Raw genomic sequence first — 226,147 nt, 5'->3', positions numbered from 1 at the left:
CAGAATCATCTCCCGCGCCAGCTGCTCGGCGTCACGATCGGAATGGATCAGCGGGCTTAAGTTCAGCGCCAGCAGCACGTCGTTCAGCTCGCCGCTGATCGCCGCCTGGCTGGCCGCCACTTCAAACCCTTTGATGGTGTAGATAAGCCCCAGCACCTTCTCGTCGAAATGGGTGATGCGCGGCGTCGGCTTCGCGCCATCGCGACCTAAGGTGCAGCTCATCTCGACCGCCCAGTCCGCCGGGATATTATCGATATGGCCATGATGCGGGATATTTACATAGTGCTCAGTCTGCTTGTCGTTATAGATAGCGTTGATCACTTCGCAAGCGGCATCGGAGTAATAGGCGCCGCCGCGCTGCTCCAGCTCCTTCGGCTTGACCTTGAGATCCGGATTTTTATACAGCTCGAACAGCTGCTTCTCCACCTTCTGCACCACCTGGGCGCGCGCGCCGCCCTTATAGTACTCGCCCATCTCAATCGCCAGCATCTCTTTTGGCTTAAAGTAATAGAGCAGATAGGAGCATGGGATCAGGCGCAGGGAGCGGATCAGCCCCTCGCTAAACGGCAGGTCGAAGATATTTTTTACCGAGTTCGCGGTCAGGCGGCCGGAGGCAACGCCGTCCAGCAGTTCATCGAAGCGCGAGACGCCGTTAACCAGCACGTCGCGGACGAACACCAGGTGGTTCAGACCGAACAGGTCGATGTTCAGCTCATCGCTCGGGCTGAGCTGCAGCACGTCGGTGATGAACATCTTCATGCCGATGGGAATGTTGCACACGCCGATAAAGCGTTTGAAACTGGTGTGGCGATAGACCGCCTCGGTGACCATGCCCGCCGGGTTGGTGAAGTTAATGATCCATGCGTCCGGGCAGATCTCCTGCACATCTTTCACGATGTCGAAAATCACCGGGATGGTACGCAGCCCTTTAAACAGCCCGCCCGCCCCGTTGGTCTCCTGGCCAAGATAGCCGTGGCTCAGCGGGATGCGCTCATCTTTTTCACGCGCCTTCAGCTGGCCCACCCGCAGCTGGGTGGTAACGAAATCCGCGCCCTGCAGCGCCTCGCGGCGGTCCAGCGTTTTATAAACCTTCATCGGCACGCCGGCTTTTTCCACCATCCGCTCGCACAGCGCATGGATAATATCGAGCTTCTCCTGGCCCTCTTCCACATCCACCAGCCACAGCTCTGTCACCGGCAGTTCATGATAACGTTTCAGAAAACCTTCCAGTAATTCCGGGGTATAGCTGCTACCGCCGCCAATGGTGACGACTTTTAATTTCTGGCTCATTTTTTTCTCCCTTAGGCGCTGCGCCTGGGCGCAGGCCGCTCTCCGCATAAATGCGGACAGTTAACTTAAATTAGTTACGGTGTAAGCCGGGCGGCTAATACCGCGCGGGTTTAATTAATACTGGTCAAATGTTTGCGATAACTGCTCGGCGTAAACGAGGTCAGCTTTTTAAAGGTTTTAATAAACAGGCTCGGGCTGCTGTACCCTGATTCATAGGCAATATCCGTCACCGAATAATTGGTAATTTCCAGCTGCTTTTTGGCAAAGTTAATACGGATATCGTTAATTATCTGCATCGGCGTTTTACCATAATAGCGCTGGGTCGCCCGGGTTAAATATTCCTGCGTTTTGCCCGATAGCCGAACCATATTCTCGAGGGCGCTCTCGCCAAACTCCAGTTTATCGTGCATGGCCTCAACGGTATTTTTTAACCATTGTGGGACGACGTCTGCAACCGGCTCTTCGCGATAGTGACGTAAACGGTTAATGACATAAAAGGAGACCAGCTCGATAAATTCGTCAAATTCCGTTTCGCGAAAATTGAGTGAGGCGATGACCGACTCAATATAGCCGAGAAAAGCGCTCTGCACGGCATAGACCTGCGACGCCACCAGGCCAAACGGCAGCAACGGCAGATAGTGTTTCTCAAAGAAGCGCCTGCTGATGCCGACGTTAAGGATGCGCGTCGCACCAAATTCGTAGAAGCTCTGGTGGTGCGAGCCCATCGGGATAAAGACAAAATCCCCGCGCTCCAGCAGCACCCGTTTGCCATTGATCTCCTGGTAATAGCGCCCGGTTAATACGACGGTAAATTCGTAGTAATCATGCTGGTGGAGCCCGCTCACGCTTTCCGTTTTGTTATAGATGACCACATGAAAGTTCTTCCCGTTGAACAACTGCTGTTCTCTGGCGGTACTGATCTCGGTGGTCATCATCCTGGGCTGCCTCATCGTCGTGATGGCCTATTGTACCTTCTCGTGCAGCTCAATCAATTCCGCAACCAGCTCGCGGGCCAGCATGGAGGTCATCAGGTGATCCTGAGCATGCACCAGCACCAGGCTGACCTTCATTTTCCCTTCGCCCTCGTCGCTTTCTATAAGCTGGGTCTGAACGCGATGCGCCTCGCTCAGCGCCTGACGCGACTGCTCCATCATCGATTTCGCCGCGGCAAAATCTCCCTGCTTGGCCTGTTTTAGCGCGGCATAGGCCAGGCTACGGGCTTGTCCGGAGTTGATAATCAGCCCCATCACCACCTCTTCGAGGTCGTTTTCCGGGGTCTCTACCGCGTCGATGTTGTCCAGATCAAACATAATATTTCCCTCATTTCTCAGGCGGTACGGGACGCTGCCCGTACCGCGCGGTATCAGAATTTCAGTGCGTTGGCGATGTCTTCTTCGCTCTCTTCCTGCTCGATGACGGTCTGCGCTTTATTCGACAGCACCACAAACGGCAGGTAGACCAGGGTGGAGACGCCAAGGTTGAACAGGGCGACCAGCAGAGCGGCGACGCTGCCGTTACTGTTGAAGAACGCCCCCAGGCCAGTTGGCATGGTCCACGGCGCCAGGTTGGTCACCGGTGGGATAATCCCCAGGCTGTAGGCCGCGAGAGTAATGGCCGCCAGAATCGGCTGGACCAGCACGAACGGGATGAACATGACCGGGTTCATGATGATCGGCAGGCCAAACAGAATCGGTTCGTTAATCTGGAAGATGCCTGACGGCAGCGCCAGCTTCGCAACCTGACGATGGTCAGCGCGACGGGAAGCGATAAAGATGGCGATGATCAGACCCAGCGTCGCCCCGGAACCCCCCAGCAGGATGTAGGAGTCGAGCATCGGCTTGGCCCAGAAGTGGAACTGTTTACCCGCTTCGATCGCCGCATCAACCGATCCGTACTGGTTGTACAGCGCGATGTTTTCCAGCGCCCATGGCGTCATGATGCCGTTATCCAGCGCGGTCAGCGCCAGCGAACCATGCACCCCGAAGAACCACAGCAGGGAGTTAAAGATGACGTATGCCCAGCCGACCACGCTGCCCATCGCCGCCAGCGGCGTAGAGATGGAGTCCATGATGATCTGGTGGAAGTTGCTGCCGTAGCTCGACAGGGCCCACGAGATAATGCCGAAGATGGAGAGGATCAAGAAGCCAGGGATCAGCGCGGAGAAAGAGCGCGATACCGACCCCGGCACGCTGTCCGGGAGTCTGATCACCCAGTTGCGACGGATCACGAAGGTGAACAGCTCCGCGACGACCAGACCGATAATCATGCCGGAGATGATGTTCTGCCCGCCCAGCCAGTTGGCGCCGACGGCATAGGCTTCGCCCACGCTATACGGGGTCACGGTCATAAAGGCCGCGACCGCCAACAGGCCTGCGGCCATCGGGTCGACTTTGCGCTCTTCCGCCAGCGCGGAGCCAATAAAGAATGGCGCCATCAGCGACATAATGCCGAGGGTGCCGTTATAGACGTTACCGCCGATAGCCTTAAAACCGTTTAAGGTTTCAATGGTGGAGGCATCCAGGCGAATGCCCATGGAATAAAAGAAAGAGCCTTCGCCGAAGCTCAGAAAAACGTTGTTAATTAATACAAACATGGCCCCGGCGAGGGTCAACGGCATTAATTTAATGAATCCATTTTTAATCGCATTAATATGCGGCTGCTTTCCTATTTTCACTGCAAAAGGAAGGAGTACCTTTTCAAGCGAGTCGATCACTTTACTCATAGTCAATACCCTTAAAAGCCGCAATAAACTATTACGGCGATGATGTATGAAATTACTCTTTGACGGGAAAATAAACTCTTTATTCTTTGACGTCCGGCAACGGGATGCCGCCAGGCGTCAAAATATATCGAGTTTTAAAATTTAAAAATTATTGTGCTGCAGCTTTCTTAATGGCCGCGACGGCGGCTTTCAATACACCTAAACCATCCACCTTGCCATACAGAAGAGAATCGATGACTTCTACCGGTTTATTCGGCAGCAGGCGCTGAATTTCCGGTAACATATACGCAATTTGTGGCCCTAATAATACAACGTCGGCTTTCGGTCCCTTTTCACCCGCGAGAGTCTCAGGATAGGCTTCAATAATGACCGGGACTTCGTATTTTTCCGCCTGCGCCCGCATTTTGGAGACCAGCAGTGACGTGGACATGCCTGCCGAGCAGAACAGATAAATGTGTTTCTTTTCCATGAACGCTTCCTCAATGTGTGAGACCAGGGCCTTCAGTAACCGCTGAGAGCCGGTAAGACTGGGAACATCCGGTTAATTCTGTTTATGGGTTGAGTATACGGCAACCTGAGCCGTCGTGATAATTCCCTGTTGAACAGAATTGTCTCTCATTGACCTCCGGTTTTGACTACCCTCACATTTTCATCCAAATAATTCGCGCAATTAAATAAGCATCAGGACTCACAAAAAAGCCCGACCAGTGGTCGGGCTTACGTACAACTCAGTCAACAGTAGGGCGCTTACTTAGCGTTGCGTGGATCCGTATCATACTCAGCGCAGGTCTGGTAGCCGGAGTTCATCACGTGCCCCGTTTCGTCGAGGGCCACAAAGTAGGTCTCCACTTTACCATCTCGTTGACCGAGGATATAGGTCTGGCAGGTGCCGCGGGCATGGACCATCGTCACTTCCGTTGAAGGTTTGCCAGCGATCTGCATCACCTGCTCACGCGACATTCCTTTCTTCACATCTTTCACCACCGGCTGGGTAAACTGGTCTTTGGTACGATCGTAAGCGGTACAGCCCGCGAGTAAGGTTAACGCGACGGTGACGCCCAGTATTCCTGCTAAGCTTTTGTTCATTTTGGTTCCTCTCTTCCACTGTGTAACGATAAGCCTGGAATAAATAGTGTTATTTTTCAAGCCGAACAGCGAAATCATGTCTGATTGTGTTATTGCGTAAACAGGATTGACGCTCCGCCGACGACCGGCGCTTTCTCCTGCGCGCGGGCATCTATAATGAAATCCTATGTCATTGATTGCCTTCTTTTCCGGCAGTCAAAACCCCGGTCCTTGTCGTTTCAGCGGCAAAGAGGTAGCTTTAAGCCAACAGGTTGCCAAACAGATTCACTTTCGGAGGGCGCGATGACGCTACAACAAGAGATTATTCAGGCGCTGGGCGCGAAGCCGCAGATTGATGCCGCAGGCGAGATCCGCCGCAGCGTCGATTTCCTGAAATCCTATCTGCAGACTTACCCTTTTATTAAATCGCTGGTGCTGGGTATCAGCGGCGGCCAGGACTCGACCCTGACGGGGAAACTGTGCCAGATGGCGATCAATGAACTGCGCGCCGAAACTGGCGACAGCAGCCTGCAGTTTATCGCCGTGCGTTTACCCTACGGCGTGCAGGCGGATGAGCAGGACTGCCAGGATGCCATCGCCTTTATTCAGCCTGACCGCGTGTTGACGGTGAATATCAAAGCCTCGGTACTGGCAAGCGAACAGGCCCTGCGCGAAGCGGGGATCGAACTGAGCGACTTCGTTCGCGGCAACGAAAAAGCCCGTGAGCGCATGAAAGCCCAGTACAGCATCGCCGGGATGACCAAAGGGGTGGTGGTCGGCACCGACCATGCGGCGGAAGCGATTACCGGCTTCTTCACTAAATATGGCGACGGCGGCACCGACATCAACCCGATCTTCCGCCTGAACAAACGTCAGGGCAAACAGCTGCTGGCCCATCTCGGCTGCCCGGAACATCTGTATAAGAAGCTGCCGACCGCCGATCTGGAAGACGATCGTCCCTCCCTGCCGGATGAAGTGGCGCTGGGGGTCACCTATGAGAATATCGACGACTATCTGGAAGGCAAAACGCTGGACCCCAGCATCGCCAAAACAATCGAAGGCTGGTATCTGAAAACCGAACACAAGCGTCGGCCGCCCATCACCGTCTTTGACGATTTCTGGAAAAAATAGTCCCTCCCTCGCCCCGGCCCGCGCCGGGGTTATTTTTTGCGCTTTTCGCCGCAAAAACCGCCTGCTATACTGGATAGATAGACAGTATCAGGAGTTATTGTGGCCAGAAAGCAATCTGCCCCGCGTCTGGAGTTTGAGGCGGCGGCGATCTATGAATATCCCGAACACCTTCGCCCGTGGCTGGAGGCGCTGCCGAAGCTGCCGGGCGTCTATCAGTTTCACGGCGACAGCGACACGATGCCGCTCTATATCGGCAAGAGCGTTAACCTGCGCAGCCGGGTGCTCTCCCACCTGCGCACGCCTGAAGAGGCCGCGATGCTGCGTCAGTCCCGGCGTATTACCTGGCAGCGCACCGCTGGCGAGCTGGGGGCGCTGCTGCTGGAGGCGCGGTTAATTAAAGAGCAGCAGCCGCTGTTTAACAAGCGGCTACGGCGTAACAAGCAACTCTGCGCCTGGCTGCTTGCGGACGACCGGCCGCAGATTGTCTATGCCCGCGAAGTTGATTTCTCTCATCAGCAGCATCTCTATGGTCTGTTCGCCAACCGGCGGGCGGCGCTGCAGATGCTGCAGAGCCTCGCTGACGAACAGCGCCTCTGTTATGGCCTGCTCGGTCTGGAGCCGCTCAGCCGCGGTCGCGCCTGCTTTCGATCCGCGCTGGGCCGCTGCGCCGGCGCCTGCTGTGGAAAGGAGAGCGTGGAGGCGCACCGCCAGCGTCTGCTGGCGCAGATGAGCAAGCTACAGCTGGTGTGCTGGCCTTGGGCAGGACCGGTGGCGCTGGAGGAGCGCGGCACTGATATGACGCAGTATCATGTCATTCATAACTGGCTGTGGCTGGGGGCCGTCGACTCGCTCGACCAGGCCGCTGAGCTCACCCGCCTGCCCGCCGGATTCGACCAGGATGGTTACAAAATTCTCTGTAAACCTCTGCTCAGCGGCAACTACCCGCTGCACCCGCTTAGCTGAGAAGCCAGAAAGAAAAAACCGCCGGCCCTGCCCAACGCCTGATGGCATTATTGGGCAAGACCGGCGGTCTTGATTCAGTACGCTACATTATTCAGCGGGTGCAGGCATTTTACCTGCCGGCGCGTTGCGTTCTGTCAGATGCTTCTCAAAATTGGCATTGAACTGTTTTTTCTGCTCTGGGGTCAGAATGTTGTAGATCTTGTTCTGCGTTTCCAGGCGGGACAACGCCATCGCTTTATGCTGCGCCTCCATCTTATCGATCTGCGCTTCCGCTTTCGCCTTGTCGAAGGTATCGCTGGCGATCAGCTCGTGCATCGCGCGGCGTTCGTCAAGGGACGGACGCTTCATGTTTTCGCGCTGGCTCTTCATGATGTCACGGATCTGCTGCTTCTGCGCATCGGTCAGGTTGAGGCCTTTAAACATCATGTCATGCTGACCCGGGCCGCCTTTATGATGCATCATCATCGGCTTGCTGTCGCTCGGCGCGGTGGTGGTATCGGCGGCGTGTGCCAGGTTAGCCGCGCCCAGAGCCAGAGTAGAGGCAACAAACAGTGCAGTGAGTTTCTTCATCATTCAATCCTTACTTTACGTTATTCTTACGGCGCGTTGCCGTGTTGACGAGATTAACTTTACGACGTTAATCGTCAATTAGTCAGAGCAAGAGTAAAACAATGAAAGTGTAAAAAACAGTTTCTCACCAATTATGGAGAAAATAAGGAATTTGAACGAGGAATTGCAATAAAAAATAAATAACATACTGTTTTTCAGAGAAATTATGGAGAGTATAAAGGAGGGGAGATTAAAAACAAAGCATTTTACCAGGAATAATCTGCAAATTTACGCTGGCGCACGAAAAAATAAGAAGATGTAAAACGACGCGCGAAATTAAGCAGGCCGCCCGGTGGACGGCTTGCCGTCAGGGTAATTTTTCCAGCATCAGGCCAGCGCGCAGCCCCCTGGCCACCGCCGGATTGGGAAACAGAACATACTCCGGCTCTGCCCCCACCACATACCGCATCTCCCCCTCCTCCGCCAGCAGCGTGCCTGGGGCGAAGGGGGTGAAGTTCAGCGTCCGATCCGCCATATGCAGACGGAAATCATCGCTATGGCGGGTGATCTGCTGCACCACCCGGTAGCGCAACGGCGCCGGGGCGTCGGCAATGGCCAGATCCCCCACCAGCAGCCGGGAGATAGCCCCCTCGGCGGCGGCAAACTGCGACAGATCGTTTTCCCCCAACGGCAGCGCTTTGCCCAGCTCAAGGGTGCAGGCCAGCGCCGCGAACCGCTCGCAGCTGAAGTGGGTGAAGGTCCCGCCTGGCTGGCGATGAAACACCAACGCCTCCAGCCCGGCGCCGCCCAGCCAGTGAAGAAAATCATCCTCCCAGGGCGTATCGCGAGCCGGGAGCACCCCGAAGCGCGGATGCAGCGACCCGCGGATCGCGGTATGCAGATCGAGGTGCCAGCGCGGACCACCGTGGTCGCGATAGAAGCGGCCCACCGCCTGCTCCAGCCGCTGCGCCCGCTGTGTCTCCTCGCTGGTCGGGAATTGCCGCCAGCGCTCGCCAAACATCCGGTTCATATCGCTGTGCAGATAGCGTTTATTCGCCCGCAGCGCCGGCGGGTTACCGACGATCACCAGCAGCCGCCAGCGCAGGGGGAGTTCCTCCCGAACCAGCCGCTGCACCAGCCGGTCGACAATCTCCACCGGCGCCGTTTCGTTGCCATGGATGGCGCATGAGAGCACCAGCCCGCGCTCGCAGCGCGCATGCGGCGTCAGCTCAAGGATCCCCTCCCCAAGCCAGTGCCAGCGGAAATGGGCCGTCTCGCCGTGAAAGTGATGGGGCAAACGCCCCGCCAGGGTTAATGCCAGAAAGTGTTCCACCGCGCCCCCTTATTGCTGAAATGGATAAACCGAACCGAGCTGCAGGATCTGGGTCAACCGATCCAGCGCGTCGCGCCCTTCCCGCAGCAGCTGGGGGTCGGCGAGGTCGGCCTGGGTGAGACGATCGCGATAGTAGCGATCCACCCAATCATTGAGGGTGGCAAACAGCGTATCGTTCATCAGGACGTGCGGATTGACCGCCTGATACTCCTCGGCCGTCAACACTACCCGCAGACGCAGGCACGCCGGACCGCCGCCGTTGGCCATACTCTCGCGCAGATCAAACACCTGCAGCGCGGCGATGGGGTTATCCCCGGCCAGCAGCTCATTGAGATAGTTCCACACGCCCGGATGCGCCTGGGCTTCCTGGGGCAGGATCAGCGCCATGCTGCCGTCCGCCCGGCTCAACAGCTGGCTATTGAACAGATAGGTGGCAACCGCCTCTTCCACCGTGACCCGGCTGGCGGGAACCACCAGCGGGGTGAAGCCCGGCACCTGCTGCGCCAGCTGCTGCAAAACCGCGTTCTGGTCGGCAAAGGCCTGCTCATGGCAGAACAGGACCTGACGATTGCTCACCGCGATGACATCGTTATGAAAAACCCCCATGTCGATCGCCGCCGGATGCTGGCGGGCGAAGATCAGCTGGCGGGGATTGACCTGATTAAGGCGCGCCACCGCCTGGCTGGCCTCAAGAGTTTGCCGCGCCGGATAGCGACGCGGCGCCTCTTCGCTTCCCCGGCGGCGGCCATAGACAAAGAGCTGAACGCCGGGGGCGCCATATTCCCCGCCGAGACGATTATGGTTCGCCGCCCCTTCGTCGCCAAACCATGCCGAGGCAGGCAGCGCCGGGTGGATGGCAAATCGCGTGCGGTCCGGGAATATCGCCTGCAGCAACGCCCGGGTGGTGGGGGCTTCGCTGGCGCGGTGGAATTTATCCTGCAGATTCGCCACCGTCAGGTGTACCAGGCCATCCAGCGAATCGGCGGAGGGACAGACCGTCGCGGCGTTGGCCACCCACATCGCCGAGGCCGAACTCACCGCCGACAGCAGATCCGGATCCTGCTGAGCCGCGCGAGCCACCACCTGTTCATCGCTGCCGCTAAAGCCCAGCTGACGCAGGAGCGGCACGTTGGGCCGCTCCTGAGGGGGGATCACCGCCTGCGGATAGCCGGCGTCGGCGAGGGCTTTCATTTTTTTTAGCCCCTGCTTTGCCGCCAGCTGCGGGTTCGACACCCGAAAGCGGTGCCGGGTGGAGGCCTCATTGCCAAAGGAGAGCCCGGCGTAGTGATGGGTCAGTCCGGGCAGACCGTCAAAGTTGACTTCGCGGGCGGTCATGACGCCTCCCCGGCCCGAAAGTCGAGCCCTGGATTGAGACTGGCGGGCAGCGTCAAGGTCGGCGATTCGAGACTGGCCATCGGCCAGGCGCAATAATCGGCGGCATACCAGGCCCCGGGGCGATGATTGCCAGAGGCCCCGGTGCCGCCGAACGGCGCGGTACTCGCCGCCCCGGTCAGCGGTTTGTTCCAGTTGACTATCCCGGCCCGCGCCTCAAGCAGCAGCCGATCGAACTTCTCCCGTTCCGGGGAGATTAACCCGCAGGAGAGCCCGAAGCGGGTGGCATTGGCCAGGGCAATCGCCTCCTCGAAAGTGTCGTAGCGCCAGACGCCAAGCAGCGGGCCGAACACCTCTTCATCCTCGACCTGGGCCACGTCGCTCATGTCGACAATCCCCGGCGTCAGCAGCGACGTCCCGGCCTGCAATAAGCGCGGCTCCAGTAGGGTGGCTGCGCCAGCGGCGATCCGCTGCAGCCAGGCCTGATGCACTTTCTGCGCGGCCTGTTCAGAGATAAGCCCGCCGAGAAACGGCTGCGGCTCGGCGTCCCACGCCGCGGGGATCAGCCGTTGGCTCACCGTCACCAGCCTGGAGAGGAAAGCATCTCCCGCCTCTCCGCGCCGGACCAGCAGACGCCGGGCGCAGGTGCAGCGCTGGCCGGCGGTAATAAAGGCGGACTGGATGGTCAGATGCACCGCGGCATCGACGTCCCGCGGATCGTCGACGATCAGCGGGTTATTGCCGCCCATCTCCAGCGCGAGGATCTTCTGCGGCTGTCCGGCCAGCTGGCGATGCAGATGAAAACCGGTGGTCGAACTGCCGGTAAACAGCAGCCCGTCGATATCCGCCTGGCCGCTGAGCGCCTCGCCGGTTTCCCGACCGCCCTGCAGCAGGTTGAGCACCCCGGCGGGCAGGCCGGCCTGCTCCCACAGCTTCACCACCGCTTCGCCACTGTGCGGGGTGAGTTCGCTGGGTTTAAACACCACGGTATTGCCCGCCAGCAGCGCTGGCACGATATGCCCGTTCGGCAGATGGCCGGGAAAGTTATAGGGGCCAAAGACCGCCAGCACGCCATGCGGCCGGTGACGCAGCGTCGCGGCGCCATCGGGCAGATCGCTGTGCTGTTCGCCGGTGCGGGTGTGGTACGCCTTCACCGAGATCGCCACCTTGTTGATCATCGCCGTCACTTCCCCGGCCGCCTCCCAGCGCGGCTTTCCGGTCTCGGCGCCGATAATCGCCGTCAGCTCCGCCTTGCTGGCCTCCAGCAGCGCGGCAAATTTTTCGACGATGACCTGGCGGTCGGCAAACGGCAGCCGCGCCCAGGCCGGGAACGCCTGGCGGGCTGCCGCCACCGCCTCGGCGACCTGCCCGGCGTCCGCCGCCTCTCCCTGCCAGACAACCTTCAGGTTGACCGGATCCTGTTTGCTGAAGCGCGGCCCATCGCCGGGCCGCCACTCGCCGTTAATCCACAGACTCATGCGGTTTTCTCCTCAGGGATCAGGCGCACCATGCGCACCTGGTCGCCGGCATGACACTTCAGCATATCCAGCTCGCGGGCGCTGAGGGTCAGGGTGTCGCCATCCGGGTCGGCATGCACCAGCAGGGCGCGGAACTGGTGGTACTGTTCGTTCGCCACCAGGCACAGCGGCCCGTCGCCGGGCGGCGTTTCGCCGGCCTCGGTGGTCACCAGACGGCTTTTACGGATCGCCCGCACCCGGTCGATATCGCACTCCAGGGTCGGGCCGCCGTCGAAAATATCGATGTAGTTCAGGTAGCGGAATCCCTCTTTCTCCAGCACCGTCCGGGCCGGGGCGGTCTGCGGGTGGACCTTGCCGATCACCGCCTGCGCCTCGGGGGTGAGGAAATCGATATACAGCGGGTGCTTGGGCATCAGGGCGGCAATGAAAGCCTTCTGTCCGGTGCCGCACAGGTAGTCGGCGCGGGAAAACTCCATGGCGAAAAAGCGTTTGCCCAGGCTCTCCCAGAATGGGGAATAGCCGTGCTCGTCAATCACCCCGCGCATCTCGGCAACCACCTTCTCATTAAAGCGCTCGCGAAAGGCGGCCATAAATAAGAAGCGCGACTTCGACAGCAGATAGCCATTGCCCTCTTTGCGCCACTGTGGGTCGAGGAACAGGGTACACAGCTCGCTGCTGCCGGTGTGGTCGTTACTGAGAAACAGCGTCGGCAGCGCCTGATAGACGTTAAGCTCCTTCGAGGCATGGACCTGGGTGCCGACCCGGTAGTTGTACCAGGGATCGTTGAGCCCCACCGCCACCTCTATCGCGCAGATGCCCACCACAGCGCCGCTCTCGCTCTCTTCCAGCACAAAGACATAGCCCTGCTCGCTTTTCGGCAGCTCGCCGCGCCAGGTTTGCTGTGAGCGGGCGATCCGCGCCGCGAGGGTGGCTTCATCCACCGGCAGCGAGGTCAGCCCGCCGCCGGTCTCCGCCGCCAGCTTCAGCAGCCCGGGCAGATCGCCCGGCTCCACCGGTCGAATAACCATCATGATGAAACTCCCGCCAGGAATCGCGCGCAGGCCCGCTCGACGCGATCCAGCCCGCTGTTCACCTCTTCTTCACTGACGTTCAGCGCTGGCGCGAAACGCACCACGTTGGCGCCGGCGATCAGGATCATCACGCCCTCTTCCGCCGCCAGGTTGCTGAGGGTTTTCGCCTTCCCGGCCCAGGCGTCGTTCAGCACGCAGCCGATCAGCAGCCCCAGGCCGCGGATCTCCTTGAACAGACCATAGCGGGCGTTGATCGCCTGCAGGCGTTCGCAAAACCACTGATGGCGCTGTCTGACGCCGGAGAGCACTTCCGGGGTATTGACGATCGAAAGCAGCTCGCCGGCCACCGCCCCCGCCAGCGGGTTACCGCCGTAGGTGGTGCCGTGGGTGCCGACGGTCATTACGCTGGCGCAGGCCTCTGTCGCCAGCAGCGCGCCGATGGGGAAGCCGCCGCCCAGCGCTTTGGCGGTGGTCAGCACATCAGGGGTCACGCCGTAGTGCATATAGGCATACAGTTCGCCGGTGCGCCCGACCCCGGTCTGCACTTCATCGAAAATCAGCAGGGCGTTGTGCTGGTCGCAAAGCTGGCGCAGGCCGCGTAAAAACTCGACGCTGGCCGGCACCACGCCGCCTTCGCCCTGCACCGGCTCGACGATCACCGCGCAGGTTTGGTCATTGATTAAGGCCTTTGCCGACGCGAGATCGTTAAACACCGCATGCTGGATCTGCGGCGGCAGCGGGGCAAAATCCCGGGAGTAGGCCGGCTGACCGCCTGCCGAAACGGTGAACAGCGTCCGCCCGTGGAAGGCGTTCTGGAAGGCGACAATGCCGCTTTTCTCGCTGCCAAAGCGATCGTGGGCATATTTACGCGCCAGCTTGAGCGCCGCCTCATTGGCCTCGGCCCCGGAGTTACAGAAGAAGACCCGGTCGGCGAAGGTGGCATCGATAAGCATTTTGGCCAGACGCAGGATCGGCTCATTGGTATAGCCATTGCCGGTATGCCAGAACTTGCCAGCCTGATCGGTGAGGGCCTGCACCAGACGCGGATGCGCATGCCCCAGCGCGTTCACGGCGATGCCGCCGGCAAAATCGATATACTCTTTGCCCTGCTGATCCCACAGCCGCGACCCGGCGCCCCGCACCGGAATAAACGCCGCTGGCGCGTAGACCGGCATCATCCATTCATCAAAGTGGTTACGCGTAATTGACTGAGACATATCGACCTCTTCCGGTAAATCAAAAGTAGCAATAATGTTAATAAATATGAGTTATTACGCTGTAAATGTAGATTGCACGGTTCGTGCCAGCCAGCGATAAAAATGCATAAACCGGATGAGATAACGCAATATCAATGAGTTACAACCTGGCGCCATTCACATAAAATGCATAATTAGTGAATAAGTATCCGATAAAGGGGGATGAACAGTGATTAAAGAAGATAAGTTATGCAAAGGTAAGATATAATTCTGTAATTGTGATCTTCTGCGAAATTTATCGTAGCTATTTGCCCTTTTTTGGCGCGGCGTGCCCGCAAAAGGGGCACCCACGGTACGCTCATGCGCAGCGATTGGCAGAATGACGCATCGGATGGCAGCCAGCCTGGCGAATTTCTGCTACCATCCCTGCACTATTCACCTTGCACAGTGGCAGCGACTATGAAATTCGTCTCTTTTAATATCAACGGCCTGCGCGCCCGCCCACACCAACTGGCCGCCATCGTCGAAAAGCACCAGCCGGACGTGATTGGCCTGCAGGAAACCAAAGTTCACGACGATATGTTCCCTCTCGAAGAGGTCGCCAGACTCGGCTATAACGTCTTTTATCACGGCCAGAAAGGCCATTATGGCGTCGCTCTGCTGACCAAAGAGACGCCGATTGCCGTCCGCCGCGGTTTCCCGGACGATGGTGAAGAGGCTCAGCGCCGCATCATCATGGCCGAGATCCCGTCGCCGTTCGGTAACGTTACGGTGATTAATGGTTATTTCCCGCAAGGTGAAAGCCGCGATCATGAGACCAAATTCCCGGCCAAAGCGGCGTTCTATCAGAATCTGCAGAACTATCTGGAGACCGAGCTCAATAAAGAGAATCCGGTGCTGATCATGGGCGATATGAACATCAGCCCTACCGATCTCGACATCGGTATCGGTGAAGAGAACCGCAAACGCTGGCTGCGCACCGGCAAATGTTCCTTCCTGCCGGAAGAGCGGGAATGGATGGACCGTCTGCTGGGCTGGGGCCTGGTGGATACCTGGCGTCAGGCTAACCCGGACAATCAGGAGCACTTCTCGTGGTTTGATTACCGCTCCAAAGGATTCGACGATAACCGCGGGCTGCGCATCGACCTGCTGCTGGCCAGCCAGCCTCTGGCCCAGCGCTGCGTGGAGACCGGAATCGATTATGAGATCCGCGGAATGGAAAAACCGTCCGACCACGCGCCGGTGTGGGCCACCTTCCGGCCGTAAGCCACGTCCTGACCTGCCTCCCGCCGCGCGAGGGGCAGAATTTCCTGAGCAAAATCAACAAAGCGACGGTAAACCATTGTGGCCGTCGTCTGAACAGGATACTGTCGCGCGCACTTTTTAATGTCCACCGCGTCCAGGCTGTACAGGAGACCCCTTCATGAAAAAGAAGCCATCATCCGGCCATTGGTAAAGGGCTGGGACTCATCGCGCTGGCGGCCACGCTGGCCGTTATCAGCCACCGCGTCGGTCTCCACGATCTGCTGACTCACCTGCATCTGCTGCAGGAGACCCTGCGCCATCAGGGCGCCTGGGGCTATCTGGTCTATGCAGCGCTGTTTATCATTGCCACCCTGTGCCTGATCCCCGGCAGCCTGCTGGTGATCGCCGGCGGAATACTCTTCGGCCCGCTGACCGGCTCTCTGCTCTCGTTTGCCGCGGCCACTGTCGCCTCTTCGCTGTCGTTTTTGATCGCCCGCTGGCTTGGGCGCGATCTGCTGCAGCGCTATGTGGGCCATACCGCCGTCTTCCAGGCCATTGAGCGCGGTATCGCCCGCAGCGGCAGCGATTTTCTGATCCTCACCCGCCTGGTACCGCTCTTTCCCTACAACATTCAGAATTACGCCTACGGCCTGACGGCGATCCCCTTCTGGCCTTTTACCCTGATCTCCGCCGTGACCACCCTGCCGGGCCTGGTGATCTATTCGGTGATGGCCAGCGAACTGGCTCGCGAGGGAGCGACCTTCGCCTTCGCGCTCAAGCTGAGCCTCGCCGGCGGACTGCTGTTTGCCCTGGTGCAGATGGGCAAACGGTTTGCCCGCGCCCGCCGTGTGGCAACGCCCGGCGAGGAGGTGCGCCATGACCCGACCTGATCGCCGTCACCTGCGCCGCGCCCGGCTGGCTCTCGCCGTGGTGGCCGTTGCCGCTCTGGCCGCCTGGCTGTGGTTCCCCGGCGGGCGAGCCTTTCTGCAGCACAGCCTGACGGCGCTAGCGTCGCTGGATCCCCAGCATGTTAAAGACTTTATCGCCGCCTGGGGGGCGCAGGCGGCGCTGGTCTCTTTTGCGCTGATGATCCTCCAGACGATCGTCGCCCCGCTGCCGGCCTTCCTGATCACCCTGGCGAACGCCGCGCTGTTCGGCTCCTTCTGGGGCGGCGCGCTGTCGTGGTTCAGCGCCATGGTCGGCGCCGGGCTCTGCTTCTGCATCGCCAGAGCGCTGGGGCGCGAGGTGGTGGAGAAACTCACCGGCCGCACGGTGCTGCGCAGCGTCGACGGCTATTTCGCCCGCTTTGGCCCGCAGACGATCCTGATCTGTCGCCTGCTGCCGTTTGTCCCTTTTGATCCGGTCAGCTATGCCGCCGGACTGACTTCGCTGCGCTTCTGGCCCTTTATGCTGGCCACCGGCGTGGGACAGCTGCCGGCGACCATCGTCTATTCCTGGGCCGGGAGCCTGCTGACCGGAGGCGCCTTCTGGCTGGCCACTGGCCTTTCGCTGCTTTTTGCCCTGGCGGTGGTCATCTCCATCGCCAAAAATATTTACCGTGAACGTCATAAGAGATCGTCGCCATGAGCTTACCCCCGCTGGATACTGTCCCCCTGATCCTTCGTCCGCAGGCCTGGCTGCACCGTCGTCATTACGGCCAGGTGCTGAGCCCCATTCGCTGGTGGGGACGGATCCCGTGGCTGTTTTACCTGGTCTCGCTGTTCGTGGGCTATATTGAACGCCGCCGCTCGCCGCTGGATCCGGTGCTGCGCTCGCTGGTCAGCGCCCGCATCGCCCAGCTGTGCCACTGCGAATTCTGCATCGATATCACCAGCATGACCCTCGCTGCGCGGAGCGGAGGCCGCGACAAACTGCTGGCGGTCGCCGACTGGCGCAACAGTACGCTGTTTAGCGAGCAAGAGCGTCTGGCGCTGGCCTATGCCGAAGCCGCCAGTCAAACGCCGCCGGAGGTGGATGATGCCCTGCGCAGCGCGATGGCGGCGCATTTTGACGCCCGGGCGCTCACCGAGCTGACCGCCCTGATTGGCCTGCAAAATTTATCAGCGCGGTTCAACGCCGCGATGGCGATCCCGGCCCAGGGGCTGTGCAAGATCCCCCCCTCTTCCCCGCACAATAAGGAGTAATGATGCGCCGTTTGCGTGATTTCAGCCTCTGTCTGTACCTGCTGCTGCTCTGGCCGCTGGTGGTGAATGCCGACGACAGCTGGCGGCAGACCCAGACGGAAGCCCGTGGCCAGACCGTCTGGTTTAACGCCTGGGGTGGCGACCCGGCCGTTAACCGCTATCTGGCGTGGGTCAGCGAGGAGGTCAAACGTCACTACGCGATCGACCTGCGTATTGTCCCCATCGCCGACGCCGCCGACGCGGTGAAACGCATCCAGACTGAGGCGCAGGCTGGCCGTTGCCGCGGCGGTTCGGTGGATTTGCTGTGGATCAACGGCGAAAACTTTCACACCCTAAAACAGGCCAACCTGCTGCTCTCCGGCTGGGCCGAATCGCTGCCCAACTGGCGCTATGTCGATCGGCAAAAGCCGGTTCAGGAAGATTTTTCTGTCGCCACCGAGGGCGCCGAGTCGCCGTGGGGCAGCGCCCAGCTGACGTTTATCGCCCGCCGCGAACAAACCCCGCAGCCTCCCACCAGTCCGCAGGCGCTGCTGGCCTTCGCCAGAGCCCATCCGGGCAGCGTAACCTACCCGCGGCCACCGGACTTCACCGGTACCGCCCTGCTGGAGCAGCTGCTGATCGCCCTCACCGACCAGCCTGCCGCCCTGCGCCAGCCGCCGCAGACGGCGACTTTCGCGGCGGTCACCGCCCCGCTGTGGCGCTATCTCGATGCGCTGCACCCGACGCTGTGGCGGGCGGGCAAGGATTTCCCGGCGTCGCCGGCGCGGATGGACGCCATGCTCAACCAGGGCATCCTCCGCCTGTCGCTGACGTTTAATCCGCTCCATGCCCGGCAGAAGGCCGCCAGCGGGGAGTTACCGGCGGACAGCTACAGCTTCGGCTTTACCGGAGGGACCCTCGGCAACGTCCATTTCGTGACTATTCCGGCCAACGCGCGCGCCGTCGCCGCCGCCAAAGTGGTGGCCAATTTCCTGCTCTCCCCTGAGGCGCAATTGCGCAAGGCGGATGCCGCCGTCTGGGGCGATCCAAGCGTCCTGGACCCGCAGCGTCTACCTGACAAGCAGCGCCAGGCGCTGGCGGCCACCCTGCCGCAGGATCTGCCGCCGGTGCTTGCCGAGCCGCACGCGGCGTGGGTTGACGCACTGGAGCAGGAATGGCTGCGCCGCTACGGTACCCACTGATCCTGCTGGCCTGGGGGACGATGGCGGCAATCTATCTGCCCTTATTCCCCGCCGCCGCAGGGCTGGTGTGGCCGGCGCTCTCCCCGGTCCACTGGCGGGCGCTGTTCGCCGACCCGCAGCTGGGCCAGGCGCTGGCCGCCACCCTTGTTTCCACGCTGCTGTCCGTCGGCGGCGCGTTACTGATCGCCCTGACCATCGTCGCCGCCCTCTGGCCTTCGGCCCGCTGGCGGCGACTGGCTTCCCGCCTGCCCTTGCTGCTGGCGGTTCCCCATCTTGCCCTGGCGACGGCGGCGCTGCTGCTGTTCGCCGAAGGCGGCTGGATCTGGCAGCGGCTGCCGTTTTTGACGCCGCCGGTCGACCGGTACGGCATCGGGCTTGGCCTGACGATGGCCCTGAAAGAGAGCGCCTTTGTGCTGTGGGTGATCTACGGCCTGCTGGGGGAGGCGCGCCTCGCCGACCAGGCGACAGCGCTAAAGAGCCTCGGCTACGGCCGCTGGCAGTGCCTGCGCTGGCTGGTGCTGCCTGGGCTGCTGCCCGCCCTCGGCATGGTGCTGCTGGCCGCCGCGGCCTGGAGCCTGTCGACGGTAGACGTCGCCCTGGTGCTGGGGCCCGGCAATCCGCCCACCCTCGCCGTGCTGGCGTGGCAGTGGTTAAGCCAGGGCGATGACCTGCAGCAGGCGAAAGGGGCGCTGGCCAGCCTGCTGCTGCTGGCGATCCTCGGCGGGCTGGCGCTGGTCGCCTGGGGCGGATGGCGGCTACAGCGTCGACGCCTGCCCGATCTGCGCGGCGTTCGGCATCCCCATCCCCACGCCCTGCCCGGCCGCCTGCTGGCGAGAGCCCTGCCGCTGAGCGGCCTGCTGTGCGCGCTATTGCTGGCGGGGCTGGCGCGCTCGGCGCCGCCGCAGACCGAGGCATTGATTAACAGCCTTGGTCTGGCGCTGGCGGCCTGCGCCCTCGGCGCGGCCGTCTGCCTGCTGTGGCTGGCCTGCGGCCCGGCGCGGGGAGATGGCTGGGTCTGGCTGCCGCTGGTGCTGCCGGCCCTGCCGCTGGCCGACGGCCAGTACCGGCTGGCGCTGTACGCCTGGCTAGACGGCGAATGGTGGACCGTCCTGTGGGGCCATCTGCTGTGGGTGGTGCCGTGGATGCTGTTTATTTTGCGCCCGGCCTGGCGCCAGCGCGATCCGCGGATGGCGGTGATCGCCCGCACGCTCGGCTGGGATCCCACGCGTATTTTCTGGCTGCTGACCCTGCCCTCGCTGACCCGCCCGCTGCTGACCGCCCTGGCGGTGGGTTTCTCGGTGAGCATTGCGCAGTATCTGCCAACGCTATGGCTGGGGGCAGGCCGTATCCCGACGCTTACCAGCCAGGCGGTGGCGCTCAGCAGCGGCGGCGAGGCGCAGACGCTCGCCGCCCAGGCGCTGTGGCAATTACTGCTGCCGGCGGTATGCTTTACCCTGACGTCCCTGCTGGCCTGGCTGGCGGGCCGCTATCGACGAGGACTTCGCTAGTGCTAACCGTAAACCATCTGACCCTGAGCGTGAAACGTCAGCCGCTGCTGCGGGAGGTCGCCTTCTCGGTGGCCCCGGGTGAAGTGCTGACGCTGATGGGCCCTTCCGGCAGCGGAAAATCGACGCTGTTTGCATGGATGATTGGCGCTCTGGCCGGCGACTTCCGCGCCGAGGGCGAGCTGTGGCTCAACGAGCGGCGCTGCGATACGCTGCCAACGGAGCGCCGGCGCATCGGCATCCTGTTTCAGGACCCGTTGCTGTTCGACCATTTCAGCGTCGGGCAAAATTTACAGCTGGCGCTACCGGAAAGCGTGCGCGGCGAGGCGCGAAAAGCCGCGGTGGAGCAGGCGCTCAGTCGCGCCGGGCTGCATGGCTTCGCCGCGCGCGACCCGGCCACGCTCTCCGGCGGACAGCGGGCGCGGGTGAGTCTGCTGCGCGCCCTGCTGGCGCGCCCCGAGGCGCTGCTGCTGGATGAGCCCTTCAGCCGCCTGGATGCGACCCTGCGCGCCGCGTTCCGTCGCTGGGTATTTGAGGAACTGGCCCGCCAGGCCATTCCGGCGATCCTGGTGACCCACGATCGCGAGGACTGTCCGCCGACGGGGCGGTGCCTGGCGATGGAGCGCTGGCAATGAAGCGCAATAGCGTGCAAACCTGCGTTACCGCAAAGAAATCAACGCCTGGCAAGCGGAGAATACGCCCTCCACTTTTTACCGTCGGGCATTTCGATGAAACGTGTTTCTCAATTGACCGCACTCGCCCTGCTCATGGGGCTTGCTGCCACCACCACCTGCGCCGCTGAAACCATGCCAGCGCTCACCCTCTCCCATCTGCAACAGCAGCACGGCGTGGCCATCGACACCCGCCTGAGCGCTTATTACAACGGCTGGCCGCAGCACGTCAACGGCCCGGAAGGGCATGAGCCGCAGGCGCTGAACCTTTCCGCCCGCTGGCTCGGCGCCATGAGCGACGAGCAGCTCCACAGCTGGGCTAAACAGCACCAGCTCCAGCCCGATACCCCCATCGCGCTGTACGGCAGTCCTGAGGATAACGCCAGCGTCGCGGCGCGACTGAAACAAGCGGGCTTCACCCGGCTCAACGTCCTGAGCGACGCTCTGAGCCAGGGCGACCGTCTGCAAAAGCTGCCGCACTTTGAACAGCTGGTCTACCCGCAGTGGCTGCACGATCTGCAGCAAGGGAAGAGCGTGGCTGCCGCCCCGGCCGGCGACTGGAAAGTGTTTGAGGCCGCCTGGGGAGCGCCGAAGCTCTATCTGCTGAGCCATATCCCGGGCGCGGGCTATATCGACACCAATGAGGTGGAGAGCGAACCGCTGTGGAATAAAGTCTCCGATGCGCAGCTGAAGGCGATGCTGGCGAAGCACGGCATCCGCCATGACACCACGGTGATCCTCTACGGTCGCGACGTCTACGCCGCGGCGCGGGTGGCGCAGATCATGCTGTACGCCGGCGTCAAAGACGTGCGCCTGCTGGACGGCGGCTGGCAGACCTGGTCCGACGCCGGTCTGCCGGTGGCGCGCGGCATGCCGCCGACGCCGCAGCCGGCGCCGGATTTTGGCGCGCCGATCCCCGGCCAGCCGCAGCTGATGCTGGATACTGGGCAGGCCCGCGGTCTGCTGCACCGCCAGGACGCCTCGCTGGTCAGCGTCCGCTCGTGGCCGGAGTTTATCGGCACCACCAGCGGCTACAGCTATATCAAACCGAAGGGCGACATCGCCGGCGCCCGCTGGGGCCATGCCGGAAGCGACTCCACGCACATGGAAGACTTCCATAACCCGGACGGCACCATGCGCAGCGCCGACGATATCGCCGCCCTGTGGCGCCAGTGGAACATCCTGCCTGACCAGCAGGTGGCGTTCTATTGCGGGACCGGCTGGCGGGCCTCGGAAACCTTCATGTATGCCCGGGCCATGGGCTGGCCGCACGTCGCCGTCTATGACGGCGGCTGGTACGAATGGAGCAGCAACCCGCACAATCCGGTCGCCCGCGGAGAACGCGGCCCGGAAAGCAGCCAGTAACGCGTCCCACCCGCGCGCGTCGCCCCCTGCCGGCGACGCGCGATTTTCCGCTCACGCCACCCGCTTTAAGGTCTGGTAGCCGCTGGCGATACGCGTCGCCGTCGTCAGCCAACATAGCGCGCCAAACAGCCACGCCAGCCAGGCGAAATGCGCCGGAAACAGGCAGCTGAGGACAAATAGCAGGATAGTCTCCGTCCCCTCCGTCAGCCCCCCGAGATAGTGCAGCGATTTATGGGCATAGCCGGGATTGGCGATCTGGTGCTTTGCCGCCAGCGCGGCAAAGGCGAGAAAGCTGCTGCCGGTGCCGATAAAGGCAAACAGCAGCCAGCCCCCCGCCAGGGCGTTATTTTGCGGATCCGCCAGGATAAAACCGAACGGCACCAGGGCATAGAAGAGAAAATCAAGTGAGATATCGAGAAAACCGCCGGCGTCGCTAAGCCCGCGCCGCCGCGCCAGGGCGCCGTCCAGGCCGTCCAGCAGGCGGTTGAGAAGAATGGCCGCCAGCGCCGCGCCATACCACCCTAATGCCAGAAATGGCAGAGCCAGCGCGCCGATGGCAAAACCGAGCAGCGTCAGCCCGTCTGGCGAAATACCCGGGCGGTCAAGCGCGCCGGCGGCAGCGTTAAGCAGAGGTTTGAGGCGAGGATGCAGGTGGCTATCAAGCACGGGGGTCTCCAGCAGAGTTGGCGGTTGTCAGTGAAGGTCTATGGCGGTGATAATAGGCCAGTTTGGTCTTATTAACGTTGATGCTTATGCTGAAAATGATTGAAGTTGTCGCCGCCATTATTGAACAGGATGGCAAAATTCTGCTGGCGCAGCGCCCGCCCCACGCCGACCAGCCGGGAATGTGGGAATTCGCCGGCGGCAAAGTGGAGCCTGGTGAAAGCCAGCCGCAGGCGCTGGCCCGGGAGCTGCGGGAGGAGATGGGCATCCTCGCCCACCCGGCATGCTATATCGCCAGCCATCAGCGGGAAGTCTCCGGTCGCCAGATCCATCTGCACGCCTGGTGGGTACCGAACTTTCAGGGCGCGCCGCTGGCCCACTATCACAGCCAGCTGCGCTGGTGCCTTCCTGCCGACGCCTTAACCCTCGATCTCGCCCCGGCCGATATCCCCCTCCTGCACGCCTTTATCGCCCAGCGCCCGTCCCTTTCTGCCCGCTGATCCGCTCGCCGCCTCGTCATCGTTTTTAGTTATGACGGGCGGGCAATTATAAATTTTGCTGACGGCTTAATTTTTCCTTGCTTGCCTAAGGATTAGCGGTGTTATAGTCGGAAAATCGGTTTTTTCAAGGACCGAATCATAATAAATACACGCAACCACAACCATAAGGGGAACTTATATCTATGGATCAGACGTGCACTCTGGAAGGCTTTCTCACCCGCGTTCAACAGCGCGATCCTCATCAAACCGAATTTGCTCAAGCCGTCCGGGAGGTCATGACCACCCTGTGGCCTTTCCTTGAGGAAAATCCGCGCTATCGTCAGCTTGCTTTGCTGGAACGTCTGGTGGAACCGGAGCGCGTGATCCAGTTCCGCGTGGTGTGGGTGGACGACCGCAATCAGGTCCAGGTCAACCGCGCGTGGCGCGTGCAGTTCAACTCGGCCATCGGCCCGTATAAGGGCGGGATGCGCTTCCATCCGTCGGTGAATCTGTCGATTCTCAAATTCCTTGGCTTCGAGCAGACCTTCAAAAACGCCCTGACCACCCTGCCGATGGGCGGCGGGAAAGGCGGCAGCGATTTCGATCCTAAAGGCAAGAGCGATGGCGAAGTGATGCGCTTCTGCCAGGCGCTGATGACCGAGCTCTATCGCCATCTTGGCCCGGATACCGACGTACCGGCGGGCGATATCGGCGTCGGCGGCCGCGAGGTCGGCTTTATGGCCGGCATGATGCGCAAACTCTCTAACAACAGCGCCTGCGTCTTCACCGGTAAAGGCCTCTCCTTCGGCGGCAGCCTGATCCGTCCGGAAGCCACAGGTTACGGCCTGATCTACTTCGCCGAAGCAATGCTCAAACGTCACGGCCTCGGCTTCGAAGGCGCTCGCGTGGCGGTCTCCGGCTCCGGCAACGTCGCGCAATACGCCATTGAGAAAGCGATGGAGCTTGGCGCGCGGGTGGTCACCGCCTCCGACTCCAACGGCACCGTCGTTGACGAGGCAGGCTTCACCAAAGAAAAACTGGCCCGCCTGATCGACATCAAAGAGCGTGCCCACGGCCGGGTGGCCGACTACGCCCGCGAGTTTGGCCTCACCTATCTCGAAGGCCAGCAGCCATGGTCAGTGCCGGTGGATATCGCCCTGCCTTGCGCCACTCAGAACGAACTGGACGTCGATGCCGCCCGCCAGCTGATTGCCAACGGCGTGAAGGCCGTGGCGGAAGGCGCCAACATGCCGACCACCATCGCCGCGACCGATCTGTTCCTTGAAGCTGGCGTGCTGTTTGCCCCGGGCAAAGCGGCCAACGCCGGCGGCGTGGCGACGTCCGGTCTGGAGATGGCGCAGAACGCCGCGCGCATGGGCTGGAAAGCGGAAAAAGTGGATGCCCGTCTGCATCACATCATGCTGGATATCCACCATGCCTGCGTGCAGTACGGCGGTGAAGCGAAGCAGACCAACTACGTGCGCGGCGCCAATATCGCCGGTTTCGTCAAGGTGGCGGATGCCATGCTGGCCCAGGGCGTGATTTAACCTCCCCTCACACCATCCCGGCGGCTGCCCGCCGGGATGTCTCTCACGACGTCATCGTGATCACCACTTTCCCCAGATGCTGACCACTGTCCAGACAGGCATGCGCCTCGGCAATTTCCGCCATCGGGTAGCTGGCGTAGATCATCGGATTGCATTTCCCAGCCTCAAGCAGCGGCCAGACGTGGCGCCGCAGCGCCTCGGCAATCTCCTGTTTCTCCGCCGCCGTCCGGCCGCGCATGGTGGAGCCGGTGACCGTGGCCCGCTTGAGCATCAGGGTCTGAATATCCACCTCATGAGCGATTCGCCCGCCCATAAAGCCGATGATCACCAGCCGTCCATCCTTTTTCAGTAGCCCCAGGTTGCGGTTAAAGTAAGGGCCGCCCACGATATCCAGAATGACATCCACCCCTTCATCGTTGGTCAGTTGGTGAATTTTCTCTGCGAAATCTTCGGTTTTGTAGTTGATCGCCGTGGCGTAGGGTCGCAGCGCGGCAATTTTTTCGTCCTGGCCGACGGTGGCATAGACGCTCATCCCCAGCGCGTGACACAGCTGGGCCGCGGTGGTGCCAATCCCGCTGGCGCCGCCGTGGATCAGAATGCTCTCGCCGGACTGCAGCTTACCGAGCTGGAAAACGTTCGCCCACACCGTGAAGAAGGTTTCCGGAATGGCGGCCGCTTCGCTAAAGCTGAGGCCCGCCGGGATCGGCAGCGTCTGGCCTGCCGGGACGGCGCAGTATTCGGCATACCCGCCGCCGTTGGTGAGCGCACAGACGCGATCCCCGGGGGCAAAGGTCGTGACCTGCGCGCCGACCTTCACGACCACGCCCGCCACCTCGAGGCCGGGCACGGGGGTGACGCCCTCAGGCATGGGATACAGCCCCTGGCGCTGCAGAATATCCGGCCGGTTGACGCCCGCCGCTTTCACCTCGATGAGCACCTCATGCACCCCGACGGTGGGGATCTCACCTTCGCGGATCTGCAATACTTCCGGGCCGCCCGGTTGGCTGATAGCGATATATTTCACGGGTCCTCCTTATCGCCTGGGAGAGAAATGAGCAACGGCATCGGGAAGGGCAATGGGCATCCCTGTTCTGAGGGGGTCGTCAACCCCTTCCCGGCTGTTTAGTGTAGACCATTGACCTGGCGGGGGGAGAAACGGCGGCCGCGGGGAAGCGCATCCTCGCGGCCGCCGGGCGGGTTATTGCGGCGGCGGCGCGGCATCGTCTGCCGCTTTTTTGCCTTTCGCTTTGCCTTTGCCCTTACTGAAGGATTTTTTCGCCCCGCCAGGCGCCACCAGACCGCGGAACTGGCGCACCGGGGTGCTGCGCGCCTGCTCGATCAGCTGATACAGCGTCCCCACCAGCGGCTGCATAAAGTCCTGATAGCGGCACTGTTTCTCGCTGATTTGCGTCAATACCGACTCCCAGTGGGCGGTCATGTCCGGTCGCCCGGCCATCTCCGGCAGGGAATGAATCAGCGCCCTTCCGGCCTCCGAGGAGTGAATATAGCGCCCCTTTTTGCTCAGGAAACCGCGCTTAAACAGCAGTTCGATAATCCCGGCGCGGGTTGCTTCGGTGCCGAGGCCGTCGGTGGCGCGGAGGATCTTCTTCAGATCTTTATCCTGCACGAAGCGGGCAATCCCGGTCATCGCCGACAGCAGCGTGGCGTCGGTAAAGTGGCGCGGCGGCTGCGTCTGGCGCTCCACCACCTCGCCCCTCTCGCACAGCAGTTCATCGCCTTTGGCCACCACCGGCAGCGGCGTGCCGTCGTTCTCTTCATCGCGCTCTTTGCTGCCAAGCAGCGTCCGCCAGCCCGCCTCGGCCAGAAAACGCGCTTTAGCGACAAATTTGCCGTTGGCGATCTCAAGGTCAATCTGGCATTTACGGAACACCGCGTCAGGGCAGAACTGCATCAGATACTGCCGGGCGATCAGGGTGTAGACCTTCGCTTCGTTATCGGTGAGTTTGACCTGGCTGCTGCGGGCGGTCGGGATAATCGCATGGTGCGCGTCGACCTTTTTATCATCCCAGCAGCGGTTGCGGATCTCCGGATCCACCACCGGCTGCGGCAGCAGATCCGCCGCATGGACGGCAATCGCATTCAGCACCGCATGGCGGCCGGCGAAATGCTCTTCCGGCAGGTAGCGACTGTCCGAACGCGGATAGGTGATGAGCTTGTGGGTTTCATACAGCTTCTGGCAGATATCCAGCACGTTTTGCGCGCTGAAGCCGAAACGTTTGGCCGCCTCAATCTGCAGCGCCGACAGCGAAAACGGCAGCGGCGCGGGTTCGGAATCGCGCTTATCGTTATAGCCGGTCACCAGCGCCGGCTGGCCTTCGATACGCTTAACCACGTGCTCGGCCAGCGGACGATGCAGCAGGCGCCCTTCTTCATCCTGGTAAGGTTCGCAAGCTTCGCTCGGCACCCAGGTCGCGACAAAGCGCTCCTCCTGCGGCGTGACGATATGCGCTTTGACGTCGAAGAAATCTTTGGCGACGAAGTTTTCAATCTCTTCATCGCGGCGCACCACCAGGCCGAGCACCGGGGTCTGCACCCGCCCCACGGAGAGCACCCCCTGATAGCCGGCGTTGCGCCCCAGCAGAGTATAGGCCCGCGTCATATTGATGCCGTACAGCCAGTCGGCGCGCGCCCGCGCCAGCGCCGACACGCAAAGCGGCACAAACTCGCTGTTGGCGCGCAGGCGGTTGATCGCCCGCTCCACCGCCTGCGGGTTGAGATCGTTTATCAGACAGCGCTGCACCTGCTGGCGCTTCTCCGGCGCCAGCTGCAGGTAGTCGAGGACCTCGTCCACCAGCAGTTGCCCTTCACGGTCGGGGTCGCCAGCGTGGATAACCTCCTCGGCGTCGCCGAGCAGGCGCTTGATCACATTCAGCTGTTTGGTGACCGAAGGTTTTGGCTGCAGCTGCCATTTCTCCGGCACAATCGGCAGGTCGGTGAGATTCCAGCGGGCATAGCGACTGTCATAGACGTCCGGCTGCGCCTGCTCCAGCAGGTGACCGATACACCAGGTCACCACCTGCCCGTTGCCGCACTCAATATAGCCATCGCCTTTGCGGTGCGGTTTAGGCAACACATCGGCGATAGCCCGACCGAGACTCGGTTTTTCTGCAATAAACAACCGCATCGAATCAACGGATCTCGATCATCGGTCGCCCGCCACGGGCGGTCACCAACTCGCCGATGGCGGCCAGCTTAATACCGAACTCCGCCGCGGCGGCCTGGACTTCCGCCTCCGCCTCCGGGGTCACCGCCAGCAGCAGACCGCCTGAGGTCTGTGGGTCGCACAGCAGATCGCGCCACGCCGTCGGCATCTCGCCCATCAAATGGCCGTAGCTGGCAAAGTTGCGTCCGGTGCCGCCCGGCACCGCGCCGGCGGCGATATACTCCTCCACCCCCAGCAGTTTCGGGATATCGGCATAGCGCAGTTGCGCCTGCACGCCGGCCCCGCGGCACACCTCGCTGAGGTGGCCGAGCAGGCCAAAGCCGGTGACGTCGGTCATCGCCTTCACCCCGTCGATAGCGGCAAACGCGGCGCCGGCGAGGTTCATCTGGCACATGGTCTCCGTCGCCAGCCCCTGATGCTCTGGCTTGAGCAGCGATTTTTTCTCCGCGGTGGTCAACACGCCGATCCCCAGCGGTTTGGTGAGATACAGTTTGCAGCCCGCCTGCGCGGTGCTGTTTTTCTTGATGCGCTCGGTGGGCACCACGCCGGTGACCGCCAGACCAAAGATCGGCTCAGGAGCATCAATGGAGTGGCCGCCCGCCAGCGCGATCCCGGCCTGCTGGCAGGCAAAGCGCCCGCCCTCCACCACGTCGCGGGCGATTTCCGGCGCCAGGGTGTTGATCGGCCAGCCGAGAATGGCAATCGCCATAATCGGTTTCCCGCCCATGGCGAAAATATCGCTGATGGCGTTAGTGGCGGCAATGCGGCCAAAGTCGAACGGATTATCGACAATCGGCATAAAGAAGTCGGTGGTGCTGACGATTGACGTGCCATTACCAAGATCGTAAACGGCGGCATCATCGCTGGTTTCGTTGCCGACAAGCAGGTTCGGGTCGACAAACTTCGTCTGCTCGCTATGCAGGATGGTTTCCAGCACTTTCGGGGAAATTTTACAACCACAACCGGCTCCGTGGCTGTATTGCGTTAAACGAATGGCTTGCTCGCTCATGGACATCTCCTGTCATTGCAATCCCGCTATGTTAGCGCCCAAACGTCAGGGTGGTAAGTACGACAGTCTGAAATCGCGTATGGTTGCTCATTAAGCAGACAAAAAGCCGTTTTTGCGAGACGCGGCAATTTTTTCCCGACCATTTTCACTTTTACTTAAAGATGACAGAAATGTGACAACCCAAGACTGTCTTCTCTGGAATGATTATGACGTAAGGAAATTCTAATGAAAAAGCGTGTTCTTGCCATTTGCCTGGCCAGTTTCTTCTCCGTTAACGCCTTCGCGCTGGTTCCCCCCGGTAACGATGTCACCACCAAGCCCGATCTCTACTATCTGACCAATGCCCAGGCCATCGACAGCCTGGCGCTGTTGCCGCCGCCGCCGGCGGTGGGCAGTATCGCGTTCTTAAACGATCAGGCGATGTATGAGCAGGGGCGCCTGCTGCGCAACACCGAGCGCGGGAAGCTGGCGGCAGAGGATGCCAACCTCAGCGCGGGCGGCGTGGCTAACGCCTTCTCCAGCGCCTTTGGCTCGCCGATCACCGAAAAGGACGCGCCGCAGCTCCATAAGCTGTTGACCAATATGATTGAAGACGCCGGCGATCTGGCGACCCGCGGCGCGAAAGAGAAGTATATGCGCATTCGCCCGTTTGCCTTCTACGGTGTCTCCACCTGCAACACCACCGAGCAGGACAAGCTGGCGAAAAACGGCTCTTACCCATCCGGGCATACCTCCATCGGCTGGGCCACCGCCCTGGTGCTGGCGGAGATCAACCCGCAGCGGCAGAACGAAATTTTGAAGCGCGGCTATGAGCTCGGCGAGAGCAGGGTGATCTGCGGCTATCACTGGCAGAGCGATGTCGATGCGGCGCGCATCGTCGGCTCCGCGGTGGTCGCCACGCTGCACACCAACCCGGCCTTCCAGCAGCAGTTGCAGAAAGCCAAAGACGAATTCGCCAAAACGCAGAAGTAACGTCAGCGCCGTTGAACTCCCGGATACGGCGCCTGGCGCGCCTTATCCGGGCTACCTTTGGGGCTGCAGGCCGGGTCCGGCACACGCCGCCGCCCGGCATAGATGCGACTCCGAGCCTGCTGCCATCGCCCGGCGGCGCTGTGCTTGCGCGGGCCTACATTGAGGGGTAACCGTCTGATATCGGGATGGTTATGTAGGCCGGGTAAGACGCAGCCGCCACCCGGCGAAATAACGGCACAATCGTAAATTTCCCTGCTCGCGCTGCGCTTAGCAGGGCTACCACTCCTGTGTTATGTCCGGGCAGATGGCGCTCCCGATATATCCTCTGCGTTATGTCTGGCATGGCGCAGGGAGCGCACAGGGGGCGGCCAGTCGCCGCCGCCCCCTGTACCCCCGGGCTCCGGCCAGCAAAATCGCCACTGCGTGGTACCTTCGACTTATCCCTGCAGGCTTCGGGTCGGGCCGAGGCAGCGTCCGTGCAAAACACGGCCCTCAGCCCGCATCCATGCGGGCTGCCCCGGCCTTCCGGGAACGTCTCAGCGATTTTGAGGCCGCCAGCACCGGCAGTTTCAGCAACTATGGTGAATAAATTAACGACAGGTCGTACGAATGTAGGCCGGGTAAGGCGCAGCCGCCACCCGGCGTAACACGCGCTGACTCAGAATCGCGTCACAAACGGCGCGGTATCCGGCAGGGCAATGGTGGTTGAGGCTTTCAGCTGCGGCGTGCCCAGATAGAGGAAGCCGACGATTTTATCCTGCTCGCGGCACCCGAAGCCGGCCCGCACCACCGGGCTCTCGGTCAATGCTCCGCTGCGCCAGATGCCGTTGAATCCCTGGGCCAGGGCCGCCATCTGCATCGCCATCACCGCGCAGCCAGCGGACATCTCCTGCTCCCAGCGCGGCACCTTCGGGTGGTCTTCACAGCGCGCCACTACGGTAATGATCAGCGGCGCGCGAAACGGCGCATTGCGGGCTTTCTCTATGCCCTTCTCATCCTGGCCGGCCTCCCGGGCCCCCTTTTCCAGCAGCTGACTAAAGCGTTCGCGGCCGTCATCGGCGATAATGAAAAAGCGCCACGGCTGCAGGGCGCCATGATCCGGGGCGCGCAGCCCGGCGCGCAGAATGTTTTCCAGCTGTTCGCCGGCCGGGGCCGGTTCCGCCAGGCGGGAAGCGCTGCGGCGATTAAGCAGTAGGTCGAGAGCATCCATCTGTATAACTCCTGTGATGTCATTTTTCATAAAATTAACATGCACAAGGATTTTGTTACAGCGCGGTCGGTGATTCCTGCTGACAACCGACGGCTCACTCTTTAGGATAGCCAGACGCGGCGGCCCCTGCGGCCTGCCCATTTTTAGATAACGTTAGGGAGAATACATGCGAACCCTTTGGCGACTGATTGCCAGCTTTTTTAAATGGACGTGGCGGATACTCAACTTTATTCGCAAACTGGCCCTCAATGCGATCTTCCTGGTGCTGGTGCTGGTGTGTATCGGCATCTGGAGCCAGTTCAGCAGCACCACCAGCGAACATGCCGCGCGCGGCGCGCTGCTGCTGGATATTACCGGCGTGGTGGTGGATAAACCGTCCGCCAGCAGCAAGCTCGGCGTAATTGGCCGCCAACTGTTTGGCGCCAGCTCGGACCGTCTGCAGGAGAATTCTCTGTTCGATATCGTGCAGACCATCCGTCAGGCGAAGGATGACCGTAATATCACCGGTATTGTGCTGGATCTGAAAAACTTCGTCGGCGGCGATCAGCCCTCCATGCAGTACATCGGTAAAGCGCTGCGCGAATTCCGCGACAGCGGCAAACCGGTGTATGCCGTCGGCAGCAGCTACAGCCAGGGCCAGTACTACCTGGCGAGCTTTGCCAACAAAATCTGGCTCTCTCCGCAGGGCGAGGTGGACCTGCACGGCTTCGCCACCAACGGGCTGTACTACAAGTCGCTGCTGGATAAGCTGAAAGTCTCCACCCATGTCTTCCGCGTCGGCACCTATAAATCCGCCGTCGAGCCTTTCATTCGCGATGACATGTCCCCTGCCGCCCGCGAAGCGGACAGCCGCTGGATTGGCGAACTGTGGCAGAACTACCTCAACACCATCGCCGCCAACCGGCAGATCACCGCCCAGCAGCTCTTCCCGGGCGCCCAGGGCATTATCGATGGCCTGCGTAAGGTGGGCGGCGATACGGCGAAATATGCGCTGGACAATAAGCTGGTGGATGAGCTGGCGACCTCCACGGAAGTGGAAAAGGCGCTGACCAAACAGTTTGGCTGGAGCAAAGCGGATAACAATTACCGGGCGATCAGCTATTACGACTACAACGTGAAGACACCGTCTGACCAGGGTTCCGCCATCGCGGTGATCTTCGCCAACGGCGCCATCATGGACGGCGAGGAGACCCCGGGCAACGTCGGCGGCGACACCACCGCTGCGCAAATTCGCGATGCGCGCCTCGACCCGAAAATTAAGGCCATCGTCCTGCGCGTCAACAGCCCGGGCGGCAGCGTGACCGCCTCGGAAATCATTCGCGAAGAGCTGGCGGCGGCCAAAGCCGCGGGTAAACCGGTGGTCGTTTCAATGGGCGGCATGGCGGCCTCCGGCGGCTACTGGATCTCCACGCCGGCGGACTACATTGTCGCGAACCCAAGCACCCTCACCGGCTCCATCGGCATCTTTGGGGTGATCAACACCGTGGAAAACACCCTCGGGTCGATTGGCGTCCATACCGACGGCGTCGCCACGTCGCCGCTGGCGGATATCTCCAGCACCAAAGCGCTGCCGCCGGAAGTGCAGCAGCTGATGCAGTTGAGCATTGAGAACGGCTATCAACGCTTTATCACCCTGGTAGCTAACGCGCGTAAGAGCACGCCGGAGAAAATCGACCAGATTGCCCAGGGCCACGTCTGGACCGGGGAAGATGCCAAAGCCAACGGTCTTGTCGACAGCCTCGGCGACTTCGACGACGCGGTGGCCAAGGCCGCCGAGCTGGCGAAGCTGAAAACCTGGCACCTCAACTACTATCAGGAAGAGCCCACCTTCTTCTCGATGGTGCTGGACAGCCTGACCGGTTCGGTACGCGCCTCGCTGCCGGCCGCCATTCAGGCCTGGCTGCCTGCGCCGGTGGCCGCGGCAGCCGAGACGGTGAAAGCCGAAAGCGACAAGCTGGCGGCGTTTAACGACCCGCAGAACCGCTATGCCTTCTGCCTGACCTGCGCCAACATCCGTTAATACGCAGCGGCTGCCCCGTCTCCCGGGGCAGCCTTTTTTCCGCACCTGCCAGCGCCGCCACAAAGCGAGCGGCCAACACTGTATTTTTTCCTCCGTCTCTTTATACTGCGCCTGTCTACGACCAACCTAAGCGATGCTATGCAAAAAAAATCGATTTACGTTGCCTACACCGGTGGGACCATCGGTATGCAGCGCTCTGAACACGGCTATGTACCCGTTTCCGGCCATCTCCAGCGTCAGCTGGCGCTGATGCCTGAGTTCCATCGCCCGGAGATGCCGGACTTCACGATCCATGAATACCATCCGCTGATGGATTCATCCGATATGACTCCTGAGGACTGGCAGCACATCGCCGACGATATCCGCAGCCATTACGAGGAGTATGATGGCTTTGTGATCCTCCACGGTACCGACACCATGGCGTTTACCGCCTCTGCGCTGTCATTCATGCTGGAAAACCTCGGCAAACCGGTGATTGTGACAGGGTCACAAATCCCGCTGGCCGAGCTGCGCTCCGACGGCCAGATCAACCTGCTCAATGCCCTGTACGTCGCCGCCAACTATCCGATTAACGAAGTGGCGCTGTTCTTCAACAATCGGCTGTTCCGCGGCAACCGTACCACTAAAGCCCATGCCGACGGCTTTGACGCCTTCGCCTCGCCAAACCTCGCGCCGCTGCTGGAGGCCGGGATCCATATCCGCCGTCTCGGTACCCCGCCGGCGCCGCAGGGCCGCGGTGAGCTTATCGTGCACCCCATCACCCCGCAGCCGATTGGCGTGGTGACGATTTACCCTGGCATCTCCGCCGACGTGGTGCGTAATTTCCTGCGCCAGCCGGTGAAAGCGCTGATCCTCCGCTCCTACGGCGTCGGCAATGCGCCGCAGAATGGCGAGTTTATTCAGGTGCTGGCGGAAGCCAGCCAGCGCGGCATTGTGGTGGTCAACTTGACGCAGTGTATGTCCGGGAAAGTGAACATGGGCGGCTATGCCACCGGCAATGCCCTCGCCCAGGCGGGAGTCATCAGTGGTTTCGATATGACGGTGGAAGCGACGCTGACCAAGCTACACTATCTGCTGAGCCAGCAGCTGGACGTTGACGCCATTCGCGCGGCGATGCAGCAGAATCTGCGTGGCGAACTGACCCCTGACGAAGCTTAAGGAGGACGTATGGCGCATCGAGCGCTGTTACTGGTTGATTTGCAGAACGACTTCTGCGCCGGCGGCGCGCTGGCGGTTCCTGAAGGCGATAGTACCGTCGAGGTGGCCAATGCGCTTATCGACTGGAGCCTGGCGCGCGGCGAGCCCATCGTCGCCAGCCAGGACTGGCATCCGGCGGATCACGGCAGCTTCGCCAGCCAGCACCAGGTGGAACCCTACACCCAGGGCGACCTGGATGGCCTGGCGCAAACTTTCTGGCCGGATCACTGCGTTCAGCACAGCGAAGGCGCGGCGCTGCATCCACTGCTCAAGCAGCAGGCCATCGCCGCCGTGTTCCACAAAGGGCAAAACCGGGTCATTGACAGCTACAGCGCTTTTTTTGACAACGGTCACCGGCAGAAAACTGAACTGGACGGCTGGCTGCGCGGTCAGGGGATCGTGGAGCTGACCGTGCTCGGCCTCGCCACCGATTATTGCGTTAAGTTCACCGTGCTGGATGCCCTGGCGCTGGGCTACGCGGTCAACGTCATCACCGACGGCTGCCGCGGGGTGAATCTTCAGCCGCAGGACAGCAGCCAGGCGTTTATGGAGATGGCCGCCGCAGGCGCCACGCTCTATACCCTCGACGACTGGCGGGAAACCCACGCCTGATCCCTTCCCCGGCGCGCCCGCGCCGGGGCTTCTTCTGCCGCTTCGTTATCGTCCATAAATTGAACTCTCTCGCAGTTTCAACAGGTTATTGCTGGTAGTCTGGCAAGGCTGTTTTTTCGCCACGCCATTTCCGTGGCGCGGTTATTTTTTTATGTCAAAGAGGAACCACTATGAAACGTTTGCCCTTGCTGGCAGCCTTGCCCCTGCTTTGCGCTTCCGCGCTCTCTGCCCAACCGCTGATGTCCGTCGGCTATTTCAACGGCGGCGGCGACGTCACTGCCGGGCCGGGCGGGGATATCGACAAGCTGGACGTCCGGCAGATCACCCATCTCAACTACTCGTTTGGCCTTATCTATAACGATGAAAAAGACGAGACCAACGCAGCCCTGAAGGATCCTGCTCATCTGCACGAGATCTGGCTCTCGCCGAAGGTGCAGGCGGATCTGCAAAAGCTCCCGGCTCTGCGTAAACAGAACCCGGACCTCAAAGTCCTGCTGTCGGTCGGCGGCTGGGGGGCGCGCGGTTTCTCCGGCGCGGCGGCTAGCAAAGAAACCCGGAAGGTATTTATTCAGTCTGCGCAGGAAATTGTTGAAAAATATGGTCTGGATGGGATTGACCTCGACTGGGAGTTTCCGGTCAACGGCGCCTGGGGGCTGGTTGCCAGTCAACCGGCCGATCGCGATAACTTTACCGCGCTGTTAAAAGAGCTGCGCGCAGCGTTTGGTACCAGGAAACTGGTCACTATCGCCGTGGGCGCCAACGCCGAAAGCCCGAAAAGCTGGGTGGACGTTAAAGCGATTGCGTCATCGCTCGACTACATCAACCTGATGACCTACGACATGGCCTACGGCACGCAGTACTTCAACTCGAACCTGTATGACTCCAGCCACTGGCCGACGGTCGCCGCGGCGGATAAATACAGCGCCGATTTTGTGGTCAACAATTACCTGGCCGCCGGGCTTAAACCCAGCCAGATGAACCTCGGGATTGGTTTTTATGGCCGGGTGCCGAAACGGGCGGTCGAGCCGGGGATTGACTGGAGTAAAGCGGATGCGCAAAAGAACCCGGTCACCCAGCCCTATTTTGGTCCCCAGCAGATCGCGCTGTTTGCCTCGCTGGGCTATGACCTGAGCAAAGACACCTACGTGAAATACAATGATATCGTGGGCAAATTGCTCAACGATCCGCAGAAACGCTTTACCGAGCACTGGGACGATGAGGCGAAAGTCCCGTGGCTGTCGGTGCAGTCCGCGGAGGGCAAGCCGCTGTTCGCCCTCTCCTACGAGAACCCGCGCTCGGTAGCCATTAAAGCGGACTACATCAAGGCGAAAGGCCTCGCCGGAGCGATGTTCTGGGAGTATGGCGCCGATGACCAGAACCAGCTGGCCCGCCAGCTGGCGGAATCGCTGGGGATCAAACACTAATCGCGGCTGTTCCGCCGCATCGCCGCCGCCGGGCGGCGTGACGCAGGCAGCATCGCCGGCAATGCAGGTATATCGCGCCGCCCGGGATAGGTTATGATGCCTGTTATCCGCTGCGCCAGGGGCTGGCGCAGCTTAACCGTTTGACAGGAGGCAGGGGGCCATGGCCTATATCCCCAAAAATTACGCACGTCTGGAAGTGGGTTACCGCGAAAAGGCGCTCAAGCTCTTTCCCTGGGTATGCGGACGCTGCTCACGGGAGTTTGTCTACTCCAATCTGCGCGAGCTGACGGTGCACCATATCGATCACGACCACTCCAATAACCCGGAAGATGGCAGCAACTGGGAGATGTTGTGCCTTTACTGTCACGATCACGAACATTCCAAGTACACCGAAGCCGATCAGTATGGCTCCACGGTGGTAGCGGGCGAAGATGCGCAAAAGAGCGTCGGCGAGGCCACCTACAACCCGTTTGCCGACCTGAAAGCGATGATGAATAAAAAGTAAGCGAAGCGACTGACCGCCGGGCGCGGTCATTGACGCTACCCTTGTCCGGCGCCGGATCAGCCGACGCCGGTACGTCTCCCCGCCGGCCGGCGGTTTATTGCAACTTCACGGTGGCGATCGGCTTCGGCACGATGCCGAAATCTTCCTTCAGCTGCTGTTTGCTCTTCATCACCATCTGCCCGCGGGTGTCGATGGTCATATGCTGGGCGTCGGTGTTATACCGGGCCTGCCACAGCATCACCAGCTGCAGGCTATTTTCCTTCTGCTCCGGCGTCAGCGCCACGCCATCCGGCCATTTTCCCAGCTCTACCGCCGTCGCCAGACGCTGATACACTTCCGGGGTCATGCTGTCGATAATTTGTTCAATATCCATCTTCCGCTCACCTCCACCTGGAATAATTTGCTGAATCGTTTCTTCAGCCCTTAATCTGCTCGCCGTTCTGCTCATCGGTGAAGCTGAGCGACGCCGAATTGACACAATAGCGCTCGCCGGTCGGCTGCGGGCCATCCGGAAACACGTGACCGAGATGGGCATCACAATTTCCGCAGCGGATCTCAATGCGCTGCATGCCGTGGGAGCTGTCGTCCAGATAGCGAATGGCCTCTTCGCTTACCGGCTCGTAGAAGCTCGGCCAGCCGCAGCCGGAGTCGTATTTGGTCTGGGAGTTGAACAGCGGCGCATCGCACACCAGGCAGTGATACACGCCATTTTTCTTGTTGTGCAGCAGCCGTCCGGTGAAAGGCGGTTCGGTGCCATGATGTTGGGTCACGTAAAACTGCATTTCGCTCAAGCCGTTTTTCAGCTCTTCCGGGGAGGGTTTATTCGCCATGGGCTTACATCTCGCTTTGCAATGGACAACTTTCGCCCCAATTCTAACAAAACATTAACAATGAAGCGTACACTTTTGTTCTAAACTTATCCGGTGCCCACAGGCAGCCAGATAATTGTGACTTAAATCACGTTTTTATCTTAAATGCCCTTTAAAATTCCGCGCGCAGCCCCCATATGGAATTGGGCTCAAAGGGAGAGTGAGGCAAATCAATCGCGCAAGGTGTGCTCAGGATTGATTTGTCGCAATGATTGACACGATTCCGCTTGACGCTGCGTAAGGTTTTTGTAATTTTACAGGCAACCTTTTATTCACTAACAAATAGCTGGTGGAATATATGACTATCAAAGTAGGTATCAACGGTTTTGGCCGTATCGGTCGCATTGTTTTCCGTGCTGCTCAGAAACGTTCTGACATCGAGATCGTTGCAATCAACGACCTGTTAGACGCAGAGTACATGGCTTACATGCTGAAGTATGACTCCACTCACGGTCGTTTCGACGGCACCGTTGAAGTGAAAGACGGTCATCTGGTCGTTAACGGTAAAAAAATCCGTGTTACCGCTGAACGTGACCCGGCTAACCTGAAGTGGGACGAAGTTGGTGTTGACGTTGTTGCTGAAGCAACCGGTATCTTCCTGACCGACGAAACCGCTCGTAAACACATCACCGCTGGCGCGAAAAAAGTCGTTCTGACTGGCCCGTCCAAAGACAACACCCCGATGTTCGTTCGCGGCGCTAACTTCGACACTTACGCTGGCCAGGACATCGTTTCCAACGCATCCTGCACCACCAACTGCCTGGCACCGCTGGCTAAAGTCATCAACGACAACTTCGGTATCGTTGAAGGCCTGATGACCACCGTCCACGCAACCACCGCTACTCAGAAAACCGTTGATGGCCCGTCTCACAAAGACTGGCGCGGCGGCCGCGGCGCAGCTCAGAACATCATCCCGTCCTCTACCGGCGCTGCTAAAGCAGTAGGTAAAGTACTGCCAGAACTGAACGGCAAACTGACCGGTATGGCGTTCCGCGTTCCGACTCCGAACGTATCCGTTGTTGACCTGACCGTTCGTCTGGAAAAAGCAGCGTCCTACGAAGAAATCAAGAAAGCTATCAAAGCCGCTTCTGAAGGCGCAATGAAAGGCGTTCTGGGTTACACCGAAGACGACGTTGTTTCTACCGACTTCAACGGCGAAGTTTGCACTTCCGTGTTCGATGCTAAAGCCGGTATCGCACTGAACGACAACTTCGTTAAACTGGTTTCCTGGTACGACAACGAAACTGGCTACTCCAACAAAGTTCTGGACCTGATTGCCCACATCTCCAAATAAGTTGAGATGAAAAAGTAATCTGTAAGAGCGACTTCGGTCGCTCTTTTTTTTGTCTGCAGAGATAGGATTGCACAATGATAAATAAAATTTTTGCTCTCCCGGTGAATGAAACCATTTCGCCCGTTATCTCCCGTCGCCAGCTGGACGACCTGGAGCTGATTGTCATCGACCATCCGCAGGTGAAAGCCTCTGTGGCGCTGCAGGGGGCGCACCTGCTCTCCTGGAAACCCGCCGGTGAAGAAGAAGTCCTGTGGCTGAGCAACAACACCCCATTTAAACAGGGCGTCGCCCTGCGCGGCGGCGTGCCGATTTGCTGGCCGTGGTTTGGCCCATCGGCGCAGCAGGGCCTGCCGTCGCACGGCTTTGCCCGCAACCTGCCGTGGACCCTGGAAGGGCATGATGAAGACGACAGCGGCGTGATGTTGACCTTTGCGCTGCAGAACAGCGCTGAAACCATGAAGCTGTGGCCGCATGAGTTCACCCTCTATGCCCGCTTCAAGCTGGGCAAGACCTGCGAAATCGAGCTGGAAGCCCACGGCGAATTCGAGACCACCTCTGCCCTGCACAGCTACTTCAACGTTGGCGATATCGCGGCGGTGAAAGTGAGCGGTCTTGGCGAGCGCTATATCGATAAAGTGAAGAACGCCGAAGAAGGCGTTCTGAACAACGGCGTGCAGACCTTCCCGGATCGTACCGACCGCGTCTATCTCGACGCCGAAGGCTGCAGCGTGATCCACGACGACGCGCTCAGCCGCACGATCGACGTGGTGCATCATCATCAGCACAACGTGGTGGCCTGGAACCCGGGCCCGGCGCTGTCCGTCAGCATGGGCGACATGCCGGACGATGGCTATAAAACCTTCGTTTGCGTCGAAACCTGCTGCGTGACCCAGCCGCAGAAAGCCAGTGAAGAGACCCCGTCTCGCCTGGCGCAAACCATCAGCGTGAAAAAACGCTAACCGCAAAAAGCCCCGTTTATCACGGGGCTTTTTCTCTTCTCCACCTGGATGCGCTGTGGGTTAAACCATATCCAACCGGGTTTTCCGCGGCGGCGGCGGATAGAGGCGATCCAGCTGCGCAAGCTCTTGCGGGCTGAGAACGATATCAAGCGCGGCGGCATTCTGCACCACATGCTCGATAGTCGCCGCTTTCGGGATCGCCAGCATTCCCGGATGACGAATCACCCAGGCCAGCAGCAGCTGCGCCACCGTCACGCCCCGCGCGTTAGCCATATTAATGATATCGGTATGCTGAAAAAGTCCATCGCGTAAGCGCCCCGCCTGCGCCAGCGGGCAATAGGCCATCACCGGCAGGGTGTGCTGCTGACACCAGGGCAGAAGATCGTATTCAATGCCCCGCGACGCGAGATGATAGAGCACCTGGTTGGTGGCGCAGCGTTCGCCGCCCGCCGTGCGCCACAGCGCCTGCATATCGTCGGTGTCCAGATTGGAGACGCCCCAACGGCGGATTTTGCCCTCGGCCACCAGCCTTTCCATCGCCTCGACCGTCTCCTGCAGGGGGATATCGCCCCGCCAGTGCAGGAGATACATATCCAGATAGTCGGTCTGCAGCCGGCGCAGACTGTTTTCACAGGCGCGGCGGATCGCCGCTCCGCCGGCGTGCCAGGGATAGACTTTAGAGACCAGCGTCACCCGGTCGCGCAGGCCGCGGATCGCCTGGCCCACTACCTCCTCCGCCCCGCCGTCGGCATACATCTCCGCGGAATCGATTACCGTCAGGCCATGGTCGATGCCCGCGCGCAGTGCAGCCACCTCCTGCTGACGCTGCGCCGCGTTCTCGCCCATATACCAAGTTCCCAGCCCGATGGCCGGAACTGCCGCCTGCTCGCCAAAGCATACTGTTTTTTTCACCATCGTCTCCTTCTTCGCGCCCTGCACCACCATAAAGCAAAACAGGGCACGAAGCCCTGTTTTGATGCATAAAGCGCACTGTAATAATGCACAATCAGAAGGTGTAGGTGATCCCGGTTGAGATCAGACCGCTCCAGGATTTGTCCACCATCGGGCTATCGGTGATTTCATCCGACAGACGCGTGTAGCGCGCAATACCGTATACGCTCCAGTCGCCGAGGAAGCGATAGTTGGCCGCTAGCTCCAGATACGGGTTCCAGCTGCTGTCCGGATCGTAGCTGCGCATCCCGCTGCGACGGGACTCATGCTGCGAGACGCCATAGTAGTATTCGTTCTGATTGTCGCTGTTCCACTCGACGCCAATGCCCGGCGTCAGCGTCAGGTTCCCGTTGGTGTAGCGGTACAGCCAAGCGAGATCCCAGTTGATGCCGTTGCTGTTATCCAGCGTATCGCCGGCAATCGTCGTGCGCAGGAAGCCATAGGGCGTGTTGTGGACATAAGAAAGACCGGCCATCACGGTCGATTTACGCTTATCCAGGCGACGCATTTGTTCGCTATCGCTGTCGCCCGGCTTGAAGTACATCGGCGACCAGTAGGCCGTTATCGACAGCTTATCGTTGGTGTCATTCCACAGGTAGTAACCCCCGCCCAGACCGTGGAACCAGAAGTTATCGCTCTCATAACTAATGACCGGCACCGGATAAACATCCGCATCATACTGCTTGTACGGATGCTCAACGATGCCGACGCCAGCCCCAAGCGTGAACTTCCCGTCGGCATGCGCCGCGCTGGCGGAGGTCGCAAACAGCACGCCGAGTGCCAGAAGTTTGATTTTAGTCACAATCCATATTCCCGTTGTCAAATAATCAGCCCGTGCAGTTTACCGTCGTAGGTCTCATGCCTCAAATTCTTTACCCGATATGACACAAATCGTTCACTTTCCCACCCTTCTCTTACCATCTGGTGACAGCCCGATGACAGCTTCACGTCCCGGCGAATCAAAAAGCGTCTTTTTCAGGATGAGTTATTGATATGTCATTGAAATTGATTTTCTGCTGCATGCAAGATTTCTAAATGCATCTACGCTTAAATTTAGAAGGTGTAATTGCAGGGCACATTCACGCTACCCCACCCGCAACCTGGCATAAGGGTTGCTGGATACCAGGAGAGCGATGTTCAGCTTATGTCTTCCGGGGGCCCCCACTATTCATATGAACGGCTCTCAACCTGTGCTAAAAAACGAAAGGACGGCATGCCATGAATATATTCGATCACTATCGCCAGCGCTATGAAGCTGCCAAGGACGAAGAGTTCACACTGCAGGAGTTTCTTACCATCTGCCGGCAAGATCGCAGTGCCTATGCCAATGCGGCAGAACGTCTGTTGATGGCCATTGGTGAACCCGTCATGGTTGATACGGCTCTCGAGCCGCGGCTATCCCGTCTCTTTTCAAACCGGGTCATCGCACGCTATCCGGCGTTTGAAGAGTTTTACGGTATGGAAGACGCCATTGAGCAGATCGTTTCCTACCTCAAGCATGCCGCCCAGGGGCTGGAAGAGAAGAAACAGATCCTCTATCTGCTGGGACCGGTGGGCGGTGGTAAATCATCGCTGGCTGAACGGCTGAAAGCCCTGATGCAGCGCGTGCCTATCTATGTGCTGAGCGCCAACGGCGAGCGCAGCCCGGTTAACGATCACCCGCTGTGCCTGTTCAATCCGCAGGAGGATGCGCAGATCCTTCAGAAAGAGTATGGCGTCCCTACCCGCTATCTCGGCACCATTATGTCGCCGTGGGCGGCCAAACGCCTGCATGAGTTTGGCGGCGATATCACGAAATTCCGCGTGGTCAAAGTCTGGCCATCGATTCTCGAGCAGGTCGCCATCGCCAAAACCGAACCGGGCGATGAGAACAACCAGGATATTTCGGCGCTGGTGGGTAAAGTGGATATCCGTAAGCTGGAACACTATGCGCAGAACGACCCGGACGCCTACGGCTACTCCGGTGCGCTGTGCCGCGCCAACCAGGGGATCATGGAGTTCGTCGAGATGTTTAAAGCGCCGATCAAGGTGCTGCATCCGCTGCTGACCGCGACCCAGGAGGGTAACTATAACGGGACCGAAGGGATCTCCGCCCTGCCGTTTAACGGGATCATCCTTGCCCACTCCAACGAATCGGAATGGGTGACCTTCCGTAATAACAAAAACAATGAGGCCTTCCTCGACCGCGTCTATATCGTCAAAGTGCCTTATTGCCTGCGGATCTCCGAAGAGATCCGTATCTATGAAAAACTGCTCAACAGCAGCGAACTGACGCATGCGCCATGCGCCCCGGGCACGCTGGAAACGCTGGCGCGCTTCTCGATTCTGTCGCGCCTGAAAGAGCCGGAAAACTCGAGCATCTACTCGAAAATGCGGGTCTATGACGGCGAGAGCCTGAAAGATACCGACCCGAAAGCGAAATCCTATCAGGAGTATCGCGACTATGCCGGGGTGGATGAAGGGATGAACGGGCTCTCCACCCGCTTTGCCTTTAAGATCCTCTCAAGGGTGTTTAACTTCGACCATGTTGAAGTGGCGGCCAACCCGGTGCATCTGTTCTATGTGCTGGAGCAGCAGATTGAGCGCGAACAGTTCCCGCAGGAGCAGGCCGAGCGCTATCTGGAGTTCCTCAAAGGCTATCTGATCCCGAAATACGCCGAGTTTATCGGCAAAGAGATCCAGACCGCTTATCTGGAATCCTACTCCGAGTACGGGCAGAACATTTTCGATCGCTATGTCACCTACGCTGACTTCTGGATCCAGGATCAGGAATATCGCGATCCGGACACCGGGCAGCTGTTTGACCGTGAATCGTTGAATGCCGAGCTGGAGAAAATTGAGAAGCCGGCCGGGATCAGCAACCCGAAAGACTTCCGTAATGAAATCGTCAACTTTGTGCTGCGCGCCAGAGCCAACAACAGCGGACGTAATCCGAACTGGACCAGCTATGAGAAACTGCGCACGGTTATTGAGAAGAAAATGTTCTCCAATACCGAAGAGCTGTTGCCGGTCATTTCGTTTAACGCCAAAACTTCAACCGATGAGCAGAAAAAACACGACGACTTTGTCGACCGCATGATGGAGAAAGGCTACACCCGCAAACAGGTTCGCCTGCTGTGCGAGTGGTACCTGCGGGTTCGTAAATCGTCCTGATGCGTCCAGCCCGGCGGTGCGCCGCCGGGCCAACTGCAGCTGAATGATGATAAGTAAAGTTGGCTAATGCAGTACAGGAGGGCATATGACCTGGTTCATAGACCGACGCCTGAACGGGAAAAACAAAAGCGCCGTCAATCGTCAGCGCTTTTTGCGCCGTTATAAGGCGCAAATTAAACAGTCGATCTCCGAGGCCATCAACAAGCGCTCGGTGACCGATATTGAGAGCGGAGAATCCGTCTCGATCCCGACGGACGATATCAACGAGCCGATGTTTCATCAGGGTCGCGGCGGGCTGCGCAACCGCGTCCACCCGGGCAACGACCATTTCGTGCAAAACGACCGCATCGAACGCCCGCAAGGGGGCGGCGGCGGCGGGGGCGGCGGTCAGGGGCAAGCCAGCGCCGATGGCGAAGGGAAGGATGAGTTTGTCTTCCAGATTTCGAAAGATGAGTACCTGGATCTGCTGTTTGAAGATCTCGCCCTGCCGAACCTGAAGAAAAATCAGCACCGGCAGCTGAACGAGTTTAAAACCCATCGCGCGGGCTTTACCTCTAACGGGGTGCCGGCCAACATCAGCGTGGTGCGATCGCTGCAGAACTCGCTGGCCCGCCGGACGGCGATGACCGCCGGCAAGCGCCGTGAACTGCGCGCCCTGGAGGAGGATCTGGAGACCATCAGCCGCAGCGAACCGGTGCAGCTGCTGGAGGAGGAGCGCCTGCGCAAAGAGATTGCCGAGCTGCGGGCTAAAATTGAACGGGTGCCGTTTATCGACACCTTTGACTTACGCTACAAAAATTACGAAAAACGGCCGGAGCCCTCCAGCCAGGCGGTAATGTTCTGCCTGATGGACGTCTCAGGCTCGATGGACCAGGCCACCAAAGACATGGCCAAGCGCTTTTATATCCTGCTGTATTTGTTCCTCAGCCGGACCTATAAAAACGTCGATGTGGTCTACATCCGCCACCATACTCAGGCGAAAGAGGTGGATGAACACGAGTTCTTCTACTCTCAGGAGACCGGCGGCACCATCGTCTCCAGCGCCCTGAAGCTGATGGATGAAGTGGTGCAGGCGCGTTATGACCCGGCGCAGTGGAACATCTACGCCGCCCAGGCGTCGGATGGTGACAACTGGGCCGACGACTCCCCGCTGTGCCACGAACTGCTGGCGAAGAAAATTCTGCCGGTGGTGCGTTATTACAGCTATATCGAAATTACCCGCCGGGCGCATCAGACCCTGTGGCGCGAGTATGAACACCTGCAGGCGACCTTTGATAATTTCGCCATGCAGCATATCCGCGACCAAGAGGATATCTACCCGGTATTCCGCGAACTGTTTCACAAACAATCGTCTAAAAGTGAGGCGTAGTGAAATACTCAGCCAGTGAGTCGAGTGACTTGCTGGCTATTTTCCTCAGACACAAGGCCCGATGGCACAGCCATACATCATGTAAAACGGAAACAACGGGGCCATGGCGACGGCGCCAAGCGAGCTAATCGTTTTGGTCTTATCATTGATTGATACCACAACGGGGTGCGCTAACTGGTAGGCGGCGGCCAGATCTGACGCGTCCGATGCCGTCCAAAACCCTGTCGCTTTAAACAACACCCCGAGGCGATCGTTATCAATCTGCACCGCATGATACTGATTCACCAGCTCGCTATGCTGCCCGGCATCCAGTTTGCGCTGATCCATCACCACCAGATATTCCGCCGTTACCTCATGTTGTTCCACGACAAAGTTAACCCGCACGCCGGAAGCCTGTTGGTGAAAGCGCTCATAAAAGGTCTTATAACGCTGATATTCCTCAGGCACACCGTCACGGACAAAGCGGTAACTGTATTTCGCTGAGCTGGCGACAATACCGGACTCTGTGGGTTTCACCGCCACAATGGTATCCCGAGGCGGCAAGTTTGGCGCGCTGGTACAGCCTGCGAGTATCGCCACTACGACCAGCGATAAGATATATTTCACCATTTTCAGCCGTTCCTGTTCGCGATTTTTTCTATGATATCTGGCGTTTTTTTTAACACTACAGGTACAAATTCCTCACCCTGTGTATCATAACTGCCTAATCTGCTTCAAACATTCGCGCGATCGTTAGCGTTGAACTGTTTCTACTCTCAGGAGCCTGCTATGACCCTTTTTTATCAACTGACGGCTACCCGCCTGCGCGGACAGCCCCTCTCCATGGCTGACTATGCTGGCAAGGTGGTTCTGGTGGTGAATACGGCCAGCCATTGTGGCTTCACGCCGCAATATGCTGGCCTTGAAGCGCTCTACAAAAAGTACGCGGCTCAGGGGCTGGTTGTGCTTGGGTTCCCCTGCAACCAGTTTGGCAAGCAGGAACCCGGCGGTGCGGATGAAATCGAGCAGACCTGTCACGTTAACTACGGCGTGAGCTTCCCGATGTTTGAGAAAGTGGACGTCAACGGCCCCGCCGCGCATCCGCTGTTTCGTTATTTGAAACAAGCGTTGCCCGGCGTGCTCGGCGGACGGATCAAGTGGAATTTCACCAAGTTCCTCATCGGTCGCGACGGCACTCCCCTCACGCGTTTTGCGCCGTTCACGACGCCGGAGAAAATGGAAGCCGCCATTGTTGCCGCACTCAAAGGCTAAGTGTTCCTGTCATACCACGCTCACCCAACGGTGGCTGGCTGCCCATGCAAGGTAGAGGTCGATCTCACGCGGCCAGCAACCGTCTGTGGTTGGCCTAACTTCCGCCTGCCCGACACGCAGCCTACAGCGGCGACACGGCCTCAACCTCATGCTGAAACACGTAGGGGTCGGAGAGCAGTTCGAATACTTCGTCGTCCGGATAGGTGACCGCGACGTGATAGTCTTCGCCTGCGAAGGCTTTGACCGCCGCGAGATCCTGCCAGTAGGTGGCGAGAAAGAAATGCGCCCATTCGCCCTGGTTTTCCCGGCGCACCAGCGCGCCCCTGTTGCCGGGGATACCCCGGGCGTGTTCCACGCCGGTCAGCTCAAGGTGCTTTGCAAACCCCTCGGCATGTTGCAATGGCACACAGCCGTGCCAGGTCCTGACAATCATTTGCGTTCTCCTGTAGTAATCAACCTCTCACCCTAACATCGACAGGCATTTTTGGGGGAGCGCAACAAGGCGGCGCTGGCAACAACGCAAAATTATTTTGCCGGACGGGGATATCCCCTCACTCTGCAGTATTTTCGACTGCGGCGCAGCATTGGGCCGAATATTGCGCGGTGAGTATGACTGTTAGCGGGCGCGGAAAAAATCGTGGCTCGTCAGCCCCGGGGGGTCTTATCGATACACGCCCAAGCCGCGTCCCTTCAGGGCATCGCCAGCCGCTCTTGATGATCCGCAAAGAGAGCGATGAGATGGTCGGCGAGAACCCGCACGCGTCTTGACCCGGCCAGGTCGGAATGCATCACCAGCCAGAGGGTCTGATCCGCGCCGATCTCCGGCTGCAGGCATTGCAGGCCGCTGGCCCGCGCCATAAAGTGCGGCAGGACGCCCAGGCCGAGGCCCGCGGATACCGCGGAAACCTGGGCCACGAGCGTATTGGCTTCGACTTTACACGGCCGGCCGCGCAGGGTGCGCGTGATCCATTGGGCGGCCGGCAGGTGCTGGTGAGTTTCCGGCCACCCCACTAAGTCCGCCTCGCTCAGCGACAGGCTGTCCGCGCCGGCCAGATAGCCGGCGGTGCCATAGACGCCAAACCCCACCGTCCCCAGACGCTTTAACGTCAGATGCCCGGCCTCAGGCTTGACCATGCGGATCGCCAGATCGGCATCCCGACGGTGCAGGTTCACCGGCTGCACGCCGCTCAGCACCTCCACCCGCAGCTCGGGATATTGGTCCAGGAGCCCTTTCAGGGAGGGCAGAATAAAATGCGTGGCCAGGTTGTCCGCGGTGGCCAGGCGGACAACCCCGGCGACATGCCCCTGCAGTTGCGCCGCTTCGCCGAACGCCAGGCCTGCGTATTCCAGCGCCTCAGCCCGCGCGAGCAGGGATTCGCCATCGTCGGTCAGGCGATAGCCGCTCTGATGGCGGCTGAAGAGCGGAACGTTCAACGCCTGCTCCAGCCGATCCAGCCGGCGGGAGACCGTGGCAATCCCCATGTTCATCTTGTCGGCGGCGCCGCTCAGCGTTCCCGCCCGGGCGATGGCGAGGAATATGCGCGCATCATCCCAGTTAAATTCTGCGGTCATCTATTTTCCATTTACGGAAAACAACTCTCCGTTTTCCGCTCTTTTTTATCAGTTTTGCAGGGATGATACTGCACACCACTCGCGGAGACAACCAGGCCATCCGGTCGCCTGCGCTCTCCTCACCTGAACGTCCGCGCACCGCGCGGAACGCTCCTTTCCTAAGGATACGCCTGATATGAAAGAGATTGCTTTACCCCTCCACCCGGCGCCGGCGCGCGTCTGGATAGCCGTCGTTGCGCTCGGGCTCTGCGCCTTTTCGATCGTCACCAACGAACTGGCGCCGGTGGGCATGCTCAGCGCCCTGGCGGCGGATTTTCACCAGACGGAATCCGGCATGGGCCTCGCCGTCACCGCCTATGGCTGGGTGGGCGCCCTGGCGGCTCTGCTTTCCGGCGCGATGCCGGCGCGTATTTCCCGCAAGGCGCTGCTGGTCGGGCTGATGCTGATCCTGGCGCTTTCCTGCCTCGCCGCAACCCGGTCTTATTCGATGTTCGCCCTGATGAGCGCCCGCATGATTGGCGCCCTGGCGCATGGCGCCTTCTGGGCCTTAATTGGCATCGTCGCCGCGCAGCTGGTACCGCCGCACCGGCTGGGGCTGGCCACGGCGATCATTTTTGGCGGCGTGTCGGCGGCAAGCGTAGTGGGGGTACCCCTGGCGAGCTTTATCGCCACCCTGGCGGGCTGGCGACACGCGTTTATGGCGATGGCCTTGCTGTCACTGGCCGCCGCTGCGGCGCTGTGCTCAACGCTGCCCCCGCTGGCCGCCCCTGCCTCCGTCAGGCTGCGTGTTTATCGCGATATTTTCCGCAATCCGCTGCTCGGTGGCCTGTATGGCGCCACGGCCTGCATCATTACCGCACACTTTGCCGCCTTCACCTACATTGAACCGCTGCTGATAAATCTGCAGGGAGTCCCGGCGACCGCCCTCTCCGGCCTGCTGCTGCTGTCAGGGGTTTCCGGGCTGCTGGGTAACGTTATCGCCGGTAAGCTTATCGATCGTCATCTGAAGGGGCTGATTTTCGCTGCGCTGCTGCTGAGCGGGGGCGCGCTGGCGATCCTTGGCGCCGCCCGTCTTGCGCCACTGCCGTTCTGTTTTAGCGGGCTACTGTTAGCCCTGTGGGGCGCCGGCATCGCGATTGTGTTCGTCGGCTTACAGACCTGGCTGCTGCGCAGCGCGGGCGCGGTCGCCCAGCCGGCGTCAGCCATTTACGTGGCCATTTTTAATGCCGCCATCGGCACCGGGGCGCTTGTCGGCGGCCAGCTGATCGCCTCAGCTGGCCTGTCGGGAATGGTGTGGCTGGCGGCGGGGATCATGGTGGGCAGTACGCTGCTGATCGCCCTGCTGAAAGCGCCCTCGGCCCGCTAAACGCTGCCCTGTAAAACCGCGTTTTCACGGTCCAGAGTGAAGATCTGCCACACGACGCGGGTCGCGCTCAAGGTAAAAATGGCCGTCGCCAGCGTATTTTCCTCATCCGGATCGTCGGGAGACAGCCGGTAAATCGGTAACAGCGGATCCTGCTGGTCGGAGAGCATCGCTTTCGCTGTCACGCCATCCAGCGGCGGGTTCGTCGCCAGCCACGCGTCCAGGCGCCGCTGGCGCGAAGCGGAGCTCCCGGTCACGATCTGTTCAATGGCCGCAAGCTGGGGATGGATCAGATGGTTGGCATGCCCGCCGGTGGTGGACAACTCGAGCACCGAGCTGCCGGAGCCGGTGGCTTCCACGCTAAACAGACGGCTATCGCCCATCTGGCCCAGGGTGTGGTGAAACGCGCCCGCGCGCGGCGTGGCGCTCAGCAAAGTGACGGCTTCCTCTAAGGTGGCGGCGTTCAGCGATGCGCGGGCCACAATCTGGCGCGGCATGCCGTCCGGACGATGCACGGCGCGAATATTGTTGACCGTATTGACTATCCCCTTCTCATTCACCGCGAAGGTGTGCCCGCACAGGGAGCCGGGATAGGCAAAGCTGGTGAAGGCGAGGCCCACCTCCGGGGTTACGCTGACGATGGCGCACTCTTCACGCAGCTGCGGGAAGCCGTCTTCATTGTGCGCAATGATCAACGCGCCCTCCGGGCTTCTCCCCGCCAGGGTGGTGCAGCCATCTGACGTCGAACGTACCAGATCGCCGCGACAGTTCCAGGCGAACACCTCATCCACCGGCGCCTGCAGCCCCTCCGCCATGCCCTCCAGCTCCTGCCAAATCAGCGGGAACTGCGCCTGCACTGCTGCGCGCATGCGCTGGGTCTGTTCCGCCGTTTTCAGGGCGGTTACGGTTTGCCACAACGCCGTTTGCCTGATTTTAGTATGCCAGGCCTCACGACCAAACGCGCCAAGCTGCTGACCGACCGCATAGGCGGAACCACGGATTGCGATTGTTTTCATATTGTCATCATTCACTTATGTTCAGGATACGTGTTGCAAAAACTCTTGCAGTCGCGGATTGCTGCTGGCCGTGAGCAGCGCCTCAGGTGAACCATCTTCGGCGATAGTGCCGCCATCAATAAAGATCAACCGGGAAGCCACCTCTCTGGCAAAGCCAATCTCATGGGTCACAATCACCATCGTCATGCCCTCTTCGGCCAGGGATCGCATGACCTTTAACACCTCATGCCGCAGTTCGGGATCGAGGGCGGATGTTGGCTCATCAAATAACATCATTTTGGGTTTCACCGCCAGGGCGCGCGCTATCGCCACGCGCTGCTGCTGACCGCCCGAGAGCTCTGCCGGATAGTGGTTGGCGCGTTCACGCAGCCCCACACGGTCCAGCAACGCCAGCGCCTGCTCCCGCGCCGCGGCCTTGCTCTGCTTGCGCACGCGAAGCGGACCGAACATGACATTCTCCAGGGCGGTCAGATGCGGAAACAAATGAAACTGTTGAAACACCATACCGGCTTCGCGGCGAATATCACACTCATTCGCATGCGGATCCGTAATGTGCATGCCCGCCACCAGCAGCGTGCCCGAAGAGATCGCCTCCAGCTTGTTAATGCAGCGCAACAGGGTCGATTTTCCCGAGCCGGAAGGACCGATGATCACCACCACCTCGCCCGCTTCAATCTTTAAATTGATATCGTGCAGCACCTGAGTGGCGCCGAAGTTTTTCGCTACCGCGCTAAATTCAACCATGCTCATAAAATATGGATCCTTTTCTCAAGTTGTTTCAGCAGGAAGCTCAGGCACAATGTTAAAAACAGATAAATCATCGCCACCGCCGTCCACACCTCCAGCGCCCGAAAATTGCCGGCAATAATCTCTTGTCCCTGACGGGTTAATTCTGCCACGCCAATGACAATAAACAGCGAGGTATCTTTAATACTGATAATCCACTGATTGCCTAATGCCGGGATCATCCGCCGAAAAGCCAACGGCATAATGACATGCCACAGGGTGCTGCGCGGCGATAATCCCATCGCCAGGCTGGCTTCTTTAAATCCTTTATTAATCGACAGAATCGCGCCCCGGGTGATCTCCGCTATATAAGCCCCGGAGTTAATCACAATGGTGATAATGGCGGCGGGAACCGGGTCAATACGCACTGGCAACACCATCGGCAGGGCGAAGTAGATAAACATCACCTGCACCATAATTGGCGTCCCGCGGATGACTTCCACAAACACCAGCGATACCGTTTTGGATATTGTTCCGCCTAATGCGCGGCAGGTCCCGGCCAGCAAGCCAATGATTAATCCACCTAATAAACCTGATAACGAAATAATCAGCGTCAGCTGCAAACCTTGCATCAGCAGCGGTAATGCATCCCAAATATAGCGACTGTCAAAATTCATGCTTCTACCCGTAAAGAAAATATAAGGTCGGATCGCTCCGACCTGGCAGGGTTATTTCGGCTGTTTAGCAAACCACTTTACGTAAATCTTGTCGTAGGTGCCATCGGCGCGCAGGGCCTGCAGGGCCTGGTTGACTTTTGGCGTCAGGCTGCTGTTTTTCTGCATCGCAAAGCCATACTGCTGTGGCAGAATGCTGTCCGTCTCACCTGTGGATTTGACCTTGCCGTTACCCGCCGTCTTCACGTAGTAAAGGACATTCGGTGAATCATGAACCACGGCATCGAGATTACCGGCCTGCAGGTCAAGGTAGGCGTTATCGATATTCGGGAACTCGATATAATTCGCTTTATATTTGCTTTTCATAAAGCTGGCTGCCGCCGTCCCCTGCTTAAGGCCGACTTTTTTCCCGGTCAAATCGCTGAATTTAACAATGGAGTTGTCGGTACTTTTCACGGCCATGAGCAGGTCGGCATTATAATATCCTTCGCTGAAGTCTACGACCTGCTTGCGCGCATCGGTAATCGTTATTCCCGCCATCGCCACATCCAGATTACGCGACTGCAGACCGGGGATCAGGCCGCCGAAATCCATCGGCCTTAATTCGTAGCTGATATGCATTTTCTTCGCAATCGCGTCCCACAGATCGATATCAAAGCCGACATATTTATCGCCTTGTTTAAATTCAAATGGAACAAAGGCAGTATCGACACCCACCGTTATTTTATCTTCTGCTGCTGTCACAAAACTGACTGAACAAATAACTAATGCCAGCGTCAGCTTTAATTTCTTAAATAATCCACTCATAATTACCCTCAGCGTCAGTGAAATAGCCTACAACGAACGTCATCCTGCGAAATATCTCGCCGGAAGAATTAATAATAAGAGCTGATATGCCGGGCGCAGTTTTATGCGCCCGAATAAAATCGATAACTTATTCAGAAAACAGAGAGTCAGAGGTATCCGGTACTGGCGTTTGCGCGCTGTTCATCACCATGGAGAGAAAACTGTAATAACCGTTTATTCCAATCAGATCCACCACGCCCTTCTCGCCCCATAACTCAATGGCTTGTTGCCAGGTCTCATCGCTGACCTTTTGCTGTTGATGCAGCTGCTGACAGAAGTCATAGATCGCCTGCTCATCGGGCCGCAGATCCGCGGGCCGGCGCCTTTCCTTAATCGCCTGCACCGCCGCGGCAGAGATCCCTTTCTCGCGGGCTATCGGCGCATGGATCGCCCACTCTACCGGCTGCGACCAGTGCCGCGCGGTCAGCAAAATCGCCAGTTCAGAAAGACGCTGGCCCAGCGCGCTGCGATAGCGCAGGTACTCCCCCATACGCTGGGCATGGGCCATCAGCTCGGGACTACGCAGCAGCGGCTCAAAAGGCGGCAGTAAGGCGCCGCGCGGTCCGTTGATGATCTCTTCCGCTAACTGACGCTGCCGATCGTCCCATTCCTGTTCCGCCAGGGGCGGTAAACGATTGATCATAATTTCCCCGTCTCTTCGCGGATCACACAGTCCAGGGTATCGACCACAAAATCGAGCTGCGCTGGGGTGATGATAAACGGCGGTGCAATCAGGATGTGGTCGCCAGACTGGCCATCGATCGTGCCGCCCATGGGATAGACCATCAGTCCACGCGCCATACAGTTTGCTTTGATCGCAGCGTGCAGCTTCAGGGCAGGATCGAATGGCGTTTTGTCGTCTTTATCGCGCACCAGTTCGACCCCCGCAAACAGGCCGCGTCCGCGCGTATCACCGACATGGGGTAACTCCCCCAGCACCTCGCGCAGCGCCTTGTGCAGATAGGCGCCCTGCTGTTTGACGGCGTCCAGTAAATTATCGCGCGCGATCACCTGCTGCACCGCCAGGGCTGCCGACGCGGCGGTGGCATGACAAATGTAAGTGTGACCGTGCTGGAACAACCCGCTGCCCGCCTTCAGCGCGGAGACGATGGTCTCACTCGCCAGTACCGCCCCAATCGGCTGATAGCCTCCGCCGAGTCCCTTGGCGATGGTCACTAAATCGGGCACCACGTCGTCCTGTTCAAACGCATGCAGCGTCCCGGTCCGCCCCATACCGCACATCACCTCATCCGCGATGTACAGGATGCCGTATTTGTCGCACAGGCGGCGGACCCCTTGCAGATAGCCCGGCGTCGGCGGCGTGGCTCCCGTCGTCGCTCCCACCACGGTTTCCGCACAGAAACCGATGATCGTTTCCGGGCCGGCCTCAAGGATGGCTTGCTCCAGCTCATTGAGCAGACGTTCGGTATACTGTTGCTGGGTCTCGTCAGCCCGGCGATCGCGGTACTCATTGCAGGCGGAGACGCGGATAACATCCATTAATAAGGGGGCAAACTGGCGACGGCGCCATTCGTTACCGCCCACCGCCAGCGCGCCCAGCGTATTGCCATGATAGCTCTGTTGACGGGCGATAAAGCGGGTGCGCGATGGCTGGCCGATCTCCACAAAGTACTGCCGCGCCATCTTCAGCGCCGTCTCTACCGCCTCAGAACCGCCCGAGACAAAGTAGGCGTAGTTAAGCTCGCCGGGCGCCGTGCGGGTGAGATGTTCGGCAAGCTGCTCGACGGCATCGCTGGTGAAAAAGCTGGTATGCGCATAGGCCAGCCGATCGATCTGGCGGTGCATCGCCGCCAGCACATCAGGATGCGCGTGTCCGAGGCAGGAAACCGCCGCCCCGCCACAGGCATCAAGATACGGTTTTCCCTGGGCATCAAAGATATAGGCCCCTTGCGCACGTGAGGCCACCATCGGCGTGCTACGCAGGCTGCGGTGAATGACATGACTCATACTGGGTTCTGCTCCTGAATCCGCTACATTAATTGAGCGTATCTTGCAGGATCCATTTGGATCACGTCAACGAATTAAAGATATAAATGCATCCATTATACTTATAACTGATACATTTGAATCATTTATCAGGACTTACCGGGGATCACGTAGGCGCCAGACTCAATGAGATAGCGTTCGGCACTTTCAATTTTACTCACCGCCTCCCGGCCGTGGCGCACCACCAGCATCGCCAGCAGACACTCCGCCAGCCCCATGCCGGAGACCACGGAAGGAAAAAATGACGGACTGTCGATGGAGAACAGCAGCGTGCAGTCTGCCGCCTGCGCTAAGGGGGAAACCGGCGAGTCGGTAATGGCGAGGATCTTCGCCCCGGCCTGCCGGGCTGCCCGTAAAACATCCAGTGATTCGCGTGAATAGGGCGCAAAGCTGGTGAGTAAGACGCAGTCCCGGGCGGTCAGTTCGCGGGTAAAGACTTCGATATTGCTGGCCAGGCCATCGATTAACGATACCTGGCGGTTGAACAGTCGATAGACATAAAATAGCGACCACGCGATCGGAAAGCTGGCGCGGAATCCGCAGATATAGACATTCTCCGCGCTATCGAGCAAGGTCACCGCCTGCTCCATCTGCTGGGCATTTTCGTTTTGCGTAAAGGTCAGGTTCGCCTGATGCGCCTGAAATACCTCTTTATACAGCTGCGTTTGCGTCCCGCGGGCCATCATTTTTTCCGCTTTTGATACGTATGTATCATTGCGCAGCCCCAGGTCGTCAATGAAATCGCTTTTTAGCTCGCTCCAGCCGCGGTAGCCCAGCCGCTGCGCCAGACGCAGCAGCGTTGCCGGTTTTACCCCGGCTTCCGCCGCGAAGGCGCGCATGGATAACACCACCAGCTGACTGGCATTTTGCAGTGAGAACTCGGCGGCGCGTTGCAGCTCGGGCGACAACCCGCCGAATTCATTAATGATTTTTTCCCTGAGATTCATGGCAGCCACTGACTGGTTTTAAGTGAAAGCTATCTAATCATATTTGAGATCAAGACTCTATAGGCTGGCATAACACCCGGGGGCCATCCTTTGCGGTTCTGAGCATGACTAACCGCCGTGCCCGTCATCTCTCCAGCCAGTCGATAAAAAACGCCATAAACGCCGATACCTGAGGGGGCTGCAGCTTTCGCTGGGGAAAGACAAACTGCAGCCCAACCTCCTTGCGGTCTAACCGACTGAAACCGGTGAAGCGGTCGGCAAACAGCACCTGAAGCCGCCCCTCCTCGACATCCCTCTTCACATCCCACCATGATTTACCGGCGATCCCCGCCCCGCTGAGCGCCCACTGCCGCAGCAGTGCCCCATCGTCGCAGACCATCGCCGGCGTCACCCGGATGACCTGCTCTTTTCCCGCGTCCTCAAAGCGCCACTCGTTCATCACCACGCCGTGCCGCTCCAGCGCCAGGCAGCGATGATGATGCAGCGCCTCGGGCGAAGCAGGCGTTCCACGGGCGGCAAGGTAATCCGTCGAGGCCACCAGCACCCGATGGTTAGGACGAATGTGGCGGATGGCCAGGCTACTGTCCGGCAGGTTACCGACGCGAATGCTCATATCCAGCCGGTTGGCGACCAGATCCTCCACGCGCTCGCCTAAGTAGACGGAAAAGGTCACTTCCGGGTGACGGCGGGTAAAGTCGACGATGGCCGGGCTAAGGTATTGTCGGCCAAAGTCGGAGGGGGCGGAAAGGCGAATATCGCCGCTCAGGACCCCCTCTTTTTGCGTCAGCAACGACTCGGCGTGGCGCGCCTCCTCCAGCACGCGCCGCGCGGCATGATAAAAATCTTCCCCCGCGTTGGTCAGAGTGATAGCCCGCGTGGAACGATGGAACAGGCGGGTCTGATAACGCTCTTCCATCGCCTTCAGGCGGGCCGTCATGGTGGCCGGCGAGAGCGACAACCGTCTGCCGGCGGCGGAGAGTCCCCCCGCCTCGGCGACGGCCACCAGCAGCGCCATATCTTCCAGTTTGCCCATTTTTCGCATTTCCCGAAAAGTGAATCTGTTTTTCGTCTAATTATCAAAATCAGATCCCGACTGTAAAGTGATTTCCATTCCACTCGCAAGGGACACCATTATGAACACGCTCTCACTTTTTGATCGTCATCGCATCGGTACGCTGCCGCTGAAAAACCGCATCGTCATGGCCCCCATGACCCGGGCGCGCGCCCTGCAGCCGGGAAATATCCCCTCCGCGCTGATGGCGGAGTATTACCGCCAGCGCGCCAGCGCGGGGTTGATCGTCACGGAAGCGACGCAAATCTCTCCTGAGGGACAGGGGTACTCCTGGACGCCCGGCCTGCATTCCGCAGACCAGATTGCCGGCTGGCAGTTGACGACCCGGGCCGTACACCAGGCCGGCGGCGTTATTTTTTCTCAGCTCTGGCACGTGGGACGCATGTCGCACGCCCGTTTTCATGCGGATGGTCAACCCGTGGCCCCCTCGGCGCTGGCGCCGGACGCCCAGGTCTGGGTGGTGGATGAGCAGGGCCGGGGCCAGATGGTGGACTGCCCACCGCCGCGGGCGCTCTCCCGGTCGGATATCCAGCGTATTGTCGCCGATTACCGCCAGGCGGCGCGCAATGCGATCGCGGCGGGGTTTGACGGCGTGGAGGTGCACGGCGGCAATGGCTATCTGATCGACCAGTTCCTGCGGCGTACCGCCAACCAGCGCACCGATGAGTACGGCGGTAGCCTGAACAACCGGATCCGTTTTGCCCAGGAGGTGCTGACCGCCATCGGCGACGCTATCGGCCGCGAGCGGACGGGCATCCGCCTTTCCCCCTTCATTACCCAGCGCGGGATGAACGATCCGCAGGTGATCGACGCCATCCTTGCCCTGGCGGCCTGGTGCGAACAGCAGGGTATCGCCTTTATCCATCTGGCGGAGGCGGACTGGGACGATGCGCCAGCCGTTCCCCGGCACTTCCGCGACACGCTGCGCGCAACCTTCAGCGGTACGCTGATCGTGGCCGGCAATTACGATCAGCAGAAGGCGGAGCGTATTCTTGGCGCCGGTCTCGCCGACCTGGTGGCTTTCGGCCGGCCGTTTATTGCCAATCCCGACCTGCCGCAGCGGCTTCAGCACCGCTGGCCGCTGGCGACCGTCAGCGATCCCGGCACGCTGTTTGGCGGAACGGCGGCGGGCTATACCGACTATCCCTTCTATACGGAGCATAAAGAGTGAAATTGATCGACAAAATGTTACCTGCCGGGCGTGGTGTCGCTGTTGCCCGCACGCTGGCCAGGCGCGGCCTCACGCGCCGTCGCTGCGCCACCGCGCTGCTGCTTGCCGGAATGTCCGGCTCCGCGTACGCACTGCTGAAGCCGGCACAACTCATCGCTGACGGCAGCCTTCCCGCTGCCACACGCGCCGCCAATGAATATGTCGCCAGGCAATACGCCACGTTCTGGAATACCGGCGATGACGCGCTGGCCCGGGCGGCACTGGCGGAGAACTTTATCGATAAAACGCCCCCGGAAGGGCGCCGACAGGGGCCGGAAGGAGCGATCCTCGCCTCCAGAGCGTTTCGCCAGGCGGTGCCGGATTTACGCTGTGATGTCGAACAAATGATCGTGGCCGGTGACCGGGTGGTCTCACACTTACATTTTCATGGCCACTTTACCGGGACCTTCGGCACCCGGCAGGGGAAGGGACAAAATATCGATTTTATCGCCACCGATATCTATCAGATCAGCGGTGGTAAAATTACCGCCAACTGGCATATTGAAGATAACCTGACGCTGATGAAACAGCTGGGCGCGCAATAAGCTGCCCACCCGGACGATGAGTAAGCGATCGGCAAAACCACGAGCCGCCCCGGTCTCCGCCAGGGCGGCTCGCCTGGCGACAGACTGTGCTTAAATTTGCGCCATTCCACCGTCGACATAGATCTCTGCGGCGTTAATAAAGCTCGACTCATTCGACGCTAAAAACACCACCGTCCGACCAATCTCCTCCGGCTCGCCCAGCCGTCCGAGCGGTACGCTGGCGGCCAGAGCATCGAACAGGCCCTGACGGTCCGCCTCCGCCACCAGTCCTCCCAGACCCGGGGTACGCACCGGCCCCGGGCTGACGACATTGATGCGGATCCCGCGGTCGTTCATCTCCAGCGCCCAGGAGCGCGCCAGGCTGCGTACCGCAGCTTTACTGGCGCTATAGATGCTGAAGTTAGCCGTCCCTTTGACCGCCGCCGTAGAGCCGGTCAAAATCACCGAGGCGCCGTCGGTGAGCAGCGGCAGCGCTTTCTGCACGGTGAACACCACCCCGCGCACGTTGGTGGCGAAAATCCGCTCGACGTGCGCTTCGGTGATGGCGCTGAGCGGCAGCATATCCCCGCCGCCAGCATTGGCGAACAGCACATCCAGGCGGCCGGACTCGTCGGCAATCGTCGCAAATACCGCGTCAAGGTCGCTTAACACGGCGGCGTCGGCGCGGATCCCGCGGGCGGCGGGCCCGATGAATCTTACCGCCGCATCCAGCTCCTCCTGTCGGCGGCCGGTGATATACACCTTCGCGCCCTGCTCCGCCAGCGCTTTCGCCGACGCCAGGCCAATCCCGGTGCTGCCGCCGGTCACTAACGCCACTTTATCCGCAAGTTTTTTGCTCATGGTGCATTTCCTTGGTTAGAGTATAAACAGGCCAGGCTCGCGAAAGCGCCCCGCCGGGTATGGAAAGCACTGTAATCGCCTCAGAGAGGCGGAAAAATGGCCTAATCTGAAAAACACTTTTCCCCTCCGTGGATAATGACGTCCAATAACCAGGATCACGCCCATAATGGACCGGTTTTCAGCCCTCAAAGCCTTCACCCGCGTTGTCGAAGCCGGCAGCTTTACCCGCGCCGCGGACTCGCTGGATATGCCCAACGCCACGCTCAGCAAAACCATCAAGCAACTGGAAGCGCACCTGGGGGTTTCCCTCCTGCAGCGCACCACCCGGCGTATTACCGTAACGCCGGAAGGACGGGAGTACTATGAAAAAGCTCGCTGCCTGCTGGAAGACCTGGAAGAGATCGACGCCTCCTTCAATACCGCCCACAATAAGCCGAAGGGCCATCTGCGGATCGCCATCGGCGGGTCGACCGCGCGCGATGTGCTGATCCCGATGCTGGCGGACTTTATGACCTCCTGGCCGGATATCCATATTGATTTGCAGGTGGCCGATAAACCCGCGGACCTCATCAGCGGCAATATTGACTGCGCCATCCGCGGCGGGCCGATGGAAGACTCGACGCTGATCGCCCGTAAAATCGGCGAGGCGACGCTGGTCACCTGCGCCACCCCGGGCTATCTTCAGCGCTACGGTACGCCCGCCTCGCCGGATGAACTGAACCATGGCCACCGGCTCATCAGCTACCTGTCGCCGGCCAGCGGCAGAGCGTTTCCGTTTCGCTTTACGCGTCACGGCGTCAGTACCGAGCTCAAGACAGAGCCCCATCTCGGCATCAATGAGAGCAACGCGCATATTGCCGCCGTCGAGGCGGGCTTAGGCATTGTGCAGACCTTTACCTATTCGCTAAGACCGGCGCTGGCAAGCGGCAAACTGGTGGAGATCCTCAGCGCCTGGCGCCCGGCCCCCTATCCCTTTCACGTCGTCTATGCCCGGCACCGGCACGTCCCGCCCCGGCTCCGCGTCTTTATTGACTGGCTGGCGGCGGTTTTTCCGGACGCGGTGCAGGGATAGCGCGCGTTATCTGACGCGGAGCAGGTCGTCGTATCGCGTGGTGTAGCGCGGCGATAGCATCTCTCGCTTCATCTGCCACTGCTGCTGGATCCCCTGGCCGGCAAAATAGAGCGCCCCCCTGCCGTTTTTCGCATTCAGCTGGTCGAGCACCTGCATCAGCCTGGCGCTGTTCTGCCGCGGGGCAAGCTCGTCGAACAGGTTCAGCTGGGCGACGCCCTGGCAGTAGAAATCGCCGAGCATCACCCCGGCCTTCTGATAGCGGTGCCCCGCTTTCCAGATGGCGTCCAGGCAGCTTGTCGCCGCGACGATAATATCCCGGGAATCCTGCGTCGGCGTCAGCAGCTTCAGCGAGGCGCTGTTGCCGTAATAGGGTTCATTCAGCGCGAAGGGGCTGGTTTTGACAAAGGTGGAGACAAACCGGCAGTACTGATGCTCACCGCGCAGCTTTTCTGCTGCCCGCGCGGCATAGCTGCAGATCGCCTGGCGCATATCCTCATAGGCCGTAATGCGATCCCCGAACGAGCGGCTGCAGATAATTTCCTGCTTCGCGGGGGCAAACTCCTCCAGCGCCAGGCAAGGCTCGCCGCGCAGCTCCCGTACCGTTCGCTCGAGCACCACCGTGAAGTGCTTGCGGATAAAGCGGATATCGCTCTCCGCCAGCTGGAGTACCGTGCCGATCCCCATCGCCTCGAGCTTTTTGCCGATCCGCCGCCCGATGCCCCAGACCTCACTCACCGGCAGCAGCGCCATCAGCTTTCGCTGCCGCTGCGGGCAAGATAAATCCACTACCCCGCCCGTCTGCCGCTGCCACTGTTTCGCCGCGTGGTTGGCCAGCTTCGCCAGGGTTTTGGTCGGGGCGATCCCGACGCCCAACGTCAGATGGGTGCGCTGCTGCACCGTGGCGCGGATTTCCCGGCCAAAGTCAGTCAGATCTCTGCAGTGGCGCACGCCGCTGACATCGCAAAAGGCTTCATCGATACTGTAAATTTCGCAGCGCGGGGCGAGCTCTTCCAGGGTGGACATCACCCGGCTGGACATGTCGGCGTACAGCTCATAGTTGCTGCTGAACGCCACGACGCCGTGGCGAAGAAACGCCGCCTTCTGCTTAAAGTAGGGTTCGCCCATTTTCACAAACGGCTTCGCCTCCGCCGAGCGGGCGATCACGCAGCCATCGTTGTTCGACAGCACCACTACCGGCCGCCCCTTCAGGTCTGGCCGGAAGGCGGTCTGGCAGCTCGCATAGAAGGCGTTCACATCACAGTGCGCGAACATGATCAGCCCGCCGCCTTGATGATGTAGGTCACCACGCCGAAAATATCGAGCGTCTCCTCGCGGCCGACCACGATGGGCGAATAGGCCGGGTTCATCGGGTTAAGCTGCACCCGCGGCAAAAGCTGCAGCTTTTTTACGGTAAACTCGCCGCCGACGGCGGCAATCACGATATCGCCATGCTCCGCTTTGCGCGCGCTGTCCACCACCAGCAGATCGCCTTCGTCAATGCCGGCGTCGATCATGCTGTCGCCAGCGGCTTTGACAAAATAGGTCGCGCTGGGATGCTGCACCAGCAGCTCGTTGAGGTCGATTCGCTTCTCGACATAGTCCTGAGCCGGGCTGGGAAAGCCGCACTGCACCAGGTCGGCAAAAAAGGGAAAGGAGACAATCTGACGTAGCTCAACCGGCGTGTAAAAGTTCATTTTTCAACCCACCATATAATACTGAATATATATACAGTAGTTTTGCCGGTTTTGCCGGTCAATATCGGCTCCAGCTATCAATCGCCAGCACTGAAATAACTCCTTGATGTCACTGAAGGTCACCGTCGTCGGTGGCGAACCGTTTGCTGCTTTTGCGCGCAGCCCGTCTCCCGCGCGAGGTGGCGGATGCGCAGCGCCGCGGCAATCGCTTGACACTGTACATTAATACAGTAAAACTATCGCCCGCGATCAGCATACAGAGGACAGAAGATGTTTGTGGAACTGATTTATGACAAGCGCAATTTTGCCGGGCTGCCGGGCGCCAGAGAGACCATTCTTAACGAGCTGACCAAACGCATGCAGCGCATTTTTCCGGAGGCGGAAGTGCGGGTGAAGCCGATGATGACGCTCCCGGCGATCAACACCGACGCCAGCAAGCATGAAAAAGAGCTGATCAGCCGCACGGTGCAGGAGATGTTTGAAGAAGCGGATATGTGGCTCACTGAAGAGTGATGCCGCCCGTCGTTGGCGGCGCCCCCCTCTTTAAGAGCTTTCCCGGATGTGGCAGAGCCACGGGCAACAGTACAATAGCGGCGGTTGCAGACTGGCAATGCAACCTTCGCTCACCTGCTGGCTCTTGCATACGGCCAGCAGGTGAGCCTCCCCTCATCGCCTCACAGCGTCTCCGGCAGCGCCGCCATTATCCGATCCACCAGCTCGCGATGCTGATGCACCTTCCCGCATTTAACGATAACCTGCCTGGCGTTGTCATAGCCCGGCGCCCACAGACGGTTGTTGAGCAGAACGTCCTTGTAGACCGCGATCAGCGGTTTGTTCCACGCCGCCGCCATGTGCACCACCGAGGTGTCCGGGGAGATAATCAGCTCCGCCTGGGCAATCAGCGCCATCGCATGGTGCAACGTGTTAAATGGATTAACCACCACCTCCGGCGGCAGCGGGATGCGGATCTCGCGCCGGTGATCGAGCAGAATCACCGCGATCCCCGGATGGCGAGCCAGCAGCTTGTCGAGGAGTTCGGCCAGCTGCGTCTGGGAGAGACTCCGGTCGGCATGGCCGGCAAAAATATTAATCACTACCGCTTTTCCGCTCAGCGACGCCAGATACTGCGCCACCTCCTGCATAATCGGCCCGGGGATCGCCAGGTCGTAAGCATCCAGCCCGCAGGTGTCCAGTTTGAGATAGTCGGCGATCAACTCGAACGTTTTCGTCACGTGCCAGCGCTGGCAGTCAAAATCAAATGAGTGGGAGTAGTGCTTAATCGACGGCCATTTATTAAACCCGAGCACCGATTTCGCTTTTATTTGTCGGAAAAGCCGTAGACGATGCACGGGAATATCGAACAGCGAAGGGTCAATAATAATATCGTACTTATTATTAGCCAGTTCATTAATAACGTCGCGGGGAACGTTATGATTAAATTTTCGCAAAAAATCGGCGGACGTGACCGGGTCAGCTTCATAAATATGGCGGATCCGCGGGTTATAACGCATCACCTGGCTATTAGAGGTCGTCAGCAGGAAATCAACGATATAGCCTGACTGATGCAGGCATTTCACCAGCGCGGAATCCACTACCACATCGCCGACCGCCCCCTCATTGCGCATGAGTAAGACGGTTTTCGCGGACGACAAATCCACCGGCTGACGGCGTCGGCGATCCCAGAGCGCTTTCGCCACTCCCACCCGCAGGGCATTACGTACTTTCTTAGTAAAGTAATTTCGCCGTCTGTTGAGCTCCCTTATTTTATTAAACTTCTTGCGTGGGGAACCCTGCATGGTTGCATCGTGCATCATCCTAACCTCATTACGGCAATCATTAATATTCTGTGTCGTCCGATAAAGACTGAGCGAAATAAAAAAAGTTCGATTGAAAATGAAAATCATTCTTTTTTTTATTTACAAAACTCATCCAGCCCTGCGGGATTGCAACACAGCACTGTGAAGCAATAATGAGTGAATAGTGAATTTCCCGGCCCACCGTTGGCAGGCCGGCGCAACAGCGCTAAGCTGGCTGCTTTATGCTGTCAGGAGGACGCTATGCTTGAAGCAGTAGAAGGTAATATCCACCAGCGACTGTGCGCGCTGCTCGACGAACACCAGGCGCGCTACCGGGTGATGGCGCACGACGCGGTCGGCCAGTGCGAAGCCGTCTCGGCGATCCGCGGCACCGCGCTTGGCCAGGGCGCGAAAGCGTTAGTCTGTAAAGTAAAAGGAAACGGCGTCAACCAGCATGTGCTGGCGATCCTCGCCGCCGATCAGCAGGCCGACCTCGCCAGCCTGGCCCGGCATATCGGCGGCAGCAAAGCCTCGCTGGCCAGCCCGGCGGAAGTGGAGGCGCTCACCGCCTGCGTGTTCGGCGCCATTCCCCCCTTCAGCTTCCATCCGGCGCTGCGCCTGGTGGCCGACCCGCTGCTGTTTGAGCGCTTTCCACAAATCGCCTTTAACGCCGGGCGCCTGGACCGGTCGATCATTCTCGATACCGAAGACTATTTACATATCGCCCGGCCGGAGATCGCGACCTTTCGCCGTCTTAGCTAACCGGGCATCGGCCCTGATTTCCGCCGCATGGCGCAAAAATCCTGTTTATTCACGCCATGATGCGTAGAGTAAGCGGGATATTTTTTGGCTTTCTTTTTTTGGCAAGGACCTCTGTACATGTTTGATACCACCCTGTTGATCCTGCTGGGTCTGGCGGCGCTCGGCTTTATCAGCCATAACACCACCGTAGCGATCTCCATCCTCGTGCTGATTATCGTGCGCGTCACGCCGCTGAACGCCTTCTTTCCCTGGATTGAGAAACAGGGACTGACCGTCGGGATCATCATTCTGACTATCGGCGTGATGGCGCCCATCGCCAGCGGCACGCTGCCGCCGTCGACCCTGATCCACTCCTTTATGAACTGGAAATCACTGCTGGCGATTGCGGTCGGGGTGTTTGTTTCGTGGCTCGGCGGGCGCGGCGTCTCGCTGATGGGCTCCCAGCCGCATCTGGTGGCCGGACTGCTGGTCGGTACGGTGCTCGGCGTCGCCCTGTTTCGCGGCGTCCCGGTCGGGCCGCTGATTGCCGCCGGGATCATCTCATTGTTTATTGGGAAGTCGTAGCCAGGCTGCCGTGATAGCGGCCCGGCGTCTGTCCGAGCCCTTTCTTAAACATGGTGATGAAGGCGGTGGTGGAATCGTAGCCCAGCGCCTGGGCCGTCTGCTGCACCGTCTGCCCGCGGATCAGCTGCTGCAGCGCAAGGATCAGCTGCAGCTGATGGCGCCAGCGGCGAAAGCTCAGCCCCGTTTCACGCACCACCAGCCGCGCCAGATTGCGCTCGCTCATCGCGAACTCCGCCGCCCACTGGCTCAGGGTCTGCCAGCGCGCCGGATCCTCGGCCATCATCGTCACCATCTGGCGAATTTTCGGGTGGTTCGATACCGGCAGTTGCAGGTGCTCCTGCGGCTGCCGGGGCAGCTCATCAAACAGCACCTGCACCAGCCGGGCCGTGGCGGGGGCGGCCAGCGACTCGCCGCCGCGTTCCGCCAGGGTGAGGATCAGCTCACGCACCAGCGGGGAAATCTTTAACGTACAGCAGCGGTCCGGCATCGGCGCGGCGCCCGGCTCGATGAACAGGAAGCACACCTGGGCGCCGGGGGTGGCGCGGTTACTGTGGGAAAGCTGCCCCGGGACCCACACCGCATACTGCGGCGGCACCATCCACATCGCGTTCTCCACCTCGCAGGTCAAGGCGCCGTGCAGGGCGAGGATCAGCTGCCCCTTACGGTGGGAATGCGCCGGAATATACTGCTCCGCCTCCACCACCCGAATACGAAAGGCAATAGCCGATTCGTGGCCACTGTCCGGTTCATAACCATCCAGACCCAGTCCAATCATCATGTTGTCCGATATTAGCGATAATCTGTCATTTTAGCTTGATTTAAACAGGGGGCAAAGTCGCTATCGTAACCCCCCTCGTTAGTTACCTTGAGAATGATATGTCTTCTGTGATCTCCTCCACCGGCCGCCGCCCCGCGCTGCTGATTGCCGGTATCCTGCTCATCGCCACCACCCTGCGCGTGGTCTTTACCGGCGCGGCGCCGCTGCTGGACGCGATTCGTAGCGACTATGGCCTGACCACCGCGCAGACCGGGCTGCTCACCACCCTGCCGCTGCTGGCCTTTGGCCTTGTCTCGCCGCTGGCGGCTGGGGTTGCCCGCCGGTTCGGCATGGAGCGCAGCCTGCTGCTGGCGATGCTGCTGATCTGCGCCGGCATTGCCCTGCGCTCCCTGCCCTCCGCTGCATGGCTGTTTATCGGCACGGCGGTGATCGGCTGCGGCATTGCGCTGGGTAACGTGCTGCTGCCCGGGCTGATTAAACGGGATTTCTCGCAGCATGTCGCCCGGATGACCGGCGCCTATTCCCTGACGATGGGCGGCGCGGCGGCGCTTGGCTCGGCGCTGGTGGTCCCCGTGGCGATGGCCGGATTCGGCTGGCGCGGGGCGCTGCTGCTGCTGATGATCTTCCCGCTACTGGCGCTCGTCAGCTGGCTGCCGCAGTCCCGGCGTCAAGCGGAGGCGCCGCTGACCGGCTCAGGCGCCATGCATAACCGGGGGATCTGGCGGTCGGCGCTGGCCTGGCAGGTAACGCTGTTCCTCGGCATCAACTCGCTGGTCTATTACGTGATTATCGGCTGGCTGCCGTCGATTCTGCAGAGTATGGGCTATAGCGAAGCGCAGGCCGGCTCGCTGCATGGCCTGCTGCAGCTGGCGACCGCCGCGCCCGGTTTGGCGATACCGTTGATCCTGCATCGGCTGCGCGACCAGCGTGGGATCGCGGTGCTGGTCGCCCTGATGTGCGCCATCAGCGCCGCCGGGCTGTGGCTGCTGCCAGGGCTGGCCATCGGCTGGACGCTGCTGTTCGGCTTTGGCTCCGGGGCCACGATGATCCTCGGCCTGACGTTTATCGGCCTGCGCGCCAGCTCGGCGCACCAGGCCGCGGCGCTGTCGGGGATGGCGCAGAGCGTCGGCTATCTGCTGGCCGCCTGCGGACCGCCGCTGATGGGTAGGATCCACGATGCCAATGGCGACTGGCATATTCCGCTGCTGGCGGTGGCGCTGATTTCGCTGGTGATGGCGGTCTGCGGCGCCCTCGCCGGGCGCGACCGGGAGATTCATCCCTGAAAATGACCGGCAGCGCCCGCTGCCGGTAGGGTTATTGTGCCGCGGCGCGCAGCAACGCCTGCACCAGCGGCGCAGGACGCCCGTCCAGCGCATGACGTTCATGTTGAAACAAGGTGGCGACAAAAAACGGGTGCGTCACCAGCTCGACGGCGCGGATCTCGCCCTCTTCATCCCAGCCGGTGACGCGCAGATCGCCCTGCTCCAGCTCCGCGGCAAACGCGCTGTCCACCCCGTAGCGGCAGTGGTAGCCCTCTTCAATGCTCTCCCGACCATAGGCGCGGGCAATCAGCGTATTAGCCCGCAGCTCGACGACGGCAGTAGTCTCCACCAGCGAGCAGTTGAGGGGAGCGATCACCATCCGCCCTTCGCTGTCGGTTTCCGCATGACCGGCGTCCTGCCAGCCGAGCACGTTACGGGCGTATTCAATCACCGCATGCTGAAAGCCGCCGCAGGTACCGAGGAAAGGAATGCTGTTTTCACGGGCATAGCGGATAGCGACAAACGCACCTTCCGGGTGACGATACGGGCTGCCGGGAACGACCCAGACGGCATCGTACTCCGCCAGCGCGTCGCCGGAGGCGATCGACGGGGTGGCGAGCCAGTCATATTTCACCGGCTGCTCCAGCACGGCGGCAGCATCGTCTATCGCCAGGGGAATGGCCTGATGGGCAACAATATCGGGGTGATAATCGCCGACGAGGGCGAGGCGTAAAGGGGTTTTCATAGCAGGTTCCTTATGTCTGGACGAGACGAGCAGCACAAGGCACGTCAGGATAGCGATCCCCTCCGCGGAACACAATCCTTATTTTCACCCCCCCGCCGTGGCCGGCGGGTGAGGTATACTGGATCAAGCGCAAAAGGGAGAGAGGATGAAAAGTAAGCTTTTGGTCAGCGCCTGCCTGATGGGATTCCAGGTGCGATATAACGGTAGCGAGAAAGCGCAGCTGGCGGCGACCCTGTCCCGCTGGCAGCAGGCGGATCGTCTGGTGATCCACTGCCCGGAGCTGGCGGCCGGTCTGCCGACGCCCCGCCTGCCGGCGGAGATCCTCGGCGGCGCCGGCGGCGATGTGCTTGCCGGACGGGCGCGGATCGTGGAAAGCGACGGCCGCGACGTCACGGGACATTATCAGCTGGCCGCCTGGCTGGCGCTTAGCGCCGCCCGGGAAGCGGGATGTCAGGCGGCATTACTCACCGACGGCAGCCCCACCTGCGGCAGTCAGTTTATCTATGACGGTTCCTTTCGCGGGCGGCGCAAAGTGGGCGCCGGCGTGGCCGCCGACCTGCTGCGCGCTCACGGCATCACGGTATTTTCCGACGGGCAGATCCCGCAGTTGCTCGCCTGGATGGCACAGAGGGAGCAGGATGATGATTCAATGTAAACGGGTGTACGATCCACAGGAAAGCAGCGACGGCTATCGGGTGCTGGTCGACCGTCTCTGGCCGCGGGGGATTAAAAAAGAGGCGCTGGCCTGTGATGAGTGGTGTAAAGAGTTAACGCCGTCCGCTGAGCTGCGGAAAGCCTTTCACGGCGAGGCGATCGATTTCGACCACTTCAGCCAGCGCTATCGTCAGGAGCTCGACGCCCATCGCGAAACGGGCCTGCGGCTGGCGGCGCTGGCGCAGCGCCAGCCGCTGACGCTGCTGTACGCCGCGAAGAACACCGAGCAGAATCATGCCCGGGTGCTGGCCGCCTGGCTGGCGGCCCTGCCGGTTACGATTTAGCCGGATGGTCCCGGCGCCATAGCGCCCACTCATCGAGGGTTTCGCCGCTGGGCAGCTTGCACTGGGTGCTGACGCCCTGCGGCGTTTGCACCGGCACCCGGGTGCCGCCGGATTGCTGGCAGTAGACCGACGCGGGATTGGCCATGCCGATGGTTTTCGTCGGCGCGGTGGGCTGCGGCTGGGCGCAGCCGGCCAGCGCCAGGGGCAAAATAGCCAGTAACTTTTTCATCTTTTCTCCCTTTCTTCAATTCCCCGGGATTTTAGCCTGAATCTCCACGTTTTCTCCATCTTGCCTGCACTTTTCCCCCGTAGATTAACCCTTGTTCTCGAACTGACCAGAGAACAGATCATTCCATAATCAATGAGTTTTTCCCCGTCGCCCCCGACGGGGCTTTTTTTTGGGATTTGATAAATTGAAATAAAAGGATTTATTTCAAAAGTGTCCACATATCGACCACATTGACAAGGATAGCCCCCTCTTCAATCCAGTCGCCTATTTTAGCCTCAAGCTCCATTTTCGTGATAAATCCGTTATCACCGATCACATATTCCGCTCTTGCAATGATCCAATCCTGAATATCAATTTCAGGCTTAAAGCCAGACACGGTCAGATGCAGGATAGAGTCAAAAACGTCTGGAACTGGTTTAAAAAAGTATAAAGGCCCACAGAGGAGAGTCACGAGGCGCTAAACAAATGCGCCAGCGCCGGGCAGACCTTTGGCGAGGTCCTGGGGACCGCACTTAGCGTACTGCTTTGGCCGCTTCAGAAGTTAATGGAAGGCGTCGGCTGGTTACTGGAGAAGCTCGATCTCATTCCCAATGGCATTGAAAGAGCCTGGCTGGAAGCGGCCAGACTCAGGGCTATTCCGGTTATGTGGGAATGGGATGAAAAATCCGGGCGCATGGTTAAAAGGGAGTGGCAATGGTCATCTAAAAAACCTGCAAGTAAAGGCAGCGCCCCGCCGCCCAATGTGCTCGGGGCAACACTGGAACAGAGCGGCGGCTGGGCCAAATCGCGGATAACACCAAAGGCCTTTTAGATGAGGAAAAGCGCAAACGTATCGGGCCGGGTGACATTGTATTTAAAAATCTCCCTCCAGCCCTTGCAGTACGTGGTGAATGGCAGGAGTCGAAGCTTGTCCGCCAGTCTGTCAGCGCTCGCCCGGTTATTGCCGCTGGCGAACCATTGATAAAACAGACGCAGGCATGGCAACCAGTTCGCCGAAATCAAAGCACCCACATGGCGGCTGCGACTTCAGGTGGTAGTTTTTCCGGTGATATTCATGTTCATCTGCATGGCACTCAGAGCAGCAATCCGCGCGAACTGGCACGTCTTGTTGGCGAAGCGGTCCGCGCAGCAATTAACAAACAGCAACGCGCTGCCCGGGGTTCGTTCCGGGACCATGATTAACAGGAGTTATAGCTATGATGATGATGTTCGGACTTTTTGTATTTGAACTCAGGACACTGCCCTATCAGCAATTGCAGCTGTCCCGTCACTGGCGGCACTTTAAAAATGACCGTGTGGGCCAGAGCGCAAAATGGCAGTACGTTGGCGTAGGTGAGAACCAGCTGACGCTGGGTGGGTTGCTGAACCCTGAAATTACCGGCGGCAACCTGTCGCTGGGTGCCGTCTCGACGATGGCATATACCGGGCTGGCATGGCCGATAATTGATGGGATTGGCTCTATTTACGGGATGTATGTAATCACGGGTTTGCAGGAGACGTATCAGGAGTTCGATCGCTATGGTAAGGCGAAAAAAATTGAGTTCACACTCTCGTTGCAGCGGGTTGATGAGGATATCAGGGAGCGGCTGCAAAATTTATCGGTGAGTAAAATGATGCCAACTCTATGAGATAAAGAAGAATTACACTTATCTATACTTGATCACCATTCTAAAGGGCGGTGACCAATTGTGCATCTAAAAAATAGCAACATTTACTATCAAACGTAGCAAATACTTAAGTGATCCCATACATAGATAGGATCACTATGTCGAATTATTTACAAAATTCTAAGCGGTCTTCTAAAATTTGACGCAACATTTCAAAATAAAAACCTTCTTTATTCCCATCTACTACAACTTCTTTACTATGCTTCAAGCACGAAGGGATCTTTTCAATGCCAAGCTCATCCTTTTTTATTTTAATGCGTAAAACACTTAATACAAAACTAGAAAAAGAACGGATGGTATGAGTTTCTGTTAACAATTGGTCATCTCGCTCCAACCAGAACACTAGTTGTCTATAGTCCTCAGCGGAACATAACACTTCAACATCAGAATAACCCATTTTTTTAGCCCAATCCAATTTCATCATATGATGTTTTATTTGTAGCCCCATGTTTTTCCATCTAACCAAGAACTTAATACAAACGACAATATAAAATAATATTGTTATAAGAACAAAACCTAAAAAAACATTAACAATAAAATTCACATCCCCGAGATTAATAATATTAACAGGTATAAATTTAGTTATAAACCACGACATGCAATATCCTAAAGCAGAACTCACCAACACAAAAGAAATAAAAACAATAATCGTCAATAACACTTTTTTTATAAAAGCCTGATTTATAAAAAACTTTGAAGCCCAGCATAAAAATTTGAATATATTAAATTCCTGAGCTTGATAGCGTACTAAAAATGGAGCAAGCATAATTGCTGAATATAAAAAGAGAAGAGAGGATGTCACACACCCAAGAACAACTAGACTCGACGTTATTTTTGAAATTAATGAAAAAAACACACCGCACATAACAGTTAAACTCATAAACAATGAAATCAAATATATCTCTTCTTTAACTCCATCTTCATCTGTATTATGAAAGTCTAACGGAATAGAAGTGAACCGTCTTATAATAGAGTTTGAACGATTAACAACAACATTAAACAACATAAAATGGCCAAGCACTAAAAACTGGGGAACAAATTTTTTTACCAACGCCAAATTACGTCTAAATTTTTTCGCCCGAGAAACTACAATATTGGCACCAATATTCGGAGGTAGTCTTGCTGCCATAGCCTCGACTGTTAGCTGTTCAGCACGATTTTTAGCTGAAATAACTTTATTAAAAAGCATTTTCAAAACAACAGATTGTGCTTCCTTTGGGAGATGGGATGTATAGGTAGCCTGTCTGAATGCGTTCATTCTCTCAGATTTAGTTCCATGTTTAAAAGATTCAACAACGTATTCAATAAGTATATTTTCTGGTAACAACCCTCCTAATCGTAACACCTCTCTACGATCTAAAGAGTCGCCTTTTTCCCAGCGGGGCTTCAAAAAATCAAATACAGCGGATGAAAGACTGCTCGGGACATCATTTATTCTATGACTTAAACCATCCTGTAACAAACTAATTAGCTGTATAGCTATTTCGGAAGACCATTCATAATATGCTAAGCCAGTGAGACTGCATGAGTTTTTACAAGTTATAAACTTTTGTTTTAAAGCACGTTCTTTGAGGATTGTACATGCATAGTCTAACAGCTTACTGATATCTACTAATTCACTAGTTTGCAACAGAGTAACTGTATATTCCCGCCAACGAGCTTCGGTTAAAAGTTCCTTTTCGGAAACTATCCCAGGATTGACAGTTAAATAGCGAACAAATAAAGCTTCTTGATACCGGCGATGGGCAAATGCGAAACGTCTATCTCCTGGCGCTGCATTAGGTACATCTGCTCTTCCAATCTTACAATCTACTAACGCAGAGATTAAACGCTCAATTGAACCACCAGGAATGTCTTCCTCAGGCAATTGATTCATTATCTGATCCAAAGTAGGAGCAAGACTTAAAGTATCATTTTCTGCAAATAGTCTAGCTAAACGCTCGGCTCCTATCATTAAATTTTCAGGGCTCAATTTATATTTTCGCTCCAAGTATTCAGGTTCTCTTTTCGCTAATCTTTCAATATGCTGAAAAAGAATATCATGGTCATTACTAGGAGCGCGTTGTTCGTCCCTGACATAACGACATAGAAGCGTTAAGAAAAGAGGCGTAGTACCTATGGTTGTATGAGGGCTTGCCAGGTGTTGCCGTACCAAGTTTAGATTACTTTCATTAAGGAATGAATTACGAATTAACTCATCTTGTTTTTCACCACTTAAAGGTAAAATACGTATTTTTTTCCACGGCAATGCCTCAGGCCCTTTAAATTCTCGCGACGCTAAAATACCTCGACACTCTCCCATTCCCTCCAGAAACTGTCTAAGAGCTTGTGAGTATGTTTGAATAATATTACTGCCTGTGGCTGAATGTAGAACTGAAGGTATTTCATCAAAAGAATCAAACAAGAACAACCACACACCTCTATTGCAATAATCCTCCCAATTCTCTCTTACAAATGCAGCAGTATCTGCATCTCCTCGTCTTATGTTCTCTAATACAAAATTACGTACGCTATCTGCATTTATTTCATCTATATTACTGACCTCCATCTCTCGGAGATTGATATAAAGTGGCACCGTTGCTTTTTTATCATTGGACTTCTTTCCCTGTATTGCAAATTGCTTAGCCAAATGCCGTAAAGCAACACTTTTACCTGACCCAGGCTCGCCAACGAGTTGCATAGCACGCTCTGTACTAGATGAAATAGCACGTATGAGAGAACGTTCTTTGCGTAATCCAAAAGATTTTTTCCTTCGTAACTTATCTAATGCAGAAGCATAGTACCCACCTTCAGTTTCGACTTCTGCCTCAAGATCAGTAAAGTATTGATCATTCCAGTTCTCTGCCTTTGCCAAATATGACAAATCGGCATCCAGCACTGCGCAAAATTGTTTTCTTTTTCTAACGCGGATTTTATTATCTTTATTTAACCAAATTGGAAATCCGCTAGACTTATATGACTCAAGAAATTTTGCAAGTTGCTCAATTAAAGCGCAAATTGTCTTCAAAATAAAAAAAAGCCCTACTCCAAACACACTTAAAACTATAAAAATCAATAAAATCCAATGCCATAAATCATGTTCACCGTTAGAACTCCATAATAAATTAAATACTCTTTCCCCAGCATTTATCACTTTATCACTGATTGCTGCACCTTCGTCTTTTGCGGCCACGATGAATCCTTATCATTACAAAATGTAAAAAATATTATCATAGCTTTTTTCGTTATCTAAATTTGACAACCAAGAGAGATGATCACTAAGCATTTGATTTCCAATACCCACCTTAAGATCATCTAAAAAACACATAAAAATAATGAAAAAATATTACCACCAGGCCTTATAACCACCTAATATTCTTTTACTGAAGAAAAAAGTTCTATGTTTCCTAGCAAAAAAGAAGTTTGATTTTTTATTTTGTGCGTTTCCACATACATACGGATAGATATTCGTTAGTAACATCAACCGCTTTGTTTGAGGTTCCCAGCAGGCCTGAAGAATCAATGTAAGTTCCCTCAGTAAGTGCCAATGGACCGCTCTTCTGGTTATCAGTGCCGTGAGTGGTGTTTGGATCCCATGTCGCACCGGGAGATCTATCACCTGAACGGTGCCAGTGGGGAGGCAAGTTATCCGCCTCAAGTTTTACTTTGTTACTGCCGCCGGTCACGCCATACTGAGAACCAATCCGCACCACCCTGTCAGCAAAGGTTTCACTTAAGTCAGCCCATGTCTGCCAAGGGAACCGCTCCGCTGGACTTTGCTCGCCAGAGACAACAACTCCGACATAAAAAATGGCGTCAACAATTGCCCTATAGGCAGCTCCGTCGCTGTTGAGTCCCAGCGCCTTCAGGGCTTAGGATGTATCGCTCAGATCGGAAAGATTATTTTCTTTCTGAAGTGCGCCGTCGATGCGCGAGTCATCCCCCGCAGCTACCGTTCCCGCCTCGGTGCCCACGTCCCGCGTGGCTGAGTTCCCCAGCCCTAGATTCTCCCGGGCCTCTTTGGTATCGTTTAAATCAGAAAGATTTTGCGCTCGCCGCAGATAGCGTTTATCACCTGTTTCCTGCGTGAGTGTGGCAAGCGTCGGATCGATAATGAGCTGTACATTTGAGCTGTGCGTCAGCGTCAACACCAGCGTCAAAATGATCTCTTTGATGATGGAATCTGATTGCGCCGGGAGGTATGTCGCCGGGTATGCGCCGTAAGCAATGAGCGTACCTTTAGCGCTAACCAGCCCCGCTTCTCTGAGCATTTTACCCGGATAATCCTGACAGTTGATAACGATCTGACCGCTGATAAACCCCTCATAGCTTGAATCAGAGTCAAAGGTTTCACGGCCAAACTGTCCAAAAAGCGCCGTCACCGCCGCCAGGTCATCGGGATCGGTCGGCAATGTCACGCCGCCACCATCGCCGATCAGTACAGCGGTAATATCCACAACCTCCCCCGCCTGATACGCGGCCTCGATTTCGGCGGCGCCCGCCGTGGTTAGTGTCAGTCCCGTGGCCATTATGCCTCCTCATTTTTTGTTGCTGGCTCAATGCCGTACACACTGGCAAGGCGATCATCAAAATCATCACTTACGGTCTTGCGGTCAGCATCGATATCGCCTTCATCAAGATAAATCACGCCGGCGATCTGAAGCCGGTTCAGGTGCTCAAGGAAAAACGCATCGGTCTGGCAAAAGTCGATCAGGAATTTTAATTGATTGAATGTTTTCATGATTTATTCGTTATCCAATTGCCGGGTAAATCGTCCTAATCGTCCAAGCCCACGCAGGCATAAAACGCGTAATAGTGCGCGGTGACGTTCGGCACCTTGTCCATAAATACCAGGCCTTTACCGGCCAGTAATGCGCAGCTCCTGAATATTGCCGTTGTGGTGACAATCTCCGGGTAACTCGCAAGATTAAATATCGTGTTAACGTCGCTGCATAATCACGCTGTACTATTCTAAGGCATTAGTTAATTTTTTACTGTTCAGTGCTAATTTAGCTAACGTCAGATATTTCGACTTATTACAGACATAAGCAGACATAAAAAATAACATTGATTAAACACGACAAAATCATTTGAGAAAAAATAAAAAATCAGGCATCTATACTGGAATATTTCCAGTATAGATAAAATACAAAATTAGTGTAAGGCCAATAATTGATTTAGAGATGTATGCAACCTTGTTGTTTTAAATGTTGGTTGATCATAACAAAGCCGCAGATAATTATCAATTTCATCCAGCCGCATGTTTCTATTAACTGAAATATCAGTTTCATACATCATCTTAAGAATACAGGTGAAGTCATGTCCATTACAAATGGAAAAATGCTCAGGCGACATCAACTCAAGCTTACGCATTCCCTCAAGTAACACACCTGCATTTAATTGCTCTGCAACAGCTCTACTTCTAGAAAGGACATATCTAATATATTCCATATCATCAACAATAACTTCTGTTTTATTTATATTAATAAACCCCCTGTAATTCATACCCTTGAAATTAAGTTTACTGTGATTAAGATAATTAAACCATTTAAGAAGCCCAAGTCGATAACAAGCGCAAAGGATATTTATTTTAACATCGCGACAAAAAACCTCGGCTAAATTACCTTGGATCAATTTCCGATCCGTGTGTGTCATTATAAATTTATCGACCACACCTCCTTTCACTAACATCATTTCTAAATCATGAGCATCAGTAAAAAAAACACCATTATGGCTAATGCCAGATAAGCCATCAAAATCTGCATCACAGATGCCATACACGGCATCATTCCCAGCTTCTCGTAGTTGGTTTACAGCGAAAATTACTTCACGCTTGCCATTTTCAGGTGATTCATAGATAAATCGATTATCGAGTCGATAGGCATTGAAAAACTTAATATCAGTAATGCCTTCTACGATAATAAGTATATTATGCTTATGCATTTCGTTTCTAAATAATAACATCATGCTACTGAGCCAATCGTCTTCCCCAAGTGCATCTCGTAAAGATATCATTCAGCACGTCCTTCTACTTCATTATGTAGACTATCTTTATTTTTTAGAATCTCAAAAAGATCATATGTTAATGGCCAGTTTTTACTGATTACCTGAGGTGAATGAGTAGCAATTATAACTTTTTCATACTCATTTATTTTTTGAATTTTCTTCAAAGAATCCAAAAATGTTTGCTGCCAAGCGACGTGCAAAGATATTTCGGGCTCATCGATTAGAATCACTTTTTGAGTGGCTAGATCAAAAATCAAATTGAATAGAAGAACTATTTGGTTTTGTTCACCTGATGAAAGCGAGTTTCGCTCAACCACATCTCCACTTAAGCTTCTAAAATAAAAACCGTTTTCTCTATCAATAACAACATTTTTAAAAGCAAGTATTTTCTCTTTAAGAATTGATTCAAAAAGATCAATTTTCTGATGCAAAATTTGAAAAGGCGAAAGCTTACCTAATGCATCTTCTATATAAAGATCAAGAACCCCTAAGTATTCATTGCTACTATTTAGCGAAGTGCTTTTATCTGGCATTAAATTATCTTCAGAATGAATCAATCCATAATGCATATAATTACGCCGTTTATCTTGAATACCGCTCAAACGTGCTTGAATATTTGTAGAGGAAAATCTTTTTTGTTGTTCCAGACGTTCAAAAAGTCTAATGGGGAATGTAGCGTCTAATTTTTGACTTAATGCTGCAGATTCATCCTGAGCAGTTTCCATTAGATTTTTAAGTTTAGAGGCACATGAATCTATAACACTGTCATTCCCTTCTTCCGCCTGGAGTCTATCAGCACGGATAAAAGAGACAATTTCATCTGATGTTAAAAAACTTAAAATTTCAGAACTTAGTTGCTTTTCTTTTACGTTTTTATAGGTCCGTTTAGTCTCTTCAGAGCTCCATTGAAAAATAACCAAATCATTATTTTTAACTAATTCTGTTTCCAACTCTAGATTTTCAACAGCGAAAACATTTGAATCACTATCGTAATGTTCTAAATTCAGGGCATTATCCTTATCACCATGCTGAATAGATACACCACCTCCCTGAAAATGTAAAAAAATACTTTCGAACTTTAACTTACATAATATATTAAGCTTATTTGACAAAATACTGTTAATAATCTTAAGAATCATTGTCTTACCATAACCGTTAGGACCGGTAAGCATGGTTATTTCATCTTTATCCAATGGGAGTTCATAATCAAGAAGCCCAAAAAGTTTATGTATTTCCAATTTAATTAAATTCATTTGCTTCCCTTAAAAGGATGATCATTAAAGAATTATAGTATTTCAGAAGCTACCATGGAAGAGTTTTAGTGGGACAGTAAGTTGCTCATGCCAAACTCGGCTCTCCCCTTTACAGCATCGAACAAGCTGTTCCGATATCTCAACATCATTCACAATCACTTTTTATAAGCCCTTGGAAGACTGAGGACAGTTATTGCCACAAGTCCAAGGGCGACGGGGTCGCCCTTGGCGGCGCTTTCAGCGCCTAGGTTAGCGAGAGCCTTTTTCGCCATCTTCCATGTGTGAACGTGGTTGCATATTTTGTTTTCCTTGCCGGTGATTGGTGACCAAATGCAATAAATACAGATCCCGTGCTCACCATAGGTTCCTGGTTTCATTGTCGACTCGTCGGCGGTATGAATGAGGTAATTAGTACAACGCTCTGCTTCATGATGTAGGTTGCAAAACAGCCAACATCAGCGGCAAGCACAGCATCCAGTTTTGGAGCCATAAGTACCGGAGCACCCGGTTTGCTGGTTTTCGTTGCACGAGTAGCCTGCGATGCGAACAATCGTAACTCGCGGTACGCCTGGCGGCCTGGAACCCTAAAAAACGGAATTGTTAAACACGGTGCAACGATGCCCACGCAGTGACGTTCTCGGCACTATAGCGTAGTGATTTCCTTGTCTCCTTACTGACGGTGCCACCCAGTCCACGCCCATCGATGTTTTGACTGACGTGCTTTGCAATATAGCTGGCCGGAGTCCCCTTTCGCGGGTCTATCAGCTTTGATTTGAAACGAGCGCCAGTGTTATTACCTAGTTCGGCGCGATCTTCTAGGATAGCGAAACGACGCAGCATCTCTGTGATTGCACGTCGATGTTTTTTGCGCAAAAAACACAACAAACGCCAGTGCACGGTACCGTCATGGTACGGCTCAGCGACACGAACGCCATACAGCGCAGCTCCTTTTATGCATCGCTATGCGGAAAGTGGCTAACATATCAATCCGATAACCGCTACTCTCCCTGACCGTCGAGTGATTCCATAATACTGGCCATCATCTCATTACAGCGTTGTGCTGGGTTGCTACGACACCACAGTTCGCGGCGCATTTTATAATTAATGGGGGAAGCATCATTATCATCACGTTGAAATCCACGGTTTCCTGAGTGATCTCCCTTCGACGGGGCTTTTTTCCCGCCGTGTCGACAAGTATTCCCCAGACAGATGTGATAAATTTAAAAATATCACTGTTTACTCGACGCTGATGTCCGTTTGTAGCCCAATATGCTGGGGTGACGTTTGGCGTGCTGGAGCTGTATTATTCATGTCAGATTTTATTCTTGCCCGGGTGTCGCAAACCCTCGCTACGGAACAGTCCCTGGAAACCCTGGTGCGCCAGCTGCTGGAGATGCTGGAGGCGGTGACGCGAATGGAGTCCACCTACCTTACCCGCATCGATATCAACGCCCAGCGGCAGCAGATCATGTTCGCCCACAACAGCAGCGAAATGCAGATCCCGGAAGGATTTTCCGTCCCCTGGGATGAATCTCTGTGCAAACGCGCCCTTGAGGATCAGTGTACGTTTAGCAATGACGTCGCCCGTCGCTGGCACTCCTGCATCGCCGCCCAGGAGCTGGGGATCGCCACCTTTTTAAGCATTCCTGTGCGCCTGGCCGACGGCTCTCTGTTCGGCACCCTCTGCGCCACCAGCCGGCAACAACAGCCTTATAATCTTGAAGGTGAACAGGTCATGGGCCTGTTCGCGAAGCTCATTTCCCACTACGTGGAAAAAGACACCCTGGTGCAACAGCTGCAGGCGGCAAACGTCGCGCTGGAGCTGCACTCGTCGACCGATGAGCTCACCCAGCTCCCTAATCGCCGCGCGCTGTTTAAGCAGCTGGCGCTACGCTTTGCCTCCGCCCGCGCTCAGCAGCAACAGGTCGCGCTCATTTTTATCGATCTCGACGGTTTCAAAGCCATTAACGATCGGTTCGGCCATCCGTGCGGCGACAGCTTTCTGGTGCAGGTCGGCGAACGACTCACCGCCGTCGCGCGCCGGGAAGATATCGTTGGCCGCCTTGGCGGCGATGAGTTTTTGATCGTCGGTAGCGCCCAGCCGCCCGCGGCGCAGCAGGCGTATGTCACCACCCTGCGCCAGGCCCTGTGCGGCGTCTACTTCCTCGGCGAACAGCGTATCAACTATGAGGGCGCCAGCTTCGGGGTGGTCATCTGCGATCCGCAGAGTATCGATGTTGAAGCGGCCTTACGCGCTGCCGATGAGGCGATGTATCAGGATAAGAAGTCTCGCCGGCAGGAGAATTTTATTCATATTGACTAAAGTCACGCGATATCCAGTATCATGCTGGGCATCATTCGTGGGTACAGGGACACTATCATGAAATTGGGTATTCTTTTCCCGGTGGCGATCTTTATCATCGCCGTCGTCTTTCTCGGCTGGTTTTTTGTCGGCGGCTATGCGGCGCCGGGCGGAGCATAATGAAAAAAAGCACCATTATTATGCTGGTTGTCGCCATCGTGGCGGTGGCCGGCGCCCAGTTCGGCTGGTGGTGATCGCCGCGGCGATATTGCGGAGTTGTCCTATCCCATCAATAAGTTAACGCTTTACACTCACGTTATCCGCCGCGGCATTCTCGGCCCCGGGGAAAGAAAAATAGCGGGAGAAGTAAGGATGAAAAAACCGATCGTGTTACCGTTGATTATTGCGCTGTGCACGCTGTTATCGTGATGCATTGTTGACGATGGCTATCACCACCATCGCCATCACCACCATCATCACTATCATGACGATGATTAATGCTTCACGCTGTTGATGAGCCGATAAAACAGGGCGAACTTTGGTTCGCCCATTGACGCTTAATCCTGACGCTCGTCGCCGAGGAAAATAAAGCCGAGCGGAATAGCGAAGAGCGCGGTAAAGACGATGCTGTAAACCGTCACCATCGCCCCCTGCAGGAAGAACATGGACGTCGTCCACTCCGAGTACGGCATATTGTACTCGCTCACCACGCCGCCAAAGGTCGCCCGTCCTACCACCGCCAGCGCGATAGCAAACACCGCCGCGAGCGACAGACAGTATTTTTTGCAGTTTTTATTGCTGAGGAGTTTTTGCAGAATCATCCGGGCTTCCTTTTTGCTGAGCGATAAACGGCTGTATATGTAACACCAATGCAATAAAAAATGAAGGGTTTTTGTTACAGGGCAGAATAAGAGGCGGCGGGCCGGTCTGTGGGTAACCGGCCCGTGGGGATCAGGACTGCAGGGTAGCCAGGCGCGCGGCGAATCCAACGAAAACCAGGCCAATCAGGCTGTTGCCAAGTTTGGCCAGCTTCTTGCGGGTTTTGACGTAGCGGGTGACAAACGAGCCGGAGAGGATCAAAAAGCTCATATAGCAGAAGCTTATCACCTCGAGGGTCAGCGCCAGAATAAAGAACGCCACCCCGGGTGCTTTGGCGTTGACGTCGATAAACTGCACGAAAAACGACACATAAAACAGAATCGCTTTCGGGTTGGTCAGACTCAGGGTCAGGGAGCGCTTAAGGATTGCGCTCGCCGGCTCTGCGCTGGCGTCGGCCTGGCCGTCACGCTGGGTCAGCACCGCATAGAGCATTTTGCCCCCCAGCCACAGCAGGTAAATCGCCCCGAGGTAACGGACGACGTTAAACAGCACCGGCGTGGTCTTAATCAGCGTTGCCACGCCGGCAAAGGCCAGAAACATCAGCACCGCGTCACCAATAAAGACGCCCGCCGCCGCCAGATAGCCTTTCTTTACGCCGTGGGCAATGCCCGTCTTTAGCACAAAAAACGTATTAGGGCCAGGGACGAGGATGATAAACACCGCCCCGACCAGGTAGGTCAAATAATTCAGAACACCAAACTCAGCGAACACTCTGCACTCCTTCGCGCACGACTAAAACATGATCCGGCTCACGTTACCCCAACTGTCGGGATTTTGAAAGCGCAGCCTGTGCGGGAAGGTTAATAGACGGAGGGTTCACCCAGCGGGCGGGTTTTAAAACGGCGATGCACCCACAGATACTGCTCGGGGGCACGCAGGATCTCGCGCTCAATCACCTTGTTGATATAGCCGGCGGCAATCTGCTTATCCTCACCCGGATAGTCATTCATCACTTCGCTAATGTGCAGGCTGTAGCCCTGGCGATCCAGCTTGCGCACCATGCTGATGCTCAGCATTTTCGCCCCCGATAAACGGGAAAGCACATAGGTGCCGTTGGTGGTAGCCGCCTGCGGGACGGAGAAAAACGGCGCAAACACGCTGCCCTTGGGGCCGTAATCCTGGTCCGGAGCAAACCATACCGCTTCGCCTGATTTTAAGGCATGTACCAGGCCGGTCAGGTTGTTGCGATCGATCATCGCTTTGTTCGAGCGCAGGCGACCGCGGGTTTGCACCCACTCCATCAGCGGACTGTTGTGCGGACGATAGGTGGCCATCATTGGACGACACAGCCCCATGGCGCGCCCGCCCAGCTCCAGCGACATAAAGTGTACGCCGACGACCATCACCCCTTTCCCGCCGCTAAGCGCATGATTAAGGTTGGCAAAGCCCTCGACATCAAACCATTTTTTAACCCGCTCATCGCTCCAGAACCAGGCCATGCCGGTTTCAATCAGTCCCATTCCCAGCGACATAAAGTTTTGATCGATGAGGGTCTCGCGCGCCGCCGGCGACATCTCCGGGAAGCAGAGCTCAATATTGCGCCGGGCGATATGTTCGCGGCGTTTGAGAAAGCGTCGGGAAAGACGACCCGCGCTGGTGCCGATAAAATGCAGCAGCGGATAAGGCAGTTGCACGATCAACCAGAGAATGCCGAGCCCGAACCAGGTCAGCCAGTTGCGCGGGTGTAAAAGTTGTTTATGAAATACGCAGGCCATGATTTTTCCTGTAAACATTAATTATGTGGTAACGCTTAAGGAAAACAGAGTCCATTTATCATCATTAGGCGGTACGTACAGCAAGTTCGACAATACTAATCCGGCGAAATTCCTTCCGGCAAGTAAAAAACTGCGTGCTGACAAAAAAACATAATTGCGGCACAAATGTTACTAAATGTAAACTTAAATCTTGCGGCCCTTTTAATATATTCATCATGTATATCATTTTCACGCTAATCATCCGCGTTACTAGCAGAAAAAACCGAATTCTTCACCGGGGGCGCCCTGCCTGCGGGGAGATGTCGTCCGCTAAGCCGCGCGGCCAGCGGCGTGGTGCATCGCGTCGCGTCGTCATTTGTGGGCGTGATAATTAAAGCGCGCGCGCCGTGGAATGCATCATGTTTAATCTATCAGCATAAGGAAGATTAAATTCGCCTTAAGACAATAATTAAGAATAGGCTTATTTAAGCCTGCTTTAAAAATACTCGTCTTTTCCTGCGGAGGCATTTTAATGGCGCCCTCGCCGGCTGCTAAAAAAATATTTCTTTACGCCTCGCGCATAAAAACAGGCGGGGGTGAATGACGGACAATGATCCGCCGCCGGTTTGCACTCGCGTCGGGTGATTGAGAGAACAACGCGGCCAGGGTGCGAACCACGCCCTGGCCGTAGAGGATCAATAGGTGTGGAAGTATTGCTGGATCAGCTGCGGATTTTTCGTCTGCGTCAGCGCCGTCATCAGCAGAATACGCGCTTTCGCCGGGTTGAGGGAATCGGCCACCAGCCCTGGCTGGCTGTCGTCCGGGGGCACCACGCCGCTGCCGGTGCGGGAGGCGCGCACCACCACGATACCCGCCTGCTGCGCTTTTTTAATACCAGCGGCGCTACGTACCGATACAGAACCCGCCCCCGTGCCGGCGTAAATAATACCGTCGGCATGATGGGCGATCGCCGCATCGTACATATACTCCGGGTCGTCCTGGTAACCATAGATGATCACCACTTTCGGCAGAGCCTTCAGCTGACGCACATCGAAGACCGAGCGCAGGGTATGAATTTTATCCACCCGCGTTTCAAACTGGGGTTTTCCCCCCACCACGACGCCAAGATAACCCTCCTCCGGCGCCCGGAAAGTATCCAGCGAGGTGGCATTGGTTTTGGTGACGAAGCGCGCCGCGCCGATGCGGTCGTTAAGCACCACCATGACCCCGCGCCCACGGGCATCCGGGTCGGCGGCGACGGTGACGGCTTCCAGCAGGTTCATCGGCCCGTCGGCGCTGATCGCCGTCGCCGGACGCATCGCGGCGGTAAAGACCACCGGTTTATTGCTTTTCACCGTCAGATTGAGGAAATAAGGGGTTTCATCGAGGGTGTCGGTGCCATGAGTGATCACCACGCCATCGACATCATCCCGGGCTAATAACGCATTCACCCGCTTCGAGAGCTGCAGAATAATATCGCTGGTCATATTCTCACTGCCGATATTCGCCACCTGCTCACCTTCGACGTGGGCGATTTTACTTATTTCCGGCACGGCGCTAATCAGCGTCTGCACGCCAATTGCCCCGGCCTTATAGCCCGTCGTCTGGGTATTGCTGGCCGCCGAGCCGGCAATCGTCCCGCCGGTGGCTAAAATGACAATATGCGGTAAGCGCGTCTCGCTAAACGCCAGGCTGCTCATCGTCAGTAACGCAATGGCAAGTAATGCTCTAAAATTCATACAAGTCACTCCCTTCATAGACATTAATCAAACTTACGCTTGCTTAATGCAAAGGGCTTGCCAGAATTGATATCTTTTACGGGGGGTAAATGGTTAACTATCAGACAATAATAAGGTTCTCGCATCAACATCGCCCAAAGCTGGTGCATGACTGGATCTGAACCGGGCAGGCGCCATGAACCCATACATTATGAGTTTTTACCCTTTCAGCAACACACAACACGCATTGGGATCAGATTATCGACACTTCCGGCACCCCCGAGGTCATTTATGCCCGCCGGGTGACGCGAACGGAGAACAGAAATGCGTATTGCCCTGAAGTCGGCCCTGATGCTGACCACCAACGTCATTCAGATCATTAACCCTGATCTGCACCGGCATATGCAACGAACGGCCTTAATCGCCCTGACGCTGGCGCAAAGGCTGGGCTTGCCTGCCGAGCGGCAGCAGACCATCTTTTGCGCCGCGCTGCTGCACGATATCGGCGTACTGGGTGATAGACGCACCATTCATTCGCTGGATGCCATCGATAATATCCACGATCCGCATCAGCGCCAGGGGGCGGCGATGCTCGAGGGGTTAGCAACCTTCCGGCCCATCGTCCCCTTTATTCGCGACCACCACTTTAGCCCGGAGCACCGCGGCAGCCGCGAACAGCATATTGTCTATTTCGCCGATGCCTTTGAACGGCTGCTGCCGGCGGATAGCCGCGTGACCGCCTGGCCCACGCGGGCAGTGGTGGAGCAGTTCGTCACCCTGCACCGGGAGATCGATCCGTTACTCTGCGATACCCTGTGCGAGGTCGCTGAAAATGCGAACTTCTGGCAGCACCTGCATCCCGGGCATATTCAACGGCTGCTGGAAATTATTGCCCCCATCAACACGCTGTATCTGGATATTGACGGTCTGAAAGATGTCTGCCTGCTGATTGCCAAAATTGTCGACACCTACAGCAGCTTTACCGCCAGCCACAGTATTATGGTGGGGGAAATCGCCCGCCAGCTTGCCCACTGGATGCAGCTGCCGGAGCCCATCTGCCAGCAAATACAGGTTGCCGGCTATCTGCACGACATTGGTAAGGTTTATATCCCTCTTTCTATTCTGGAAAAAGAGGGGGAGCTGGATGACGACGAGCTGAGCCAGGTACGCGAGCACAGCTACATGACCGGGGATCTCCTTAGCGACTACAGCGAGCTTGGCGACATTATCAACTGGGCCTCGAATCATCATGAAAAACTGGACGGCAGCGGCTACCCTCTGCATCTCGAAAAGGATCACCTGACCCTCGCCGACCGCATTATCTCCATCGCCGATATTTTCACCGCCCTGACCGAAGATCGCCCTTATCGTAAAGGGATGGCCTGGCAGGAGGCCTTACAGATTATGGAAACGGATGTTATAAATGGCGCTCTGGATCGCGATGTCTTTCTCGTTTTGCGCCACCATGCGGAAACGCTACACGCCATCATTCTTCAGACCCTCGAACACCCCCGCAGCGAGCACCGTCCCTGAAGCGGACCACCGTCGTGACGGGGACGGGTTCTATAATTAAAACAGCTTCATCTGCATGCAAGGAAACACAGGGTGAGAATCGCCACCATCACCAACTGGGCCTACGGGATCACCGTCGGCCTGACGCTGGCCTCCGGGAGCGCCATGCTCATGGCCTCCAGCGCAGACCGCGTCGAACGCCAGGCGGTACAGCAGCGCCAGGTCTTTGATACCCTCTCCGACAAGGTGGAAAACGACGCCTGGGCGCTGTCTGACCTCGCCCGGCTATACGTGGTTAAGCCCTCGCCGGAGACGCTGGAGCAGTACCAGCAGCTGCAGCGGACCGACAAAAACATTGAGCTGCGGCTGGCCAGATTGAAAGATAACGGCGCCAGCCGCGAGGAGCTGGCGCTGCTGCATGATGGCCTGCAGATTGCCGCTGAACTGCAGGATGAACAACAGGCCGCCCTGGCGCATGTCGCCCACGGCGATGCGCCAGCGGCCATCGCCGTGCTGTACGGCAATGCATACGAGACCGAGCTGGAACGCATGCAGACGCAGATCGATCGCTTCCGCCAGATGCTCGAAAATCGCGCCGCCGTCGCCATTGACCAGGCCACCGAACGCTCGCGGATCTGGCGCACCCTGTCGGAAATCATGGTCGGCCTGACCGCGCTGATGTTTTTGTTCGTCCTCGGCTTTATTCTCAAACGTCGGGTGCTCTATCCGGTGGTTCGCCTGAGCGACGTGGTGCAGCGTCTCGCCTCCCAGGACTATGCGGTGGAGACGCCGCAGTTCACTCAGGTGGATGAGATTGGCGATATGGCCCAGGCCATCCGCATTTTTCGCGAGAACGGCCTGGCCCGCCAGCAGCTGGAGCAGCAGCGCGACGCTGACTGGGCGATCCGCGAACTGCTGGCGCGCATGACCCAGCGTCTGCAGGGCTGTGAAACCATTGAGGATGTGATTAAGGTGGCGGAACTGTTTGCGCCGAATATCGCCCCGACGATCCCCGGGAAACTGTATATTCTGGATACCGATCCCTGGCAGATGCGCTGCGTGGCGCAGTGGCTGGCGCCCGCCGGGGAGACGACGCCCTTTTCACCCGACGACTGTTGGGCGATACGTCGGGGACTCAGCCATCCGCCGGTGCAGGGCGAACCCGATATCACCTGCTATCATCTGCCGGAGGCGCACGCCGGCCAGTCGCTCTGCGTACCGCTCATCGCCCAGGGCGAAGCCATCGGGCTGCTGACCTTTCAGAACGTTACCGCCAGTGACGCCCCTTCCCGGGCCTACCTTGAGCTGATGGCGGAAGCGCTGGGCCTGGCGCTGGCCAATCAGCGCTTACGCAGCGCCCTGCTGGAAAAAGCGCTGTTCGATTCCCTGACCGGCCTGCGTAATCGCCATCATCTTGACGAAGCGCTGCATTCACAGATGGCGCTGGCGGTCCATACCCACACCCCGCTGAGCTGTCTGATGATCGACATCGATCATTTTAAAGCCATCAATGACCGCTACGGCCACGAGGCCGGGGATCTGGTGATTAAGAGCGTCGCCACCATCGTGCAGCGCGCGGTGCGCGATATCGGCACGGCTTTCCGCTACGGCGGCGAGGAGTTTCTGGTGCTGCTCCCCGGCATTGACGAAGCCGAGGCGCACCAGTGCGCCAGCGAGATCTATACCCAGGTGCATGCGATGACGCTGCGCGATGGTCTGACCGAGATAGGCCAGGTGGATGTGTCGATTGGCATCGCCAGCTACCCGCAGCACACCCAAAGCGACAGCCTGCTGCGCGCGGCGGACGCCGCGCTGTACCGGGCGAAAGAGCTGGGCCGCTCAAGGATTGTCAGCTTTGGCCGCCTGAAGACCAGCTAACCGGGTGATTGCTCGGTCGCATTGAGCAGCGAGATAACTTTCCGCACCACCGCCGAACGGATATGGCGGTGGTAAACCATGCTCAGCTCACTCTCCGCCAGCCGGTCCTGAAGATCGATATACACCACGTTATCGAGGCGTAAGGCCCGCGCCGAGACCGGAACCAGGGCCACCCCGACCCCGGCGGAGACCAGGCTAATCATCGAGGTGACGTCGTTAATCCGCTGCGCCACCTGCGGCGTAAAGCCCGCGACGCGGCAGGCGTCAATAAACACCTGCTCCAGCCCGGTGCCCTGCGGATCGTCAAGCGAGATCCAGTTATCCGCGCGCAATGAGGCCAGATTGAGCGCCCCCACGCCCGCCAGCGGATGCTGTTGATAGAGCGCCAGGCAGAGCTTTTCCCGCACAAACGGCCTGACCACCAGCGCCTCCGGCGGCGAGGCCAGCGGCGCCCGGATGATGGCGATATCCAGGCGCAGATCCAGCAGCGCTTCGTAGAGCATTTGCACATCGCCATGCACCAGCGACAGCTCAATCCCCGGCCAGTCGGCGCGCAGCTCGCGCAGCAGCCCCGGCAGTTTACTGTCGTACATCGCGCTGGAGACATACCCCAGATGCAGCCTTCCCTGCTCGCCCCGCGCGGTGCGCTGGGCGTCCAGTGCCGCCTGGTCGACCATCTCCAACGCCAGCCGCGTCTTCTGCCAAAAGGCCTCGCCCGCGGCGGTCAGGGTCAGACGGCGGTTGGCGCGGGAGAAGAGCACCACCCCCAGACGCTGCTCGAGCTGTTTAATCTGCTGGCTGAGGGCGGGCTGGGCGATATGTAACCGCTCCGCCGCCCGGTGCATATGTAACTCTTCGGCAACGACCACAAAATGGCGTAACGCTCGCAAGGACATGGCCGGACTCCATGGGTTTTATTGATAATAAAAATCTTATCAATAACGCATGAATGATGCAATTGATAACCATTAGCCTGCGAAGCATACTGTGCGCATCGACACGCTAAGGAGAACATCATGACCGCACCGATTCAGGATCTGCGCGACGCCATCGCGCTGCTGCAACAGCATGACAATCAATACCTCGAAACCAATCATACGGTGGACCCTAACGCCGAGCTGGCCGGCGTCTATCGTCATATCGGCGCCGGCGGCACCGTGAAGCGCCCCACCCGCATTGGCCCGGCGATGATGTTTAACAATATTAAAGGCTATCCGCATTCACGCATTCTGGTGGGCATGCACGCCAGCCGCCAGCGGGCGGCGCTGCTGCTGGGCTGCGAAGCTTCGCAGCTGGCGCTGGAGGTGGGTAAAGCGGTGAAAACACCGGTCGCGCCGGTGGTGGTTCCGGCCGGCAGCGCCCCCTGTCAGGAGCAGGTTTTTCTGGCCGACGATCCGGACTTTGATTTGCGCACCCTGCTCCCGGCGCCCACCAACACCCCGATCGACGCCGGCCCCTTCTTCTGCCTGGGCCTGGCGCTGGCCAGCGATCCTGACGACGCCTCACTCACCGACGTCACCATCCACCGCTTGTGCGTGCAGGGCCGGGATGAGCTGTCGATGTTTCTTGCCGCCGGCCGCCATATCGAAGTGTTTCGCCAGAAAGCCGAGGCTGCCGGCAAACCGCTGCCGATAACCATCAATATGGGTCTCGATCCGGCCATCTATATTGGCGCCTGCTTCGAAGCCCCTACCACGCCGTTTGGCTATAACGAACTGGGCGTCGCCGGCGCGCTGCGTCAGCGCCCGGTGGAGCTGGTGCAGGGCGTCAGCGTCCCGGAGAAAGCCATCGCCCGCGCCGAGATCGTCATTGAAGGCGAACTGCTGCCCGGCGTGCGCGTCAGAGAAGATCAACACACCAACAGCGGCCACGCGATGCCGGAATTTCCCGGCTACTGTGGCGGCGCCAACCCGTCGCTGCCGGTGATCAAAGTCAAAGCGGTAACCATGCGGCACAATGCCATCCTGCAGACGCTGGTGGGACCGGGGGAAGAACATACCACCCTCGCCGGGCTGCCGACCGAAGCCAGTATCTGGAATGCCGTCGAGGCCGCCATCCCGGGCTTTTTACAAAACGTCTACGCCCACACCGCGGGCGGCGGTAAATTTCTGGGGATCCTGCAGGTGAAAAAACGTCAGCCCGCCGACGAAGGACGTCAGGGACAGGCTGCGCTGCTGGCGCTGGCGACCTATTCCGAACTGAAAAACATCATTCTGGTTGATGAGGATGTCGATATCTTTGACAGCGACGATATCCTGTGGGCGATGACCACCCGCATGCAGGGGGATGTCAGCATCACCACCCTCCCCGGTATCCGCGGTCACCAGCTCGATCCTTCCCAGACGCCGGAATACAGTCCGTCGATCCGCGGGGAAGGTATCAGCTGCAAGACGATTTTTGACTGCACGGTTCCCTGGGCGCTGAAAGCGCACTTTGAGCGTGCGCCGTTTGCCGATGTCGACCCGCGTCCGTTTGCCCCGGAGTATTTTGCCCGTCTGGAAAACGGCCACGGTCAGTAAGTCAGTCAAGCGGGGCGACAGGCGCCGGACACACGGCGTCTGTCGCCCGATGCAGCGCCATCCGGAGCGGATGGCGAAGGCGGGTTAGTTGATCGCCGCGGCGAGGTCTTTTTTCACCTGCTCACGCTGCTCGGCGGTCAGCACCTGGCTGACGTCGAAGTAGTATTTCACGCGATAATAGCGCACCTGCTGATCCAGTTGGCTAAAGGCAGCCAGCTGCTGTTTGACTTTGGCTTCATCCCATTTCCCGGAATGAATCACGTCGGCCAGGGCACCGTCCTGATAGCCGCTGATTTTAATCTGGCTCACACTGTTTTCGAAGCCCTGACGCAGCGCCTGGATTTTGGCGACCTGATCCTCACTCAGCTTCAGGTGCTGGACGACCGGGTCCTGCGAGACAGACGGCACGTCAGCCGAGGTCGACGCCTGGCTGGCGGCGGTGAAGCAGGTGGTCAGCGCAATGGCGATCAGGGTGTTACGCAAGCGTGTATTCACAATGAGTTATCCTTCAGGCAAGTAAAAGAGACTGGATTATCATCGCGGGAATAAAGACTATCTGTAACAAAGCATTCGTTTAAAACTGGATAAGAAAAGCATGGCAGGTAACCGAACCTGGCCCCGGCGGGCGCTCAGCAGCAAAGAAAGATATATTCATCCTTCCAGTAACGGCCCTGACCAATGATATCCCCGGCCGCATTGATGAGCCGTTTTTGCTTTTCGGTTTCGATCCCCTCCACAATCACATGCCCGGTCAGGGTATGAATAGCCTGTAACAGCCCGGGCAAAGCGGGATCGTTTTCTTTGTTCCAGAAATAGTCTTTATCCACTTTGACGCAATCAAAGCGAAATCGCTCCAGCAGCCGGAACGTCGTTCGTCCGCGACCAAAGTCATCCAGCCAGACCGGGCAAAGCGCCGCCAGCGTGCTCAGCGCCGTCAGTTCACGACCGGCGATAAATTCATGAAAATTCTCATTTATTTCCAGAGCAATGTTTTTACAGGAGCGCAGAAAATCACAGAGATAGCGGTCAGTCAGAATAAAATGGCTTAATAAATCATCAATATTCAGAGAGATCGGCTTATTATCGACCTGGGAAAAATCAAATACGGAAAGCAACTCGATTTGTCGGGTAAATAGTGCAAGCTTATCGCTTTCGGTGAGCGTGGAGAAAGAAAACGTGGGCGCTGAGGTGTTATTTTGTGCGGGTGCTATAATGTCTTTAGTGAGCAATTCCCACGAGTGGTAACCGCCACCATCGCTAATAGCGGGCTCCAGAACGAAGCGATAAGAGGTATTTTTCACGTTTTCTTTAACCATTTAAAAAATACCAGAAATAAGAAAGGGTTAAAGCATGTCATATATTTCCCGCTAACAAAAATAGTTTAAAATGATCGATAAGAAACATTCGATAGCTAAAAGCTATCAAGATATAATTTATTGATCGGTAAAGTGAATTAATATAAATTTGCCACCGCTGTCAGACCCGCGTAAATCACAATTAAAATATCGTTTCAAACCAGCAAGTTACAAGATAACCCCGCCGCCAGGCATGGCGACTTCATGCTTTTCCCTGCAGGATAAAAAACATGGTGTAATAAAAACGAAAAAAACAAGCCGCCAGTTTTGTCATATTGTTATGCGAAGATGAATAACGCATCACCCGGCACGCCCCGCCGGCCATGCCTTCTGCGGGCGATAAATCAGGCAGCCGGGTCAACGAAACGTCATATTTTCCCGCTACCTTACTGGCAGAAAAGGCGAAGCGGGAACAGGGTAGTGAAAAGAATATACGTGGTTCCGCTGGCGCTGATGCTGATCATGCTCAGCGTCAGCGCGTGGCGGGAACCGGCTCCGCGGCATGCCGCCAGAGGGCTGTGCGTCTGGTTTGATGGCGCAATGGTCGACTGCCTGCAGAGGCAGCGGCTGGGCGAAGCGAGGCCCGCTCACGCGCTGGTCAGACGATAAACCGGTACCCGCCGGGTGGTATTGAACAGATTGTCGCTGACCTCCACCTCCTCAGTGACAATAGCCATCCCGGACCGGCGCAGCTGGGCAATGTCCGCCGCCACCCGCTGACTACCGAACCAGAACAGGGCATCAAGCGCGGTAACCGGCAGGCCGGCGATTAATGCCTGGCGGAGTCGATCCCGGGCAGGTTTAATCTCCCGGGCGATCTGCTGGTACGGCGCCGCCGTCAGGCCCGTCGCTTCGACGCGACGAATGCGGTTTGTCAGGTGGTAATGAAAGCTCTCCGGTACAGCCTGTAAATCCTGCTTCAAACTGTAGACGCAGCCGTAACGTTTGCCGTTGAAAACGGCGGCTTTACGGCTGAGCTGCAGCGTCTCGCGGACGTCGGCGATCAGCTGCGGCGCGCGCACCAGCAGCAGGCGAAAAGGCAGCTCGAAGCTGGTGACGTAGTCGACGTTCAGTAACGCAATGCGCAGGCGCTCCTCTGCCCCGGCCTGCAGCTGACGGCACTCCTGATAGACTTCGCGCCACTGCTCCCGCAGCCGCGACGTTTCGCCGGCTTCGGTAAACTGGTATTTTTCAATATCGTAATCAACTCTCCCGGCCACCGCGCATTCCTTCCTGAATCAGTCCCGGCGTTATACTATCATCCTCCGGCGCTGTACCCTACGCCGAGCGCCGTCGCCGCTGTCGGTTATTTACGATAAAGATAACGGGTGATGACCACATCAAGAACAAACAGCAGGAAAATAACGCTGCTTAACCACAATAAGCCTGCGAATAAATCAAGTAATTGCATCGTTGTTCCCTCGCCGTTGGCCATAAAAAATAAAGCCCCATCACCATAAAGTAGTTAAGAACTACCTTAACAGCCACAGAATAAAAATTATTTAGCGATATGAAATCCCGAGCCCTTGCAGGTTCATTTTACTGACATCAAATTGTCATCAAACAATGTCTATCATCAGCCGACGCCACAGGATTGTTCCTGCCGTCATGGTATCGCCGGCAAACGCGCGACCGCACGGTTTAACAACACGGAATAATATCGCCCTACCCCACTCTTACTGTCATTGCATAATCTTATATCAGGCCCCATTGCCATTCTGCTGAATAATCCGGAAAGCGCGATAAGTCATAAACGCCCTGCTGATTGGTTGACCATGGAGAAATACGATGCCCAGCGAAAAAGCCCGCAGCCTTGACCATTTCTATGAATTACTGGCGACAGGACAACATCAGAAAATTGAACTCGATTTCGACGTCGCCGCGGACGATTTTTTTAAAATCGCCACCGAGTTTGGCGACATTGGCGCGAGGATCACCCGGCTGAATGAGCGATTTATTATTAAGATCAAGTCGCCGAAAGCGTAAGCCCCTGCCCGCCCTCTCTGGCGGGCGTCAGGCCAGCGGTCGTCGCCCGTCCCTTTTTCTTAACGAGTGCCGGTCTGCCGTTCGGCAAAATAGTGCGCCGGCGTCGTCCCCATCGTTTTTTTAAACAGGGTAATGAAAGCATTCACCGACTCATACCCCAGCTTAGCCGCCACGTTTTGTACCGAAACGCCGCTGGCCAGCTCCTGCAGGGCAATAATCAGATGCAGCTGCTGGCGCCAGCGTCCGAAGGTGAGGCCGGTCTCCCGCTGCATCAGGCGCGCCAGGGAGCGTTCACTCAGCGCCAGACGTTTCGCCCACACCGGCAGGGTACTGCGATCGTCAGGATGACTCACCAGCCTGTCGGCCATGGCGCGTATTTTGGGGTGCGATGAGACGGGCAGATTCAGGCGCTGCGCCGGCATGGTCGCCAGCTCGTCAAGGGTCACCCGGGTCAGTCTCCCGGCATGGCTATCCGCCGCGTAGTCCGCCCCTTCGCGGGTGAGCCGCCCCACCAGCTCATGGATCAGGGAAGAGAGCGCCAGCGCGCAGCAGCTGTCGGGCAGCGCCGCCGCCCCGGGTTCAATAAACAGGTAGTTGAGGCGCGCGTTCCAGGTGGCGGTCACACTGTGGGCAATACCGCCCGGGATCCATACCGCGCAGCGAGGCGGCACGATCCACAGGTTATTTTCCGCCCGACAACGCACCGCGCCATACAGCACGATAATCAGTTGTCCTTTACGATGGCTATGCACCGGCACTTCGGCTTCATACTCGACAAAATCAAGATGACGCGCGACGGCCGGGCAGGAAGATGCGTCCGGATCGTACAGCGTATTGGCAAAGGGTGATGGCATACGGTTGGCAAGATTCAGGTATTTTTTGACAGAATAGAGTATTTCTCCGCAAGCGCAAGCCGGCAATAATCGGCGGCATGAACATCATCCTCTTTCGTCAGGCCCGCTGGCTGCGGGCCGCAGGCGCCGTCGCGCGCCGTTTCATGCCGCAAACACCCTCAGCCGCGCTGCGCAGCGATGGCCAGGCGGTGATCTATGCTGCGAAGAGTTTCGCCGCGGCGATGCTGGCTTACTATCTCGCGCTCTCCATCGGTCTGCAGCGGCCTTCCTGGGCCATCATCACCGTCTATATCGTCTCGCAGACCTCGGCGGGCGCCTCGTTGAGCCGTAGCGTCTATCGGCTGGTCGGGACCGTCGTCGGCGCGGCGGCCACCGTGATCATCGTGCCCACCTTCGTCAACCAGCCGATCCTGTGCAGCGTCGTGCTGGCCCTGTGGATCGCGGGTAGCCTCTGCCTGTCCCTGCTTGAACGCACGCCGCGCGGGTACGCCTTCCTGCTGGCGGGCTACACCGCGAGCCTGATTGGCTTTCCCGCCGTCTCCGCGCCCGGGACGATCTTTGATCTCGCCGTCACCCGGGTGGAAGAGATCGTCATCGGTATCTTATGCGCCGGCCTGATCCATCGCTTCGTGCTGCCGGTGCGCATCGCCGGGCGGTTTAACAGCACGCTGGCACAGACGCTGGCAACCGCCCGCCAGCGGATCGCCGATACGCTGGCAGGCAAGCCGGTGGCGGCGGAAACGCTGCGGCTGGCGCTGAGCCTGCAGTTTCTCCAGGGCATTAACCACCACCTGCCCTGGGATGACGGCCTGTCTGTCCCTCACCGCCAGGCGAGAAAAGCGATCCACGACCGACTGGCGCGACTGTTGATCGTCAATGGCGAATTGTATGACCGTTTACAGCGGAGCGGGCCGCCACCTGACGACCTGCAGGCGCTGCTGGCGGAGGCAGAGGCCTGGCTGACAGGCCCGCAAGCCGCCAGGTCGGCGCCCTCGGCAGACGGACTTCTCTTCCGCTGCGAGCGGCTCATCGCCCGGTACGCTACTGACGCGCAGACCATGGACGAGGCGCTGCGGCTCAGCCTGGCGCGCCATCTGGCGGAAGCCATCCGCCTCCTGCAGGAGAGCGAGCGGCTGGCGAAGGCGGTTTATCGCCGGCGGTCGCCTGCCCTGCCCCCCGACGCCGGCGCGGCGAAGGGTTATGTTTTCCATCGCGATCCGCTCAGCGCCCTGCGGACTTCCTTCGGCGCCTTCGTCATCATCCTTAGCGGCTGCCTGATCTGGATAGGATCCGCCTGGCCCGATGGCGGCACCGCGGTCTCGATCCTCGGGGTCTGCTGTAGCCTGTTCGCCAGCTTCGACGCGCCGGCGGCGCATCTGGTGAAATACCTGATCGGCTGCGTGTGGGGCGTGCTGTTCAGCCTGCTCTACAGCTTCGTCCTGCTGCCGCAGGTGAACGAATTTGCGCTGCTGGCGGCGGTGCTCGCCCCGGTCTATCTGCTGGCCGGCTCGCTGCAGGCGCGGCCAACCACCACCTTTATGGCGATGGGCATCACCCTGACGCTGCCGATATTGTGCGAGCTGGGGGCCAGCTACCGCGGCGACTTCGCGACGGCGATCAATACCGCGCTCGCGCTGTTTATCGCCGTCGGTTATGCGGCGTTTGGTATGCGCCTGCTGCAAACCGTGCAGGCGGAAACCGCTATCCGTCGTCTGCTGACGCTGTGCCAGCGCGATATCCGCCGCGCCGCTCGCGGCCGGCTGGCGCACAATGCCCACCGCTGGACCAACCTGATGATCGACCGAACCGCATTACTGCTGCCCTGCCTGCCGCAGAGCGGACCGGCAGCCGGTCAGTTGCTTGACACGATGCTGCGCGATATTCGTACCGGTCTCGCCGTGATCCATCTGCGCCGTCGCTATCAGCAGGCGGACAGTGCGTCGGCGGACGCAGTGCAAGCGCTCCTGGACGCGCTGAACCCGCAGCCGGACATGACGGCCCTGGAGCAACCGGTCAATGCGCTGCTGGCCCAGGCTTTACCGGCGACCGATGCCGCCTCGCGCGAACGTGCGGAAGCGCTCATCGCGCTGTATTGCGCCTTACACCTGCCTGAGGAGAGCCAGAACCATGCGTGACCTCGCGCTGGGCGGGGTATTTTTCCCCGGCCTGCTGATTGTCGGCCTTATCGCCCTGCTCGCTACACTGTTGCTGCAACCGCTTATCTTCTCCGCCCGCGGCCCGGGTCGCCTGCCGTGCCGGCCGCTGTGGGGGCTGTCCCTTTTTATCGCGCTTTTCTTCCTGCTCCTGCAGGGCGTTCACTCGCTGGGGTTATCCGTATGACACTGTATCTGACACTTCTGGGCCGCTATGCCCTGACTTTAGGCGCCGTCGCCGCCGCCGCGCTACTGGCTTTCATTTTCTGGAAACAGGAGGCGCAGACGCCCTGGACCCGCGATGGCCGGATGCGGGCCGACGTGGTGCAGATCGCCCCCAATGTCTCGGGGCCGGTGGCCAGCGTGGCGGTGAAAGACAACCAGTGGGTCAATCGGGGAGAGGTACTCTATACCATCGATCCGCGCTGGCTGAAGCTGGCGGTCAGCAGCGCTCAGGCGGAGGTGGAAGCCCGACGCCAGGAGATGGCGATGCGCCAGGATGCCGCCAGACGTCGGGCGCAGATCCAGGGCGTCATCTCCAGCGAAGATCTGAAACAGACCAACAGCGCGGCCAGCGTCGCGGCCGCTAACTACCAGGGCGCGCTGGCGGCACTGGCGCTGGCGCAGTTGAATGTAGCCCATGCCACCGTGCGGGCGCCGGTATCCGGCTACGTGACCCATCTCCGGCTGCGCCCCGGCGACTATGCCACCGCCGGGGTGACGACAGTCGCCATTATCGATGGTCAGAGCTTCTGGGTGGTGGGGTATTTTGAAGAGACCCGTCTGCGCCACATCCACATTGGCGATACCGCGCACATCACGCTGATGGGCTATGACCCGGTTATTACCGGCCATGTGGAGAGCATCGGGCACGGGATCGGCGATACCAATGATGAAACCGGCGCCCTGGGCCTGCCGCAGGTCGAGCCAACGTTCAGTTGGGTGCGGCTGGCGCAGCGTGTGCCGGTGCGTATCCATATCGATACCCTGCCCGCAGGGGTGGAGCGGGTCGCCGGTCTGTCCGCGACCATTTCGGTCATCCCTGACCGGACGGCGCGGCGCGCCGGCCAATCATCAGTAGCCGACTTGCTGTCCTCTCAGTGATAGCCTTCGCTACCGGACACTTTGCCGCGAAAGACGTAATAGCTCCAGGCGGTATACATCAGGATCACCGGGATGATCAGCAGCGCCCCCGGCAGCATAAATACCTGGCTGGAGGGCGGCGCGGCGGCATCCCACAGGGAGATGTGCGGCGGAATAATGTTCGGCCAGACGCTGATCCCCAGCCCGCTGAAGCCGAGGAATATCAGGCCCAGCGTCAGGATAAAGGGACGAGCGTGGCTGGCGGGGCGCGCGCTCAGGCGCCAGATCCACAGGCTCAGGGTCAGCACCAGGATCGGCACCGGCACGAACCAGAAGAAATTGGGCAGCGTAAACCAGCGTTCCGCCACGTAGCGCCAGCCCAACGGCGTCCAGACGCTGACCACCGCGATCACCGCCATCAGCGCCAGCAGCACCTTGCGGGTCAGCTCGCGCATCCGCTGCTGCAGCACGCCTTCGCTTTTCATGATGAGCCAGGTGGTGCCCAACAGCAGATAGGCCACCACCAGCCCCAGACCGCAGAACAGGTTAAAGGGGGTAAGCCAGTCCAGCGTCGAGCCGGCGAAGCGGCGGTCGGCTACCGCAAAGCCGTTGATAAAGGCGCCGACGACAATCCCCTGGCTGATGGTCGCCAGCAGCGAGCCGCCGGCGAAGGCATAGTCCCAGAAGGTGCGATGCGAGGGAACCGCTTTAAAACGAAACTCAAACGCCACGCCGCGGAAAATCAGGCCGATGAGCATCGCCGTCAGCGGGATAACCAGCGCATCGGTGATCACCGCGTAAGCCAGCGGAAACGCGCCGAACAGCCCTGCCCCGCCGAGCACCAGCCAGGTTTCGTTACCATCCCAGACGGGCGCCACGCTGTTAACCATCACATCGCGCTCTTCGGCGTCATGCACCACGCTGAACAGCATCCCGATGCCTAAATCGAAACCATCCATCACGATATACATCAACGTGGCGAAGACAATGATGACAAACCAAATCACCGAGATATCGATGCTCATGATGCGTTCTCCTCATCCCGCACCGGCTCTGCCGCCGAGAGCGGACGCGCCGGGGTGCCTGCGGTTTGCGAGGTCAGCTCCGTCACCGGCTGCGGCCCTTTTTTGATAAGCCGGAAGATATAGTAATACCCCACGCCAAACACCGCGCAGTAGACCACGATAAACACCAGCAGGCTGATAGCCATCTGCAGCGTACTGTGCAACGACACCGCGTCCCGGGTGCGCAGCAAACCGTAGATCACCCACGGCTGACGGCCCATCTCGGTGGTCACCCACCCGGCGACCAGCGCAATAAGACCGGCGGGCCCCATACAGAGCGCAAACCACTGGAAGGGACGCGAATGGTACAGCCGCCGCCGATAGCGCAGCCAGGCGCTGCAGATCCCTAAGGCGATCATCAACACGCCCATCCCAACCATGATACGGAACGACCAGAACACGGCGGGCGAATAGGGCCGGTCTTCTTTCGGGAAATCTTTCAGGGCCGGCACCTGCTTATGCAGGCTGTGGGTGAGGATCAGGCTGCCCAGCGCCGGGATCTCCAGGCCATAGCGGGTCCGCTCCTCTTCCATATCCGGCAGGCCAAACAGCAGCAGCGGGGTGGCCTCGCCCGGCCGGTTTTCCCAGTGTCCTTCAATCGCCGCAATCTTCGCCGGCTGATGCTCAAGGGTGTTAAGGCCATGCATATCCCCCACCACCGCCTGGATGGGCGCCACCAGCAGCGCCATCCACATCGCCATCGACAGCATTTTGCGGATGGCCGGCGAGTCGTTGCCGCGCAGCAGATGCCAGGCGGCGGAGGCCCCGACGAACATGGCGCTGCTGAGGAACGCGGCGATCGCCATATGGAACAAGCGATACGGGAATGAGGGGTTAAAGATAATCGCCAGCCAGTCCTGCGGGATAAGGTGGCCATTTTCGAGGGTAAAACCCTGCGGCGTCTGCATCCAGCTATTGGAGGCGAGGATCCAGAAGGTGGAGACCAGGGTGCCAAGGGCTACCATGCAGGTGGTAAAAAAATGCAGCGCCGGCGGCACCTTGCTCCAGCCGAACAGCATCACGCCGAGGAATCCCGCTTCGAGGAAGAAGGCGGTCAGCACTTCATACAGCAGCAGCGGGCCGGTAATACTGCCGGCAAACTGGGAGAATCCGCTCCAGTTGGTGCCGAACTGATAGGACATGACTAATCCGGAAACCACGCCCATGCCAAAATTGACGGCGAAAATTTTCAGCCAGAAGTTGTAGAGCGAGCGCCAGACGTTATCCCGGGTTCGCAGCCACATCCCTTCCAGCACCACAAGGTAGCTGGCAAGGCCGATGGTGATGGCCGGAAACAGAATATGGAAGGAAACGGTAAAGGCAAATTGCAGTCGGGCCAGATGAAACGCGTCAAATTCAAACATAATCCGCACCCATCATTATGAAACGCCCCGGCCGCAGCCGGGGCTTATGCGAACATCACTTAGCCGATGATGAGGTGTTTTGCTTACCGGCGCCCAGTTCAGCGCCGGTCAAAGGATCACCCTGCGGGTCAGACTCTGTTCGCTTCAGCATCGCTTTGCACAGCGCTTCCTGCTCCGGCGTCAGGCCGACAGAGGCGCTGCCATCTCCGCCATCCACGGCCGGCTGCGGATCCTTGACATAATCGAAGTGTTTGTCACTGTTCCAGCTGCCGCGTACTTCTCCACCTTCAGACATATTGTAGTAGGTGTTCGCGTACTCGCTAATGGGCGGCAGTTTGCCCGGCGGATAGTTGTTGCGAATTGACTGCAGCGCCTTCTCAAAAGAGAGCTGATGCGCCGCTTCGCGGGTCATCAGGAACGCCAGCGCGTCTTTTACGCCGGGATCGTCGGTCACGTTGATCAGCCGTTCATAGACGATCTTCGCCCTCGCCTCCGCCGCGACGTTTGACCGCAGGTCGGCGGTGGGTTCGCCGATAGTATCAATGTAGGCCGCCGTCCACGGCACGCCCGCCGAATTGGTCAGCGGGGTACCGCCGCCGTACAGTAACGACGTAATATGGCTGTCGTTGCCGTTGGCGGTGAGCGAACGATAGAGTTCCGCCTCGCTCTCGGTGCCCTCCGCCAGCGCCCCTTTGGCGCCTTTATTTAGCATGCCGACCAGGGTGCCAATGATCTCCAGATGGCTCAGCTCCTCTGTCGCGATATCCATCAGCATGTCTTTGCGGCCGGGATCGTCATCGCTTAATCCCTGAGTGAAATAACGACACGCGGCGGCCAGCTCGCCCTGAGGGCCGCCAAACTGTTCGAGCAGTAAATTCGCGAGCCCCGGATTGGGTTCAGCAACGCGCACGGTATACTGCAGTTGTTTCACATGACGAAACATAGGCCTGCCTCCTGGTTATTTTTTCGCTTCTACGCCGTCAGCATCTGAACGCAGGAGAAATTGCTCCGTGGTCTGAGGAATATGTTTGATCAGCCAGTCGGCCATGGCCTGCTCTTCCGCCAGGATGGCCTCAATGGCCGGAATGGAAGCGGTATCGCCCGCTTTTTCAGCCGCCGCCAGCAGAGAGGTATAGCAGGCGATCTCAAACTGCTCGAAGACGTACCCGCTGATCGAGCCTTTGACTATTTCATCGGAAGGAAACATCCCGCCGATGGACTGGCCGAGAGCCGCCATTTTACTCATCGAATCTTTAATCACCGAGCGCGAAATCTCGTTGCGGTCGAGGATCTCTTCCAGCACGGTAATTTGCCGTTTGGTCTCATTAATATGCTGTTCAATTCTGGCACGGAGATCCGGATAATTATCGATACGGCCAGCCATTGATTCCAGCATGGATTCTGCCTGTTTTTCCATGGCATGCGCATCTCGTAGCCAGTCATGATAATGTTCAATGTGATTCATCGTGATTTCCTCGTGTCAGGGAGCGTTTATTTTTCTGCTTTTTTATTAATATTACCTACCGCCAGGTCGGTTAATTTCACATCGGTTTGTTTTTCTTCTTCCAGGGTTTCGGCCAGCAGTTTGACCGCTTTTTTATAACCCAGCTGTTCCGCCAGGGTCACCAGGGTACCGTAACTGGCAATTTCGTAATGCTCGACCTTTTGCGCAGCGGCAATTAACGCGGCATCACGTACTTCATTTTTTTCCGTGCTCTCAACGACTTCATTGGCCTCTTCGATTAATCCTTCCATGGCCACGCATTTCATGCGTTTAATTTTCAGACCGGATTCCTGCTCAACGATCTGGTCGATACGTTCAATCTGGCCCTGGGTTTCTTCAAGATGAGCATTGAACGCCGCGCTGAGTTTTTCACTGGACGCCGCTCTGGCCAGTTTAGCCAGCCCGCGGGTTAATTGTTTCTCTGCGCTGTAGGTATCTGAGAGCAGGTGAATAAATACATCTTCAATGCTTTTCATATTCATAGAAATACCTTCTGGAGTCAGAAAATAACTGCGAGCCCGTGACAGACTCGCAGGAGATACTTTCACTTCAGGGTGCAAGGAAAAGGATAATCAGGAATTATCAGACTTGCGGCCACCGCCGTGGCTGTTTTGTCCGCCTTTTTTACCCGCTTCGGACGCACGCTGCGGATCATTTTTAAAGTTCCCGCCGCTGTGCTGACCACCTTTACGACCTGCTTCAGAAGCTTTTTCACGGTCTTCAGCAAAATTACCGGAACCACCACGATGCTCTGCCATATTTCACCTCATGTATATCGGTTATGTCAGTACGATACGAAAATATTCCGTATCACTCGTCGTTCGATATTTAAATCTAGCGGGTAATGCTGGTTAGTCAAATTATTATCCGGTGTTTCCGACACCTTTTAGCAGCAATTCGGAATAATTCTATAAAACACATCAAAAACAACCAGACGGCACATTTCGGCTAACCCCCTGTGTTCAGGGAAATAATGCGTAGAGACTCCCCATGCGGCAAAGAATTATTTATACCGGCGGGTTACTCCCATTGGGTTATATAACGAAGCGGCAGTATTGCCTGTAGCCCGACTGAAATTAGGAATTTTTCTTGTTTTTAAGGCAAAAAAAAGCCGCTGGGGAAGCGGCTGGAAAAATAAAATGGAGCGAATATCATGCCCGATTAAGCCTGGCATATTCAGGGGAAACAGGCAAATAACGCCAATAAATAAGCGAAGCGTGGAATATATTCAGCGACTGGAATATCACGCAGTTCCATTATTAGTACTCTACGCTTTATTTTCACGGTGGTTTATCGGCGGCAATAGCGTCAGGTCACTTTGCCTTTGCGCCTGATGCGATCAGCCATTCTCTCCAGGAGAAGACTCTATGAAAGCACTCACTTATCATGGCCCCCATCATGTCAGCGTTGACACCATGCCCGACCCAGCCCTTGAGGCGCCGGACGATATTATTCTGCGCGTCACGGCGACGGCGATCTGCGGTTCCGATCTGCACCTTTACCGCGGAAAGATCCCCGGCACGCACCATGGTGATATTTTCGGCCATGAATTTATGGGGGAAGTGGTGGACGCCGGTTCGGACGTCACCGCGGTTCGTAAAGGCGATCGGGTGGTTATCCCGTTTGTCATTGCCTGCGGAGACTGCTTCTTTTGTCGCCTGCAGCAATATGCCGCCTGCGAAAGCACCAATAGCGGCCAGGGGGCGACGCTCAATCGCAAAGGTATTTCGCCACCCGCGGCGCTGTTTGGCTATAGTGATTTGTACGGCGGGATCCCCGGCGGCCAGGCGGAATATGTGCGGGTTCCCAAAGCCAATACCGGCCCGTTTAAAGTGCCGGACACCTTACCCGATGAAAAGGTGCTGTTTCTGTCGGATATTCTGCCCACCGCCTGGCAGGCGGTAAAAAACGCCGAGGTCAAACCCGGCAGCAGCGTGGCTATTTTTGGCGCCGGCCCGGTTGGCCTGCTGTGCGCCTCCTGCGCCAGGCTCAATGGCGCAGAGCAGATATTCATCATCGATCATAACGATTACCGACTCGACTTCGCGCAGCAGCGCTATGGCGCGATCCCGATAAACTTCGACCACCATGACGACCCGGCGCAGTGGATTATCGACAACACCGCCGGCCATCGCGGCGTCGACGCGGTGATTGACGCCGTCGGCTTCGAGGCGAAAGGCAGCCTCACGGAAACCGTCCTCAGCACCCTGAAAATCGAAGGCAGCAGCGGGAAAGCGCTGCGCCAGTGCATCGCCGCCGTGCGCCGCGGCGGCATCGTCAGCGTGCCTGGGGTTTACGCCGGTTTCATTCACGGATTTATGTTTGGCGATGCCTTTGATAAGGGGCTGACCTTCAAAATGGGGCAAACCCACGTCCATGCCTGGTTGCCGGATCTGCTGGCGCTAATTGAGCAAGGGTTGCTCACCCCGGAGGAGATTATCACGCACCATATGCCGCTGGAGGAGGCCGCGCGCGGCTATCAGATCTTTGAGAAGCGTGAAGAGGCATGCCGCAAAGTGATCCTCGTGCCGGGGATGCAGCCCGGAAAGGCAACGCTTTGAGGCGGAGGTTAACGCAGCGAAACCCTTCGGCGGCCAGTGCGGGCCGTGATATAAATACAGCATCCGCTGGCCCGCCGTGGCGGATACCGCCATTAACCACAGGAGAAGGTCATGCTCGAGTTACGCCCGAATTGCGAATGCTGTGATAAAGATCTGCCGCCAGACTCACCCGAAGCGTTTATCTGTTCGTTCGAGTGTACCTTTTGCCAGGACTGCATGACGGCCCGGCTGAACGGTCATTGCCCGAACTGCGGCGGCGAGCTGGTGCGGCGCCCGGTGCGTCCCGAAGAGGCGCTCCGGCGTCACCCCGCCTCCACCCTGCGTCGCCATACGCAGTAAAACCGGATGAGCAGGCGTCGCGAACGGGAGCCCTCAGGCTCCCTTTCTTCACCCTTATTTCTCTGCCGAAAAGCGCCACTCTGCCGCGGTCGACAGCGTCACAAAGGGCCCCGCAAGGGTGACATTGTGATGGCCAATGATGTCAGGCGCTGATAAACGTTCGTTTTCCATGGTTGAGTGCGCATCCGAGATTAACACCGTCCGTAATCCCAGCGCCGATGCCGCTCGGCAGGTCGTGTCCACGCAGAACTCGGTTTTCATCCCGGCAATAACCAGCTGTTTTACGCCGGCCTGGGCGAGCTGATGCTCAAGGTCAGTTTGCTGGAAACAGGAGGGGTATTTTTTAATCAAAACGATATCCCGCTCGCAGTTAACCCCCATCTCAGGCAGCAGTTGGGTTAATGGACTTTGCGCGGAGAACGGAGAGTCGTCAGGTCCGGTATGGCGGGCAAAGAAGACTGGCACCTCAGCCTGTCTCGCTTTTTCAATCAGCAGGCAAACGTTCGCCAGAAGCGCATCGGCCTGATACGGGGAAACCGGGCCACGGAAAAGCCCCTGCTGCATATCGATAATTAACAGGGCATGTTCAGATGAAATCATGATGGGTCTCCATTCAGTCTGTCACGAACGGAGAAGACGCTCCCCGTCCACATTGGCGGGGAGTGAGGATCTGTTTGTCAGGAGCCGGTCACAGATACGCCCACACCACCGCAGGTTACGGTCGTGGTGGTGACGGTGGTGGTTGGCTGCACTGACGTAATCATTATCTGACCTTCACTTATTCTTTACAGATAAAACATAAGCGCCATTATAACGGCTCTTTTCTTATAGCATTGAGCTGAGACGGATTGCAATTTATGCCTGAACAACGCAGCCGCTTTACGCAACCATTAACGGCTTACAATATAGGCGCGAAGGGTTTCGCCTGCTGAAAGAATATGTTTCACGGTATATGCCCGAGCCTCCTGTGGATTATTTTGCTGGCAGGCCATCAGGATCTGCTGATGCTCATCCTGGAATTTCAGCGTATCCGACAGCAGTCTGTTCTGAAAAAGCTCATATCTTTCAATCTGCTCGCGCAATTCACCGATCATCTTCAACAGGCGCTGATTGTTACACTTCCGATACAGCAGTTCATGAAACTCCCGGTTATACCTCCCCTGCTGCTCGGGTTCAGAAGCGCTGCTCAGCAGCTGATGCACCAGCTCTGCCCGGGCAAGCGTTTCCGGGTCCATATTCTTCAGGCTATGAAAAATGGCTTCACCTTCCAGGAGTGCCCGCAGCTGATAAATTTCATCGACATCTGCGGCCGTCAGCGTTTTCACCACCGCGCCACGATTTCTGTAAATCTCAACCAGACCTTCGCGCTCAAGCTGCTGTATCGCTTCTCTCATTGGGATACGGCTGACAGAAAACTGGCAGGCCAGGTCGCGCTCTACAAGCCGGTCGCCATCTCGCAATGCCCCCTTGTTGATTAAGATTTTTAACTCACTGGCAAGGATGTCGGCGGTCGAACGGGTAGCAGCGTTCATTTGGCTCTCTTTACATCATTCATAAATGGTATACCATTATGCCATTATAGCCAACGTCATGACAACCTTGCGATTCTACCTGCGGCTTCGTTCAGGCAATGCACCTGGACGATACCGCAGTGAAGAAATTCATCCCTCTAAAGAGAAAGGCAAATCAATGGAACATGCTTATACCAGTCATATCACATGGACCGGCAATCAGGGCACGGGTACCTCGGGTTACAAGGCTTATGCCCGAACCTGGGATATCGCGGTAAAGGGAAAAGAACCCATTCATTGTTCAAATGATCCATTACTGGGCGGCGATCCCGGCAAAATGAACCCGGAAGATCTCCTGCTCTCTTCTCTCTCTGCCTGTCACATGCTGTGGTACTTACATCTGGCCTCAGATGCCGGCATTACGGTCATGGAATATCAGGACTCGCCGGTGGCAACGGGTGAAGTATTAAAAGGGGGCGCGGGTCGCTTTATTTCTGCTACCCTCAGGCCGAAAATCACCGTATTACCAGGTACCGATCTCGACGCCGCCGCGGCCATTCATCAGCAGATCCATCACGTCTGTTTTATCGCCCGCTCGGTCAATTTCCCGGTCAGCTACCAGCCTGAATTTATTATCTTTAACGCAGAGTAACTCGTTTCTGGCGCGGTCATCCGGCGCTCAGGAAATGTGGCTGGGGTATCCAACCTCAGCCACACTTCGCTGCACACCGAAGCATCCTGCTCTGGCCGTCATTAGACTGCAGGGAAATTCACCACGGAGCAGACTTATGATTGCGGTACTTTTTGAGGCCGGCGCCTTACCGGAAGCACAGGAAAGATATCTTCAACTGGCGGCCGGGCTGACGCCTTTGCTTTCAGACACGCCGGGGTTTATCGCCATCGAGCGCTTTCAGAGCCTGAATTCGCCCGGCAAAATCCTTTCGTTATCCTGGTGGGAAGATGAAGCATCGGTGGCCAACTGGCAGCAAAATGAGCGGCATCTGGCTGCCCAGCGCGAAGGCAAAGCATCGATTTTTTCATATTACAGAATACGCGTTGCCCGCGTGTTCCGGGATTACTCATCGGATCGGGGAGCACAGCCAGATGTATGATATTCACGTCATTCTCAGCAACACGCCGGGCTCGCTGGGCGCAATGGGTATAGCGCTGGGCAACAACGGTGTGGGTCTCGAAGGTGGTGGGGTATTCACCACGCCTGATGCCGGACATGCGCATTTTCTGGTGGAAGACGGTGAGACAGCCCGCAGGGTGCTGACCGAGGCCGGATTTACGGTCAGCGATGTATGCCGTCCTCTGATACGCAAGTTACCCCAGGAACGACCCGGGGAACTGGGAGACATTGCAGACACCCTGGCCCGCAACGGTATTAATATTCTGGTACAGTACAGCGACCACCGTAACCGGCTCATTCTCCTTACCGATGATGACACCCGGGCAGCGGAAGTGACCAAAAAATGGGCCATACTTTTTGAATGAATCTCCTGAAAACGCAGCAAGACAGTGAGCCAGAGGCGGCGCTGGAAACCGCGATGGCGATGGTGGCCTCAGCCCTCTCCGACCCGTCAAGGGTCAGTATTCTCTGCGCGCTGATGGACGGGCGCGCATGGACGGCGACCGAGCTCAGCACGGTCGCCGAGGTCTCCGCCTCCACCACCAGCGGACATCTTGCCCGGCTGCTCAGCAACGGGCTGGTGGTGTGTCTCGCGCAGGGGCGCCACCGCTATTACCGCCTGGCGGGCCCGCATATCGCCGGGCTGCTGGAAAACCTGATGGGCGTCTCAATGCAGGCGCATAAGGCGCTGGCCACCAGCACGCCGGTTACGCTTCGCTACGCCCGCACCTGCTACGACCATCTGGCGGGCGAACTGGCGGTGAATATTTATGAGTTTATGCTGCGGGAAAAATGGCTGACGGCCGATGGGCAGTCCCTGACGTCAGCCGGTAAAACCCAGCTTGAAAGCCTGGGCGCAGTACTTAACGCTCGACCGCGACGTAAGCCTTGCTGCCCCTGTCTTGACTGGAGCGAAAGACGTTTTCATCTGGGAGGCGACGCCGGATCGGCGCTGATGGCGCTGTTTGAGCAGAAAGGATGGATCACCCGCACGCCGGGATATCGGGAAGTGCAAGTGACGGATAGCGGCAGAGCGGCGCTGTCCCGGCTGTTTAATCTCAAAGATAGCATCCGCGGATTAGACTATGTTGAGCCACCAGAAAACGTTAATCATAGTGAGCGCAACGCATAGATTACTCACATTTTTTCTGGCGTACCTGCAGAAAATGGTTTAGTTCCGGGCACCCTTTTTCAGCTCCAGCATATATTTATTGCCGACGCTGCCGAGCTCAAAATTAAACACTAGCTTCGTATTACCTGCTTTCTCCACTCGCGACACTGGAGGAAGCGGTGGTGTAAAAAAACCCGCCGCAGCGGGTCTTTTTTCCGGGCAGCCTATCGGCCGATAGTGCCGCCGGTATCGTTCGCATCGTTGAACCAAGTTCCCAGCTCATTACCGTGCGTGCTGGTGATGGAGAATTGTGCCTCCTGCACGGAAAACAGCAGCACGCCGTTGACGACCCGCGGGCGCTCCGCCAGGTGGCCGTTGTAACGCACCTCATGGGGCTTCACCACAATGATTTTGTTGCCAATGCGCTGACCATTCCGAAGGAAAACGGAGTAGGTACCAGCGAATTTCGAAAAGTTCTGGCTCTTCTTCGCTTCTGCGGCGTTTTGCGCTTTAGTTTTGTGGATGTCGCAGCCCTGCCCGGCGTTCATCTCATTGCATCCGGAGCGCTCCAGCTGTTCGCGATATTTAGCGTTAATGGCGTGTGCCGGTGCTGCAGCGACGGTCGCCAGGGTGATTGCTATCATCAATTTTTTCATTATTTTCTCTATTGTTGGATCTTGCCACTACACATGTACAGTTTTGACACTTCGCCTTTCAGGCAACCGCGGATGAATATATTCGTCTCGGAGCATTCAGTTTTGGCGAGTTCATCGACAGCCTCCGCGCCGGTGTACCCCCATTTTTTGCAGATTGCCGCCGCCTTCTCCTGCGCGCCGTTAAAGGTCGGCGTGAAGTTAGCAGGCTGGCTACCCTTTAGCAGGTACGAAAATTTAACGGTAGCGTCAGCGCGGCTCGCGTTAGTGACGCCCATTGGAGGGGGAACGGCACACCCGGCCAGCGCCGTCGTCAGTGCTACGCCAGAAAGCGTCTTCAGGATGTTCATCTTTTTGCCTCTTCATTAACGGCGTTGTTTTCTTGATGCAATTCAGCGCGGCGTTGCTCATAAAACGCATGAACATCGGCAGGTTGAGCATCCCACAATGCTCTCATTTTCCGGTCATAATTGTCAGCGCAGACACGGCGCTCTTTCTCATACCCGCGGGAGACCGCGACACGCGCTTCACCTTCAACCCGGACAGAGCCATACAACTGGCCATGATATTTCTTGTTAGCGATCTCCTCGCAGCGCAGTAGCGCTTTGTTGTAAAGGCTCCTGGTTTCGCGAAACTTCGCGACGTGCTTTTCCTGATCGTTTATTTGGTTTACGGTGCAACCAACCAGTGCGCAAGCTAACAGCAGCGCGGTGGGGGGGATTTTCTTCATCATATAGTTGTGTTTCCATGTGGTTATATTCAAATTTATAAATCAGTGCTTCAACGGTCGACTGTCGATCCAGGCTGATACGCTCTTCGTTCCAGTAGATGAATCACCAAGCAACAGACCCAGCACGTCTCCTGCCGCATACAGCGTTGCTTTCGACTATGAGCCCATGAATCAACTGCAGGCCTTGGTAGCAAATAACGTGAGCGGCCCCTGATATCTCATTTGCCTCACTTCTCATCTGCGTAATGACGTCCCCAAAAGCAGGGCTAGCCAGGAATAACATCGTGACAACAATGAAGGTATTAATCCTTTTCCATTTATAATCCTGTATTTTTGATAAGGGTTGGATGTTTCAAGTGTCTGGCTTTTACTTTTCCCGTACTCGTAAGATCGGGCAATTGTCAGCAAAAAGAATGAGAACACAAAGTTATTAACTTGTGAAATGTGTTTTTTTATTGAGGTAATGTCAATACATCGCTTTATCGATGATTAATTTCTCGCCACGGGAAGATGCATAACTCTAGTATGTTTTGTTATCTCTATTCCTGCCACCCCAGTATAAGCTTCATCTTATCATATCGGAATGGGGCAAGACTTACAGATTAACCCCATGAAGCTCATTGCGTGTTTTATTGCCCACTGATAAATAATATGCATTCACATTAATTACCCCTGTGATAATTCATGATAACATAAGCAAGTTTTATCAAAATAATGATATAAAAAGCTAACCACCACCGGCTCAAGTACCGCCATGCCACACGAACTGTAAAAGGCAGCGACGGATGACCGACGGAGTCCTCAGGCTTGTTTTTCATTAGCGACACCCAGCGCATAAAATAATTCATCACTGATCTTTGCGAAGCTTTTTTGCAATTCAAAAAGGTTGTGTAATTCGGTGCAAATGGTTGGATTATATTTATTGTTAATAGCTATGATTAGATGTGTTAACTCACATTCAATAACAGCACACAAAAAATTAATATTTGCATTAAATTCTGACGGGCGTTCGACTGGAAACTGTGCGAGCGTGACCGATGGAACGGAAGCGCCTGTTGTATTATTCATGTTGTATCATCATTAATTATTTTCGAGAGGAAGACCCAATAAACATTTAATTATTTTGCAGCATAAAATAAGTCTAAACGACCTATTCTTCAAGAAATATCTCATTAATTTTTGTGTGGATTACAAAATATTCCACCAAATATCCGGCGATTCTTTTCTTCTTCAGGTTTAAATGCGCCCCGTTTATCCCCTTCCTCGTGCAACCATGTGTACAAAGTGTCGACTGAAGTTGCATGCTTGCGGCAGAGGTCTCTGGCAGAACTGACTGCTTCAACTGCGTGAAAAATAGGGATGATCGATTTATGGGAGCATTGCGTCTTCATTGTGTTGCCCTCATGTAATTTATAATGTTGTGGCTCACATCGCGGATGTATTAACCAATGGGGAGACCAGTCAATGTGCTCGTACATAAAACGCAATAGCAAAGGATAGGTCACCTGGTGATCGAGGTAAGGAGTGGAAAGAAGTGGCCTTATGAGGTTTTTCGGGAGGGGTTTTGATAACTTGTTTTGATAAAATTTTGTTAACCGTTCGAAAACTAATAATAAAAACGGGAACCACCAGGTTCCCGTTCTGACATAATCTGGGGGCCAGATTACATGTTCGCGATAATCGCGTCGCCAAACTCTGAACATTTCAGCAGCTTAGCGCCTTCCATCAGACGTTCGAAGTCATAGGTCACGGTCTTGGCGGCGATAGCGCCTTCCATGCCTTTGACGATCAGGTCTGCGGCTTCGAACCACTGCATGTGGCGCAGCATCATTTCTGCGGACAGGATGATGGAGCCCGGGTTCACTTTGTCCTGGCCTGCATACTTCGGCGCAGTACCGTGAGTCGCTTCGAACAGCGCGCATTCGTCGCCGATGTTGGCGCCCGGGGCGATACCGATACCGCCAACCTGTGCCGCCAGCGCGTCAGAGATGTAGTCGCCGTTGAGGTTCATACAGGCGATAACGTCGTATTCCGCCGGACGCAGCAGGATCTGCTGCAGGAAGGCATCGGCGATCACGTCTTTTACCACGATCTCTTTGCCGGTGTTCGGGTTCTTGATTTTCACCCACGGGCCGCCGTCGATCAGCTCGCCGCCGAACTCTTCGCGAGCCAGCTGGTAGCCCCAGTCTTTGAACGCGCCTTCGGTGAACTTCATGATGTTGCCTTTGTGAACGATGGTCACAGAGTCACGATCGTTGGTGATCGCATACTCAATGGCTGCACGAACCAGGCGTTTGGTGCCTTCTTCAGAGCACGGCTTGATGCCGATGCCGCAATGTTCCGGGAAGCGAATTTTCTTCACGCCCATCTCATCGCGCAGGAATTTGATCACTTTGTCTGCTTCAGCAGAGTCGGCTTTCCACTCGATGCCGGCATAGATATCTTCGGAGTTTTCACGGAAGATAACCATGTCGGTCAGTTCCGGGTGCTTAACCGGGCTCGGAGTGCCCTGGTAGTAACGTACCGGACGCAGGCAAACGTAGAGATCCAGCTCCTGACGCAGCGCCACGTTCAGGGAACGAATGCCGCCGCCGACTGGGGTCGTCAGAGGACCTTTGATAGCAACGCGGTAGTCACGAATCAGATCGAGGGTTTCAGCTGGCAGCCAGACATCCTGGCCATAGACGTGGGTCGATTTCTCACCGGTGTAAACTTCCATCCAGGAAATTTTACGCTCGCCCTTATAGGCTTTCTCAACGGCGGCATCAACCACTTTCAGCATCGCTGGGGTAACGTCAACGCCGATACCGTCACCTTCAATGAACGGGATAATCGGATTATGAGGGACGTTCAGTTTGCCGTTTTGCAGGGTGATTTTTTGACCTTCCGCCGGAACTACTACTTTGCTTTCCATTAACCTCTCCTTCGAGCGCTTCTGGTTCTGCTCTTCCCTCTTCACGCGAGCCTGGTGTTGGCTGAGTCGGCCAGCTTCGGAGTACCGGGTCTTCCCGCTAACCGGAGCTATCGCGTCCGTGTCGCCTTCCTGCCTGTGTTGCGAATCGGTTTGAGCAATTTTTTGTTAATAATTTGTAATGAGCATGTCAATACTACCTGAATGTTTGCGTCCATGAAAGGCATTCGTAATTAGGCTATAATGCGGCAATTGATAGAGCCTGAAAATACCATGCAGAAAACTTCATTTAGAAAACATCGCGTTGAGCGATTCAGCACACAACAAGTCACCAGACAACGCAAAGAACGCCAGCCAAAAACTGTGATCTTGTTCAATAAACCCTATGATGTGTTGCCGCAATTTACCGACGAGGCCGGGCGCAGCACGCTGAAAGATTTTATTCCCGTAGCGGGCGTCTACGCCGCAGGTCGACTCGATCGCGACAGCGAAGGGCTGCTGGTGCTGACCAACGATGGCGCGCTGCAGGCGAAGCTGACCCAGCCGGGTAAACGCACCGGCAAGATCTACTACGTCCAGGTGGAAGGCGAACCCACCCCCGAGGCGCTGGCCGCTTTGCGCGACGGCGTCACCCTCAACGATGGCCCCACCCTGCCTGCCGGCGTAGAACTTGTGGAGGATCCCGCCTGGCTGTGGCCGCGCAACCCGCCGATTCGTGAGCGCAAATCGATCCCCACCCGCTGGCTGAAGATCACGCTCTACGAGGGACGCAACCGTCAGGTGCGCCGGATGACCGCCCACGTCGGCTTCCCCACCCTGCGGCTGATCCGCTACGCTATGGGCGGCTACACCCTCGACGGGCTGGCCAACGGCGACTGGCGCAAAGCCGAATAACCGAAAAGGAAAAGCGATGTTTAAACCTCATGTCACTGTTGCCTGCGTGGTTCACGCCCAGGATAAATTTCTCATCGTCGAAGAGACCATTAACGGCAAAGCATTGTGGAACCAGCCGGCGGGCCATCTCGAGGCCAATGAAACGCTGCTGCAGGCCGCCGAACGTGAACTGTGGGAAGAGACCGGCATTCGCGCCACGCCGCAGCACTTCATCCGCATGCATCAGTGGCTGGCCCCCGATAACACCCCGTTTCTGCGCTTCCTGTTCGCCATCGAACTTAGCGATCTGTGCGCCACTGAACCGCACGACAGCGATATCGATCGCTGCCTGTGGCTCAGTGCTGAGGAAATTCTTAACGCGCCAAACCTGCGCTCGCCGCTGGTTGCCGAAAGCATTCGCTGCTACCTGCAGGACCCGCGCCAGCCGCTGTCGCTGATTGGCGCATTTAACTGGCCGTTCACAGGGGGTGAATGAACGGTGAGCGCGTGCTAGAATACGCCGCCTCGAAGTTCAATGTAGCGAGTATTTCCATGTCAGAAAGCCAGAAAAAAGTGATCGTCGGCATGTCCGGCGGCGTCGACTCCTCGGTCTCCGCATACCTGCTGCTGCAGCAAGGGTATAAGGTGGAAGGCCTGTTCATGAAGAACTGGGAGGAAGACGACGGCGAGGAATACTGCACCGCCGCCGCCGACCTTGCCGATGCGCAAGCGGTCTGCGATAAGCTGGGCATTGAACTGCACACCGTTAACTTTGCCGCCGAATATTGGGATAACGTCTTTGAGCTCTTCCTGGAAGAGTACAAAGCCGGCCGCACGCCGAACCCGGATATTCTGTGCAATAAAGAGATCAAATTTAAAGCCTTCCTCGAGTTTGCCGCTGAAGACCTCGGCGCCGACTACATCGCCACCGGGCACTATGTGCGCCGCGCCGATGTCGACGGTAAAAGCCAGCTGCTGCGCGGTCTCGACGGCAACAAAGATCAGAGCTACTTCCTTTATACCCTCAGCCACGAGCAGATTGCCCAGAGCCTGTTCCCGGTGGGTGAGCTGGAAAAACCGCAGGTGCGTAAGATCGCCGAAGAGCTGGATCTGATCACCGCGAAGAAAAAAGATTCCACCGGCATCTGCTTTATCGGCGAGCGTAAATTCCGCGATTTCCTTGGCCGCTATCTGCCGGCGCAGCCGGGCAAAATCCTCACCGTCGACGGCGAGGAGATCGGCACCCATCAGGGGCTGATGTACCATACCCTGGGCCAGCGTAAAGGACTGGGTATCGGCGGCACCAAAGAGGGTAGCGAAGACCCATGGTATGTGGTCGATAAAGACGTGGAGAATAATATTCTTATCGTCGCCCAGGGCCATGACCACCCGCGCCTGATGTCCGTCGGCCTGATTGCGCAACAGCTGCACTGGGTTGACCGTGAACCGCTGCAGGGCACCCTGCGCTGCACGGTGAAAACCCGCTATCGCCAGACCGATATCCCCTGCACCGTTACCGCGCTGGATGAAGACCGTATCGAAGTCACCTTCGATGAGCCGGTCGCGGCGGTGACCCCGGGCCAGTCCGCGGTGTTCTATTTGGGTGAAGTGTGCCTCGGCGGCGGAATTATTGAACAACGACTGCCTCTGCAGTCCTGAACGCGCGTTATTTCCGCCGGGACGAACCGCCCCGGCGGCTGACAAGGAGTATGTGTGGCGAAGAATTACTATGACATCACCCTGGCGCTGGCTGGCGTTTGCCAGGCGGCGCGACTGGTTCAGCAACTGGCGCATCAGGGACATTGCGACAGCGATGCCCTGCATGTGTCGCTGAACAGCATCATCGACCTCGATCCCGAGTCGACGCTGGCGGTGTTCGGTGGCAGTGAAGCCAATCTTCGCCTCGGCCTTGAAACGCTGCTCGGGGTGCTCAATACCAGCAGCCGTCAGGGCCTCAATGCGGAACTCACCCGCTATACCCTGAGCCTAATGGTGCTGGAGCGCAAGCTCGCCGCCAGTAAAGGGGCGATGGACACGCTCGGCAACCGCATCGCCGGCCTGCACCGTCAGCTGGAGCACTTTGACCTGCAGTCCGAAACGCTGCTCAGCGCCATGGCGGGCATCTATGTCGATGTGATAAGCCCGCTGGGCCCGCGTATTCAGGTGACCGGCTCCCCTGCCGTGCTGCAAAGCCCGCAGGTGCAGGCGAAAGTTCGCTCAGCGCTGCTGGCGGGGATTCGCGCCGCGGTGCTCTGGCATCAGGTGGGCGGCGGACGTCTGCAGCTTATGTTTTCCCGTAATCGTCTGGTTAACCAGGCAAAGCAAATTCTTGCTCATTTAACCCCGGAGTTGTGATCTATGGAATTATCCTCACTGACCGCCGTTTCCCCTGTAGACGGCCGCTACGGCGATAAAGTCAGCGCGCTGCGCGGTATCTTCAGCGAATTCGGTTTGCTGAAATTCCGCGTTCAGGTGGAAGTACGTTGGCTGCAAAAACTGGCCGCCCACGCAGCGATCAAGGAAGTTCCTGCTTTTGCTGCCGACGCAAACGGTTTCCTTGACAAAATCGTCGCCGATTTCAGCGTCGAAGACGCCGAGCGCATCAAAACCATCGAGCGCACCACTAACCACGACGTGAAAGCGGTAGAGTACTTTCTGAAAGAGAAAGTCGCTGACGTCGCCGAACTGCACGCCGTGTCGGAGTTTATTCACTTCGCCTGTACGTCCGAAGACATCAATAACCTCTCCCACGCGCTGATGCTGAAAACCGCCCGCGACGAAGTGGTTCTGCCTTACTGGCGCAAGCTGATTGACGCGGTAAAAGATCTGGCGACCCAGTACCGCGATGTACCGCTGCTCTCCCGTACCCACGGCCAGCCGGCGACGCCGTCCACCATGGGTAAAGAGATGGCGAACGTCGCCTACCGTATGGAGCGCCAGTACCGTCAGCTGAACCAGGTGGAAATCCTCGGTAAAATCAACGGCGCGGTGGGTAACTACAACGCCCACATCGCTGCCTACCCGGAAGTCGACTGGCATCAGTTCAGCGAAGAGTTTGTCACTTCGCTGGGCATTCAGTGGAACCCGTACACCACGCAGATCGAGCCGCATGACTATATCGCTGAGCTGTTTGACTGCATCGCGCGCTTCAACACCATTCTGATCGACTTCGATCGCGACGTGTGGGGCTACATCGCGCTCAACCACTTCAAACAGAAGACCATCGCCGGGGAAATCGGCTCCTCCACCATGCCGCACAAGGTGAACCCGATTGACTTCGAAAACTCCGAAGGCAACCTCGGCCTGGCCAATGCGGTCATGCAGCACCTGGCCAGCAAACTGCCGGTTTCCCGTTGGCAGCGCGACCTGACCGACTCTACCGTCCTGCGTAACCTCGGCGTGGGCATCGGCTATGCGCTGATCGCCTATCAGTCCACCCTCAAAGGGATCAGCAAGCTGGAGCTGAACCAGGATCGCCTGCTGGACGAACTGGATCACAACTGGGAAGTACTGGCTGAGCCGATCCAGACCGTGATGCGTCGTTACGGTATCGAAAAACCGTACGAGAAGCTGAAAGAGCTGACCCGCGGCAAACGCGTTGACGCGGAAGGGATGAAGCAGTTTATTGACAGCCTCGCCCTGCCGGAAGAGGAAAAAGTGCGTCTCAAAGCGATGACCCCGGCCAACTATATCGGTCGGGCAACCACCATGGTTGACGAGCTGAAGTAATCGCCCTGCCCCTCTTTCCGCCGGAAAGAGGGGCGTTTTATCGCCGGAAGGCGATCAGATCCAGACGTCGTTCACCGCCGTCCGCTCGCCCCCCTCGTGGCCGGTATTCAGCACCCCGCGCGGTTCAATCAGCAGCAGCTTCGCTTCCATCTCCGCCGAGGTCTTATGTTCCACCCCGCGCGGCACGACGATCATCTCCCCGGCCTTCACCAGCACATCTCCGTCGCGGAAGTCCACGCGCAATACCCCCTCCACCACCATCAGCGTCTCATCGGTTTCCGGATGGCTGTGCCAGATAAAGTCGCCGGCGATGCGCACGATCTTGAACTGATAGTCGTTCATTTCGGCCACCACTTTGGGCTGCCATTGTTCGCTGAACAGGGAAAATTTGTGAGCAAGATTAACGAGTTGATACATAGGCTGTCTCCTTGTGATAAAGGCAGTCAGCATAGTTCGCCGCGCCGCGGTCACGCTTGAACGATTGTGCAACCTGCGCCGCCTTAGCCGCGGATCGCCCGCAGCCAGCGCCCCGGAGAGAGGCCAAAGCGGCTGATAAACTGGCGCGTCATGTGGCTCTGGTCGGCAAAACCCGCCTCGGCGGCAATATCCACCAGACGCTCCCCGGCGCGCATCCGCTGGCGACAAAAATCGAGCCGGCGCATCATGACGTAACGCCACGGACTGGTGCCATACAGCGTTCTGAAATCGCGGCTCAGGCTCCAGCGGTCCCGGCCGCTGACCTGCGACAGGATGTCGAGGGTCATATCCTGCATAAAACAGGCATGGATATACTCCCGGGCCCTCTCCGCCGCCTGATAATCAAACGCCTGGCGACGGGAACGCTGCCCACCGACCACGGCCAGGGTCTGCGCCAGGTCGTACAGGGCGTCCTCTTCCTCCAGCGGCTCGAAGGTAGCCGTGACCGCTTTCAACAACGGTTGCGCGGCGCGACGTAGCCGTGGATCCGCCGACAGGCCGCCGGGGATAAACGGCAATGGCCTGCCGCCGAGTATCTTCTGGATCAACGCGGGTTCGATATAGGCCATGCGGTAGTGAAACCCCGCCTCGGTGCCCGCCTCGCCATCGTGTATTTCGTCCGGGTGAAGGACCATCGTCCCGCCGGGCAGACTGTGCTGTAGCCCGCCGCGATAGTGAAAGCTCTGCACGCCGGCGATCGTCTGGCCGATGGCGTAGGTGTCATGCCGGTGCGGCTCATAGCCGTGGCCGCCGAAGAAGGCTTCGATGCGCTCCGTCCGACTGGGCGACTGCGCCAGCCTGACCCAGTCCGCGCTCTGCTGCTGAGACATAATGGATAACCTGCGGCGTCATTGAGGGATAATTCCAGCACTATTACACAAAAAATTAACATCACCAACCCGCCGCTGCCCGCGCCCTGCCGCTGGGCGTTTGCTGAAATTACGCATAGAATGAAGGAGTTCCATGCCCGTGCGCAAAAGGCGCCGCCCAACGCCGACCGGCCCGGCGATGCTGCACGCCGTTTGTATAAAAAGCTTTATTTAACAGCTGTTTATATTTTTCGTATATAATAAGCGTCAGACTACTTTCGAAATTGCAAGGGAGAACAGCCATGCGCGTACTCGTGGTTGAGGATAATGCCCTGCTGCGTCACCACCTCAAAGTTCAGCTACAGGAGCTGGGCCATCAGGTCGATGCCGCAGAGGATGCCAAGGAAGCGGATTACTATCTGGGCGAACATCTCCCGGATATCGCCATCGTCGATCTCGGTCTGCCGGACGAAGATGGATTATCGTTGATCCGCCGCTGGCGCAGCCACGACGTGTCACTGCCGGTGCTGGTGCTGACCGCCCGCGAAGGTTGGCAGGATAAAGTCGAAGTGCTGAGCGCCGGGGCGGATGATTACGTCACCAAGCCTTTCCATATTGAAGAGGTTGCCGCCCGCATGCAGGCGCTGCTGCGCCGCAATAGCGGCCTGGCCTCGCAGGTGATCTCTCTGCCGCCGTTCCAGGTCGACCTCTCCCGGCGCGAGCTGTCGGTGAACGACCAGCCGATCAAGCTGACGGCTTTTGAGTACACCATTATGGAAACCCTGATCCGCAATCGCGGCAAAGTGGTCAGTAAAGATTCGCTGATGCTCCAGCTTTACCCGGATGCCGAACTGCGTGAAAGCCATACCATCGACGTGCTGATGGGCCGGCTGCGTAAGAAAATTCAGGCTGAATACCCGCAGGACGTCATCACCACGGTGCGCGGCCAGGGCTATCTGTTCGAACTGCGCTGATGAAGGGACTGTTGCGGCATATTTTCCCGCTGTCGTTACGGGTTCGCTTCCTGCTGGCGACCGCCGGGGTGGTGCTGGTGCTCTCCCTGGCTTATGGCATGGTGGCGCTGGTGGGCTACAGCGTCAGCTTCGATAAAACCACCTTCCGTCTGCTGCGCGGCGAGAGCAATCTCTTTTATATGCTGGCCAAATGGGAGAACGGCGCCATTGACGTCGATATCCCGGAAAATCTGAATATGGAAAGCCCGACGGTGACCCTTATTTACGATGAGAAGGGCAAACTGTTGTGGGCGCAGCGCGATGTCCCCTGGCTGACAAAACGCATTCAACCGGATTGGCTAAAACGCAATGGCTTCCATGAAATTGAAGCCGATGTCGACAGCAGCAGTATGTTATTGCGCAATAACCATGAGGTTCAGGAACAGCTGGACGCCATCCGCGAACAAGGCGACGATTCGGAGATGACCCACTCGGTGGCGATCAACTTCTACCCGGCCACCAGCAAAATGCCCCAGCTCAGTATCGTGGTGGTCGACACCATCCCGGTGGAGCTCAAGCGCAGCTATATGGTGTGGAGCTGGTTTATCTACGTGCTGGCCGCCAACCTGTTGCTGGTGATCCCCCTCCTGTGGGTCGCCGCCTGGTGGAGCCTGCGCCCCATCGAGTCGCTGGCCAAAGAGGTGCGCGAGCTGGAGGAACATCACCGCGAGAAGCTCAATCCCAACACCACCCGCGAGCTGACCCGGCTGGTCAGCAACCTTAACCGGCTGGTTCGCAGCGAGCGTGAACGCTATGACAAATACCGCACCACCCTCACCGATCTCACCCACAGCCTGAAAACGCCGCTGGCGGTGATGCAGAGCACGTTGCGCTCGCTGCGCGGCGAGAAGATCAGCGTTGACGAGGCGGAGCCGGTGATGCTGGAGCAGATCAGCCGTATTTCGCAGCAGATTGGTTACTATCTGCATCGCGCCAGCATGCGCAGCGGCGGCACCTTGCTGAGCCGGGAGCTGCACCCGATCGCCCCCCTGCTCGACAGCCTGACCTCCGCCCTCAATAAGGTTTATCAGCGCAAGGGGGTCAATATCTCGCTCGACATCTCGCCGGAGATCAGTTTTGTCGGCGAGCAGAACGATTTTATGGAAGTGATGGGTAACGTTCTCGATAACGCCTGTAAGTACTGTCTGGAGTTCGTGGAGGTTTCCGTGCGCCAGACCACCGACAGCCATCTGCACATTCTGGTGGAAGACGATGGGCCGGGGATCCCGCCGAGCCAGCGCCGCGCTGTCTTCGACCGCGGTCAGCGGGCGGATACTCTGCGTCCCGGCCAGGGGGTGGGGCTCTCCGTCGCCCGGGAAATCGTCGAACAATATGACGGGGAGATCATCGCCGGCGAGAGCCTGCTCGGCGGCGCCTGCATGGAGGTGGTGTTTGGCCGCCAGCTGATGGAAGATAAAGAGAGTTAATCGTTGAGTTTTTTCACGGCGCCTGCATCGCCGGGGCGCCGCATCCGTTATAATCCCTGTCAGACACCTGCAGTGGAATATCAATATGGATTATCAATTAACGCTTAACTGGCCCGACTTTATCGAACGCTACTGGCAAAAACGGCCGGTGGTATTGAAGCGCGGCTTCGCCAATTTTATCGACCCGCTGAGCCCGGACGAACTGGCTGGACTGGCCATGGAGAGCGAGGTCGATAGCCGCCTTGTCAGCCATCAGGATGGAAAATGGCAGGTCAGTCACGGTCCCTTCGAAAGCTACGATCACCTGAGCGAAAACAACTGGTCCCTGCTGGTACAGGCGGTCAACCACTGGCATGAGCCGTCGGCGGCGCTGATGCACCCGTTCCGCGCCCTGCCGGACTGGCGTATCGACGACCTGATGATCTCCTTCTCTGTACCGGGCGGCGGCGTCGGCCCGCATCTGGATCAGTATGATGTGTTTATCATCCAGGGCACTGGCCGTCGGCGCTGGCGCGTCGGGGAAAAAGTGCCGATGAAACAGCACTGCCCGCATCCGGACCTGCTGCAGGTTGACCCCTTCGAGGCGATCATCGATGAAGAGATGGAGCCGGGCGATATTCTCTATATTCCGCCAGGATTCCCGCATGAGGGATATTCGCTGGAAAATTCGCTGAACTATTCGGTCGGCTATCGCGCGCCGAATGCCCGCGAGCTGTTCAGCGGCTTTGCCGACTACGTTCTCCAGCGCGAACTGGGCAGCCAGCGCTACGCCGATCCGGACGTGCCCCCCCGCGACCATCCGGCGGATATTTTACCGGCCGAACTCGACCGCCTGCGCGAGATGATGCTGGGGCTGATTAACCAACCGGAGCACTTTAAGCAGTGGTTCGGCGAGTTTATCACTCAGTCGCGTCATGAGCTCGACGTCGCGCCGCCGGAGCCGCCGTATCAGCCCGATGAAATTTACGATGCCCTGCAGCAGGGCGATACCCTGGAACGCTTGGGCGGCCTGCGGGTGCTGCGCATTGACGGCGAGGTGTTCGTCAATGGCGAGAAGATCAACTCTCCGCACCGCCCGGCGCTGGACGCCTTAGCCACCCACCTGACGCTGCGCGCCGACCATTTTGGCGATGCGCTGGAAGATCCCTCTTTCCTCGCCATGCTGGCGGCGCTGGTCAACAGCGGCTACTGGTTCTTTGGCGACTGAGTGCCATCCTGCCCGGCGGCGCTGCGCTTGCCGGGCCTACGGGTTCCGCGGTCACCTGTTGGACCCCAGGCCGGATAAGGCGTTAGCCGCCATCCGGCACGAAGACAGGCACCCGCTCTGCTGTTGACCGCCCGGCGGCGCTGCGCTTGCCGGGCCTACGGGGTCAGCAGTCACCGGTTGGACCGTAGGCCGGATAAGGCGCAGCCGCCATCCGGCATAAAGACGAGTACCCGCTCTGCTGTTGACCGCCCGGCGGCGCTGCGCTTGCCGGGCCTACGGGGTCCGCGGTCACCGGTTGGACCGTAGGCCGGATAAGGCGTTAGCCGCCATCCTGCATAAAGACGAGTACCCGCTCTGCTGTTGACCGCCCGGCGGCGCTGCGCTTGCCGGGCCTACGGGTTCCGCGGCCACCGGTTGGACCGTAGGCCGGAAAAGGCGTTAGCCGCCATCCGGCATAAAGACGAGTACCCGCTCTGCTGTTGACCGCCCGGCGGCGCTGCGCTTGCCGGGCCTACGGGTTCCGCGGCCACCGGTTGGACCGTAGGCCGGAAAAGGCGCAGCCGCCATCCGGCGTCTTGTCCGACACGCGGCCCTACCGGGCTGCCTGAGAAGATTAATGCCCTTTTCGTGCCGCCGTCAGCTCGGCGATACGCACGATCACCTGCACCGCTTTCTCCATCCCTTCCAGGGTGACAAACTCATGTTTGCCGTGATAGTTGTAGCCGCCGGTAAACAGGTTCGGGCATGGCAGTCCCATAAACGAGAGCTGCGCCCCGTCGGTACCGCCGCGGATCGGCTTCATCTGCGGTTCGATATCGCAGTCCACCATGGCCTGGCGGGCAATATCGACCACGTGCGGATGGGCGATCACCTGCTCATGCATATTGTAATAACTGTCCTCGATCACCAGCTCGATATAGCAGTCCGGGTGCAGCCCCTTGCCCACCTTTTTGGCGATCTCCATCATCTTGCGCTTGCGCGCCTCGAAGTGCTTACGGTCAAAATCGCGGATGATGTAGTGCATCTCGGCCCGATCGACGCTGCCTTTGATGCTGGTGAGATGATAAAAGCCTTCATAGCCTTCGGTAGTCTCCGGCGCCTCGTCGGCCGGCACTTCGGCATGAATCCGCGCGGCCAGCGACAGCGCGTTGACCATCACCCCTTTCGCAGTGCCGGGGTGCACGTTGTTGCCGACGATCTTAATGGTCACCGAGGCGGCATTGAAGTTTTCAAACTCCAGTTCGCCGACCCCGCCGCCGTCAACGGTATAGGCCCAGCGGGCGTCAAAGGCCTCGACGTCGAAATGTTTCGCCCCTTTTCCGACCTCTTCATCGGGGGTGAAGGCCACGCGGATATCGCCGTGGGGGATATTTTTCGCCTGCAGGGTCGCCAGCGCGGTCATGATCTCGGCGATGCCGGCCTTGTCGTCCGCCCCCAGCAGCGTTTTCCCGTCGGTGGTGATCAGCGTCTGACCCAAAAGCTGATGCAGAACCGGGAACATCACCGGGGAGAGCACCTCATCGCCGATACCCAGCGCAATATCGCCGCCGCGATAGTTTTCGACAATCTGCGGGTTAACGTTTTTGCCGCTGAAATCCGGGGAGGTGTCGACGTGAGAGATAAAGCCGATGGCCGGGATATCGCCCTCGACGTTGGCAGGCAGGGTTCCCATTACCGTCCCTTTTTCACTCAGCGTTACCTTGACCAGTCCCATTTCTTCCAGCTGCGCCTGCAACAGGCGTAACAGCTTCCACTGCCCTTCCGTGCTGGGGACCTGACGAACGCCAGGCTTCGACTGCGTGTCCAAAGAAACGTACTGCAAAAAACGCTCAAGCAATTTATCCATGTAGCCACCCTCTTCTTTTGTGACAACATTATTGATAAGCCAGAAAAGACAAATATTGCGTCAGGTCATTCTTAGCCCGTAAAGCGAAATTTAATAACGGAACCGACGTTATGGTGTAAAGGTAGACTATGCAGGCGTATCAAGGATTGGCGATTACCCTCGTTTGCCGTAGAATGCTGGCCCTTATTAAAAACGTGCAACCCCAAAGGTGGTTAATCACAAACCCCGCAGCGGTCGGAAGTTTCCGTTGCGTCTACATGGGACAGAGTCAAAAATTGAATATACAACCGCGTTCGCGTTCGCCGCTGGTGCAACTGGCGGGAATTCGCAAAAGCTTTGATGGTAAAACGGTCATCGATAACCTTAACCTGACCATCAACAATGGTGAGTTTCTCACCCTGCTTGGCCCCTCTGGCTGCGGTAAAACCACCGTTCTGCGCCTTATCGCCGGCCTGGAAAACGTCGACAGCGGACGGATCCATCTCGAAGATCACGATATCACTCATGTTCCGGCGGAAAACCGCCACGTTAATACCGTATTCCAAAGCTACGCCCTGTTTCCGCATATGACGGTGTTCGAGAACGTCGCCTTCGGCCTGCGGATGCAGAAAACCCCGGCGGCGGAAATCACTCCGCGGGTGATGGATGCCTTAAAGATGGTGCAGCTGGAGGCGTTTGCCCAGCGCAAACCGCACCAGCTCTCCGGCGGCCAGCAGCAGCGCGTGGCCATCGCCCGCGCGGTGGTCAACAAACCGCGCCTACTGCTGCTCGATGAGTCCCTTTCGGCGCTGGATTACAAGCTGCGTAAGCAGATGCAGAACGAACTGAAAGCGCTGCAGCGTAAGCTCGGCATCACCTTCGTCTTCGTCACGCACGACCAGGAAGAGGCCCTGACCATGTCCGATCGCATCGTGGTGATGCGTGATGGCAAAATCGAACAGGACGGCACCCCGCGCGAGATCTACGAAGAGCCAAAAAACCTGTTCGTCGCCAGCTTTATCGGCGAGATCAATATCTTCGACGCCACGGTCATTGAACGCATCGACGAACAGCGCGTGCGGGCCAGCGTGGAAGGGCGTGAATGCAACATCACCGTCAATTTTGCGGTGGAGGCCGGCCAGCGTCTGCATGTCCTGCTGCGCCCGGAAGATCTGCGCGTCGATGAGATCCACCACAACAGCGACGCCGACGGCCTGATCGGCTATGTGCGCGAGCGCAACTATAAGGGCATGACCCTCGAGTCGGTGGTGGAGCTGGAAAACGGCAAAATGGTGATGGTCAGCGAATTCTTTAATGAAGACGACCCGGATTTCGACCACTCTCTTGACCAGAAAATGTCTATCAATTGGGTGGAGAGCTGGGAGGTGGTGCTGGCCGATGAAGAACACCAGTAAATTCCAGAATGTGGTGATCGCCACCATCGTCGGTTGGCTGGTGCTGTTTGTCTTTCTGCCCAACCTGATGATCATCGCCACCAGCTTCCTGACCCGCGACGACGCTAACTTCGTCAAGCTGGTCTTCACGCTGGACAACTACTCGCGGCTGCTGGATCCGCTCTATTACGACGTGCTGCTGCATTCGCTGAACATGGCGCTGCTGGCGACCCTCGCCTGCCTGGCGCTGGGCTACCCGTTTGCGTGGTTCCTTGCCCGGCTGCCGCAGAAGGTGCGGCCCCTGCTGCTGTTCCTGCTGATCGTTCCCTTCTGGACCAACTCGTTGATCCGCATCTACGGGCTGAAGATTTTCCTCAGCACCAAAGGCTACCTGAACGAGTTTCTCCTGTGGCTGGGAGTGATCGACACGCCGATACGCATTATGTTCACCCCGTCGGCGGTGATTATCGGCCTGGTGTACATCCTGCTGCCGTTTATGGTGATGCCGCTCTACTCCAGCATTGAGAAACTGGATCGGCCGCTGCTGGAAGCGGCGAAAGATCTCGGCGCCAGCAAGCTGCAGACGTTTATCCGCATCATCATTCCGCTGACCATGCCGGGGATCATCGCCGGCTGCCTGCTGGTCATGTTGCCGGCGATGGGGCTGTTCTACGTTTCCGACCTGATGGGCGGCGCCAAGAACCTGCTGATCGGCAATGTGATCAAGAGCCAGTTCCTCAATATTCGCGACTGGCCGTTTGGCGCGGCAACCAGCATTACCTTAACCCTGGTGATGGGCCTGATGCTGTTGATTTACTGGCGCGCGGCGCGCCTGCTGAATAAAAAGGTGGAGCTGGAATGATCGGTCGACTGCTGCGCGGCGGCTTTATGACCGCCATCTACGCGTATCTCTACATCCCTATTATTATTCTGATCGTTAACTCGTTTAACCGGTCGCGTTTCGGCATCAACTGGCAGGGGTTCACCACCGACTGGTATAGTCTGCTGATGAACAACGATAGCCTGCTGCAGGCCGCCCAGCACTCGCTGACCATGGCGGTGCTGTCGGCGACCTTCGCCACCCTTATCGGCTCGCTAACCGCCGTGGCGCTGTACCGCTACCGTTTTCGCGGCAAACCGTTCGTTAGCGGCATGCTGTTTGTAGTGATGATGTCGCCCGATATTGTCATGGCCATCTCCCTGCTGGTGCTGTTTATGCTGATTGGCGTCCAGCTTGGCTTCTGGTCGCTGCTGTTTTCGCATATCACCTTTTGCCTGCCGTTTGTGGTGGTCACCGTTTACTCCCGGCTGAAAGGCTTCGATGTGCGGATGCTGGAGGCGGCGAAAGATCTGGGCGCCAGCGAGATGACCATCCTGCGCAAAATCATCCTGCCGCTGGCCCTGCCGGCGGTGGCGGCCGGGTGGCTGCTGAGCTTCACGCTGTCGATGGATGACGTGGTGGTCTCCTCGTTCGTCACCGGTCCGGGGTATGAAATCCTGCCGCTGAAGATCTATTCGATGGTCAAGGTCGGCGTTTCGCCAGAGGTGAACGCTCTGGCAACGATACTGTTGGTTCTGTCGCTGGTGATGGTCATCGCCAGTCAGTTAATTGCACGTGATAAAACTCAGGGGACGTTAAAATGAAAAAATGGTCGCGCCACCTGCTCGCGGCGGGCGCTCTGGCAATCGGCATGAGCGCCGCCCACGCGGACGACAGCAAAACGCTCTACTTCTATAACTGGACCGAATATGTGCCGCCGGGCCTGCTGGAGCAATTCACCAAAGAGACCGGCATCAAGGTTATCTACTCGACCTACGAGTCGAACGAAACCATGTACGCCAAGCTCAAGACCTATAAAGACGGGGCGTACGACCTGGTCGTCCCGTCGACCTACTTCGTCGACAAGATGCGTAAAGAAGGCATGCTGCAGAAGATCGATAAGAGCAAGCTGACTAACTTCAGCAACCTCGATCCGCAGATGCTGAACAAACCGTTCGACCCGAATAACGACTACTCCATCCCCTACATCTGGGGGGCGACGGCCATCGGCGTCAACAGCGACGCTATCGATCCGAAAACCGTCACCAGCTGGGCCGACCTGTGGAAGCCGGAATACAAAAGCAGCCTGCTGCTGACCGACGACGCGCGCGAAGTGTTCCAGATAGCGCTGCGTAAGCTGGGCTATTCCGGCAACACGACCGACCCGAAAGAGATTGAAGCCGCCTATAACGAGCTGAAAAAACTGATGCCCAACGTCGCGGCGTTTAACTCCGATAACCCGGCGAACCCGTATATGGAAGGCGAAGTGAACCTCGGCATGGTATGGAACGGTTCGGCTTACGTCGCCCGCCAGGCCGGTACGCCGCTGGAAGTGATCTGGCCGAAAGAAGGCGGCATCTTCTGGATGGACAGCCTGTCGATCCCGGCAAATGCGAAAAACGTCGACGGCGCGCTGAAGTTGATTAACTTCCTGCTACGCCCGGATGTCGCCAAGCAGGTCGCGGAAACCATCGGCTACCCCACGCCAAACCTGGCGGCGCGCAAAATGCTCAGCCCGGCCGTGGCCAACGATAAATCGCTCTATCCGGACGCCGCCACCATCGAGAAAGGCGAATGGCAAAATGACGTCGGCAGCGCCAGCGCTATTTATGAAGAGTATTACCAGAAGCTGAAAGCGGGCCGCTAATCCCGCAGGGCGGAACCGCGGTTCCGCCCTTTTTTTGCTCTCACTTTAGCCCCTCAGCGCGCACCAGAGGATCGCCGGCAGCTTGCGCCAGCGCGGCCGATGGTAAAAATCCACTAGCCGCTGCGCCACCGCTTCCTGCCCCCGGTGAGTAATAAACCAGGGCGGCAGGGGCATCAGCGTCAGTTCGCCATGCCGCAGACTGCGCGGAAACGGCCGAAACGGCGCCTCAATCACCGTGCGCTCGGTTTTCTCCAGCATAAAGCTGTTATGCACCTTGCCCTGCCCGCTCTGAATATCGTCGAGCCTGTGGCCGGGAAACGCCCCCCACGGGCAGGGAGCTAACAGGAAGGCCACCCCGCTCCAGCAGTTGATCGCCACCGTGCCATAGCGCAGCTCGGCGATCAGCGCGTTAAAACGCTTACGCCCAATCGCCTTGCGGGTGCGCGGGTGGATCACAATATTGGCCCCTAGCGTGCCCTGCAGCCGCTGATTGGCATAGCCGATCGCCTGGCGCAAAAAGCTTTCCGCGCTGTCGGCCTCAAGGCGGGTGATCGACAGCCCCGGGCCAAAGACCTCCTGCTGGCAGAAGTCCGGATCATCCTCGGTGTTCGCCACAATCAACGGCAGCGCGTCGCCGCGGACTATCTCCAGCGGCTGACGGGCGCGCAGGCGAAAGTCAGTCAGCCGGTTTTCCGCGCCGGGGTAATAGTCCGGACGGGTATTGGCGGCGATCAGCCGGTACAGCTGATTAAGCAGGGCCGACGCCGGCTCCCAGCCCTGCTGCAGGATCAGCACCTGGCTGGCCACGCAGTTAAACCCGCCATTGTTCATCTTCTGCGTCGCCAGCTGCTGCGCCTGAAAAGCGATATCCGCCTCGCTCCACGGACCGGGGACGATAATGGTAGGGCTGACGCCGCCCAGCTCCGAGGTCACCCGACGCGGGTTCAGCGGCGTCCCGGCGGCCCGACGCTGGCGAGCCGCCTCACCATCGCCCCAGACGATAGCGTCATGGCTCTCCCGCGAGCCGGTGATATGGATCTCATCGACAGCGGGATGGGTGGTCAGCCACGCCCCCGCCTGGACGTCGCCGGTGACGATGCGGAGCGCATCCATGGCGATCAGCGGCGCCAGAGCCTGAGCCAGCAGATCGTGCAGATAATCATTCACCGGGTTGAGCTTCAGCAGGCAGACCTGATTTTCAATAAACAGTTTGTGTAATACGTCCAGCGGCGCGATAGCGGCCACATTCCCGGCGCCGAGCACCAGCGCCAGCTTGCCCTGCCGCGCGGCCGGCGGGATATCGTATGCGGCTGCCGCGCAGCGATCGAGATTGGCCCGGGTGACCCCCGGCTGCATCCAAATTTCAGCGCGAACACCAGACAGCAACAGTCGATCCCAGAGCGTGCCGGGCACCACCCGCAGCGCCAGGCGGCCGTCCGCCAGCGTCCGCAGCGGGATCCGCCGGAGAAAGGTTTTCTCCTCCAGCTGCTCCAGGGTGGCGATAAGCCCGTTGCAGCCGACCATCAGCGCGCAGGGACCTGCCAGCCACTCTTCGCCCGTCAGCGGATCGCCTGGCGGTAGTCCTTTGGCCCTCGCCGCCGCCTCCACCCACGCAGGAGCAATTGAAGCCAGGGCATCCTTGATCTGGCGCAGGAGCGCCAGACGACGATTCACTGAGGTCTCCGCCCAGCGCTGGCGCGCCGCCGACAAGGCGTGCAGCGCTGCGTCATACTGAGAGCAGGTCGTCAGACCGGGTCGCGCGTGGCTCATTTTCCCTCACTCATTAAAATCTCTCCATAGGCCTGGCGCAGCTGATTTTTGAGCACCTTGCCCGTGGCGCTGACCGGTAGCGCATCGACAAATATCACCCGGTCCGGGATCTGCCATTTGGGCACCCGTTTCTCAAACCAGGCCAGCAGATCGCTCTCTTCCACTTCGCCCCCTTCCACGCGAACGCACAGCAGCACCGGCCGCTCGTCCCAGCGCGGGTGGCGGGCGGCGATGGCCGCCGCGCTGCGCACCGCCTGATGGGCGATGGCGATATTCTCCAGCTCAACGGTGGAGATCCACTCGCCGCCGGACTTGATGATATCCTTTGCCCGATCGCTGATCACCAGATAACCATTGGCGTCGAGCGTACCGATATCGCCGGTATCAAACCAGCCTGTCGCGGTCAGGGCGCTTTCGTCCTGACCATAGTACTGCTCCACCACCCAGTGCCCTCTGACCTGCAGATATCCCTGACTTTGGCCGTCCATCGGCAGTGGGTCGCCCTCGACATCCACCACCTGTAGCTCGATGCCAAAAATAGGCCGCCCCTGACCGGTACGCTGTTTTTGCTGCTCCGGCGCCGGGAGTGCGTCATGTTTGCTCAACAGCGTGTTAATGGTGCCGATGGGCGATGTTTCGGTCATTCCCCAGGCGTGGATCAGCGTAATGCCGTAATCGTGCTGAAAGGCCTCCATCATCGACGGCGGCAGCGCGGAGCCCCCGACAAACGCGCGTTTAAAATCAGGCAGCCGCATGTCCGACCGTCGCATCGTCGCCAACAGACCGGCCCAGATCACCGGCACGCCGAACGCCACCGTCACCTTCTCGGCGGCCAGCAGCTGCAGCAGGCTGTCGCCATCGAGGTGCGGCCCCGGCAGCACCAGCCGCGCGCCGACCATGGCGGCGATAAACGGCGTCCCCCACGCGTTGACATGGAACATCGGCACCACCGGCAACAGGCTATCCCTGGCCGAGATCCCGGCGGCGTCCGGCTGATTGCCGCTCAGGGCATGCAGGACCAGCGAACGATGGGTATTCAACACCCCTTTCGGTCGGCCGGTGGTCCCCGAGGTGTAGCAGAGCGAGGCCGGCGTCAGTTCATTGAGCGGCGGCCAGCGATAGTCTGCCATCCCCTGCTGCAACAGTTCGTCAAAAAACAGCAATGAGGGCAGCTGGCTGAGCGCCGCTTCGCTGCGGGGCGCCATCAGCACGACGTGTTTCACCGTCGGCAGCTGCGGCAGCAGCTGCGCCACCAGCGGCAAAAAGGTCTGGTCAAAGAACAGCACCTCGTCGGCGGCGTCGTTGAGGATATACCGCAGATGGTCAACCGACAGCCGCGGATTGACGGTGTGCGTCACCCAGCCGCCGGAGGCGACGGCGAAATAGATCTCCAGGTGGCGGCGATTGTTCCATGCGAGGGTGGCGCAGCGGGCGCCCGGCGGCAGCCCCAGCGACGCCAGCGCCGATGCCAGCCGCTGAGCGCGGCTGGCCACTTCCCCCCAGCAGCTGCGCTCTTTCTCACCGCCGGCGCCCACCGAAACGATCTCCGTCTCGCTGTGGTATTGCGCCGCATGGCTGAGCAGCGCGGTGGTGGTGAGATCCTGATAAATCATCGGTGACGGCATGGCGGGGTCTCCTTTGCAGACTTCCGGGCGGGGGAACAGGGTCGCGGCGCGAACGTGCGGGCGCCTATTGAATCTGGTCTACATTTGCCGGTATGCACAAAAAAACGTACAGAAATCAGCGGTCACGCACAAAATAGAGTAGGAAATCGCTCAGAAAGGAGAAGCCGAGAATGACAGGATGGAGGTCATTGCCCGGCGCCGGTCCGGGCGATATCGTCAGAGCGACCGCCGGGGGCTGACGGTAGCCAGGAGAAAGTTATGCGCGTCTCAGGGGGAAGCGGATCAGCGTCGTCCACCGTCGCACTGGCCTTTGTCCTTCCCTTTTTGGCTCGCCGTTGCACAAAATCTTCAATGATGCCGAAGAGCCCGTTGAGGGGTTTCCACAGCACCACCAGCAGCAGCATGGGGCCGTATATCCGCACACCGCCCGTCGCGACCTGACCGGTGAACAGCAGGGCTAAGCCATCCAGCAGCAGGCACAACGCGCTGCCGGTGCCGATCAACAGGCACAGCAGGAAGAGGATCGGTCGGCTATCGGCGTATTCAGGTAGCGCACGCTGGCTCCAGACGCCGACGATAATGGCCGCGATCAAGGCGATCGATGCAATGACCAGGGGATGATGCATGGTCTGACTCCTGTCATGACGTGACATCCTTGTCAACAGCGCTGCCGGAAGCGGTGGGCGTCGCCCTGGCCACCGGCAGGCTGATTCAGTTTACAGCGCGTTTTCCTGCAGCAGCTTATCGATAAAGGCGGGTACCACTTCGCTTGCCAGCCCGTAGTGCTTTTCGGCAAACTCGCTGCCCACCTGGCTGGGCTCGAGGTTCAGTTCAACCGTATGGGCGCCGTGCAGTCGCGCCTCGTGCACAAAGCCGGCCGCCGGATACACGTGGCCGGAGGTGCCGATGGCGATAAAAATATCCGCTTCGGCCAGCGCGCTGTAGATCTCGTCCATCCCCAGCGGCATTTCGCCAAACCAGACCACGTGCGGACGCAGCGCCGCCGGGAACTGGCAGCAGTGGCATTTGTCCTCTGCGGTGACGTCCCCGGTCCACTCCAGCACCTGGCCGCTCCACGAACAGCGCACCTTCAGCAGCTCGCCGTGCATATGGATCACCCGGCGGTTGCCGGCGCGTTCGTGCAGATTATCGATATTCTGGGTGACCAGCAGAAAATGGTCGCCCAGCAGATCCTCCAGACGCGCCAGCGCCAGATGCGCCGCGTTCGGCGCGATCTCCGGACTCTGCAGCTGACGACGGCGGGCGTTGTAGAACGCCTGCACCAGCGCCGGGTCGCGGGCGAAGCCTTCCGGCGTCGCCACATCTTCCACCCGATGCTCTTCCCACAGGCCATCGGCCGCGCGGAAAGTTTTGATCCCCGACTCCGCCGATATGCCCGCACCGGTTAACACCACCACTCTCGGTTTGGCCATCGCTTCAGGCTTCATCCTGTCCTCCCTAAAGAAAATCCGCTGACGCAGACGGTCACGCAACTGACGTTTATTGCGACGAAAACGGCTCAATCGATGTAAACGGCGCGACTGCATAGCTACCTCTGTGGTTAATGGGTCAGATGAAGGAAGGCCGCACCGCGCATTCCCCCGGCATCGCCGTGACGCGCGCGCTCAATGCGCGGTACCCTGGCGACCGGCAGAAGATGGCGCGGCAATCGCTGCGCCAGCCCTTCGCTAATGGCCGTAAAGTTAGATAATCCACCGCCGAGCACCAGCAAATCCGGGTCGACAATGGTCAGTATATTTCCCAGACACACCGCCAGCAGATCGAGATAGCGCTCCACGTGCGCCTGGGCGCGCGGATCGTGCTGCTGCCACTGCGCCACAATCTCCGGCGAGGTAAGCGGTTGCTGATAAAAATGTTCATACAGCCAGGCGAAACCGCGGCCGGAGAGATAATTTTCAATGCAGCCCAGCTGGCCGCAGCCGCAGCGAAGCAGCGGAAAATCACGCCCGACCACCTCCAGGGCATCCACCGGCAGACGAATATGACCAAACTCGCCGGTGATATAGCTATGTCCGGTAATCGATTTACCGTTCAACACCAGGCCGCCGCCCACGCCGGTGCCGAGGATCAGCCCCATCACCAGCGGGTATTGCGTAAACTCATCGTCCCACGCTTCCGACAGCGCGAAGCAGTTGGCGTCATTATCGAGGCGCACATCGCGCCCCAGTCGCGCGCTGAGGTCGGCGCGCAGCGGCCGGCCGCTGGCGGCAGGCACGTTAGCGGCATACAGCGTGCCGTCCGCCGTCTCCGGCATTCCCGGGATACCGATCCCAACCGTCCCCTGCCGGTCGAAGCGCGCATCGGCCTCGCGGACCAGCGCCTCCACCGCCTGGAGAAAATCCTCATAACTGTTTTTCGGCGTGGCGACGCGTTTTTCCCACTGCAGCCGCCGCTCCTGATTAAATACGCCCAGCGCTATCTTGCTGCCGCCAATGTCAAATCCATAGTACATTTCAGCAATTCCTCTTGTGTCGTCAGCCAGGCCGACGATGACGATAAATTACTGGCCACTCAGCACCCTCGCCGGGTCGATACGGCTGGCGCGGCGGGCGGGATACCAGCTGGCCAGCAAACTCAGCAACAGTGCTGTCACCAGCACATAAAAGACGTCCAGCCAGTGCAGTTCAGACGGCAGGAAGTCAATAAAATAGATGTCGCCGGAGAGGAATTTATGCCCAATCAGGTATTCGATGCCGTTGATGATTGACGTCAGATTCAACGCGCAGATCACGCCGATCACCACCCCGAACAGGCTGCCTACCGATCCGGCTAATAAACCATACCACACGAAAATCGCGCGAATTAAGCCGTCTTTTGCGCCAAGCGTGCGCAGCACCGCAATATCGCCGCTTTTGTCTTTGACCGCCATCACCAGCGTCGAGACGATGTTGAAGCAGGCCACGCCGATCACCAGCACCATCGCCAGGTACATAATGGCGCGGATCATCTGGATATCGCGATACATATAGCCGTAGGTGCCAATCCAGCTCTTGATGTAGACGTAGCTGTTGGTCACCTCGCCGGCGTCGCGCACCAGCTTGTTAGCATGGAAAACGTCGGTGACCTTGATGGCGATGCCGGTCACGCTGCCGCCCATCTCCAGGTACTGCTGCGCATCCTGCATCGGGATCATGGCAAAACTATGATCGAGCTGGCCGCTCAGCTGTAAAATACCGGTCACATGCAGCCTGACGCGTTTCGGCTGCAGCAGTTGATGGTCGGCGTCGGCGTTAGGGATCATGATCGACACCCAGTCCCCCCGCTTCACGTGCAGGGCATCGGCGACCCCTTTACCCAGAATCACCTGCTGTTCGCCGGCCTTGAAGCCGGCCCACGCGTTATTCTGCACAAAGGTGGGCAGCGCGCTGAGCCGGATTTCCTGCTGCGGGTCGACCCCTTTCACCTGGATGGCGCGCATATTGCTGCCGCTCTCCACCAGGCCGGTGAAGTTAATATAGGGCGCCGCCGCAACAATCCCCTTCACCTTCTGCACCTTCGCCAGCGCCTCCTGCCAGTTATTCCACGGCTGGTTCACGGGTTCAATTTCACCGTGCGGCACCACCGCCAGCACGCGGTGGTTCAGCTCGCGCTCAAAGCCGTTCATCGCGCTGAGACCGACGATCAGCACCGCCACCCCCAGCGCAATGCCGATGGTGGAGATCACCGAGATCAGCGACACCATGCCGCCGCGCCGCCGGCCGCGGCTGAAACGCAATGCAATTAATAACGATAACGGAGAGGCCATTACTCGGCCCCCATCAGGGTCAGGTCGGCGGTCAGGCGGCCATCGCGCATCTCCAGCTGGCGGCTCATCCGCTTCGCCAGCTGCAGGTCGTGGGTCACCACCAGAAACGCGGTGCGCTGCGCGAGGTTCAGTTCGCCCAGCAGCTGGAAGATGCTGTCCGCGTTGCGGGCGTCGAGGTTCCCGGTCGGCTCATCCGCCAATACCAGCCGCGGTTTGTTCACCAGCGCGCGGGCAATCGCCACCCGCTGGCGTTCGCCGCCGGAGAGCTCCGACGGACGGTGATGGCTGCGGTGTTCAAGCCCGACCGCATGCAGCATCGCTTTCGCCTGACGTTCAATGTCCGCCGGCTTCTTTTTGCCAATCAGCAGCGGCATCGCCACGTTTTCCAGCGCGCTAAAGTCCGGCAGCAGATGGTGGAACTGATAGATAAAGCCCAGCTCGCGGTTGCGCAGGTCGGCGCGCGCGGCGGTAGAGAGCTTGCTCATCGGCTGGCCGGAGAAAATCACGTCGCCAGAGGTGGGCGTATCGAGGCCGCCCAGCAGATGCAGCAGGGTACTTTTGCCGGAGCCGGAGGTGCCGACGATGGCCATCATCTCGCCTTCATCAATGCTGAAGCTGACATTGTGCAGGACATCGGTTTGCACATTGCCTTCCTGATAGCGTTTGCACAGGTTGTCGCATTGCAGCAGGATCTTATTCATAACGTAAAGCCTCAGCGGGTTGAGTGGCGGCAGCGCGCCAGGAAGGGTACAACGTAGACAACAATGCCAGCGCCATCGCCACCAGGGCGATCACGACGACCTGCAGCGGCTCAATCGCCACCGGCAGCGCCGCGCCGTCAAGGAAGGCGCCGATGATCGGCATTAAATTATTCAACTGGCTGGCCAGCAGCGCGCCAAGCACGGCTCCCAGCAGCGCGCCGACGATCCCGGCGCTGGCGCCCTGCACCATAAAGACGGCCATAATCTGTCGCGGCGTCAGCCCCTGGGTCTGCAGGATCGCCACTTCGCCCTGCTTCTCCATCACCATCATCCCCAGCGAGGTAATAATGTTGAAGGCCGCGACGGCGACGATCAGGCTGAGCAGCAGGCCCATCATATTTTTCTCCATACGCACCGCCTGGAACAGTTCGCCCTTGCGCTCGCGCCAGTCCTGCCACTGGGTGCCCGACGGCAGCGTCTGCTGGCTGAGGGTATCCACTTGCAGCGGTTTATCCAGCCACAGGCGCCAGCCGGTGATATTCCCCAGCGGGTAGCGCATCAAACGGGAAGCGTCGTCGATGTTGGTCAGCATCTGATAACCATCGACTTCGCTGTTGGCGGCGAAGGTGCCGATGACTGTAAACAGACGTTGGCTCGGCACGCGTCCCATCGGCGTAAACTGGCTGGCGGAGGGGACCATCACGCGAATTTTATCGCCGCGATTCACCCCCAGCTGGCCCGCCAGCTGCTCGCCGAGAATCACGTTATATTTGCCCGCCTGCAGATCGCTCTGTTTGACGTTCACCAGGTACGGTGTCAGGGGATCGTTCTGCGCCGGGTCGATGCCCAGCATCACGCCGACCGCCACGCTGCGCGCGCTCTGCAGCACCACGTCGCCGGTGGTGATCGGCGCCACGCGGGTGACGCCCTGGAGTTTCGCCTCGCGCTCCGGCAGCTGTTGGGGATTCACCGAACCCTGTTTGGCGCTAAGAATGGCCTGGGGCATCAGCCCCAGGATGTTGTTTTGCAGTTCGCGTTCAAAGCCGTTCATCACCGACAGGACCGTCACCAGCGCCATGACGCCGAGGGTAATACCGATGGTGGAAAGCCAGGAGACGAAACGACCGAAGCGGTCGGCTGCGCGCCCGCGCATATAGCGCAGGCCGATAAAGAGTGCGGCAGGTTGGTACATGTCATCCATCTGGTTGCTGATAGCCGATTCCCGAGTATATAAGCGATTAGGGGCAGCGTAAATGACTGATACCTGACGACTTTATTAGCAATAATCCTAAAAATCAAGCAAATACAAACGGATAGATATGTACTTACTTATTAATCTTTACGCTTATCGACAGCGCTGACCTTTCTTCACTCAACACGCGATGGCAATTCGGGTTGGCGAATCCAGACCAATCGCGGATAATCACACTATTGAATATCAGCGAGTTGCCCTCCATATCGGCAGAGCGAATCCCTAAGAGACCATGAAACCGTCTATGCCTGAACAATATCGATACTCATTGCCGGTGAAAGCCGGTGACCAGCGCCAGCTTGGCGAGTTGACCGGCGCAGCCTGCGCCACCCTGGTGGCGGAGATGGCCGAACGCCACAAGGGCCCGGTGGTGCTGGTGGCGCCTGACATGCAAAACGCGCTGCGTCTGAACGACGAGATCAGGCAGTTCACCGACAGCCTGGTGATGGGGCTGGCGGACTGGGAAACGCTCCCTTACGACAGCTTCTCGCCGCATCAGGACATCATCTCCTCCCGTCTTGCCACCCTTTACCAGTTACCCACTATGCAGCGCGGCGTACTGATCGTCCCGGTCAGCACGCTGATGCAGCGCGTCTGTCCGCACAGCTTCCTTCACGGCCACGCGCTGGTGATGAAAAAGGGTCAGCGCCTGTCGCGCGATGCGCTGCGCGATCAGCTCGAGGGGGCCGGCTACCGCCATGTCGATCAGGTGATGGAGCATGGCGAATACGCCACCCGCGGCGCGCTGCTCGACCTGTTCCCGATGGGCAGCGACCAGCCCTACCGCCTCGATTTCTTTGACGATGAAATCGACAGCCTGCGCCTGTTCGACGTCGACAGCCAGCGCACGCTGGAGGAAGTGGCGGCCATTAACCTGCTGCCGGCGCACGAATTCCCCACCGACCAGACCGCCATCGAGCTGTTCCGCAGTCAGTGGCGCGACCGCTTTGAGGTGAAACGCGATGCCGAGCATATCTATCAGCAGGTCAGTAAAGGGACGCTGCCTGCCGGTATCGAATACTGGCAGCCGCTGTTCTTCAGCGAGCCGCTGCCGCCGTTATTTAGCTATTTCCCGGCCAGCACGCTGATCGTCAACACCGGCGATCTCGAGGCCAGCGCGGAGCGTTTCCAGAATGAAGCCCGCGCCCGCTTTGAAAACCGCGGCGTCGATCCGATGCGCCCGCTCCTGCCGCCGGAACTACTGTGGCTGCGCAGCGATGAGCTGTTCAGCGAACTGAAAAAGTGGCCGCGCGTTCAGCTGAAAACCGAGCGCCTGGCCGAAAAAGCAGCGAATACCAACCTGGGCTACCAGACGCTGCCGGACCTCGCCGTCCAGGCGCAAAACAAAGCGCCGCTGGATAATCTGCGCCGCTTCCTCGAAGCGTTTGCCGGCCCGGTGATCTTCTCCGTTGAAAGCGAGGGTCGCCGGGAAGCGCTGAGCGAAATGCTGGCGCGGATCAAAATTGCGCCGAAACACCTGCTGCGCCTGGAGGAAGCCACCGGCAACGGGCGCTATCTGATGATTGGCGCCGCCGAGCACGGGTTTATCGACAGCCAGCGCGGCCTGGCGCTGATTTGCGAGAGCGACCTGCTCGGCGAGCGCGTAGCGCGCCGTCGTCAGGATTCCCGTCGCACCATTAACCCTGACACGCTAATTCGCAACCTTGCCGAACTGCATATCGGCCAGCCGGTCGTTCACCTGGAACACGGCGTGGGCCGCTATGCGGGGATGACCACCCTGGAGGCGGGCGGCATCACCGGCGAATACCTGATGCTGACCTACGCCAACGATGCCAAATTATACGTTCCGGTCTCCTCCCTGCATCTTATCAGTCGCTACGCCGGCGGAGCGGAAGAGAACGCGCCCCTGCACAAGCTGGGCGGCGATGCCTGGACCCGGGCGCGGCAAAAAGCGGCCGAGAAGGTACGCGACGTCGCGGCCGAACTGCTGGATATCTACGCCCAGCGCGCGGCGAAAGCCGGGTTTGCCTTTAAACACGACCGCGAACAGTATCAGCTGTTCTGCGACGGTTTCCCGTTTGAAACCACGCCGGATCAGGCGCAGGCGATCAACGCCGTCCTCAGCGATATGTGCCAGCCGCTGGCCATGGACCGCCTGGTGTGTGGCGATGTGGGCTTCGGCAAGACCGAAGTGGCCATGCGCGCCGCCTTCCTCGCCGTGGAGAACCACAAACAGGTGGCGGTACTGGTGCCGACCACCCTGCTGGCTCAGCAGCACTATGACAACTTCCGCGATCGTTTCGCCAACTGGCCGGTACGCATCGAAATGCTCTCCCGCTTCCGCAGCGCTAAAGAGCAGGCGCAGATCCTCGAGCAGGCCGCGGAAGGCAAAATCGATATCTTGATCGGCACCCATAAGCTACTGCAGAGCGAGGTGAAGCTGCGCGATCTGGGGCTGCTGATCGTCGACGAAGAGCACCGGTTTGGCGTGCGGCATAAAGAGCGCATCAAAGCGATGCGCGCCGATGTCGATATCCTGACCCTCACCGCCACGCCGATCCCGCGAACGCTGAACATGGCGATGAGCGGGATGCGGGATCTGTCGATCATCGCCACGCCGCCGGCGCGCCGCCTGGCGGTAAAGACCTTCGTTCGCGAATACGATGCGCTGGTCGTGCGCGAGGCGATCCTGCGTGAAACGCTGCGCGGCGGTCAGGTTTACTACCTGTTTAATGACGTCGAGAACATCCAGAAAGCCGCCGACAAGCTGGCGGAGCTGGTGCCTGAGGCGCGGATCGCCATCGGCCACGGTCAGATGCGGGAGCGCGAGCTGGAGCGGGTGATGAATGACTTCCATCACCAGCGCTTCAATGTGCTGGTGTGCACCACCATCATCGAAACCGGGATCGACATTCCCACCGCCAACACCATCATTATCGAACGCGCCGACCACTTTGGCCTCGCCCAGCTGCACCAGCTGCGCGGCCGCGTTGGCCGCTCCCATCACCAGGCCTATGCCTGGCTGCTGACGCCGCACCCGAAGGCGATGACCACCGATGCGCAAAAGCGCCTCGAAGCCATTGCCTCGCTGGAAGATCTTGGCGCCGGCTTTGCGCTGGCGACCCACGATCTGGAGATCCGCGGCGCCGGGGAGCTGCTGGGCGAAGATCAGAGCGGTCAGATGGAGACCATCGGCTTCTCCCTGTATATGGAGCTGCTGGAGAATGCGGTAGATGCCCTGAAAGCCGGGCGCGAGCCGTCGCTGGAAGATCTCACCAGCCAGCAGACGGAAGTCGAACTGCGCATGCCTTCCCTGCTGCCTGATGATTTCATCCCCGACGTCAATACCCGTCTGTCGTTCTATAAGCGCATTGCCAGCGCCAAAAACGAACAGGATCTGGAGGAGATCAAAGTCGAGCTGATCGATCGTTTTGGCCGGCTGCCCGACGCCGCCCGCAATCTGCTGGATATCGCCCGTCTGCGTCAGCAAGCGCAGAAGCTGGGGATCCGTAAGCTGGAGAGCAATGAAAAAGGCGGCGTGATCGAATTTAACGAGAAAAACAACGTCAATCCGGTGTGGTTGATCGGCCTGCTGCAGAAGCAGCCGCAGCACTTCCGCCTGGACGGGCCGACGCGCCTGAAGTTCATGCAGGATCTCGAGGAGCGTAAGACGCGGATGGATTGGGTTCGCCAGTTCATGCGCCAGCTGGAAGAGAACGCCGTCGCCTGATCGCGGGGGAGATACGGCCGGTACGCCGTATCTCCCTTTTCACATATCTGGCAATCTTTACAAACATTTTGCAATCCGCCTGGATTTCCCCACACAGACTCACGCCATAATCTCATCTCCTTTTTCATATAAAAATAACCAGTTATATATTTTGGAGTTATGGTAATGAGAAACCGTTTCCCCCTGGCGCTGGCGCTGGTCGCGCTGGTTGCCGCGCTGGCGCTGCCTGCGCGCGCTAACACCTGGCCCCTTCCCCCGCCGGGCAGCCGGCTGGTGGGGCAGAATCAGTTCCATGTGGTGCAGGATAACGGCGGTTCGCTGGAGGCGATTGCCAAAAAGTACAATGTCGGCTTTCTGGCCCTGCTGCAGGCCAATCCCGGGGTAGACCCCTATGTTCCGCGCGCCGGCAGCGTGCTGACTATCCCCCTGCAGACGCTGCTGCCCGATGCGCCGCGCGAAGGGCTGGTGATCAACCTTGCCGAACTGCGCCTCTACTATTACCCGCCGGGCAAGAATGAAGTGACCGTCTACCCGATCGGCATCGGCCAACTGGGCGGAACCACCATCACACCGACGATGGTCACCACCGTGTCCGACAAGCGGGCTAATCCGACCTGGACGCCAACCGCTAACATTCGCGCGCGCTACAAAGCGATGGGGATTGAGCTGCCGGCGGTGGTGCCTGCCGGTCCTGACAACCCGATGGGCCATCACGCCATCCGCCTTGCCGCCTATGGCGGAGTCTATCTCCTGCACGGCACCAATGCCGATTTCGGCATCGGCATGCGCGTCAGCTCCGGCTGTATTCGTCTGCGCGACAACGATATCAAGGCGCTGTACAACGCGATCTCGCCGGGCACGAAGGTGAATATTATCAACACGCCGATTAAGGCGTCGGTGGAGCCGGACGGCCGCCGTCTGGTCGAAATCCACCAGCCGCTGTCTGAGCATATCGATGACGACCCGCAGACGCTGCCTATTACGCTTAACGCGGCCATGAAGGCGTTCAAACAGGCGCCGCAGACCGACGGCACGGTAATGGAGCGCGCGATGAATTACCGCTCGGGCATGCCCATTGACGTTACCCGTCATGCCGGCCCTGGTCCGCAGTCGCTGTAACCTCACGCTGCAGAAAACAAAAAACCCGCCTGACGGCGGGTTTTTTGTTGGCAAGGGTCAAACAGGGGTACAACAGGGTCTTACTCATCGCTGACCGGTGAAGGGGGCCGGGCAGCGACGCATCGGGTTTACTTGTAGATAACCGCGGTACCGTGAAGAGTATTCGGGCCGGTTACCGAAGTAATACGGTATGAGGTGGCGCCCATTTCATCCGCTTTCTGCGCCAGCTGGTCTTCCAGCGACCCCAGGTTAGTCCCTGCGGACGCAGAGATGGTGCCCACTTTATGCTGGCCGGCTGGGGTGGACTGCACCTCAACAGCGGCAAAGCTGGCGAAAGAGAGGGAGCTAAGCACGGCGGCAATAGCCAGAGTATTAACGGTTTTCATGATTATTATACCTATGCAGATGAATTTTATAGTAGGGTCGTAAGCATTAACTTAACGATCGATAGGTAAATAATAATGTGATCTAAGTCACACGTCAACGCATTTTTATAACGATCGTTTAACTATTTATAAAATGCTTAATTTTCATACGCATATGAATTATTTATTTTTGAACCAACAGCGCTGGCCCCGGCGATCGTTTATTTTTATAATGGCCATTCATCAAACCAACATAGGTACAACGGCATCATGACAACTGACGTTCAAAGTTGCGCCAAAAAAAGCCGTGGCCGACCGAAGGTGTTCGACAGGGATGCGGCGCTGGACAAAGCCATGACACTCTTCTGGCAGCACGGCTATGAGGCGACCTCGCTCGCCGATCTGGTCGAGGCGACAGGAGCAAAAGCCCCCACCCTGTATGCGGAATTTGTGAATAAAGAAGGACTGTTCCGCGCAGTATTGGATCGTTACATTTCGCGCTTTGCCGCGAAGCACGAAGCCGTGCTGTTTGCTGAGGGAAAAACCGTCGATCGGGCGTTGCGCGACTACTTCACCGCGGTCGCCACCTGCTTTACCAGCAAAGAGACGCCGGCCGGCTGCTTTATCATCAATACCTCCGCCGCGCTGGCCGCCTCCTCGACGGATATCGCCAACACCATCAAATCCCGCCATGCGATGCAGGAGCAGGCGCTAACCCAGTTTCTGCAGCAGCGGCAAGCGCAGGGCGAACTGCCCGCGGGCCGCGACGTGGCGCAGCTCGCGCAGTTTCTCAACTGTGTCCTGCAGGGGATGTCCATCAGCGCACGGGAAGGCGCCGATTTCGACAAACTGATGCAAATCACTGACACCACTCTCCGTCTCTGGCCGCTGGTCCTCGAGTCCTGATGCGCCCCGCTTCCGGCGGTATTCTGCCGCCGGAACCGCCCGCCGTTTCGCTTTACCCCCACAAAATAGATTGATTTTTATTACCTTTTCTCACGCAAGATAAACGCAAATGATATTGATTGCGATATTCATTATGTGCAAAATCCTTTTTTGAGTTTTTCCAGATGTTTCGCATTGTAACGAATACCGGCCGACGCCGGCCCATAACAACGACAAAGCAACTTGCTCATAAAAGGAATGGATATGAAAAAGCGCCTCTGGGTGCTCCACCCTCTGCTGCTGGCCAGCGCGCTGCCTGCGCTGGCGGCTCAGTCTGATGAAGACAGCATCATCGTTAGCGCGAACCGCACCCACCGTACCGTGGCCGAGATGGCCCAAACCACCTGGGTCATTGAGGGCCAGGAGATTGAGCAGCAGGTCCAGGGCGGGAAAGAGTTCAAAGACGTGCTGGCGCAGCTGATCCCGGGCATCGATGTCAGCAGCCAGGGGCGCACCAATTACGGGATGAACATGCGCGGGCGCGCCATCGTCGTGCTGATTGACGGCGTCCGGCTCAACTCCTCACGCACCGACAGTCGCCAGCTCGACGCCATCGATCCATTCAACATCGAACATATCGAAGTGATCTCCGGGGCGACCTCACTGTACGGCGGCGGCAGTACCGGCGGACTTATCAACATCGTCACCAAAAAAGGGCAGCAGGATCGGCAGGTCGATCTTGAGGTGGGCAGCAAGAGCGGGTTTGCCAACAGCAACGATCATGATGAGCGCGTCGCGGCGGCCGTCAGCGGCGGGACAGACCACGCGTCCGGGCGTTTATCGGTAGCCTATCAGCGTTTCGGCGGCTGGTACGACGGCAACAACGATGCGCTGCTCCTCGATAACACCCAAACGGGGCTCCAGCACTCTGACCGTCTGGACGTCATGGGAACGGGGACGATCGAGATCGACGACAACCGCCAGCTGCAGCTGGTCACCCAGTATTATAAAAGCCAGGGCGATGATGACTATGGCCTGTGGCTCGGAAAGAATATGTCCGCGGTGACCAGCGGCGGCAAAGCGTACACCACCGATGGGCTCAATTCCGATCGTATCCCCGGCACCGAGCGCCATCTGATCAGCCTCCAGTACTCCGATGCCGACTTCTTCGGTCAGAATCTGGTGAGCCAGGTGTACTATCGCGATGAATCCCTCACCTTCTATCCGTTCCCGACGCTCAGCAAAGGCCAGGTCAGCAGTTTCTCCTCGTCGCAGCAGGATACCGATCAGTATGGGGCAAAGCTGACCCTGAACAGTCAGCCGCTGGCGGGCTGGGATCTTACCTGGGGTCTCGACGCCGATCATGAGACCTTCAATGCCAATCAGATGTTCTTCGATCTGCAACAATCGCTGGCTTCCGGCGGGCTGCACAACGAATCGATCTACACCACCGGCCGCTACCCGGGATACAGCATCTCCAACGTCGCGCCGTTCCTGCAGTCAAGCTACGATCTGAACGATATCTTTACCATCAGCGGCGGGGTTCGCTACCAGTGGACCGAAAACCGGGTTGACGACTTTGTCGGCTACGCCCAGCAACAGGATATCGCCAACGGCAAAGCGCGCTCCGCCGACGCCATCAAAGGCGGCAAAACCGATTATGACAACTTCCTGTTTAACGCCGGGATCGTCGCCCATCTGACCGAGCGTCAACAGACCTGGTTTAACTTCTCGCAGGGCGTTGAGCTGCCGGATCCGGGTAAATACTATGGCATCGGGAAATACGGCGCCGCGGTCAATGGTCATCTGCCGCTGCTCTCCAGCGTCAACGTCGATGACTCGCCGCTGCAGGGGATCAAAGTTAACTCGTATGAGCTGGGCTGGCGCTACACCGGCGATAACCTGCGCACCCAGCTGGCGGCGTATTACTCGACTTCGGATAAGACCATCGTGGTCAACCGTACCGACATGACCATCGATGTTCAGTCCGACAAGCGGCGTATTTACGGCGTTGAGGGGGCGGTCGATTACTTTATTCCGGACAGCGAGTGGAGCGTCGGCGGCAACTTCAACGTGCTGAAATCACAGGTGCAGACCGATGGCCGCTGGCAAAAATGGGACGTCACCCTCGCCTCGCCGTCCAAAGCCACCGCCTGGGTAGGCTGGGCGCCGGATCCGTGGAGCCTGCGCGTGCAGAGCCAGCAGGTGTTTGACCTCAGCGACGCCGCCGGCAACAAGCTGGAAGGCTATAATACCGTCGATTTTATCGGCAGTTACGCGCTGCCGGTGGGGAAACTGACCTTCAGTATCGAAAACCTGCTTAACGAAGATTATGTCACCATCTGGGGCCAGCGCGCGCCGCTGCTCTACAGCCCAACCTACGGCAGCTCGTCGCTGTATGAATACAAAGGCCGTGGCCGTACCTTCGGTCTGAATTACGCGTTAACTTTCTGACAAAAAAAGCCCCTCAGCCTGAGCGATTGAGGGGCTAATCATTACACAAATCTGTTTTTAGATTTTGTTATTCAGGACCAGCTGGCCGTTGTTGTCCAGCGGGATCTGGCTGCCAGGATCGTGATCCATACGGATTTTCCCCTGCTGATCGCCTATCTTATAGGTCACATCGTAGCCCAGCATTTTGTCGGATTTGTCATACACCGTTTTGCAGCGCTGCTGCGTGGTGGTGTAGGTGTCGTTATCCTGCATCGCGCCCTGGATCTGGTTACCGGCATAGCCGCCGCCCAGTGCGCCCACCACCGTCGCCACGCTGCGTCCGTGACCGCCGCCGAACTGGTGGCCAATCACCCCGCCCGCCACCGCGCCCAGCACGGAACCGGCGATGCGGTTTTCATCCTGTACCGGACGACGATGGGTCACGGTGACATTACGGCATTCCTGGCGCGGCGTTTTCACGGTTTCTTTAATCGGTGTACTGGAGACCACTTGCGCATACTGCGGGCCGCGATCTAACACGTTGAGACCAGCGACAGCTGCAACGCCCAGCGCGGCAGCCACGCCTATCCCTATACCCGCCAACATAGATTTATTCACGGGAGATCCTCCTTTGTTGCTGTTGATACAATTTTGCAACCGGACCCGGCAAGGCGCAAATCAGATAGCGGATGAAAAGTGCGAGAATTCGCTGCAAATCAAAGGGATTCAGAGGATTCCGAGCGGGATCACCGCCGGTTCAGCAGAAGAGCCCGGAGGCGCCGCCAGGGCGCGCTCCGGGTCGCGATAGCGATTAGTGCAGCTTGAGGCGCGGGCGAATGATGCGGTTGATGCGCCCAACCAGCATCATCAGGCCGGTTTTGAAATAGCCGTGCAGGGCGATCTGGTGCATACGGTACAGGGAGATATACACGAAGCGCGCAATGCGCCCTTCCACCATCATCGAGCCGCGCATCAGGTTGCCCATCAGGCTGCCGACGGTGGAGTAATTGGACAGCGACACCAGCGAGCCATGGTCTTTATAGGTATACGCCTTCAGCGGTTTGCCTTTCATCTGCGCGAGGATGTTATTCAGCGCGCAGGTGGCCATCTGGTGCGCCGCCTGAGCACGCGGTGGCACAAACCCGCCTTCCGGACGGGCGCAGGAGGCGCAGTCGCCGATGGCGAAAATATCCGCGTCGCGGGTGGTCTGCAGCGTCGGCTCAACCACCAGCTGATTGATACGGTTGGTTTCCAGGCCGCCGATCTCTTTCATGAAATCTGGCGCTTTGATCCCGGCCGCCCAGACCATCAGATCCGCTTCAATATATTCGCCATCTTTGGTGTGCAGGCCGCCCGCATCGGCGCTGGTGACCATGGTCTGCGTCAGCACCCGTACGCCCAGCTTGGTCAGCTCATTGTGCGCCGCGCCGGAAATGCGCGGCGGCAGCGCAGGCAGAATGCGTTCGCCCGCTTCGACCAGCGTGACGTTCAGCGCTTCGTTGGTCAGCCCTTTGTAACCGTAGCTGTGCAGCTGTTTCACGGCATTATGCAACTCAGCGGAGAGTTCCACGCCGGTGGCGCCGCCGCCGACGATGGCAATGTTCACTTTACCGTTAGCGCCAAGGTTCGCGGAGTACTTAAGGAACAGGTTGAGCATCTCCTGATGGAAACGACGCGCCTGATGCGGGTTGTCGAGGAAAATGCAGTTCTCTTTCACCCCAGGGGTGTTGAAGTCATTCGAGGTACTGCCCAGCGCCATCACCAGCGTGTCGTACGGCAGTTTACGCTCAGCCACCAGCAGCTCGCCTTTTTCATTGCGCAGCTCGCCGAGGGTGATGGTCTTCCCTTCGCGATTGATATCGACCACCGACCCCAGCTGGAACTGGAAACCGTGATTGCGGGCATGGGCCAGATAGCTCAGCGCATCAACGCCTTCATCCAGAGAACCGGTGGCCACTTCGTGCAGCAGCGGCTTCCACAGATGGCTGTGGTTACGGTCCACCAGGGTGATTTTCGCTTTCTTATGGCGCCCTAACTTTTTCCCCAGCTGAGTTGCCAGTTCCAGTCCGCCTGCGCCGCCACCCACAATTACGATTTTTTTCAATGGCGTAGTCATGTGTACCCCTAAAATTATTAACCAATTGTTAAATAAAAGTTATTAAAATAGCCTTTATTTAACAACAAGTTACGTCAATGAAACCATTCAGCACTGTCGAGAATACCATGAACGGTGCATTGGTCATACCAAAATTGATGTGCATCAAGTTTTGTCGCGTATTTTTTCAGCGAAACCAATAAGTGTAGACATGAAAAAACCCGCGCGGTGAACCCGGCGCGGGTTTGGAGACAGGGGAAAAGGCTTAACCGAGGGTTTTAAACGCTTTCAGCCGCTGCAGGTGCGGCGAGATGTTTTTAAACTTATGGGTCTGCTCTTCATCCCAGATAATTTCATAATAGTGGTGCAGAAGGTCGGCGGAACGCTGGCTGTCCAGCGCTTCGTCCTGCCGGGAAAGCACCACCAGGCAGCGATCGCGGTTCTTCTCGCGAAAGTTGGTCACGCACTTGGTGGCGATGTCAGCATACTCTTCCGGTCGGTCGATTTTGCCTTCCATATTCTCATGCGGAAACAGGTTCGGATTGAACACCGCCTGACGAATATCGCACAGGAAACCAATCCGCTCAGCCCAGTAACCGCCGAGTCCAACGCCGCAGATCAGCGGCCGGTCATCGGCGGTAAGCTGCAGCATTTTATCGACCTCTTTCAGCAAATGCTGCATGTCGTGCTTGGGGTGGCGCGTGCTGTAGCTTATCAACCGCACGTCAGGGTCAATAAACTGCAACTGCATCACCTTCTCGTGGTTACCGGGGCTGTTCGAGTCAAAACCGTGTAAATAGATAATCATCGCATCCTCACCAGACAACAACGCCCCGCAGAGCGTTACGCGGACTTCGCCTCTTGCCAGCGCGCATGAAGCTGCTCCAGCTGGGCACTCACCGTTTTCCAACGGGCTGAATCCCTTAACTCCTGACGGGAAAAGGAACCTTTATGATACAATTTCGTAACACGCTCTGCTTTGATCGGCGACAGGTTATCCAGCACACTGACCGCGCCCTTACGATTATTGCAGACCAGTATCATATCGCAACCGGCGTCGAGCGATGCCTGGCCGCGTTCGGCATAGCTGCCCATGATCGCCGCCCCTTCCATCGACAGATCGTCGGAGAAAATCACCCCGTCGAAGCCCAGCTCGCCGCGCAGCACCGTCTTCAACCAGTACGCTGAACCGCTGGCCGGGCGCGGATCGAGCTCTGGATAAATTACATGCGCCGGCATAATGGCATCCAGACGCTGCTCGGCGATAAGGCTTTTGAATACCGCCATATCGTGGTCGCGGATGACCGATGCCGGACGCGGATCGAATGGGGTTTCTTTATGCGAATCGGCAGTCACCGCCCCGTGTCCCGGGAAGTGTTTGCCGGTGGTTTTCATGCCCGCGGCGTGCATGCCGTCAATGAAGTGACGCGCCATCGTCAGCGCTTTCTGCGGATCTTCATGATAAGAACGTTCGCCGATCGCGGCGCTGATATGGCCGACGTCCAGCACTGGCGCAAAGCTAATATCGATGTCCATGGCGATCATTTCGCTGGCCATCAGCCAGCCGGCCTCGGCGGCCAGTTTGCCCCCCTCTTCCATCCCCAGCAGCGCGGCGAAAGACTGGGCCGCCGGTAAACGGGTAAAGCCTTCGCGGAAACGCTGAACGCGTCCCCCTTCCTGATCGACCGCCACCACCAGATGGTTACGGGAGGCTTCGCGGATCTGGCGCACCAGCTCCCGCAGCTGCGCCGGATCGTGATAATTTCGGGTGAAGAGGATCAACCCTCCCACCAGCGGATGCGCCAGAATCTCTCGCTCTTCCGCATCCAGTTCATACCCTTCAACATCCAACATCACTGGGCCCACACTGACCTCTCTTATCCTTTGCGTTCGTTGTCTAACTGACACCATGTTTCATCTGCCAGCGTGATAAATTGCCGATCCCCGCTCTGCCGCCAGCGCATTTCATACCAGCCCGCCATCAGCAGCAGTACCCACGGACGCCAGCGCGCCACCTGCCGCCATAGCTGCTGCGGGTCGATGGCCGCCCGCCGGGCATACGCCATCACCAGCTGGCGGCGCTCGCCAGGGGCGATCCATACGGCGGCCAGCTCCAGCGCGATATCGCCATCGCCGGCATATTCCCAGTCGATCAGCTTCAGACCGGCGTCGCTGTGGATAATATTGCCGGCATGGACGTCCATATGCAGCGGCGCCAGGCGCAGAGGACGAGGCTCGCCCCGGCGGCACAGCCGCTGATGCCAGCGTAACCAGCGCGGCGTGCGCCGGGCCGGATCGCTCCTCTGCCAGTACTGCGCCAGCAGCGGCCCGAGACTAACACGCCAGCCGAACCGCGGTTGCTGATGCAAATCATACAATAAGCCAGACAGCTGCGGGCAGTCAGGTAACTCGCTTTTCACCTCACCCGCGCAATACTCCACCACCATCCAGCAGGGCGAGTAAAACAGGGGGTTGGGCGCCAGCCTGGCAGGCAGCCGGCGCAGCGCGCGATACTGACGGCGAAAATAACAGGCAGCGGCAGACGGGTCGTGCGGCTGACGCAGCACTCGTCGCCGGTCGCCGTCGCTGATAATCACACTGCCGCCGCTGAGGCCGGTCTGGCTCAGCGAGGCGACAGGATGATAGTGGGGAAAGAAGCGCGACAAGAGCTCGTCGCGCGTTAGCTTATTGTTGCTGAACAGCACCTTTACCTGACCAGATAATCTCGCCGGTTTGCACCAGCATCAACTGCATCTTCAGCTCAGGCGCGTTGACGTTGCCGGTGGCATTGGAGTAAAGCACATACTGCGCGCCCACGTTGCGGGCGATGCCCATGGCTTTGCTGCGGCTGCCGAGGCTGTCCTGCGGCGACAGGCCCAGTTGCTGCTTGGCGACCGCCAGCTGCTGCGGTGAAACAAGGGTAAATTTGCCGTTGCCCGCCAGCGCGTTGCGTAACGCGGTGGTAGCTTCTCCGGCATTCAGCGAACCGTTGGTGCGGTTGTTCACGCTGTCAACCAGCAGAATACTGCCGGCATTGACCCCGCCCGCCTGCAGCATCTGTCCCACCATCGGCTGCACCGCGCCGTTCCAGTCATAATGACGCACGCGCGGCGCCGGCTGACCCGACTGCTGATCCTGATGCTCAATCGGTCCTGGCTGCGACGGGACGGATGGCACCGCCGGTACCGTCGGCACCGTGGGCTGCGGCTGCGCAGGCTGCTGCGGCTGCGGTTTGGCCTCTTCTACCGGCGCGGGCTGCTCACGCAGCCCCGCACAGCCTGCGAGGAATATCGCCAGTGCTGTGATTAACGCATAGCGACACATTTTCATCATTATAATTACCCCTTACAGATAAAGATAAAGGCGGGCCTTATGCGCCCCCAGGATATTGGCGCTGCCATACAACGTCACCGAGGAGCGAGCCGGAACCACGATGGTGCGCGGCGCCTCCAGAGGGTGCATCTCCAGCCCTCGGGCGTCATACCAGAAAAAACGATAATGCACGGTGACCGGCTGTTGGCGCTCGTTATACAGCGTAGAGGAGGCGGTGGCCTGGATCTCCGTCGCCACGACGACAGGCTCGCTGGCGCTGATCCCGGCGGCCAGCACGCTCGACTCCATCACCAGCGCCTGCTGGTCAGAAACCGGGATCTCCGGATGTGAACTACATCCGGCCAGCAGCCCCGCCGCCAGACACGCGCCCAAAAGGGTCCTGAGCATGACGTTAGCCTTTGTGCGCCAGCATCGGACCCAGCGGACGACCGCCCAGCAGATGCATATGGATATGGTAAACTTCCTGGCCGCCGTGACGGTTGCAGTTGACGATTAACCGGTAGCCATCGTCGGCGAGGCCTTCATCGCGGGCAATCTTCGCCGCGACGGTCATCATCCGGCCCAGGGCCAGTTCATGTTCAGTGGTAACGTCATTTACGGTAGGAATCAGAACGTTCGGGACAATCAGAATGTGGGTGGGCGCCTGCGGGGAGATGTCGCGAAAAGCGGTCACAAGCTCATCCTGATAAACCATATCCGACGGGATCTCCCGGCGAATGATTTTGCTGAAAATCGTTTCTTCTGCCATGACTGATTCCTTATTAGTTTTATCCCGTACGCTGGCCTGCTTCTGCAGATAAACGCGGACGCACAGGTTCCGGTAAGAGTATGAGCGACATCCTCCCTCTCTTTCAACCTGAAAGCTCTTTTTCTTATTCAACTATGGACTTAGCTGCTGAGGGAATAAGCATTTGGCGGACAGTTTGCGGGGTTATCGCCTCTGGAAGGCCGATCTGGTCACGTAAAAAAGGCAGCCAGTTGGCTGCCTTAGTCTCCCCGATACTACGTCTTAACTGTTACGGATGTACTCATCCATTTCAGTTTTCAGGTTATCGGACTTGGTACCGAAGATGGCCTGTACGCCAGAACCTGCCACTACCACGCCAGCGGCGCCCAGTTTTTTCAGGCCAGCCTGGTCAACTTTCGCTACATCCGCCACGCTAACACGCAGACGAGTAATACATGCGTCGAGGTTGGTGATGTTCTCTTTACCGCCGAAAGCGGCGACCAGAGCCGGAGCCATCTCGCTGGTTGCGCCAGCTTTGCTCTCTTCGGTGGTATCTTCACGACCCGGGGTTTTCAGATCCAGGGCTTTAATCAGCACGCGGAAAATGACGTAGTACACGATCGCATAGCAGATACCGACGATCGGGAACAGCCACAGCTTGCTGCTGTTACCGGACAGCACGATAAAGTCGATCAGGCCGTGAGAGAACGAGGTACCGTCACGCATACCCAGCAGGATACAGATCGGGAACGCCAGACCCGCCAGGATGGCATGGATAACGTACAGGATCGGCGCCACGAACATGAACGAGAACTCGATCGGCTCGGTGATACCGGTCAGGAACGAGGTCAGCGCGGCGGAGATCATGATACCGCCCACTTTGGCGCGGTTTTCCGGTTTAGCAGAGTGCCAAATCGCGATAGCCGCTGCCGGCAGACCGTACATTTTGAACAGGAAGCCGCCAGACAGTTTGCCCGCAGTCGGGTCGCCTGCCATGTAGCGCGGGATATCGCCGTGGAATACCTGACCCGCCGCGTTGGTGTATTCGCCGATCTGCATCTGGAAAGGAACGTTCCAGATGTGGTGCAGACCAAACGGCACCAGGCAACGCTCGATGAAACCGTAGATACCAAACGCCACCACCGGGTTCTGATAAGCAGCCCACTGGGAGAAGGTCTGGATCGCGGAACCGATCGGCGGCCAAATGAAGGAGAGAATCACGCCGGTGAAGATAGCGGCCAGACCAGAGATAATCGGTACAAAGCGCTTGCCCGCAAAGAAGCCGAGATATTCTGGCAGCTTGATGCGATAGAAGCGGTTGAACATGTACGCGGCGATAGCACCGGAGATAATACCGCCAAGCACGCCGGTATCAGCCAGGTGTTTTGCCGCAATCTCGTCAGCAGGTAAATGCAGCACCAGCGGCGCAACCACCGCCATGGTTTTCACCATGATGCCGTAAGCTACGACTGCAGCCAGTGCGGATACACCGTCGTTATTGGTGAAGCCGAGGGCCACACCGATAGCGAAGATCAGCGGCATGTTGGCGAAAACAGAACCGCCTGCTTCTGCCATAACGTGGGAGACCACGGCTGGCAGCCAGCTGAAGTTTGCGGAACCGACGCCCAGCAGGATACCTGCGATAGGCAGTACGGATACCGGCAGCATCAGCGATTTACCGACCTTCTGCAGGTTAGCAAATGCATTCTTAAACATAATTGAGAGTGCTCCTGAGTATTTGGTACTTTTTTACGTTTTCACGCATTGGCCCGGGGGGAGAACCGCGCCGTGGACAGGACATCTAAGCGCCCTTTATTTATTACACAGAGTAAAATAATTAACGGGATGATTGTTTGACGGCTATCACGTTTCAATCAGCCTTCCGGTAAAAATTTACATCAGCTTACATAAGTTGTATCCAGATGTTGCCAAAAAACCTTCACCGCCACTTTTGTGGCGGTGAACTTTACTCGCTTTGGCTATTAATTACGAGCCTTAAAATAATAAGCAGATCAAGCAGGTTGCAAGCGGGCGGGGTCAATGTGGAACAGCGTGGCAAAATTGTCGGTGGTCTGCTGAGCCAGTTGCTCCAGCGACACACCCTTCAGTACCGCCATGTATTCAGCAACGTCACGAACCATCGCCGGCTGGTTCTCTTTGCCGCGATGGGGTACCGGCGCCAGGTACGGCGAATCGGTCTCCACCAGCAGACGATCCAGCGGAACATAGCGCGCCGCATCGCGCAGTTGCTCGGCGTTACGGAAAGTGACGATACCGGAAAACGAGATATAGAACCCCATGTCGAGCAGCTTACCCGCCGTCTCCCTGTCCTCAGTGAAACAGTGTAGTACGCCTCCGCAATCCGTCACCTTTTCTTCACGTAAAATGGCCAGGGTATCGGCGCGTGCGTCACGGGTATGCACGATCACTGGCTTATTCAGCTCCCGGCCGATGCGGATATGGTCACGGAATGAGGTTTGCTGCTGGGCTTTGGTTTCCGGGGTATAAAAATAGTCCAGCCCGGTCTCTCCCATCGCGACGACGCCCTCTTCCGCCGCCAGCGTGCGCAGCGTCTCCACCTCGTAGGGCTCGTCCTGGTTTAACGGGTGCACGCCACAGGAGAAAACGACATTGTCACGCCTCCCTACCAGCTCGCGCATACTGCGGTAGCCAGGCAGCGTCGTGGCGACCGCCAGGCAAAATTTCACATCGCGCGCGGCCGCTTTTGCCAGCACGTCATCGACGTTTTTGTGCAGAGTTTGATAATCCAGACCATCAAGATGGCAGTGGGAGTCGACTAAAAACATAATGTCTCACTCAGAGGTGGGAGACGGGTAAAACCGTCCCGGGTTGCAGGTAATGTTCCCAGCGCAGCAGGCGCTCGGTGAGCAGCAGTTCGCGGTTGACGCCGACGACGTTCAGCAATTGCTCGCGGCAGGTACAGACGTCATGGGCAATCGCCTGCAGCCGGGAGGCGGGCAGACTATGCGCCAGCTGCTCCAGCAGCGGCCAGACATCCGGATTACTCACCAGGGCAATTCCCTGCTGTCGTTTTTGCGCATCGACCAGCAGCGATGCCAGCCAGTGCAGGCGAACCGCCGCCTGTTCATGATTGAGTATCGGCAGCAGCGCCAGCCAGTCACCGCTCGCCAGCGTGGTCGCCAGCGCCTGACACAGCTGCTGTCGCGCCGTCCACTGCGGCTCCTTAAGCAGCTCAAGCGCGGCGGCCGGCGCGCTGGCGCACAGACGTAACGCGGTCAGCAGCGCCTCCTGCGGCAGGTTCACCTCACGCTCCAGCCAGGCCAGGGCATAAGATTCCGTCGGCGGCGACAGGTGGTGCAGGCGGCAGCGACTGCGCAGAGTGGTCAGCAGACGCGCCGGCTCCTCGCAGGCGAGGAAGAACCAGGTATTTTCCGGCGGCTCCTCCAGCGTTTTCAGCAATGCGTTGGCGGCGGCATCGGTCAGCAAGGCGGCATCGCTAATCCATACCACCTTCGCCCCACCGAGGCGCGCGCGCTCATAGAGCTTGTCGTTGACATCGCGCACCGCGTCAATACCCAGCGCGCTCTTGCCTTTCTCGGGGCTCAGCGGGTAGTAATCAGGGTGCGTACCGGCCTGCATCAGCTGGCAACTGTGGCAGTGACCGCAGCTTTTATGCCCTTCGGGCTGGCGGCACATCAGGAAGCGGCACAGCGCATAAATCAACGCCTCGCCGCCCATCCCGCTCAGGGATTGTAACAGTAAGGCGTGGTGGCCTCGTCCGGCCTGATAGCTACCGACCAGTTGCTCGAACGAGGGGCGCAGCCACGGATACCATTTCATGCCGGTTGCTCCGCCATCCACTGGACGATCGTGGCGCGAATATCGCGCGCGACGGCATCCAGCGGCTGCGTCGCGTCCACCGTGCGGATAGAAGGATCCGCCGCGGCCAGCTCAAGGTAGCGCGCACGGGTACGATTGAAGAAGTTCATGGACTCCTGCTCAATGCGATCCAGTTCGCCGCGGGCGCGGGCGCGCCGCAGCCCCACTTCCGGCGTGACGTCGAGGTACAGCGTCAAATTAGGTCGAAAATCGCCGAGAACGGCATCACGCAGCGTCGCCAGCATCGTGCGGTCAATCCCCCTGCCGCCGCCCTGATAGGCCTGAGTGGAGAGATCGTGACGATCGCCGATCACCCACTGGCCGCGAGCCAGAGCAGGCTTAATCACGGTCTCCACCAGCTGGACGCGCGCCGCGTAAAACATCAGCACTTCCGCTTTATCGTTAATCACTTCATCGCCCGTAGACTGGATATCCAGCACCAGGCTACGCAGTTTTTCGGCAAGGATTGTGCCCCCCGGCTCACGGGTAAACACCATATCGTGAATACCTGCCGACTGCAGCGTCTCCACCACCAGTTGACGTGCGGTGGTCTTCCCGGCGCCCTCCAGCCCCTCGATGACGATATAGTTACTGCGCATTTTTTTCCTTAAGTACTTTCAGATAGTCCTGCACCGCGCGGTTATGGCTGACCAGGTTTGTGGTAAACGTATGGCCCCCTTTCCCGTCGGCGACAAAATAGAGGTATGGCGTTTTCGCCGGATGGGCGGCCGCCTTCAGCGACGCTTCGCCCGGCACCGCAATAGGGCCTGGCGGCAGGCCGCTGATGGTATAGGTATTGTACGCGGTCGGCGTCTCCAGATCCTTACGCGTTAACTTACCATTATACCCTTCGCCCATCCCGTAGATCACCGTTGGATCGGTCTGTAAACGCATGCCGATGCGCAGGCGGTTGATAAACACCGACGCGACGCGATCGCGCTCTTCCGCCACCGCGGTCTCTTTCTCAATAATCGAGGCCATGGTCAACAGCTGATTCTGATCGTCATAGGGCAGATTATCCATCCGTCCTTCCCAGACCTTCGCCACTTCGGTGACCATTTTCTGATGCGCGCGCTTGAGGATGGCGATGTCGCTGGTATTGGCGGTGTACATCCAGGTATCCGGCCAGAACCAACCTTCCACCCAGTCGGCGTGGTCAAGACCTAAAGCCTTAGCCACCGTCGCGTAACTATCGTCTTCAAGCGTGTGCTTCACGTAGGGGGCATCGCGCAGCTGACGAAGGTAGTCGCTGACGCGCATGCCTTCGACAAAGCGCAACGGAAACTGCGCCTCTTTGCCGCTGGCCAGCAGCTGCAGCATTTCGCGCACCGTCATTTGCGGCGTGAAGCGATAGGTCCCGGCTTTGAAGTGAGACAGCTCAGGCTCCATCCGCAGCAGCCACTGGAACACGCGCGGACGATTGATCACCTTCTCACGATAGAGATCCTGCCCCAGCGCCAGCCGGCCGGTGCCGGCTTCGAGGGTAAAGATGGTCTCTTCTTTAATCAGCAGCTTGCTGTCCGCCAGTTGGCGTACCTTCCACATTCCTGCCGCCGCGGCGATGCCCAACAGCACGACCAGCAACAGGATAAAACGTAACATTTTCTTCATACTAACCAGACAGCTCACACAAAGGGGCTAAAAAATGGTAAAGCTCGCGAGAGGACCAGACGGTCTCCTCCCAGCGACGAACCGGCACCAGCGGCATAAGCGCATTGCAGATCAGCACTTCATCGGCCTCCCGCAACGTCTCGGGACGCGCTGTCACTTCGACAACGCGAAACGTCGATGGTGCCAGCTGCGCGATACAACGCTGCCGCATTATGCCGTTGACCCCGGCATAATCGAGTCGCGGAGTAAAGACATCCCGTCCCTGACGCCAGAATAAATTCGCGGCACAGCATTCCGTAAGCCACCCGTCACTGTCAAGGACCAGCGCCTCATCGGCGTCCGTCTGTTCAAGATGAGAGCGGATCAGCACCTGCTCCAGACGATTAAGATGCTTCAGACCGGCCAGCCAGGGGTTGCGCCCCAGGGGCACCGGGCTCCGGGTCAGGGTAATGCCCTCCTCCCGCCAGCGCGCGTAGTGCGCCGGAAGCGAAGAGACGCTCAGAATGCGGGTGGGCGACGCGCAGCCCGCCGTGCTGTATCCCCTCCCCCCGACGCCGCGGGTGAGAACCACCTTAAGCACACCCAGGGCGCGCGGCCGAGCCAGGCGCTGCATCTCGTCGCTCAACGTCAGCCAGTCGTCAAATGGGATGCGTAATTTTTCGCAGGTCGTCTGCAAACGCTGCAGATGGGCGTCCAGTAACGCAACCTGCCCGTGCTGTATACGGGCGGTGGTAAAACAACCGTCGCCAAACTGGACGGCGCGATCGTTCGCCGCCAGCGTGTCCTGTTCAACGCCATTTATCAAGAACATAAAGGACTCCTTTTCACAGGTCGGTGAGTGTCTCAGGACACGGAGCAGAGGACAAGCGGAGAAAGCCGAATAAAAAAGGCCCGACGAACGGGCCTTTTGTTAAAGCAGTACCGGGGCAAGCCCTGTCACACTTTTTTGAAGATCAGCGAACCATTAGTGCCGCCGAAGCCGAAGGAGTTGCACAGGGTGTACTCCATACCGGAAACCTGACGCGCTTCGTGCGGAACGAAGTCGAGGTCGCAGCCCTCATCCGGGTTGTCGAGGTTGATCGTCGGCGGAACTGCCTGATCGCGCAGCGCCAGGATAGAGTAAATCGACTCTACCGCCCCTGCCGCGCCCAGCAGATGCCCGGTCATGGATTTGGTGGAGCTCACCAGTACGCGGCTCGCCGCATCGCCGAAGACAGACTTAACCGCCTGCGCTTCCGCTTTATCGCCAGCCGGCGTCGAGGTGCCGTGGGCATTGACGTAGCCGATCTGGCCCGGTTCGATGCCCGCATCGCGAATGGCATTCACCATCGCCAGCGCGGCGCCCGCGCCATCTTCCGGCGGTGACGTCATGTGGTAAGCATCGCTGCTCATGCCGAAGCCGACGATCTCGGCGTAGATTTTCGCGCCGCGTTTTTTCGCATGCTCGTACTCTTCCAGCACCACCATGCCCGCGCCGTCGCCCAGCACGAAGCCGTCGCGATCTTTATCCCACGGACGGCTTGCCGCCTGCGGGTTGTCATTGCGCGTGGAGAGCGCCCGCGCTGCGCCAAAGCCGCCCACGCCAAGCGGGGTACTGGCTTTTTCCGCACCGCCTGCCACCATCGCATCGGCATCGCCATAGGCGATGATGCGCGCAGCCTGACCGATGTTGTGCACGCCTGAAGTACAGGCGGTCGCGATGGAGATACTTGGTCCACGCAGACCAAACATGATGGTCAGATGCCCGGCCACCATATTAACAATTGTGGAGGGAACGAAGAATGGGCTGATCTTACGCGGTCCGCCGTTGACCAGCGAACTGTGGTTTTCTTCGATCAAGCCGAGGCCGCCAATACCGGAGCCGATCGCGGCGCCAATACGGGTAGCATTCTCTTCCGTCACTTCAAGGCCAGAATCCTGCATGGCCTGAACGCCAGCGACAATTCCATATTGAATGAAGGCATCCATCTTGCGCTGCTCTTTGCGCGAGATGATGTCATCACAGTTAAAATCCTTTACTAAGCCAGCAAATTTCGTTGCATAGGCGCTAGTATCGAAATGGTCGATCAGGCTGATGCCACTCTGACCGGCAAGGAGAGCTTTCCAGGTAGACTCTACGGTATTGCCGACAGGAGACAACATGCCCAGTCCGGTCACAACTACACGACGCTTAGACACGTTTGTCCTCCAGGGAGGGAAAATAGATTCTTGTGGGACAAAAAAAAGATAAAACTCAGGCGGTCGAATGACCGCCTGGAGATGTTCACTTACGCCTGGTGGCCGTTGATGTAATCAATGGCAGCCTGAACGGTGGTGATTTTCTCAGCTTCTTCGTCCGGAATCTCAGTATCAAACTCTTCTTCCAGAGCCATTACCAGCTCAACGGTGTCAAGAGAATCAGCGCCCAGGTCTTCAACGAAGGAAGCATTGTTGGTAACTTCTTCCTGCTTAACGCCCAGCTGCTCGCCGATAATTTTCTTAACGCGTTCTTCGATAGTGCTCATACTCTTAAATTTCCTATCAAAACTCGCTTTCGCGATGGTTTTCGTAGTGTATAAAATGTTGAAAAATTTGCAACTAAATCCCGGCAGGTCTTACCACGATTTTGCGCTATTTTGAGGCCGTTTGCCCTAAGAACGCAAATCTTTTCGCACAAAACCGCACACAGAACCGTGCGAAGTGCGCGGTTCCTGAACGTTTTGCACAAATCTCGGTCAGACCATGTACATTCCGCCGTTGACGTGCAGGGTTTCACCAGTGATGTAACTTGCTTCGTCAGAGGCTAAAAATGCCACCGCGCTGGCGATTTCATTTGGGGTGCCAAGGCGCCCCGCAGGAACTGCCGCCAGCGTACCCGCACGCTGCTCATCGGTCAGCGCACGCGTCATGTCCGTTTCAATAAAGCCCGGAGCAACAACGTTTACAGTAATACCGCGTGACGCAACTTCACGCGCCAGTGATTTACTGAAGCCGATCAGACCCGCTTTCGCCGCAGCGTAGTTGGCCTGACCCGCATTTCCCATGGTACCAACCACAGAACCGATAGTGATAATACGTCCATGACGCTTTTTCATCATAGCGCGCATTACCGCTTTTGACAGACGGAAAACCGATGACAGGTTGGTTTCGATAATATCGTTCCACTCGTCATCTTTCATGCGCATTAACAGGTTGTCGCGAGTGATCCCGGCATTATTCACCAGGATATCCACTTCGCCAAACTCTGCGCGCACATTTTCCAGAACAGATTCAATAGATGCCGGGTCGGTCACATTCAACATCAGACCTTTACCGTTGGCGCCTAAATAGTCGCTGATCGCCTGCGCGCCGCTTTCGCTGGTCGCAGTACCGATAACTTTCGCGCCGCGGGCGACGAGCGTTTCAGCGATGGCGCGGCCAATACCGCGGCTTGCACCGGTAACCAGCGCGATTTTTCCTTCAAAACTCATGGTTTTCCTCTTTTATTGCTCAAGCGCCGCAGACATCGCCGCCGGCTCGTTAAGCGCGGAAGCGGTCAGGGTGTCAACAATACGTTTGGTCAGGCCGGTGAGGACTTTACCCGGGCCAACCTCATACAGATGCGTGACGCCCTGAGCAGCCATAAACTCAACGGTTTTGGTCCACTGAACCGGGCTATACAGCTGGCGTACCAGCGCGTCGCGAATGGCGTCCGGCGCGGTTTCGCACTTCACGTCGACGTTATTTACCACCGGAATCGTCGGCGCGTTGAAGGTGATGTTCTGCAGCTCAAGCGCCAGTTTTTCCGCAGCGGGCTTCATCAGCGCACAGTGGGAGGGCACGCTCACCGGCAGCGGCAGCGCGCGTTTAGCGCCCGCGGCTTTACAGGCGGCGCCTGCGCGTTCGACGGCCTCTTTGTGACCGGCGATAACCACCTGTCCCGGGGAATTGTAGTTCACCGGAGAGACAACCTGCCCTTCGGCCGAGTCTTCACAGGCTTTGGCAATAGCCGCGTCGTCCAGACCGATAATCGCTGACATGGCGCCGGTACCTTCCGGTACGGCTTCCTGCATGAATTTGCCGCGCAGTTCAACCAGGCGAACGGCATCAGCGAAAGCGATAACGCCCGCGCAAACCAGCGCGGAGTATTCGCCAAGGCTGTGGCCTGCCAACAGCGCCGGCGCTTTGCCGCCCTGCTGCTGCCAGACGCGGTACAGCGCCACGGAGGCGGTCAGCAGCGCCGGCTGGGTCTGCCAGGTCTTATTCAGTTCTTCTGCCGGGCCCTGTTGCGTCAGCGCCCACAGATCGTAACCCAACGCTGCGGAAGCTTCACCGAAGGTCTCTTCAATGACTGGCCAGGTCGCCGCCATATCGGCCAGCATGCCTACGGCCTGAGAGCCCTGTCCCGGGAACACAAAAGCAAATTGCGTCATGTTTAAATCCTTATACTAAAAACGAACCAGCGCGGAACCCCAGGTGAAACCGCCACCAAAGGCTTCCAGCAAAATCAGCTGCCCACGTTGAATGCGGCCATCGCGGACGGCCTCATCCAGCGCGCAAGGGACTGACGCCGCGGAGGTGTTGCCATGGCGGTCGAGGGTCACTACGACGTTATCCATCGACATGCCCAGTTTCTTCGCCGTCGCGCTGATGATCCGCAGGTTTGCCTGATGCGGCACCAGCCAGTCCAGCGCTGAACGTTCAAGATTGTTCGCGGCCAGCGTCTCATCAACGATATGCGCTAACTCGGTGACCGCCACTTTGAAGACTTCATTACCGGCCATCGTCAGATAGATCGGATTTTCCGGATCGACGCGATCGGCGTTCGGCAGGGTCAGCAGTTCGCCATAGCTACCGTCAGCATGCAGATGCGTCGAGATAATGCCAGGCTCTTCGGAGGCGCCCAGCACCACCGCGCCGGCGCCATCGCCGAAAATAATAATCGTCCCACGATCGGCCGGATCGCAGGTGCGCGCCAGCACATCAGCGCCAACGACCAGCGCATAATCCACCGCGCCGTTTTTCACATACTGATCGGCGACGCTCAGCGCATAGGTGAAACCGGCGCAGGCGGCCGCGACGTCAAACGCCGGGCAGCCTTTGACGCCCAGCATAGACTGAATCTGGCAAGCCGAACTCGGAAACGCGTGCGTGCCGGAGGTGGTCGCAACGATGATCAGACCAATTTGCTCCGCGGACACCCCCGCCATCGCCAGCGCCTGCTTTGCGGCTTCAAAGCCCATCGTAGCAACTGTTTCATGCGCTGCGGCAATACGACGCTCACGGATACCTGTGCGGGTGACAATCCACTCGTCAGAGGTCTCTACCATTTTTTCCAGGTCGGCGTTTGTACGCACTTGCTCGGGCAGATAGCTGCCGGTACCAATAATCTTCGTATACATGTACGCTCAGTCACTCTTGGGTAATATACCCGCCTCGTTCAACCGCCGCGGCGTCAGTGGTGTCCATTCGTCCCGCTTTGCTGTCGGGCGTTCACGTCACTGTCGCTTTCCGGCAGCTCGAAACCAGCTGGGTATAAAGATTCCAGGCGCGCGGCGATCCGTTGAGGAATTTGCCGCTGCACCGCCTGCACTGCCTGCTCTATCGCGACGCTAAAGGCGCGCTGATTGGCAGCACCATGACTCTTGATCACGGAACCGCGCAATCCTAACAGACAGGCGCCATTATACTGGTCGGGGTTGAGGTGACTGAATCGCCTCGCCAGGCTTTTTTGTAACCAACGTTTTAGTAACAGCAGCCACCACGACCGTTTTTTGCCCTCTCCCTGAGATTTCAGCAGTGAAAGGAACATTCTGACAACACCTTCCATGGTTTTTAATGTGACGTTGCCCGTGAATCCGTCACAAACCAGCACATCGGTTTTTCCGGTCAACAGTTCATTGGCTTCAAGATAGCCGATGTAGTTGAGGGAAGGCAGCGTTTTGAGCACTGCGGCAGCATCGCGGATGCTGCTGAGGCCTTTCATCTCTTCTTCGCCGATGTTAAGCAAGGCGACGCGTGGATTGGCAATGCCGACCACCTCTTCCGCCAGTACCGCGCCCATCACCGCGAACTGCACCAGCATCGTGCTGTCGCAGTCGACGTTGGCGCCGAGATCCAGCACCACGGTTTTGCCTTTCTGCTGGTGCGGCAAAACCGTCACCAGCGCCGGCCGCTCAATACCTTCGATCGGCTTGAGCAGCAGTTTCGCCAGGCCCATCAGCGCGCCGGTGTTGCCGGCGCTAACGCAGGCTTCCGCCCGCCCTTCTTTCACAAGCTCCAGCGCCACGCGCATTGAGCTTCCGCGACTGCTGCGGATAGCCTGTGCGGGTCGCGCATCACTGGCAATAACTGACTGCGCAGGAATAATCTGCAGACGCGAACGTTGTTCGAAGTCAGCTTTGGCGAGTAATGGCGTGATGGCGTCGGGATCGCCGACTAAAAGAAGTGTGAGTTGCGAATTAGAGTTCAGTGCCTGCAGTGCTGCAGGCACTGTCACGGATGGGCCGAAATCGCCCCCCATGACATCTAACGCCAGGGTTAGACGTGTCAAGGTATCGTCGCTGCCCGGTTCGGTGATTCCCCAGTTGCCCGGGGAGTCCTCACTAAGCTTCATCACGCTGGCACCCGCGAATTTTCACGCTGCTGACGCAACAATCCGGGCATTGACGCTTCTGGTTACCGGGTTAACCGAGTGTCCAGGTACGCACACGCCCGCCATGGCCTGCAACGGGAAATCCTGCGAGTATCGCGTGATTACTTAGCGATAACCTTGCGACCGCGGTAGAAACCGTCGGCAGTGATGTGGTGACGCAGGTGTTTCTCACCAGAAGTTTTGTCTACAGACAGGCTGGTGACTGCGGTCAGCGCGTCATGGGAACGACGCATGCCACGTTTGGAACGGGTTGGTTTATTCTGTTGTACGGCCATGGACCTTACTCCTCAATTACTTACGCTTTAAGCTGGCTAATACGGCAAATGGGTTTGGTTTTTGTGCCTCTTCAGGCAGTTCGCCAAAGACCATGTCCGCGTCGGACACTTCACAGTGTTCAGAATCATGCACCGGAACTACGGGCAGGGAGAGGATAATTTCATCCTCGACCATTGCCTGCAGGTCGATTTCACCGAATTCGTTAACCTCAATCGGCTCATACGCTTCCGGTAGTGCTTCGGCCTGTTCGTCATTTCTGACGGGGCTAAAACAATACGTGGTGTGGACGTGATGGGAGAACGGTTTCCCGCAACGCTGGCATTCGAGGGTTACCGTTACCTTCGCATCGCCTGTAATGACGGCGAGACGCTGGTTATCGATAGCGAACGACATGCTGCATTCCACATCGCTGTCCACGCTGACTACAGAATCGGCTACACGTTCAACCTGATCGCGGGCATAGATGCCTTCGTAATCAAGGCGTTTTTGAGCCGTGCGTACCGGATCAAGAGTCAGGGGTAATTTTACCTTTTGCATAGGGCGCGCATATTAACTTTGTAATGTCATAGAGTCAAAGAAAAAGGCAGCCTCAGGTTGCCTTTTGCCATTTATTCGCACACATTGCGGCGCATAGTTTAAGATGATGCTCTGCGAAGCGCTATATGTGGATGAAAAAATATGTCTGAACTTATCCTGGCGTCAACCTCTCCCTGGCGGCGCATGCTGCTGGAAAAACTGGGATTACCGTTTGAATGCGCGGCGCCTGACGTCGACGAAACGCCCCGTCCTGAAGAATCCGCGCGTCAGCTTGTCACCCGGCTGGCGCAGGCCAAAGCGCAGAGCCTGGCCTCGCGCTACCCCAATCACCTTATTATAGGCTCCGATCAGGTTTGCGTACTGGACGGTGAGATCACCGGTAAACCGCACACCGAGGAAAATGCCCGCAGGCAGTTGAGAAAGGCCAGCGGGTCAATCGTCACCTTTTATACCGGCCTGGCGCTGTATAACTCCGCCAGCGGTCATCTGCAAACCGAATGCGAGCCCTTTGACGTCCACTTCCGCCATCTCAGCGATAAAGAGATCGAAGGCTATGTGCGCAAAGAGAACCCGCTGCAGTGCGCCGGGAGTTTCAAGAGCGAGGGGTTAGGCATTACGCTGTTCGAACGGCTGGAAGGTCGCGATCCGAATACGCTGGTCGGGTTACCCTTAATCGCGCTGTGTCAGATGCTGCGCCGCGAAAACGACAACCCGCTGTTAGGCTAAGGCCAATAAAACGGCGGAACTGATTCCGCCGTTGCGCTTATTTGCTCTTCCGTAGCACCTGTAAACAGTGCTTCAGCTGGTTATCCAGCGGCGCCTCAACGCGCATCACCTCCCCGCTCCCCGGGTGGGTAAACTTCAGCGCAGCAGCGTGGAGGAACAGGCGGTTTAAGCCGGTACCTGAGAGTTGCTTATCAAATTCGCGGTCGCCATAGCGGTCGTCAAAGGCGATAGGATGGCCAGCATACTGGGTATGAACGCGAATCTGATGGGTGCGCCCGGTGACCGGACTGCAGCGCACCAGCGTGGCGAATTCATAACGCTCTTCCACTTTAAAGCGCGTCTCTGACGGCTTGCCTTCCTGACTCACGCGGACAATTCGCTCCCCGCTCTGCAGAATGTTCTTCAATAGCGGGGCCTGCACTACTTTGGTATGCGACTGCCACTGGCCGCGCACCAGCGCCAGATAGTCTTTCTGCATGCCTTTATCGCGCAGCTGCTCGTGCAGCGAACGCAGCGCCGAGCGCTTTTTCGCCACCAGCAGCACGCCTGAAGTATCGCGGTCGAGTCGATGCACCAGCTCAAGGAAGCGCGCCTCCGGGCGCAGGGCGCGCAACCCTTCAATCACCCCGAAGCTCAGGCCGCTGCCGCCATGTACCGCAGTGCCGGAAGGCTTATTGAGGACCAGAATATGATCGTCTTCATAGAGGATCACCTCAGAGAGCGCCGCGACTTTCTGTAGATGCGGCGATACCGCCTCTTCTTCACGCTCCGCCACGCGCACCGGCGGGATACGGACTTCATCGCCCGCTTCCAGCTTATACTCCGGCTTCACGCGTTTTTTATTCACCCGCACCTCGCCTTTACGCAGGATACGATAAATCATGCTCTTCGGTACGCCTTTCAATTGCGTACGCAAAAAGTTGTCGATACGTTGCCCCGCTTCATCAGCAGCAATGGCAACCATTTTTACGGTTGGGGTCTCAGTTTTCATGGTGCGCGATTCTAAATAGCCGGACGCATTAGCGCCACTCATTTTTATATGCTTATATTTATCATTATCCTGTTTTCACGGTTTGCCTGACCGCCATATTGTTTGTTATTAGAACAATCTGTATGGGCAGGTGATAAAACTGTGAGTAACCGGGTGATAAAAGGTGAAAGTCAACTTGCTATAACAAGGTTAGCAATGGAATAATGAGACCGTTTTCCGTATTGCATCTTGTTAGAACAAGACATTAGCGGAATGACCAATTTTGTCTGACCGATCGCCCACGCAGCAATGGCGTAAGACGTTGTGATCTTTCAGACAGTTAGCGGGCTGCGGGTTGCAGTCCTTACCGGTACAGGCTCTATGGATTTCAAGTCGCAGGAAGGCGTCAACTCCGGGACTCCCGGGAGCTCATCTGGATCAGCCGATCGAGGTGAGCAGGTTAAGCCATCATGCCTGCAACGCGAAAGACGACGAGTATAAATGGAATATTCTCTGGTGATACATCCCAGGCTGTTCCCCTGAATAATTGCGCTGTGTTTCCGTTTGAAACACAGGCGACCGACACTCTGCGCCTCTTAAGCGCGCGACAACCGTGAGGTTGGCGACGTGAACCAGACACGAGGCCATCGGTTTTCCCCCGGAAAGGCATTACTCTGCCCGCAGCTTAGTCGTCAATGTAAGAATAATGAGTAAGTTACGATGAAAAGAATGTTAATCAACGCAACTCAGCAGGAAGAGTTGCGCGTCGCCCTTGTTGATGGGCAGCGCCTGTACGACCTGGATATCGAAAGCCCCGGGCACGAACAGAAAAAAGCGAACATCTACAAAGGCAAAATCACCCGCATTGAACCCAGCCTTGAAGCCGCGTTTGTTGATTACGGCGCCGAGCGTCATGGTTTCCTCCCCCTCAAAGAAATCGCCCGCGAATACTTCCCCGCCAACTACAATGCGCATGGTCGTCCTAATATCAAAGACGTACTGCGTGAAGGTCAGGAAGTTATCGTGCAGATTGATAAAGAAGAACGCGGCAACAAAGGCGCTGCGCTCACCACCTTTATCAGCCTGGCGGGCAGCTATCTGGTACTGATGCCGAACAACCCGCGCGCGGGGGGAATTTCCCGCCGTATCGAGGGCGACGACCGTACCGAACTGAAAGAAGCGCTGGCGAGCCTGGAGCTTCCGGACGGCATGGGCCTTATCGTTCGCACCGCTGGCGTCGGCAAATCCGCCGAAGCCCTGCAGTGGGACCTGAGCTTCCGTCTGAAACACTGGGAAGCGATTCAGAAAGCCGCGGAAAGCCGTCCGGCGCCGTTCCTGATCCACCAGGAAAGCAACGTCATTGTCCGCGCCTTCCGTGACTACCTGCGCCAGGATATCGGCGAAATCCTGATCGATAACCCGAAAGTGCTTGAGCTGGCGCGCCAGCATATCGCCGCGCTGGGTCGTCCGGATTTCAGCAGCAAAATCAAACTGTACACCGGTGAAATCCCGCTGTTCAGCCACTACCAGATCGAATCCCAGATTGAATCCGCCTTCCAGCGTGAAGTCCGTCTGCCGTCCGGTGGCTCTATCGTCATCGACAGCACTGAAGCGCTGACCGCTATCGATATCAACTCCGCCCGCGCTACCCGCGGCGGCGATATCGAAGAGACGGCGTTCAACACCAACCTCGAAGCGGCTGACGAGATTGCCCGCCAGCTGCGTCTGCGCGACCTCGGCGGCCTGATCGTTATCGACTTTATCGATATGACTCCGGTTCGCCACCAGCGCGCCGTGGAGAACCGTCTGCGCGAAGCCGTCCGTCAGGACCGGGCGCGCATTCAGATCAGCCATATCTCGCGCTTCGGCCTTCTGGAGATGTCCCGCCAGCGCCTGAGTCCGTCGCTGGGCGAATCCAGCCACCACGTCTGCCCGCGCTGCTCCGGCACCGGCACCGTGCGTGATAACGAATCGCTGTCGCTCTCTATTCTGCGTCTGATTGAAGAAGAAGCGCTGAAAGAGAACACCAAAGAAGTTCATGCCATCGTTCCGGTACCGATCGCCTCCTATCTGCTGAACGAAAAACGTGCCGCGGTGAGCGCTATCGAATCCCGCCAGGGCGATGTGCGCGTGATCATCGTGCCAAACGACGAAATGCAGACGCCGCACTACTCCGTCCTGCGCGTGCGCAAAGGTGAAGAGACCTCAACGCTGAGCTACCTGCTGCCGAAGCTGCATGAAGAAGAGATGGCGCTGCCGGGCGACGATGAGCCGGCAGAACGGAAACGTCCGGAACAACCGGCCCTCGCCGCTTTTGTCATGCCTGACGCGCCGCCGGCCCCGATGCTCGAAGAGCCAGCCGCCGCGCCTGTCGCCGCAGCGACCCCGGTCGCGGCCGCCGCACCGGCGCAGCCTGGCCTGCTCTCGCGCTTCTTCAGCGCGCTGAAGAATATCTTCTCTGGCGCCGAAGAGGCCAAACCGGCTGAAGTTCAGGTCGAGAAGAAAGCGGAAGAAAAACCGGAGCGTCAGCAGGAGCGCCGTAAACCGCGCGCCAACAACCGCCGCGATCGCAACGACCGTCGTGACAATCGCGACAATCGTGATAATCGCGACAACCGTGATAACCGCGACGCGCGTGCCGAGAATAACGAAGGCCGTGAACCGCGCGAATCGCGTGAAGAGAACCGTCGCAACCGTCGCGAGAAGCCGTCGCAGAATGTGGAAGCCCGTGATGTTCGCCAGACCTCAGGTGACGACGCGGAAAAAGCGAAATCTCGTGACGAGCAGCAGCCGCGCCGCGAACGCACCCGCCGCCGCAATGACGACAAACGTCAGGCGCAGCAGGAAGCCAAAGCGCAGACACGCGAAGAGCCGGTAGTGCAGGAGACGGAGCAGGAAGAGCGTGTGCAGACCCTGCCGCGTCGTAAACCGCGCCAGCTGGCACAGAAAGTGCGCGTCGAGTCCGCTGTCGTTGAGCAGGTTGCCGAGATCGTGCCAGAAGCCGTAGTGGCGGAAGTTATCGCTCCGCGCAGCGAGCCGGTGAAAGCCGAGCTGCCAGCAGTCGTGGAGAGCGTAGCGGACCAGGACGAAAATGGCGAATCCCGTGAAGCGAACGGTATGCCGCGTCGCTCGCGTCGTTCCCCGCGTCACCTGCGCGTCAGCGGACAGCGTCGTCGTCGCTATCGTGACGAACGCTATCCGACCCAGTCGCCAATGCCGCTGACCGTGGCCTGCGCATCGCCGGAGATGGCTTCCGGTAAAGTCTGGATCCGCTACCCGGTAGTTCGTCCGCAGGACCAGCAGCCGGAAGAGGTTCAGGTTCAGGACGACAACGTCGTGGAAACCGTCGCGGCCGTCGCGGCCCCGGTTGCCGTCGTTGAAACCGTTACCGCTGCGCCGGTCACCATTGAGCCGGCTACTATGGAGCCGGTTACCGCTGAGCCTGTGGTCGTCGAGCCGGTCGCGGCCGCCGAGCCGGTGGTCGTTGATGCTGCGGAAGTTGTCGCGCCAGCAGCCCTCGAGCCTGCGCCGCAGGAGCTGGTCACCGAAGCGCCGGCTGTCGAAGCGCCTCAGGCTATCGCGCCAGTGACGATCGACGCCGAGCCGGTGGTGGTAGAACCTGAAGTGGTGGAAACGGCGCCTGTCGTTGAAGCGCCAGTGGAAACCATCGCCCCGGCGGCGGAAACCGCGGTTGAAGCACCGGTTGTCGAAGCAGCGCCTGTCGAGCCGGTCAAGGCCGAGCCCCCGGTGAGCAAGCCGGTAGTGGTGGTGAGTCATCGCCATGCCACCGCGCCAATGACCCGTGCGCCAGCGCCGGACTATGTCCCGGAAGCACCACGCCACAGCACCTGGGTGCGGCCGCCATTCGCCTTTGAAGGTAAAGGCGCCGCCGGCGGTCATAGTGCGACCCATAAAGCCACCGCTGAACCGACCCGCCCACAGCCCGTCGAGTAAGCGTGTTAAATAAAAAAACCGGCCTCCTGGCCGGTTTTTTTATGCGCTTTGCGGAGGCTGCATGCCGGCGAGGTCCGGCATGATCTCCCGCATCAGGTCAAGGAACTTACGCAGCCGCGTCGGATAATAGCGCGCCCAGGGATAGACCAGATGGACCGGCAGCGAGGCGGGACGCCACTGCGGGAACAGCTCTGTCAACCTTCCGGCGGCAAGATCTTCCGCCACCGTCCAGCTGGACACCATCGCCACCCCCAGACCCGCCAGCGCGGTATTGCGCGCGACGTACAGGCTGTCGGTGCTCAGACAGGGGGTAATCGCCGTGGAGACGATCTGCCCGCTTACCTGATGTCGGAGCCGTACCTCATGCTGATAAAAGGTGTTAATGGCGATCCACGGCAGGCCGGATAACGCCTCCAGCGAGGTTAACGGCGGGTACTTCGCCAGCAGTTCAGGAGAGGCCACCACGCAGCGCGGCACTTCCGCCAGCAGCACGGAGACCGTGGCCGGATCCACCTCCGCCCCCACGCGGATGGCGCAGTCGATATTATCGCTGAGAAAGTCGACAGTATTATCATTCAGCATCCACTCCACCGACAGCTGCGGATGACGCTGGAGAAAGGCGACCAGCGGCCCCAACAGCTGCTGCTGGCCAAAAGCGTGCGGTGCCCTCACCCGCAGCACCCCTACCGGCCGATCGTCGGCAATACGCAGGTCATCTTCCAGCGCCAGCCAGGCATCCACCAGCTGGCGAGCGTGACGGTAGCAGCGTTCGCCATCGTCAGTGAGCTTCATCGCGTGGGTGGTACGCAGGATCAGCTTGACCCCCAGCAGCCCTTCAAGGGACTGCAGGCGGCGGCTGACGGTCGCCTGAGTGGTATCCATCTGTCCCGCCGCGGCGGAGAGCGACCCGGTCTCCACAATGCGGATATAAGTGCGCATCAGCTCAATGCGGTCTATACGCTCCTGTCTTTTCATTCTTCTTTTGCCTATACGTGCTACGTATAACCGTTTTACCACCAGCCCGGCTACCGCGCCAGCCGCGTTCAGGGAAAAATAGCCCCATCGCATACACGAGGCACTGATCATGACACCGACTTCTCTTTCCGCCCGCGACGCAGGCTGGATTATCTTCATTCTCGCGCTCGGCGCTGGCTTTAGCGTCGCCTCTATCTACTACGCGCAGCCGCTGCTGCCGTTGATGGGCGCCAATCTCCACCTGACGGTAGAAGGTATGGGTCTGGTCCCTACGCTGACGCAGGCGGGTTATGCGCTCGGCATTCTGTTCCTGCTTCCGCTCGGCGACCGCCACGATCGCCGCCGGCTGATCCTGGTGAAAAGCGCGCTGCTGGCGCTCCTGCTGCTGCTGTGCAGCCTCACCGGCCAGCTCAGCTCACTGCTGGTGGTTAGTCTGCTGATCGGTATGGCGGCGACCATGGCGCAGGATATCGTCCCGGCGGCGGCGATCCTCGCCCCGGCGGGCAAGCAGGGAAAAATGGTGGGCACGGTGATGACCGGGCTGCTGCTGGGGATCCTGCTTTCCCGGACGGTCAGCGGCGTGGTGGGCGCAGTGTTCGGCTGGCGGGTGATGTATCAGGCGGCGGCGGTCAGCGTGGCGCTGATTGGCCTGGTGATGTGGCGGGTGCTGCCGCGCTTCGCCATTCACTCGACGCTGAGCTATCCGCAGCTGATGGCCTCGATGGCGCATCTGTGGCAGCGTTACCCGGCGCTACGCCGCGCTGCGCTGGCTCAGGGGGCGCTCTCTGTCGCCTTCAGCGCCTTCTGGTCGACGCTGGCGGTGATGCTCTCCGAACATTATCACATGGGCAGCGCGGTAGCGGGCGGCTTTGGTATCGCCGGGGCCGCCGGGGCGCTGGCTGCGCCGCTGGCCGGCGGACTGGCCGATAAATTTGGCGCCGGTAAAGTGACGCAAATGGGGGCGGCGCTGGTCACCGTCTCCTTCGCCCTGATGTTTATACTGCCGCTGCTGCCACTGCATGGCCAGCTGGCGCTGATTGCCCTGTCGGCGATTGGCTTCGACCTTGGCCTGCAGTCAAGCCTGGTGGCGCATCAGAACCTAGTGTATGGCCTCGAGCCACAGGCCCGCGGCCGCCTGAACGCTCTGCTGTTTACCGTGGTCTTCATTGGGATGTCGCTGGGGTCGGTGCTGGGCAGCAAGCTTTACGTACTGGCCGGCTGGAACGGGGTGGTTACCCTGGCGGTGGTCAGCGGGGCGATCGCCCTGGCGATCCGCTTGCTGGAGAATGCCCGTATCGTTGCAGCCGAACGCCGCGCATCATAAAAAAAACCCGCTTCGCCTGAGGCGAAGCGGGTTCATCAATTCCCATTCAAGCGATTACGCTGTACGACGGGCAAACTCTTTCACGCGGAAGCCCAGCAGCAGCAGTGTGGCGAAATAGGCCACCACTCCGGCGATCACCACCACCAGCAGACGCATCAGACGGAACGGCATCGTCCCCAGCGACCACTCCGGCATGAGATGCATGACGCCCAGCAGCGCCGCGGCCATGACCAGCACCGCAGCAATCAGACGCAGCAGGAAGGCCAGCCAGCCCGGTTGAGGGGTGAAAATTTTCTGTTTACGCAACTGCCAGTAAAGCAGCGCAGCGTTCAGGCAGGCCGCCAGACCGATGGACAGCGACAGACCCGCATGCTTCAGCGGGCCGATAAACGCCAGGTTCATCACCTGGGTCATAATCAGGGTGACAATGGCAATCTTGACCGGGGTCTTGATGTCCTGACGGGAATAGAAACCCGGCGCCAGCACCTTCACCACGATAAGCCCCATGAGCCCCACGGAATAAGCCACCAGCGCGCGCTGGGTCATCGCCGCATCAAAGGCGCTAAATTTGCCGTACTGGAACAGGGCCACGGTCAGCGGTTTAGCGAGGATCCCCAGCGCCACCGCGCTCGGCAGCGCCAGCAGGAAGCAGAGACGCAGCCCCCAGTCCATCAGCCGGCAATACTCGTCATGATTACCGCTGGCGAAGCTTTTTGACAGCGAGGGCAGCAGGATAGTGCCGAGCGCCACCCCCAGAACACCGGACGGAAACTCCATCAGGCGGTCAGCATAGTACATCCACGACACCGATCCCGACACGAGAAACGAAGCGAAGATGGTATTGATGATAAGGGAGATCTGGCTTACCGACACGCCGAGGATCGCCGGGCCCATCTGCTTCACCACCCGCATCGCGCCGGCATCTTTCAGATTGATGCGCGGCAGGACCAGCATGCCAATCTTCTTCAGGTGCGGCAGCTGGTAGGCCAGCTGCAGCACGCCGCCGACCGTGACAGCCCAGGCCAGCGCCAGCACCGGCGGATGGAAGTACGGCGCGGCAAACAGCGCAAAGCCAATCATGCTGACGTTAAGGAACGTCGGCGCAAAGGCCGGCACCGAGAAGCGGTTCCAGGTATTGAGGATCGCCCCCACCAGCGAGGCCAGGGAGATCAGCAAAATATAGGGGAAGGTAATGCGCAGCAATTGGGTGGTCAGCGCAAATTTATCGGCGGTATCAGCAAACCCGGGGGCGGTGATGGTGATCACCCACGGCGCCGCCAGCATCCCGATAACGGTGACGATCGCCAGGGCCAGGGTCAGCAATCCGGAGACATACGAGACAAACACCCGGGTGGCATCTTCGCCCTGCTTGCTTTTATATTCGGCAAGGATCGGCACAAACGCCTGCGAGAAGGCGCCTTCGGCAAAAATACGCCGCAGCAGATTAGGCAGTTTGAAGGCGACGAAAAAGGCGTCGGTCGCCATCCCGGCGCCAAAAATGCGCGCCACAATCGCATCGCGGGCAAAGCCCAGCACGCGCGAAAACATGGTCATCGAACTGACGGCCGCCAGTGATTTTAAAAGGTTCATTACGCTGTTATTCCAAACCCTGGAGTAAAACGCCCGCAAATGCGGGCGCTGGAAAGTGGCGATAGTCTACCGGGTTCAACATGAATTACTACTGTCAGTTGTTACAACGGATTATTCGCTAATGGCGTCGCGCCAGAGTTTGTCGACCACCCGCTGAGCCAGCAGCGCCTGTTCGCCTGCAGTTTCAGGAACGGTCTGATTTTGCACGCATTCGATAAAATGGCGCGCGCAGCCGACAAAGCCGCGCTGCTCCAGGGTGATTTGCCAGCCGGCGACCGGGCGCTGGACCACGCCGTGACCGCACTCTTCCTGCCATTCGCGCATCTCGCTGACGGCATATAGCCCGCCATCCGTCACCGCCTGCACCCACTCGCGCTGGCTGCCTGCGCGGCGGTGCATGCTGGTGGTGACCTGCAGCCGGGGCGAACTGAACTGGTGTTCGGCATAGAGCATCTCGCCCTGCGGAGTGATCTGTAGCGCGCCACCGCGCAGACGCGCCTGACCGTCGGCCAGCCATAGCGCGGTATCCACCACGTGCAGATAGTCATCAAGCAGGGTAAAGCGCAGATCGTTGCCCACGCTATCGCTGCGGTGCTTATCCATCCGCAGCGAGGCCGCCTCGCCCAGCCGTCCCTTCAGCTCCCGATAGAGCGGTGCGAAGCGGCGATTGAAACCGACCATCAGCGTCAGACGCCGCCGCGCCGCCAGCTCGACCAGCATCTCCGCCTCACTCAGCTTGTCCGCCAGCGGTTTGTCCACGCAAACATGAACCCCTGCATTCAGCAAATGATTCACCACTTCATAATGTGAAGCCGTCGACGTATGGACAAAAACCGCATCGCACTGCGCCGCCAGAGCATCCAGTGATTCAGCGTAGGGGATCCGCCAGGTTTCGCAGACCCGCAGCGCCTTCTCTTTTCCCGGCGACCAGGCCGCCTGCAGCGTCCAGCTTTCCGCCGCCCCCAGCACCGGCAGCCACGCTTTCTGCGCAATGCCGCCTAAGCCAACCACTCCGATGCGCAATCTTGTCCCCACGTTTTAGTCCCCCAGATGGTGTAACAGCGAATCGAGGCGCGCTTTCAGCTCCGCCACCTCGCCTTCCAGCGCTTCAACCCTGGCTCGCAGATCGTCATCCTCTTCCAGCGGCGCGAGTGCTTCCACCGTCGTGATCAGCGTGTCCATCTCGTCGCAAAACAGATGCATATAGCGGCTTTCCCGTTTTCCCGGCTCCCGGGGCAGACGGGCGACAAAGGGACCATCTTCGCGGGTCGCCAGCCCTTCCAGCACGCTTTCCACTTCCGCCATATCGCTGAACTCATGCATCCGCTGCGCCCGGCTGCGTAATTCACCCGGCGTCTGGGCGCCGCGCAGCAGCAGCGTCGTCACCACCGCCACCTCGCCGGCGCTGAGCTTCAGATCGCCAAATTCGGAGTTGCAAAAGCGCTGCTCATACTTGGTTACCCGATTGCCGAATCCGCTGACCGTGCGCAGATAGTGGCGTTTCACCAGGGTATCCAGCAGCGTCTGGACCTCGCCTTCGCTCAGCGACATCACCGGCTCGCGGTTGGTTTTCTGATTGCAGGCGGTCACGACGGCGTTCACCGACAGCGGATACTGCTCGGGCGTGGTGACCTGCTTTTCCAGCAGACAGCCAATGACGCGCGCTTCATGCGCGGTTAACTGATATTTCATCCTCTCTCCTTAACGTCCCGCTGACCAGTCCGGCGTCGTTAGCGCCGTCAATACATGGTCACGCCACTGCCCGTCGATCAGCAGGTAATCTTTGGCGTAACCCTCTTTTTCAAACCCCAACCGCGCCAGCAGCGCGCCGCTGCGCTGATTATGCGGCATATAGTTGGCCATAATGCGATGAATATGCTGCGTACGCTGCATATAGCGAATCGCTGACGTCAGCGCTTCAAACATCAGCCCCTGCCCCTGCCACTTCTCGCCAATAGAGTAGCCGAGATAGCAGGCATGGAATGATCCACGCACCACGTTGGAAAAGTTCGCCACGCCGACGATCTCCTTTTCCTCCGGATCGAGCAGCGCGAAATAAAAAGCAGACCCCTGTTTATGAAACTCGGCGATCATCGACAGACGCGCCTGCCATCCGGAAGGATAGCAGTGGCTGTCGTCACGAACCGGCTCCCAGGGTTTTAAGAACGCCTTATTCTCGGCGTAATAATCGGCCAGACGCCAGGCGTCACGATCGTGAACCAGGCGCACCACCAGCCGGTCCGTCGTCAAACGCACCTTCGGCACGTTACTGCGATAGCCAAACATTTCCTTTTCAGTCCCCCTGACTTCATTCTTGCTGCCTTCACTATACCTGTCCTGCGCGACGGTGTGAAAACAGCAACATACCATTTTCTGCGCCATCTCCTCTTTTCGATGAATAGCCTCAATCGAACTTGCATTTTGATAAAAAAATATTGTCGCAAGGGCGCTGGGAAAAGCAGCAGATTGCCCGCAGAATATCCACGCTTATCTCTATTTTTCCCTGGAGGGGAAATGTCCCGCGTCTCGCAGGCAAGGAGCCTGGGTAAATATTTCCTGTTAGTCGATAACATGCTGGTCGTGTTGGGCTTTTTTGTCGTCTTCCCGCTGATTTCCATCCGCTTTGTCGATCAGATGGGTTGGGCGGCGCTGATGGTCGGCATCGCACTCGGCCTGCGCCAGTTGGTGCAGCAGGGATTAGGTATCTTTGGCGGCGCTATCGCCGACCGCTTCGGCGCCAAACCGATGATCGTCACCGGTATGCTGATGCGCGCCGGCGGCTTCGCGGCGATGGCCGTCGCCCATGAGCCGTGGGTGCTGTGGTTCTCGTGCATACTTTCCGGGCTCGGCGGCACGCTGTTCGATCCGCCGCGGGCGGCGCTGGTGGTTAAGCTGGTGCGCCCGCATCAGCGTGGCCGCTTTTTCTCCATCCTGATGATGCAGGATAGCGCCGGCGCGGTGATTGGCGCGCTGCTGGGCAGCTGGCTGCTGCAGTATGATTTCCGCCTGGTGTGCAGCGCCGGCGCCGCGCTGTTTATCGCCTGCGCGGCATTTAACGCCTGGTATCTGCCGGCATGGAAGCTCTCGACGGTGAAAACGCCGATCCGCGAGGGGCTGGGCCGGGTGCTGCGGGACAAGCGCTTCGTCACCTATGTCCTGACGCTGACGGGCTATTACATGCTGGCGGTGCAGGTGATGCTGATGCTGCCGATCATGGTGAATGACATCGCCGGCTCGCCGGCCGCCGTGAAGTGGATGTACGCCATCGAAGCCACCATTTCGCTGACCCTGCTCTATCCCATTGCCCGCTGGAGCGAAAAACGTTTTCGCCTTGAGCACCGGCTGATGGCCGGTCTGCTGGTGATGACTCTGGCCATGCTCCCCATCGGCATGACCAGCAGTTTGCAACAGCTGTTTACCCTGATCTGCCTGTTTTACATCGGATCCATCATTGCCGAACCCGCCCGGGAGACGCTGGGCGCCTCGCTGGCGGACGCCCGGGCGCGCGGCAGCTATATGGGCTTCAGCCGCCTGGGGCTCGCCTTTGGCGGCGCGCTGGGATATGCGGGCGGCGGCTGGCTGTTTGATGCCGGTAAGGCCGCGGGTCAGCCCGAGCTGCCGTGGCTGATGCTCGGGGCCATCGGGGTTATCACCTTCCTGGCGCTGTGGTGGCAGTTTAGTCCGAAACGCTCTACCTCCGGCATGCTGGAGCCGCGGACCTGATGCGCGCGGCGGCGGTTTCTCCCGCTTTCAGCCTATTCTGCTGGTATCGAGGGTGCTGACAGGTCATGATGCTTTGTGTCAGGATGAATGAAGATATGAGCCAGAGGACCCCCATGAAAAAGATTTTGATCGCCGCCGCGCTGATTGTCAGCGGCCTGCTGAGCGGCTGTAATCAGCTGACCCAATACACGGTAAGCGAGCAGGAGATTAACCAGGCCCTGCAGAAGCGAAACCATTTTGCCAAAGATATTGGTCTGAAAGGCGTTGCCGACGCCCATATCGAACTGCAGAACCTCACCAGCGCCATCGGGCGCGAGGAGCCGGGCAAAGTCACGCTGACCGGGATCGCTAACGTCGACCTGAACTCCCTGTTCGGTACGCAGAAAGCGACGATCGATCTGAAGCTCAAAGCGCTGCCAACCTTTGACAGAGAGAAAGGCGCCATCTTCCTGCAGGAAATGGAGGTGGTGGATGCCAAAGTGGCGCCCGAGAAGCTGCAGTCGGTCATTCAGGCCCTGCTCCCCTATCTGAATCAGTCGCTGCGCAGTTACTTCAGCCAGCAGCCTGCCTATGTCCTGCGTGAGGACGCCAGCACCGGTGAAGCGCTGGCGAAGAAATACGCCAAAGGCATAGAGGTGAAGCCGGGCGAGATTGTCATCCCCTTTACCAATTAATCTCCAGGGCGCCGCGGCGCCCTCAATTTTTTACGGAAATGAGTGCAAAGGAAAACGTTTACGCTTATCCTTAGTGCCCGGCAAAAAACAGCCCTGATGACTGAACCTATTAGCCGGAGCCTTCCATGACAGCACAATCCCAGGTATTGAAAATCCGCCGCCCAGACGACTGGCATATCCATCTGCGTGATGACGATATGCTGAAAACCGTCGTGCCTTATACCAGTGAGTTTTATGGCCGGGCGATCGTGATGCCGAATCTGGTGCCGCCTGTCACCACCGTCGCGGCGGCTATCGCCTATCGCCAGCGCATTATGGACGCCGTCCCGGCCGGGCACGATTTTACCCCGCTGATGACCTGCTATCTGACAGACTCCCTCGACCCGGCTGAGCTGGAGCGCGGCTTTAACGAAGGCGTGTTCACCGCCGCCAAGCTTTACCCGGCCAATGCCACCACCAACTCCAGCCACGGCGTCACCAGCACCGACGCTATTATGCCGGTGCTGGAGCGGATGGAAAAACTGGGGATGCCGCTGCTGGTACATGGCGAAGTCACCCATGCCGAGATTGATATTTTCGACCGCGAAGCGCGCTTTATTGAAACCGTGATGGAGCCGCTGCGCCAGCGCCTGCCCGGCCTGAAGGTGGTCTTTGAGCATATCACCACCAAAGATGCCGCCGAGTATGTGCGTGACGGTAATGAACTGCTGGCGGCCACTATCACCCCGCAGCATCTGATGTTCAACCGTAACCATATGCTGGTCGGCGGTATTCGTCCTCACTTGTACTGCCTGCCGGTACTCAAACGCAATATTCATCAGCAGGCACTGCGCGAACTGGTCGCCAGCGGCTTTAGCCGCGTCTTCCTTGGCACCGATTCCGCGCCGCATGCCCGCCATCGTAAGGAAGCCAGCTGCGGCTGCGCCGGCTGCTTCAACGCCCCGACCGCCCTCGGCAGCTACGCCACCGTATTTGAAGAAATGAACGCTCTGCAGCACTTTGAGGCCTTCTGCTCGCTGAACGGCCCGCGCTTTTACGGTCTGCCGGTCAATGAAAGCTATGTTGAACTGGTGCGTGAAGAGACGACCGTCGTCGACAGTATTGCGTTGCCCAATGACACCCTGGTGCCGTTCCTGGCAGGTGAAACCGTCCGCTGGACCATGAAGCGATAAAAAACGCGGCCCCCTGTTGTCAATGCTCACCAGATACTGTATAAATAACCAGTATCAAACACAGGGGGCAATTATGCGCATTGAAGTCTCTATCGCCAAAACGACCGCCTTACCCAACGGCGCGCTGGAAGCGCTGAATAACGAACTCTCTCGCCGTATCGCCGAAAAGTTCCCGGCCATCGACAGCCAGGTGAGCGTCCGCTACGCCACGGGCAATCAGCTCTCGGTGTTCGGCGGCCTGAAAGAAGACAAAGACCGGATAAGCGAAATCCTGCAAGAAACCTGGGAAAGCGCGGACGACTGGTTTGTCCACGACCTCTCCTGAAGCATGGCGGGATCCAGTTACTCTGGTTTGCTCCCTCATTGTGCTTTTCTTTGCCGGGTCGCCCCGGCTTTTTTATCCTCTTCTCATGTTCAGAATATTCCTGATTATTCTGCTTAATATCGACTAAAATGGCCGTTTTGCACGCTTATCTTGAGTAAAAAAGCGGCAAAACAAGAAAATCATGCTGCCTTTCATTTAATTTCTCGAGTTTATTCTTGATCCCTGATATAATTAACTTGCTTCAAAAAACATGCATTAAACCTCGAGAATTGTTGTCTTTTAACATATGAATAAGGGGTTATGATGGAAAAAAATAATGAAGTCATTCAGACCCATCCCCTCGTTGGATGGGACATCAGCACCGTTGATAGCTACGATGCGCTGATGTTGCGCCTGCACTACCAGAACCCCGCTCAAGAAAACAGTCATGATGCTGAGATAGGCCAGACGCTATGGCTAACGACGGACGTCGCACGTCAGTTTATTTCAATCCTGGAAGCAGGCATTGCGAAAATTGAATCTGGCGAATACCAGGAAAACGAGTACCGCAGACATTAACGCGGCCCTCGGAATGACTTAACAATAAGCTTAACAGGCACCTGCGGGTGCCTGAATTATTTTCGGGCTTGTATAAGCACAGGGAGTTAATTACCCTGCTAACAAGGCAATTACCCGGAACTCACCATGCAATACGATCTTATCATTATCGGCAGCGGCTCCGTCGGCGCCGCCGCTGGCTATTATGCGCGTCGTGCCGGACTCAATGTTCTGATGACCGATGCCCATCAGCCTCCTCACCAGGAAGGCAGCCATCACGGCAGCAGCCGTCTTATCCGTCACGCCTATGGTGAAGGTGAAAAATATGTTCCGCTGGTGCTGCGCGCCCAGCAGCTGTGGGATGAACTGGCCGAGATCAGTGGCGAAGCCGTGTTTGAACGCACCGGCGTCATAAACCTCGGCCCCGCCAGCTCCCCTTTCCTCGCCAACGTTGCCGCCAGCGCCCGTGCGTTCCAGCTTGAGGTGGAAGAGCTGGATGCCCAGGCCGTGATGCAGCGCTGGCCGGAGATACGCCTCCCCGATGACTATCGGGCGATTTTTGAACCCGCTTCCGGCGTACTGCGCAGCGAACTGGCCGTGGAAACCTGGATCCGTCTGGCGCGGGAAGCGGGCTGCGCGCAGCTATTCAACTGCCCGGTCTCGGCTATTCATCACCATGCAGATGGGGTCACCATCGATACCCTCGACGGTGAATATCATGGTAAAAAGCTGCTGGTCAGCGCCGGGACCTGGGTCACCCGCCTGCTTCCGGACCTCCCCATCCAGCCGGTACGCAAGGTGTTCGCCTGGTACCAGGCCGATGGCCGTTACAGCAGCAAGAATCACTTCCCGGCCTTCACCGGCGAGTTGCCCAACGGCGATCAATACTACGGTTTCCCGGCGGAAGATAACGAGCTGAAGATTGGCAAGCATAACGGCGGTCAGCCGATCTCCATGCCGCAGCAGCGAGTGGCGTTTGGCGCTGTCGCCAGCGATGGCTCCGAATCGTTTCCGTTTTTGCGTAACGTCCTGCCCGGGATCGGCGGCTGCCTGCACGGCGCCTCCTGTACCTACGATAATACCGTTGATGAAGACTTTATTATCGATACGTTACCCGGCAGACCAGACACGCTGCTCATCACCGGTCTGAGCGGGCACGGCTTTAAGTTTGCCCCGGTGCTGGGGGAAATTGCCAGTCAGTTTGCTCAGGGCGAAGCTTCGAGCTTCAACCTGGCGCCCTTCTCGCTGGCGCGCTTTAACGCGTAATGGAATGCGGCACTTTTGCCGTCGGGCAAAAAAAACGGCCTCTGTCGAGGCCGTTAGTGATTGAGAGCGGTTATGCGTCGCCTGTTTAATTTGCTGGTCAATAACGTCCGCGAGCACTTTATGATCTACCTGGCGCTCTGGCTGCTGCTGGCGATCATCGATCTTGTCTGGTTATGGTTTTTCTGACGGCTCAGGATCGAGGATCCCGAGTTTGGTGTTCAGCCGGCCACGGGATTTGTTAAAGATTTTATTGCCGTTTTCACGCCCGGCGCGCAGCTGACGCTGCTCCTCTTCCGGCAGCTTATGCTCTTCCATGCAGGCTTCGCTACAGCAGCCGGCAAATTTCTCGGCACAGCTCGGGCACTGGATAAACAACAGATGGCAGCCATCATTCAGGCAGTTGGTATGGGTGTCGCACGGCGCGCCGCACTGATGACAGTGCGCGATAACGTCATTGGAGATCCGCTCGCCCATCCGTTCATCAAAGACAAAGTTTTTGCCAATGAAACGCACCGGCAGCCCCTGCTCACGGGCGCGGCGGGCGTACTCGATGATGCCACCCTCGATGTGCCAGACCTTATTGAAGCCGTTATGCTTCATCCAGGCGCTGGCTTTTTCACAGCGAATACCACCGGTGCAATACATGACAATTTTCTTGTCTTTATGGTCCTGCATCATTTCAACGGCTTTCGGCAACTGGTCGCGGAAGGTATCCGCCGGGATCTCCAGCGCGTTTTCGAAATGGCCCACCTCATATTCATAGTGGTTGCGCATATCGATAAACACGGCATCCGGATCGTCAAGCATCGCGTTGACCTCCGCCGCCTTGAGATAGTCTCCGACGTTGGAGGCGTCGAAAGAGGGATCGTCGATGCCGTCGGCAACGATGCGGTCGCGCACTTTCAGACGTAGCACCCAGAACGATTTACCGTCGTCCTCGAGAGCGATATTGAAACGCAGCCCCGCCAGCGCCGGATCGAAGCCATTGAGAAACTCACGCAGGGCTTCAACGTTGCTTTCCGGCACGCTGATTTGCGCGTTGATCCCTTCCCGGGCCAGATAGATGCGGCCAAAGACTTTCAACTGGGTTAAGGCAACCCACAGCGCATCGCGGGTCGCTTGCGGATCGACAATGGTGAAATATTTATAGAACGAGATCGTCGTGCGCGGCTCGGTTTCAGCCAGCATTTGCGCCTTTAACGTCTCATTTGAAATGCGGTTGTGTAACACTGGCATGGTGTACCTGCTCGACATAGAAATGAGGAAATAAACGGCGGGCATGATATAGCAAAGCTTATTAATTTACATCCCTACATTTTACGCTACATTTTTCTCACCGGTCGCCCCCCACTTAACAAAACGATGTGGCTGTCGCCGCCTTTGGCTGGCCGGTAAAAAAATGCGATAATATAAGATGTTGCTCACTGATACGGGTATGAAATGACTCATTTGCCTAAATTTTCTCCGGCGCTGCTGCATCCGCGCTATTGGCTGCTGTGGCTGGGTATCGGCCTGCTGTGGCTGGTTGTCCAACTGCCCTACCCGCTGATCTACCGCCTCGGGAACGCCATCGGCCGGCTGGCCATGCGATTTATGAAGCGCCGGGCGAAGATCGCCTATCGCAACCTTGAGCTCTGCTTCCCCGAGAAAAGCGAGCAGGAACGTCACCGGATGGTGGTGATGAACTTTGAATCGGTGGGTATGGGGCTGATGGAGACCGGTATGGCCTGGTTCTGGCCGGTTCGCCGTATCGCCCGCTGGACCGACACCATCGGCTTTGAGCATATTCGCGATGTGCAGGCGCAGCAGCGCGGCATTCTGCTGATCGGCATTCATTTCCTGACACTGGAAATGGGCGCGCGGATGTTCGGTATGAACGAGCCGGGGATTGGCGTCTATCGTCCCAACGATAACCCGGTCATCGACTGGCTGCAGACCTGGGGCCGACTGCGCTCCAACAAGGACATGATCGACCGCAAGGATCTGAAAGGCATGATCCGCGCGCTGAAAAAAGGCGACGTGGTGTGGTACGCGCCAGATCATGATTACGGCCCGACCGCCAGCGTCTTCGCCCCACTGTTTGCCGTTGACCAGGCGGCGACCACCTCCGGCACCTGGATGCTGGCGAAAATGTCCAAAGCCTGCATCGTGCCCTTTGTTCCACGCCGTAAACCGGACGGCAAAGGTTATGAACTGATTATCCTGCCGCCAGAGTGCTCCCCGCCGCTGGACGACGCGGAAACCACCGCTGCGTGGATGAATAAGATCGTAGAGCAGTGCATTATGATGGCCCCGGAACAATATATGTGGCTCCATCGCCGCTTTAAAACCCGCCCCGAGGGGATGCCCTCCCGCTACTGACCCTCTTTCCCGGCCGCGCGCCTCCCGGCCGGGAATCCCCAGCGCTCAGGCTTTACGCTCTGCTTTAGCTTTAAAAGCTCTCCTCCATTGCGGCATTTATTTCCCAGGCGCATAATTAGCAGGCTCATATTTTCTCTTAATTTGACCTGCCGCGCAGGCCAGTGGAACCCTATGTCGTCTGCTGATACCCCCATTAACTGGAAACGAAACCTGACCGTCACCTGGCTTGGCTGCTTTTTAACCGGCGCCGCCTTCAGCCTGGTCATGCCCTTTCTGCCGCTCTACGTCGAACAACTCGGCGTCACCGGGCATAGCGCCCTCAACATGTGGTCCGGGCTGGTCTTTAGCATCACTTTTCTCTTCTCCGCCATCGCCTCGCCGTTCTGGGGCGGACTTGCTGACCGCAAGGGACGTAAAATCATGCTGCTGCGTTCAGCCCTCGGGATGGCCATTGTCATGATGTTGATGGGGATGGCGCAGAATATCTGGCAGTTTCTGCTACTGCGCGCGCTGCTCGGCCTGCTGGGCGGCTTTATTCCCAATGCCAACGCCCTGATTGCCACCCAGATCCCGCGCCATAAAAGCGGCTGGGCGCTGGGCACGCTGTCAACCGGCGCGGTAAGCGGCGCCCTGCTCGGCCCGCTGGCGGGAGGCTTCCTGGCCGACCACTGGGGCCTGCGTACTGTCTTCTTTATGACCGCGGCGGTGCTGTTTATCTGCTTCCTGTTTACCCTGTTTTTAATCCGTGAAAATTTTGTCCCGATCGCCAAAAAAGAGATGCTCAGCGCGAAGGCGGTGCTCTCCTCGCTGCAGAATCCGAAACTGGTGCTCAGCCTGTTTGTCACCTCGCTGATAATCCAGGTCGCTACCGGCTCCATTGCGCCGATCCTGACGCTTTACGTGCGCGATCTGGCGGGTAACGTCAGCAATATCGCCTTTATCAGCAGGATGATCGCCTCGGTGCCGGGCATTGCCGCCCTGATGAGCGCCCCTCGTCTGGGCAAACTGGGGGATCGTATCGGACCGGAAAAAATCCTCATCGTGGCGCTGATTATCTCGGTGCTGTTGCTGATCCCGATGTCGTTCGTCCAGACCCCGCTGCAGTTAGGTATCCTGCGATTCCTGCTCGGCGCCGCGGACGGCGCGCTGCTGCCGGCGGTGCAAACCCTGCTGGTGTATAACTCCACCAGCCAGATCTCCGGGCGGATCTTCAGCTATAACCAGTCATTTCGTGATATTGGCAATGTCACCGGCCCCCTGATCGGCGCCTCGGTTTCCGCCAACTACGGCTTTCGCGCCGTCTTCCTTGTCACCGCAGGAGTGGTGTTGTTTAACGCGATCTATTCGACCCTCAGCCTGCGCCGGCCAGCCGCGGACGCCTCGCAGCCCGACCGCCATTCACTAAATTAACGTCCAGAGGGGCTCAGCCCCTTGACGCCTTGCCTGGCGCCTTCTATAGATTGAATCGTGTTCAATTCATATTCTTCTCAGGAGATTCGCTATGCCAAAGGATTCGATGTTCTATGCTACGCTCGAAGAAGCTATTGATGCAGCACGTGAAGAATTTCTCGCCAACAACCCTGACAGCGATGAAGAGAGCGCTAACGTTGAGCAGCTCAATATTCAAAAGTATGTGCTGCAGGATGGCGATATCGCCTGGCAGGCCGAATTTTTTGCTGACGAAGAGGAACAAGGCGAATGCTTACCGATGCTCAGCGGCGAAGCCGCGCAGAGCGTCTTCGATGGGGATTATGATGAGATAGAGCTGCGTCAGGAGTGGCTGGAGGAAAATACGCTTCATGAGTGGGATGAAGGTGAATTCCAGCTCGAGCCCTCGCTGGACACCGAAGAGGGACAGACGGCGGCCGACGAGTGGGACGAGCGTTAATCAGTTATAGGGCCCGTGGCTGGCGTCCAGCGGCAGCAGCAGCGTATCGAAGACCAGCGAGAACGGCAGGTCCAGAATGGTGAGATAGCGCCATCCTGAATCGCGAACGTCCCACTGCACGCCCGGGTAATATTGATTGCCATGCCCCTGCCCGGGCACCGTCCGGCTAATAATGCTGCCGCAGCCGCTAAGCAGCAGCGCCATGGCAATGATCGGTAGTATTCGCATCCACAACCTCGTGTTTCAGATAAAAAAATACCGGCATCGCTGCCGGTATTTTCCTTAACGTACGGCTTATTTCGTTTTCAGCGCCAGCGGGTTAAGCGCCAGCTGCTGATAGGCGTTCACCCACGAGGAGTATTTCTCCGGCGCGGCCCATACGCGATAGTGCAGACGCGACATGGTTACCGGGTCGCTCAACAGCACCAGTCGACGATCGCGGTTCAGCTTATCCGGCGTTTCATTCAGCGCCTGCTCGACATGGCGCTCGCGGGCGATCTCCAGGATATGACCCTGACGGTGGCGCGCGGTGGCCATCGCGGTCGCGAGGGCATTAAACGACGGGTTAAACACCGCGTGCATAAAGCCATCGTCCAGCGAACGCTGACGGTTCTGCGTCAGGTACGCATCGGTATCCTTGAGCACCTGCGGCGGCGAATACTCTTCCGGGATCAGGAACAGCTTCCAGCGCTTGGTACGCAGGCCCACGGTCGCCCGGCTGGAGATCGCCGACACGAACGGCGACAGGATCAGCGATACGACAATCGGCGCCAGCCAGAACAGGAAGCGCAGATCCAGCCATGCCATGCCGACCGCCCATACCAGCCCCAGCAGCAGCTGCGAGCCGTGACGCATAAAGGCTTCTCCCCACGGCGTGGAGTCATCATCACGCTGCGGCGAATTCCACACCACTTCCCAGCCGAGGAAAGCGCTGACCACGAAGACGGTGTGGAACAGCATGCGCACCGGCGCCAGCAGGACCGAGAACAGGACCTCCAGCAGCAGGGAAAGCGTCACGCGGATAAATCCACCGTACTCTTTCGGCCCCTTACACCACACCAGGATGATACTCAGCAGCTTCGGCAGGAACAGCAGCACCATGGTCGAGGCGAACAGCGCAATAGCCAGCTCCGGACGCCACTGCGGCCATACCGGGAACAGCTGACGCGGCTGCAGGAAGTACTGCGGCTCGGTCAGGGCATGCACCACCTGCAGCGCTGTCGACAGGGCAAGGAACATAAACCACAGCGGCGCCGACAGGTAGGACATCACGCCGGTAAGGAACACCGCCCGGTGAACCGGGTGCATCCCTCTCACGAGGAACAGGCGGAAGTTCATCAGGTTGCCCTGGCACCAGCGGCGGTCGCGTTTCAGCTCGTCCAGCAGGTTCGGCGGCAGCTCTTCATAGGAGCCCGGCAGATCGTAGGCAATCCACACGCCCCAGCCGGCGCGGCGCATCAGCGCGGCTTCAACGAAGTCGTGCGACAGAATCGACCCGGCAAAGTTGCCCTCGCCCGGCAGCGGCGCCAGCGCGCAGTGCTCAATGAACGGCTTCACGCGGATGATGGCGTTGTGTCCCCAGTAGTGGGACTCCCCCAGCTGCCAGAAGTGCAGACCCGCCGTAAACAACGGACCATACACCCGGGTGGCAAACTGCTGGCAACGCGCATACAGCGTGTCCATGCCCGAGGCGCGCGGGGATGACTGGATGATCCCGGCGTTCGGGTTCGCTTCCATCAGGCGCACCAGGCTGCTCAGACACTCTCCGGTCATCACCGAGTCAGCATCCAGCACCACCATGTAGCTATACTGGCTGCCCCAGCGGCGGCAGAAATCATCGATGTTGCCGCTCTTACGCTTCACGCGACGACGACGACGACGGTAGAAGATCTGCCCTTCGCCCTGTACTTCGGCAATCAGCTCCATCCACGCCTTTTGCTCAGCGACACAGATATCGGGGTTATAGCTGTCGCTGAGGATATAGACGTCGAAATGGGCGGCGTTGCCGGTGGCTTTCACCGACTCCCAGGTCGCCCGCAGCCCGGCGAACACGCGGTCAACGTCTTCGTTACAGATCGGCATAATAAGCGCCGTACGGTGCGCCGGGTTCAACGGTTCGTCACCGACCGTCGAGGCGGAAATACTGTACTTATCGCGACCGATCAACAGCTGCAGGAAGCCCATTAACGCGGTCCAGAAGCCGGCGGAAACCCAGCAGAACAGCACCGCGAAGAGGATCAGAATGCCGCTCTGCAACACGTACGGCAGCAGCTGCATGAACGAGACCCACAGGTTCTGCCCCACCATATCGGCCGGGTTGATCAGCGCCCAGCCCTGATAAGGCAGAATGGTTTTCATGTACCAGGTCGCCACCACGGTCTGCGACAGCGTCAGCAGCAACAGGATGTAGCGACGAATGGTGCCGACGGTACGCCATTTTTGCTCGCTCTCGCGTTCTTCTTGCGTCAGGCGGGAGAGATAGCGCGGCGTGACATCGCGTCCGCGCAGACGGTCCCAGAAGCGGCCAACCGGGTTGGTACGCCACGGGTCCGGGATCATCGAGGAGCGCTTGGCTTTCGGCATCGCATGCAGCTGGGTGCGGCCTTCATCATCCTTCACCAGCTGATCGCCAGACAGCGAATCCGGCCAGCTGTGCGCCAGCCGCGCCTTGACCGACCCCAGCGGGGAGTCGTCTTCACGGGCGAAGGTCTGATGTTCGTCATCCAGGGCCTGATGAACGGCCTGCAGGCTGGTGTCCGGCAGCGCCGATTTCTCGGCGTCCGACAGCGGCAATGCGTCAATGTACTTCGTTATCTTATTCATTGGCAGGCAGCTGATAGCTCCAGGTTTCGCTCAACGTGTCATCGCCGTTAACCAGTGCGGCGCGCATTTCCGTCGTTTTCTTCGGATCTTTCACCTTCAAACGCAGGATCATTCGCCAGCCTTTGGTCACCGGGTTGTAACGCACGGTATTTTCAACGATTTCAGCGTTATCGCCGGTGCTCGCCTGGGCGGCGACCGGGGTATCCGCCGGCAGTTTTTTCATATCGGCGCCGGTGAAGTCGACAATGAAAGCAATGGTGCCGTCCGGCTGGCGGATCAGGTTCGACTGCTTCACATCGCCGGTAGAGCGGCGGGTCTGCATAACGTACGCGTTATCCGGCGCATGCAGCTTGTCTTCATCGCGGCTGAAGGTGATGGTGTACTTGAAGTTCATCTCCTTGCCCGGCTCCGGCAGCTGATCCGGCGTCCAGTAAGTCACGATGTTATCGTTGGTTTCATCGTTGGTCGGGATTTCGACCAGTTCGATTTTCCCTTTGCCCCACTCCCCTTTCGGGGTGATCCAGGCGCTCGGGCGCAGGTCATAACGATCGTCAAGGTCCTCGAAGCGCGAGAACTGACGGCCGCGCTGCAGCAGGCCGAACCCTTGCGGGTTTTCCATCGCATAGCTGCTAACGGCCAGGTGTTTCGGGTTGTTCAGCGGACGCCAGATCCACTCGCCGTTGCCCGCCAGGATCGACAGACCATTGGAGTCGTGCAGCGCCGGACGATAGTTCAGCGCCGGAGAAGGCTGGTTGGAACCAAACAGGAACATACTGGTAAGCGGCGCCACGCCCAGTTTGCCCACTTTGTCACGCAGGTAAACTTTGGACTGGACATCCACCACGGTATCGCGTCCCGGCATGATCACAAAGCGATAAGCGCCGGTTGCCCGCGGCGAATCCAGCAGCGCATAGATAGTCAGACGCTTATCGGTAGCTTTTGGACGCTCAATCCAGAACTCACGAAAACGCGGGAACTCTTCGCCGGAAGGCAGCGCGGTATCGATAGCCAGACCGCGCGCGGACAGACCGTATACCTGACCCTGACCCAGCACGCGGAAGTAGCTGGCACCGAGCATGCTGACGATTTCATCGTTCTTATCTTTGCTGTTGATCGGATACAGTACTTTGAAGCCGGCGAAACCAAGGTCTTTCACCGTGTCTTTATCGTGCTGAACGTTACCAAAGTTAAAATAGTCCGGGCTATATTTAATTTTGCGCACGCTGGTGGCCGTCACTTCATTGATGGTGACCGGCGTGTCGAAGTACATACCCTGATGGTAAAATTCAAGCTTGAATGGGGTTTTCTGGTTATTCCAGTAAGCTTTATCGTGATTAAACTGAATTTGCTGGTAGTCCGCGTATTTCATGTCGCGGAAAGCGGAGGGCAGGTTACTCTTTGGCGCTTCATAGCCTTTCCCGGCTAACGTTTTGGCCTCTTTTGCAACGTCATCAATGCTAAATGCCCATGCAGATGAAGTACACAGGGACAACATTACGGCTGCGCTTAACCAACGCATTTTCATCATCTGTGGTTTATGTTTCATATAAGTAAGCACTTCCCCCTTTGTGTGCTTAAATCGATCCGATCTATTTTAATGGAAACTCAGGCAATCCGACAACATAATCCCTGCTTTGTTCAGCGTAGCGGCGCAGGGAATAAACAGTTCGCAGTCCCGTTTGCACTTTGCGTGCTTATCCTGGAGACAGGTACCCCGAGTTCATGTAGGGTTGCTGATAATGTAAGCGTTATCATCTTGAGTGATAAGACGAATTATCTGAGATTGTCGTGAATCGTATGAATAATACTCCGGTACAGCGTGAATATTTTTTCGACAGCATCCGCGCCTGGCTGATGCTGCTGGGGATCCCTTTTCACATTTCGCTGATTTATTCCAGCCATAGCTGGCATGTCAACAGCGCAGAGCCCTCGTGGTGGCTGACGCTGTTTAATGATTTCATTCATGCCTTCCGCATGCAGGTCTTCTTCGTGATCTCCGGCTATTTCTCCTACATGCTGTTCCTGCGCTACCCGCTGAAAAAGTGGTGGAAAGTGCGCGTCGAACGGGTCGGTATTCCGATGCTGACCGCCATCCCGCTGCTGACGCTGCCGCAGTTTATTATGCTGCAGTACGTCAACGGCAAGGCGGAAAACTGGCACACCCTTTCGGGGTACGACAAATTCAACACCCTGGCGTGGGAGCTCATTTCCCACCTCTGGTTTTTGCTGGTCCTGGTGGTGCTGACCTCGCTGGGGGTGGTGCTGTTTAAATGGCTGACGCGCCGCCCGACTCCGGGCGCTCACGCATTCGGTGACACTGTCACCATGGGCCAGCTGACGATGATTTTCCTCGCGCTGGGGGTGCTTTACGCGCTGATCCGTCGGTCATTATTCGTGATCTACCCGCCCCTGCTGAGCAATGGTCTGTTTAACTTTGTGGTCATGCAGACGCTGTTCTATCTGCCCTTCTTTGTGCTGGGGGCGCAGACCTTTATTAACCCGCGCTTAAAGGCGATGTTCACCACCCCGTCGCCATGGTGTTGCGTGGCGTCACTGCTGGGATTCATCGCTTACCGCCTGAACCAGCAGTATGGATCTGGCGACGGTTGGATGTATGAAACGGAATCGGTGATCACCATGGTGCTGGGGCTGTGGATGGTAAATGTGATCTTCTCGCTCGGCCATCGCCTGCTGAATTTCCAGTCGGCGCGGGTGACCTACTTCGTCAATGCTTCGCTGTTTATTTACCTGGTGCACCATCCGCTGACGCTGCTGTACGGGGCGTGGATCACCCCGGCCATTAAGTCGAATACCTTAGGCTTTATTGGCGGGTTGGTTTTTGTGGTGGGGATTGCCCTGATCCTGTATGAAATTCATCTGCGTATTCCGCTGCTGCGTTTCCTGTTCTCCGGTAAACCCATGAGCAAACCGGCAAAAACCCCGGCCTCGGCCAGCTAACCTTTAGCCTTTGCGGCACGCCAGGCGTGCCGCGCTACGCTTGCTCATCAAACAGCCGGTCGAAGATCATATTATACAGGGCTTCTAAATCCGCTTTATCGACCGGAGTGGAGGCGCTCAGCTCACAACGGTAGGCTGCCCCCTCCGTCAGAACGGCGATGAGCTCTGAAGCAGCATTGCGTCGCGCATCGCCGAGACCGGGATGATAGCGCTGCGACAAACGGCCGCCCTCCTCTTTCAACCTCCGATCGGCCTGCACCAGGATCTCGCGCAAGCGTGGGTTACGCGAGGCTTCGGCGTTAATTTCCATCAACAGATAATTGTCGCTTTTGGTGGCTGCCGAAGTCGGGATCCTGCCGGCCAGCACCGCCGCTTTGCGCGCCAGATTGTGGTTCTCATCGATCATCTCCCCGACCCTGGCGTTGACGATTTCGCTGACAATCGCTTCGATGATCGCTTCCTTGCTGGCAAAAATGCGATACAGCTGACCGACGCTCAGGCCCGCCTCGCGGGCGATATCAGCGACAGAGGCGCCATGCAATCCCTTTGCCGCAAAACATCTTTGCGCAGCGGCAACGATCTCCGCGCGGCGCGCCTGCTGCTTCTGCTGTACTTTTCCTTCCGACACCTGCTCCCTCCTGCAATCCATCATTCCTGTCAATACCGGCGGTTATCATAGCCTATTCTGCGGAATCAGGGGTATGCCGCCAGCAGGCGACGATAGATAGCCGCCGTTTCCTCGTCGAAACAGACGAACAGGACCCGTTCAAGCGGGTTATAGCGGGTGAGAAACGCGGTCACAGTGCGCACGGCGATCGCCGCCGCTTCCTCTTTCGGATAGCCATACAGGCCGGTGCTGATCGCCGGAAACGCAATGGAGCGATAATTGTTTGCCGCCGCCAGCTGCAGGCTGTTTTTGTAGGCATCGGCCAGGGTTTGCGCCTCCATGCGGTCGCCGCCGTGCCAGACCGGGCCCACGGTGTGGATCACCGCGCTGGCGGGAAGATCGCCCGCCATCGTGATCACCGCATGACCAGGGGGACATTCGCCCTGCTGCTGCAACACTTGCTTGCAGGCCGCCAGCAGCGCGGGACCGGCCGCCCGGTGGATCGCGCCATCCACCCCGCCGCCGCCCAGCAGCGAGGGGTTTGCCGCATTCACAATCACATCGACATCAAGCGTCGTAATATCGCCGAGAATTACTTCAGGTTGAACAGCCATTTCTCCTCCTGTCGGCATAGCGCGTAGATACGGCTTTCTGCCGATACTAGGGCATACCCGCCCCCGGGAGCAAGATTATCCCGCCGCGCCGGCGACAAGAAGGTAAAAAAAACAGGACCCTGAGGGTCCTGTTGCTATCATCGTCCCGCCGTCAGGCGTTGTCATTGGCGAACGATTTATGCTTATCCGCACGGGCCGCCAGCCACAGGCCACTATTTTTCATGGCATAGCCAAAGACCAGGCCCAGCGCCAGAGAAGGGATAACCAGACGCCAGTCGCCGTCTGCCGCGAAGGTCGCGCAGGCGCCGATAAAGGTGCCGGGGACAAACGACAGCAGCGTCTGTCGCGCCTGGATGCACATCAGAAAGGCCACGACGCCGGTCATCATATAGCTGAGGATCTGCAGCTGCGGGGCCAGCGCGCTACCGTGGATAATCACCAACGCCCAGACCACGCCGCTCATTACCGTACAGGAGGAGATGGCCAGACCTTTCAGACCGCCCTGCGGGCAGGCGAAATAGGCGGTACAGCCGAGGAAACCGGCCCAGCTCAGCAGGCCGAGGGCGACCGCCACCCATCCCCAAATCCCGGAGAGAATGCCCGTCGTTAATGCGATTGCGAAGAGTATGTTCATGGCGCGTATCCTAGCAGATACGCGCCGGAAGAATGCGATCAAAAACACACTATATGAATGAACCTAATTTCAGTTACATTCAAATAGTGACTTAAATCACATTTTATTGCTCATCTTCTTCCTGAAGCTCGTCCCACATCGCGGCGATGGCGTCGCGGGTCAACGGCGCCATCGTGCGCCAGAACGCTGTGTGCGCATGCGCTTCGACTTTCCCCAGCATTGTCCCGCACCACGGCAGGATATAGTCGGCAAACAGGCGCTCCAGCGTCTCGCTCTGCTCTTCTGTGGCATGATCCTCCAGCCAGGAGGCGGCCAGCAGCAGCGATCCGAGATGATCCGCCGGACCTTCTCCCGTCGGGATGCCATGCTCGCTCAGAAAAGCCCGGACCTCCGCTTCCGAGGAACCCTCCACCCACGCGCTGCGGTACGGCGGGACGCTGCAGGCTTCACCGACGAACAGCGCATTATAGTCCGTCGCCAGGGACTGCATTTCACAGCTTTTCTGCAGACGCGCCAGCAGCTCGTCCTGTTCCAGCGGCCAGCTGGCGGCCAGTTTACCCTCGCGGATCAGGGTAAACAGCGGCACCAGCAGCGGGTCCTGCGGTTGACGGTAATACAGCGAACCCAGCACGCGGCAGAGGATTGAAAACTCGTTCATTCAGTTATTCCAGTTATACAAATTAAAGGTCAGCAAATTCCGGGATCGCCGGCATACCACGCGACTCGAGGAAGTCAAGCAGGCGACGCGGAGAAACGTTGAGGATCCTCTCCTCCGGGAAATCGACAGCATCGAGGATCTTGCGGCATTCGGTAAACTCTCCGAGGGTAAACGCAGTGTGAGAGTCCGAGCCCAGCGCCACCCACCCTCCGGCGTCGCGCACCGCGGCGGCGATGGCCCGGCAGTTATCTTCACTGCCCACGCGCGATGAAACGAAAGAGGAGTTATTGATCTCCAGCGCCACCTGGTAACGGGCCGCCGCTTCGGCAATGGCCGGGATATCCACCGGGAATTTCGGATTCCCCGGATGGCTAATCATATGCACTTTACCGCTGGCCATCGCGGCAATCATCGCCTGCGTATGGGTGGCGCTATCCTGCGGCGGAAACACCGGCTCGTGGAATCCGGCGATGATCAGATCGAGCGACGTCAACATCGGCCCGGAACAGTCGATCTCGCCTTCGATATTTTTAATATTCGATTCAATTCCGCGCAGGATCCCCACCCCGTCCACCAGACGGGGCCAGATGCGCATATTAACGAAATGCCAGTAGTGCGGAGCATCCGCCATGTCCGGGCCGTGATCGGTAATGGCGAAGAGTTTGATCCCTTTACGCTTTGCTTCCGCAATATAATCGTGCAGGGTGCTGTAGGCGTGGGTGCTGGCGACGGTATGCATGTGCAGGTCAACGGGATACATCACATTCTCCTCTTCTGTTTGCCGCAAGAATAGCAGGAATCCGGGCGCTTGATTAGCAAAAACCCCGCCGCAGCGGGGTTTGCTTACCTTAATAACCGCGCTGACGATCGACCTGACCGCTAACCGGTTCCCCTCGCTCCAGGCGGCTAATGGTCCCGGCGATGTAGGCAATGGCCTCCATCGGGCGTGTGACTGCCGCCACGTGGGGAGTCATGGCCACCCGCGGGTGCGCCCAAAGCGGGCTCTCCTGGGGCAACGGTTCGCGACTGAAGACATCGAGCATTGCCCCTTTGAGCTTACCGCTGTTCAGCGCCGCCAGCAGATCTTCTTCAACGACATGCACGCCGCGGGCAAGGTTAAGGACATAGCTCTCATCCGGCAGCTGCGCCAGCAGCGTCTGGTTAATAATGCCGACGGTTTCAGCGGTGTTCGGCAGCAAGTTGATCAGCACGCGGGTCCCCTGCAGGAATGTGCCCAGCTCGGCCTGGCCGGCAAAGCTCTGCACCTGCGGCCAGGCTTTGCGGCTACGGCTCCAGACGCGAAGCGGGAATCCCCAGGGTTGCAGGCTTTCCGCCACCTTCGCCCCCAGCACGCCGGCGCCCATAATCCCGACGGTGAAATCGTCTGCAAGATACTCAGGCAACGGCTGCCAGCGGGACGCCAGCTTCTGCGCCTGATAGTCATCGAACCGGCGGAACCAGTGCAGAACCTGGCTCACCGCATACTCCTGCATCTGCCGTCCCATGCCGGTATCTTCAAGGCGAAACAGCGGGATCGACAGGGGCAACATATCCGGATGATCGCGCAGCTTACTGAGGATCGAATCCACCCCCGCCCCAAGGGCGAACACGGCCTTCAGCGCCCTGCCCTGCAGCATCTCTACCGGTGGATGCCAGACCAGGGCATAGTCCGCCGGCTGGTTATCGCCCGCTTTCCATTCGCGCACTCGCGCGCCGGGTAACTGCTTTTCCAGCTCTCGGATCCAGTATTGGGTATCAAAGGTCGGATGGTAAAAAATAATCTCCATAGGGGCTCCTGATAGCAAACGCCCGGGGCAGGTTAATGCTGGCGTCTTATTTTACTCATTGTTTTCTATTGGTTTGCCAGCATAGCAAATTTCCCCTTGTCGCAAAGTGAAAAGGGAGTGGCGACAAAAAAAACGGATTTCGCACGTTTAAGGAGCAAGTTGTTCGAAGTTTGTCTAAACGCGCTGATTTTGCAAAAAGTTGATTGACGGGCGATACGTATTTCCCTACATTAGCGCCCGTTCCCGACAACAACGGGAAAGACAATATGGTGAGGTGTCCGAGTGGCTGAAGGAGCACGCCTGGAAAGTGTGTATACGGCAACGTATCGGGGGTTCGAATCCCCCCCTCACCGCCATATTTTAAGAAGAGCTCGTACGCAAGTACGGGCTTTTTTTTTTCGCATGTGGCACCCGCCGGGGGGGGATGAGAACCCCCGACCGGGGTTCGACAACTGGCGCAGCCAGTTGGACAGACCGCGAGCCCGCGAGCGGGCTGCCCCGCAGGGGCGAGCGAAGCGAGTCAATCCCCCCCTCACCGCCATATTTTAAAAAGAGCTTGCTAACTGTTTCGCCCTTCAGCGTCAGATCTGTTCAGCCATAGCCCGGCCAGTACTAGAAAAGTGTGGCCATCTATGTCCTGTGCCTTTGTATCCTTGACGACATAATCACCTGGATGACATTATTTCTTTTCCAATGCGCATTACTTTTTCACATCCCCTTGCTTACACATTCGTGTACTCTACCTCCCATGCTTTATCATCCTCCGATAATGATTTACCCGTTTCTTCCTGTACTGCTATCATTGAACAGCTATAGATTAATGTATTCGCGCAGAATCCTGCCCCTCATCTTGGTATAGCTCGGCATAAGGATGTGATCTTCGGAATGCCGATAATCACTCCAATAAATAAGTCGCTAATACATTTCTCGGCCTATATCTTCGCTTTAACGAAATAGGCAGATTCTAATCAGGCTTGGAGATTGTTCAACTTTTCCAATAGTGACTGCAAGATATAGCCAGGCTCGGAGAAACCCAAACAAGCCATAAGCTAGAGTTCAAAGCCAAAGATATCTCCAGCCTTTCAGAGGCTCAGTGTCAAATAAGTAGGATTTCAATGACAACAGCAATCAACCAAAAGTTACAGAGCAGCCGCAAAGAGTTGCTGGATATTGGGCTTCGCAACAATATGCTTAACTTCCGCAAGACGGCTAAGACCCTGATGGTGGTGGATGAACTAGCCGAAGAGGTATTTAACATCCTCTATCGCCAGGATAAAACGATGACTTTTTCGCCGATATCTCGCAAGAAGCTGGAAGAACTGGCGGAAAAAGAAGGGGGTGAGGACGAAGAAGCATTGCTGTCAGAGCTGGAGAATCTGGACTACGCTGGCGTATTTGCAGAGGCGGAAGATGAAGATGAATCCGGCACGTCACGCCGCCATCTGGATACGCGCCTGCAGACAGCGCTCTCCGATGAAAAGTTGTTCCTTCAGTTATTAAAAATACACACTGAGGCGAAAGGATTTATTGAGGAACAAGGCGTTAATACCCTGTTCCTGGCCCTTGGCTTCCTGCATTGGTATGAAGCAGACAGTTCAGATACTCTACGTAAAGCCCCCCTGCTGCTGCTGCCCGTGAGCCTGGAACGTAGTGGTGCTAAAGAGGCTTTCAAGCTGAATTATTCGGGCGATGAGTTAATGGCCAACCTTTCGCTGGTGGCAAAACTCAAGACCGATTTTGGTCTGGATATGACTTCCTGCACATTCGATGAAGATAACTTTGCGGCAGATGAGAACAGCCTTGAGCGTTTCTACAACGATGTCACCGATGTGGTCAGCAAACAGGTACGCTGGAAGGTCGTCAAAAATGAAATAGCGTTGGGTTTCTTCTCGTTTGGTAAATTTCTGATGTTCAAGGATCTTGATCCTAAGAGCTGGCCTGATGAGAAACAACCAGAAGCAAACGTCGTTATGAAGCGTTTGCTTGGTCCTGGCTTCGGCGATATACACGCAGCATATAGCGAAGGCGTAAATATTGACTCGGTCATCAAACCGGGTGATATAAATTTTGTAAAGGACGCAGATAGCAGCCAAACGGAAGCGATTCTGGAAGTACGTGAGGGAACCAACCTGGTCATTCAAGGGCCGCCAGGGACAGGCAAGTCGCAGACCATCACGAACATCATTGCGGAATTGATCGGTCAGAAAAAAACGGTGCTATTCGTTGCTGAAAAAATGGCCGCTCTTGAGGTGGTAAAACGGCGTCTTGATGAAAGCCATTTAGGCGATGCCGTCCTCGAATTACACAGCCATAAATCCACAAAGCAATCGGTACTCAAAGAGTTAGGCAGAACGCTGGATCAAGGACGCCCGCTGACCAAAATTGGCGAGGAGGACCTTTCCAGTTTGAATATGCTACAAGATGACCTCAATGAATATTGCGAGGCAGTGAGCGCTCCAGCAGGCGCTAGCGGAATGCCGTTTATCGACGTGCTGGGTCACTATCTGCAACTAAAGCGAGTAAATCCGGGGCTGTCCGTCATTCCGTTTGCGCCAATGGCGACCTGGAGCTATGCCGATCAGCAAAAGCATCGTGAGCTGGTTGATGAGCTCGTTCTGCATCTAAAGGAGATGGGGCGCCCCGATCAGTGTACCTTCTGGGGAAGCAACCGGACGTACTTTTCACCTATTGAGCAGAGCAGCGCTAACGATGCGCTGCAGTTAGCGAGTTCGCATCTTATTGCACTCCAGTCCACGGCTTCTGCGCTTTCTGAACGATTAATGCTCACTCAACCAGCAACGCTGGCAGACGTCGATATCGTGTGCCGGGCGGCACGTCGTGCGGCCGAAGCACCACAACTGGATGGAGTTCAGCTTTCCACGGGTGAGTGGCAATCAAGGCGTGATGAGATCCGTGAATTGTTAGACGCTGGTGGGCGTATGACGGCTTGCCGTATCAGACACGACAGCCAGTTGATCGACGCGGCCTGGGAACAAGACCTTTTAGAGGTCCGCCAAAGCCTTTCGATATATGGCAATAAATGGTGGAAAGTATTGTCTGGCCGTTTTCGGGCAGCCCGTGCGCGTTTGCAAGGGTTATCCCGGCATGAATTACCTAAAGCCAGCGCGGATATGCTGGAGTTAGTGGATACGGTACTGGCCTACCAACAAAGTAAGAAAGTGTACGATCAGCATGAAGTGCTTGGTAGCGCCCTGTTCGGCGCGCAATGGCAGCATCAGAAAACAGATTGGCCTGTGCTTGAGCATTTGAGTGCCTGGGTAATCAAACTGCATGACGATCTGGGAAATGGACAGATTCCAAAAGGCATCATCGCTTTCCTGTCCGGGCATTCTGATGCCAGCGGTCTCGGCAATTCCGTTACCGAAATAGAACAACACATCAGTGGGTTGGAGAAGGAGCTGCATCGAGCGCTTGAAGTGACCGGAATGCAGACAGAAAACACCAAATCCAGCGTCAGAACACAAGGTCTCACCAGGCTTGGCAAATATCTACAATTGTGGCAAGACAACCTGAATGCGCTTTACCAGATAGCGCGATTTAACGTGCTCTCAGAGCAATTACGCAAGGTTAAGTTGGACGATCTGCTAGAAATCGCTATCAGCATTGATAAACCTGAGCAGCTTACAACAATTTTAGACCTCTCCTGGTATTCTGGCCTGGTGCAGAAGGTCTATGCCGAGAATCCCGTGCTGCAGCGGTTCGACAGAATTAAACACGATCACCAGATTGCACGTTTCAAGTCGCTCGATCTGGCTTCACTCAATCATGCTCAAAGCTATTTGGCTAAGCAGATATGGGAAGGTATGCCTAATATCAATCAGCCTGGTGAAATAGCTGTACTGCGGGCCGAACTCAATAAGAAACGCAGGCACATCCCGATAAGACAGCTTATTGATAAGGCTGGCCGGGCGATTCAACAGATCAAACCCATCTTTATGATGAGCCCGATGTCTATTGCGAACTTCCTTCCACCCGGAAAACTTGAATTCGATGTTGTCGTATTCGATGAGGCCTCGCAGGTGAAGGCTGTTGATGCATTCGGCGCAATCATGCGCGGTAAGCAGGTGGTTGTGGTCGGGGATACCCGTCAGATGCCGCCGACTGATTTCTTCAGCCGGGACGTAGAGCTAGAAGATGACGAGGCTGCAGTTTCCGATATTGAAAGCATCCTCAGCTTGTTCAAAGCCGCCGGTAGCCAAGAACGTTATCTTCGTTGGCACTACAGGAGTCGTCACGAATCATTGATTGCGGTATCTAACGTTGAATTCTATGACAACAAACTGGTGGTATTCCCTTCTGCTGGGCAGCATCCACATGCTCATGGCGTGAGTTTCAACTACCTGCCCGATGCATTGTACGACCGGGGACGAACGCGTACCAATAGGGGGGAAGCTAAGGCGGTTGCACAGGCCGTTATTGAGCATGCGATTCGAACACCAGAACTCTCTCTGGGCGTCGCGGCATTCAGCGTATCGCAACGTGATCTTATCCAGGTTGAGGTTGAATTACTGCGCCGTCAACGGCCCGAAGCCGAAGCTTTTTTCACTACGCAGAGCAGCGAGCCGTTCTTTGTCAAAAACCTGGAAAACATCCAGGGAGATGAACGGGATATGATTTTTATCAGCATCGGTTACGGGCGCAATGAGTCGGGGCGAATAGCGAAAGAATTTGGCCCGCTGAATCGTGAAGGCGGGCACCGCCGACTCAATGTTCTGATCACCCGCGCCAAGCTGTCGATGCAGGTATTTTGTAACTTCAGAGCCGAAGAGCTTGAACTTGATTCAGGTGCCAGCCTTGGCGTCAGGGCGTTGAAAAACTTTCTTAAGTATGCAGAAACAGGCGAGCTTGAAGTCGCCATAGAGACGGGGAAAGCCCCTGATTCACCCTTCGAGCAGGAAGTTATCGAGGCTCTACGCGAACGCAACTATGAGGTTGAGCCACAGGTAGGAACTGCTGGGTACTTTATCGATATTGCGGTTAAGGATCCAGAGTATCCCGGGCGCTATATTCTGGCGATCGAGTGCGACGGCGCAGCTTATCATAGTTCGCGTTCAGCCCGGGATCGCGACCGATTGCGCCAGGGTGTGCTGGAAGGACTCGGCTGGAACTTCCATCGAATCTGGAGTACCGATTGGTTCCGCAATCCACAGCAGGAAACCGCTCGAGTTGTCGCCGCAATTGAAGCGGCCAGAGCGAAAATTGCCGAAGGAAGAAGTGTGGTAGAACCTAAGCCAGAGCCAAAGTATAAAATTGAGCGAGGCGCCCCAGCAGCGAAAACTGAAGTGCTCTCCAGTTTCAGTCAACCTTATGTGAAAACCAAGCTGGTTCCGGTGATATCATCAATCAGCCTGCATCAAGAGAAGCCAGAACGATTGATGCAGATGATTAGGACTGTTGTTGATACAGAGGCACCAGTACACACCAGTGAAATAACACGACGTCTGTTGGAAGCTTTTGGCGTAACTCGCGCAGGTTCAAGAATCGCGGCTGCTGTTGAAGGTGCGATTAACCTTGGTACAAGACAAAACTTTTTTAGAATTAAAGGAGATTTCGTGTATTCCTTTGAGAGTTTGCCTATCCCTATCCGTAATCGCGCCCATATGGAGTCAGCAGAACGGAAACTTGAATGGGTAGCACCTGAAGAAATAGATCAGGCCTTATTGAAAACAGTAACTCTCGGCTTTTCAATAAGTCATGAGGATGCCATTTCTGGCGCATTAGATCTCCTGGGCTTCGGGCGTGCAACAGCGAAGATTTCGCAAGCCCTTGAAGAAAGGATCGGTAGCCTTGTCACAAAGAGGCGTTTACAAGTAGTTAATGGTATCGTCACTACTACAAGTGTTTACCCTTAAAGTTTAATGCAGTGCGATTATAATACCGCTTTCATTATACTGTATTACGCACATAGAGTATGGGTATGCCAGCACCCGGAATAGTACTGAGGGGACTGGCTACTCAGCGGGTGGCCATTCCGCTATCATATGTCTTTCTACGGCGTTTTAGCCCCTGCATTTCACCCCAACAACATATACCACAGATATGTTCCTGAGCGTCTTCCACCAAAACTTATAGAGTACGCTCGGCAAGCCATCTTCTGGAAATGACAATATCAGCACCAACACCAAATGATCGCTTTACTATTTTTGGTATCCTTTTTTAGTTATTAATGATGTCCTGTTTCTGTCTGTTCACTTCCATCTGGAGTCATTGTTCGGGGAAAGAAAGATCGAATACTCCAGTTTATCCTAGTACCGTTTACTGGTGGAGCACAGAGAGATGAAAACCTTAGATCTGGGTCGACAACTGTCGCAGCAACCTGGACAGACCACGAACCTGCGAGCTAACTGCCCCAACGTCTGCCATATTCATAAGGAGTTCAGGAGGAAATCGTTTTCTTAACAAACCATATCCGCCCGACAATTTCTGAAGCTGCGCAAAAAAATTTGCATGATTTATTTAAATTTATCGCCATTCAAAAAAAGAAATGTCGGATTGTATTTTTCCATTAGTTCATTAGTTTTCCTTGCAGAAGAATACGTCTTTAATTTCCTCGAAAAAATAACCGCCAAAATAAAAGAAATCGAATTCTCGATAATGATATAGGCAATCCTAGACGTTATAATAAAAATGATGAACAAAGATAAACTTGTCATTACACTATCAATATTTTCAGGTGGATAAGTCAATTCACAAAATAACCTTAATATTGCAATGATATAGTAAATCAAAAACAACAAAAAAGCAGTATGGGCAAATAAATGGAGTGTTATTTTTTTGAGTGAATATATTGGTATCGTGTGCCTATCATAATCAAAAATTTGTGGGCAATCAAGAAAGGATAAAAACCCTGTATTATTAATACGAATGTTATTATCGTGAATATAACAAAATAAAACTTGCAATATCGGTACAGGGTAAAGTAGCCCATATTGCTTGAGCTTTAATTCCTTCATCAAAACCTCATATTTATCATCAGTTCCTCTATATTCCTTTATTAATTTCAAAGCATTAATTTTATCGTCCACCGATAGTTTTAAAAAACCAGACGAGAGATTATTTTTAAAAATCCAGAAAAATGGAAAAAAAAGTCTTCTTATTGACCTTACTGACCACAAACAAATCGTTACTATTAGTGGACCTGTAATGCCTTTGAAATGTTCATCCAGTAGCCATGAGTTTTTAATAAAATCTAAAATATTCATGTTCTCAATTATACACCGTTCCTTAAATCATTAATTTTATCATAACATTTTACTCAAACCAATTTCATTTTGACAAATCTTTTTTAGGGTTATTAATATTCCGTATAAAATACAATCGCGATACAAATTACAGATATATTGTCTTTTTGAATATCCAGGCAAGTCAGAACCATCCCTTTTATATGTATGAGGCGAAGAATGACATGATACTACAAAAAAGACAATATTATTATCGTAACCACTTTAATAAACTCCACTTATATTAGCCCTATAAATAAAACAATCCTTTTTCATCAATGCTTTTATCATATCGATTTGTTAATCTATAGCCATCAGCACACCCTCCTTAAATATAGATTATCTGAGGCCATTTTTCTGATAACACCCAGACTACGCCAACTAATAATATCATAAGGCGATTATCTTATACTGTTTATTTGGTAAAGGAATGAGATATATGTAGAATTCATTTGTGATGTGAGTAGATGCATTGCTATCTTGCCTGGTTGAGATAGGTAGATGAACAGCAAAGAAATAAAGATACATCTGAAGCAGATTTTGATCCAATTTAATACCTCATCGGAGTGGTTTCACATTTAAGTGATTTTCTCTCTTTATTAGACTCTCGAGCCTATCGCTAAGTAGCGGAGACTTCGTTCATTACTCATCATTTACTCACAACAATACGCTAAATCAGGTTACATAAGTTATAAACACTTTAGTATGGATTCCAAATCCCAACAAGATCCTGCCATATATATTTTTCCAGGTACTAAATACCCTGCCTCCCCCATCAATCCTCCTCCATTCGCTGATACTCTTCGCTGAGGTAATCCACCAGCGCTCTAACGGAGGGCAGCAGCCCGCGCCGGGAGGCAAATACCGCATGGATCACTTCCCGCCGCGGCTGCCACTCATCCAGTACCACCTCTAACTCCCCTGACGCCAGCTGATCGCGCACCATCAATAAAGGAAGCTGCACCACCCCCACGCCGGCTATCGCCGCCTCGCGCAGCGCCAGCATATCGGTGGTCACCATTCGCGGCGTGAAATACACCTCCGCCCTTGCCCCTTCAGGCCCGGTAAGCTGCCATTTATGCTGATGCTTGTTCGCCCCCAGGCTGAGCCCTGGCCAGTCGCTCAGCTCAGACGGCGCCTGCGGGCGTCCGAGCCGGGAAATCAGCTGCGAACTGGCCACCAGCCGGTGCCCGCGGTCCGCCAGCACGCGCATCACCAGGTCGCTGTCCTCGATTGGCCGGGGACGGACGCGGATCGCCACATCAATGCCCTCACCGACCACATCCACCCGGCGGTTGGTCGCCTCAAGATGCAATGTTACCCCGGGATAGCGCGCCATAAATCGCGCCAGCATCGGTCCGATATGGACATGCAGCAAGGTGACCGGACAGGTGATCCTGACGCTGCCGCGCGGCTCGGCGCGCAGCGTGTCGACCGCCTGCTGCGCCGCCTCGGCCTCAATCAGCATCGCTTTGCAATGCTGGTAAAAGGTCTGCCCGACCTCGGTGACCGCGAACTGGCGAGTGGTTCGCTGAATCAAACGCACGCCCAACCGCTCCTCGAGTTGCGCAATACGGCGGCTGAGCTTGGATTTCGGCTGGTCAAGCGCTCGCCCCGCCGCGGCGAAACCGCCATGGTCCACGACCTGGACAAACCAGGCGAAGTCATTGAGATCCTGCATCCTTCCTCCATTGTTCCATTTTTGGAACAGTATAGGTCATTTTTGCTTACTACCGCACACGTCGTCCCGGATATAAGCTTATTCACATCAGATACCGATACACAGGAGAAAGCCATGAAACAGATTACAGGAGTCTACACCTCGCCTGCGCAGCATTGGGTAGGCGACGGCTTCCCGGTTCGTTCGATGTTTTCCTATCAGACGCACGGCCAGCAGTTGAGCCCCTTCTTACTGCTCGACTATGCCGGGCCGTACACCTTCCCGGCAGGCAGCGATAAACGCGGCGTCGGTGAGCATCCGCATCGCGGATTCGAAACCGTCACTATCGTCTACGCCGGTGAAGTAGAGCATCGTGACTCCACCGGACGCGGCGGGGTGATCGGCCCAGGCGACGTGCAATGGATGACGGCCGGCGCCGGGATCCTGCACGAAGAGTTCCACTCGGAGGCCTTCACCCGCAGCGGCGGCGAGCTGAAGATGATCCAGCTGTGGGTCAACCTGCCCGCCAAAGACAAAATGACGGCCCCCGGCTACCAGAGCATTACCGCCGGGACAATCCCCACCGCCGCGCTGGCGAATGGCGCCGGACAGGTTCGGGTTATTGCCGGCCAGTATGACGACGTCAGCGGCCCGGCCCATACCTTCTCACCGCTTAACGTGTGGGATCTGCAGCTGAATCAGGGGCACGACCTCACGCTGCGCCAGCCGGAAGGCTGGAGTACTGCGCTGGTGGTACTGGAAGGGGAAGTGATCATCAACGGTTCCGAACCCGCCCGCGAAGGCCAGCTCGCCGTCCTGAGCCAGGCAGGAGACGCACTGCACCTGGAGGCGACAACCCAGGCAAAAGTTCTGCTGATGGCCGGCGAACCGCTGCAGGAGCCGATTGTGGGCTATGGCCCCTTTGTCATGAATAACAAAACACAGATCGCAGAAGCCGTTCGCGATTTTAACAGCGGCCGCTTTGGCCAAATCTAACTCATTGAGGTGAATACTATGTCTACTCCCGCTAACTTTAACGGTGCTCGTCCGGTGATTGATGTCAACGATACCGCCATGCTGTTGATTGACCACCAGAGCGGCCTGTTCCAGACCGTCGGCGATATGCCGATGCCAGAGCTGCGCGCTCGCGCCGCCGCGCTGGCGAAGATGGCCTCGCTTGCCGGGATCCCGGTGATCACCACCGCTTCCGTGCCGCAGGGGCCGAACGGTCCGCTGATCCCGGAGATTCATGAGAACGCGCCGCATGCGAAATACATCGCCCGTAAAGGCGAGATCAACGCCTGGGATAACCCGGAATTCGTCGCCGCGGTGAAAGCGACCGGTCGCAAAACGCTGATTATCGCCGGGACCATCACCAGCGTCTGCATGGCCTTCCCGGCGATTGCCGCCGTCGCCGACGGTTATAAAGTGTTTGCCGTGATTGACGCTTCCGGCACCTACAGCAAAATGGCGCAGGAGATCACCCTGGCTCGCGTGGTACAGGCCGGCGTAGTGCCGATGGATACCGCCGCCGTCGCCTCTGAGCTGCAGCGTACCTGGAATCGCCCGGACGCCGCAGAATGGGCGGAGGTGTACACCAAAGTCTTCCCGGCCTACCAGCTGCTGATCGAAAGCTATAGCAAAGCGCAGGACGTCGTGAAGAATAACGAACAGCTTGATTCCCAGCGCTAAAACGCCTGCCCCGCTACGTCGCAGCGGGGCGTTGTTCATTGCGTGAGCGGTCGGTAAAGAAAGAAGAAATTATGCTTGACCGTTTAAACGCAACTCCCTATAGTAGCGCCCCGTTGCCCACCCAAGGTGAGCAGCAAGACAATATGGTGAGGTGTCCGAGTGGCTGAAGGAGCACGCCTGGAAAGTGTGTATACGGCAACGTATCGGGGGTTCGAATCCCCCCCTCACCGCCATATTTGATACAAAATCAATCGCTTACAACGTAATATTGGTTTTGTCCTGCATAAAATGTAGCATAAAGAAGCTCGTGTAAACGGGCTTTTTTTGTATCTAATCTTCCTGTTTTTACTGTGATTTTTCTAATGAAAGGTCTGTTTTTGAACTTTTAGTTATTGCAACGAACTTACCATAGCTTGCATGCCCTCCACATCTGAAAAACTTGAATACGTTACCTCCTACAAGTAAAAACATTGGGTCCCTCTTTCTGATACTGCCGTTACCCTGTTAAAATCTTTGCCACACGGCAGGGAGAAACCTTATTTTCCCAGTCCCGCGAGATGGACAGCTATCAGATATGTCATTGCTGGCTGTATTGAAACGAATGGGACATAGTGGCTTAACGTTCCACCTTTCGTGATTGGGCTGGTGAAACCACAGACCATCAACGTGAGGTCATTGAACATGCGTTAGCACACCAGTTGGCAGATAAGGCCGAAGCAGCATACCAGCGCGGGACGTTATGGCCTAAGCGAGTTACGCTGATGGATGATTGGGCGGGGTATTGCTTTGCCAATGCTTAGCTGTTCTGTTCGAAAACACCATCAAAAAAGCTATACACATGATGGCTACGATAAGGCCCAGTGAGGCGGTTCGTACCCGTTGATCCGCTATTGATGAAGATAATAGGTTTTGGAACATCCCCGGTGAATTTATGAAGATGAAGCATCCTCACAAAATTCCGTTGAGCAAAGAAGCCCTCCGTATTCTAGAAAACATGCAGCCTATCAACGGTCATAAAGAATGGGTTGTCCCAAGTATCAAAACCCCGTTAAACCATATGCATGAACAAACAGCTAATGCAGCAATTATCAGAATGGGATTCGGTGGTGAACTAGTAGCTCACGGTATGAGATCTATTGCAAGGACAGCAGCCGAAGAATACGGTAGGTTTAGAACTGAGGTGCTTGAATCCGCTCTGGCTCGTACTAAAAAAGATAAAATAATAGCAGCATATAACCGTTCAGAACACCTAGTTGAAAGAGAAGATCTTATGAAATGGTGGGGGGATTATGTCAGCAGCAAAAAATATAAGATGATGGCAGCATAAATAAATTTTAATTAGATAATTATGACACAGCATAAGGTAAAAGTAATGAGAATATCAAAAACATTAGAATCATTATTTACATTTCTAAAGGAAAAAGAGCAGAAAGGTCAGCTATTCAATAAAGAGGCTATACTCACAGCCACCGGTTGGAAAGCTGCTACATTTAGAACTTATTGGGTTAAAGGGCAATTATCTGATTTCATTAGCGCAATTGATGAAGATACATTTGAGGCATCAAACTGTCAAAACATCTCAGTTATAGAGTTTTCGAAACTATTATCTCAAAGTAAGCATAGAAGAGGGTTAGGTCATAATTGCCAGTCGAAACTAGCAAAAGCATTATTAACAAAATCTAGAGATAATATGATGCTTGCTCTTGAATTATATAATAGACCTTCAATTGAGAATAGAATGGATGCATTTGTGATGTGTTTTTGCACTTCATGGGAACAATTATTAAAAGCTTTTTTGATTGAAAAAAATGGTGAAGAGTCAATTTTCAAAAAAGAAAACAAGCGAGGATTCAGAGAGACCATTTCACTAAGGGACTGCTTAGAAAAAACATTCCCATTGAATTCAAAGATAAGGGATAATATAGAACAAATAACAATCTTCAGAGATCAGGCTGTACACCTTTTAATGCCAGAAATACAAGGAATAGCCTCAAGAATATTCCAATCTGGTGTTCTTAATTATTCATCATATTTTGAAAAATTCACAGAAGTTTCTTTTCTTAATAACAATAGCACAGGAATGATATCCTTGGTAGGTGAGTTTAGAACACCTCCAATATCTGTACTGAAATCTATTTATGGAGAAATAGCTACTGATATATTAGACTTAGCAACAACTCTTCAGCAAGAAGTTGATGATAAAAATGATATAGAGTATGCAATTCCCTTAAATGTAAAACTTGTTTTTGCAACATCAGATGATGACGGGAATACGATAACCTTAGCTAAAGCTGATGAGGGAATCGAGGGACTTAAGAAGGCTCTAATTATAGAAAAACCAGTAGATAGGTCAAGAACACATCCGTATTTGCAAAAGGATGCCATTGAGCATATAAATGAAAAAATCCACGAGCTTTATAGTATAGAAAAAATAGAAAAACATTTAGTATTCAAAGATAATAAAACAGGTAAGAAAGCGATAAATAAAAATTGCTTTGATGCTGTTATTTGTAAAAACGGATGGAAAAAATCAAATAATAAATATCATCACAAAAATAACAATCCAGAATACCACTATTATTCACCAGCATTAGTAGATGAATTTGTCAAGAAAGCTATGGCAAATGAAGATTATCTAATGAATACAAAAAAATGGTATAATGCCAGAAGACGTAAGCAAAAGTAATGGATAGGGAAACTATGAACAGTACATATCATTTATAAGCGTGCTGTTCATAGTAATTTACAGATCATACTGATTCATTTCGGTTTCTTCCTAAAACCGGAAGAAAACCAATCAGTAATATATTATTAATATATATAATCTGAAGGTCACGAAAATCGATAAATCTAATATCAATTATTAGTTAGATTTATAAAACGTCTGCCTCTAACCATTAGAAATTAAAATCAAACCCAAGTAATATAGAAAAATAATATCTGACATAATGATTTTGCAGATAAGACATGCCTATATAAAAAATATTGTTAATTGGCCCCTTACAAAGAGAAGCCAATACTGTCATTCCTCAAATCTATATAACACGCCATCAAGATATTCTTCAACAGTATGTATACCGAGCCATCTTCGGTTCAAACTCTCAGCTACAGCACTATAGTAATAGACCCACTAAATGGATTATGAGCAAAAAATTTCTAAACTGATATCAAAATTAAAAAATCAGCTACAGACATATATTCCTCCTCACAAAATCCATTACAATTATAAAGTAAAAATTCTCTTGGAGATTTATCATTGGGCCGAACATTTTACATACGTTATGATACTTGAATTGCCATCATCTGTTTTGTTCTGATCGCACGAGGCAAACCAACCATTATCTCCAACAGGTCTATTACCATTTAACCATATATATCCAGACTTACTTGAGCATTGCCCTCCACCGCCAAGAGCTATATCATTACCATTACAATAAACAGAAGCAGTTGGAAATCTGTAAGCAGTAGCTGTAGCAGAGTTATAGTAAATACTTCCTTGACCTGCTGCTTTCCAAACCCCATTTACACAGGAGACAAGACTCCCACTGCTTGTTCTTGCGATTAAACCATTCGGAGAACAACCACCACCAATTCCCGCCTGACCGTTTACATAAGCATATTCACCAACATTAAGTCGGCCAGCAGCATCAATATTTCCATTCGAGTGGATATAGTTAGAGTTAACATTACCTGAAGCCCACAAATATTGAGTATTAACTTGATGTCCTGCATTAATATCATTGGAAGCATAAATATTACCACTGCTATTTAGATAAGCATTAATAGCACCTCCTGAACCTGCACCAACTGTTCCCGCCGCATAAACATCATTAGTTCTTAGACCACCACTCCAGCCTGAAGGCAAATCATTAGGATCAAGGCCATTAGTCGCAAGGCGTTGCTGTATCTTTGCATTTTTATAAACATTTAAAACAGTGGTATAATCTGCAGCATTTGGAGAATAAATCGTCAGTGGTTTAGTGCCATTACTTAATCTTATTTCATAATCATTACCAGCAGCATCACCACCAAGTGCAATAGTGTCTCCATATCCATTATGAGCAACCACCTGCCCTGCGGCTGTGACCGTGCCACCTGATGTGATATTGCCACCAAAGCTACCGGTACCAGACGCAGTAATATTCTTTGCATTGTTAATATTGTTGCCACCCATATTTAAATCACCTGTCATGGGGAGAGTTCCATCACGGCGTAAATATATGGAATATAATGCACTATTAAAACCAGTTCTGAATCCAAGCAAACCACTACCCGTAATATTACTGAAATTAGAAGAAGACTCCTGCCATTGCCCCTGCATCCCGGAAATAACTGTTGTACTTTGAGTCATACCACTATCCACTCCAGCAGTTTGCATTGCTTTTCCAAGCAGATCGTAGCGTGTTTTTCCACCCTCTTTCCATGCCGTAGTAGCTACAACCAAACCATTAATCACATAGTTAGGAGTCGTTCCGCTACGTTTTAGCAAGATTTTATATGATGACTTGTAAATATTAAGACCGCTATAAGAAACAGGCAAAAGCCCTTCATTTATTAGTGTCTGGTAGGTTATTTCACACTCCGACGCATTACACGTTCTTGGCCCCGGATCATTACTCTGACTACTACTCGATGTTAACGTAGAAAGTTTATCGTAGCGTAAGTTAATGTATCCATTAACAGCTTCACCAATTTGTCTGATCTGTTCTCCGGCTGTTTTTGCCGTAAAGTCCTCTTGTGATGCCTTCATATCCTGAAACTTCAACAAGGCCATTGCACTACCAATACCTAATGCCAATATAAGTTCCAACAGAGAAAACCCTCTTTTTACATTAATCATATTCATTTTTTCACCTTAATTTATTGCTCTTAAATATTACAATTATCAAAATGATTAAATAAATCAAGATATCAAAGCAGCAAAAACATGAAACAAATTTAATAATAGATAGACGGATTACCAGAGAATGCGTTGTCTTTTTATTGTATACAAAAACAGAAAAACTAAAGATGGCACTAACCATCTTTAATTATATGAAAGGCTATAGAGGTAAATCATAACCATATTGCAAGGTGGAACACTATGGCTATGATGCTACTTTTATAAAGAAGTAAATATCAATGTATTACTATTCCCACCACTTTGGCACTGCGTCGCGGTTTTAGCAACATCTAATACTTCACCTGCGGCTTTGACATTACCTGCAGTTCCTACACCTGCTGTATAGAAATTCCCTGCGGCTGCAGTGATAATCTTGGTACATTCTGCTGCTGGCACATTTGAATAGGTTATTGTAAATGAGGAGCCTGTCGCTGCGGAAGGCCCTGTATTTGCCGATGCCACGACAACATTTCCTTTGAATGCATTGATAGGTGTTGCAGAAGAACCTGAACCGCTCAACATATTATCCGGGAATATTTTCGCCTGAACCGCAACAGTATTTGTCAATCCGGTAAAACTGGATGCTGATGTATAGAGTGCTTTTACACCAGCCTGTATTGTTGCTATGTTATTACTTTCAGCCTGTGCACGTTGTGAAGCCTGAACTTTAGGATAAACAATAAAAGCAGCAACAACTAATGCTGCGATGATCCCAAGAACTAACAATAATTCTAAGAGAGAAAAACCTTTCCTGCTTTTTTGATTTTTAATTAATACTGTTTTTTTCATTTCCTTTATATCTCCTGTTGGTAATCGTAAGGTTATAAAAGAAATAGTTGATGTACGATAAAAAACAAGACACTAAAATAGTTTTAGCTCACTTTTACTGATGAACGGCTTACCTTTAAAGTGCCAAAAATACAATCCTGTTATTCTGACCTCCACTATTACAGGTGGATGTCATTAGCGTTATGTCCGTGCCAGTCCCATTTTGTTTAACCATTGTTCCATAATTCTTACCCGCTGATTCACCACTGCCATTTATACCCTTTTGGTTTGAAACATAGATATTATAGAAGGAAACTTTCAACAGCAGATATTAGCTTTATACAAACACTATCAGGCACATCTGAATAACTTATCGTAAATGATGAAGCCGCCAGTCCTGATGGACTGACATCATTAGCATCAACGACAACATACCCCCCCCATGATGATATTCCCCATGTGTTTTTTTTTGAAAGCATGTCATCCGGGAAAAATTGTGCAGGTATAGCTACTGCTGTTGTTGCCAGCCCGCTGTAGTCAGGTTGCCCGGCATACACATTCCTTACAGAGGCATAAATCTGTCCAATATGTTTAGCTTCGACATCAACATATCTTGCATCTCTTACCTTCGGATACCCGATAAATGAGGCTACTATTAGTGCTGCAACAATCCCAAGAACTAACAAAAGCTCTAACAGGGAAAATCCTTTCTGACTTTTCCTATAATTAACTAATACTGACTCTCTCATTTGCTTTATAACTCCTGTATTTAACTGACAAGAGATAAAGTAATCCATAAATAATATAAATCAAGTTCAGGTAAAAATTTACATCATTATCATTTATAAGTCTCTATAAAAAACAAAAGGGCTGGAGATTATCCAACCCTTTTATTGGAAGCAAGCTTCCTGACTTTATTAAAAACCATCAATACAGAATTACAAGATTGAATATGGAGTTATTCATCTGTATTAATGGTCTCACTTTATAAGTGATGAATAATATATATAATTATATTATTTAAAAGTCAATGCCAAAGTTAATTTAAAATGATAATTTTATATATCACCACGATCTTTTTTTGTAATCCATTGTAGTCGGGCAAATGCCTTGTTTTTCGAAGAACTTATGTCTTGATTTTTCTTATTCCATCCGAAATTTTTAAACCCTTGTATAATTTCACATATCATAGCACCACACCTCTTATTTATTCTATAATGATGATGTACATACATCACTGAATGATAAAGAGTCAAATTAATATGCAGCAATAAATATATAGATGTTAGATATGAATAATTAAATCTGCCTGCCCTTCATTTCGAGAAGAAATGCACGTCCTTTCTTTCTATATTTAATCACCTCTTCATCATTAAGATCGCGAATGTGCAAAAGAAAACCAAGAACCAACTCTTTGTCCACATCAAACACATTACTATCAACTGCTTTTGCAACTTCAGCACCAAGAATGATCTTCTGACGTGTTTCAATCTGTTTGGCTTCAACCTTTGATTTATGTTGCAATCGATTAAGACGTAGTTGAGCACTGGCAATTTTTTGCTGTAATGATTTACTTACTTTATGGTTTTTATCTTCTTCACTCATATTATTCATCCATCTTGTTCTCTATAGCTATGATTAAAGAATCAATAAATCCGTAATCTGAAAATCCATAAATCTGGTCAGTTTCATTAATAATGATAGCCATCAATACAGGAATGCAGTTTGTCTCGAAACAATATTCTTTAAATAGCCCTGCGACTCGGCCTTCAAAACTAGTACATAATTTAATCAACTCTTGTTCGCCATACTTAGAGCACCAATCGTGATATGCAAAATCCATCTTATGATATTTATATATTGTCTGCTCTTTTACATCTTCTATGCCTAAATTTAATATACCAATAGCTTCATATATCTCATAGCCAAAGGTTGGAATATTATGAGGCTCATGAAAACCATTGTGACCTAACACACGTAAAACAAAGCTGGTTGAGTCATATATTAAATCAACATACTCCTCGACTATCATACATAAGAATGGCAGGTATCGTTGTTCTACTTCATATGTTTCAATAATGTGATAAACTTCTGTTTCAAAGTTATCTATTATCGATTGGTAATCGGTATGAAAATAGTTGACACTTTGATTGTTCAGTAAATCCACTGCTAATTTCTCTCTTAGAATTTCTATTTTTATGTTAAATTTTTCAACGCAATATTTGATGCGTTCATACCATATGCAGGCCCTTTCATAATCATTGCTGTTAAATACATTCATTAAACACTCCTTTTATTATTTAATATGAAATGTTACTTATTATAGTTCTTATTATTTGTCAAAAAACCACCACAGTCTAAATACTATGCTCTATACATTTAGTTAAAATAAAGATACAATGTTCTTCATCAAATTACTTTAGCGTCAGAACCATTATGTTCAAAAAAGGTTACAAACTGCCTCATGTATTTCCTAATGAATCGTTCATTCAGGAACAACTAGAAAAATATTTTATACAATTAGAATACTCTATAGTCCCGGAGAAACCAATAGATCTAAAATGTGTCCACCAAAGCACTAATGAAACATGGATTATTGAGGTTAAAGGGAAAACAGCACAAATTGGCCTTGATTTTAAGACATGTTTGGGGCAGTTGTTAATGCGTATGAATAATCCTGAATATAAATATGCTATAGCGATACCTGATATCATTGACTATCATCAGCAGATGAATAAGATACCAGCGTTAGTCTTGCAAAGACTTAATTTACACATATTTATCATTTCTCAAGATGGAAATGTTAAATTAGTATCGAGCGCCAAGCTTTAAAATTTTTACACAAAAGTGCAACAGCCTATATATGTAATTATGCAACACATACGCGAGCGTTCACTAACATAAAATACCCAATACTCTCCCCGTTACTTATTTTTGCATTTTAATGAAAACGTTTTAACCGTACATTTCAATATTCCAATTTCATCTCTCAACCTGTAGAACAAATTTCACTAACAGCATCTTTTATTTTATGTTTTTTAGTCTTATTTTAGGCTTCCCGCCTTACGGCGGGAAATATTAATACTCCTTTCGTCCTTCGGACACTATCTAAAAACCCAAACTGCAGACATTAGCGCTATACCTCTGCCACTCATCCTGTTTTAAAGCTGTCATTAGTAAGTTTTGGCCCTATTTGTTTTACAGACTTTCTGTTTAGCGGTATTAATTAACAAGAGTGAAACGTTATACATCGTCGTTATTTTTTGAGCCATTTATGGCAAATAAAAATAAAGCAATGCCCACTTACGCATTACTTCGTAATGCCGTGGGGTCTACCGACGGTCCCTGCGGGGCTAAAACCGTTTCCTTCGGAAACAAAATCAAGGTCAACCCCAGCGTTTTCCTTGCGTAAAACGAAAACCAGCTAGTCAGCATTAGAGGTATCTTTGGATGGCGATATACAGTTTTAAAATGGAGAACATCAGCAGAGGCGAAGGCAAATCTTCGGTTGCCTCCGCTGCCTATCGTCATCGTAAAGTATTCACTGATAATCGTACTGGTGATATTCATGGTCGTAAAACAGCGCATAAAAAGGACCTTTATTTTGCGCAGATTTTTGCCCCTGAAAATACACCACCAGATCTGATAGTAGATAGTGAAACACTCTGGAATGCTGTTGAAGCATCAGAGAAGAGGAAAGATGCCCGTCTCGCCAAAGAGTTTAAAATTGCCCTGCCCGCTGAGCTAACACCAGAACAAAGCATTGAACTCACCGCTGCTTTTGTTCTTGAACACTTCACCAAGAAGGGAATCATTGCCGATGTTGTTATCCACGATATTAATGGTCATAACCCTCATATCCATATCATGGGAACAACCCGTGGGGTTCTTTCTACCGGCTTTGGTAAAAAGGTCCGTGAGTGGGATAAGCCTGAAACGCTTGATGGCTGGCGCAAAGGTTGGCAGGACTTCTGTAACGAATTCCTTGAGAAATATGAGCATGAGGTTCGTGTTGACCACCGTTCCATCAGGGTTCAGCATCAAGAAGCACTTAAACTGGCAGCAGTGGCTGTTAACAATGAAGACAAAGCTATCTGGCTTGCCAAAGCTGAAGAAACAAACCGTGATCCAATGCGACACATCCCCCGTAGTCGCTGGAACACTCAGACCGCTCAACAGCAGCGTGCAGCAGAACAGGCTGTTCGTGATGACAGGAGGGAAGAAGCCAAGAAGACGTATTCCCTGTTTAAAGATCTGCCACTGGATATTGTGGTTGATGTCAGGAACTTTACTGTATCTGTTCTCCCTGAGCCGGAGGAAATCATATTGGCTGATGTTCTCGCCAGTACAGCAGATAACAGAAAAACAATACCTGCTCCGACGATTCCAGTTTCACAAAAAAGACCAGCAACAAAATCATATCGTGATCCTGATAAGGTAAGTCAGGTTAACCGAGACCCCAAACCGTCACTGGTGATCCCTACCTCACCTCGGACTAAACTGAAAACCCCCACTTCTCCAGCAACTGGCACGATTAAACGCGCTCCTGTTAAAAGTAAGAGGAAGCAAGTTAAACCTCGCCAGAGTGGCGTCTTTAAGCGTTTCACAGTCTATATCATAGACTTTTTCAAAGAAAAATTTGTCTGGGCCAAGAAGAAGCCTGCCACGGTTTCAGGCGATGTTGAACACGATAAGCGTATAGCAGAAAACTACGTGTTCGATGAAGTGCTGGGCATCTATGTGCCACGCACTGAACATGAAAAACGTGTCAGATTCAACAGTGACACGTATAGTCCAAAACCGGATGAGATCATGCGTTTTCCAAGTCGCACTAAAGAGGAACAGCGTAAAGCAGGTAATGATCCGGGCTATACCTCTTCATCGCAATCAGTATCAGAAAGAAATAAGAATCATTCTTCATTTAGGGCATCAGTATTCAATAAAAGTAGATGATATTCATTTTTAGCTTATACATTACTCTTGATAGAATCATCTGTAATGGTGTATATATGTGTTTCTACTACAAAATTTTCACATACCAGACTATTTACTTTTAAGCAGCAACTACAATGTGAGTGATAATTTATGACAGATATTAAGAGTAAACAAAAACAACATTATGTGCCGCAGTTTTACCTTAAAAATTGGATTGGTCGAGATGGTATATGGGTTAATCATAAATCAGAAAAAAACAAGCCTCCTTATGCAAAAAAAAGTACTAAAGATGTTGGTGAAGAAAGATATTTTTATGGTTCATTAATTGACGATGTTGTTTATGACATGCTAGTATATAAGTATTCTGAGCGTCTTAAAAATAATGATAAATTATTGCATTCCATTTTATCAGAATTTAAAAAATTTCAACTTATAGATGATATTGCATATAAAAAAAAGGGTATTGTTTTTAATGATAAACATACAATAAATAAGCTTGAACAATTGTATGATGTTTTTAAAAAAAATTTCTTAGAGGACAAATATTCCAATATAGAGAATACGTTATCTAAATCAATTAATCAGTTCAATGAGTTAAATAGTACATTGATTGAAACATTCATACCAAATGGGACATTTGAATCTTTATTAGCATTTTATTGTTTTCAACTACATAGAACCCCTAAAGCATTAGCGACATTCCAAAATACAATCTCCTCATTTTCCATTATTAAAAATGAAATTGAAAGTGAACTTACAAATATACAAAAAAAATCATTAATTCAATACATTCTATACATAGACTCATTTTTATTAGCAGAAAGGCTCGCAAAGGAAAATTATTCCATAAGGATTTTTAAAAACAGAACAAAAAAACGTTTTATTACATCTGATTCACCATCCGTGATAATATTCAAGGATAATATATTTGGATTTATTCCATTAACACCGAAGTTATTAATGCAAATAGAAAAAGGAAATACGTTCAATAATGTAAACCCAAATAGAATTTCAATAGATTATCTTTTTAGCTCTGAAAAAGTATCCATTATAAATGGTATAATTCATGAGCAATCAGATAGATACTTATATGCTAGAAGTAAAAATGATTTTCTCGCCAAAAAAGAAAAATAGAAATAAACCACACACTAATCAAGAATTATTAAACTCTATTTATAAACATAAGAAGTTGAAGTATTAAAAACATCTCGAATCGCTTCATTTAATAAGTGATTCGAGATATAGGTATACTAATAGGTGTCAACTTTAAAACACTATGTGAAAATAATATTTTCAATTATATTCTGGTATAAACATAACATTATCTGAGTAAATCACCTTACCAGCGACAAATCCTACCATAGCGACTATTGGCAAACTGATCATAACCCCTGCCATATCTTTAGACATGCCAATTAGCAAGGACAGACCAAAAGCCTACAGAATAACCACAAACACATACCAGACTATATAGGTTCCATACAGAATAATCACCTGACACCCAGTGCAAACGTGAAAACCACGTTGACCCTCTTTGAAACAGTACGGGCATTTGATGGTATTGTTTTCCATGATAGACACCTTAGAGCGCTTTCCAGCCATTGCTGGTTTTAACAAGATTAATCATGCTCTCTTCAGGTTCATTCATACCCTTGACGCTGGAGAACGCTTTTTTGTCCACCCATGAAGGAACGTCAGCGAGTTTCCACGTATAAGATACGCGAACTACTTTTTGACTACCTTCACCCGGTTCCGTCCATTCTGTAATCTTGTCAACAATCCGATGACCAACGCAGGCACCACCTTTACGATCCCAAAACTCAACCTCTTGGCCTTTGTCTGTTACTTCCAGAACATCAACACTGCTAAAGCCGTTAGACTGCTGAGAAACAGTGAGCAGACCCTGTTCAGCAAGTCCTTTAAGGATTTCATCACTGGCACTGTATCCGGCAGAACGGTAGCCACGGTTAACCTTAATCGGAAAACCTTTGTTGAATACAATGTCGTTGTCCTGCAGGGAGTAGCACAGCTTTGATTGTGATATTTTCGCGTTGATCGCTTTCTCAAAATCGCCTTTTTCACCACATCCCGCCAGTGCCAGAGCTACGCCAGCAATGAGTAAAATCTTCTTCATCTGCTTATCCATCCTAATAATCAAAAATGTTGCCATATGTTGATGCTTTTGTGGCTAGCCGTAGTGTTTCTACGTGTTGATACCGATAGTCACAACAAAACCACTGCCTAACCAATTGATAGGATTCAATTCTTTTTGAGACTCGTCATATCGTTTAAAACGATCAAAAACAACATCTTGATATGTTACACCTATCATAAATTAATATTCGATCGTTTTAAGCAATTAATCACCGATCGATATCATGCATTTAATCGATAAAAACTATCAATATTCAATTATTGATCTTTTGTATCGATCATATTTTTACATTCTGATAGGCTTGAAAAGCTGGGACAAGAGCCTTAGCCGCAACGCCATAAGAGCCAAAAACCCTTTAAAGTTCTGCGAGCAGGCCATATCCCATTAATTCATTTACATGGAGGAAGTAAAAGTGGAAGCAATCAGTATCGTGTTTTTAGTGGTACTTTTCATCGTTATCATGACCGCAGTAGATATACAGAAGAAAAAGCACTACAACAGCTTCATGGAAATTCTGGACGGCGACATCTTATCTTATGAGTGTCAGAGAACCGGGATCGTTATAGACACCAAACAGCGTACAGTTCGGTTTTTCGATAAAGAAAAAGACAAAACATATTCTTATGACAATATTAGAGAGATCAATTACACGCTCTCAGAGGCTGGAAAATTTTACGGGAATGGAACATTACGAGGCATGAATAATGCAGCCATTGCTAACGGAAGAGAACAGATTTTAGCTAATCAACGCTCAGGTATTAATATCTTAACCGATGATATTAAAAATCCCATATGGAAAATTAATGTTCCCGTTAAAAATAAAATAACGTCAAATCAAGAACTTTGCGAACGCTGGCTGTTAGTTTTTCAACGATATGTATTGTAAACCATTATTTTTAACTATTATCTACCTATGGAACTAAAATGAAAAAAATGCTTATTGCTGTATTAGTTATTCTTCCACTTACCAGTTGCACCGTTCAGGGAAATAAATCTCTCACAGATGAAAATCATCAGACGGTAAAGCTAAAAATCATCAAGGGGAAAACCACTCAACAAGAGATACTTACCGCATTCGGAGAACCACAGACACGCGCCACGAATGACGGACAAGAGATGTGGAGTTACTCCAGTATGACGGGAGAAAGCCAGCTATCTAACTACGTTCCCGGTCTCGCCCTACTAACCAATAGCAGTACAGCACACATTAGATCGCTGGATATCTGGTTTAAGGGTGATGTTGTAGAACGTTATAATTTTAGTCAGACAGCCAGTAAAGTTACACGAGGTATGCTTGATTAGTGGTTTCATTTAATTTTATGAAAACTAACTTCATGAGTAAAATCACTTCCTTGAGAAGTGATTTTACTCAATATGATTAGATTATATTCTTTCTAACACTCAATACTTTTTCAACATAATCAGTTTCGAATCTACTAACAGATGCAGTCCCATAAAAGAATTCATTATTATAAATCATTCGATGCTTAGCTACAGCGTCGAGAATAAACCTAAAACTAAATTGCCTCTCGATATCCATCATCCCACTATAAAACATATCAAGTGAAGGCATCCAATCGTATAGATAACGACATTCATCAAGCACCAACATATCCATATACATATTGGTGTCTTTTGCTTTGTATTTCCATCTCATTGTCCTTTCCATGTTTACATGATAAGGTACGGATAATTGCCTGAATAAAACCTCTTTAATTTGATGAAACAAAAAAAGATCGCAAAATGGATAAACTGATTGATGCCAATTTATTTTATTGAGATTTAGCAGGGAATCACTATAGAAATCATTCTCTGTACGCCCTTCATCTAATAGAAAATGCATATTAGAAACATTTTTTATTAGATCATGTGCATTACCATTAGCACTCATTTGAGATAAAAAAGACTGAGCATAATCATTAAAATCATTATCATAATAAATATCTTGATAGTAATTTTCATCTTTCTTATTACTTTTTTTATCTATTGATGCAATTGTCCAAAGGATTGGAAATAGCCCTGAATCAACTATAATATCCCCACCATTCCCATTGCTATCAAAATGAAATAAATCATTTACGCTTTTAGTTAGATCGTTGTAATTAGAAATATTAAACATATTTTTATATAAAGAATGCGATGAGGTGAAATTATCGTATGGAGAGATCACCGAAATCAGGTCAACTAATAATCTCGTTATATACTGGCCATAGAAGTCTTCAATTTCACATTCAACTTTTTTATGCCATTCATCGAGACTATAACCTTTAGAAATTGCACCATCAGTACAGTTCCATTCAGGATTATTACTCTCCAATGTTGATTTTGGATAGAGATAACTCGCAACTAAATTTACGATATTTTTATGCTCATTTGCATTTTGTTCTTTTGACGGTAGACTTACATTTGTTATCATAACACCGATAGATGAAAGCGCATGATATTTTAATATTGATGTTATTGCCTTTAATGTTTTCTGACCAGCTTTCTTACTTGGCAATGGTCCACAGAAATCAAGATATATAAGATCAAATTTCTGCGGTGACACCTCAAAAAAATCCCCAATATTTGCTTTAATTAATTTTATAAAAGGAAATTTTGAAGCAAGTGCAGAGATTACTGCCTCGTTGTATATTTTGGCATCACTTTCAAATGCCCAAATATTTTCTGGCAAAAGCCCCATATTAGTCATTTCAGTTAAATCATTCTCAGGGTTAGGCCCAGATAAATATGCGACTTTGATACTACGCGCAGTCCTATCTTGAATTACTGAATCATAGAATTCTTCCCACCGAGTTATTGTTTCCTCCGATAACGCATCAACTATAAACGCACGAGGATCACTTTCGTCTTTCTTATAAAACTCTTTAACTTTTCGAATATAGTCTTTAGGAGCTAAAGTCGAGTTTTTTCTACGCAAAGTAAGCGCCTCAATCGCAGCTTTTAAAACACTTTTACGAGCTATATTTTTATTTTCTTCTTTATACATTATTAAATTCCGCTCTATAATTTAGCATTCACATTTTAGTAAGAATATCAACTAAGGTATAATCTGGATAGGCTCAGCCATTCTAATGTCACCAATGCGGATAGGTAGATCACCTTCTCGCTGGCACTGCTCCTTAATGGATTGCCACTCCTCAGCTTCCGACTCCATATGAAGAGCAACCGAGTCAAAAGCACCTTCGGCTACGACTATGCTAGGCTCTTTATCTGTTTTATTATCAGTCGATTCTGTTTTAGGCCCTTCAGCCAGTTTTTCTTCCAACCCGGCTAAACTCGCTTTCAACTCATCAAGGCTGCTGGCGGCGTCTCTTGGCGCATAGAAGAACAGCCCACTGATGAAGATAGCTTCCATTACCTCACTGAACGAAAACGAGGTATCACCATAAACTAAGCAGCAATGCTTGGTACTCTTCACCCCTGATACGTTCTTCTTCAACAATCCATCCTTCGACGAAGTCATCAATGTTTGTTTACTATAGAGAATTACAGGCAGATTTTTAATTTCGTGAACATCACCGCTGATACTCCAGCGTTCTTTATCCCCTTTAATGAAGCCTGAAGCATCGCAGCTACTTTCTATGTCAAACTCATCAGTCGGGAACCGCTCGCGATTAAAATAGGCCGAAAAATCTTCCCCTTCTTCCATATCCTGACGCTTGTAAGCACGATAAACCGAGCTTCGACGGTCAATTCCAATCCATTCAATATCCCATGTCGTTGGCCCGGACGGTTTTCTTACCTCATCTATATATGCACCAACATCTCTGTCCAGATAAGCCGCTAACAACGCCTTCCACGGCTCTATAGCCAAGAAGATACTTGCCAGTGTTGTTCCTTCTTCAATCAGAGTCGTATGGTGGAAGAAGCGAAGAAGAAAAAAGGGATCGGTATTGGCCATCGTGTTCTGTATGGGTAGCAATGGAACCGCCGAGCTTTCATCGTAATCGGACTGAAACCGCAGTATTGCATCGGAACAAAAAATTAATTTACCTTCCATCGCTCATCGCCTCCTGACGCTATCAGACAACGCATTTTACCAGAACACTGCTACTTATCGCATTCGACTTTAACCTGACCCATGTTCGTTGATAGCTCTGGATATGGATTCAACCCAAAAGCATTGACCTTATGGATAACATCACAATATCTGAAACTGATAACTCAGATTATAACATCTGTGATTTTATAGTTTCTTCACTCATCTGTGTGAGTTCTGAAACCAAGCGAATATAAATATTTTTCAACCTATCTTTATCGCAACGACTTACAGACTCCGATAACAGATAATGGCTATAATTATTGACATAAATATCATTGTCATTTTCAAGAGTGAGTTTTATTCCATATTCAGTACCTTCTACTTTGTTTACAATACAGATCATAAATGGTGTTTTCTCATGGGGATGAAAGAGTGTTATCATTTTAATATTTTTCATTTGATTTTTTATTTATTACTATTTAATACTACATCGCGATCGTGAAAATCAAATTTATTTATGTTTTAACCATGATTTTTCCTCTTATTTTTAAACTACTTTTTGAAAAAATCTTTATCTCTGTGCTGACGCACGGCTACGCCCTGACGCTGACATTTTTATTTTATTCATCTCCTGTCTGTTAAATAAAAAGAAAAGTACTCGATCATTGTTTGATCTCTTTTCCTCATGATGCTGAATTTAGATCCTATGTTTAAACATAGTTTTTCCCTTTAGACATATAGCATTTGCTCTTAAACGTATAGGAAAACTATATCCTTGGTAGCAGCACTTCGTGATTGTTGCGAACAATCACTCTGCTGAACAGGGCTTGCCCCTGTTAATATTGGATTTATCCAAAAAAGATCGCGTCGTAGACGCTAATAAAACAAAAGAAATCTTAATTAAGCAGTCCCGATAGTCGCAGCGGTTCGTGATTGTAGAAAACAATCACTTCGCTGTAATATCATAGTAGGAAAAATAACACAGATAACACAACTGGTACCATTTTGATAAGGCACCAATCAACTAAAAAGAAGAACTATTTTCAATATTACATTCTTTAAAATGTCATCCAAAGCTTCGCTATTTGAATAATGAAGAAGAAAAATGCTCTCAAGCAAGCTATAGCTTAAAACAAAGTACGCACTCTCGGGAGTTAAAGTCCCGAATCCCGGTACTTAAGTTGATAACTATTCTCAAATAATAAAGTGTTATTTTTATATATTCTGTAGCACTACAAGTTTTATACGTAAGAACATCAAGTGTTAGTTATTTTAAAAAATATAAACTTTAAGTATTGACTTGCACACAAAATATAGTATTTACTTAAATGTATAACTAAAAAAATAAAGGAGTAAATACCATGATAAAAAATAAGATACAAACTGAAGTAAAGAAATCAAGAAGAGGTCTCCCACGTCATACTAAAAACCCATTTCTTAATGATACAAGTCTACATACAAAAACTGGCGTCAGACGTATTACTACAGGAAAAGATCGATTAGCATTAGTTAATGAGAGTACGGGAGAGCAAGTTGGTAATGGTGGTTTCTTTCAGTCTATGGAAGTAGACAAGACACAGTTCGTGAAGCTTTATGTGGATGGCGTATCAGCTATTGAGGGTTTATCCTCATCCGGTAAGAAAGTATTCAAGATACTGTATCTTGCTATCAGAGATAATAAAGATACAGATACTATATTAATGTCATTCGATATTGTTGATCAAGATATCGTAAAAATATCAAGAACTACTTATTTCAAAGGTATGAAAGAACTTGCTGACAAGAAATTTATTGCTGAGACCATGATACAAAACTATTATTTTATTAATCCAGACTATATGTTTAATGGTGATCGTT

223 protein-coding genes, 2 tRNA genes and 9 pseudogenes (1 of these 234 cut by a window edge) are annotated in these 226,147 nt (G+C 55.8%); 99 read left to right on the top strand and 135 right to left on the bottom strand.

Annotated elements, in window-relative coordinates:
* The 7 genes from ACOI7Z_RS06845 to osmE form a co-directional block, all read right to left on the bottom strand.
* On the bottom strand, positions 1-1,290 hold the 5' portion of the coding sequence (locus ACOI7Z_RS06845) for a 6-phospho-beta-glucosidase (protein ID WP_087848734.1). The gene continues 57 nt to the left of window position 1, outside the view; 1,290 of the gene's 1,347 nt are visible here — the first part of the coding sequence; its start codon is at positions 1,288-1,290; the stop codon falls past the left edge of the window.
* Positions 1,291-1,400: 110 nt separating this feature from the next.
* Positions 1,401-2,225 carry a transcriptional regulator ChbR gene (gene chbR / locus ACOI7Z_RS06840; RefSeq protein ID WP_004203825.1) on the bottom strand — a complete coding sequence of 275 codons (825 nt, stop codon included), beginning with the start codon at positions 2,223-2,225 and terminating at the stop codon, positions 1,401-1,403.
* Positions 2,226-2,252: 27 nt separating this feature from the next.
* Positions 2,253-2,600: a PTS N,N'-diacetylchitobiose transporter subunit IIA gene (chbA, locus tag ACOI7Z_RS06835; protein WP_023289303.1), complete on the bottom strand. Its 348-nt coding sequence runs from the start codon at positions 2,598-2,600 to the stop codon at positions 2,253-2,255.
* A 53-nt stretch (positions 2,601-2,653) separates the two neighbouring features.
* Positions 2,654-4,012 (bottom strand): PTS N,N'-diacetylchitobiose transporter subunit IIC, encoded by a 1,359-nt coding sequence (chbC, locus tag ACOI7Z_RS06830; protein WP_004203823.1) that lies wholly within the window; start codon positions 4,010-4,012, stop codon positions 2,654-2,656.
* A gap of 11 nt (positions 4,013-4,023) precedes the next feature.
* A complete protein-coding gene (locus ACOI7Z_RS06825) occupies positions 4,024-4,140 on the bottom strand; it encodes a hypothetical protein (RefSeq protein WP_032429133.1) in 117 nt (38 codons plus the stop codon).
* 20 nt (positions 4,141-4,160) lie between these two features.
* A complete protein-coding gene (chbB, locus tag ACOI7Z_RS06820; RefSeq protein WP_087848733.1) occupies positions 4,161-4,481 on the bottom strand; it encodes a PTS N,N'-diacetylchitobiose transporter subunit IIB in 321 nt (106 codons plus the stop codon).
* A 278-nt stretch (positions 4,482-4,759) separates the two neighbouring features.
* Positions 4,760-5,098, bottom strand: a complete 339-nt coding sequence (osmE, locus tag ACOI7Z_RS06815; RefSeq protein WP_023289302.1) for an osmotically-inducible lipoprotein OsmE — start codon at positions 5,096-5,098, stop codon at positions 4,760-4,762.
* A gap of 282 nt (positions 5,099-5,380) precedes the next feature.
* On the opposite strand from osmE, the gene nadE reads away from it, so the two are divergent.
* Together nadE and cho are read left to right on the top strand one after the other, a co-directional pair.
* Positions 5,381-6,208: an ammonia-dependent NAD(+) synthetase gene (gene nadE / locus ACOI7Z_RS06810; protein WP_023289301.1), complete on the top strand. Its 828-nt coding sequence runs from the start codon at positions 5,381-5,383 to the stop codon at positions 6,206-6,208.
* A gap of 99 nt (positions 6,209-6,307) precedes the next feature.
* Positions 6,308-7,171, top strand: coding sequence for an excinuclease Cho (cho, locus tag ACOI7Z_RS06805; protein ID WP_087848732.1), 864 nt, complete (start codon positions 6,308-6,310; stop codon positions 7,169-7,171).
* An 87-nt stretch (positions 7,172-7,258) separates the two neighbouring features.
* Here the strand turns inward: cho and spy are convergent, their stop codons facing one another.
* The 6 genes from spy to astC all read right to left on the bottom strand — a co-directional run bounded on the left by spy (position 7,259) and on the right by astC (position 14,111).
* Complete coding sequence (spy, locus tag ACOI7Z_RS06800) at positions 7,259-7,744, bottom strand: ATP-independent periplasmic protein-refolding chaperone Spy (RefSeq protein ID WP_072096650.1); 486 nt, start codon at positions 7,742-7,744, stop codon at positions 7,259-7,261.
* Between the two features lie 343 nt (positions 7,745-8,087).
* Positions 8,088-9,053: a succinylglutamate desuccinylase gene (astE, locus tag ACOI7Z_RS06795; protein ID WP_087848731.1), complete on the bottom strand. Its 966-nt coding sequence runs from the start codon at positions 9,051-9,053 to the stop codon at positions 8,088-8,090.
* Positions 9,054-9,062: 9 nt separating this feature from the next.
* Positions 9,063-10,388, bottom strand: coding sequence for an N-succinylarginine dihydrolase (astB, locus tag ACOI7Z_RS06790; protein ID WP_065882991.1), 1,326 nt, complete (start codon positions 10,386-10,388; stop codon positions 9,063-9,065).
* Complete coding sequence (astD, locus tag ACOI7Z_RS06785) at positions 10,385-11,863, bottom strand: succinylglutamate-semialdehyde dehydrogenase (protein WP_087848730.1); 1,479 nt, start codon at positions 11,861-11,863, stop codon at positions 10,385-10,387. Before astD ends, astB begins: the two co-directional genes overlap by 4 nt.
* Complete coding sequence (gene astA / locus ACOI7Z_RS06780) at positions 11,860-12,894, bottom strand: arginine N-succinyltransferase (protein ID WP_023289295.1); 1,035 nt, start codon at positions 12,892-12,894, stop codon at positions 11,860-11,862. The genes astD and astA overlap by 4 nt, the downstream gene beginning before the upstream one ends.
* Positions 12,891-14,111 carry an aspartate aminotransferase family protein gene (astC, locus tag ACOI7Z_RS06775; RefSeq protein WP_023289294.1) on the bottom strand — a complete coding sequence of 407 codons (1,221 nt, stop codon included), beginning with the start codon at positions 14,109-14,111 and terminating at the stop codon, positions 12,891-12,893. The genes astA and astC overlap by 4 nt, the downstream gene beginning before the upstream one ends.
* Before the next feature lie 438 nt (positions 14,112-14,549).
* Between astC and xthA the strand changes: the two genes are divergently transcribed.
* Positions 14,550-15,356, top strand: a complete 807-nt coding sequence (gene xthA / locus ACOI7Z_RS06770) for an exodeoxyribonuclease III (protein WP_023289293.1) — start codon at positions 14,550-14,552, stop codon at positions 15,354-15,356.
* A 155-nt stretch (positions 15,357-15,511) separates the two neighbouring features.
* Here xthA and ACOI7Z_RS06765 read toward each other — a convergent pair whose 3' ends face one another.
* Positions 15,512-15,655, bottom strand: a complete 144-nt coding sequence (locus ACOI7Z_RS06765) for a hypothetical protein (RefSeq protein WP_023289292.1) — start codon at positions 15,653-15,655, stop codon at positions 15,512-15,514.
* Between ACOI7Z_RS06765 and ACOI7Z_RS06760 the strand changes: the two genes are divergently transcribed.
* The 7 genes from ACOI7Z_RS06760 (at position 15,587) to ACOI7Z_RS06730 (ending at position 22,201) form a co-directional block, all read left to right on the top strand.
* The gene (locus tag ACOI7Z_RS06760; protein ID WP_223822588.1) at positions 15,587-16,225 is read left to right on the top strand and encodes a TVP38/TMEM64 family protein; all 639 of its coding nucleotides are present in this window, start codon (positions 15,587-15,589) and stop codon (positions 16,223-16,225) included. The two genes, ACOI7Z_RS06765 and ACOI7Z_RS06760, sit on opposite strands and share 69 nt — an antisense overlap.
* Positions 16,212-16,922, top strand: a complete 711-nt coding sequence (locus ACOI7Z_RS06755; RefSeq protein ID WP_087848729.1) for a TVP38/TMEM64 family protein — start codon at positions 16,212-16,214, stop codon at positions 16,920-16,922. Before ACOI7Z_RS06760 ends, ACOI7Z_RS06755 begins: the two co-directional genes overlap by 14 nt.
* Positions 16,919-17,479, top strand: a complete 561-nt coding sequence (locus tag ACOI7Z_RS06750) for a carboxymuconolactone decarboxylase family protein (protein WP_064158338.1) — start codon at positions 16,919-16,921, stop codon at positions 17,477-17,479. Before ACOI7Z_RS06755 ends, ACOI7Z_RS06750 begins: the two co-directional genes overlap by 4 nt.
* A 2-nt stretch (positions 17,480-17,481) precedes the next feature.
* Positions 17,482-18,660 (top strand): ABC transporter substrate-binding protein, encoded by a 1,179-nt coding sequence (locus ACOI7Z_RS06745; protein WP_087848728.1) that lies wholly within the window; start codon positions 17,482-17,484, stop codon positions 18,658-18,660.
* Complete coding sequence (locus ACOI7Z_RS06740; protein WP_065882985.1) at positions 18,633-20,168, top strand: ABC transporter permease subunit; 1,536 nt, start codon at positions 18,633-18,635, stop codon at positions 20,166-20,168. Before ACOI7Z_RS06745 ends, ACOI7Z_RS06740 begins: the two co-directional genes overlap by 28 nt.
* A complete protein-coding gene (locus tag ACOI7Z_RS06735) occupies positions 20,168-20,800 on the top strand; it encodes an ATP-binding cassette domain-containing protein (protein ID WP_065882984.1) in 633 nt (210 codons plus the stop codon). Before ACOI7Z_RS06740 ends, ACOI7Z_RS06735 begins: the two co-directional genes overlap by 1 nt.
* 93 nt (positions 20,801-20,893) lie before the next feature.
* Positions 20,894-22,201 (top strand): sulfurtransferase, encoded by a 1,308-nt coding sequence (locus ACOI7Z_RS06730; protein ID WP_044522400.1) that lies wholly within the window; start codon positions 20,894-20,896, stop codon positions 22,199-22,201.
* Positions 22,202-22,252: 51 nt separating this feature from the next.
* On the opposite strand, the gene ACOI7Z_RS06725 is transcribed toward ACOI7Z_RS06730, so the two are convergent.
* Positions 22,253-22,867, bottom strand: a complete 615-nt coding sequence (locus ACOI7Z_RS06725; protein ID WP_048297315.1) for a CDP-alcohol phosphatidyltransferase family protein — start codon at positions 22,865-22,867, stop codon at positions 22,253-22,255.
* Positions 22,868-22,953: 86 nt separating this feature from the next.
* On the opposite strand from ACOI7Z_RS06725, the gene ACOI7Z_RS06720 reads away from it, so the two are divergent.
* Together ACOI7Z_RS06720 and gdhA are read left to right on the top strand one after the other, a co-directional pair.
* The gene (locus tag ACOI7Z_RS06720) at positions 22,954-23,364 is read left to right on the top strand and encodes a pyrimidine (deoxy)nucleoside triphosphate diphosphatase (RefSeq protein ID WP_087848762.1); all 411 of its coding nucleotides are present in this window, start codon (positions 22,954-22,956) and stop codon (positions 23,362-23,364) included.
* A 182-nt stretch (positions 23,365-23,546) separates the two neighbouring features.
* Entirely contained in the window at positions 23,547-24,890 is a 1,344-nt protein-coding gene (gene gdhA / locus ACOI7Z_RS06715) for an NADP-specific glutamate dehydrogenase (protein WP_087848727.1), read from the top strand.
* Positions 24,891-24,933: 43 nt separating this feature from the next.
* Here gdhA and ACOI7Z_RS06710 read toward each other — a convergent pair whose 3' ends face one another.
* The 3 genes from ACOI7Z_RS06710 to selD all read right to left on the bottom strand — a co-directional run bounded on the left by ACOI7Z_RS06710 (position 24,934) and on the right by selD (position 29,083).
* The gene (locus tag ACOI7Z_RS06710) at positions 24,934-25,914 is read right to left on the bottom strand and encodes an NAD(P)H-quinone oxidoreductase (protein ID WP_087848726.1); all 981 of its coding nucleotides are present in this window, start codon (positions 25,912-25,914) and stop codon (positions 24,934-24,936) included.
* Between the two features lie 174 nt (positions 25,915-26,088).
* Positions 26,089-28,035, bottom strand: coding sequence for a DNA topoisomerase III (locus tag ACOI7Z_RS06705; RefSeq protein ID WP_023289280.1), 1,947 nt, complete (start codon positions 28,033-28,035; stop codon positions 26,089-26,091).
* A 4-nt stretch (positions 28,036-28,039) separates the two neighbouring features.
* Entirely contained in the window at positions 28,040-29,083 is a 1,044-nt protein-coding gene (gene selD, locus ACOI7Z_RS06700; RefSeq protein WP_087848725.1) for a selenide, water dikinase SelD, read from the bottom strand.
* A 225-nt stretch (positions 29,084-29,308) separates the two neighbouring features.
* Between selD and phoC the strand changes: the two genes are divergently transcribed.
* Positions 29,309-30,055 carry an acid phosphatase PhoC gene (gene phoC, locus ACOI7Z_RS06695; RefSeq protein ID WP_087848724.1) on the top strand — a complete coding sequence of 249 codons (747 nt, stop codon included), beginning with the start codon at positions 29,309-29,311 and terminating at the stop codon, positions 30,053-30,055.
* Positions 30,056-30,713: 658 nt separating this feature from the next.
* On the opposite strand, the gene ACOI7Z_RS06690 is transcribed toward phoC, so the two are convergent.
* On the bottom strand, positions 30,714-31,265 hold the full coding sequence (locus ACOI7Z_RS06690; protein ID WP_023289278.1) for an NAD(P)H nitroreductase: 552 nt from the start codon (positions 31,263-31,265) through the stop codon (positions 30,714-30,716).
* A 166-nt stretch (positions 31,266-31,431) separates the two neighbouring features.
* Here ACOI7Z_RS06690 and sppA point away from each other — a divergent pair, with 166 nt between their 5' ends.
* From sppA to yajD, 5 genes are all read left to right on the top strand, one after another.
* The gene (gene sppA, locus ACOI7Z_RS06685) at positions 31,432-33,285 is read left to right on the top strand and encodes a signal peptide peptidase SppA (protein ID WP_004203792.1); all 1,854 of its coding nucleotides are present in this window, start codon (positions 31,432-31,434) and stop codon (positions 33,283-33,285) included.
* 138 nt (positions 33,286-33,423) lie between these two features.
* Positions 33,424-34,443 carry an asparaginase gene (gene ansA, locus ACOI7Z_RS06680; protein ID WP_023289277.1) on the top strand — a complete coding sequence of 340 codons (1,020 nt, stop codon included), beginning with the start codon at positions 33,424-33,426 and terminating at the stop codon, positions 34,441-34,443.
* Positions 34,444-34,452: 9 nt separating this feature from the next.
* Entirely contained in the window at positions 34,453-35,094 is a 642-nt protein-coding gene (gene pncA / locus ACOI7Z_RS06675) for a bifunctional nicotinamidase/pyrazinamidase (RefSeq protein ID WP_048334778.1), read from the top strand.
* A 170-nt stretch (positions 35,095-35,264) separates the two neighbouring features.
* A complete protein-coding gene (locus ACOI7Z_RS06670; RefSeq protein WP_032452507.1) occupies positions 35,265-36,518 on the top strand; it encodes a glycoside hydrolase family 18 protein in 1,254 nt (417 codons plus the stop codon).
* A 160-nt stretch (positions 36,519-36,678) separates the two neighbouring features.
* Positions 36,679-37,023 carry an HNH nuclease YajD gene (gene yajD / locus ACOI7Z_RS06665; protein ID WP_002901254.1) on the top strand — a complete coding sequence of 115 codons (345 nt, stop codon included), beginning with the start codon at positions 36,679-36,681 and terminating at the stop codon, positions 37,021-37,023.
* Between the two features lie 94 nt (positions 37,024-37,117).
* Here the strand turns inward: yajD and ACOI7Z_RS06660 are convergent, their stop codons facing one another.
* Positions 37,118-37,396 (bottom strand): YeaC family protein, encoded by a 279-nt coding sequence (locus ACOI7Z_RS06660; RefSeq protein WP_004203787.1) that lies wholly within the window; start codon positions 37,394-37,396, stop codon positions 37,118-37,120.
* Positions 37,397-37,439: 43 nt separating this feature from the next.
* Positions 37,440-37,853, bottom strand: a complete 414-nt coding sequence (msrB, locus tag ACOI7Z_RS06655; RefSeq protein WP_004203786.1) for a peptide-methionine (R)-S-oxide reductase MsrB — start codon at positions 37,851-37,853, stop codon at positions 37,440-37,442.
* A 337-nt stretch (positions 37,854-38,190) separates the two neighbouring features.
* Between msrB and gapA the strand changes: the two genes are divergently transcribed.
* Positions 38,191-39,186 (top strand): glyceraldehyde-3-phosphate dehydrogenase, encoded by a 996-nt coding sequence (gene gapA / locus ACOI7Z_RS06650; RefSeq protein WP_004203784.1) that lies wholly within the window; start codon positions 38,191-38,193, stop codon positions 39,184-39,186.
* Positions 39,187-39,260: 74 nt separating this feature from the next.
* Positions 39,261-40,145, top strand: coding sequence for a D-hexose-6-phosphate mutarotase (locus ACOI7Z_RS06645; RefSeq protein WP_023289274.1), 885 nt, complete (start codon positions 39,261-39,263; stop codon positions 40,143-40,145).
* 60 nt (positions 40,146-40,205) lie between these two features.
* Here the strand turns inward: ACOI7Z_RS06645 and ACOI7Z_RS06640 are convergent, their stop codons facing one another.
* Both ACOI7Z_RS06640 and ACOI7Z_RS06635 read right to left on the bottom strand, forming a co-directional pair.
* A complete protein-coding gene (locus ACOI7Z_RS06640; protein WP_087848722.1) occupies positions 40,206-41,060 on the bottom strand; it encodes an aldo/keto reductase in 855 nt (284 codons plus the stop codon).
* Positions 41,061-41,151: 91 nt separating this feature from the next.
* Complete coding sequence (locus ACOI7Z_RS06635; protein ID WP_087848721.1) at positions 41,152-41,898, bottom strand: MipA/OmpV family protein; 747 nt, start codon at positions 41,896-41,898, stop codon at positions 41,152-41,154.
* 416 nt (positions 41,899-42,314) lie between these two features.
* On the opposite strand from ACOI7Z_RS06635, the gene yeaG reads away from it, so the two are divergent.
* Positions 42,315-44,249 carry a protein kinase YeaG gene (gene yeaG, locus ACOI7Z_RS06630; RefSeq protein ID WP_004203779.1) on the top strand — a complete coding sequence of 645 codons (1,935 nt, stop codon included), beginning with the start codon at positions 42,315-42,317 and terminating at the stop codon, positions 44,247-44,249.
* 85 nt (positions 44,250-44,334) lie between these two features.
* Complete coding sequence (locus ACOI7Z_RS06625) at positions 44,335-45,618, top strand: YeaH/YhbH family protein (RefSeq protein ID WP_012968476.1); 1,284 nt, start codon at positions 44,335-44,337, stop codon at positions 45,616-45,618.
* A 45-nt stretch (positions 45,619-45,663) separates the two neighbouring features.
* On the opposite strand, the gene ACOI7Z_RS06620 is transcribed toward ACOI7Z_RS06625, so the two are convergent.
* Positions 45,664-46,227, bottom strand: coding sequence for a hypothetical protein (locus tag ACOI7Z_RS06620; protein ID WP_087848720.1), 564 nt, complete (start codon positions 46,225-46,227; stop codon positions 45,664-45,666).
* Between the two features lie 159 nt (positions 46,228-46,386).
* On the opposite strand from ACOI7Z_RS06620, the gene ACOI7Z_RS06615 reads away from it, so the two are divergent.
* Positions 46,387-46,869: a glutathione peroxidase gene (locus ACOI7Z_RS06615; RefSeq protein WP_420702085.1), complete on the top strand. Its 483-nt coding sequence runs from the start codon at positions 46,387-46,389 to the stop codon at positions 46,867-46,869.
* Positions 46,870-46,990: 121 nt separating this feature from the next.
* On the opposite strand, the gene ACOI7Z_RS06610 is transcribed toward ACOI7Z_RS06615, so the two are convergent.
* A complete protein-coding gene (locus ACOI7Z_RS06610; protein WP_032452501.1) occupies positions 46,991-47,302 on the bottom strand; it encodes a hypothetical protein in 312 nt (103 codons plus the stop codon).
* Between the two features lie 91 nt (positions 47,303-47,393).
* Between ACOI7Z_RS06610 and ACOI7Z_RS06605 the strand changes: the two genes are divergently transcribed.
* Positions 47,394-47,489, top strand: a complete 96-nt coding sequence (locus ACOI7Z_RS06605) for a hypothetical protein (RefSeq protein ID WP_224222709.1) — start codon at positions 47,394-47,396, stop codon at positions 47,487-47,489.
* Between the two features lie 70 nt (positions 47,490-47,559).
* On the opposite strand, the gene ACOI7Z_RS06600 is transcribed toward ACOI7Z_RS06605, so the two are convergent.
* Positions 47,560-48,441, bottom strand: coding sequence for a LysR family transcriptional regulator (locus ACOI7Z_RS06600; RefSeq protein ID WP_087848718.1), 882 nt, complete (start codon positions 48,439-48,441; stop codon positions 47,560-47,562).
* 175 nt (positions 48,442-48,616) lie between these two features.
* Between ACOI7Z_RS06600 and ACOI7Z_RS06595 the strand changes: the two genes are divergently transcribed.
* On the top strand, positions 48,617-49,807 hold the full coding sequence (locus tag ACOI7Z_RS06595) for an MFS transporter (protein WP_087848717.1): 1,191 nt from the start codon (positions 48,617-48,619) through the stop codon (positions 49,805-49,807).
* Here ACOI7Z_RS06595 and ACOI7Z_RS06590 read toward each other — a convergent pair.
* The 8 genes from ACOI7Z_RS06590 to ACOI7Z_RS06555 all read right to left on the bottom strand — a co-directional run bounded on the left by ACOI7Z_RS06590 (position 49,804) and on the right by ACOI7Z_RS06555 (position 57,053).
* On the bottom strand, positions 49,804-50,820 hold the full coding sequence (locus ACOI7Z_RS06590) for a C45 family autoproteolytic acyltransferase/hydolase (RefSeq protein ID WP_065882973.1): 1,017 nt from the start codon (positions 50,818-50,820) through the stop codon (positions 49,804-49,806). The genes ACOI7Z_RS06595 and ACOI7Z_RS06590 overlap by 4 nt on opposite strands.
* Positions 50,821-50,841: 21 nt before the next feature.
* On the bottom strand, positions 50,842-51,564 hold the full coding sequence (gene glnQ, locus ACOI7Z_RS06585; RefSeq protein ID WP_032429131.1) for a glutamine ABC transporter ATP-binding protein GlnQ: 723 nt from the start codon (positions 51,562-51,564) through the stop codon (positions 50,842-50,844).
* A gap of 2 nt (positions 51,565-51,566) precedes the next feature.
* Positions 51,567-52,223: a glutamine ABC transporter permease GlnP gene (glnP, locus tag ACOI7Z_RS06580; protein ID WP_023289264.1), complete on the bottom strand. Its 657-nt coding sequence runs from the start codon at positions 52,221-52,223 to the stop codon at positions 51,567-51,569.
* Positions 52,224-52,274: 51 nt separating this feature from the next.
* Positions 52,275-53,027 (bottom strand): glutamine ABC transporter substrate-binding protein GlnH, encoded by a 753-nt coding sequence (gene glnH, locus ACOI7Z_RS06575; RefSeq protein WP_086076168.1) that lies wholly within the window; start codon positions 53,025-53,027, stop codon positions 52,275-52,277.
* A 127-nt stretch (positions 53,028-53,154) separates the two neighbouring features.
* Positions 53,155-53,709, bottom strand: a complete 555-nt coding sequence (locus ACOI7Z_RS06570; protein ID WP_023289262.1) for a carboxymuconolactone decarboxylase family protein — start codon at positions 53,707-53,709, stop codon at positions 53,155-53,157.
* Positions 53,706-55,034, bottom strand: coding sequence for an aspartate aminotransferase family protein (locus ACOI7Z_RS06565; RefSeq protein WP_087848716.1), 1,329 nt, complete (start codon positions 55,032-55,034; stop codon positions 53,706-53,708). The genes ACOI7Z_RS06570 and ACOI7Z_RS06565 overlap by 4 nt, the downstream gene beginning before the upstream one ends.
* A 128-nt stretch (positions 55,035-55,162) precedes the next feature.
* Positions 55,163-56,020 (bottom strand): MurR/RpiR family transcriptional regulator, encoded by an 858-nt coding sequence (locus ACOI7Z_RS06560; RefSeq protein WP_064154862.1) that lies wholly within the window; start codon positions 56,018-56,020, stop codon positions 55,163-55,165.
* A gap of 124 nt (positions 56,021-56,144) precedes the next feature.
* Positions 56,145-57,053 carry a LysR family transcriptional regulator gene (locus ACOI7Z_RS06555; RefSeq protein WP_087848715.1) on the bottom strand — a complete coding sequence of 303 codons (909 nt, stop codon included), beginning with the start codon at positions 57,051-57,053 and terminating at the stop codon, positions 56,145-56,147.
* A 100-nt stretch (positions 57,054-57,153) separates the two neighbouring features.
* On the opposite strand from ACOI7Z_RS06555, the gene ACOI7Z_RS06550 reads away from it, so the two are divergent.
* Both ACOI7Z_RS06550 and ACOI7Z_RS06545 read left to right on the top strand, forming a co-directional pair.
* Positions 57,154-58,263, top strand: a complete 1,110-nt coding sequence (locus ACOI7Z_RS06550; RefSeq protein ID WP_032452495.1) for an alkene reductase — start codon at positions 57,154-57,156, stop codon at positions 58,261-58,263.
* A complete protein-coding gene (locus ACOI7Z_RS06545) occupies positions 58,260-58,847 on the top strand; it encodes an ester cyclase (protein ID WP_170927809.1) in 588 nt (195 codons plus the stop codon). The genes ACOI7Z_RS06550 and ACOI7Z_RS06545 overlap by 4 nt, the downstream gene beginning before the upstream one ends.
* A gap of 90 nt (positions 58,848-58,937) precedes the next feature.
* On the opposite strand, the gene ACOI7Z_RS06540 is transcribed toward ACOI7Z_RS06545, so the two are convergent.
* Complete coding sequence (locus ACOI7Z_RS06540) at positions 58,938-59,687, bottom strand: SDR family oxidoreductase (RefSeq protein ID WP_087848714.1); 750 nt, start codon at positions 59,685-59,687, stop codon at positions 58,938-58,940.
* Between the two features lie 166 nt (positions 59,688-59,853).
* On the opposite strand from ACOI7Z_RS06540, the gene ACOI7Z_RS06535 reads away from it, so the two are divergent.
* Positions 59,854-60,759: a LysR family transcriptional regulator gene (locus ACOI7Z_RS06535; RefSeq protein WP_065882969.1), complete on the top strand. Its 906-nt coding sequence runs from the start codon at positions 59,854-59,856 to the stop codon at positions 60,757-60,759.
* A gap of 6 nt (positions 60,760-60,765) precedes the next feature.
* On the opposite strand, the gene ACOI7Z_RS06530 is transcribed toward ACOI7Z_RS06535, so the two are convergent.
* A complete protein-coding gene (locus tag ACOI7Z_RS06530) occupies positions 60,766-62,031 on the bottom strand; it encodes a Y-family DNA polymerase (RefSeq protein WP_087848713.1) in 1,266 nt (421 codons plus the stop codon).
* A gap of 2 nt (positions 62,032-62,033) precedes the next feature.
* A complete protein-coding gene (locus ACOI7Z_RS06525) occupies positions 62,034-62,453 on the bottom strand; it encodes a translesion error-prone DNA polymerase V autoproteolytic subunit (protein ID WP_032452491.1) in 420 nt (139 codons plus the stop codon).
* A gap of 270 nt (positions 62,454-62,723) precedes the next feature.
* Between ACOI7Z_RS06525 and ACOI7Z_RS06520 the strand changes: the two genes are divergently transcribed.
* On the top strand, positions 62,724-62,966 hold the full coding sequence (locus ACOI7Z_RS06520) for a DinI family protein (RefSeq protein ID WP_004203750.1): 243 nt from the start codon (positions 62,724-62,726) through the stop codon (positions 62,964-62,966).
* Between the two features lie 161 nt (positions 62,967-63,127).
* On the opposite strand, the gene ACOI7Z_RS06515 is transcribed toward ACOI7Z_RS06520, so the two are convergent.
* Entirely contained in the window at positions 63,128-64,264 is a 1,137-nt protein-coding gene (locus ACOI7Z_RS06515) for a glycosyltransferase family 9 protein (protein ID WP_072096653.1), read from the bottom strand.
* Between ACOI7Z_RS06515 and ACOI7Z_RS06510 the strand changes: the two are divergent.
* The 3 genes and pseudogenes from ACOI7Z_RS06510 (at position 64,259) to ACOI7Z_RS06500 (ending at position 65,575) form a co-directional block, all read left to right on the top strand.
* Positions 64,259-64,415: pseudogene (locus ACOI7Z_RS06510) on the top strand (hypothetical protein). The gene ACOI7Z_RS06515 and the pseudogene ACOI7Z_RS06510 sit on opposite strands and share 6 nt — an antisense overlap.
* 95 nt (positions 64,416-64,510) lie before the next feature.
* Positions 64,511-65,011 carry a YbaK/prolyl-tRNA synthetase associated domain-containing protein gene (locus ACOI7Z_RS06505; protein ID WP_023289251.1) on the top strand — a complete coding sequence of 167 codons (501 nt, stop codon included), beginning with the start codon at positions 64,511-64,513 and terminating at the stop codon, positions 65,009-65,011.
* Between the two features lie 117 nt (positions 65,012-65,128).
* On the top strand, positions 65,129-65,575 hold the full coding sequence (locus tag ACOI7Z_RS06500; RefSeq protein WP_004203746.1) for a DUF441 domain-containing protein: 447 nt from the start codon (positions 65,129-65,131) through the stop codon (positions 65,573-65,575).
* On the opposite strand, the gene ACOI7Z_RS06495 is transcribed toward ACOI7Z_RS06500, so the two are convergent.
* Entirely contained in the window at positions 65,559-66,353 is a 795-nt protein-coding gene (locus tag ACOI7Z_RS06495; protein WP_072096654.1) for an AraC family transcriptional regulator, read from the bottom strand. The genes ACOI7Z_RS06500 and ACOI7Z_RS06495 overlap by 17 nt on opposite strands.
* 107 nt (positions 66,354-66,460) lie before the next feature.
* Between ACOI7Z_RS06495 and ACOI7Z_RS06490 the strand changes: the two genes are divergently transcribed.
* Complete coding sequence (locus tag ACOI7Z_RS06490; RefSeq protein ID WP_072096660.1) at positions 66,461-67,636, top strand: CynX/NimT family MFS transporter; 1,176 nt, start codon at positions 66,461-66,463, stop codon at positions 67,634-67,636.
* A 31-nt stretch (positions 67,637-67,667) separates the two neighbouring features.
* Here ACOI7Z_RS06490 and ACOI7Z_RS06485 read toward each other — a convergent pair whose 3' ends face one another.
* Complete coding sequence (locus tag ACOI7Z_RS06485) at positions 67,668-68,360, bottom strand: CTP synthase (RefSeq protein ID WP_086076173.1); 693 nt, start codon at positions 68,358-68,360, stop codon at positions 67,668-67,670.
* A 145-nt stretch (positions 68,361-68,505) separates the two neighbouring features.
* Here ACOI7Z_RS06485 and ACOI7Z_RS06480 point away from each other — a divergent pair, with 145 nt between their 5' ends.
* Complete coding sequence (locus ACOI7Z_RS06480) at positions 68,506-69,015, top strand: DUF523 domain-containing protein (protein WP_087849428.1); 510 nt, start codon at positions 68,506-68,508, stop codon at positions 69,013-69,015.
* Between the two features lie 4 nt (positions 69,016-69,019).
* Complete coding sequence (locus ACOI7Z_RS06475; RefSeq protein ID WP_072096655.1) at positions 69,020-69,358, top strand: DUF488 domain-containing protein; 339 nt, start codon at positions 69,020-69,022, stop codon at positions 69,356-69,358.
* Here ACOI7Z_RS06475 and ACOI7Z_RS06470 read toward each other — a convergent pair.
* Together ACOI7Z_RS06470 and ACOI7Z_RS06465 are read right to left on the bottom strand one after the other, a co-directional pair.
* On the bottom strand, positions 69,348-69,587 hold the full coding sequence (locus ACOI7Z_RS06470; RefSeq protein ID WP_023289245.1) for a DUF333 domain-containing protein: 240 nt from the start codon (positions 69,585-69,587) through the stop codon (positions 69,348-69,350). The two genes, ACOI7Z_RS06475 and ACOI7Z_RS06470, sit on opposite strands and share 11 nt — an antisense overlap.
* A gap of 199 nt (positions 69,588-69,786) precedes the next feature.
* Positions 69,787-69,975, bottom strand: a pseudogene (locus ACOI7Z_RS06465) (hypothetical protein); the annotation flags it as partial.
* A 156-nt stretch (positions 69,976-70,131) separates the two neighbouring features.
* Here ACOI7Z_RS06465 and ACOI7Z_RS06460 point away from each other — a divergent pair.
* Positions 70,132-70,398 (top strand): hypothetical protein, encoded by a 267-nt coding sequence (locus ACOI7Z_RS06460; RefSeq protein ID WP_064158355.1) that lies wholly within the window; start codon positions 70,132-70,134, stop codon positions 70,396-70,398.
* A 385-nt stretch (positions 70,399-70,783) separates the two neighbouring features.
* Complete coding sequence (locus tag ACOI7Z_RS06455; protein ID WP_065882964.1) at positions 70,784-71,215, top strand: phage tail protein; 432 nt, start codon at positions 70,784-70,786, stop codon at positions 71,213-71,215.
* Between the two features lie 145 nt (positions 71,216-71,360).
* Here the strand turns inward: ACOI7Z_RS06455 and ACOI7Z_RS06450 are convergent, their stop codons facing one another.
* The 6 genes and pseudogenes from ACOI7Z_RS06450 to ACOI7Z_RS06425 form a co-directional block, all read right to left on the bottom strand.
* Positions 71,361-74,426, bottom strand: a complete 3,066-nt coding sequence (locus ACOI7Z_RS06450; RefSeq protein ID WP_087849427.1) for an NACHT domain-containing protein — start codon at positions 74,424-74,426, stop codon at positions 71,361-71,363.
* 238 nt (positions 74,427-74,664) lie between these two features.
* Positions 74,665-75,762, bottom strand: a pseudogene (locus ACOI7Z_RS06445) (phage tail protein).
* A complete protein-coding gene (locus ACOI7Z_RS06440; RefSeq protein WP_065806308.1) occupies positions 75,762-75,974 on the bottom strand; it encodes a hypothetical protein in 213 nt (70 codons plus the stop codon). Before ACOI7Z_RS06440 ends, ACOI7Z_RS06445 begins: the two are co-directional and overlap by 1 nt.
* A gap of 413 nt (positions 75,975-76,387) precedes the next feature.
* Complete coding sequence (locus tag ACOI7Z_RS06435; RefSeq protein ID WP_065806289.1) at positions 76,388-77,248, bottom strand: DUF4435 domain-containing protein; 861 nt, start codon at positions 77,246-77,248, stop codon at positions 76,388-76,390.
* A complete protein-coding gene (locus tag ACOI7Z_RS06430; protein ID WP_065806290.1) occupies positions 77,245-78,492 on the bottom strand; it encodes an AAA family ATPase in 1,248 nt (415 codons plus the stop codon). Before ACOI7Z_RS06430 ends, ACOI7Z_RS06435 begins: the two co-directional genes overlap by 4 nt.
* A gap of 162 nt (positions 78,493-78,654) precedes the next feature.
* Positions 78,655-79,519 (bottom strand): annotated as a pseudogene (locus ACOI7Z_RS06425) (replication endonuclease); the annotation flags it as partial.
* 282 nt (positions 79,520-79,801) lie between these two features.
* On the opposite strand from ACOI7Z_RS06425, the gene ACOI7Z_RS06420 reads away from it, so the two are divergent.
* The 4 genes and pseudogenes from ACOI7Z_RS06420 to ACOI7Z_RS06405 all read left to right on the top strand — a co-directional run bounded on the left by ACOI7Z_RS06420 (position 79,802) and on the right by ACOI7Z_RS06405 (position 81,292).
* Entirely contained in the window at positions 79,802-80,815 is a 1,014-nt protein-coding gene (locus ACOI7Z_RS06420; RefSeq protein ID WP_017898645.1) for a sensor domain-containing diguanylate cyclase, read from the top strand.
* 57 nt (positions 80,816-80,872) lie between these two features.
* The gene (locus ACOI7Z_RS06415; RefSeq protein WP_004150782.1) at positions 80,873-80,974 is read left to right on the top strand and encodes a YoaK family small membrane protein; all 102 of its coding nucleotides are present in this window, start codon (positions 80,873-80,875) and stop codon (positions 80,972-80,974) included.
* Entirely contained in the window at positions 80,974-81,048 is a 75-nt protein-coding gene (gene yoaJ / locus ACOI7Z_RS06410; RefSeq protein WP_137910537.1) for a protein YoaJ, read from the top strand. The genes ACOI7Z_RS06415 and yoaJ overlap by 1 nt, the downstream gene beginning before the upstream one ends.
* Positions 81,049-81,166: 118 nt before the next feature.
* Positions 81,167-81,292: pseudogene (locus ACOI7Z_RS06405) on the top strand (hypothetical protein).
* Between the two features lie 59 nt (positions 81,293-81,351).
* Here ACOI7Z_RS06405 and ACOI7Z_RS06400 read toward each other — a convergent pair.
* From ACOI7Z_RS06400 to fraE, 4 genes are all read right to left on the bottom strand, one after another.
* Positions 81,352-81,615 carry a DUF2534 family protein gene (locus tag ACOI7Z_RS06400; protein WP_004203731.1) on the bottom strand — a complete coding sequence of 88 codons (264 nt, stop codon included), beginning with the start codon at positions 81,613-81,615 and terminating at the stop codon, positions 81,352-81,354.
* A 130-nt stretch (positions 81,616-81,745) separates the two neighbouring features.
* Positions 81,746-82,384: a leucine efflux protein LeuE gene (gene leuE, locus ACOI7Z_RS06395; RefSeq protein ID WP_004203730.1), complete on the bottom strand. Its 639-nt coding sequence runs from the start codon at positions 82,382-82,384 to the stop codon at positions 81,746-81,748.
* An 89-nt stretch (positions 82,385-82,473) separates the two neighbouring features.
* A complete protein-coding gene (gene lpxP, locus ACOI7Z_RS06390; RefSeq protein ID WP_023289231.1) occupies positions 82,474-83,388 on the bottom strand; it encodes a kdo(2)-lipid IV(A) palmitoleoyltransferase in 915 nt (304 codons plus the stop codon).
* A gap of 674 nt (positions 83,389-84,062) precedes the next feature.
* Positions 84,063-85,106, bottom strand: coding sequence for a fructose-asparagine asparaginase (fraE, locus tag ACOI7Z_RS06385; protein WP_065883885.1), 1,044 nt, complete (start codon positions 85,104-85,106; stop codon positions 84,063-84,065).
* A 303-nt stretch (positions 85,107-85,409) separates the two neighbouring features.
* On the opposite strand from fraE, the gene ACOI7Z_RS06380 reads away from it, so the two are divergent.
* Together ACOI7Z_RS06380 and ACOI7Z_RS06375 are read left to right on the top strand one after the other, a co-directional pair.
* Positions 85,410-86,618, top strand: a complete 1,209-nt coding sequence (locus ACOI7Z_RS06380) for an HD domain-containing phosphohydrolase (RefSeq protein WP_044522251.1) — start codon at positions 85,410-85,412, stop codon at positions 86,616-86,618.
* A 72-nt stretch (positions 86,619-86,690) separates the two neighbouring features.
* Entirely contained in the window at positions 86,691-88,475 is a 1,785-nt protein-coding gene (locus ACOI7Z_RS06375) for a diguanylate cyclase (RefSeq protein WP_087849426.1), read from the top strand.
* On the opposite strand, the gene ACOI7Z_RS06370 is transcribed toward ACOI7Z_RS06375, so the two are convergent.
* Positions 88,472-89,371 carry a LysR substrate-binding domain-containing protein gene (locus tag ACOI7Z_RS06370; protein ID WP_023289227.1) on the bottom strand — a complete coding sequence of 300 codons (900 nt, stop codon included), beginning with the start codon at positions 89,369-89,371 and terminating at the stop codon, positions 88,472-88,474. The genes ACOI7Z_RS06375 and ACOI7Z_RS06370 overlap by 4 nt on opposite strands.
* A gap of 120 nt (positions 89,372-89,491) precedes the next feature.
* Here ACOI7Z_RS06370 and ACOI7Z_RS06365 point away from each other — a divergent pair, with 120 nt between their 5' ends.
* A complete protein-coding gene (locus ACOI7Z_RS06365; protein ID WP_087849425.1) occupies positions 89,492-90,994 on the top strand; it encodes a UbiD family decarboxylase in 1,503 nt (500 codons plus the stop codon).
* 84 nt (positions 90,995-91,078) lie between these two features.
* Here ACOI7Z_RS06365 and ACOI7Z_RS06360 read toward each other — a convergent pair whose 3' ends face one another.
* The 4 genes from ACOI7Z_RS06360 to ACOI7Z_RS06345 form a co-directional block, all read right to left on the bottom strand.
* On the bottom strand, positions 91,079-91,489 hold the full coding sequence (locus ACOI7Z_RS06360) for a Spy/CpxP family protein refolding chaperone (RefSeq protein WP_023289225.1): 411 nt from the start codon (positions 91,487-91,489) through the stop codon (positions 91,079-91,081).
* A gap of 134 nt (positions 91,490-91,623) precedes the next feature.
* A complete protein-coding gene (locus tag ACOI7Z_RS06355; RefSeq protein ID WP_087849424.1) occupies positions 91,624-92,310 on the bottom strand; it encodes an EAL domain-containing protein in 687 nt (228 codons plus the stop codon).
* Positions 92,311-92,735: 425 nt separating this feature from the next.
* The gene (locus tag ACOI7Z_RS06350; protein ID WP_032429125.1) at positions 92,736-92,891 is read right to left on the bottom strand and encodes a hypothetical protein; all 156 of its coding nucleotides are present in this window, start codon (positions 92,889-92,891) and stop codon (positions 92,736-92,738) included.
* Positions 92,892-92,936: 45 nt separating this feature from the next.
* Positions 92,937-93,569: a helix-turn-helix domain-containing protein gene (locus tag ACOI7Z_RS06345; protein ID WP_023289223.1), complete on the bottom strand. Its 633-nt coding sequence runs from the start codon at positions 93,567-93,569 to the stop codon at positions 92,937-92,939.
* A 568-nt stretch (positions 93,570-94,137) separates the two neighbouring features.
* Between ACOI7Z_RS06345 and ACOI7Z_RS06340 the strand changes: the two genes are divergently transcribed.
* A complete protein-coding gene (locus ACOI7Z_RS06340; RefSeq protein ID WP_023289222.1) occupies positions 94,138-94,335 on the top strand; it encodes a hypothetical protein in 198 nt (65 codons plus the stop codon).
* A 59-nt stretch (positions 94,336-94,394) separates the two neighbouring features.
* Here the strand turns inward: ACOI7Z_RS06340 and ACOI7Z_RS06335 are convergent, their stop codons facing one another.
* Entirely contained in the window at positions 94,395-95,189 is a 795-nt protein-coding gene (locus ACOI7Z_RS06335; protein ID WP_087849423.1) for an AraC family transcriptional regulator, read from the bottom strand.
* Positions 95,190-95,266: 77 nt separating this feature from the next.
* On the opposite strand from ACOI7Z_RS06335, the gene ACOI7Z_RS06330 reads away from it, so the two are divergent.
* Genes ACOI7Z_RS06330 through ACOI7Z_RS06320 form a run of 3 tightly spaced genes read left to right on the top strand, consistent with a single transcriptional unit; the run spans position 95,267 to position 98,446 of the window.
* Positions 95,267-97,324: an FUSC family protein gene (locus ACOI7Z_RS06330; RefSeq protein ID WP_087849422.1), complete on the top strand. Its 2,058-nt coding sequence runs from the start codon at positions 95,267-95,269 to the stop codon at positions 97,322-97,324.
* Positions 97,317-97,529: a DUF1656 domain-containing protein gene (locus ACOI7Z_RS06325; protein ID WP_049014926.1), complete on the top strand. Its 213-nt coding sequence runs from the start codon at positions 97,317-97,319 to the stop codon at positions 97,527-97,529. The genes ACOI7Z_RS06330 and ACOI7Z_RS06325 overlap by 8 nt, the downstream gene beginning before the upstream one ends.
* Positions 97,526-98,446, top strand: a complete 921-nt coding sequence (locus ACOI7Z_RS06320) for an HlyD family secretion protein (RefSeq protein WP_023289218.1) — start codon at positions 97,526-97,528, stop codon at positions 98,444-98,446. The genes ACOI7Z_RS06325 and ACOI7Z_RS06320 overlap by 4 nt, the downstream gene beginning before the upstream one ends.
* Here ACOI7Z_RS06320 and cydB read toward each other — a convergent pair.
* The 6 genes from cydB to ACOI7Z_RS06290 all read right to left on the bottom strand — a co-directional run bounded on the left by cydB (position 98,440) and on the right by ACOI7Z_RS06290 (position 103,115).
* Positions 98,440-99,450, bottom strand: a complete 1,011-nt coding sequence (cydB, locus tag ACOI7Z_RS06315; protein WP_087849421.1) for a cytochrome d ubiquinol oxidase subunit II — start codon at positions 99,448-99,450, stop codon at positions 98,440-98,442. The two genes, ACOI7Z_RS06320 and cydB, sit on opposite strands and share 7 nt — an antisense overlap.
* A complete protein-coding gene (locus tag ACOI7Z_RS06310; RefSeq protein WP_023289216.1) occupies positions 99,447-100,853 on the bottom strand; it encodes a cytochrome ubiquinol oxidase subunit I in 1,407 nt (468 codons plus the stop codon). Before ACOI7Z_RS06310 ends, cydB begins: the two co-directional genes overlap by 4 nt.
* A gap of 55 nt (positions 100,854-100,908) precedes the next feature.
* Positions 100,909-101,796, bottom strand: a complete 888-nt coding sequence (locus ACOI7Z_RS06305) for a manganese catalase family protein (RefSeq protein ID WP_023289215.1) — start codon at positions 101,794-101,796, stop codon at positions 100,909-100,911.
* A 15-nt stretch (positions 101,797-101,811) separates the two neighbouring features.
* Entirely contained in the window at positions 101,812-102,318 is a 507-nt protein-coding gene (locus ACOI7Z_RS06300) for a ferritin-like domain-containing protein (RefSeq protein WP_023289214.1), read from the bottom strand.
* A 26-nt stretch (positions 102,319-102,344) separates the two neighbouring features.
* Positions 102,345-102,839, bottom strand: a complete 495-nt coding sequence (locus ACOI7Z_RS06295; RefSeq protein ID WP_023289213.1) for a ferritin-like domain-containing protein — start codon at positions 102,837-102,839, stop codon at positions 102,345-102,347.
* Positions 102,840-102,929: 90 nt separating this feature from the next.
* Positions 102,930-103,115, bottom strand: coding sequence for a general stress protein (locus ACOI7Z_RS06290; protein ID WP_004150795.1), 186 nt, complete (start codon positions 103,113-103,115; stop codon positions 102,930-102,932).
* A gap of 609 nt (positions 103,116-103,724) precedes the next feature.
* Between ACOI7Z_RS06290 and ACOI7Z_RS06285 the strand changes: the two genes are divergently transcribed.
* Positions 103,725-104,918 (top strand): zinc-dependent alcohol dehydrogenase, encoded by a 1,194-nt coding sequence (locus ACOI7Z_RS06285; protein WP_023289212.1) that lies wholly within the window; start codon positions 103,725-103,727, stop codon positions 104,916-104,918.
* Positions 104,919-105,029: 111 nt separating this feature from the next.
* Positions 105,030-105,257 carry a DUF1272 domain-containing protein gene (locus ACOI7Z_RS06280; RefSeq protein WP_023289211.1) on the top strand — a complete coding sequence of 76 codons (228 nt, stop codon included), beginning with the start codon at positions 105,030-105,032 and terminating at the stop codon, positions 105,255-105,257.
* A gap of 54 nt (positions 105,258-105,311) precedes the next feature.
* Here ACOI7Z_RS06280 and ACOI7Z_RS06275 read toward each other — a convergent pair whose 3' ends face one another.
* Both ACOI7Z_RS06275 and ACOI7Z_RS06270 read right to left on the bottom strand, forming a co-directional pair.
* The gene (locus ACOI7Z_RS06275; RefSeq protein WP_087848965.1) at positions 105,312-105,857 is read right to left on the bottom strand and encodes a cysteine hydrolase family protein; all 546 of its coding nucleotides are present in this window, start codon (positions 105,855-105,857) and stop codon (positions 105,312-105,314) included.
* Between the two features lie 290 nt (positions 105,858-106,147).
* A complete protein-coding gene (locus ACOI7Z_RS06270) occupies positions 106,148-106,789 on the bottom strand; it encodes a GntR family transcriptional regulator (protein ID WP_064154847.1) in 642 nt (213 codons plus the stop codon).
* Positions 106,790-106,946: 157 nt separating this feature from the next.
* Here ACOI7Z_RS06270 and ACOI7Z_RS06265 point away from each other — a divergent pair, with 157 nt between their 5' ends.
* From ACOI7Z_RS06265 to ACOI7Z_RS06250, 4 genes are all read left to right on the top strand, one after another.
* Entirely contained in the window at positions 106,947-107,420 is a 474-nt protein-coding gene (locus tag ACOI7Z_RS06265; protein WP_023289207.1) for an OsmC family protein, read from the top strand.
* 136 nt (positions 107,421-107,556) lie between these two features.
* Complete coding sequence (locus ACOI7Z_RS06260) at positions 107,557-107,880, top strand: antibiotic biosynthesis monooxygenase family protein (RefSeq protein ID WP_087848967.1); 324 nt, start codon at positions 107,557-107,559, stop codon at positions 107,878-107,880.
* Positions 107,873-108,265, top strand: a complete 393-nt coding sequence (locus ACOI7Z_RS06255) for an amino acid-binding protein (protein ID WP_087848968.1) — start codon at positions 107,873-107,875, stop codon at positions 108,263-108,265. Before ACOI7Z_RS06260 ends, ACOI7Z_RS06255 begins: the two co-directional genes overlap by 8 nt.
* Positions 108,262-109,032, top strand: a complete 771-nt coding sequence (locus ACOI7Z_RS06250; protein ID WP_087848969.1) for an ArsR/SmtB family transcription factor — start codon at positions 108,262-108,264, stop codon at positions 109,030-109,032. The genes ACOI7Z_RS06255 and ACOI7Z_RS06250 overlap by 4 nt, the downstream gene beginning before the upstream one ends.
* Before the next feature lie 203 nt (positions 109,033-109,235).
* Here the strand turns inward: ACOI7Z_RS06250 and ACOI7Z_RS06245 are convergent, their stop codons facing one another.
* The 5 genes from ACOI7Z_RS06245 to icd all read right to left on the bottom strand — a co-directional run bounded on the left by ACOI7Z_RS06245 (position 109,236) and on the right by icd (position 113,308).
* Positions 109,236-109,655, bottom strand: coding sequence for a hypothetical protein (locus tag ACOI7Z_RS06245; RefSeq protein ID WP_065883861.1), 420 nt, complete (start codon positions 109,653-109,655; stop codon positions 109,236-109,238).
* Positions 109,656-109,675: 20 nt separating this feature from the next.
* Positions 109,676-110,014, bottom strand: coding sequence for a YecR family lipoprotein (gene yecR / locus ACOI7Z_RS06240; RefSeq protein WP_087848970.1), 339 nt, complete (start codon positions 110,012-110,014; stop codon positions 109,676-109,678).
* Entirely contained in the window at positions 110,011-110,397 is a 387-nt protein-coding gene (locus ACOI7Z_RS06235) for a hypothetical protein (RefSeq protein WP_032452458.1), read from the bottom strand. The genes yecR and ACOI7Z_RS06235 overlap by 4 nt, the downstream gene beginning before the upstream one ends.
* A gap of 798 nt (positions 110,398-111,195) precedes the next feature.
* Positions 111,196-111,462, bottom strand: a complete 267-nt coding sequence (locus ACOI7Z_RS06230; protein WP_130941825.1) for a hypothetical protein — start codon at positions 111,460-111,462, stop codon at positions 111,196-111,198.
* Between the two features lie 595 nt (positions 111,463-112,057).
* Positions 112,058-113,308, bottom strand: a complete 1,251-nt coding sequence (gene icd / locus ACOI7Z_RS06225) for an NADP-dependent isocitrate dehydrogenase (protein WP_023289166.1) — start codon at positions 113,306-113,308, stop codon at positions 112,058-112,060.
* Between the two features lie 240 nt (positions 113,309-113,548).
* Here icd and rluE point away from each other — a divergent pair, with 240 nt between their 5' ends.
* Genes rluE through purB form a run of 5 tightly spaced genes read left to right on the top strand, consistent with a single transcriptional unit; the run spans position 113,549 to position 117,907 of the window.
* A complete protein-coding gene (gene rluE / locus ACOI7Z_RS06220) occupies positions 113,549-114,199 on the top strand; it encodes a 23S rRNA pseudouridine(2457) synthase RluE (protein WP_087848971.1) in 651 nt (216 codons plus the stop codon).
* A gap of 16 nt (positions 114,200-114,215) precedes the next feature.
* The gene (locus ACOI7Z_RS06215; protein WP_004150802.1) at positions 114,216-114,674 is read left to right on the top strand and encodes an NUDIX hydrolase; all 459 of its coding nucleotides are present in this window, start codon (positions 114,216-114,218) and stop codon (positions 114,672-114,674) included.
* 56 nt (positions 114,675-114,730) lie between these two features.
* Entirely contained in the window at positions 114,731-115,837 is a 1,107-nt protein-coding gene (gene mnmA / locus ACOI7Z_RS06210) for a tRNA 2-thiouridine(34) synthase MnmA (protein WP_065883900.1), read from the top strand.
* Between the two features lie 54 nt (positions 115,838-115,891).
* A complete protein-coding gene (gene hflD / locus ACOI7Z_RS06205; protein WP_004140557.1) occupies positions 115,892-116,533 on the top strand; it encodes a high frequency lysogenization protein HflD in 642 nt (213 codons plus the stop codon).
* Between the two features lie 3 nt (positions 116,534-116,536).
* A complete protein-coding gene (purB, locus tag ACOI7Z_RS06200; protein WP_004176557.1) occupies positions 116,537-117,907 on the top strand; it encodes an adenylosuccinate lyase in 1,371 nt (456 codons plus the stop codon).
* Between the two features lie 54 nt (positions 117,908-117,961).
* On the opposite strand, the gene ACOI7Z_RS06195 is transcribed toward purB, so the two are convergent.
* Both ACOI7Z_RS06195 and ACOI7Z_RS06190 read right to left on the bottom strand, forming a co-directional pair.
* Positions 117,962-118,324, bottom strand: coding sequence for a cupin domain-containing protein (locus ACOI7Z_RS06195; protein ID WP_086075508.1), 363 nt, complete (start codon positions 118,322-118,324; stop codon positions 117,962-117,964).
* Between the two features lie 83 nt (positions 118,325-118,407).
* Positions 118,408-119,214, bottom strand: a complete 807-nt coding sequence (locus ACOI7Z_RS06190) for an AraC family transcriptional regulator (RefSeq protein WP_023289162.1) — start codon at positions 119,212-119,214, stop codon at positions 118,408-118,410.
* A 281-nt stretch (positions 119,215-119,495) separates the two neighbouring features.
* Here ACOI7Z_RS06190 and phoP point away from each other — a divergent pair, with 281 nt between their 5' ends.
* From phoP to ACOI7Z_RS06175, 3 genes are all read left to right on the top strand, one after another.
* A complete protein-coding gene (phoP, locus tag ACOI7Z_RS06185; RefSeq protein ID WP_004206636.1) occupies positions 119,496-120,167 on the top strand; it encodes a two-component system response regulator PhoP in 672 nt (223 codons plus the stop codon).
* Complete coding sequence (gene phoQ, locus ACOI7Z_RS06180; RefSeq protein ID WP_004206635.1) at positions 120,167-121,633, top strand: two-component system sensor histidine kinase PhoQ; 1,467 nt, start codon at positions 120,167-120,169, stop codon at positions 121,631-121,633. The genes phoP and phoQ overlap by 1 nt, the downstream gene beginning before the upstream one ends.
* Positions 121,634-121,718: 85 nt before the next feature.
* On the top strand, positions 121,719-122,840 hold the full coding sequence (locus ACOI7Z_RS06175) for a cupin domain-containing protein (RefSeq protein ID WP_087848972.1): 1,122 nt from the start codon (positions 121,719-121,721) through the stop codon (positions 122,838-122,840).
* 613 nt (positions 122,841-123,453) lie between these two features.
* On the opposite strand, the gene pepT is transcribed toward ACOI7Z_RS06175, so the two are convergent.
* Positions 123,454-124,686: a peptidase T gene (pepT, locus tag ACOI7Z_RS06170; RefSeq protein ID WP_023289160.1), complete on the bottom strand. Its 1,233-nt coding sequence runs from the start codon at positions 124,684-124,686 to the stop codon at positions 123,454-123,456.
* 257 nt (positions 124,687-124,943) lie between these two features.
* On the opposite strand from pepT, the gene potA reads away from it, so the two are divergent.
* The 4 genes from potA to potD are packed head-to-tail and all read left to right on the top strand — an operon-like array spanning position 124,944 to position 128,746.
* The gene (potA, locus tag ACOI7Z_RS06165; protein ID WP_087848973.1) at positions 124,944-126,080 is read left to right on the top strand and encodes a spermidine/putrescine ABC transporter ATP-binding protein PotA; all 1,137 of its coding nucleotides are present in this window, start codon (positions 124,944-124,946) and stop codon (positions 126,078-126,080) included.
* On the top strand, positions 126,064-126,921 hold the full coding sequence (gene potB / locus ACOI7Z_RS06160; protein ID WP_004150812.1) for a spermidine/putrescine ABC transporter permease PotB: 858 nt from the start codon (positions 126,064-126,066) through the stop codon (positions 126,919-126,921). Before potA ends, potB begins: the two co-directional genes overlap by 17 nt.
* Entirely contained in the window at positions 126,918-127,703 is a 786-nt protein-coding gene (gene potC / locus ACOI7Z_RS06155) for a spermidine/putrescine ABC transporter permease PotC (protein WP_004150813.1), read from the top strand. The genes potB and potC overlap by 4 nt, the downstream gene beginning before the upstream one ends.
* Positions 127,700-128,746 carry a spermidine/putrescine ABC transporter substrate-binding protein PotD gene (gene potD, locus ACOI7Z_RS06150; RefSeq protein WP_023289157.1) on the top strand — a complete coding sequence of 349 codons (1,047 nt, stop codon included), beginning with the start codon at positions 127,700-127,702 and terminating at the stop codon, positions 128,744-128,746. The genes potC and potD overlap by 4 nt, the downstream gene beginning before the upstream one ends.
* A gap of 45 nt (positions 128,747-128,791) precedes the next feature.
* On the opposite strand, the gene ACOI7Z_RS06145 is transcribed toward potD, so the two are convergent.
* From ACOI7Z_RS06145 to ACOI7Z_RS06105, 9 genes and pseudogenes are all read right to left on the bottom strand, one after another.
* Positions 128,792-130,516: an aldehyde dehydrogenase family protein gene (locus tag ACOI7Z_RS06145; RefSeq protein WP_087848974.1), complete on the bottom strand. Its 1,725-nt coding sequence runs from the start codon at positions 130,514-130,516 to the stop codon at positions 128,792-128,794.
* Positions 130,513-132,141 (bottom strand): long-chain fatty acid--CoA ligase, encoded by a 1,629-nt coding sequence (locus ACOI7Z_RS06140; protein WP_087848975.1) that lies wholly within the window; start codon positions 132,139-132,141, stop codon positions 130,513-130,515. Before ACOI7Z_RS06140 ends, ACOI7Z_RS06145 begins: the two co-directional genes overlap by 4 nt.
* Positions 132,142-132,423: 282 nt before the next feature.
* Positions 132,424-132,767 (bottom strand): annotated as a pseudogene (locus tag ACOI7Z_RS06135) (hypothetical protein).
* Between the two features lie 90 nt (positions 132,768-132,857).
* Positions 132,858-133,688 (bottom strand): Sir2 family NAD+-dependent deacetylase, encoded by an 831-nt coding sequence (cobB, locus tag ACOI7Z_RS06130; protein WP_017898959.1) that lies wholly within the window; start codon positions 133,686-133,688, stop codon positions 132,858-132,860.
* A 14-nt stretch (positions 133,689-133,702) separates the two neighbouring features.
* Positions 133,703-134,614, bottom strand: coding sequence for an N-acetylglucosamine kinase (gene nagK, locus ACOI7Z_RS06125; protein WP_087848976.1), 912 nt, complete (start codon positions 134,612-134,614; stop codon positions 133,703-133,705).
* Between the two features lie 48 nt (positions 134,615-134,662).
* Entirely contained in the window at positions 134,663-135,907 is a 1,245-nt protein-coding gene (lolE, locus tag ACOI7Z_RS06120) for a lipoprotein-releasing ABC transporter permease subunit LolE (RefSeq protein ID WP_087848977.1), read from the bottom strand.
* The gene (gene lolD / locus ACOI7Z_RS06115) at positions 135,907-136,608 is read right to left on the bottom strand and encodes a lipoprotein-releasing ABC transporter ATP-binding protein LolD (RefSeq protein ID WP_032452447.1); all 702 of its coding nucleotides are present in this window, start codon (positions 136,606-136,608) and stop codon (positions 135,907-135,909) included. The genes lolE and lolD overlap by 1 nt, the downstream gene beginning before the upstream one ends.
* On the bottom strand, positions 136,601-137,800 hold the full coding sequence (gene lolC / locus ACOI7Z_RS06110) for a lipoprotein-releasing ABC transporter permease subunit LolC (protein ID WP_023289151.1): 1,200 nt from the start codon (positions 137,798-137,800) through the stop codon (positions 136,601-136,603). The genes lolD and lolC overlap by 8 nt, the downstream gene beginning before the upstream one ends.
* Positions 137,801-137,933: 133 nt before the next feature.
* Entirely contained in the window at positions 137,934-138,065 is a 132-nt protein-coding gene (locus ACOI7Z_RS06105; protein ID WP_170927825.1) for a hypothetical protein, read from the bottom strand.
* A 39-nt stretch (positions 138,066-138,104) separates the two neighbouring features.
* Between ACOI7Z_RS06105 and mfd the strand changes: the two genes are divergently transcribed.
* Both mfd and ldtC read left to right on the top strand, forming a co-directional pair.
* Positions 138,105-141,551 carry a transcription-repair coupling factor gene (gene mfd, locus ACOI7Z_RS06100; protein ID WP_087776214.1) on the top strand — a complete coding sequence of 1,149 codons (3,447 nt, stop codon included), beginning with the start codon at positions 138,105-138,107 and terminating at the stop codon, positions 141,549-141,551.
* A gap of 165 nt (positions 141,552-141,716) precedes the next feature.
* Complete coding sequence (ldtC, locus tag ACOI7Z_RS06095; RefSeq protein ID WP_087848979.1) at positions 141,717-142,670, top strand: L,D-transpeptidase LdtC; 954 nt, start codon at positions 141,717-141,719, stop codon at positions 142,668-142,670.
* A 128-nt stretch (positions 142,671-142,798) separates the two neighbouring features.
* On the opposite strand, the gene bhsA is transcribed toward ldtC, so the two are convergent.
* The gene (gene bhsA / locus ACOI7Z_RS06090; RefSeq protein ID WP_002900788.1) at positions 142,799-143,056 is read right to left on the bottom strand and encodes a multiple stress resistance protein BhsA; all 258 of its coding nucleotides are present in this window, start codon (positions 143,054-143,056) and stop codon (positions 142,799-142,801) included.
* Between the two features lie 133 nt (positions 143,057-143,189).
* On the opposite strand from bhsA, the gene ACOI7Z_RS06085 reads away from it, so the two are divergent.
* Both ACOI7Z_RS06085 and ACOI7Z_RS06080 read left to right on the top strand, forming a co-directional pair.
* The gene (locus tag ACOI7Z_RS06085; protein WP_044522093.1) at positions 143,190-143,309 is read left to right on the top strand and encodes a hypothetical protein; all 120 of its coding nucleotides are present in this window, start codon (positions 143,190-143,192) and stop codon (positions 143,307-143,309) included.
* Positions 143,306-143,941, top strand: a complete 636-nt coding sequence (locus ACOI7Z_RS06080; RefSeq protein ID WP_023289148.1) for a TetR/AcrR family transcriptional regulator — start codon at positions 143,306-143,308, stop codon at positions 143,939-143,941. The genes ACOI7Z_RS06085 and ACOI7Z_RS06080 overlap by 4 nt, the downstream gene beginning before the upstream one ends.
* Before the next feature lie 52 nt (positions 143,942-143,993).
* On the opposite strand, the gene ACOI7Z_RS06075 is transcribed toward ACOI7Z_RS06080, so the two are convergent.
* A complete protein-coding gene (locus ACOI7Z_RS06075; RefSeq protein WP_048326277.1) occupies positions 143,994-144,116 on the bottom strand; it encodes a hypothetical protein in 123 nt (40 codons plus the stop codon).
* Between the two features lie 68 nt (positions 144,117-144,184).
* Between ACOI7Z_RS06075 and ACOI7Z_RS06070 the strand changes: the two genes are divergently transcribed.
* Entirely contained in the window at positions 144,185-146,374 is a 2,190-nt protein-coding gene (locus ACOI7Z_RS06070) for a TonB-dependent siderophore receptor (protein WP_065881729.1), read from the top strand.
* A 57-nt stretch (positions 146,375-146,431) separates the two neighbouring features.
* Here ACOI7Z_RS06070 and ACOI7Z_RS06065 read toward each other — a convergent pair whose 3' ends face one another.
* The 22 genes from ACOI7Z_RS06065 to yceD all read right to left on the bottom strand — a co-directional run bounded on the left by ACOI7Z_RS06065 (position 146,432) and on the right by yceD (position 165,406).
* Positions 146,432-146,971, bottom strand: coding sequence for a glycine zipper 2TM domain-containing protein (locus tag ACOI7Z_RS06065; RefSeq protein ID WP_002900781.1), 540 nt, complete (start codon positions 146,969-146,971; stop codon positions 146,432-146,434).
* 193 nt (positions 146,972-147,164) lie between these two features.
* On the bottom strand, positions 147,165-148,469 hold the full coding sequence (locus ACOI7Z_RS06060) for an NAD(P)/FAD-dependent oxidoreductase (RefSeq protein WP_008805997.1): 1,305 nt from the start codon (positions 148,467-148,469) through the stop codon (positions 147,165-147,167).
* A gap of 244 nt (positions 148,470-148,713) precedes the next feature.
* A complete protein-coding gene (ycfP, locus tag ACOI7Z_RS06055) occupies positions 148,714-149,256 on the bottom strand; it encodes an alpha/beta hydrolase YcfP (protein WP_002900775.1) in 543 nt (180 codons plus the stop codon).
* A gap of 35 nt (positions 149,257-149,291) precedes the next feature.
* Positions 149,292-150,302 carry a beta-N-acetylhexosaminidase gene (gene nagZ / locus ACOI7Z_RS06050; protein ID WP_167878548.1) on the bottom strand — a complete coding sequence of 337 codons (1,011 nt, stop codon included), beginning with the start codon at positions 150,300-150,302 and terminating at the stop codon, positions 149,292-149,294.
* A 23-nt stretch (positions 150,303-150,325) separates the two neighbouring features.
* Positions 150,326-151,153: a thiamine kinase gene (gene thiK / locus ACOI7Z_RS06045; RefSeq protein WP_065881735.1), complete on the bottom strand. Its 828-nt coding sequence runs from the start codon at positions 151,151-151,153 to the stop codon at positions 150,326-150,328.
* Entirely contained in the window at positions 151,134-151,772 is a 639-nt protein-coding gene (gene lpoB, locus ACOI7Z_RS06040) for a penicillin-binding protein activator LpoB (protein WP_072096711.1), read from the bottom strand. Before lpoB ends, thiK begins: the two co-directional genes overlap by 20 nt.
* Before the next feature lie 21 nt (positions 151,773-151,793).
* Positions 151,794-152,168: a YcfL family protein gene (locus tag ACOI7Z_RS06035; protein ID WP_004204572.1), complete on the bottom strand. Its 375-nt coding sequence runs from the start codon at positions 152,166-152,168 to the stop codon at positions 151,794-151,796.
* A gap of 4 nt (positions 152,169-152,172) precedes the next feature.
* Positions 152,173-152,529 carry a purine nucleoside phosphoramidase gene (gene hinT / locus ACOI7Z_RS06030; RefSeq protein WP_032452442.1) on the bottom strand — a complete coding sequence of 119 codons (357 nt, stop codon included), beginning with the start codon at positions 152,527-152,529 and terminating at the stop codon, positions 152,173-152,175.
* A gap of 261 nt (positions 152,530-152,790) precedes the next feature.
* On the bottom strand, positions 152,791-154,224 hold the full coding sequence (gene ptsG / locus ACOI7Z_RS06025; protein ID WP_002900680.1) for a PTS glucose transporter subunit IIBC: 1,434 nt from the start codon (positions 154,222-154,224) through the stop codon (positions 152,791-152,793).
* 296 nt (positions 154,225-154,520) lie between these two features.
* Positions 154,521-155,315 (bottom strand): metal-dependent hydrolase, encoded by a 795-nt coding sequence (locus ACOI7Z_RS06020; RefSeq protein WP_032452441.1) that lies wholly within the window; start codon positions 155,313-155,315, stop codon positions 154,521-154,523.
* Between the two features lie 10 nt (positions 155,316-155,325).
* Complete coding sequence (holB, locus tag ACOI7Z_RS06015) at positions 155,326-156,330, bottom strand: DNA polymerase III subunit delta' (protein WP_069603905.1); 1,005 nt, start codon at positions 156,328-156,330, stop codon at positions 155,326-155,328.
* Positions 156,327-156,968: a dTMP kinase gene (gene tmk, locus ACOI7Z_RS06010; RefSeq protein WP_023289141.1), complete on the bottom strand. Its 642-nt coding sequence runs from the start codon at positions 156,966-156,968 to the stop codon at positions 156,327-156,329. The genes holB and tmk overlap by 4 nt, the downstream gene beginning before the upstream one ends.
* A complete protein-coding gene (yceG, locus tag ACOI7Z_RS06005; RefSeq protein ID WP_023289140.1) occupies positions 156,958-157,980 on the bottom strand; it encodes a cell division protein YceG in 1,023 nt (340 codons plus the stop codon). Before yceG ends, tmk begins: the two co-directional genes overlap by 11 nt.
* A gap of 1 nt (position 157,981) precedes the next feature.
* The gene (gene pabC, locus ACOI7Z_RS06000) at positions 157,982-158,791 is read right to left on the bottom strand and encodes an aminodeoxychorismate lyase (protein ID WP_065881741.1); all 810 of its coding nucleotides are present in this window, start codon (positions 158,789-158,791) and stop codon (positions 157,982-157,984) included.
* 125 nt (positions 158,792-158,916) lie between these two features.
* Positions 158,917-160,158, bottom strand: coding sequence for a beta-ketoacyl-ACP synthase II (gene fabF / locus ACOI7Z_RS05995; RefSeq protein WP_002900666.1), 1,242 nt, complete (start codon positions 160,156-160,158; stop codon positions 158,917-158,919).
* Between the two features lie 89 nt (positions 160,159-160,247).
* Positions 160,248-160,484 (bottom strand): acyl carrier protein, encoded by a 237-nt coding sequence (gene acpP / locus ACOI7Z_RS05990; RefSeq protein ID WP_000103754.1) that lies wholly within the window; start codon positions 160,482-160,484, stop codon positions 160,248-160,250.
* A gap of 210 nt (positions 160,485-160,694) precedes the next feature.
* Entirely contained in the window at positions 160,695-161,429 is a 735-nt protein-coding gene (gene fabG / locus ACOI7Z_RS05985) for a 3-oxoacyl-ACP reductase FabG (protein WP_002899294.1), read from the bottom strand.
* Positions 161,430-161,441: 12 nt separating this feature from the next.
* Positions 161,442-162,371 (bottom strand): ACP S-malonyltransferase, encoded by a 930-nt coding sequence (gene fabD / locus ACOI7Z_RS05980; protein WP_048334680.1) that lies wholly within the window; start codon positions 162,369-162,371, stop codon positions 161,442-161,444.
* A gap of 15 nt (positions 162,372-162,386) precedes the next feature.
* Positions 162,387-163,340 carry a beta-ketoacyl-ACP synthase III gene (locus tag ACOI7Z_RS05975; protein WP_002899288.1) on the bottom strand — a complete coding sequence of 318 codons (954 nt, stop codon included), beginning with the start codon at positions 163,338-163,340 and terminating at the stop codon, positions 162,387-162,389.
* Between the two features lie 53 nt (positions 163,341-163,393).
* Positions 163,394-164,491 (bottom strand): phosphate acyltransferase PlsX, encoded by a 1,098-nt coding sequence (gene plsX, locus ACOI7Z_RS05970; protein WP_201785712.1) that lies wholly within the window; start codon positions 164,489-164,491, stop codon positions 163,394-163,396.
* Positions 164,492-164,694: 203 nt separating this feature from the next.
* Positions 164,695-164,868 (bottom strand): 50S ribosomal protein L32, encoded by a 174-nt coding sequence (rpmF, locus tag ACOI7Z_RS05965; protein ID WP_000290724.1) that lies wholly within the window; start codon positions 164,866-164,868, stop codon positions 164,695-164,697.
* A gap of 16 nt (positions 164,869-164,884) precedes the next feature.
* Positions 164,885-165,406, bottom strand: a complete 522-nt coding sequence (gene yceD, locus ACOI7Z_RS05960) for a 23S rRNA accumulation protein YceD (protein ID WP_017900733.1) — start codon at positions 165,404-165,406, stop codon at positions 164,885-164,887.
* A 141-nt stretch (positions 165,407-165,547) separates the two neighbouring features.
* Here yceD and ACOI7Z_RS05955 point away from each other — a divergent pair, with 141 nt between their 5' ends.
* Positions 165,548-166,132 carry a Maf family protein gene (locus tag ACOI7Z_RS05955; RefSeq protein ID WP_023289135.1) on the top strand — a complete coding sequence of 195 codons (585 nt, stop codon included), beginning with the start codon at positions 165,548-165,550 and terminating at the stop codon, positions 166,130-166,132.
* 37 nt (positions 166,133-166,169) lie between these two features.
* Here ACOI7Z_RS05955 and rluC read toward each other — a convergent pair whose 3' ends face one another.
* Entirely contained in the window at positions 166,170-167,123 is a 954-nt protein-coding gene (rluC, locus tag ACOI7Z_RS05950) for a 23S rRNA pseudouridine(955/2504/2580) synthase RluC (RefSeq protein WP_012542245.1), read from the bottom strand.
* Between the two features lie 699 nt (positions 167,124-167,822).
* Here rluC and rne point away from each other — a divergent pair.
* Positions 167,823-171,056 (top strand): ribonuclease E, encoded by a 3,234-nt coding sequence (rne, locus tag ACOI7Z_RS05945; protein WP_087848980.1) that lies wholly within the window; start codon positions 167,823-167,825, stop codon positions 171,054-171,056.
* A 39-nt stretch (positions 171,057-171,095) separates the two neighbouring features.
* Here the strand turns inward: rne and ACOI7Z_RS05940 are convergent, their stop codons facing one another.
* Positions 171,096-172,124 (bottom strand): LysR family transcriptional regulator, encoded by a 1,029-nt coding sequence (locus ACOI7Z_RS05940; RefSeq protein WP_072096710.1) that lies wholly within the window; start codon positions 172,122-172,124, stop codon positions 171,096-171,098.
* A 16-nt stretch (positions 172,125-172,140) separates the two neighbouring features.
* Here ACOI7Z_RS05940 and ACOI7Z_RS05935 point away from each other — a divergent pair, with 16 nt between their 5' ends.
* The gene (locus ACOI7Z_RS05935) at positions 172,141-173,355 is read left to right on the top strand and encodes an MFS transporter (protein ID WP_023289132.1); all 1,215 of its coding nucleotides are present in this window, start codon (positions 172,141-172,143) and stop codon (positions 173,353-173,355) included.
* Between the two features lie 54 nt (positions 173,356-173,409).
* Here the strand turns inward: ACOI7Z_RS05935 and murJ are convergent, their stop codons facing one another.
* From murJ to rimJ, 4 genes are all read right to left on the bottom strand, one after another.
* Complete coding sequence (murJ, locus tag ACOI7Z_RS05930) at positions 173,410-174,945, bottom strand: murein biosynthesis integral membrane protein MurJ (protein WP_023289131.1); 1,536 nt, start codon at positions 174,943-174,945, stop codon at positions 173,410-173,412.
* Positions 174,946-175,056: 111 nt separating this feature from the next.
* Positions 175,057-175,968: a Gfo/Idh/MocA family protein gene (locus tag ACOI7Z_RS05925; protein WP_170927827.1), complete on the bottom strand. Its 912-nt coding sequence runs from the start codon at positions 175,966-175,968 to the stop codon at positions 175,057-175,059.
* A gap of 15 nt (positions 175,969-175,983) precedes the next feature.
* Positions 175,984-176,637 (bottom strand): YceH family protein, encoded by a 654-nt coding sequence (locus ACOI7Z_RS05920; RefSeq protein ID WP_023289129.1) that lies wholly within the window; start codon positions 176,635-176,637, stop codon positions 175,984-175,986.
* 9 nt (positions 176,638-176,646) lie between these two features.
* Positions 176,647-177,231 (bottom strand): ribosomal protein S5-alanine N-acetyltransferase, encoded by a 585-nt coding sequence (gene rimJ / locus ACOI7Z_RS05915; protein ID WP_017900738.1) that lies wholly within the window; start codon positions 177,229-177,231, stop codon positions 176,647-176,649.
* Positions 177,232-177,459: 228 nt separating this feature from the next.
* Here rimJ and mdtH point away from each other — a divergent pair, with 228 nt between their 5' ends.
* The 7 genes from mdtH to ACOI7Z_RS05880 all read left to right on the top strand — a co-directional run bounded on the left by mdtH (position 177,460) and on the right by ACOI7Z_RS05880 (position 182,828).
* Positions 177,460-178,668 carry a multidrug efflux MFS transporter MdtH gene (mdtH, locus tag ACOI7Z_RS05910; protein WP_065881751.1) on the top strand — a complete coding sequence of 403 codons (1,209 nt, stop codon included), beginning with the start codon at positions 177,460-177,462 and terminating at the stop codon, positions 178,666-178,668.
* Positions 178,669-178,781: 113 nt separating this feature from the next.
* Entirely contained in the window at positions 178,782-179,342 is a 561-nt protein-coding gene (locus ACOI7Z_RS05905; protein WP_004204546.1) for a lipoprotein, read from the top strand.
* A 125-nt stretch (positions 179,343-179,467) separates the two neighbouring features.
* The gene (pyrC, locus tag ACOI7Z_RS05900; RefSeq protein WP_023289126.1) at positions 179,468-180,514 is read left to right on the top strand and encodes a dihydroorotase; all 1,047 of its coding nucleotides are present in this window, start codon (positions 179,468-179,470) and stop codon (positions 180,512-180,514) included.
* Positions 180,515-180,587: 73 nt separating this feature from the next.
* Positions 180,588-180,839 carry a DNA damage-inducible protein I gene (dinI, locus tag ACOI7Z_RS05895; RefSeq protein WP_087776210.1) on the top strand — a complete coding sequence of 84 codons (252 nt, stop codon included), beginning with the start codon at positions 180,588-180,590 and terminating at the stop codon, positions 180,837-180,839.
* A gap of 303 nt (positions 180,840-181,142) precedes the next feature.
* A complete protein-coding gene (gene bssS, locus ACOI7Z_RS05890) occupies positions 181,143-181,397 on the top strand; it encodes a biofilm formation regulator BssS (protein ID WP_023289124.1) in 255 nt (84 codons plus the stop codon).
* 126 nt (positions 181,398-181,523) lie between these two features.
* Complete coding sequence (gene solA / locus ACOI7Z_RS05885; RefSeq protein ID WP_065881755.1) at positions 181,524-182,642, top strand: N-methyl-L-tryptophan oxidase; 1,119 nt, start codon at positions 181,524-181,526, stop codon at positions 182,640-182,642.
* A gap of 72 nt (positions 182,643-182,714) precedes the next feature.
* The gene (locus tag ACOI7Z_RS05880) at positions 182,715-182,828 is read left to right on the top strand and encodes a DUF2770 family protein (protein WP_004204539.1); all 114 of its coding nucleotides are present in this window, start codon (positions 182,715-182,717) and stop codon (positions 182,826-182,828) included.
* On the opposite strand, the gene ACOI7Z_RS05875 is transcribed toward ACOI7Z_RS05880, so the two are convergent.
* Positions 182,814-183,878, bottom strand: coding sequence for a rhodanese-related sulfurtransferase (locus ACOI7Z_RS05875; RefSeq protein ID WP_023289122.1), 1,065 nt, complete (start codon positions 183,876-183,878; stop codon positions 182,814-182,816). The two genes, ACOI7Z_RS05880 and ACOI7Z_RS05875, sit on opposite strands and share 15 nt — an antisense overlap.
* A gap of 204 nt (positions 183,879-184,082) precedes the next feature.
* On the opposite strand from ACOI7Z_RS05875, the gene ACOI7Z_RS05870 reads away from it, so the two are divergent.
* The 3 genes from ACOI7Z_RS05870 (at position 184,083) to ACOI7Z_RS05860 (ending at position 186,891) form a co-directional block, all read left to right on the top strand.
* Positions 184,083-185,003 carry a Kdo(2)-lipid IV(A) acyltransferase gene (locus ACOI7Z_RS05870; RefSeq protein ID WP_044522065.1) on the top strand — a complete coding sequence of 307 codons (921 nt, stop codon included), beginning with the start codon at positions 184,083-184,085 and terminating at the stop codon, positions 185,001-185,003.
* Positions 185,004-185,174: 171 nt separating this feature from the next.
* The gene (gene mdtG, locus ACOI7Z_RS05865) at positions 185,175-186,413 is read left to right on the top strand and encodes a multidrug efflux MFS transporter MdtG (protein ID WP_420702065.1); all 1,239 of its coding nucleotides are present in this window, start codon (positions 185,175-185,177) and stop codon (positions 186,411-186,413) included.
* 91 nt (positions 186,414-186,504) lie between these two features.
* Positions 186,505-186,891, top strand: coding sequence for a MysB family protein (locus ACOI7Z_RS05860; protein WP_002898981.1), 387 nt, complete (start codon positions 186,505-186,507; stop codon positions 186,889-186,891).
* Here the strand turns inward: ACOI7Z_RS05860 and ACOI7Z_RS05855 are convergent, their stop codons facing one another.
* From ACOI7Z_RS05855 to mdoG, 3 genes are all read right to left on the bottom strand, one after another.
* On the bottom strand, positions 186,892-187,119 hold the full coding sequence (locus tag ACOI7Z_RS05855; RefSeq protein ID WP_004204534.1) for a YceK/YidQ family lipoprotein: 228 nt from the start codon (positions 187,117-187,119) through the stop codon (positions 186,892-186,894).
* A 66-nt stretch (positions 187,120-187,185) separates the two neighbouring features.
* Entirely contained in the window at positions 187,186-189,714 is a 2,529-nt protein-coding gene (gene mdoH, locus ACOI7Z_RS05850) for a glucans biosynthesis glucosyltransferase MdoH (protein WP_064158267.1), read from the bottom strand.
* Complete coding sequence (gene mdoG / locus ACOI7Z_RS05845) at positions 189,707-191,260, bottom strand: glucans biosynthesis protein MdoG (RefSeq protein WP_004140751.1); 1,554 nt, start codon at positions 191,258-191,260, stop codon at positions 189,707-189,709. The genes mdoH and mdoG overlap by 8 nt, the downstream gene beginning before the upstream one ends.
* A gap of 251 nt (positions 191,261-191,511) precedes the next feature.
* Between mdoG and mdoC the strand changes: the two genes are divergently transcribed.
* On the top strand, positions 191,512-192,672 hold the full coding sequence (gene mdoC, locus ACOI7Z_RS05840) for a glucans biosynthesis protein MdoC (protein WP_065812117.1): 1,161 nt from the start codon (positions 191,512-191,514) through the stop codon (positions 192,670-192,672).
* Positions 192,673-192,706: 34 nt separating this feature from the next.
* Here the strand turns inward: mdoC and ACOI7Z_RS05835 are convergent, their stop codons facing one another.
* From ACOI7Z_RS05835 to ghrA, 6 genes are all read right to left on the bottom strand, one after another.
* The gene (locus tag ACOI7Z_RS05835) at positions 192,707-193,300 is read right to left on the bottom strand and encodes a TetR/AcrR family transcriptional regulator (protein ID WP_060592419.1); all 594 of its coding nucleotides are present in this window, start codon (positions 193,298-193,300) and stop codon (positions 192,707-192,709) included.
* A 65-nt stretch (positions 193,301-193,365) separates the two neighbouring features.
* Entirely contained in the window at positions 193,366-193,893 is a 528-nt protein-coding gene (gene ymdB / locus ACOI7Z_RS05830; protein ID WP_087848982.1) for an O-acetyl-ADP-ribose deacetylase, read from the bottom strand.
* Between the two features lie 151 nt (positions 193,894-194,044).
* Positions 194,045-194,527 (bottom strand): DUF1097 domain-containing protein, encoded by a 483-nt coding sequence (locus ACOI7Z_RS05825; RefSeq protein WP_044522057.1) that lies wholly within the window; start codon positions 194,525-194,527, stop codon positions 194,045-194,047.
* 103 nt (positions 194,528-194,630) lie between these two features.
* Positions 194,631-195,185, bottom strand: a complete 555-nt coding sequence (locus tag ACOI7Z_RS05820) for a TorD/DmsD family molecular chaperone (protein WP_023289113.1) — start codon at positions 195,183-195,185, stop codon at positions 194,631-194,633.
* A 22-nt stretch (positions 195,186-195,207) separates the two neighbouring features.
* The gene (locus ACOI7Z_RS05815) at positions 195,208-195,945 is read right to left on the bottom strand and encodes a phosphatase (RefSeq protein WP_004204525.1); all 738 of its coding nucleotides are present in this window, start codon (positions 195,943-195,945) and stop codon (positions 195,208-195,210) included.
* 88 nt (positions 195,946-196,033) lie between these two features.
* Entirely contained in the window at positions 196,034-196,972 is a 939-nt protein-coding gene (gene ghrA, locus ACOI7Z_RS05810) for a glyoxylate/hydroxypyruvate reductase GhrA (protein ID WP_032452421.1), read from the bottom strand.
* A gap of 268 nt (positions 196,973-197,240) precedes the next feature.
* On the opposite strand from ghrA, the gene ACOI7Z_RS05805 reads away from it, so the two are divergent.
* Together ACOI7Z_RS05805 and ACOI7Z_RS05800 are read left to right on the top strand one after the other, a co-directional pair.
* Positions 197,241-197,328, top strand: a tRNA-Ser gene (locus ACOI7Z_RS05805).
* 759 nt (positions 197,329-198,087) lie between these two features.
* Positions 198,088-202,845, top strand: coding sequence for a DUF3320 domain-containing protein (locus ACOI7Z_RS05800; RefSeq protein WP_087848983.1), 4,758 nt, complete (start codon positions 198,088-198,090; stop codon positions 202,843-202,845).
* A gap of 600 nt (positions 202,846-203,445) precedes the next feature.
* Here the strand turns inward: ACOI7Z_RS05800 and ACOI7Z_RS05795 are convergent.
* Both ACOI7Z_RS05795 and ACOI7Z_RS05790 read right to left on the bottom strand, forming a co-directional pair.
* Complete coding sequence (locus ACOI7Z_RS05795) at positions 203,446-204,195, bottom strand: hypothetical protein (protein WP_087776206.1); 750 nt, start codon at positions 204,193-204,195, stop codon at positions 203,446-203,448.
* Positions 204,196-204,988: 793 nt separating this feature from the next.
* Positions 204,989-205,894 (bottom strand): LysR family transcriptional regulator, encoded by a 906-nt coding sequence (locus ACOI7Z_RS05790; protein WP_023289111.1) that lies wholly within the window; start codon positions 205,892-205,894, stop codon positions 204,989-204,991.
* Between the two features lie 114 nt (positions 205,895-206,008).
* On the opposite strand from ACOI7Z_RS05790, the gene ACOI7Z_RS05785 reads away from it, so the two are divergent.
* The 6 genes and pseudogenes from ACOI7Z_RS05785 (at position 206,009) to ACOI7Z_RS05760 (ending at position 210,251) form a co-directional block, all read left to right on the top strand.
* Entirely contained in the window at positions 206,009-206,869 is an 861-nt protein-coding gene (locus ACOI7Z_RS05785) for a pirin family protein (protein WP_087848984.1), read from the top strand.
* A gap of 18 nt (positions 206,870-206,887) precedes the next feature.
* Positions 206,888-207,565, top strand: coding sequence for an isochorismatase family protein (locus tag ACOI7Z_RS05780; protein ID WP_002898927.1), 678 nt, complete (start codon positions 206,888-206,890; stop codon positions 207,563-207,565).
* A gap of 145 nt (positions 207,566-207,710) precedes the next feature.
* Positions 207,711-207,798: transfer RNA gene (locus ACOI7Z_RS05775), tRNA-Ser, on the top strand.
* A 232-nt stretch (positions 207,799-208,030) separates the two neighbouring features.
* Positions 208,031-208,365 (top strand): annotated as a pseudogene (locus ACOI7Z_RS05770) (tyrosine-type recombinase/integrase); the annotation flags it as partial.
* 53 nt (positions 208,366-208,418) lie between these two features.
* Positions 208,419-208,892, top strand: a pseudogene (locus ACOI7Z_RS05765) (tyrosine-type recombinase/integrase); the annotation flags it as partial.
* 45 nt (positions 208,893-208,937) lie between these two features.
* Complete coding sequence (locus ACOI7Z_RS05760; RefSeq protein ID WP_087848985.1) at positions 208,938-210,251, top strand: DUF3644 domain-containing protein; 1,314 nt, start codon at positions 208,938-208,940, stop codon at positions 210,249-210,251.
* 567 nt (positions 210,252-210,818) lie between these two features.
* Here ACOI7Z_RS05760 and ACOI7Z_RS05755 read toward each other — a convergent pair.
* The 5 genes from ACOI7Z_RS05755 to ACOI7Z_RS05735 form a co-directional block, all read right to left on the bottom strand.
* Positions 210,819-212,411 carry a prepilin-type N-terminal cleavage/methylation domain-containing protein gene (locus tag ACOI7Z_RS05755; protein WP_087848986.1) on the bottom strand — a complete coding sequence of 531 codons (1,593 nt, stop codon included), beginning with the start codon at positions 212,409-212,411 and terminating at the stop codon, positions 210,819-210,821.
* 255 nt (positions 212,412-212,666) lie between these two features.
* Positions 212,667-213,236 carry a type 4 pilus major pilin gene (locus ACOI7Z_RS05750; RefSeq protein ID WP_087848987.1) on the bottom strand — a complete coding sequence of 190 codons (570 nt, stop codon included), beginning with the start codon at positions 213,234-213,236 and terminating at the stop codon, positions 212,667-212,669.
* A 281-nt stretch (positions 213,237-213,517) separates the two neighbouring features.
* The gene (locus tag ACOI7Z_RS05745; RefSeq protein WP_170927828.1) at positions 213,518-213,964 is read right to left on the bottom strand and encodes a type 4 pilus major pilin; all 447 of its coding nucleotides are present in this window, start codon (positions 213,962-213,964) and stop codon (positions 213,518-213,520) included.
* A 550-nt stretch (positions 213,965-214,514) separates the two neighbouring features.
* Positions 214,515-214,829, bottom strand: coding sequence for a conjugal transfer protein TraD (locus ACOI7Z_RS05740; protein WP_087848989.1), 315 nt, complete (start codon positions 214,827-214,829; stop codon positions 214,515-214,517).
* The gene (locus ACOI7Z_RS05735; RefSeq protein ID WP_087848990.1) at positions 214,822-215,496 is read right to left on the bottom strand and encodes a hypothetical protein; all 675 of its coding nucleotides are present in this window, start codon (positions 215,494-215,496) and stop codon (positions 214,822-214,824) included. The genes ACOI7Z_RS05740 and ACOI7Z_RS05735 overlap by 8 nt, the downstream gene beginning before the upstream one ends.
* Positions 215,497-215,651: 155 nt before the next feature.
* Here ACOI7Z_RS05735 and ACOI7Z_RS05730 point away from each other — a divergent pair, with 155 nt between their 5' ends.
* From ACOI7Z_RS05730 to ACOI7Z_RS05720, 3 genes are all read left to right on the top strand, one after another.
* Positions 215,652-216,047 carry a hypothetical protein gene (locus ACOI7Z_RS05730; protein ID WP_032721012.1) on the top strand — a complete coding sequence of 132 codons (396 nt, stop codon included), beginning with the start codon at positions 215,652-215,654 and terminating at the stop codon, positions 216,045-216,047.
* 618 nt (positions 216,048-216,665) lie between these two features.
* Entirely contained in the window at positions 216,666-218,168 is a 1,503-nt protein-coding gene (mobQ, locus tag ACOI7Z_RS05725; protein ID WP_087848991.1) for a MobQ family relaxase, read from the top strand.
* 132 nt (positions 218,169-218,300) lie between these two features.
* Positions 218,301-219,284, top strand: coding sequence for a DUF4238 domain-containing protein (locus tag ACOI7Z_RS05720; RefSeq protein WP_087848992.1), 984 nt, complete (start codon positions 218,301-218,303; stop codon positions 219,282-219,284).
* 159 nt (positions 219,285-219,443) lie between these two features.
* Here ACOI7Z_RS05720 and ACOI7Z_RS05715 read toward each other — a convergent pair.
* Together ACOI7Z_RS05715 and ACOI7Z_RS05710 are read right to left on the bottom strand one after the other, a co-directional pair.
* Positions 219,444-219,722: pseudogene (locus ACOI7Z_RS05715) on the bottom strand (hypothetical protein).
* A gap of 10 nt (positions 219,723-219,732) precedes the next feature.
* Complete coding sequence (locus tag ACOI7Z_RS05710) at positions 219,733-220,284, bottom strand: membrane lipoprotein lipid attachment site-containing protein (protein ID WP_087849046.1); 552 nt, start codon at positions 220,282-220,284, stop codon at positions 219,733-219,735.
* Between the two features lie 433 nt (positions 220,285-220,717).
* Between ACOI7Z_RS05710 and ACOI7Z_RS05705 the strand changes: the two genes are divergently transcribed.
* Both ACOI7Z_RS05705 and ACOI7Z_RS05700 read left to right on the top strand, forming a co-directional pair.
* Positions 220,718-221,191 (top strand): DUF4755 domain-containing protein, encoded by a 474-nt coding sequence (locus tag ACOI7Z_RS05705; RefSeq protein ID WP_087848993.1) that lies wholly within the window; start codon positions 220,718-220,720, stop codon positions 221,189-221,191.
* Between the two features lie 38 nt (positions 221,192-221,229).
* Positions 221,230-221,607 carry a hypothetical protein gene (locus ACOI7Z_RS05700; protein WP_087848994.1) on the top strand — a complete coding sequence of 126 codons (378 nt, stop codon included), beginning with the start codon at positions 221,230-221,232 and terminating at the stop codon, positions 221,605-221,607.
* Between the two features lie 76 nt (positions 221,608-221,683).
* Here ACOI7Z_RS05700 and ACOI7Z_RS05695 read toward each other — a convergent pair whose 3' ends face one another.
* From ACOI7Z_RS05695 to ACOI7Z_RS05685, 3 genes are all read right to left on the bottom strand, one after another.
* Positions 221,684-223,294, bottom strand: coding sequence for a class I SAM-dependent methyltransferase (locus tag ACOI7Z_RS05695; RefSeq protein ID WP_087848995.1), 1,611 nt, complete (start codon positions 223,292-223,294; stop codon positions 221,684-221,686).
* A gap of 51 nt (positions 223,295-223,345) precedes the next feature.
* Positions 223,346-224,308 (bottom strand): hypothetical protein, encoded by a 963-nt coding sequence (locus ACOI7Z_RS05690; RefSeq protein WP_087848996.1) that lies wholly within the window; start codon positions 224,306-224,308, stop codon positions 223,346-223,348.
* A gap of 169 nt (positions 224,309-224,477) precedes the next feature.
* Positions 224,478-224,747 carry a hypothetical protein gene (locus ACOI7Z_RS05685; protein ID WP_072011301.1) on the bottom strand — a complete coding sequence of 90 codons (270 nt, stop codon included), beginning with the start codon at positions 224,745-224,747 and terminating at the stop codon, positions 224,478-224,480.
* Positions 224,748-225,651: 904 nt separating this feature from the next.
* Here ACOI7Z_RS05685 and ACOI7Z_RS05680 point away from each other — a divergent pair.
* Positions 225,652-226,147: replication/maintenance protein RepL (locus ACOI7Z_RS05680; RefSeq protein ID WP_420702059.1), on the top strand; the 496-nt coding region annotated here is incomplete at its 3' end.

Source organism: Klebsiella sp. C283 (assembly GCF_048822555.1).
Lineage (GTDB): Bacteria > Pseudomonadota > Gammaproteobacteria > Enterobacterales > Enterobacteriaceae > Klebsiella > Klebsiella quasipneumoniae.
The sequence above is the reverse complement of the archived record's forward strand: the minus strand, read 5'-3'. Positions and strand labels throughout refer to the sequence as shown.

Excerpts from the sequence above, each read along its gene's own strand:
- ACOI7Z_RS05790 (WP_023289111.1), bottom strand. The coding sequence starts at position 205,894 with ATGCAGGATCTCAATGACTTCGCCTGGTTTGTCCAGGTCGTGGACCAT.
- ACOI7Z_RS05685 (WP_072011301.1), bottom strand. The coding sequence starts at position 224,747 with ATGAAAAATATTAAAATGATAACACTCTTTCATCCCCATGAGAAAACA.
- ACOI7Z_RS06560 (WP_064154862.1), bottom strand. The coding sequence starts at position 56,020 with ATGAATCTCAGGGAAAAAATCATTAATGAATTCGGCGGGTTGTCGCCC.
- ACOI7Z_RS06140 (WP_087848975.1), bottom strand. The coding sequence starts at position 132,141 with ATGCCGTCACCGATGATTTATCAGGATCTCACCACCACCGCGCTGCTC.
- cobB (WP_017898959.1), bottom strand. The coding sequence starts at position 133,688 with ATGCAGTCGCGCCGTTTACATCGATTGAGCCGTTTTCGTCGCAATAAA.
- ACOI7Z_RS06415 (WP_004150782.1), top strand. The coding sequence starts at position 80,873 with ATGAAATTGGGTATTCTTTTCCCGGTGGCGATCTTTATCATCGCCGTC.
- nagK (WP_087848976.1), bottom strand. The coding sequence starts at position 134,614 with ATGTACTATGGATTTGACATTGGCGGCAGCAAGATAGCGCTGGGCGTA.
- ACOI7Z_RS05785 (WP_087848984.1), top strand. The coding sequence starts at position 206,009 with ATGAAACAGATTACAGGAGTCTACACCTCGCCTGCGCAGCATTGGGTA.
- ACOI7Z_RS06570 (WP_023289262.1), bottom strand. The coding sequence starts at position 53,709 with ATGATCAATCGTTTACCGCCCCTGGCGGAACAGGAATGGGACGATCGG.
- ACOI7Z_RS06370 (WP_023289227.1), bottom strand. The coding sequence starts at position 89,371 with ATGTCCTTGCGAGCGTTACGCCATTTTGTGGTCGTTGCCGAAGAGTTA.
- ACOI7Z_RS06250 (WP_087848969.1), top strand. The coding sequence starts at position 108,262 with ATGAATCTCCTGAAAACGCAGCAAGACAGTGAGCCAGAGGCGGCGCTG.
- xthA (WP_023289293.1), top strand. The coding sequence starts at position 14,550 with ATGAAATTCGTCTCTTTTAATATCAACGGCCTGCGCGCCCGCCCACAC.
- mnmA (WP_065883900.1), top strand. The coding sequence starts at position 114,731 with ATGTCAGAAAGCCAGAAAAAAGTGATCGTCGGCATGTCCGGCGGCGTC.
- ACOI7Z_RS06620 (WP_087848720.1), bottom strand. The coding sequence starts at position 46,227 with ATGGTGAAATATATCTTATCGCTGGTCGTAGTGGCGATACTCGCAGGC.
- mdoG (WP_004140751.1), bottom strand. The coding sequence starts at position 191,260 with ATGAAACATAAACCACAGATGATGAAAATGCGTTGGTTAAGCGCAGCC.
- ACOI7Z_RS05955 (WP_023289135.1), top strand. The coding sequence starts at position 165,548 with ATGTCTGAACTTATCCTGGCGTCAACCTCTCCCTGGCGGCGCATGCTG.
- ACOI7Z_RS06590 (WP_065882973.1), bottom strand. The coding sequence starts at position 50,820 with ATGAAAACAATCGCAATCCGTGGTTCCGCCTATGCGGTCGGTCAGCAG.
- ACOI7Z_RS05755 (WP_087848986.1), bottom strand. The coding sequence starts at position 212,411 with ATGAATATGATTAATGTAAAAAGAGGGTTTTCTCTGTTGGAACTTATA.
- purB (WP_004176557.1), top strand. The coding sequence starts at position 116,537 with ATGGAATTATCCTCACTGACCGCCGTTTCCCCTGTAGACGGCCGCTAC.
- ACOI7Z_RS06495 (WP_072096654.1), bottom strand. The coding sequence starts at position 66,353 with ATGATGATTGGACTGGGTCTGGATGGTTATGAACCGGACAGTGGCCAC.
- ACOI7Z_RS06070 (WP_065881729.1), top strand. The coding sequence starts at position 144,185 with ATGAAAAAGCGCCTCTGGGTGCTCCACCCTCTGCTGCTGGCCAGCGCG.
- mobQ (WP_087848991.1), top strand. The coding sequence starts at position 216,666 with ATGGCGATATACAGTTTTAAAATGGAGAACATCAGCAGAGGCGAAGGC.
- ACOI7Z_RS06670 (WP_032452507.1), top strand. The coding sequence starts at position 35,265 with ATGAAACGTTTGCCCTTGCTGGCAGCCTTGCCCCTGCTTTGCGCTTCC.
- ACOI7Z_RS06335 (WP_087849423.1), bottom strand. The coding sequence starts at position 95,189 with ATGCCATCACCCTTTGCCAATACGCTGTACGATCCGGACGCATCTTCC.
- lolC (WP_023289151.1), bottom strand. The coding sequence starts at position 137,800 with ATGTACCAACCTGCCGCACTCTTTATCGGCCTGCGCTATATGCGCGGG.
- ACOI7Z_RS06750 (WP_064158338.1), top strand. The coding sequence starts at position 16,919 with ATGAGCTTACCCCCGCTGGATACTGTCCCCCTGATCCTTCGTCCGCAG.
- ACOI7Z_RS06145 (WP_087848974.1), bottom strand. The coding sequence starts at position 130,516 with ATGAGCCACGCGCGACCCGGTCTGACGACCTGCTCTCAGTATGACGCA.
- solA (WP_065881755.1), top strand. The coding sequence starts at position 181,524 with ATGCAATACGATCTTATCATTATCGGCAGCGGCTCCGTCGGCGCCGCC.
- ACOI7Z_RS06730 (WP_044522400.1), top strand. The coding sequence starts at position 20,894 with ATGAAACGTGTTTCTCAATTGACCGCACTCGCCCTGCTCATGGGGCTT.
- ACOI7Z_RS06505 (WP_023289251.1), top strand. The coding sequence starts at position 64,511 with ATGCTTGAAGCAGTAGAAGGTAATATCCACCAGCGACTGTGCGCGCTG.
- phoC (WP_087848724.1), top strand. The coding sequence starts at position 29,309 with ATGAAAAAGCGTGTTCTTGCCATTTGCCTGGCCAGTTTCTTCTCCGTT.
- spy (WP_072096650.1), bottom strand. The coding sequence starts at position 7,744 with ATGATGAAGAAACTCACTGCACTGTTTGTTGCCTCTACTCTGGCTCTG.
- ACOI7Z_RS06525 (WP_032452491.1), bottom strand. The coding sequence starts at position 62,453 with ATGAACTTTTACACGCCGGTTGAGCTACGTCAGATTGTCTCCTTTCCC.
- dinI (WP_087776210.1), top strand. The coding sequence starts at position 180,588 with ATGCGCATTGAAGTCTCTATCGCCAAAACGACCGCCTTACCCAACGGC.
- ACOI7Z_RS06430 (WP_065806290.1), bottom strand. The coding sequence starts at position 78,492 with ATGAATTTAATTAAATTGGAAATACATAAACTTTTTGGGCTTCTTGAT.
- pyrC (WP_023289126.1), top strand. The coding sequence starts at position 179,468 with ATGACAGCACAATCCCAGGTATTGAAAATCCGCCGCCCAGACGACTGG.
- ACOI7Z_RS05875 (WP_023289122.1), bottom strand. The coding sequence starts at position 183,878 with ATGCCAGTGTTACACAACCGCATTTCAAATGAGACGTTAAAGGCGCAA.
- ACOI7Z_RS06720 (WP_087848762.1), top strand. The coding sequence starts at position 22,954 with ATGCTGAAAATGATTGAAGTTGTCGCCGCCATTATTGAACAGGATGGC.
- ycfP (WP_002900775.1), bottom strand. The coding sequence starts at position 149,256 with ATGATTATCTATTTACACGGTTTTGACTCGAACAGCCCCGGTAACCAC.
- ACOI7Z_RS05820 (WP_023289113.1), bottom strand. The coding sequence starts at position 195,185 with ATGAACGAGTTTTCAATCCTCTGCCGCGTGCTGGGTTCGCTGTATTAC.
- ACOI7Z_RS06400 (WP_004203731.1), bottom strand. The coding sequence starts at position 81,615 with ATGATTCTGCAAAAACTCCTCAGCAATAAAAACTGCAAAAAATACTGT.
- ACOI7Z_RS05710 (WP_087849046.1), bottom strand. The coding sequence starts at position 220,284 with ATGAAGAAGATTTTACTCATTGCTGGCGTAGCTCTGGCACTGGCGGGA.
- ACOI7Z_RS05855 (WP_004204534.1), bottom strand. The coding sequence starts at position 187,119 with ATGCGAATACTACCGATCATTGCCATGGCGCTGCTGCTTAGCGGCTGC.
- ACOI7Z_RS06420 (WP_017898645.1), top strand. The coding sequence starts at position 79,802 with ATGTCAGATTTTATTCTTGCCCGGGTGTCGCAAACCCTCGCTACGGAA.
- ACOI7Z_RS06190 (WP_023289162.1), bottom strand. The coding sequence starts at position 119,214 with ATGTCTCAGCAGCAGAGCGCGGACTGGGTCAGGCTGGCGCAGTCGCCC.
- yecR (WP_087848970.1), bottom strand. The coding sequence starts at position 110,014 with ATGAACATCCTGAAGACGCTTTCTGGCGTAGCACTGACGACGGCGCTG.
- mdtG (WP_420702065.1), top strand. The coding sequence starts at position 185,175 with ATGTCGTCTGCTGATACCCCCATTAACTGGAAACGAAACCTGACCGTC.
- ACOI7Z_RS06455 (WP_065882964.1), top strand. The coding sequence starts at position 70,784 with ATGATGATGATGTTCGGACTTTTTGTATTTGAACTCAGGACACTGCCC.
- ACOI7Z_RS06595 (WP_087848717.1), top strand. The coding sequence starts at position 48,617 with ATGAAAGAGATTGCTTTACCCCTCCACCCGGCGCCGGCGCGCGTCTGG.
- ACOI7Z_RS06260 (WP_087848967.1), top strand. The coding sequence starts at position 107,557 with ATGATTGCGGTACTTTTTGAGGCCGGCGCCTTACCGGAAGCACAGGAA.
- icd (WP_023289166.1), bottom strand. The coding sequence starts at position 113,308 with ATGGAAAGCAAAGTAGTAGTTCCGGCGGAAGGTCAAAAAATCACCCTG.
- ACOI7Z_RS06060 (WP_008805997.1), bottom strand. The coding sequence starts at position 148,469 with ATGACTACGCCATTGAAAAAAATCGTAATTGTGGGTGGCGGCGCAGGC.
- ACOI7Z_RS06230 (WP_130941825.1), bottom strand. The coding sequence starts at position 111,462 with ATGAATAATACAACAGGCGCTTCCGTTCCATCGGTCACGCTCGCACAG.
- ACOI7Z_RS06550 (WP_032452495.1), top strand. The coding sequence starts at position 57,154 with ATGAACACGCTCTCACTTTTTGATCGTCATCGCATCGGTACGCTGCCG.
- holB (WP_069603905.1), bottom strand. The coding sequence starts at position 156,330 with ATGAAATGGTATCCGTGGCTGCGCCCCTCGTTCGAGCAACTGGTCGGT.
- chbA (WP_023289303.1), bottom strand. The coding sequence starts at position 2,600 with ATGTTTGATCTGGACAACATCGACGCGGTAGAGACCCCGGAAAACGAC.
- lpoB (WP_072096711.1), bottom strand. The coding sequence starts at position 151,772 with ATGTGTCGCTATGCGTTAATCACAGCACTGGCGATATTCCTCGCAGGC.
- ACOI7Z_RS06435 (WP_065806289.1), bottom strand. The coding sequence starts at position 77,248 with ATGATATCTTTACGAGATGCACTTGGGGAAGACGATTGGCTCAGTAGC.
- ACOI7Z_RS05935 (WP_023289132.1), top strand. The coding sequence starts at position 172,141 with ATGACACCGACTTCTCTTTCCGCCCGCGACGCAGGCTGGATTATCTTC.
- mdtH (WP_065881751.1), top strand. The coding sequence starts at position 177,460 with ATGTCCCGCGTCTCGCAGGCAAGGAGCCTGGGTAAATATTTCCTGTTA.
- ACOI7Z_RS06600 (WP_087848718.1), bottom strand. The coding sequence starts at position 48,441 with ATGACCGCAGAATTTAACTGGGATGATGCGCGCATATTCCTCGCCATC.
- chbB (WP_087848733.1), bottom strand. The coding sequence starts at position 4,481 with ATGGAAAAGAAACACATTTATCTGTTCTGCTCGGCAGGCATGTCCACG.
- murJ (WP_023289131.1), bottom strand. The coding sequence starts at position 174,945 with ATGAACCTTTTAAAATCACTGGCGGCCGTCAGTTCGATGACCATGTTT.
- ACOI7Z_RS05975 (WP_002899288.1), bottom strand. The coding sequence starts at position 163,340 with ATGTATACGAAGATTATTGGTACCGGCAGCTATCTGCCCGAGCAAGTG.
- ACOI7Z_RS06520 (WP_004203750.1), top strand. The coding sequence starts at position 62,724 with ATGTTTGTGGAACTGATTTATGACAAGCGCAATTTTGCCGGGCTGCCG.
- ACOI7Z_RS06480 (WP_087849428.1), top strand. The coding sequence starts at position 68,506 with ATGAAAAGTAAGCTTTTGGTCAGCGCCTGCCTGATGGGATTCCAGGTG.
- rluC (WP_012542245.1), bottom strand. The coding sequence starts at position 167,123 with ATGAAAACTGAGACCCCAACCGTAAAAATGGTTGCCATTGCTGCTGAT.
- lolE (WP_087848977.1), bottom strand. The coding sequence starts at position 135,907 with ATGGCCTCTCCGTTATCGTTATTAATTGCATTGCGTTTCAGCCGCGGC.
- ACOI7Z_RS05735 (WP_087848990.1), bottom strand. The coding sequence starts at position 215,496 with ATGAATGTATTTAACAGCAATGATTATGAAAGGGCCTGCATATGGTAT.
- ACOI7Z_RS05730 (WP_032721012.1), top strand. The coding sequence starts at position 215,652 with ATGTTCAAAAAAGGTTACAAACTGCCTCATGTATTTCCTAATGAATCG.
- ACOI7Z_RS06615 (WP_420702085.1), top strand. The coding sequence starts at position 46,387 with ATGACCCTTTTTTATCAACTGACGGCTACCCGCCTGCGCGGACAGCCC.
- ACOI7Z_RS06235 (WP_032452458.1), bottom strand. The coding sequence starts at position 110,397 with ATGATGAAGAAAATCCCCCCCACCGCGCTGCTGTTAGCTTGCGCACTG.
- ACOI7Z_RS06255 (WP_087848968.1), top strand. The coding sequence starts at position 107,873 with ATGTATGATATTCACGTCATTCTCAGCAACACGCCGGGCTCGCTGGGC.
- ACOI7Z_RS06270 (WP_064154847.1), bottom strand. The coding sequence starts at position 106,789 with ATGAACGCTGCTACCCGTTCGACCGCCGACATCCTTGCCAGTGAGTTA.
- ACOI7Z_RS05740 (WP_087848989.1), bottom strand. The coding sequence starts at position 214,829 with ATGAATAATATGAGTGAAGAAGATAAAAACCATAAAGTAAGTAAATCA.
- ACOI7Z_RS06265 (WP_023289207.1), top strand. The coding sequence starts at position 106,947 with ATGGAACATGCTTATACCAGTCATATCACATGGACCGGCAATCAGGGC.
- selD (WP_087848725.1), bottom strand. The coding sequence starts at position 29,083 with ATGAGCGAGCAAGCCATTCGTTTAACGCAATACAGCCACGGAGCCGGT.
- ACOI7Z_RS06075 (WP_048326277.1), bottom strand. The coding sequence starts at position 144,116 with ATGCGAAACATCTGGAAAAACTCAAAAAAGGATTTTGCACATAATGAA.
- ptsG (WP_002900680.1), bottom strand. The coding sequence starts at position 154,224 with ATGTTTAAGAATGCATTTGCTAACCTGCAGAAGGTCGGTAAATCGCTG.
- pncA (WP_048334778.1), top strand. The coding sequence starts at position 34,453 with ATGGCGCATCGAGCGCTGTTACTGGTTGATTTGCAGAACGACTTCTGC.
- nagZ (WP_167878548.1), bottom strand. The coding sequence starts at position 150,302 with ATGTTGGATGTTGAAGGGTATGAACTGGATGCGGAAGAGCGAGAGATT.
- rne (WP_087848980.1), top strand. The coding sequence starts at position 167,823 with ATGAAAAGAATGTTAATCAACGCAACTCAGCAGGAAGAGTTGCGCGTC.
- glnQ (WP_032429131.1), bottom strand. The coding sequence starts at position 51,564 with ATGGTTGAATTTAGCGCGGTAGCGAAAAACTTCGGCGCCACTCAGGTG.
- ACOI7Z_RS06105 (WP_170927825.1), bottom strand. The coding sequence starts at position 138,065 with ATGGAGGGCAACTCGCTGATATTCAATAGTGTGATTATCCGCGATTGG.
- ACOI7Z_RS05920 (WP_023289129.1), bottom strand. The coding sequence starts at position 176,637 with ATGAAATATCAGTTAACCGCGCATGAAGCGCGCGTCATTGGCTGTCTG.
- ldtC (WP_087848979.1), top strand. The coding sequence starts at position 141,717 with ATGAGAAACCGTTTCCCCCTGGCGCTGGCGCTGGTCGCGCTGGTTGCC.
- ACOI7Z_RS06530 (WP_087848713.1), bottom strand. The coding sequence starts at position 62,031 with ATGTTCGCGCACTGTGATGTGAACGCCTTCTATGCGAGCTGCCAGACC.
- ACOI7Z_RS06035 (WP_004204572.1), bottom strand. The coding sequence starts at position 152,168 with ATGCTCAGGACCCTTTTGGGCGCGTGTCTGGCGGCGGGGCTGCTGGCC.
- sppA (WP_004203792.1), top strand. The coding sequence starts at position 31,432 with ATGCGAACCCTTTGGCGACTGATTGCCAGCTTTTTTAAATGGACGTGG.
- ACOI7Z_RS06755 (WP_087848729.1), top strand. The coding sequence starts at position 16,212 with ATGACCCGACCTGATCGCCGTCACCTGCGCCGCGCCCGGCTGGCTCTC.
- acpP (WP_000103754.1), bottom strand. The coding sequence starts at position 160,484 with ATGAGCACTATCGAAGAACGCGTTAAGAAAATTATCGGCGAGCAGCTG.
- cydB (WP_087849421.1), bottom strand. The coding sequence starts at position 99,450 with ATGAGCATCGATATCTCGGTGATTTGGTTTGTCATCATTGTCTTCGCC.
- ACOI7Z_RS05905 (WP_004204546.1), top strand. The coding sequence starts at position 178,782 with ATGAAAAAGATTTTGATCGCCGCCGCGCTGATTGTCAGCGGCCTGCTG.
- ACOI7Z_RS05815 (WP_004204525.1), bottom strand. The coding sequence starts at position 195,945 with ATGTATCCCGTTGACCTGCACATGCATACCGTCGCCAGCACCCACGCC.
- ACOI7Z_RS06485 (WP_086076173.1), bottom strand. The coding sequence starts at position 68,360 with ATGAAAACCCCTTTACGCCTCGCCCTCGTCGGCGATTATCACCCCGAT.
- fraE (WP_065883885.1), bottom strand. The coding sequence starts at position 85,106 with ATGAATTTTAGAGCATTACTTGCCATTGCGTTACTGACGATGAGCAGC.
- pepT (WP_023289160.1), bottom strand. The coding sequence starts at position 124,686 with ATGGATAAATTGCTTGAGCGTTTTTTGCAGTACGTTTCTTTGGACACG.
- ACOI7Z_RS06500 (WP_004203746.1), top strand. The coding sequence starts at position 65,129 with ATGTTTGATACCACCCTGTTGATCCTGCTGGGTCTGGCGGCGCTCGGC.
- ACOI7Z_RS06275 (WP_087848965.1), bottom strand. The coding sequence starts at position 105,857 with ATGATTTCATCTGAACATGCCCTGTTAATTATCGATATGCAGCAGGGG.
- ACOI7Z_RS05745 (WP_170927828.1), bottom strand. The coding sequence starts at position 213,964 with ATGAGAGAGTCAGTATTAGTTAATTATAGGAAAAGTCAGAAAGGATTT.
- gapA (WP_004203784.1), top strand. The coding sequence starts at position 38,191 with ATGACTATCAAAGTAGGTATCAACGGTTTTGGCCGTATCGGTCGCATT.
- ACOI7Z_RS06295 (WP_023289213.1), bottom strand. The coding sequence starts at position 102,839 with ATGAATATGAAAAGCATTGAAGATGTATTTATTCACCTGCTCTCAGAT.
- astA (WP_023289295.1), bottom strand. The coding sequence starts at position 12,894 with ATGATGGTTATTCGACCGGTGGAGCCGGGCGATCTGCCCGGGCTGCTG.
- pabC (WP_065881741.1), bottom strand. The coding sequence starts at position 158,791 with ATGTTCTTGATAAATGGCGTTGAACAGGACACGCTGGCGGCGAACGAT.
- ACOI7Z_RS06085 (WP_044522093.1), top strand. The coding sequence starts at position 143,190 with ATGCTTAATTTTCATACGCATATGAATTATTTATTTTTGAACCAACAG.
- ACOI7Z_RS06330 (WP_087849422.1), top strand. The coding sequence starts at position 95,267 with ATGAACATCATCCTCTTTCGTCAGGCCCGCTGGCTGCGGGCCGCAGGC.
- ymdB (WP_087848982.1), bottom strand. The coding sequence starts at position 193,893 with ATGGCTGTTCAACCTGAAGTAATTCTCGGCGATATTACGACGCTTGAT.
- rpmF (WP_000290724.1), bottom strand. The coding sequence starts at position 164,868 with ATGGCCGTACAACAGAATAAACCAACCCGTTCCAAACGTGGCATGCGT.
- ACOI7Z_RS05800 (WP_087848983.1), top strand. The coding sequence starts at position 198,088 with ATGACAACAGCAATCAACCAAAAGTTACAGAGCAGCCGCAAAGAGTTG.
- mfd (WP_087776214.1), top strand. The coding sequence starts at position 138,105 with ATGCCTGAACAATATCGATACTCATTGCCGGTGAAAGCCGGTGACCAG.
- ACOI7Z_RS06280 (WP_023289211.1), top strand. The coding sequence starts at position 105,030 with ATGCTCGAGTTACGCCCGAATTGCGAATGCTGTGATAAAGATCTGCCG.
- astB (WP_065882991.1), bottom strand. The coding sequence starts at position 10,388 with ATGACCGCCCGCGAAGTCAACTTTGACGGTCTGCCCGGACTGACCCAT.
- nadE (WP_023289301.1), top strand. The coding sequence starts at position 5,381 with ATGACGCTACAACAAGAGATTATTCAGGCGCTGGGCGCGAAGCCGCAG.
- ACOI7Z_RS05825 (WP_044522057.1), bottom strand. The coding sequence starts at position 194,527 with ATGAACATACTCTTCGCAATCGCATTAACGACGGGCATTCTCTCCGGG.
- rluE (WP_087848971.1), top strand. The coding sequence starts at position 113,549 with ATGCGGCAATTGATAGAGCCTGAAAATACCATGCAGAAAACTTCATTT.
- ACOI7Z_RS06340 (WP_023289222.1), top strand. The coding sequence starts at position 94,138 with ATGCCCAGCGAAAAAGCCCGCAGCCTTGACCATTTCTATGAATTACTG.
- bssS (WP_023289124.1), top strand. The coding sequence starts at position 181,143 with ATGGAAAAAAATAATGAAGTCATTCAGACCCATCCCCTCGTTGGATGG.
- ACOI7Z_RS06625 (WP_012968476.1), top strand. The coding sequence starts at position 44,335 with ATGACCTGGTTCATAGACCGACGCCTGAACGGGAAAAACAAAAGCGCC.
- potA (WP_087848973.1), top strand. The coding sequence starts at position 124,944 with ATGGGACAGAGTCAAAAATTGAATATACAACCGCGTTCGCGTTCGCCG.
- ACOI7Z_RS06610 (WP_032452501.1), bottom strand. The coding sequence starts at position 47,302 with ATGATTGTCAGGACCTGGCACGGCTGTGTGCCATTGCAACATGCCGAG.
- mdoC (WP_065812117.1), top strand. The coding sequence starts at position 191,512 with ATGAATAATACTCCGGTACAGCGTGAATATTTTTTCGACAGCATCCGC.
- phoQ (WP_004206635.1), top strand. The coding sequence starts at position 120,167 with ATGAAGGGACTGTTGCGGCATATTTTCCCGCTGTCGTTACGGGTTCGC.
- potB (WP_004150812.1), top strand. The coding sequence starts at position 126,064 with ATGAAGAACACCAGTAAATTCCAGAATGTGGTGATCGCCACCATCGTC.
- ACOI7Z_RS06740 (WP_065882985.1), top strand. The coding sequence starts at position 18,633 with ATGGCTGCGCCGCTACGGTACCCACTGATCCTGCTGGCCTGGGGGACG.
- ACOI7Z_RS06535 (WP_065882969.1), top strand. The coding sequence starts at position 59,854 with ATGGACCGGTTTTCAGCCCTCAAAGCCTTCACCCGCGTTGTCGAAGCC.
- ACOI7Z_RS06555 (WP_087848715.1), bottom strand. The coding sequence starts at position 57,053 with ATGGGCAAACTGGAAGATATGGCGCTGCTGGTGGCCGTCGCCGAGGCG.
- lolD (WP_032452447.1), bottom strand. The coding sequence starts at position 136,608 with ATGAATAAGATCCTGCTGCAATGCGACAACCTGTGCAAACGCTATCAG.
- yceG (WP_023289140.1), bottom strand. The coding sequence starts at position 157,980 with ATGAAGAAAATGTTACGTTTTATCCTGTTGCTGGTCGTGCTGTTGGGC.
- glnP (WP_023289264.1), bottom strand. The coding sequence starts at position 52,223 with ATGAATTTTGACAGTCGCTATATTTGGGATGCATTACCGCTGCTGATG.
- astC (WP_023289294.1), bottom strand. The coding sequence starts at position 14,111 with ATGTCTCAGTCAATTACGCGTAACCACTTTGATGAATGGATGATGCCG.
- potD (WP_023289157.1), top strand. The coding sequence starts at position 127,700 with ATGAAAAAATGGTCGCGCCACCTGCTCGCGGCGGGCGCTCTGGCAATC.
- rimJ (WP_017900738.1), bottom strand. The coding sequence starts at position 177,231 with ATGTTTGGCTATCGCAGTAACGTGCCGAAGGTGCGTTTGACGACGGAC.
- ACOI7Z_RS06215 (WP_004150802.1), top strand. The coding sequence starts at position 114,216 with ATGTTTAAACCTCATGTCACTGTTGCCTGCGTGGTTCACGCCCAGGAT.
- ACOI7Z_RS06325 (WP_049014926.1), top strand. The coding sequence starts at position 97,317 with ATGCGTGACCTCGCGCTGGGCGGGGTATTTTTCCCCGGCCTGCTGATT.
- phoP (WP_004206636.1), top strand. The coding sequence starts at position 119,496 with ATGCGCGTACTCGTGGTTGAGGATAATGCCCTGCTGCGTCACCACCTC.
- ACOI7Z_RS05695 (WP_087848995.1), bottom strand. The coding sequence starts at position 223,294 with ATGTATAAAGAAGAAAATAAAAATATAGCTCGTAAAAGTGTTTTAAAA.
- astD (WP_087848730.1), bottom strand. The coding sequence starts at position 11,863 with ATGAGTCTGTGGATTAACGGCGAGTGGCGGCCCGGCGATGGGCCGCGC.
- ACOI7Z_RS06290 (WP_004150795.1), bottom strand. The coding sequence starts at position 103,115 with ATGGCAGAGCATCGTGGTGGTTCCGGTAATTTTGCTGAAGACCGTGAA.
- ACOI7Z_RS06320 (WP_023289218.1), top strand. The coding sequence starts at position 97,526 with ATGACACTGTATCTGACACTTCTGGGCCGCTATGCCCTGACTTTAGGC.
- chbC (WP_004203823.1), bottom strand. The coding sequence starts at position 4,012 with ATGAGTAAAGTGATCGACTCGCTTGAAAAGGTACTCCTTCCTTTTGCA.
- ACOI7Z_RS06470 (WP_023289245.1), bottom strand. The coding sequence starts at position 69,587 with ATGAAAAAGTTACTGGCTATTTTGCCCCTGGCGCTGGCCGGCTGCGCC.
- ACOI7Z_RS05870 (WP_044522065.1), top strand. The coding sequence starts at position 184,083 with ATGACTCATTTGCCTAAATTTTCTCCGGCGCTGCTGCATCCGCGCTAT.
- ACOI7Z_RS06440 (WP_065806308.1), bottom strand. The coding sequence starts at position 75,974 with ATGAAAACATTCAATCAATTAAAATTCCTGATCGACTTTTGCCAGACC.
- ACOI7Z_RS06285 (WP_023289212.1), top strand. The coding sequence starts at position 103,725 with ATGAAAGCACTCACTTATCATGGCCCCCATCATGTCAGCGTTGACACC.
- ghrA (WP_032452421.1), bottom strand. The coding sequence starts at position 196,972 with ATGGAGATTATTTTTTACCATCCGACCTTTGATACCCAATACTGGATC.
- tmk (WP_023289141.1), bottom strand. The coding sequence starts at position 156,968 with ATGCGCAGTAACTATATCGTCATCGAGGGGCTGGAGGGCGCCGGGAAG.
- gdhA (WP_087848727.1), top strand. The coding sequence starts at position 23,547 with ATGGATCAGACGTGCACTCTGGAAGGCTTTCTCACCCGCGTTCAACAG.
- yajD (WP_002901254.1), top strand. The coding sequence starts at position 36,679 with ATGGCCTATATCCCCAAAAATTACGCACGTCTGGAAGTGGGTTACCGC.
- yceD (WP_017900733.1), bottom strand. The coding sequence starts at position 165,406 with ATGCAAAAGGTAAAATTACCCCTGACTCTTGATCCGGTACGCACGGCT.
- ACOI7Z_RS06020 (WP_032452441.1), bottom strand. The coding sequence starts at position 155,315 with ATGTTTTTAGTCGACTCCCACTGCCATCTTGATGGTCTGGATTATCAA.
- osmE (WP_023289302.1), bottom strand. The coding sequence starts at position 5,098 with ATGAACAAAAGCTTAGCAGGAATACTGGGCGTCACCGTCGCGTTAACC.
- ACOI7Z_RS06515 (WP_072096653.1), bottom strand. The coding sequence starts at position 64,264 with ATGCACGATGCAACCATGCAGGGTTCCCCACGCAAGAAGTTTAATAAA.
- ACOI7Z_RS06195 (WP_086075508.1), bottom strand. The coding sequence starts at position 118,324 with ATGTATCAACTCGTTAATCTTGCTCACAAATTTTCCCTGTTCAGCGAA.
- ACOI7Z_RS05750 (WP_087848987.1), bottom strand. The coding sequence starts at position 213,236 with ATGAAAAAAACAGTATTAATTAAAAATCAAAAAAGCAGGAAAGGTTTT.
- ACOI7Z_RS06365 (WP_087849425.1), top strand. The coding sequence starts at position 89,492 with ATGACCGCACCGATTCAGGATCTGCGCGACGCCATCGCGCTGCTGCAA.
- ACOI7Z_RS06080 (WP_023289148.1), top strand. The coding sequence starts at position 143,306 with ATGACAACTGACGTTCAAAGTTGCGCCAAAAAAAGCCGTGGCCGACCG.
- ACOI7Z_RS06300 (WP_023289214.1), bottom strand. The coding sequence starts at position 102,318 with ATGAATCACATTGAACATTATCATGACTGGCTACGAGATGCGCATGCC.
- ACOI7Z_RS06245 (WP_065883861.1), bottom strand. The coding sequence starts at position 109,655 with ATGATAGCAATCACCCTGGCGACCGTCGCTGCAGCACCGGCACACGCC.
- ACOI7Z_RS06540 (WP_087848714.1), bottom strand. The coding sequence starts at position 59,687 with ATGAGCAAAAAACTTGCGGATAAAGTGGCGTTAGTGACCGGCGGCAGC.
- ACOI7Z_RS06690 (WP_023289278.1), bottom strand. The coding sequence starts at position 31,265 with ATGGATGCTCTCGACCTACTGCTTAATCGCCGCAGCGCTTCCCGCCTG.
- hinT (WP_032452442.1), bottom strand. The coding sequence starts at position 152,529 with ATGGCAGAAGAAACGATTTTCAGCAAAATCATTCGCCGGGAGATCCCG.
- fabD (WP_048334680.1), bottom strand. The coding sequence starts at position 162,371 with ATGACGCAATTTGCTTTTGTGTTCCCGGGACAGGGCTCTCAGGCCGTA.
- ACOI7Z_RS06175 (WP_087848972.1), top strand. The coding sequence starts at position 121,719 with ATGGATTATCAATTAACGCTTAACTGGCCCGACTTTATCGAACGCTAC.
- ACOI7Z_RS06355 (WP_087849424.1), bottom strand. The coding sequence starts at position 92,310 with ATGGTTAAAGAAAACGTGAAAAATACCTCTTATCGCTTCGTTCTGGAG.
- ACOI7Z_RS06705 (WP_023289280.1), bottom strand. The coding sequence starts at position 28,035 with ATGCGGTTGTTTATTGCAGAAAAACCGAGTCTCGGTCGGGCTATCGCC.
- potC (WP_004150813.1), top strand. The coding sequence starts at position 126,918 with ATGATCGGTCGACTGCTGCGCGGCGGCTTTATGACCGCCATCTACGCG.
- lpxP (WP_023289231.1), bottom strand. The coding sequence starts at position 83,388 with ATGGCCTGCGTATTTCATAAACAACTTTTACACCCGCGCAACTGGCTG.
- ACOI7Z_RS05760 (WP_087848985.1), top strand. The coding sequence starts at position 208,938 with ATGAGAATATCAAAAACATTAGAATCATTATTTACATTTCTAAAGGAA.
- bhsA (WP_002900788.1), bottom strand. The coding sequence starts at position 143,056 with ATGAAAACCGTTAATACTCTGGCTATTGCCGCCGTGCTTAGCTCCCTC.
- ACOI7Z_RS06745 (WP_087848728.1), top strand. The coding sequence starts at position 17,482 with ATGCGCCGTTTGCGTGATTTCAGCCTCTGTCTGTACCTGCTGCTGCTC.
- ACOI7Z_RS06380 (WP_044522251.1), top strand. The coding sequence starts at position 85,410 with ATGCGTATTGCCCTGAAGTCGGCCCTGATGCTGACCACCAACGTCATT.
- ansA (WP_023289277.1), top strand. The coding sequence starts at position 33,424 with ATGCAAAAAAAATCGATTTACGTTGCCTACACCGGTGGGACCATCGGT.
- ACOI7Z_RS05860 (WP_002898981.1), top strand. The coding sequence starts at position 186,505 with ATGCCAAAGGATTCGATGTTCTATGCTACGCTCGAAGAAGCTATTGAT.
- mdoH (WP_064158267.1), bottom strand. The coding sequence starts at position 189,714 with ATGAATAAGATAACGAAGTACATTGACGCATTGCCGCTGTCGGACGCC.
- chbR (WP_004203825.1), bottom strand. The coding sequence starts at position 2,225 with ATGATGACCACCGAGATCAGTACCGCCAGAGAACAGCAGTTGTTCAAC.
- ACOI7Z_RS05700 (WP_087848994.1), top strand. The coding sequence starts at position 221,230 with ATGAAAAAAATGCTTATTGCTGTATTAGTTATTCTTCCACTTACCAGT.
- ACOI7Z_RS05780 (WP_002898927.1), top strand. The coding sequence starts at position 206,888 with ATGTCTACTCCCGCTAACTTTAACGGTGCTCGTCCGGTGATTGATGTC.
- ACOI7Z_RS06565 (WP_087848716.1), bottom strand. The coding sequence starts at position 55,034 with ATGAGTCATGTCATTCACCGCAGCCTGCGTAGCACGCCGATGGTGGCC.
- ACOI7Z_RS05795 (WP_087776206.1), bottom strand. The coding sequence starts at position 204,195 with ATGAATATTTTAGATTTTATTAAAAACTCATGGCTACTGGATGAACAT.
- ACOI7Z_RS05690 (WP_087848996.1), bottom strand. The coding sequence starts at position 224,308 with ATGGAAGGTAAATTAATTTTTTGTTCCGATGCAATACTGCGGTTTCAG.
- glnH (WP_086076168.1), bottom strand. The coding sequence starts at position 53,027 with ATGAGTGGATTATTTAAGAAATTAAAGCTGACGCTGGCATTAGTTATT.
- fabG (WP_002899294.1), bottom strand. The coding sequence starts at position 161,429 with ATGAGTTTTGAAGGAAAAATCGCGCTGGTTACCGGTGCAAGCCGCGGT.
- ACOI7Z_RS05720 (WP_087848992.1), top strand. The coding sequence starts at position 218,301 with ATGACAGATATTAAGAGTAAACAAAAACAACATTATGTGCCGCAGTTT.
- ACOI7Z_RS06660 (WP_004203787.1), bottom strand. The coding sequence starts at position 37,396 with ATGGATATTGAACAAATTATCGACAGCATGACCCCGGAAGTGTATCAG.
- ACOI7Z_RS06645 (WP_023289274.1), top strand. The coding sequence starts at position 39,261 with ATGATAAATAAAATTTTTGCTCTCCCGGTGAATGAAACCATTTCGCCC.
- ACOI7Z_RS06460 (WP_064158355.1), top strand. The coding sequence starts at position 70,132 with ATGGAAGGCGTCGGCTGGTTACTGGAGAAGCTCGATCTCATTCCCAAT.
- ACOI7Z_RS06310 (WP_023289216.1), bottom strand. The coding sequence starts at position 100,853 with ATGTTTGAATTTGACGCGTTTCATCTGGCCCGACTGCAATTTGCCTTT.
- yeaG (WP_004203779.1), top strand. The coding sequence starts at position 42,315 with ATGAATATATTCGATCACTATCGCCAGCGCTATGAAGCTGCCAAGGAC.
- ACOI7Z_RS05880 (WP_004204539.1), top strand. The coding sequence starts at position 182,715 with ATGCGTCGCCTGTTTAATTTGCTGGTCAATAACGTCCGCGAGCACTTT.
- ACOI7Z_RS05940 (WP_072096710.1), bottom strand. The coding sequence starts at position 172,124 with ATGCGATGGGGCTATTTTTCCCTGAACGCGGCTGGCGCGGTAGCCGGG.
- ACOI7Z_RS06765 (WP_023289292.1), bottom strand. The coding sequence starts at position 15,655 with ATGGCGCAGGGTCTCCTGCAGCAGATGCAGGTGAGTCAGCAGATCGTG.
- ACOI7Z_RS06305 (WP_023289215.1), bottom strand. The coding sequence starts at position 101,796 with ATGTTTCGTCATGTGAAACAACTGCAGTATACCGTGCGCGTTGCTGAA.
- msrB (WP_004203786.1), bottom strand. The coding sequence starts at position 37,853 with ATGGCGAATAAACCCTCCCCGGAAGAGCTGAAAAACGGCTTGAGCGAA.
- ACOI7Z_RS06640 (WP_087848722.1), bottom strand. The coding sequence starts at position 41,060 with ATGGTGAAAAAAACAGTATGCTTTGGCGAGCAGGCGGCAGTTCCGGCC.